Origin of the sequence: Corallococcus sp. EGB, assembly GCF_019968905.1 — a bacterium.
GTDB lineage: Bacteria > Myxococcota > Myxococcia > Myxococcales > Myxococcaceae > Corallococcus.
Genome location: NZ_CP079946.1, coordinates 3,132,639 through 3,363,324, shown reverse-complemented (window position 1 = coordinate 3,363,324; position 230,686 = coordinate 3,132,639). Strand labels below are relative to the sequence as shown.

Below are 230,686 nucleotides of genomic sequence, written 5' to 3'. Positions count from 1 at the left end.
CCATGGGGTTGCCTCCTGGCCTGCGAACGAAGGGGAACTGCGAGGGGACGCCTCAACGGCCTTCAGCGCTGCTGGGCCTCGAGGTCGCGAATCTTCTGGACGCGCTTCTCGTGGCGGCCGCCCTCGAAGGCGGTGGAGAGGAAGGCCTCCAGGATGCCGCGCGCCACGCCCGCGCCCACCACGCGCTGGCCCAGGCACAACACGTTGGCGTCGTTGTGCGCGCGGGTCATCCGCGCCTCGAATTCGGAGGTGCACAGGGCCGCCCGGATGCCCCGGTGCTTGTTGGCCACGATGCTCATCCCGATGCCGGTGCCGCACACCAGCACGCCCAACGTGCCCGCCTCCGCCACCACCTGGCGGGCCACCTGCGAGGCGAAGTCCGGGTAGTCCACGGACTCGCGCGTCTGGGGGCCCAGGTCCTGGTGCTCGGTGCCACGCTCCTTCAGGAGCGCCACCAGCTCCTGGCGCAGCTCGATGCCCGCGTGGTCGGAGGCGAGGATGACTTTCACGGCCGGACTCCGGAAGGAGGGGCCCACGCCCGTGGGCGGGGCCGGGAAGGAGGCCCCCTGCCCGCCGCTCCCGTCCTGCGGAAGCAGCGGGCCGGAAGGGCCGTCAGGTGAAGCGCTTGAACACCAGCACCGCGTTGGTGCCGCCGAAGCCGAACGAGTTGCTCATCACCGCGTCCACCCGGGCGTCACGCGCCGTGTTGGGCACGTAGTCCAGGTCGCAGTCCGGGTCCGGCGACGTCAGGTTGATGGTGGGCGGAACCTTGTTCTCTGTGAGCACCTTCACGCTCACCACCGCCTCCGCGCCACCCGCCGCGCCGAGCATGTGGCCCGTCATGGACTTGGTGGACGACACCATCAGCTTGCGCGCGTGCTCGCCGAACACGGCCTTCAGCGCCTTGGTCTCGTTGGCGTCGTTGAACGGCGTGGACGTGCCGTGGGCGTTCACGTAGCCCACCTGGTCCGGCCGCATGCCCGCGGAGTCCAGCGCCAGGCGCATGCAGCGCGCCGCGCCCTCGCCCTCCGGCGCCGGCTGGGTGACGTGGTACGCGTCCGAGTTGGCCCCGTACCCCACCACCTCCGCCAGGATCCTGGCGCCGCGCCTCTTCGCGGACTCCAGCTCCTCCAGCACCACGATGCCCGCGCCCTCGCCCATCACGAAGCCGTCGCGCTCCTTGTCGAAGGGGCGGCTGGCGCGCTGCGGGTCGTCGTTGCGCGTGGACAGGGCCTTCATCACGGAGAAGCCGCCCATGCCCAGGGGCGTGATGGCCGCCTCCGCGCCGCCGGCGATGGCCGCGTCCGTCTCACCCAGGCGGATGGACTTCCAGGCCTCGCCAATGGCGTGGGCGCTGGTGGCGCAGGCCGACACCGGGGCCCAGTTGGGGCCCTTGCAGTTGTAGCGCATGGAGATGAGCCCAGGCGCCATGTTGACGATCATCTGGATGATGAAGAAGGGCGACAAACGGTCGAACCCCTTCTCCAGCCCCTTGCGGTGCTGCTCCTCCAGCGAGGAGATGCCCCCGATGCCGGAGCCCACGATGACGCCCACGCGCTCCGGGATGTAGCCATGGGGGGCGTCCGGGCCGATGGGCAGGCCCGACTCCTTCACCGCCATGTCGGCGGCGGCCATCGCGTACTGGGCGAACAGGTCCATCCGGCGCACTTCGCGCCTGTCGATGAACTGCTCGGGCTCGAAGTCCTTCACCTCGCCCGCGATGCGCGCGTCGAGCTTCCCCAGTTCGAAACGGGTGATCGTACCGATACCGGATTGACCGGCCAGCATCGACTGCCAGTTCTTCTCGGTGCCGGTGCCCAGCGCTGAAATCAGGCCGGTGCCGGTGATGACGACTCGACGGTTTGACACTGTTCTTCTCCGCTGACCGCGATGGGGCGCGGAAGCGCCGGTGAGGACGCTCCCCCAGTGCCCCGGACATCCGGGTGTCGCGACTGCCTACTTCTTGTGGGTCTTCACGTAGTTCACGGCGTCGCCGACGGTCTTGATGTTCTCCGCCTCGTCGTCCGGAATCTCGACCTCGAACTCCTCTTCCATCGCCATGACCAGCTCGACGATGTCGAGGCTGTCCGCGCCCAGGTCTTCAATGAAGGACGACTCGGGCTTGATCTCATCCTCACCCACACCGAGCTGGTCGGCGATGATGGACTTGATCTTGGTTTCCACGTCGGTTGCGGTGGTGGACATACGTACGGAACCCTCCAGCTCCAGATGGGGCCCGCCGTTTGATTCGCGGGCCGTCTTCAAGGCGGGCGCGGTATATCCCACGCCCGGCGGCAATCCAACCTTGGCTTACATGTACATGCCGCCGTTGACCTTCAGGACCTCGCCGGTGATGTAGGACGCCGCATCACTCGCGAGGAAGACCACGGCCCCGGCGACCTCCTCCGGGTTGCCCAGGCGGCCCAGCGCGATGCCGCCCAGCATCTTCTGCCGCAGCTCGTCGTCGAGGTGCGACGTCATGTCCGTCCCGATGAACCCGGGGGACACGGCATTGACGCGGATGCTCCGGGTGGCCAGCTCCCGGGCCACGGACTTGGTCAGGCCGATGAGCCCCGCCTTGGCGGCCGAGTAGGCGGCCTGGCCCGGGTTGCCCATCTCCCCCACCACGGAGGTGATGTTGATGATGGCCCCGGCGCGCTGCTTCATCATGGGCCGGCTGGCGGCGCGGATGAGCGCGAAGGCGCCCCGGAGGTTGGTGTCCAGCTGCCGGTCCCAGTCCTCGTCCTTGACGCGCATCACCAGGCCGTCAATGGCCATGCCCGCGTTGTTCACGAGCACGTCCAGCCGGCCGTGCGCCTTGACGATGCCGTCGATGGCGCTCGCGCACGCGGCGGTGTCCGCCAGGTCGAACTTCACGGCCTCCGCCTTGGCGCCCGCCTGCTGGAGCAGGGCCACCGTCTCCTGCGCGGCGGCCTCGTTGCCCACGTAGCTGATGACCACGGTGGACGCGCCCGCCTTCGCGAAGGCCTGCGCGCACGCCCGGCCGATGCCGCGCGAGCCACCCGTCACCAGCACCACCTTGTCCTTGAAACCGCTCATGCTGCCCCCAGCGCGGCGAGCACCTTCTCCAGGGTCGCGGCGTTCTCGACGTTGAACGATTCGATGTCCTTGGTGATGCGCTTGATGAGGCCGCCCAGCACCTTGCCCGGCCCCAGCTCCACCACATGCGTGACGCCGTTCGCCTTGAGCGACTCCACGCATTCAATCCAGCGCACCGGCGCGCTCACCTGCTCCAGGAGCAGCGGCACCACGCGGGCGGCGGCCGCGTTCGGCTTCGCCTCCACGTTGCTCACCACCGGCACGGACGGCGCCTGGATGCGCACGCCCGACAGCACCTCCGCGAGGCGCGGCTTGACGGGGTCCATCAGCGCGCAGTGGAAGGGGGCGGAGACGGGCAGCGGCATCACGCGCTTGGCCCCGGCTTCCTTGCACTTCGCGCCCGCGCGCTCCACCGCGGCCGCGTGGCCCGCGATGACCGTCTGCTCGGGCGAGTTGTAGTTGGCCGGCGCGACGACCTGCCCTTGCGCCGCGGCGTCGCAGGCGGCCTTCACCGCGTCCGGGGTGAGGCCCAGGATGACGGCCATGCCGCCCGTGCCCACGGGCACCGCCTCCTGCATGAAGGTGCCGCGCGCGCGCACCGCCCGCGCCGCGTCCTGGAGGCCCATGGCGCCCGCGGCCACCAGCGCGGAGTACTCGCCCAGCGAGTGGCCCGCGACGAACGCCGGGGCCGGGCCGCGCTTCTGGAACACCGCGTGCACCGCGGCGGACACCGTGAGGATGGCCGGCTGGGTGGTGGCGGTGAGCTTCAGCGCCTCTTCCGGGCCCTCGAAGCAGGTGGTGGAGAGCTTCTCGTGCAGCGCGTCGTCCACGGCGTCGAAGACGGCCCGCGCTTCCGGGAACTGCTCATAGAGGTCCTTGCCCATCCCCACGGCCTGACTGCCCTGCCCGGGAAACACGAACGCGACCTTCGCCATGTTGCGGTCCTTCCTTGTGTCGTCCTGCCTACCAGCGCACCACCGCGCTGCCCCACGCCATCCCCGCGCCAATGGCCATCATCGCGATGACATCCCCGCGCTTGAGGCGGCCGGCGCGCTGCGCCTCGTCCAGCGACATGGGCAGCGAGGCGGACGACGTGTTGCCGTACTTGTGCAGGTTGAGCCAGCATTTTTCCTTGGGAATCTCCAGCCGCTCCATCACCGCTTCCAGGATTCGCAGGTTCGCCTGATGGGCGATGACATGGTCCACCTGCGTCGTGGACAACCCGTGGGCCCCCAATGAAGCCCGGGTGGATTCCACCAGCGCACGCACCGCGAAGCGGAACACCTCCTTCCCGTTCATCTTGAGCTTGTGAAGATTTGCATCCACGTTGTCCGAGGTGACGGGGGTGCGCGAGCCGCCCGCGGGGATGCAGAGGAGGTTGGCGAAGTCGCCGTCGGTGCGCAGGTGGGTGGAGAGGATGCCGCGCGGCGCCATGGCGTCGTCCTCCACGTCCGGGGCAGCGGCCAGCACCAGGGCGCCCGCGCCGTCCCCGAAGAGGATGCAGGTGTTCCGGTCCGTCCAGTCCACCGCGCGGGTGAGCAGGTCCGCGCCCACGACGAGCGCGCGCCTCACCTGCCCCGAGCGCACGAACTGGTCCGCCACGCTGAGCGCGTACAGCCCGCCGGCGCACGCGGCGGACACGTCGAAGGCGAAGGCGCGCTTCGCCCCCAGCTTCGACTGCACCAGCGCGGCGCAGGACGGCATGGGCATGTCCGCGGTGACGGTGCCCACGACGATGAGGTCCAGGTCTCCGGGCGCCATCCCCGCCATCTCCAGGGCGTTGCGCGCGGCGCTCACGGCCAGGTCGCTCGTCGCCTCGTCCGGGGCGGCCTGCCGGCGCTCCTGGATGCCGGTGCGCTCGCGGATCCACGCGTCGTTCGTGTCCACCAGGCGCTCCAGGTCCTGGTTGGTGAGGACCTGCGAGGGGGCATAGGAACCGGTTCCAATGATGTGCGTGCGTGCCACGAGCCCTCCGGATTCGTCGGAGTCCAACGCCCGGGCGGCGCGCTCTAATCGGCCCCGTCGTCTCCGTCCGCCTTCCTTCCCCGCTGGTGGGGAGGAAGCCAGGCGGCGGCGTTGGCGATGCAGCGCGTCAGCTCTTCCTGCACGCCCGCTCGCACATGCTGCAGCGCGGTGACGAGCGCGTTGTGGATGGCGCGGGGAGAGGAGCGGCCGTGCGCGACGATGCCCACCCCCTGCAGTCCCAGGAGCGGCGCGCCGCCGTATTCGGCGTAGTCCATGACGCGGCGCAGCCCCGCGAGGGTGGGCTTGAGCAACAGCGCGCCCAGCTTCTCCGGCAGGCCGCCGCGCTTCTCGATGGCGGAGCGCAAGAGGCCGGTGATGCCCATGCCCACGCCCTCGGACGTCTTGAGGACGATGTTGCCGGTGAAGCCGTCCGTCACGACGACCTCCACGTCGCCGGAGAACAGGTCCTTGCCCTCCACGTAGCCCACGAATTCCAGGTCCGAGCGGCGCAGGAGCGCGCTCGCGTCGCGCGTGAGCTGCGTCCCCTTGGAGTCCTCCTCGCCGTTGGAGAGCACCGCCACCCGGGGGCGCTTCACGCCCAGGCGCGTGCGCGAATAGGCCTCGCCGAGCACGGCGAACTGGGCCAGGTGCGAGGGGCGGCAGTCCACGTTGGCGCCGGCGTCCAGGAGGAGACAGCGGCCTTCGCCCTTGAGGGCCGGAAACAGGGCCGCGATGGCCGGACGCTCCACGCCGGGGATCCGGCCGAGCGTCAACATGCCACCGGCCATCACCGCGCCGGAGTTGCCCGCCGACACGAGGGCGGACGCCTCCCCCTGCCGGACGAGCTCGAAGCCCACCCGGAGCGAGGAGTCCCGCTTGCGCCGGAACGCGGCGGTCGCGGGGTCGTCCATCTCCACCACTTCGGACGCGTGGTGGAGGTGGATGTTGGGAGGCGCGCCGGCTCGCTCCAGGACGGGGCGTACACGCGTGGCGTCCCCGACCAGCACGAGCTCGTGCCCGGGATACGCTCGCGCGAACAGCACGCCTCCGTCCACGACGGCGTCGGGGGCGTGGTCGCCACCCATCGCGTCGAGGACGAGCCGCACCGGCAGCCTTCCGCTTTCAACTACTCCGCGGCGGTCGCGATGACCTCACGGCCACCGTAGTTGCCACAGGCCGCGCAGGCGCGGTGCGGCATCACGGGCTCCTTGCACTTGGAGCACTTGATGACCTGCACGGGGGTCCGCAGGTTGTTGTTGCCGGCCCGACGACGGTCCCGGCGCATCTTCGACGTCCGCTTCTTGGGAACTCCCACGGCTCACCTCGGCATCGGACCCGTCCCCCCTCGCGACCTGCGAGGGGCATAGGGACCGTCAGTTCAGCTTGATGTTCTTCAGCGGCGACAGTCGAGGGTCCACGACCTTCGGCTCACAGCCGCACTTCTTCTCGTTGAGGTTCTGGCCGCACTGCGAGCAGAGCCCCTGGCAGTCTTCCCGACAGACCGCGTTCATCGGGAGCGCGAGCAATACCTGCTCCCGGACGATCGGATCCAGATCGATCGTCTTGCCATCGAAAACCTGCTCGTCCGTGTCGTCCAGTTCGAAGGAACCCGCGGATTCACCCTGGGCACGTTCCTTCTTCTCCATGGACTTCTCGTCTTCGTCCAGGAAGTCATCGCCCCGGGCCAGGGACTCCGGCACCAAGTTGATGGTGAAGGACACGGGCAGGTCCAGCTTCACGTCCGTGAGGCAGCGCTTGCAGGGCGCGCCCACATGGGCGGTGAAGCTGCCCTGCAGCAGCACACCGCCGCTGAGCTTGCGCAGGGTGGCGTGGAGCGTGGACGGAGCGGTCGCCTGAAAGCCGGTGCCCTCGCCGGACCCCTGGCCTTCGAGGGCCTCCTTGAGGACCTCGGGAGCGATGGGCTCGTCGAGCTTCAGCCCCGCGTCTTTGATTTGCTCAATCTTTACGACCATCTACAAGGCTTCCCGGCAAAAGGGCGCGCAACATAGAGGGACTCCCCCCGTCAGTCAACACGCCGGGTTGGGCTCCCACGCCGTGCCGCGTGGATCCATTCAACACCGCGCTGGTAGCTTTCCATCTGATGCGCCCCCCCTGCCCGGGGTTGGCGGGGCGCACCCTGCGTCCGGGGGCTCGGGTTGCGGCCCGCCCTGCCGTCGCGGGGCCAGCCGCTCCCGCCCCCGCCCCCGGGCGCGCTGGTGGGGGGACAGGCGGGCCTGGCGCATGGATGTCACATGGATGTCCCGAGCCCACCGGAACGAATCTGTTACGGGACGCCACGCATTCCATCCCCTTCGCGGGAGCACCTTCATGGCGCGCATCCTCATCATCGAGGACGAGCAGGACCTGGCCGGACTCGTCGACTACAACCTCCGCGCCGCGGGCTTCGAGACGGACACGGCGAACACCGGCGCGGGCGGACTGGCCCGGGCGCGGGCCCACCCCCCGGACCTGGTGCTGCTGGACCTGATGCTGCCGGACGTGGCGGGCGGTGAAGTCCTGCGCATGCTCAAGAACGACCCGGAGATGAAGAAGGCCGCGGTCGTCATCGTCAGCGCCAAGGGCCAGGAGGCGGACCGCATCCAGGGCCTGGAGTTGGGCGCGGACGACTACGTGGTGAAGCCCTTCTCCGTGCGCGAGCTGCTGCTGCGCGTGAAGGCGGTGCTGCGCCGCGCGGACGCGGAGGAAGGCCCCGCCGCGGTGCTGGCCGCGGGTGACATCAGCCTGGACACGTCGCGCCACCAGGTGCGGGTGAAGGGCGAGGAGGTCATCCTCACCGCGCTGGAGTTCCGCCTGCTGCGCACGCTCCTGGAGAGGAGCGACCGCGTGCAGACGCGCGAGGTGCTGCTGTCCGACGTCTGGGGCATCCAGGCGGAGATCCACACGCGCACCGTGGACACGCACATCAAGCGCCTGCGCGAGAAGCTGGGCCCCGCGGGCGACATCATCGAGACCGTGCGCGGCGTGGGCTACAAGCTCAGCCCTCCGTGAGGCCGCCATGCCCCTGCGCTTCACGCTCCTGTCGCTGCTCGTCCCGCCCGTCCTGGTCTCGACGCTGCTCGTCGTCTTCGGGCACCCGGCGGGCGCGCTCGCCGCGGGGCTCGTCACGCTGGCCGGCTCCGCGCTGGCCCTGGGGACCAGCCGCGTGGCCATGGAACGGCAGCTGCGCGCGCTGACCCAGAAGACGCAGTCGCTGGCGGCGGGCATGGACGTCGCGCCGCCCGCGAAGCTGGAGCGCACGGACGACCTGGCGCAGCTGGAAGACGCCATCGACACGCTGGACGACAAGCTGTCCATGCGCGCCGCCGCGCTCAACCAGGAGGCGCGCATCCTCACCGCCGTGCTGGACGGCATGGCGGAGGGGCTGTGGGTGACGGACGCGGAGGGCACCGTGGTGCGCCACAACGATGCGCTCGCGGAGATGCTCCGGCCCGCCAACGGCGCCATCGTGGGCCAGCGGCCGCTCGCGCTCATCCGCAACGAGGCGCTCAATGACGCGGTGGCGCGCGCCTGCCACGAAGGCGCCTCCACGCGGCTGGAGCTGACGCTCGAGGGGCTGTTCTCCCGCACCCTGGCCGTGCGCGTGACGCCCGTGAGCCGAGACCTGCCCGGCAGCGCCGCCGTCTTCCACGACGTCACCGAGCTGCGCCGGCTGGAGAAGGTGCGCAAGGACTTCGTGGCCAACGTCTCCCACGAGCTGCGCACCCCCATCACCGCCATCCGCGGCTATGCGGAGACGCTCCAGGGCGGCGCGCTCCAGGACACCCAGGTGGCCCCGAAGATGGTGGAGATCATCCACCGCCAGTCCGAGCGCCTCTCCGAGCTGGTGGAGGACCTGCTGGAGCTCTCCCGCCTGGAGGCGCGCGAGATGACCTTCCAGCGCACGGAGGTGCCCCTGGCCCTGGCCGTCTCCCGGGCGGCGGAAGGGGTGCGCCCCAAGGCCGAGGGCAAGAACCAACAGATCGGCCTGCACGTGCCGCCGGGGCTGGTGGCCCTGGGGGATGGGCGGGCCATCGAGCAGGTGCTCCTCAACCTGCTCGACAACGCGGTGAAGTACACGCCCGCGGGCGGCCGGGTGGACGTGGACGGAGAGTACGAGGGCGGCCGGTGCGTCGTGCGCGTGCGCGACACAGGCGTGGGAATCGAGCCCAAGCATCTTTCCCGGATTTTCGAGCGATTCTACCGGGTGGACAAGGGGCGCAGCCGGGACATGGGCGGCACGGGGCTGGGCCTTTCCATCGTGAAGCATCTGATGGGCGCGATGGACGGCGAGGTGAAGGTGGAGAGCCAGCCGAACGCGGGCAGTACCTTTGTCATTTTTCTACCCGCGGCGGCTGGCCCGACGGCGGCGACGGGCTAGGATGGGGGCGGCCATGCGGGTCGCCATCCTCGCGGACATTCACGGGAACCTTCCGGCCTGCGAGGCCGTGCTGGACGACATCACCAAATCGGTGGCGCCGGATTACATCGTCGCGGCCGGAGACCTGGCCCTGCGGGGCGCGCACCCGCGCGAGACGGTGGAGCTGCTCTTCAGCAAGTGCCACGCGCTCATCATGGGCAACACGGACGCGTACCTCGCCGGGAACTACCTGGGCGGCGCGTACCGCGAGCGCGACCACTGGAAGACGGAGCTCTTGCGCTGGACGCGTGACCAGCTGGGCGACGCGCTGCTGCAGCAGCTGGGGCAGATGCCCTTCTCCCTGCGCTACACGCCGCGCAAGGGGCAGGACCTGTTCATCTGCCACGCGAACCCCCGCAACCTGGAGGAGTCGCTGGACCCCACGCTGGACGACCACGCGGTGCGGCGCTTCTTCACGCACCTGGACGCGGCCGCGTGCGCCTTCGGGCACCTGCACTTCCCCTACCGGCGGCGCGTGGGCCGGATGCTCATCGCGGACGTGGCCAGCGCGGGGATTCCGCGCGACGGCGACCTGCGCCCCGCCTACGGCGTCTTCACCTTCACCCCCAAGGGCTGGCGCGTGCAGATCCGCCGCGTGCGCTACCCGGTGCGCAAGGCCACCCAGGCCCTCACCGCGCGCCGCGTGCCCGGCGGTCCGCTGCTCATCCACAAGCTCGTGGAGGCGCGGTACCGCCACCACAACGCCCTGATGGAGGCCGCGCGGCGGCACTCGGGGCTGCCTCCGCCGGGGCCCGTCCTGCGTCCGCCTCCGGGGGCTGGGGGCGCGCGGCCCGCGCTCGCCGCGCCCTTCGAGAACAGCCCCCCGCCAGAGGTGGATCCTTCCACGCTGCCCCTGGACCTGGACGGCACGGTGACCGGCGCCTCGCCGCTGCCTCCCGACGCGCTCAACGACCTGGACGGGTGAGGCCCGCGCCCACCGGGTGCGCTCGCGTGGGGCTTGCCCGTTGGGGAATGGACACGCTCGCCGTCACTTCTGACGGACAGCGGGCTTTTCGCACCGCGAAATCCGCCTGGCCTCCCGCACGCACGGATGCACGCGGGCGGTCCGGTCCTTAGCAACACCTCAGGCGACGACAACGCGGGAGGCACCATGGTCGGGTGGATGGTCGGACTGTCGGTGGTGGCGGTGTCCCTGGCCGCTTCCGGAGCAGAGGCGCCCTCCTCGACGACGCCGCCCGCGGAGGCGTCTCCGGCCGCGCCGTACTGCGAGGGCGAGTACGCGGACAGCTACAGCGCGCTGTCCCCCAAGGCACGGGCCTTCGAGCAGGCCATGCAGAAGAAGTACACGTACTGCGTGCGCAGCACCGCCGTGTACGAGTGCCTGTCCTACGGCGCCGAGGGCAACGTGCGCCGCACGCGCACGCCGGTGACGGCGCACGGCACCGCGTTCGCGTACCGGCAGCAGGGCGGAGAGACGCTGCTGCTCACCAACGAGCACGTGGTGGAGTGGCCGGACGTCACCAGCGACGCGCACCCGGTGGAGGGCGTGCCCGGCGGCTGCAAGCGGGTGAAGGACGCCCTGAGCATCGTGGAGAACGAGGGGGACCAGTACGACCGCGACGACATCCCGCTGGCCAAGGCGGTGGTGGATCCGCAGCTGGACCTGGCCGTCATCAAGGCCCGGGCATCCCTGACGGTGATGCCGTGGAAGGTGGGCAAGAGCGCCGCCGTGCGCGAGCGCGACGTGGTGGACGTGCGCGGCTTCCCGCTGGGCGTCTTCAACGCCACCAACATGGGCAAGGTCATCTCCGCCTACGACCGGGACGAGTACAAGGAGTGGTACCACGACGACTTCGTCATCGACGCGCTCCTGTCGCAGGGCAACTCGGGGTCGCCGGTGCTGGCCATCTCCTGCAAGACGGGCGAGTTCGAATTGGTGGGCGTCTACCACGCGGGCTACTCGCGAGGCAGCGCGCTCAACGTGGTGGTGGGCATTGATCAGGCGCGCGACCTGATGAACAACCTGCGCCGCTCGCCCAAGCGCGCCCTGGAGGGCGCGACGCCGCTGGACGCGCTGGCCCGCGCGCGCGTGGCGAAGCGCGCGGAGGTGTCCGCCACGCCCTTCTTCCCCTTCGGCTCGCGCACCGCGGCGGTGTTCCCGCGCGCGGACGGCACCCTGCTCTTCGCGCTGTATGCCCAGGACTTCCCGCGCCGCGTGTACCCGCTCATCGTGATGGAGGACCTGCCCCTGACCTCCGCGGACGAGGGCTTCGGGAAGGTGGGGCGCGTCTGGTTCGGAGGCCCGCGCGGCCTCTTGGAGCGCCCGCGCGCGGAGCAGGACGCGGAGCTGCAACAGCAGCTGGCCCGGCTGCTGGACGCGCTGCGCCGGGACGCGACGCTCACGTTCTCGTACCAGGACTCGCTGCCGGGCTCGGATGAATCACGGCAGACCTTCGACACCTCGACCCGGCTGGGCAAGACGCTGGACCGCACCATCGTCGCGCACCGCGAGCTGAGCGACGCGGCGGCGGAGCTGGCGGAACGCTTCGCCCCGGACACCCCGGAGCCCGCGACGGGCTCGGAGTCCGTGCTGAAGAAGCCGCCGCCCGGCGTCCACCTGGGCCTCGGCGCGGACCCGGCCGGCCAGGCGCCTCCGGACGCGCCGCCCCGTGATTCCGGGACGCGGCAGCCCGCGAAGAGCACGCAGGCCCGACCGGCCAGGCACCCGGAGGTCAGGTAGCCCGTTCGGAGAGTGGGCAGCTGGACGAGCCCCTTCCGCGAAGTTCCGCGCGGCCCCGGGAAGGCCCTCTCCGCCTCCCTACATTGGAGAGGTGTGGAGGCCATGCCCGAACCCGCATCCGGAGCCGTACATCCCGACCTGAGGACCGGGGAGCCCTCGCCCTGGCTGCGGCGGGTGCTCCGGGGGCTGTTGGGGCAGGAGCGGCGCTTCTGGGTGCTGGTGGTGGGCGTGGGGCTCATCTCCGGCCTGGGCGCGGTGGCGCTGCTCGCGGTGCTGCGCTTCACCCAGCACCTGTTCTGGCAGAGCAGCACTGAACACTTCCTGGAGGGCGTGCTCGCGTCGCCGGGCTGGCGGCGGTTCCTCGTGCCGGTGCTGGGCGGCGCGCTGGTGACGCTGGTGTCCCTCATCGTGGGCCAGCCCCTGCGCGGCCACGGCACCGCGGGCATCATCGAATCCATCTGGGTGAAGTCCGGCCGGCTGCCCTTCCCTCGCGCGCTCCTGCGCGGCTTCGTGTCCATCCTCGCGGTGGCGCTGGGGGCGCCGCTGGGGCGAGAGGGCGCGCTGCTCTCGACGGGTGCGGCCAGCGGCTCCGCGCTGTCCGGGTGGCTGCGGCTGGGTCCGGGCCAGGCGCGCGTGCTGGTGGCGTGCGGCGCCTCGGCGGGCATCGCGTCCGCGTACAACGTCCCCATCGGCGCGGCGCTCTTCGGCCTGGAGGTGCTGCTGGGCAGCTTCGCGCTGGAGCTCTTCGGTCCCATCGTCGTGTCGTGCGTGGTGGCGACGCTCGTGTCGCGCACGCTCATCGCGGACCACCCCAGCTACGTCATCCCCCACTACGCCCTCACCCACCCGCGCGAGCTGGTGCTGGCGCTCCTGCTGGGCGTGCTCGTGGGCGGGGCCTCCGCGCTCTACGTGCGCGGCATCAACCTGGCATCGGACCTGCTGGACAGGCTGCCGTCGTGGCTCACGCCGTTCATGCCGCTCGTGGCGATGACGGTGGTGGGCGCCACCGCCATCGCGGGGCCGTACCTCATGGGCAACGGCTACGACTCCGTGAACATGGCGCTGCACGGGACGCTGCCCTTCGCGCTGCTGCTCCTCCTGCCACTCGCGAAGCTGGTGGTGACGTCGCTGTGCGCGGGCTCGGGGGTGCCGGGCGGGCTCTTCACCCCGTCCCTCTTCTTCGGCGCGCTCCTGGGCGGCGCGTTCGGGAGGGTGGTGGAGCTGGCGCTCCCGGGGGGCGCGGCGCCCAGCGGAGCCTATGCGCTGCTCGGCATGGGCGCGGTCCTCGCGGGCACCACGCACGCGTCCGTGTCCGCGGTGCTGATGATCTTCGAGATGACCGGCGACTACGACCTCATCCTCCCGCTGATGCTCGCCGCGGTGGTGGCCGCCGTCGTCAGCCGCCGGCTGGAGCCGGAGTCGCTCTACACGTCGGTGCTCGTGAAGCGCGACGTGCGCGTGCCGGACTCCGTGCCGCACTGGCTGCGGGAGGAAGGGGTGCGCTCGCTGCTGTCCCCGGCCACGCAGCGCGTGCCTCCGTCCGCGACCTTCGACGAGGTGGTGGTGCTGCTGCTGGAGCAGCCCGCGGGCGCGGACCTGTATGTCACCGACGCGGAGGGGCGCCTGCTGGGCGTCATCACCCTGGACGCGCTCAAGGGGCACCTGCCGGACCACTCGCTGCTCCAGGCCACCGTGGCCGCGGACGTGATGGACTCCAGCGTTCAGGCCATCACCCCGGACCTGTCGCTGTCGGAGGTGGCCTCGAGATTCGGCCACACGGAGCTGGAGCGGCTGCCCGTGGTGGACGGGCGCCGGCGCCTGCTGGGTTCGCTCTCCAAGGGCGACCTGCTCAAGCGGGGGCGCTTCTAGATGGAGCTGGAGCCTCGCACGCGCGCGTGGAGCATCGTCGTCATGAGCCTTCTGTGCATCGTGCTGACGTGGGTGCTGCTGCGCTCGCCGCCGCACCCCGGCCAGCACCCTCAAGAGCCCCCGGAGCCCGCCGAGGAGCCGGCCCAGGGAAATCCCTACCGGGGCTGGCCGCTGTTCCAGGGGTGGCCCCTGCCTCAGCCTCCGGACAAGGCCCCTTCGCACGACGGAAAGCCGTCCGACGCACCCCAGCAACGTTGAGGGTCCGGCAGCACCTCGCACCGCGGGATGGTCCGGAGCGGGCAACCAGTCAGGCTCCGCGTGAACTGCTTGCAAGCGGGAGGGCCGGGTGGAAGATGGCCTCCGTCTTGGACGCCACTCCGTTCAACTTCGTCGCCATCGTGCTCTGTGTCTCCGTGGGAGCGGGCCTCCTGGGCTCGCTCCTGGGCCTGGGCGGTGGCCTCATCCTCATCCCCGTCCTCACGCTCGTGCTCAAGGTGGACATCCGCTACGCGGTGGGTGCCTCCATCGTGTCCGTCATCGCCACGTCCAGCGGCGCGGCGGCGGCGTACGTGCGCGACGGCCTGGCCAACATGCGCGTGGCCATGTTCCTGGAGCTGGCCACCGTGGCGGGCGCCGTGTCGGGCGCGATGCTCGCGGGCATGGTGGGCGGCCGCGCGCTCTACTTCCTCTTCGGCGCGGTGATGGCCTATTCGGCGCTCGCGATGCTGCGCAAGCTGCGCGAGGACGGCAGCCCCCGCGCGGAGCCGCCGCGCAACGCCATCGCGGACCGGCTGGGACTGCACGGCAGCTACTACGACGTGTCCGCCGGCGGCGAGGTGTCCTACCGCGTGCACCGGCCGCTCGTGGGCCTGGGGCTCATGTACGTCGCGGGCACGGTGAGCGGCCTGTTGGGCATCGGCTCCGGCGCGCTGAAGGTCCCGGCCATGGACCTGGCCATGGGGCTGCCCATCAAGGTCTCCACCGCCACCAGCAACTTCATGATCGGCGTCACGGCGGCGGCCAGCGCGGGCATCTACTTCGCGCGGGGGGACATCGATCCGTTCATCGCCGGCCCCGTCTGCGTGGGCGTCACGCTGGGCGCGTTCATGGGCTCGCGCTACCTCACGAAGCTCAAGAGCGGCTCCCTGCGCATGCTCTTCGTCGCCGTGCTGCTGTGGGTGTCTTACGAGATGCTGTCCAAGGGGATCCACGGATGACCGGGCCCGCTGAACCTCCGTCTCCTCGAGAGGTGACCACCACCGCCGCCGCGCCGGACGAGGTGGTCCCCCTCACGCCGGAGCTGCTCATCAGCCAGCTGCTGCGCGGCGGCGTGCTGCTGAGCATGTCGCTGGTCACCTGCGGCATGGTGATGACCTTCCTCCGCCACCCGGACTACTTCTCGTCTCCGGACGCGCTCCAGCGCCTGACGGACCCGGACGCCGCGCCGCACCGGCTGACGGACGTCTTCGAGGGCGTCATGGCGGTGCGCGGCCAGTCCTTCGTGATGGCGGGGCTCCTGGTGATGATCACCGTGCCCGTGCTGCGCGTGGCCCTGTCCCTGGGCATCTTCCGCGCCCAGAAGGACCGCACCTTCGCCGCCATCACCACGGGCGTGCTCGCGCTCTTGCTGCTCGCCTTCCTGCTGGGCGGCGTGGAGTAGTCCACAGAGCAGTCCACCGGTTCGTCACATCCACGCCGGCGCGAAACGCACTACAACGCGCGCCCATGGCTGAACGCGACCTGCCCCTCCTCCTCGTGCGCCACGCCGTGGCCGAGGACTCCAACGCCCTGGGCGACGAGGCCCGCGCCCTCACGCCCCAGGGCCGCGCCGCCTTCCGTCAGCACGCGAAGAAGCTCACGCGCCTCACGCCGCTCATGGGCATCATCACCAGCCCGCTGGTGCGCGCGGTGCAGACCGCGGAGCTGCTCGCGGACGCGCTCGGGCTGTCCCACGTGGAGGTCCACCCCGCGCTCGTCCCCATGAAGGGCGCGGCGCGCAACGTGCTCAAGCTGGCGCGCGACGTGGGCCCGGGCTGGGCGCTGGTGGGACACAATCCCTCCTTGGAACGCGCCGCGGCGCTGGCGCTGGGCCATGCCCTGCCGGACAAGCTCCGCAAGGGCTGCGCCGTCGCCCTGCGCGCCGAGGGCCGCGAGTTCGCCCTGCAATGGATGGCGGCACCGGGCCGCTCCCTGCGGCGCCCGTGACTCCCTCTTCGGGCGTGACGGACGTGACGCACTTGTTGCCAGCGCGTCACGTGGGCGCGAAGCGGTGCGCGCACAGTACATGCCCGCCATGTCCCACGTACTCATCGTCGACGACGAGCGTGACCTCGCCGAGCTCATCGACTTCAACCTGCGCGGCGCGGGCTTCACCACCCGCGTGGCCTTCACCGGGGAGGCGGCGCTCACCGCCGCCCGCGAGCAGCCCCCGGACGTGGTGCTGCTGGACCTGATGCTGCCGGACCTGTCCGGCATCGAGGTCTGCCGCCACCTGCGCGCCAACCCCCGCCTGCGTGACGTGCTCATCGTCATGCTCACCGCCAAGAGCGAGGAGGCGGACCGCATCCGGGGCTTCGAGGTCGGCGCGGACGACTACGTCGTCAAGCCCTTCTCCGTGCGCGAGCTGGTGCTCCGGCTCAAGGCCATCCTCCGGCGCACCTCCTCGCCCCAGGAGGGCACGCCGCCCCTGGCGCTGGGCCCCCTGCGCCTGGACGTCACCCAGCACCGCTTCTTCGTGGAGGAGAAGGAGACGCCCCTCACCGCGCTGGAGTTCCGCCTGCTGGAGTTCCTCATGGCGCGGCTGGGCCGGGTGCAGACGCGCGAGCAGCTCCTGGAGCAGGTCTGGGGCCTGTCCAGTGCCCTGGAGACGCGCACCATCGACACGCACGTGATGCGGCTGCGCGACAAACTGGGCCCCGCACGCTCCCTCCTGGAGACGGTTCGCGGTGTCGGCTACCGCATCGTGGATCCGGCCGCAGGGTAGGCCCCCGGGCCCTTCCGTTACGCATTTGTCACGAAAGGGCCGTTAAACGGCCACATCCAGCCCATAGATCGTCACGCGTTCTCGACACCCCCGAGACGCCCGCCGACCTTCTATGCGCCCACTCCTCGTTGCCCTCACCCTGCTGAGCTCCAGCACCTCCATGGCCCAGGCCACCACCTCCCAGGAAGCGGTCTCCACCCCGCCGGCCTCCGAGCCGCGCGCGGCGGCGGAGCCGTCCTCCACGGAGCCCGCCCCCCCGCGCGCCAACGCCCCCACCGTCCCGGAGATGTCGCCCTCCATCGACGAGCGGCTGACGGCGGACGAGCACCGCGTGGAGGCGCTGGAGGAGCAGAACGTCGAGACGAAGAACGACCTGTCCGCGCTCAAGAAGCTGCGCATCTCCGGCTATGTCCAGGCCCGCTATCAGTACCTGCAGGACCTGGATGACACCGGCGCGGGCGGCTACAGCCGCTTCGGCGTCCGCCGGGGCCGCTTGAAGGCCACGTACACCACCGAGTGGTCGCAGTTCATGCTGCAGATCGACGCGGTGCCCGCGGGCGTGACGCTCAAGGACGCGGAGGCCACCCTCTTCGTCCCCGGCACCAAGCAGCAGCTGTCCGTCACCCTGGGCCAGATGAAGTGGCCCTTCGGCTACGAGGGCCCCCAGTCCTCCAGCGACCGCGAGTTCCCCGAGCGCAGCCGCGTGGTGCGCAACATGCTCCCCAGCGAGCGCGACCGCGGCGCGAAGGTGAACGGCCGCTACAAGTTCCTGCGGCTCGCGGTGGGCGTCTTCGACGGCAACGGCACCGACAGCGGCACCACCCAGGACAACGACAAGGAGAAGGACATCGTCGGGCACCTGGGCTTCGACCTGAAGTGGCTCTCCGGTGGCATCTCCGGCTGGTACGGCCATGACATGGGCCGGCTGGCCACGGACCCCTTCCGCCGCGCCTACGAGCGCACCCGCATCGGCGCGGACCTCCAGGCCTACTTCGACGTGATTCCCCTGGGCGGCACCGCCATCAAGGGCGAGTTCATCGCCGGGCGCACCTACGGCGCCGCCAACAACGCCACCCACCTGAACGTGCCCGCGCACGGCTGGTACCTGCTGCTCGTGCAGAACATCGGGCTCAACGACGCGGTGGCCGTCCGCTACGACACCTTCGACCCGCACAACGGCCAGGCGAACGTCGCCGTGGGTGACGTGCCGGGCGCGGACAACACCGTCGACACGCTGGGCTTCGTCCTCCAGCACCACTTCGGGGAGAACCTGAAGGTTTCCGCCATCTACGAAATCCCCATCACGCACGTCGTGGCCCAGGCATTGGACCCGCACGACAACCTGTTCACCCTGCAGATGCAGGCCCGTTTCTAGAGGAGTCACCCCATGAAGAAGACACTGCTTTCCAGCTTCGTCGCCTTCGGGCTCGTCGTCCTCCCGCTCACCGCCCAGGCAGGCACGGTGACCGTGAAGGGCTCGGACACCATGGTCATCCTCGTCCAGCGCTGGGCCGAGGCGTTCATGAAGAAGAACCCCGCCACGAAGATCCAGGTGACGGGCGGCGGCTCCGGCACGGGCCTGGCGGCCCTGCAGAACGGCACCACGGACATCGCCATGTCCAGCCGTGAAATCAAGGAGGCGGAGGAGGAGAAGCTGCGCGCCCGCTACAACACGCCGCCCACCGCCATCTCCGTGGCCAAGGACGGCGTCACCTTCTACGTCAACGAGTCCAACAAGGTGGACGCGCTCTCCGTGGAGCAGCTCAAGGACATCTACCTGGGCGACACCACGTCGTGGAAGGCCGTGGGCGGCGCGGACGCCCCCATCGTCCTGTACTCGCGTGAGAACTCCTCCGGCACCTACGTGTTCGTGAAGGACACCGTGCTGGGCGGGGACGACTTCGCGGCCTCCGCGCAGACGCTCCCGGGCACCGCCGCCGTCGTCAACGCGGTGGCCAAGGAGAAGAACGGCATTGGCTACGGCGGCGCCGCGTACGCCAAGGGCATCAAGGAGCTGAAGGTGAAGAAGGGCAACGAGGCCTTCGCCCCCAACGCGGAGAACGTGAAGAGCGGCAAGTACCCGCTGTCGCGCGACCTCTTCTTCTACCTGCGCAACAAGCCCGCCGGCGAGGCCAAGGCCTTCATCGACTTCACGCTGTCCGCGGAAGGTCAGGCCATCGTCACGCAGGTCGGCTACTTCCCTGTGAAGTAGTCGGCGTCACGCGATTGTCACCCGGCGCGGGGGTCCCATGTTGGATAGACAGGCCGTCATGCAGGAGCAGGACCTCGCGCCCCCGGTGGCGCAGCCCACGCTGTCGCCCGCGGCCCGGCGACGGCAATGGAAGGAGAGGGCCATCGCGGGGTTGATCACCGTGGTGGCCTTCACCGGCATCGCCGCGCTGGTGCTCATCCTCGTCTTCGTGGCGAAGGAGGCGCTCACGCTCGTCACCGACGCGGCGGCGCGCGAGGAGGCCAGCTTCTCCAAGATGTTCCTTCCGCAGGTGGTGCGGAAGGGAAAGCCGCTGGCCTACGTGTGGCAGCCGGTGTCCAGCGTGCCCAAGGTCAGCATGATTCCGCTGTTCGTCGGCACGCTGAAGACGACGCTCGTGTCCATGGTGGTGGCGGTCCCCCTGGGCATCTTCGGCGCGCTGTTCGCCGCGGAGTTCGCCCCGCGCCGCCTGCGCGAGGTCCTCAAGCCCACCATCGAATTGCTCGCCGGCATCCCGTCCGTGGTGCTGGGCTTCTTCGCGCTGATGGTGATGGCCACCTTCCTCCAGGACGTCTTCGGCTTCACCTCCCGGCTCAACGCCGTCGTGGCGGGGCTGGGCCTGGCGCTGGCCATCGTGCCGGTCATCTTCACGGTGACGGAGGACGCGCTCACCGCCGTGCCGCGCAGCTACCGCGAGGCGTCCCTGGCGCTGGGGGCCACGCCCTGGGAGACGGCGTGGAAGGTGGTGCTCCCGGCGGCGGCCCCCGGCATCCTCGCCGCGTGCGTGCTGGGCTTCGGGCGCGCCATCGGTGAGACGATGATCGTCCTCATGGCCTCCGGCAACGCGGCCATCGTGTCGTGGAACCTGGGGGACTCCGTGCGCTCGCTGTCGGCCACCATCGCCGCGGAGATGGGCGAGGTGGTGGTGGGCAGCCCGCACTACGCGCTGCTCTTCTTCATCGGCGTGGAGCTGTTCCTCTTCACCTTCGTGCTGAACATGCTCGCCGGGATGTGGACGCGCAAGGTCATCCAGCGGCTCAAGGGAGGTGCGGGGTGAAGCACACCACGCGCAAGGTCGTGGGCCTGTCGCTCGTGTCGCTCACGGGGCTGGCCGCGTTCGTCATCGTGGCCATGCTGGGCCTCATCCTCCTGGACATCGTCCGGGGCGGCTGGAGCCACGTCTCCTGGCGCTTCCTCACGGAGGCGCCCACGGACGGGATGATGGGCGGCGGCATCTTCCCCGCCCTCTTCGGCACCGCCGCGCTCACGCTGCTCATGACCCTGGCGGTGATGCCGGTGGGCGTGCTCACGGCGGTGTACCTGCACGAGTACGCGCCGCCCTCCAGCTTCCTGGCCCGCGCGGTGCGCGTGGCGGTGGCGAACCTGGCGGGCGTGCCCTCCATCGTGTTCGGCCTCTTCGGCCTGGGCTTCTTCATCCTCTTCGTGGGCAAGGGGCTGGACCACGCGCTGGGCTACCAGGAGCTGCACTGGGCCCAGCCGGGCATCCTCTGGGCGTCGCTGACGCTGGCGGTGCTCACCCTGCCCGTCGTCATCGTGTCCACGGAAGAGGCCCTGCGCGCCGTGCCGCAGGAGCAGCGCACCGCGAGCCTCGCGCTGGGGGCCACCCAGTCACAGACGCTGGCGCGGGTGGTGCTGCCGGGCGCGCTGCCGGGCATCCTCACCGGCGCGGTGCTGGCCATCTCCCGCGGCGCGGGCGAGGTGGCCCCCATCCTCTTCACCGGCGCTGCGTACTTCCTGCCGGATCTCCCCACGAGCCTGAACTCGCAGTTCATGCACCTGGGCTACCACACCTACGTGCTGGCCACGCAGTCGCCGGACGTGGAGGCCACCCGCCCGTTGCTGTACGCCACGGTGCTGGTGCTGCTCCTGCTCACCTTCGCCCTGAACCTGGTCGCGGTCCTCATCCGCACGCGCACGCGCCGCAAGGCCGCGGCCGGACACTGACGTTCCCTGCTCCCATGCCCCTCTCCTCCGCCACGCCGCGCAACAAGATGGAAGCCCGCGAGCTCACCCTGCGCTACGGCAGCAAGGTGGCCATCAAGCAGGTGAGCCTGGCCGTCCCCGAGCACAAGGTGACGGCGCTCATCGGCCCGTCCGGGTGCGGCAAGTCCACCTTCCTGCGCTCGCTCAACCGGATGAACGACCTCATCCCCGGCGCGAGCCACGACGGCAGCGTGTTCCTGGACGGCCGGAGCATCCACGACCGCTCCCTGGATGTGGTGGACCTGCGCCGCCGCGTGGGCATGGTGTTCCAGAAGTCCAACCCCTTCCCCAAGTCCATCTTCGAGAACGTCGCCTACGGCCTGCGCGTGGGCGGGCTCAAGGACAGGGCGAAGCTGGCCGCGCGCGTGGAGAAGTCCCTGCGCGGCGCGGCGCTGTGGGACGAGGTGAAGGACCGCCTGGAGGAAAGCGCCCTGGGCCTGTCCGGCGGCCAGCAGCAGCGCCTGTGCATCGCGCGGGCGCTGGCGGTGGAGCCGGAGGTGCTGCTGATGGACGAGCCCGCGTCCGCGCTGGACCCCATCGCCACGGCGAAGATTGAAGAGCTCATCCACGAGCTCAAGGCCACGTACACCATCGCCATCGTGACCCACAACATGCAGCAGGCCGCGCGGGTGAGCGACCAGACGGCTTTCTTCTACATGGGGGAATTGGTGGAGTGCGGCCCCACGGAGCAGATCTTCACCAACCCCCACGAGAAGCGCACGGAGGACTACGTCACCGGGAAGTTCGGTTGAGCCCGCGCGCGACGGAAGAGGACCACATGGCCGCGATGCATACCGACAAGGCATTCGAGCAGGACCTGCGCAACCTGCGCGAGAAGCTGCTGGCCATGGGGGCCAAGGTGGAGGCCCTCATCGCGCAGAGCACCAAGGCCCTCACCGACCGCGACTCCACGCTGGCGGAGAAGGTCGTGGGCGCGGACCGCGAGGTGAACCGGCTGGAGGTCGACATCGACGACCTGTGCCGCCGCATCCTCGCGCTGCGCCAGCCGGCCGCGTCCGACCTGCGCCTCATCACCACGGCGCTGAAGATCGTCACCGACCTGGAGCGCATTGGTGACCTGGCGGTGAACATCGCCGAGCGCGCCATGGACCTGAACCAGGTGCCGCCGCTCGCCCCCTACGTGGACACGCCGAAGCTGGCGGAGTTGGCGCAGCAGCAGGTGAAGATGGCGCTGGACGCGTTCGTGTCCGGGGACGCGGCCAAGGCGGAGGACGTCCTCAAGGGGGACGACCTGCTGGATGCCCTCTTCCTGAAGATCTTCAACGAGCTGCTGGCCTACATGATGGAGGACTCGCGCAACATCCGCCGGGCCACGGCGTTGATGTTCATCGCGAAGCACCTGGAGCGCATTGGCGACCACGCGCTCAACGTGGCGGAGATGGTCATCTACATGGTGCGCGGCAAGGACGTGCGCCACCCGCGCAGCCGCGACCTGGAGTAGGCGGCTTCACGGCGGTGTCACGGCGAGTTGGCCGTCCCGCCGCCCCGCCGCCCCGGTCCCGCCTTGTGGGACCTCTAGGGTGGCGGCATGCTCATCGCATCCAGCCTCCTCCTGGCCGCGTCCGCAGTGGGCCTCGTCGCCCTCCTCCTCCAGGCGCTGTTCGTGCGCCGCCACCGCCGCACCTCCCCCGCCGCCCCCACGCGGCGCCCCGGCCTGTCCATCCTCAAGCCGCTGTGCGGCGTGGATGACGACCTGGAGGCCAACCTCGCCCAGTTCGCGCGGCTGCCCTACCCCACCTACGAGGTGCTCCTGGGCGTGAAGGACACGCGCGACCCGGCCTACGCGGTGGCGCGGGCCGCGGAGGCGAAGTGGCCCCAGGTGATGCGCGTGGTGCTCCAGGAGGGAGAGCCCGGGCTGAATCCCAAGGTGAACCAGCTGGTGACGCTGTCGGCGGAGGCCCGCCATGACATCTGGGTGGTGAGCGACAGCAACACCCGCGTGGGGGACGGCTACCTGGAGGAGATCGCCGCGGCCTTCGAGGACCCCTCGGTGGGCTGCGTGACGCACCCGGTGGCCGGCCTGGGGGAGCAGAGCTTCGGTTCGCTGCTGGACAACCTGCACCTGTCCTCCAGCGCGGCGGCGGGGATGATCGCCGCGAAGCACGCGGCGGACCGCGACATCGTGGTGGGCAAGTCCATGGCGCTGCGCCGCGAGGACGTGGAGGCGCTGGGCGGCTTCTTCTCCGTGAAGGACGTGCTGGCGGAGGACTACGTCATTGGCCAGTGGGTGACGCGCAAGCTGGGCAAGCGCGTGGTGCTGGCGCACGCCCCTGTCTTCAACGTCTCGCTGCGCAAGAGCGTGGACGCCTTCTTCCAGCGCTACCTGCGCTGGAGCGTCATCCACCGCACAGCGGTAGCGCCCTCCACGTACATTGCGCAGGCGCTGCTCAACCCGGTTCCGCTCGCGGTGCTGGGTGCGCTCCTCCACCCGTCCGCCCTCACGGGCCTGGCGGCGTTGTCGGTGGCGCTGGGCAAGGTCTGGGTGGACGTGACGGTGTTCCGTTCGCTGCGTCCCCAGCCGGTGTCCTTGCGCGCGGCGCCCGCGGTGCTGGTGAAGGACGCGCTGCTCTTCGCCGCATGGTGGCATGGCGCGTTCCGGCGCACGGTGAACTGGCGCGGCACGCGGCTGCGCGTGATTTCCGGCACGCGCCTGGTGCCGATGCGCGCGCGTAACACGCCCGCGGCGGAGTGGTTCGCGAGCAATGGGGTGGGGTGAACGACGCGGGCACAACTTTTGACGGCCCTTCGTACAGCACTTCGAACACCCACCCTCGCCGCTCGAAGCTTCGATGCCTATCTCCTTCGGTATGCCCTCCCTGAAGCTGGCGCATCTTTCGGATCTCCACCTGGACATGAGCCGCGAGAGTGATGCTTCCGCGTCCTCCCTGGTGAAGGCCCTCGCGGCGCAGGAGGTGGATCACGTGGTGGTCACGGGAGACCTCACGCACCGCGGATCCCGCGCCGAGTTCCAGCGCTTCCGTGAACACTTCGCGCCCTGGTTGGAGACCGGACGCCTCACTTTCATCCCAGGCAACCATGACCGGCCCGGCGAGGATGTGGGCAGCGGGTTCATGCAGGGCCGCAAGGTCCACACGGTGGAGACGGCGGGACTCTTCCTGGTCTGCGTGGACTCCACCGGTGAGCACAACCGCAACTATTTCCACAGCCACGGAGAGCTGACGGAAGGCGTCGTGGACGAGGTGGACCGCGCGCTGGAGGCCGCGCCCAGGGACGCGCTGGTCGCGGTGCTGCTGCACCACCACGTGCTGCCGCTGCCGCTGGAGAGCTTCCCGGAGTGGATCGCCACGAAGTTCGGCCTGCCCCACGCGTCGGAGCTCGCGTTGGGCAAGCCGCTGCTGGAGCGCGTGGGCGGCCGGTGTGACCTGGTGCTGCACGGCCACCGCCACATCCCCAGCGAGGCGGACCTGGGCACGCCGGGCGAGCGCGCGTTGCGCGTCTACAATTCGGGCAGCAGCGCGGACCTGATGCGCTTCCGCGTCTTCCACCACATGGCCGGCCGGCTGGTGGGCGAGCCCACGTGGTGCCAGGCGGCGGAACCCGCCAGACCGCGCACGGCGGTCCACAACGTCAGGCCCGCCCTCCAGTACCTGGTGGGCCAGCTGGGCATCGCGCTGTTCTAGCGCCTGTCCGGCCGCCTGCTCCTGGAAGCAACGACGCCCAGGTGTCGCGAATGCCAGGGGTGCCCCGAGAGTTTCTCCCCAGGTCAGGAGGACGCTTGGGGCGACTCGCGGTGGATGACGGTACTCGGAAGGTCCTGGTCGTGGACGACGACGCGGACTGGCGGGAGTTCCTCCGGGTGAGCCTGGAGGACCTCGGCTATGAGACCACCGAGGCGGCGGACGGACAGGAGGCGCTCGACTCGCTGAAGCGGGGCGAGCGCTTCGGGGTCATGCTGCTGGACCTGAACATGCCGGGCATGAGCGGCCTGGAGGTGGTGGAGAAGCTGCCACGCGCGGCGACGAACCCGCGCATCGTCTTCCTCACCTCCGCGGCGGCCCAGGACGTGGGCAGCGCCCTCATGTCCGGTCCCCACTACTACCTGCCCAAGGGAGCGAGCCGCGACCAATTGTCGCTGCTCCTGCAGTCGCTGGGGGTGTAGGACGGGAGGCGTCCCCCGCCGACCCGGGCGGGGAGGATCCAGCCAGGAGGTCCGCCATCGTCACGGAGCTCGTCATCATCCTGCTGCTGGTGCTGGCCAACGGCGTCTTCGCGGGCGCTGAGCTGGGCCTGCTGTCCGTGCGCAAGACGCGGCTGAAGGAGCTGCTCGAACAGGGCAGCAAGTCCGCGAAGGCGGTGACGGCGCTGCGGGATGATCCGGAGCGGCTGCTCGCCACGGTGCAGATTGGCATCACGGTGATTGGCTCCACGGCGGCGGCCTTCGGCGGCGCGAGCATCGCGCAGCGGCTGGCCGTCGCGCTGACCGGGCTGGGCGTGCCGGAGGCCACCGCGAGCCAGGTGTCGTTCGCGGGCGTGGTCGCGCTGGTGTCGTACCTGTCGCTGGTGCTGGGGGAGCTGGTCCCCAAGTCCCTGGCGCTGCGCTACTCCGAACAGTATGCGCTGACGCTGGGGCGGCCGCTCAAGGCGCTCGCGTGGGTGATGCGGCCGCTGGTGTGGTTTCTCACCGCGAGCTCCAACCTGGTGCTGAAGCTCTTCGGGGACAAGACGAACTTCTCCGAGTCGCGCCTGTCTCCGGACGAATTGCAGCAGCTGGTGGAGGAGGCCTCGAAGCAGGGCACGTTGGATCCGCGCGCGGGGGAGATTGCGTCGCGGGCCTTCGAGCTGGGGGATTTGACGCTGGGCGACGTGATGGTGACGCGCGAGCACATCGTCGCGCTGCGCCGGCACGCGAGCACGGAGGAGATCCGCCAGGTGCTGCTGGAGCACGGGCACTCGCGGATGCCGGTGTACGAGGGCACGCTGGACAACGTGGTGGGCTACATCGTGGCCAAGGACCTGCTGGGCGTGGCCTGGGAGGGGCACCTCATCGTCCTGGAGGACGTGCTGCGCCCGCCGCTGTTCCTGGTGGAGTCCATGCGCGCCATCGCGGCGATGAAGGAGCTGCAGCGCCGGCGGATGCAGCTGGCCGTGGTGGTGGACGAGCACGGCGGGGTGGTGGGGCTGGTGACGGTGGAGGACCTGGTGGAGGAGCTGGTGGGGGACATCCTCAGCGAGTCCGAGACGCCCGAGGTGCGCGTGCGGCGCGAGGGGCCCTCCGTCGCGGTGGTGCAGGGCGAGGCGAGCCTGCGCGAGGTGAACCGCGCGCTGGGGCTGGAGCTGGCGGAGAGCGAGGACTATTCCACCGTCGCGGGCCTGTGCATCGCGCTCGCGGGGGGCGCCATCCCGGAGCCGGGCGCGAAGCTGTCCCTGGCGGACGGCACGGTGCTGGAGGTGATGGAGGCGTCGCCGCGCCGCGTGCGCGAGGTGCGCGTCCACCTGCCGCGGCAGCCCTTGCAGCCGGAGGCGTGAGGCGGGCCCGGAGTCCACCCCCTCCGTGCGAATCCGGACGGGTACACCGAAAGACCTGTTGGTGATGACGCGCGGGGCCTCTATATGCCCGGGAGGACACCCAGGTCTCCGGGAGGGACACGCAGCGGATGTCGTCATCGCCCCCACGTATCGCCTTCGCCATCGAGACGACGCTCGGCAACGCGGTGTTCCTGCACAACCTGCAGCGGGCCATGGCGCGCCGGAACGACGTCGTGCCGGTGTGGCTGCCCATCGACGAGCACGCGGATGACGTCTGGGAGCAGCTGCCGCTGGTGCGCTCGAAGTTGTCCGTGCGCGGGGGCTTGAGGGCGCGCAGCGCGCTGCACCGGGCCTCCGCAGAGGAGCCGGTGCGGGCCGCGGTGGTGCACACGCAGCGGCTGGCGCACCTGTCGCACGACTTCATGCGCCGGGTGCCGAGCGTCATCTCCACGGACGCGACGCCGAGCGGGCTGGAGGACTACCTGCGCTACTACGGCCTGCGCACGCAGCACGCCGGTTGGGTGGGCCGGGCGAAGAACGCGCTGCACCGGCGCACGTACGCCATCGCGAAGGGGATGCTGTCCTTCTCTCAGTTCACCAAGCGCTCGCTGGTGGAGGAGTACGGCGTGCCCGACGCGAGCGTGCACGTCGTCTGGCCCAGCGTGGACACGACGCTGTGGCGGCCCGCGCCGGAGAAGAAGCCGAGGGATGGCGTGGTGCGGCTGCTCTTCGTGGGAGGCGACCTGGGGCGCAAGGGCGGCAAGCTGCTGTTGCGCTGGGCGCGGGAGACGCGGCGCGAGCACTGGCGGCTGGACGTGGTGACGTCCACGCCCTTCGAGGCGCCGCCGGGCGTGCGCGTCCACGTGGGGGTGAAGCCGAACTCGCCGGAGCTGATTGGCCTGGCGCAGGAGGCGGACCTCTTCGTGCTGCCGACGATGGCGGACATGTCGTCCTGGGCCATCGCGGAGGCGAAGGCGGCGGGGCTCGCGGTGGTGACGACGCCCGCGGGCGGCGTGGGCGAGCTGGTGCGTGACGGCGTGGATGGGCGCATCGTGCCGGTGGGCGACTACGCGGCCCTGGCGAACACGCTGGACGCGCTGGTGCAGTGCCCCGCGACGCTGGAGGCCATGGGACGGGAGGCCCGCCGGATGGCGGAGGCGCACATGGATCTGGACATGGCGTGTTCGCGGATGCTCGCGTTCATCCGTCAGGTGACGGGCGTCTGAGCGGGAGCCGCCCACTGGAGGGAGGCATGGGCTCCCAGACACCTCCTGCCGGACCTGGAATGTGTGCTTGCGTCGTCTGGGGACTTCGGTTACTCCTCCGGCACCGGAAAGCAGTTCTGCGCGATTAGCTCAGCTGGATAGAGCGTTGGCCTCCGGAGCCAAAGGCCGCAGGTTCGAATCCTGCATCGCGCGCAGACGTAAGGGCCCGGAATCATTGGGAGAAATCCCAAGGGTTCCGGGCCTTTGCCTTTTCGCGTGCTGGATCAGACCTTGGGGGACATGAACCGCGCTCCCCTGCTATCCGCTGCCCTTGTCGCCGCCTGCCTGGCCTGCACGGAGTCACCCCGGACGCCCGCGGCGTCCCCCGCCCCGAGCCCGACCATGCCCACCCCGCCCAAGCCCGCCCCGCCACCTGCCCCGCCTGCGTCCAAGCCCCAAGAGGCCAGCGCTCCGGCCGCGGCGTCGTGCTCGGCGAGCCGGCTGAGTCCCATCCCCAAGCCCACCGCGAAGCCCCTGCCCCCGGCGGTGGCGTCCATGCGCGAGCGCATCATCAAGGCCGCCGTGGCGTGCGACTACGCGGCCCTCCAGAAGCTGGGCGACGAGAAGGGCAAGGGCGTGCGCTTCTCCTACGACCCCGACCAGGACATGGCCACCACCTGGCGCATCCAGGAGGAGTGGACGGAGAGCCCGCAGCCCGTGCTGGCGCGGCTGGTCCACGTCCTCAACCTCCCCTTCTACCAGGAGGGTGACCTGTACTGGTGGCCCACGGCCTTCCGGAAGGACGCCACCGACGGGGACTTCGCGCTGCTCAATGGCATCTACCCAGAGGAGATGATCGCCGACATGCGCAAGGAGAAGAGCTACATCGGCATGCGCGTGGGCATCTCCGCGGACGGCGACTGGCAGGCCGCCATCCAGGGCGACTGAAGCCGCCCCGGGCGCGCCTGCCCCGCGAGGACGGGTCAGGAATGCCCTCCGGGACAGCTGTGGATTCCATGCGGCTCGGCTTGCATGCCGTGGCCGGCCCCGTGCAAAACGCACGGCGCACACCCGGTCCCGGGTCAAGGGGGTTCGCCGCATGGATGAAGTCATTGTTCAACTGAAGTCACTGGCCCTGACCGAAGCGCTCCCGCTGCTGCTCAAGGTCATCGGGGCGCTGTTCATCTGGTTCATCGGGCGGACGGTCATCGCCGGCTTCCGCAAGGTGCTGGACATGGGCCTTCAGCGGCGGCAGCTGGACGCCACGCTGATCCGCTACGTCGGGTCGCTCTTCACCGGCTCGCTCACCCTGATGCTGATCGTCGGCATCCTGGGGTTGATGGGCGTGGAGACCACGTCCTTCGCCGCGCTCATCGCCGCCGCGGGCATCGCCATTGGCGCCGCGTGGTCCGGGCTGCTGGCCAACTTCGCCGCGGGCATCTTCCTCCTGGTGCTGCGCCCCTTCCGCGTGGGCGAGGAGATCGAAGCCGGTGGCGTCGTGGGCATCGTCCAGGAGATCGGCCTGTTCGTCACCACGATGGACACGTCCGACAACGTGCGGATCTCCGTGGGCAACAACCAGATGTTCAGCGACAACATCATCAACTACAGCCACCACCCGCACCGCAAGATGACGGTCAAGGTGCCGCTGATGCACGGCGTGGACGTACGGGTGCTGCAGCAGGTCCTGCTGGAGCGCCTGCCCACGGTGAAGGGCGTCCAGGCCACGCCCGCGCCCCAGGTGGAGATCGCGGAGTTCACCCTCCAGGGCCCCATCCTCGCGGTGTGCATCTTCTGCAAGCCCACCGAGTTCAACGACACGCAGGCCAACGTCGGTGATGCCATCGCGGAGGTCCTCCTGCTCGTGGGCTACACCGTGCCCACGCCGGCCCTGCTGGCCGGGGCGCCGCCGCTCGCGAAGGCGGGCTGACCGCAGGACCCGGTTTCTTGGGCGGGGCGCCTCAGGAGGCGTCCCGCCTGATCCCCCTCCAGGCGGGGGGACGACTCCGCGAGCAGGTTCCCCTCTGAGCGACACCGTGAGTCCTTCCGGTGGCATGTTCGGGGATCCCTTCTCTTCCCGTAGATACGCGAATTCACTCGGACTTTCGGTGGATGGGCCCCATGACAGTCCGTCTTCCCACGGAATAGTGTGGCCATTGTGGATTTGCCCCACCCTCGCGCTTCTCCCGGGAGAGCAGCGCAGGGCGTCAATCCGGAATCAGCAGCAGGCCTGACCTTTCGCGCGCGCCACGGCCCGTGGGCGTCCGCGATGGCGTCCCCGAGCGCGGAGTACATGAGATGAGCCACGACCTGTCGAAGCGGATCGCGAACCTCTCACCGGAAAAGCGCGCCGAGTTGCTCAAGAAGATGGCCGCGCAGAAGGCCACCGCCGGCACTTCCGCCCAGGGCCTCATCCCGGTGCAGGACCGCTCGCGCCCCCTGCCCCTCTCCTTCGCCCAGCAGCGCCTCTGGTTCATTGACCAGCTTCAGCCCGGCACCTCGCTCTACAACGTGCCCATGGCCGTGCGCCTGGAAGGCCCGCTCGACGTGGCCCTCCTGGAGCGCGCGCTGCGCGAAGTGGTGCGCCGTCACGAGGTGCTGCGCACCACCTTCCGCGAAGATGCTTCCGGGCCCGTGCAGGTGGTGTCCCCGGAGCCGGTGCTCACCCTGGAGCGCAAGGACGTCTCGGGCTCGCCTCCGGAAGAAGCGTGGCGTCTGGCACGTGAGGCCGCCGCTCAGCCCTTCGACCTCGCGAAGGGGCCGCTGCTGCGCGCGCAACTGCTGACGTCCTCGCCGACGGAGCACCTGCTCGTCGTGGTGGTGCACCACATCGTCTCCGACGGTTGGTCCATGACGCTGCTGGTGCGCGAGGTGGCGCTCGCCTACGGCGCTCTCGCTCGGGGCCAGGCCGTGCCCCTGCCTCCGCTGGCCGTGCAGTACGCGGACTTCGCCGTCTGGCAGCGCGAGTGGCTGCAGGGCCCGCGGCTGGAGAAGCAACTCGATTACTGGAAGCGCCAGCTGGCCGGCGTGCCCTCCGCCCTGGAGTTGCCCACGGACCTCCCCCGTCCCGCGGCCCGCAGCGGCCGGGGCGCCCGGTATGAGCTGCTGCTGTCGCGGGAGCTGACGGAAGGGTTGAGGGCGCTGGCGCAGCAGGAGGGCGCGTCGCTCTTCATGGTGCTGCTGGCGGGCTGGCAGGTGCTGCTGTCGCGCTACGCGGGGCAGGAGGACGTGCCGGTGGGCTCGCCGGTGGCGGGCCGCACGCGCGGCGAGGTGGAGGGCCTCATCGGCCTGTTCGTCAACACGGTGGTGCTGCGCACGCAGGTCGAGCCCTCCGCGTCCTTCCAGTCGCTGCTGCGTCACGTGCGCGAGACGGTGCTCGCGGCCCATGAGCACCAGGAGATTCCCTTCGAGCGGCTCGTGGAGGAGCTGCGTCCGGAGCGCACCCAGGGGCGCACGCCGTTCTTCCAGGTGATGCTCACGCTCCAGGCCTCCTTCCGCGGCGCGGCGTCCGTGGAGGGCGTGAAGCTGGAGGCGATGGAGCTGGACACGCTCACGTCGAAGTTCGACCTGATGCTCCAGGTGCTGGAGACGGAAGCGGGCCTCAGGGGCTTCCTCGAATACGACACCGACCTCTTCACCGCGCCCACGGTGGCGCGCATGGCCGAGCACCTGCGCGTGCTCCTGGAGGGCGCCGTCCGCCGTCCGCAAGAGGCCGTCTCGCGCCTGCCGCTGCTCACCGAGGCCGAGCGCCACGAGGTGCTGCGCGCCTGGCAGCCGCCGCGCCCCGCCCCGCTGCCGTGGACCTCGCAGCATGGCGCCTTCGAGGCGCAGGTGGACCGCACGCCGGACGCGGTCGCTGTCTCCTTCGGGGACACGTCGCTCACCTACGCGCAGCTGGAGGCCCGGGCGTCGCGGCTCGCGCGCCACCTGCGCCGCCTGGGCGTGGGCACCGAGGTGCGGGTGGGCCTGTGCGTGGAGCGCTCGCACGAGATGCTGGTGGCGGTGCTCGCGGTGCTGAAGGCCGGGGGCACGTACGTGCCGCTGGATCCGGCGTTCCCTCCGGACCGCCTGGCGTACATGGTGGAGACGAGCGGGATGCCGGTGCTGGTGTCGCAGCGCGCGCTGGCGTCCATCCTGCCGCCGCACTCGGCGCGCGTGGTGCTGTTGGACGGAGACGCGGAGGCCATCGCGGCGGAGGACGGCTCACCGCTGCGGGACGCGGCGCCCCCGCAGGCCGTGGCGTATGTGCTCTTCACCTCCGGCAGCACCGGCCGTCCCAAGGGCGTGCAGGTGCCGCACGGCGCGGTGGCGCGGTTCCTGGAGGCCTTGCGGGAGGCGACGGGCCTGTCCTCGAAGGACGTGCTGGTGGCCGTCACCACGCTGTCCTTCGACATCGCGGTGCTGGAGCTGTTCCTGCCGCTGTCGGTGGGCGGGCAGGTGGTCATCGCGTCGCGGGACATCGCGGTGGACGGCTCGCGGCTGGCGGGCCTGCTCCAGCAGCGCGGGGCGACGGTGCTCCAGGCCACGCCCAGCACCTGGCGGCTGCTGCTGGAGACGGACTGGCGGGGCCCGGGGCTGACGGCGCTCACGGGCGGCGAGGCCCTGCCGCGCGAGCTGGCCGAGTCGCTGCTCCAGCGCTGCCGCGTGCTGTGGAACGTGTACGGCCCCACGGAGACGACGGTGTGGTCCACCGCGCACGCGGTGGCCTCGGGCACGGGCGGCGTGCCCATCGGCCGGCCCATCTCCGGCACGCAGGTGTATGTGCTGGACAGCGGGCTGAACCCGGTGCCGCGCGGCGTGCCGGGTGAATTGTTCATCGGCGGCGAGGGCGTCACCCGGGGCTACCTCCACCGGCCGGACCTCACGGCGGAGCGCTTCATCCCGGACGCGCACGGCGGCGTGCCGGGCCTGCGCGTGTACCGCACGGGCGACCGCGTGCGGTGGGCCGCGAACGGCGTGCTGGAGTACCTCAACCGCGTCGACAACCAGGTGAAGCTGCGCGGCTACCGCATCGAGCTGGGCGAGATTGAAGCGGTGCTGAGCCAGGCCCCGGGCGTGCGCGACGCCGCGGTGGTGGTGCGCGGCAACGGAGCCGACGCGCGCCTCGTGGGCTACGTGGTGGCCCGTCCCGGACAGACGCTGGAGTCCCAGGCGCTGCGCGCGCTCATGAAGGAGCGGCTGCCCGAGTACATGGTGCCGTCCGCGCTGGTCGTGCTGGACGCGATGCCCCTGACGCCCAACGGCAAGGTGGACCGCAAGGCGCTGCCCGCGCCGGACGCATCCACGGAAGCGGCGCGCGAGTACGTCGCGCCCCGCACGCCGATGGAGGCCCAGGTCGCCGAGCTCTACGCCTCGCTGCTCCACGTGCAGCGGGTGGGCGCCACCGACAGCTTCTTCGAATTGGGAGGGCACTCGCTGCTCGCCACGCGGCTGACGTCGCGGTTGCGCACGGCGTACCAGGTGGACCTGCCCCTGCAGGCGCTGTTCGAGTCCCCCACCGTGGCGGAGCTGGCCGCGCGCATCACGGCCTCCGCGAGGGACCCGCGCTTCGCCGGTCCGCCGCCCATCGTGCCGGTGCCGCGCACACGGAACCTGCCCACGTCCTTCGCGCAGCAGCGCATCTGGGTGTTGGATCAATTCGATCCGGGCTCGGCCGCGTACAACATGCCGTTCTCGCTGCGGCTGACCGGGGCGCTGAACCTGGAGGCCCTGCGCCTGGCGCTGGAGCTGGTGGTGCACCGGCACGAATCGCTGCGCACCACCTTCCAGGCGACTGAAGACGTGCCCGTGCAGGTCATCGCGCCACCCGAGCCGCTGGTGCTACCCGTGGTGGACCTGCGCGCGCTGTCTCCGGAGCAGCGGGACGCGGAGGTGCTGCGCCGCACGGACGCCGAGGTCCGCCACCCGTTCAACCTGGAGGTGGGGCCGCTGCTGCGCGCGTCGGTGCTGGTGCTGGATGCGCACGAGCACCTGGTGCTGCTGACCATCCACCACGCCGTCTTCGACGGCTGGTCCATGAGCGTCCTGATGCGGGAGTTGTCGGAGGCCTACCGGGCCTTCATCGCGGGCACGACGCCCGTGTTGCCGGCGCTGCCCTTCCAGTACGCGGACTTCGCGGTGTGGCAGCGCCAGTGGCTGACGGGCGCGGAGATGGAGCGGCAGCTCACCTGGTGGCGCCGGGAGATTGAAGGGATGCCGTCCGTCCTGGAGCTGCCCACGGACCGTCCCCGAGGCCCCCGCCAGGCCCACCCTGGCGCCCTGATGCGGGTGGCGTTCCCCCTGGACCTCTCGCGGGCCTTGGAGGCACTCTGCGTGCGCGAGGGCCTCACGCCCTTCATGTTCCTGCTCGCCGCGCTCTCGGTGCTGATTGGCCGCTACTCCGGCCAGGACGACGTGAGCGTGGGCTCCGCCGTGGCGGGCCGCAACGACGCGGAGCTGGAGGGGCTGCTCGGGTACTTCATCAACACGCTCGTGCTGCGCGCCCGGATGGGTGGCGATCCCACCGTGCGGGAGCTGCTGGGCCGGGTGCGCACCACCACGCTGGGGGTGCTCGCGAACCAGAACCTGCCCTTCGAACAGCTCCAGCCGATGCGCGACCTGCGCGCGTCGCCGTTGTTCAACGTGCTGTTCCTCATGCAGAACATCCCGGAGATCGACCTCTCGCTCGCGGGTGTGAAGGTGCAGGTCGAGGAGCGCATGGGGGCGTCCGCGAAGTTCGACCTCACGCTTTCGCTGGCGCGGACCGCGGAGGGCTTCACGGGAGAGCTGGAGTACGACACGGACCTCTTCGACAGGTCGACCGTCGTGCGGATGATGCGGCACCTGCGCTTGCTCGTGGAGGGATTCGTCGCCCATCCGGGCCAGCGTGTGTCGTCGCTGCAGTTGCTCGCGGGAGAGGAACGCGAGCAGGTGCTGGTGGAGTGGAACGCCACGCGGGCGCCGTTCCTCGAGGCGTGCATGCACTCGCTCTTCGAGGCGCAGGTGCACCGCGCTCCCGACACCGTGGCGGCTGTCTTCGAGGGGACGCAGTTGACGTACGCGCAGCTGGACGCGCGCGCCAATCAGCTCGCCCATGCCCTGCGCCGACGTGGCGTGGGCCCGGAGGTCCGCGTCGCACTCAGTGTCGAGCGCTCCCTCGATATCGTCATCGGCCTGCTTGGCATCCTCAAGGCCGGTGGCGCCTGGGTGCCCGTGGATCCGCTCCTGCCCCGGGAGCGCCTGTCCTTCATGCTGGAGGACAGCGCCGCGCAGGTGCTCGTTACCCAGCAGGCACTGGTGGACCGGTTCCCGGAGGCACTGCATTCCCGTGCCCTCTGCCTTGATACGGAGCGCGACGCTCTCGCTGCTGAGCAGGCAGATGCACCCGTGACGGGCGTGACGCCGGCGAACCTGGCGTACCTGCTCTACACGTCGGGCAGCACGGGGACGCCCAAGGGTACGGCGGTGCAGCACCGCAGCGTCGCCAACCTCGTCACCCACGAGGCAGTGGCGTACGGCATCGGCCCGGGCAGCCGCGTGCTTCAGTTCGCCAGCCTCAGCTTCGACCTCTCGGTGGAGGAGATTTTCACCACGCTCTGCAACGGCGCCACGCTGGTGCTCGCGCCGTTGGAGAAGCTGATGCCGGGCGCCCCGCTGCCCGTGCTGCTGCGGGAGCAGGAGTTGAGTGTCGTCAGCCTCACTCCGGCCGCGCTGGCTGCGACGTCCTCTGAAGGACTGCCCAAGGTGCGCACCGTCATCTCCGGCGGTGAGGCCCTGCCCGCGGACGTCGTCGCGCGCTGGGCGCCGGGGCGCCGCCTGCTCAATACGTATGGCCCCACCGAAGCCACCGTCATCGCCACCTTTGGCGAGGTGGTGGCGGATGGGAACGTACCGTCCATCGGCAAGCCACTGGCGAACGTGCGCGTCTACGTCCTCGACCCGCACGGGCAGCCCGTGCCCGTCGGCGTGCGTGGTGAGCTGCACATTGGCGGCGTGGGCGTGGCGCGCGGGTATGCGGGACGACCAGCGCTTACGGCCGAGCGCTTCATCCCGGACGCCTTTTCCGGTGAAGAGGGGGCCCGCCTCTACCGCACGGGCGACGTGGTGCGCTGGCGTGCGGACGGCCAGTTGGACTTCGTCGGTCGCATCGACGCCCAGGTGAAGGTGCGCGGCTTCCGCATCGAGCTGGGTGAAGTCGAGAACGCCCTGCGCTCCGCCCCTGCGGTGAAGGACGCCGTCGTCATCGCCCGTGAGGACTCCCCGGGTGACAAGCGCCTCGTCGCCTACGTCGTCGGGGACGCCCTCGACGTCACGGCCCTGCGCTCCCACCTCAAGCAGCACCTACCCGAGTACATGGTGCCCGCCGCCTTCGTCTCCCTGGAGACGCTGCCTCTGACGGCCAACGGCAAGGTGGACCGCAAGGCCCTTCCTGCTCCGGACGCGAGCATGCTTCGCGCCTCGAGTGCTTACGAAGCGCCCTCGACACCGCTGGAGGAGAAGCTCGCGGCCCTCTGGAGCGAAGTGCTTCGCGTGCCCACCGTGGGCCGCACCGACAACTTCTTCGAGCTAGGGGGCCACTCGCTTCTGGCCACGCAGTTGGTGGCCCGCGTGCGCGCCGCGTTCAACGTGGAACTGCCCCTTCGCGCCCTCTTCGAGGCCCCCACCATCGCTGCTCTCACCGCGAAACTGGAGCGCGCCTCTTCGGGTTCACGACTGCCCGCGCTCACGCGTACCCGCACCGAAGGTCCTCAGCCTCTCTCCTTCGCGCAGCAGCGCCTCTGGTTCCTGGATCAGTTGGCGCCGGATGACGCCTCCTACAACCTCCCCGTCGCACTGCGTCTTCTGGGCCGTCTGGATGTCGAAGCCCTGCGCCGTGCGTTTGAAGCACTGGTTGCGAGGCATGAAGCGCTGCGCACCACCTTCTTCGAGGAGGAGGGCCAGCCCTTCCAGCGCATCCATGCTCCGGCCTCCTGGGCCCTGCCTGTGGAGGACCTCTCTTCTCTTGACGAGTCCGCGCGCGAAGCGGAGACGCTGCGGCTCGCCACCCGTGAGGCCCGGCAGCCCTTCCATCTGGTCCACGGTCCGTTGTTGCGCACCGCCCTGCTGCGCCTGGCCGAGGAGACCCACGTCCTCCTCGTGACGATGCACCACATCGTCTCCGACGGCTGGTCCATGGGCATCCTGGTGAAGGAATTGGCCACGAGCTACGCCGCATTCACCGCGGGCCGCGAGCCTTTGCTCGCACCACTGCCGGTGCAGTACGCGGACTTCGCGCTCTGGCAGCGTCAGTGGCTCCAAGGTGAGACGCTGGAGTCCCAGCTGGGCTACTGGAAGCAGCAACTCGCCGGGGCGCCCGCCGCCCTGGAGCTGCCCACGGACCGGCCGCGTCCCCCCGTGCAGTCCCGGCGCGGGGCCACCCTGCCCGTCCACTTCCCCTCGGAGTTGACGGACTCGCTTCGCAGCCTCGCTCAGCGCGAGGGCGCCACGCCCTTCATGCTGCTGCTCTCCGCCTTCCAGCTGCTCCTCTCCCGCTACTCCGGCCAGGACGACATCTGCGTCGGCTCCCCCATCGCCGGCCGCACCCACTCCGAGGCCGAAGGCCTCATCGGCTTCTTCGTCAACACCCTCGTCCTGCGCGCCAGGGTCGACCCGCGTGCGACGTTCCGTCAGCTGCTCTCCCAGGTGAAGGCCACCACTCTGGCCGCCTACGAGCACCAGCACGTCCCCTTCGAGAAGCTCGTCGAAGTCCTCCAGCCCTCGCGTGACTTGAGCCGCAGCCCTCTCTTCCAAGTCATGCTCGTCCTGCAGAATGCCCCCGCCGAGGCCCTGCGCGTGCCCGGCTTGGCCTTCCAGCCTCTCCCCCTCGAGGGCAACTCCTCCCGCTTCGATTTGGCACTCACCCTCTTCGAAGTCCCCCACGGCCTCTCCGGCTTCCTCGAGTACAGCTCCGACCTCTTCGACGCCTCCTCCGTCCAGCGCCTCATGGCGCACTTCCGCGTCCTCCTCTCCTCCCTCGCCGCGACACCCGACGCCCGTGTCTCCTCGCTGGAGATGTTGAGCGCAGAGGAGCGACACCAGCTGCTCGTCGAGTGGAATCAGACGGACGTCGCCTTCCCTCGCGACACCTGCATCCACCACGTCGTCGCGGAGCAGGCCCGTCGCGCCCCTGACGCCATCGCCGTGCGCATGGGTGAGCGCAGCGTCTCCTACGCTCACCTCGACGCCTGGGCGCATGCGCTTGCCGTCCAGTTGCATGCGGCCGGTGTCAATCGCGGCGGCCGCGTCGCCGTCCTCGCCGAGCGCTCACCGGAGTTGGTGGCCGGCCTGCTGGCCGTCCTCAAGGTGGGCGCCGCCTACGTCCCTGTTTCTCCCGGCGTCCCGCCGGAGCGCCTCTCCTTCATGCTGGAGGACTCCGCTGCTTCCGTCCTCCTCACCCAGCAGCACCTGCGCGACTCGCTGCCCTCCCTCTCCGCTCGCGTTCTCTCGCTGGAAACGCACTTCCTTCTGGGGCCCGCGCCGCTCCCGATGGCCGCCGTGGGCCCGGAGGATTTGGCCTACGTCATCTACACCTCCGGCAGCACCGGCCGTCCCAAGGGCGTCGCCGTCCACCACCGCGCGTTGATGAATCTCGTCTCCTGGCACCAGCGCACCTATTCGCTCTCGCCCCAGGACTCCACTGCCCTCACCGCCGGCGTCGCCTTCGACGCCTCCACCTGGGAGGTGTGGCCCTCGCTCGCCTCCGGCGCCTGCCTCGTCATTCCTCCGGACGCCGTGCGTGCGGAGCCCTCTCAGCTGCTGCGGTGGCTGGCCCGCGAAGCCATCACCACCTGCTTCATGCCGACGCCCCTGGCCGAGGCCGTCCTGCGCGAAGAGTGGCCTCGCCCCATCGCCCTGCGCGCCCTGCTGACGGGCGGGGACGCCCTCCACCACGGCCCTCCTCCCTCCGTGCCCGCCTCCCTCTTCAACCACTACGGGCCCACAGAAAGCACCGTCGTCGCCACCTTCTCCCCCGTCTCGCACGACGACGGCACCCGGCCTCCCATCGGCCGCCCCATCGACAACACCCGCACCTACGTCCTCGACTCGCACCTCCAGCCCGTGCCCGTGGGCGTCCCCGGCGAGCTCTTCCTCGCCAGTGAAGGCCTCGCCTGGGGCTACCTCGGCCAGCCCGCACTGAGTGCCGAGCGCTTCATCCCCAATCCCTTCTCCTCCACCCCGGGCGCTCGCCTCTACCGCACCGGCGACGTCGTGCGCTGGCGCGCCGACGGCCAGCTGGACTACCTCCAGCGCCTCGACTTCCAGGTGAAGGTGCGCGGCTTCCGCATCGAGTTGGGCGAAATCGAAGCCTCGCTGCTTTCCCACGCCTCCGTGCACGAGGCCGTCGTCCTCGCTCGTGAGGACGTCCCAGGGGACAAGCGCCTCGTCGCCTACGTCGTGAGCGAAGCCCTCGACGTCTCCGCTCTCCGCGTCCACCTCAAACAGCACCTGCCCGAGTACATGGTGCCCGCGGCCTTTGTCGTCCTGGACGCGCTCCCCCTCAATGCCAACGGCAAGGTGGACCGCAAGGCCCTGCCTGTCCCGGATGCCTCTCCCCTCGCGGACTTCGTCGCGCCTCGCGATGCTACCGAGGAGAAGCTCGCCGACGTCTTCGCGCACGTCCTGCGGCGGGAGCGCGTCAGCATCCACGACGACTTCTTCTCGCTCGGCGGCCACTCCCTGCTGGCCACCCAGCTCGTCTCCCGTGTTCGTGCTGCTTTCGATGCAGAGCTGCCCCTTCGGGCCCTCTTCGAGGCCCCCACTGTCGCCGCCCTCGCCGAGCGTCTGCGCACCACGACTGCCAGTTCGCGCCTGCCGCCCCTCACCCGCGTCAACCACGAAGGCCCGCCGCCCCTCTCCTTCGCCCAGCAGCGACTGTGGCTGCTGGATCAGCTCCAGCCGGGTAGCGCCGCGTACAACATCCCCGCCGCCCTCCGCTTGAAGGGCCACGTGGACGTCGAGTCCCTGCGCCGGGCCTTCGAGGCACTCGTCGCCCGGCACGAGACGCTGCGCACCACCCTCACCCAGCACCAGGGCCAGCCCGCGCAACGCATCCACGCGCCCGCGGCGTGGACGCTGCCCGTGCTCGACGTGTCCTCCCTGCCGATGTCCCAGCGGGACGAAGAGGCGCGGCGGCTCGCGAACCTGGAGGCCCGTCGGCCGTTCGACCTGGAGGCCGGCCCGCTCCTGCGCACGTCGCTGGTGCGCCTGGGTACCGAAGAGCACCTGCTCCTCGTGACGATGCACCACATCGTCTCCGATGGATGGTCCATGGGGGTGCTCGTGCGTGAGCTCACCGCGCTGTACGCGGCGTTCCACGCGGATCTGCCACCCACGCTCGCGCCGCTGCCGGTGCAGTACGCGGACTTCGCGGTCTGGCAGCAGAACTGGCTTCAGGGCGAGACGTTGGAGACGCAGATCGCCTACTGGAAGGAGAAGCTCGCGGGTGCGCCCGCCGCACTGGACCTGCCCACGGACCGCCCGCGCCCTCCCGTGCAGTCGCATCGGGGCGCCACGGTTCCCGTACGGCTCGCGTTGCCCGTATCCGAAGCCCTCAAGTCGCTGGCCCAGCGCGAGCGCGCCACGCCCTTCATGCTGCTGCTGGCCGCCTTCCAGGTGCTCCTGTCCCGCTACTCCGGTCAGGACGACATCAGCGTGGGCTCTCCCATCGCCGGCCGCACGCAGGCGGAGACCGAAGGACTCATCGGCTTCTTCATCAACACGCTGGTGCTGCGCGCCCACGTCCAGCCGGAAGCGACCTTCCGGGAACTGCTGGCCCAGGTGCGAGGCACGACCCTCGCGGCCTACGAGCACCAGCACCTGCCCTTCGAGAAGCTCGTCGAGGCCGTGCAGCCCGTGCGAGACCTGATCCGCAGCGCGCTCTTCCAAGCGATGTTCTCCCTGCAGAACGCGCCCACGGAAGCCCTGCGCGTGCCGGGACTGTCGTTCGAGCAGCTCCCCCTCGAATCGACCTCCGCGAAGTTCGACATGACGCTGACGCTGCAGGACTCGCCCCAGGGCTTCGTGGGCGTCCTGGAGTACAGCAGCGATCTCTTCGACGCGTCGACCGTGCAGCGCATGGTGGGCCACCTGGGCGTGCTGCTGGAGGCCATCGCCGCGCGGCCGGACTCGACGCTCGCGAGCCTGCCCCTGCTCACCCCGCCGGAGCGCCAGCAGCTCCTCGTTGACTGGAACGGCCCCCGCGCGGAGTTCTCTCGCGACCTCTGCGTCCATGACGCCTTCGCCTCCCAGGCCCTTCGGACTCCCGACGCCCTGGCCGTCCTCTGCCGGGAGGAGCAGCTCACCTTCCGGGAGTTGGACGCCCGCGCCAATCAGCTCGCCCACCGGTTGGTGCAGCTGGGCGTCGGCCCCGACGTGCGCGCCGTGCTGTGCGTGGAGCGCTCCGTGGAGTCCCTCGTCGGCATCCTCGGCATCCTCAAGGCCGGTGGCGCCTACGTCCCCATCGACCCCAGCTACCCGCGCGAGTGGCTCGCCCACGTCCTCGCCGACACGGGCGCTCCCGTGGTGCTCACCCAACAGCGTCTTCGCGACTCCCTGCCGCCGCACTCCGCTCGCACGCTCTGCCTCGACTCTGACGCGGACTCGCTTTCCGTTGAGCCCTCGCACGCGCCCGTGACATCCGTCACGCCCGAGCACCTCGCCTACATCATCTACACCTCCGGCAGCACCGGCCGTCCCAAGGGCGTGATGATTCAGCACCGCTCCGTGCTGAACCTGCGCACCGCCCTCGCCTCCACCGTCCACGCGGAGGCCCAGCCCGCGGAGCGCGTCAGCGTCAATGCACCCCTCTCCTTCGACGCCTCCGTCAAGCAACTCCTCCAGGTGCTCGACGGCCATCCCCTCTGCATCGTCCCCGACGAAGCCCGCGCGGACGTCGGTGAGCTGGTGAAGCGCATCGCCCAGGACTCGCTCGACGTCCTCGACTGCTCTCCCGCGCACCTGCGTCTGCTGGTGGATGAGGGCCTGCTGGAGCGCACCGCCATCCCCCGCCGCGTCCTCGTCGGAGGGGAGGCGGTTGACCCCGCCACCTGGCGCACCCTCGCCCAGGCTCCTCGTCCCCGCGTCTTCAACGTCTACGGCCCCACCGAGTGCACCGTCGACGCCACCGCCTGCGCCTTCGCGGACTCCCCCAACCCCACCATCGGCAAGCCCCTGCCCAACGTCCGCGTCTACGTGCTGGACAAGACGCTGCGCCCGGTGCCCGTCGGTGTCGCCGGCGAGCTCTTCATCGGCGGCGAGGGCGTGGCCCGCGGCTACCTCAACCGCCCCGAGCTGACGGCGGACCGCTTCATCCCCGATGCCTTCGCCTCCACCCCGGGCGCCCGCCTTTACCGCACCGGCGACGTGGTGCGCTGGCGCGCGGATGGGATGCTCGACTACCTGGGCCGCGCCGACTTCCAGGTGAAGGTCCGTGGCTTCCGCATCGAGCTGGGCGAAATCGAGTCCTGCCTGCTGCGGCATCCCGCCGTGCATCAAGCTGTCGTCCTCGCCCGCGAGGACGTGCCCGGAGACAAGCGGCTCGTCGCGTACCTGGTCCCCGAAGCAGGCCAGTCCCTCGATGACACGGAAGTGCGTGCCTTCCTCAAGCAGCACCTGCCTGAGTACATGGTGCCCTCCGCGATGCTGGTGCTGGAGGCGCTGCCGCTCAACACCAACGGCAAGGTGGACCGCAAGGCCCTGCCCGCGCCGCAGGGCACCGCGCTCGCGTCCAGCTATGTCGCGCCGCGCAGCGCCACCGAGGAGCAGCTCGTGGCCCTCTTCGCGCAGGTATTGCGTGTGGAGCGCGTGGGCATCCACGACGACTTCTTCGCGCTGGGAGGCCATTCGCTGCTCGCGACCCAGTTCGTCTCCCGCATGCGCGCCACCTTCCGCGTGGAGCTACCACTCCGAGCCCTCTTCGAAGCGCCCACGGTGGCCGCGCTCGCCGAGCGCCTCCAGGCCCAGACGCCAAGCCTCCGCCTGCCCCCGCTCACCCGGGCCCCCTCTGACGGTCCACGGCCGCTCTCCTTCGCTCAGCAACGCCTCTGGTTCCTGGATCAGCTCACGCCAGCTGATGCGTCGTACAACCTCCCCACCGCGCTCCGGCTGACGGGCCCGGTGGACGTGGAGGCGCTGCGCCGCGCCTTCGAAACACTGGTGGCCCGTCACGACGCCCTGCGCACCACCTTCCGCGAGTTCCAGGGGCAGGCCGCCCAGCACGTCCATGCTCCGGGCACCTGGAGCCTGCCGCTCGTGGACCTGTCCGCGCTGCCCGAAGCGCAGCGTGAGGCCGAAGCGCAGCGGGAGGTCGAAGCGTACGCGCACCAGCCCTTCCATCTGGAAACGGGTCCGCTGCTGCGCACCGCGCTCGTGCGGTTGGCAGCCGAAGAGCACCTGCTGCTCGTGACGATGCACCACATCGTCTCCGACGGTTGGTCCATGGGCGTGCTCGTCCGCGAACTGGTGGCCTTCTACGAGGCCTTCACGCAGGGCATCGAGCCGGACCTGGCGCCGCTGCCCGTGCAATACGCCGATTTCGCGGTGTGGCAGCGCCAGTGGCTTCAGGGTGAAGCGCTGGAGTCGCAGCTCGGCTATTGGAAGCAGCAGCTCGCGGGGGCTCCCTCCGCGCTGGAGCTGCTGACGGATCATCCTCGTCCGTCCGTCCAGTCCCATGAAGGCGCGGCCCTCGCTGTCCAGATTCCTGGGGAGACTTCCGAAGCCCTCAAGACGCTGGCGGGGCGCGAGGGCGCCACGCCCTTCATGCTGCTGCTGGCCGCCTTCCAGGTGCTCCTGTCCCGCTACTCCGGTCAGGACGACATCAGCGTGGGCTCTCCCATCGCCGGCCGCACCCAGGCGGAGACGGAAGGGCTCATCGGATTCTTCGTCAATACGCTGGTGCTACGCGCGCGCCTGCAGCCCCAGGTGACCTTCCGCGAGCTATTGGCTCAGGTGCGAGGCACGACCCTCGCGGCGTACGAGCACCAGCACCTGCCCTTCGAGAAGCTCGTCGAAGCGGTACAGCCCGTGCGCGACGCGAGCCGCAGCCCGCTGTTCCAGGTGATGTTCGTCCTCCAGAACGCGCCCGCGGAGGAGTTACGCGTCCCGGGGCTCGCCTTCCGTCAGGTGGCCGCGGAAGCACGCTCCGCCAAGTTCGACCTCACGCTGGCGTTGCAGGACTCGCCGCAAGGATTCGTTGGCTGGCTGGAGTACAGCACTGCGTTGTTCAAGCCGGGCACGGTGGAGCGGATGGCCCGCCACCTGCGCACACTGTTGGAGGCCGTGGCCGCGAAGCCCGAGATGTCCGTGGCCGCACTGCCGCTGCTCTCACGTGAGGAGCGCCAGCGCATCCTCGTGGACTGGAACGACACCACCGTCGCCAGTCCCATGGACGTGCCCGTCCACGTCCACTTCGCCCGGCAGGCTCAGCGCACACCCGACTCGGTGGCCCTGGTGCTGGGGGATGATTCGCTGACGTATGCGCAGCTGGATTCACGTGCGAACCAGCTGGCCCACCACCTGTGTGCTTTGGGCATCGCACCGGGTGCGAGCGTCGGTCTCGCTGTCGAACGGTCCTTCGAGTTGGTGACGGCGCTCCTCGCCATCCTCAAGGCAGGCGCGGCCTTCGTGCCCGTGGACCGCAACGCGCCGGTGGAGCGAATCGCCGCGATGCTGGAGGACGCCGACGTCGGCGTGGTGCTCACGCACCAGCCCTTCGCTTCGCTGCTGCCCGCCACCGGCACTCGCGTCTGGTTGGATGACCAGGCCGCGGAGATTGCCGCGCGGCCCACGCATGCACCCGACGTCCGCGGGGACGGTGAAGCCCTCGCCTACGTCATGTTCACCTCGGGCTCCACCGGCCGCCCCAAGGGCGTCTGCGTGCCTCACCGGGGCATTACACGCCTCGTGCTCGGCAGCACCTTCATGCGCTTCGGGCCCGAGGAAGTCTGGCTCCAGGCGGCCCCGGTTGCCTTCGACGCCTCCACGCTCGAAATCTGGGGCGCACTGCTGCACGGCGCCAAGCTCGTCCTCCCCCCGCCCCACTCCCTCTCCCTGGAGGAATTGGCCGCCCTGCTGCGCCACCACCGCGTGACGTCCCTCTGGCTCACCGCAGCCCTCTTCGAGCAGATGGCCCTCCACCAGGCGGAGGCCCTCGCAGGCGTGCGGCAGGTTCTCGCTGGCGGCGACGTGCTGCCCGCCTCCCGCGTGCGCGAGCACCTCGCCCGCCTCCCCGTAGGCTCCACCTTCATCAACGGCTACGGCCCCACGGAGAACACCACCTTCTCCACCACCCTCCCCCTGCGGCATGACTCCCGCGTGGAAGGCGCCATTCCCATTGGCCGGCCCCTCTCCAACTCCACCGTCTACGTGCTCGACGCCTCCCTCCACCCGGTGCCCACCGGCGTCGCGGGTGAGGTGTATGTCGGTGGCCAGGGCCTCGCCTGGGGTTACCTCCACCGGCCGGAGCTCACCGCGGAGCGCTTCCTCCCGCACCCGTTCGCCTCCTCCCCGGGCGAGCGCCTCTACCGCACGGGTGACAAGGCCCGCTGGAAGGAGGACGGCACCATCGACTTCCTGGGCCGCGTCGACTTCCAGGTGAAGGTGCGTGGCTTCCGCATTGAGTTGGGCGAAATCGAAGCCGCCCTGCGTGCCTTCGACGGCGTCAACGAGGCCGTCGTCGTCGCCCGAGGCACGGACGCGGACAAGCGTCTCGTCGGCTACGTCACCGCGCGCGACAGCAGCGCCTTGGACGCGGATGCCCTCAAGGCAAGCCTCAAGCAGCGGCTGCCGGAGTACATGGTGCCGTCGGCCCTCTTGGTGCTGGAAGCCCTGCCCCTCAATGCCAACGGCAAGGTGGACAGAAAGGCCCTGCCCGAGCCCGACGAGACTTCGCACGCCGTCGCCTACGTCGCGCCGAGCACCGCCACCGAGAAGCAGTTGGCCGCCCTCTTCGCGGAAGTCCTCCGCGTGGAGCGCGTGGGTCTCCACGATGACTTCTTCGCGCTCGGCGGTCACTCGCTCCTGGCCACCCAGCTCGTCTCGCGCGTGCGGGCCACCTTCGCGGTGGAGCTGTCCCTGCGCGCCCTCTTCGAGTCTCCCACTGTCGAGGGCCTCGCTCCCAAGCTGGACAAAGCCAGTTCCGCTGCGCTCCGTGCACCGCCGCTGCGGCCCGTCGCGCGGGGAGGCGACATTCCGCTCTCCTTCGCCCAGCAGCGCCTCTGGCTATTGGATCAACTCCAGCCCGGAGACGTCTCGTACAACATCCCTACGGCGCTCCGGTTGACGGGCCAGGTGGACGTGGAGTCGTTGCGCCGTGCCTTCGAGGCACTGGTCGCCCGGCACGAGTCCCTGCGCACCACGCTGTCGGACGTACCGTCCCAGCGCATCCAGCCCGCGTCCGGCTGGGAGCTGCCCGTCATCGACCTGACCTCGCAGCCTGAATCACAGCGAGAGGAGGAAGCGCGGCGCGTGGCGGCCACGGAGGCCCACCGTCCCTTCCAGCTCGCCACGGGGCCGCTGCTTCGCAGCACGCTGGTGCGGCTGCGTGATGCGGAACACCTGCTACTGGTGACGATGCATCACATCGTCTCCGACGGCTGGTCCATGGGCGTGCTCGTCCGCGAGATGGCGGCCTTCTACGAAGCTTTCAGCGAAGGAAAGCAGCCCACGCTCGCGCCGCTGCCCGTGCAATACGCGGACTTCGCGACGTGGCAGCGCCAGTGGCTTCAGGGCGAGTCGCTGGAGTCCCAGCTCGGCTATTGGAAGGAGAAGCTCGCGGGTGCGCCCGCCGCACTGGACCTGCCCACGGACCGTCCGCGTCCGCCCGTTCCGTCGCGTCGCGGCGCCACGGTGGATGTGCACGTTCCCGCGCAGCTCTCCGAGTCCCTTAAGGCCCTCGCCCAGCGCGAAGGGGCCACGCCCTTCATGCTGCTGCTCGCGGTCTGGCAGGTGCTCCTCTCCCGCTACTCCGGCCAGGACGACATCAGCGTGGGGTCGCCCATCGCGGGCCGCACGCAGGCGGAGACCGAAGGCCTCATCGGCTTCTTCGTCAACACGCTGGTTCTCCGCGCCCAGGTGGATCCGCGCGCGACATTCCGGGAGCTGCTGGCCCAGGTGCGAGGCACGACGCTCGCGGCCTTCGAGCACCAGCACCTGCCCTTCGAGAAGCTCGTTGAGGCCGTGCAGCCCGTGCGCGACCTGAGCCGAAGCCCGCTCTTCCAGGCCATGTTCGTCCTGCAGAACACGCCCACCGAGGAGCTGCGCCTGCCGGGCCTGTCCTTCCAGGCCCTGCCGCTGGAGGCCCACTTCGCCAAGTTCGACCTTTCGCTCGGCCTGCGCGAAGGCCGGGACGGATTCGTCGGGACGCTGGAGTACGCAACGGACCTCTTCGATGCGGCGACCATTCAGCGCATGGCCGGCCACTTCGGCATGCTGGTTGAGGCCATCGCGAAGCGTCCGGATACGAAGCTGGGCGACCTGCCGCTCCTCAGCAAAGCCGAGCGCCAGCAGTTGCTCGTCGAGTGGAATCCGCCCGCCTCGCGGGAGCCGCGTGGGTCCAGCATCCCCGCGATGGTGGAGGCGCAGGTGCGCCGCACGCCGGATGCGGTCGCCGTCATCACGCCCGAGCGGCAGTTGACGTACCGGGAGCTGGACGCGAAGGCCAATCAGCTCGCGCACCGTCTGCGTGGCCTGGGAGTCGGGCCCGAAGTCCGCGTCGGCCTCTGCGTCGAACGCACCGAGGACCTCCTCGTCGGCGCTCTCGGCATCCTCAAGGCCGGTGGTGCCTACGTGCCGCTGGACCCCAGCTACCCGCGTGAGCGCCTGGGCTGGCTACTGGAGGACGCCCAGGGCCCCGCCCTCGTCGCGCACTCGCATCTGCTCTCTGCGCTGCCGGAGACTGCCGCCACGCCGGTGTGCCTCGACTCAGACATGGAGTTGGCGAAGCAGCCGACGACGACTCCTGCGGTGGACATCCACCCGGGCCACCTCGCCTACTTCATCTACACCTCCGGCAGTACGGGCCGCCCCAAGGGCGTCGCCATCTCCCATGGCAACGCCGTCTCCTTCCTCCACTGGGCCCTGGAGACTTTCTCCCCGGAGGAGCTGAAGGGCACCCTCGCCGCGACGAGCCTCAACTTCGACCTCTCCGTCTTCGAACTCTTCGCACCTCTCTCCAGTGGCGGCGCGGTGGTGGTGGCGCGCAATGCCCTGCACCTGGCGGAGCTGCCCACCGCTTCGCACGTCACCCTCGTCAACACCGTCCCCTCCGCCATGGCGCAGCTGCTGCGCCTCGGCGCGGTGCCTCCCTCGGTTCGTGTCGTCAATCTTGCCGGTGAGGCCCTGCCGGAGACGCTCGCGAAGCAGGTCTACGCCGTCCCGACGGTGCAGAAGCTCTACAACCTCTACGGGCCTTCCGAGGACACCACCTACTCCACCGCCTCGCTCGTCGGCCGCGACGAAGTGCCCCTCATCGGTCGGCCGCTGCCTGCCACGCGGGCGTACGTGCTGGACGCTTCGCTGCAACCGGTGCCTGTCGGTGTCGCGGGCGAGCTGTACCTCGCGGGTGAAGGCCAGGCGCGTGGCTACCTGCTGCGCCCGGAACTCACCGCGGAGCGCTTCGTCCCCGAGCCCTTCGGTCCTCCGGGCGGCCGCATGTATCGCACGGGTGACCGCGTCCGTTACCGCCCCGACGGGTGCCTGGAGTACCTCGGTCGCATCGACTTCCAGGTGAAGGTGCGCGGCTTCCGCATCGAGCTGGGTGAAATCGAAGCAGCGCTCCGTCGCGCTCAGGGACTCAAGGATGCGGTCGTCGTCGCCAAGGGCGAAGCCGCCGACAAGCGCCTCGTCGCCTACGTCACGCCCAAGGCGGAGACTTCGCTGGAGGTGGAAGCCCTCAAGGCCCACCTGCGCCAGGGACTCCCTGAGTACATGGTGCCCGGCACCTTCGTGGTGCTGGAAGCCCTGCCCCTCAACTCCAACGGCAAGGTGGACCGCAAGGCCCTCCCGGAGCCGGAGGCGCCTCAGTCCGGCAGTACCTACGAAGCGCCTCGCACGGAAACCGAAGCGAAGCTGGCCTCCATCTGGGCGGAAGTCCTTCGCCTGCCCCAGGTCGGCGTGAAGGACTCCTTCTTCGAGCTGGGTGGACACTCCCTCCTGGCCACCCAGGTGGTGTCGCGCGTGCGCGCGGAGTTCAACGTGGAACTCCCTCTGCGCGCCCTCTTCGAGTCTCCCACCGTCGAGGCGCTCGCGAATCGTCTGGCTGGCCTCACCCGCACCAGCACCTCACCGCTCACCCGCGTCACCCATGACGGCCCGCTGCCCCTCTCCTTCGCCCAGCAGCGGCTGTGGCTCATTGACCAGCTTGAGCCGGGCAGCCCCCTCTACAACGTGCCCGTCGCCGTCCGACTGGAAGGCCCGTTGCGCGTGGACGTGCTGGAGCGGGCCCTCCAGGAAGTCGTGCACCGCCACGACGCCCTGCGCACCACCTTCACCCAAGCGGGAGGAGAGCCCGTCCAGCACATCCACTCCGAGGGCCTTGCGCCCCTGGGCCTGGTGGACCTCTCGGACGTGCCGGACGCTCAGCGCGAGCCCGAGGCGCGGCTGCGCGTTGAAGAGGAGATGCGCCGGCCCTTCGACTTGCGCACCGGGCCGCTCATCCGCACGCTGCTCTTCAAGCTCTCCGAAGCCGAGCACGTCCTCGTCGTCACCCTGCACCACATCGTCTCCGACGGCTGGTCCCTCGGTGTGCTGGTGCGGGAAGTCACGGCCCTCTACGCGGCCTTCTCCTCGGGCCAGCCTTCGCCTCTGCCCGCCCTGCCCGTGCAGTACGCGGACTACGCGGCCTGGCAGCGCCGCACGCTTTCAGGCGAGGCGCTGCGACGGGAAGTGGCCTACTGGGAGGAGAAACTCTCTGGCGCCCCCGCCGTGCTGGAGCTGCCCACCGACAGGCCGCGTCCGGCCGTCCGCAGCACCGCGGGCGCCACGTTCGGCTTCACCCTGACGAGGGAGTTGACGGAAGCCCTCAAGACGCTGGCTCACCAGGAGGGCGGCTCGCTCTTCATGGTGCTGCTGGCCGCGTGGCAGGGCCTGCTGTCGCGCTACACAGGCCAGCAGGACATCAGCGTGGGCTCGCCCATCGCCGGCCGCACCCGCGCGGAGACGGAGGGCCTCATCGGCTTCTTCGTCAACACCCTCGTGCTTCGGGCCCGGGTGGAGGCAGGCCAGTCCTTCCGCTCGTTGCTCAAGCAGGTGCGCGCCACGGTGCTGGACGCGTACGAGCACCAGGAGGTGCCCTTCGAGAAGCTGGTGGAGGCCCTGCAGCCGACTCGCAGCCTCAGCCACACGCCTCTCTTCCAGACGCTGCTCGCGCTACAGAACGTCCCCACCGCAGACGTACGCCTGCCAAAGCTTCGTCTGCGAGGCCTGGAGGCCACGCACTCGACTTCGAAGTTCGATGTGAGCGTCTTCTTCTCCGAGACGTCCGAAGGACTGCGCGGCACGCTGGAGTACAGCACCGCACTCTTCGAGCAGAGCACCGTGGAGCGCATGGCCAGCCATCTGCGCACCCTGCTGGAGGCCGTGGCCGCACAGCCCGAGCAGCCCGTGACCGAGCTGTCCCTCCTCTCCAGCGAGGAGCGGCAGCGTATCCTCGTGGAGTGGAACCACACGGCCGCTGTCAGCCCGACGGATGTCCCCGTCCACGTCCACTTCGCCCGGCAGGCTCAGCGCACACCCGATGCGGTGGCCCTGGTGCTGGGGGATGATTCGCTGACGTATGCGCAGCTGGATTCACGTGCGAACCAGCTGGCCCACCACCTGTGTGCTTTGGGCATCGCACCGGGTGCACGCGTCGGTCTCGCTGTCGAACGGTCCTTCGAGTTGGTGACGGCGCTCCTCGCCATCCTCAAGGCAGGCGCGGCCTTCGTGCCCGTGGACCGCAACGCGCCAGTGGAGCGCATCGCCGCGATGCTGGAGGACGCCGACGTCGGCGTGGTGCTCACGCACCAGCCCTTCGCTTCGCTGCTGCCCACCACCGGCACTCGCGTCTGGTTGGATGACCAGGCCGCGGAGATTGCCGCGCGGCCCACGCATGCACCCGACGTCCGCGGGGACGGTGAAGCCCTCGCCTACGTCATGTTCACCTCGGGCTCCACCGGCCGCCCCAAGGGCGTCTGCGTGCCTCACCGGGGCATTACACGCCTCGTGCTCGGCAGCACCTTCATGCGCTTCGGGCCCGAGGAAGTCTGGCTGCAATTCGCTCCGGTTGCCTTCGACGCCTCCACGCTCGAAATCTGGGGCGCGCTGCTGCACGGCGCCAAGCTCGTCCTCGCCCCGCCCCACTCCCTCTCCCTGGAGGAATTGGCCGCCCTGCTGCGCCACCACCGCGTGACGTCCCTCTGGCTCACCGCAGCCCTCTTCGAGCAGATGGCCCTCCACCAGGCGGAGGCCCTCGCAGGCGTGCGGCAGGTTCTCGCTGGCGGCGACGTGCTGCCCGCCTCCCGCGTGCGCGAGCACCTCGCCCGCCTCCCCGAAAGCTCCACCTTCATCAACGGCTACGGCCCCACGGAGAACACCACCTTCTCCACCACCCTCCCCCTGCGGCATGACTCCCGCGTGGAAGGCGCCATTCCCATTGGCCGGCCCCTCTCCAACTCCACCATCTACGTGCTCGACGCCTCTCTCCACCCGGTACCCACCGGTGTCGCGGGTGAGGTGTATGTCGGTGGACAGGGCCTCGCCTGGGGTTACCTCCACCGGCCGGAGCTCACCGCGGAGCGCTTCCTCCCGCACCCGTTCGCCTCCTCCCCGGGCGAGCGCCTCTACCGCACGGGTGACAAGGCCCGCTGGAAGGAGGACGGCACCATCGACTTCCTGGGCCGCGTCGACTTCCAGGTGAAGGTGCGTGGCTTCCGCATTGAGTTGGGCGAAATCGAAGCCGCCCTGCGTGCCTTCGACGGCGTCAACGAGGCCGTCGTCGTCGCCCGAGGCACGGACGCGGACAAGCGTCTCGTCGGCTACGTCACCGCGCGCGACGCCAGCGCCTTGGAAGCGGATGCCCTCAAGGCCCAACTGCGGCGGAACCTGCCGGAGTACATGGTGCCGTCGGCCCTCTTGGTGCTCGAGGCCCTGCCTCTCAATGCCAACGGCAAGGTGGACAGAAAGGCCCTGCCGGAGCCCAACGCCCACGCCACTGAGGCCCGGGACTTCGTCGCTCCCCGCGACGCACTGGAAATGCAGCTCGCCCGCATCTGGGAGGACGTCCTCGGTGTCCACTCCGTCGGCGTCCGCTCCAGCTTCTTCGAGTTGGGTGGCCACTCCCTGCTTGCCGTTCGCATGGTGGCCTCCATCCGCGAGCAGCTCGGCCTCAGTCTTCCCCTCTCCGTCCTCTTCCAGCAGCCCACCATCGAGCAGCTCGCCCAGGTGCTGCGCGACGACTCCCAGGCCTGGACGCCCCTTGTCCCGCTAGAGCGTGGTGAGCCTGGAAACCGCCCCCTCTTCCTCGTCCACCCCGGTGGCGGCAACGTCCTCGCCTACTCGGAGCTGGCGCGCCGCCTGGGCCCCTCCCTCCCCGTCTACGGCCTCCAGTCCCGCGGCCTCGACGGACGACCCGTCGTCGAGTCCATTGAGGAGATGGCCTCCCTCTACCTCGAAGCCGTCCGCACCGTGCAGCCTCACGGCCCCTACCAACTGGGGGGCTGGTCCCTCGGCGGCGTCATCGCCTACGAGATGGCCCGCCGCCTGCGCGAGGCTGGCGAAGCCGTGGCTTTGCTCGCCCTCATCGACGCCCACACCCCTGGCCTCACGAAGCCGTCTGAGTCAGACACGCACCTCGACGCCGAGGCCCGCGCCAGGCTCGCCTTCGCCCATGCCACCGCCACCGCCTTCGGCCAGCACCTCTCCGCCCCGGACGAAGCCCTGGCACAGGACGACGACTCGATGCTGGGCCACCTGCTGCACCAAGGGCTCCAGGCGCGCATCCTCGACGCGCACTCCGGCCCGGCCCAGCTGCGCGCCCTCTTCAACGTCTTCCGGGCCAACCTCTTCGCCCACGAGAAGTACGTGCCCCGGCCCTACGACGGCACCGCCCTGCTCCTCAGCGCCAGTGAAGCCGCCTCCACGATTCCTTCTCACCGCGGCTGGGAGTCCCTGGTGCGTGGCGGCCTGGACGTCCACTCAGTCCCAGGTGGCCACCACGAGCTGATGCAGGACCCGCACCTCGGGCCCGTCGTCGAACACCTGCGGGAGGCACTCGCACGGGTGTCCGGCGTCACGCCTCTTCAGGCTTCGGGGAGCTGAATCCAGGTCCGGAGTGAAGCCAGGTGCCCCACCGTCGTGGCTCATCACGACGGTGGGTACGCTTCGCTCGGCGCTGCCTTCGATTCATGTTTCACGACGTGATCCGCACTGCTCAGGCGATGGATCGTGGATGGCCGACGCGTGGGGTCCGGCTCCTTTCGTCTTCCTCCGCGACAAAGAAGACGCGGGGAGAAGGCCTCACCCGGGAAGACATCCGGCGTCCTTCCATCCATGTACTCGGGGAACCATAACAATCCCGCAAATACCTGGATTTATTCATGTGGGCGTATCTCCACCCTCATGACAGGACCACTGTAGGCGGAATAATCTCATCCATATGAATTTACCCCACCTTCGCACTGCTCCCGGGAGAGCAGCGCAGGGTGGCAATCCGGCACCAGAAACATGCCCGGGTTCCCGTGAGCGCCTCCGGCTCAGGGGGACTCGTGCGCAGTGGCGGCCCCGAGTGCGGAGTACATGAGATGAGCCACGAGCTATCGAAGCGGATCGCGAACCTCTCACCGGAGAAGCGCGCCGAGTTGCTCAAGAAGATGGCCGCGCAGAAGGCCACCGCCGGCACTTCCGCCCAGGGCCTCATCCCGGTGCAGGACCGCTCGCGCCCCCTGCCCCTCTCCTTCGCCCAGCAGCGCCTCTGGTTCATTGACCAGCTTCAGCCCGGCACCTCGCTCTACAACGTGCCCATGGCCGTGCGCCTGGAGGGCCCGCTCGACGTGGCCCTCCTGGAGCGCGCGCTGCGCGAAGTGGTGCGCCGTCACGAGGTGCTGCGCACCACCTTCCGCGAAGATGCTTCCGGGCCCGTGCAGGTGGTGTCCCCGGAGCCGGTGCTCACCCTGGAGCGCAAGGACGTCTCGGGCTCGCCTCCGGAAGAAGCGTGGCGTCTGGCACGTGAGGCCGCCGCTCAGCCCTTCGACCTCGCGAAGGGGCCGCTGCTGCGCGCGCAACTGCTGACGTCCTCGCCGACGGAGCACCTGCTCGTCGTGGTGGTGCACCACATCGTCTCCGACGGTTGGTCCATGACGCTGCTGGTGCGCGAGGTGGCGCTCGCCTACGGCGCTCTCGCTCGGGGCCAGGCCGTGCCCCTGCCTCCGCTGGCCGTGCAGTACGCGGACTTCGCCGTCTGGCAGCGCGAGTGGCTGCAGGGCCCGCGGCTGGAGAAGCAACTTGATTACTGGAAGCGCCAGCTGGCCGGCGTGCCCTCCGCCCTGGAGCTGCCCACGGACTTCCCTCGCCCCGCCACGCGCGACGGGCGAGGCGCACGCCATGACGTGCTGCTGCCTCGCGAGTTGACAGACTCACTGAAGGCACTCGCCCAGCAGGAGGGCGCCTCCCTCTACATGGCGCTGCTGACGGGCTGGCAGGTGCTGATGGCCCGCTACTCCGGCCAGGACGACGTCACCGTCGGCTCCCCCATGGCGGGCCGCACTCGCGGCGAGGTGGAGGGCCTCATCGGCCTCTTCGTCAACGCCCAGGTGCTTCGCACTCGCGTCACGGGCAGCTCCTCCTTCCGCACCCTGCTGCGGCAGGTGCGCGAGACGGTGCTCGCCGCCCAGGAGCACCAGGAGCTCCCCATCGAGCGCCTCGTGGAGGAGTTGAAGCCCGAGCGCATCCCGGGCCGCACTCCCTTCTTCCAGGTGATGCTCACCTACCAGGCCTCCTTCCGCGCCTCCTCCTCCATCGAGGGCGTCAAGATGGAGGCACTCGAGCTCGACACCTTCGCCGCCAAGTTCGACCTCACACTCCAGGTGCTCGAGTCCGACGCCGGCCTCAAGGGCTACCTCGAGTACACGACCGACATCTTCACCCCCTCCACCGCCGCTCGCATGGCCGAGCACCTCCGCGTGCTTCTGGAAGAAGCAGTCATGCAGCCTGACGCGCAGGTCTCGTCGCTGCAGTTGCTCGCGGGAGAGGAACGCGAGCAGGTGCTGGTGGAGTGGAACGCCACGCGGGCGCCGTTCCCCGAGGCGTGCACGCACTCGCTCTTCGAGGCGCAGGTGCACCGCGCTCCCGACACCGTGGCGGCTGTCTTCGAGGGGACGCAGTTGACGTACGCGCAGCTGGACGCGCGCGCCAATCAGCTCGCCCATGCCCTGCGCCGTCGCGGCGTGGGCCCGGAGGTCCGCGTCGCACTCAGTGTCGAGCGCTCCCTCGATATCGTCATCGGCCTCCTTGGCATCCTCAAGGCCGGTGGTGCCTGGGTGCCCGTGGATCCGCTCCTGCCCCGGGAGCGCCTGTCCTTCATGCTGGAGGACAGCGCCGCGCAGGTGCTCGTCACCCAGCAGGCACTGGTGGACCGTTTCCCGGAGGCACTGCACGCCCGTGCCCTCTGCCTGGATACGGAGCGTGAGTCGCTCGCGAAGGAGCCGGCGGATGCGCCCGTGTCAGGTGTGACGCCGGCGAACCTGGCGTACCTGCTCTACACGTCGGGCAGCACGGGGACGCCCAAGGGTACGGCGGTGCAGCACCGCAGCGTCGCCAACCTCGTCACCCACGAGGCGGTGGCGTACGGCATCGGCCCGGGCAGCCGCGTGCTTCAGTTCGCCAGCCTCAGCTTCGACCTCTCGGTGGAGGAGATTTTCACCACGCTCTGCAACGGCGCCACGCTGGTGCTCGCGCCGCTGGAGAAGTTGATGCCGGGCGCCCCGCTGCCCGTGCTGCTGCGGGAGCAGGAGTTGAGTGTCGTCAGCCTCACTCCGGCCGCGCTGGCTGCGACGTCCCCTGAAGGACTGCCCAAGGTGCGCACCGTCATCTCTGGCGGTGAGGCCCTGCCCGCGGACGTCGTCGCGCGCTGGGCGCCAGGAAGGCGCCTGCTCAACACCTACGGCCCCACCGAAGCCACCGTCATCGCCACCTTCGGCGAGGTGGTGGCGGATGGGAACGTGCCGTCCATCGGCAAGCCACTGGCGAACGTGCGCGTCTACGTCCTAGACCCGCACGGGCAGCCCGTGCCCGTCGGCGTGCGTGGTGAGCTGCACATTGGCGGCGTGGGCGTGGCGCGTGGGTATGCGGGACGGCCGGGCCTCACTGCCGAGCGCTTCATCCCGGACCCATTCTCCTCTACTCCGGGCGAGCGCCTCTACCGCACGGGCGACGTGGTGCGCTGGCGTGCGGACGGCCAACTGGACTTCGTCGGCCGCATCGACGCCCAGGTGAAGGTGCGCGGCTTCCGCATCGAGCTGGGCGAAGTCGAGAACGCCCTGCGCTCCGCCCCTGCCGTGAAGGACGCCGTCGTCATCGCTCGTGAGGACTCTCCGGGTGACAAGCGCCTCGTCGCCTACGTCGTCGGGGACGCCCTCGACGTCACGGCCCTGCGCTCCCACCTCAAGCAGCACCTGCCCGAGTACATGGTGCCCGCCGCCTTCGTCTCCCTGGAGACGCTGCCTCTGACGGCCAACGGCAAGGTGGACCGCAAGGCCCTTCCTGCTCCGGACGCGAGCATGCTTCGCGCCTCGAATGCTTACGAGGCTCCCTCGACTCCGCTGGAGGAGAAGCTCGCGGCCCTCTGGAGCGAAGTGCTTCGCGTGCCCACCGTGGGCCGCACCGACAACTTCTTCGAGTTGGGAGGCCACTCGCTTCTGGCCACGCAGTTGGTGGCCCGCGTGCGCGCCGCGTTCAACGTGGAGCTGCCCCTTCGCGCCCTCTTCGAGGCTCCCACCATCGCCGTCCTTGCTGGGCGGTTGCAGCAAGCCGCCACCCGCACGCGACTGCCGCCACTGACTCGCACGCGTACGGACGGCCCTCAACCGCTCTCCTTCGCGCAGCAGCGCCTCTGGTTCCTGGACCAGTTGGCGCCGGATGACGCCTCCTACAACCTCCCCGTCGCGCTGCGCCTCATCGGGCGACTGGATGTCGAAGCCCTGCGCCGTGCGTTTGAAGCACTGGTTGCGAGGCACGAAGCGTTGCGCACCACCTTCTTCGAGGAGGAGGGCCAGCCCTTCCAACACATCCATGCTCCGGCCGCATGGGCCCTGCCTGTGGAGGACCTCTCTTCTCTTGACGAGTCCGCGCGCGAAGCGGAGACGCTGCGGCTCGCAACCCGTGAGGCCCGGCAGCCCTTCCATCTGGTCCACGGTCCGTTGTTGCGCACCGCCCTGCTGCGACTGGCCGAGGAGACCCACGTCCTCCTCGTGACGATGCACCACATCGTCTCCGACGGCTGGTCCATGGGCGTCCTCATCCGCGAACTGGCGAGCCTCTACGAATCCTTCAGCGGCGGTCGCACTCCCGCTCTTCCGCCGCTCCCAGTGCAGTACGCGGACTTTGCGCTCTGGCAGCGTCAGTGGCTCCAGGGCGAGACGCTGGAGGCCCAGCTCGGCTACTGGAAGCAGCAGCTGTCCGGTGCGCCCGCCGCCCTGGAGCTGCCCACGGACCGGCCGCGTCCTCCCGTGCAGTCCCGCCGCGGGGCCACCCTGCCCGTCCACTTCCCCTCGGAGCTGACGGACTCGCTTCGCAGCCTCGCTCAGCGCGAGGGCGCCACGCCCTTCATGCTGCTGCTCTCCGCCTTCCAGCTGCTCCTCTCCCGCTACTCCGGCCAGGACGACATCTGCGTCGGCTCCCCCATCGCCGGCCGCACCCACTCCGAGGCCGAAGGCCTCATCGGCTTCTTCGTCAACACCCTCGTCCTGCGCGCCAGGGTCGACCCGCGTGCGACGTTCCGTCAGCTGCTCTCCCAGGTGAAGGCCACCACTCTGGCCGCCTACGAGCACCAGCACGTCCCCTTCGAGAAGCTCGTCGAAGTCCTCCAGCCCTCGCGTGACTTGAGCCGCAGCCCTCTCTTCCAAGTCATGCTCGTCCTGCAGAATGCCCCCGCCGAGGCCCTGCGCGTGCCCGGCTTGGCCTTCCAGCCTCTCCCCCTCGAGGGCAACTCCTCCCGCTTCGATTTGGCACTCACCCTCTTCGAAGTCCCCCACGGCCTCTCCGGCTTCCTCGAGTACAGCTCCGACCTCTTCGACGCCTCCTCCGTCCAGCGCCTCATGGCGCACTTCCGCGTCCTCCTCTCCTCCCTCGCCGCGACGCCCGACGCCCGTGTCTCCTCGCTGGAGATTTTGAGCGCCGAGGAGCGACGCCAGCTGCTCGTCGAGTGGAATCAGACGGACGTCGTCTTCCCTCGCGACACCTGCATCCACCACGTCGTCGCGGAGCAGGCCCGTCGCGCCCCTGACGCCATCGCCGTGCGCATGGGCGAGCGCAGCGTCTCCTACGCTCACCTCGACGCCTGGGCGCATGCGCTTGCCGTCCAGTTGCATGCAGCTGGCGTCACTCGCGGCGGCCGCGTCGCCGTCCTCGCCGAGCGCTCGCCCGAGTTGGTGGCCGGCCTGCTGGCCGTCCTCAAGGTGGGCGCCGCCTACGTCCCCGTCTCTCCCGGCGTCCCGCCGGAGCGCCTCTCCTTCATGCTGGAGGACTCCGCTGCTTCCGTCCTCCTCACCCAGCAGCACCTGCGCGACTCGCTGCCCTCCCTCTCCGCTCGCGTTCTCTCGCTGGAAACGCACTTCCTTCTGGGGCCCGCTCCGCTACCGGTGGCCTCCGTGGGCCCGGAGGATTTGGCCTACGTCATCTACACCTCCGGCAGCACCGGCCGTCCCAAGGGCGTCGCCGTCCACCACCGCGCGTTGATGAATCTCGTCTCCTGGCACCAGCGCACCTATTCGCTCTCGCCCCAGGACTCCACTGCCCTCACCGCCGGCGTCGCCTTCGACGCCTCCACCTGGGAGGTGTGGCCCTCGCTCGCCTCTGGCGCCAGCCTCGTCATTCCTCCCGACGCCGTGCGTGCGGAGCCCTCTCAACTGCTGCGGTGGCTGGCCCGCGAAGCCATCACCACCTGCTTCATGCCGACGCCCCTGGCCGAGGCCGTCCTGCGCGAAGCGTGGCCTCGCCCCATCGCCCTGCGCGCCCTGCTGACGGGCGGGGACGCCCTCCACCACGGCCCTCCTCCCTCCGTGCCCGCCTCCCTCTTCAACCACTACGGGCCCACCGAAAGCACCGTCGTCGCCACCTTCTCCCCCGTCTCGCACGACGACGGCACCCGGCCTCCCATCGGCCGCCCCATCGACAACACCCGCACCTACGTCCTCGACTCGCACCTCCAGCCCGTGCCCGTGGGCGTCCCCGGCGAGCTCTTCCTCGCCAGTGAAGGCCTCGCCTGGGGCTACCTCGGCCAGCCCGCACTGAGTGCCGAGCGCTTCATCCCCAATCCCTTCTCCTCCACCCCGGGCGCCCGCCTCTACCGCACCGGCGACGTCGTGCGCTGGCGCGCCGACGGCCAGCTGGACTACCTCCAGCGCCTCGACTTCCAGGTGAAGGTGCGCGGCTTCCGCATCGAGCTGGGCGAAATCGAAGCCTCGCTGCTTTCCCACGCCTCCGTGCACGAGGCCGTCGTCCTCGCTCGTGAGGACGTCCCAGGGGACAAGCGCCTCGTCGCCTACGTCGTGGGCGAAGCCCTCGACGTCTCCGCTCTCCGCGTCCACCTCAAGCGGCACCTGCCCGAGTACATGGTGCCCGCGGCCTTCGTCCTCCTGGACGCGCTCCCCCTCAATGCCAACGGCAAGGTGGACCGCAAGGCCCTGCCCGCGCCGCAGGGCTCAGCATCCGCCTCCAGCTTCGTCGCGCCGGGAACCGTCACCGAAGAGCAGCTCGCGGCCCTCTTCACGCAGGTGCTCCGCGTGGAGCGCGTGGGCATCCACGACGACTTCTTCTCGCTCGGCGGCCACTCCCTGCTGGCCACCCAGCTCATGGCCCGCGTTCGCGCAACCTTCCGGCGCGAGTTGCCCGTGCGTGCGCTGTTCGAGGCCCCCACCGTGGCCGGCCTTGCCCAGCGCATCGACACCGCGCAGACCTCCGCGGTGCAAGCACCGCCGAGCATCCCCCGGGTGCGTGCCACCACAGCGCCCCTGTCCTTCGCCCAGCAACGTCTCTGGTTCCTGGATCAGCTCACGCCGGGAGATGCGTCGTACAACATCTCCAGTGCACTGAGCTTGAAGGGGCACGTGGACGTGGAGTCCCTGCGCCGGGCCTTCGAGGCACTCGTCACCCGCCATGAAGCCCTGCGCACCACGTTCCGCGAGCATCAGGGACAGGCCCTCCAGTCCATCCACCCGGCTAGTGCCTGGAGCCTGCCTCTGCGGGACCTGTCCACGCTGCCCGAAGCGCGGCGCGAAGCCGAAGCACGGCGCCTCGTCACCGAGGACGCCCGTCGGCCGTTCGATCTGGAAGCCGGTCCGCTCCTGCGCACAGCGCTCGTGCGGTTGGGCTCGGAAGAACACCTGCTGCTGGTGACGATGCACCACATCGTCTCCGACGGCTGGTCCATGGGTGTGCTCGTCCGTGAGCTGGTGGCCTTCTACGAGGCATTCCACGCGGGCCAGAGCCCATCGCTCGCCCCCCTGCCCATGCAGTACGCGGACTTCGCGGCCTGGCAGCGTCAGTGGCTCCAGGGAGAGGCCCTGGATGCGCTGCTCGGGTACTGGAAGGAGAAGCTCGCGGGTGCTCCCGCCGCGCTGGAGCTGCCCACCGACAGGCCTCGCCCTCCCGTGCAATCGCACCGGGGGGCCAAGGTGGACATGCGCATTCCCGCGAGTGTCGCCCATGCGCTCAAGGTCCTGGCGGGACGCGAGGGGGCCACGCCCTTCATGGTGCTGCTCGCGGCCTTCCAGGTGCTGCTGTCGCGCTACGCCGCGCAGGACGACGTCAGCGTGGGCACGCCCATCGCAGGCCGTACGCAGGCGGAGACGGAAGGGCTCATCGGATTCTTCATCAACACGCTGGTCCTCCGGGCGCAGGTGGATCCGCGAGCGACGTTCCGCGAACTGCTCGCGCAGGTGCGCGGCACGACGCTGACGGCCTACGAGCACCAGCACGTGCCGTTCGAGAAGCTGGTCGAAGCGCTCCAGCCCGTGCGGGACTCAAGCCGCAGCCCGCTCTTCCAGGTGATGTTCGCCCTGCAGAATACCCCCACCGAGACGCTCCAGCTCCCGGGGCTCTCGCTGCGGCCACTGCCCCTGGAGGCCCACTTCGCGAAGTTCGACCTCACGCTCTCCCTGCAGGAGGTCCAGGAGGAGCTGGTCGGCACGCTGGAGTACGCGACGGACCTGTTCGACGCGGCGACCATCCAGCGCATGGCGGGGCACTTCAGTGTGCTGCTGGAGGCCATCGCCGCGAAGCCAGAAACTCGACTGAGCAACCTGCCGCTCCTCACTGAAGCAGAGCGCCAGCAACTGCTCGTCGAATGGAATCCGCCCGCCTCGCGGGTGCCGCGTGAGTCCAGCATCCCCGCGATGGTGGAGGCGCAGGTGCGCCGCACGCCGGATGCGGTCGCCGTCATCACGCCCGAGCGTCAGCTGACGTACCGGGAGCTGGACGCGAGGGCCAATCAGCTTGCGTACCGTCTGCGTGGCCTGGGGGTCGGACCCGAAGTCCGCGTCGGCCTCTGCGTCGAACGCACTGAAGACCTTCTCATCGGTGCCCTCGGCATCCTCAAGGCCGGTGGCGCCTACGTGCCGCTGGACCCCAGCTACCCGCGTGAGCGGCTCGGCTGGCTGCTGGAGGACGCCCAGGGCCCCGCACTCGTCGCGCACTCTCATCTGCTCTCTGCGCTGCCGGAGACTGCCGCCACGCCGGTGTGCCTCGACTCGGATGTGGAGCTGGCGAAGCAGCCGACGACGGCTCCTGCGGTGGCCATCCACCCGGGCCACCTCGCCTACCTCATCTACACCTCCGGCAGTACGGGCCGCCCCAAGGGCGTCGCCATCTCCCATGGCAACGCCGTCTCCTTCCTCCACTGGGCCTTGGAGACTTTCTCTCCAGCGGAGCTGAAGGGCACCCTCGCCGCGACGAGCCTCAACTTCGACCTCTCCGTCTTCGAACTCTTCGCCCCGCTGAGCAGCGGTGGTGCGCTGGTGGTGGCGCGCAATGCCCTGCACCTGGCGGAGCTGCCCACCGCTTCGCACGTCACCCTCGTCAACACCGTGCCCTCCGCCATGGCGCAACTGCTGCGCCTCGGCGCGGTGCCGCCCTCCGTCCGCGTCGTCAACCTCGCCGGTGAAGCACTGCCGGAGACGCTCGCGAAGCAGGTCTACGCCGTCCCGACGGTGCAGAAGCTCTACAACCTCTACGGGCCTTCCGAGGACACCACCTACTCCACCGCCTCGCTCGTCGGCCGCGACGAAGTGCCTCTCATCGGTCGGCCGCTGCCTGCCACGCGTGCGTACGTGCTGGACGCTTCGCTGCAACCGGTGCCTGTCGGTGTCGCGGGCGAGTTGTACCTCGCGGGTGAAGGCCAGGCGCGTGGCTACCTGCTGCGCCCGGAACTCACCGCGGAGCGCTTCGTCCCCGAGCCCTTCGGTCCTCCGGGCGGCCGCATGTACCGCACGGGTGACCGCGTCCGTTACCGCCCCGACGGGCGCCTGGAGTACCTCGGCCGCATCGACTTCCAGGTGAAGGTGCGCGGCTTCCGCATCGAGCTGGGCGAAATCGAAGCAGCGCTCCGCCGTGCTCCGGGCCTCAAGGATGCGGTCGTCGTCGCCAAGGGCGAAGCCGCCGACAAGCGCCTCATCGCCTACGTCACCGCTCGCGAAGGCCACACGCTCGACCCCGAGGCCCTCAAGGTCCATCTCCGGCGGCAGCTGCCGGAGTACATGGTCCCCTCCGCGCTCCTCGTCCTCGACGCCCTGCCCCTCAACTCCAACGGCAAGGTGGACAGAAAGGCCCTCCCGGACCCTGGGAACCTCGCGCGCTCGTCCGACTTCATCGCGCCACGGACCGACACCGAGGAACAGTTGGCCGCGCTCTTCGCGGAAGTGCTGCGGGTGGAGCGGGTCGGTATCCGGGACGACTTCTTCGCGCTGGGCGGCCACTCCCTGTTGGCCACCCAGCTCGTCTCCCGCGTGCGAGCCGCCCTCGGCGTGGAGCTGCCGCTCCGGGGGTTCTTCGAGGCACCCACGGTGGAGGCACTCGCGACGAGGCTCCACAGCGCGCAGCGCTCCGAACATCGCCTGCCTCCGCTGCATCCCACTTCGCATGCGGACGCCCTGCCGCTGTCATTCGCGCAGCAGCGGCTCTGGTTCCTGGATCAGCTCACGCCGGGGGACGCGTCGTACAACATCCCCACGGCGCTGCGGCTGACGGGCCAGGTGGACGTGGAATCCCTGCGCCGCGCCTTCGAGGCCCTGGTCGTCCGCCACGAGTCCCTGCGCACCATCTTCCAGGAACATGAGGGCCAGGCCACGCAGCACGTCCACGCGCCGGGCTCATGGACCCTGCCGCTCATCGACGTCTCCGCCCTGCCGGAGACGCAGCGCGAAGCCGAAGCACGGCGCCTCGTCACCGAGGACGCCCGTCAACCGTTCCACCTGGAGCGCGGACCGCTCCTGCGCACGTCCCTCGTCCGGCTGGGCGAGGAGGACCACCTGCTGCTGGTGACGATGCACCACATCGTCTCCGACGGCTGGTCCATGGGCGTACTCGTGCGCGAGCTCGTGGCGTTCTACGCGGCCTTTCACGACGGCAAGGAGCCGGACCTTACGCCGCTGCCCGTGCAGTACGCGGACTTCGCGGCGTGGCAACGGAACTGGCTCCAGGGCGAGGTGCTGGACGCGCAGCTGGGCTACTGGAAGCACCAGCTCTCGGGAGCGCCCGCCGCGCTGGAGCTGCTGACGGATCATCCGCGTCCGTCCATCCAATCCCACGCGGGCGCGGCCCTCTCCGTCCAGCTTCCGCCCGAGACCTCCCAGCTCCTCCAGGCGCTGGCCCGGCGTGAGGGCGCGACGCCCTTCATGGTGCTGCTCGCGGGCTTCCAGCTCCTCCTGTCGCGCTACACCGGACAGGATGACATCAGCGTGGGCACGCCCATCGCGGGCCGCACGCAGGCGGAGACCGAAGGCCTCATCGGCTTCTTCGTCAACACCCTGGTCCTGCGCGCCCACGTCGCGCCGAAGGCGACCTTCCGCGAGTTCCTGGCCCAGGTGCGCGCCACGACGCTCGCGGCCTACGAGCACCAGCATGTGCCCTTCGAGAAGCTGGTGGAGGTCCTCCAGCCCGTGCGGGACACGAGCCGCAGCCCCCTCTTCCAGGTGATGTTCGCCCTGCAGAACGCGCCCACCGGAGACCTGCGGGTCCCCGGGCTCAGCTTCCAGCGAGTGGCCGCGGAGGCACGCTCCGCCAAGTTCGACCTCACCCTGACTTTGCAGGACTCGCCGCAAGGGTTCACCGGCTGGCTGGAGTACAGCACCGCTCTCTTCGAGCAACCCACCATGGAGCGGCTGGCGGGCCATCTGCGCACGCTGCTGGAGGCCGTGGCCGCGAAGCCCGACGAAGTCCTGTCCGAACTGCCGCTGCTCTCTCCCGAGGAACGTCAGCGCATCCTCGTGGACTGGAACGACACCACCGTCGCCAGCCCCATGGACGTCCCCGTCCACGTCCACTTCTCCCAGCAGGCCCGCCGTACGCCCGACGCGGTGGCACTGGTGCTGGGGGATGCGACGCTGACGTATGGGCAGCTCGAGGTCCGCGCCAACCAGCTCGCCCATCACCTGCGCGCGCTGGGCATCGTGCCTGGCGCACGCGTCGGTCTCGCCGTCGAGCGTTCCTTCGAGATGGTGACGGCCCTGCTCGCCATCCTCAAGGCGGGCGCGGCCTTCGTCCCCGTGGATCGCAACGCTCCCGTGGAGCGCATCGCGATGCTGCTGGAGGACGCGGAGGTTGGCGTGGTGCTCACGCATCAGCCCTTCGCCTCCAGGCTGCCAGCGTCTGGCACCCGCGTCTGGCTGGACGCTCCGTCCACGGACATCGCCACGCGGCCCACGCACGCGCCGGACGTCTTCGTGGACGGGGAAGCCCTGGCCTACGTCATGTTCACCTCGGGCTCCACCGGCCGCCCGAAGGGTGTCTGCGTGCCGCACCGGGGCATCACCCGCCTGGTGCTCGGCAGCACCTTCATGCGCTTCGGGCCGGATGAGGTCTGGCTGCAGATCGCGCCCATCGCCTTTGATGCGTCCACCCTGGAGCTCTGGGGAGCGCTGCTGCACGGCGCGAGGCTCGTCCTCGCCCCGCCCCATGCGCTCTCCCTGGAGGAGCTGGCGGAACAACTGCGGAGTCACCGTGTGAGCGCGACGTTCCTCACGACCGCGCTGTTCGAGCAGATGGCCCTGCACCAGGGCGAGGCGCTCGCGGGCGTGAGCCAGCTGCTCGCCGGCGGAGACGTGATGCCCTGGTCGCGCCTGCGCGATCACCTGCCCCGTCTCGCCGAGGGGTCGACGCTGATCCACGCCTACGGCCCGACGGAGAACACCACCTTCTCCACCACGCTGCCGCTGCACCGCGACACCCGCGTGGAAGGCCCGGTCTCCATCGGAGGCCCCATCCCGAACGCCACGGCCTATGTGTTCGATGCCCACCTCCACCCGGTGCCCGTGGGCGTCGCGGGCGAGGTGTACGTGGGAGGCCCGGGCCTCGCCTGGGGCTACCTGCACCGCCCGGAGCTGACCGCGGAGCGATTCGTCCCGCATCCGTTCGCCACCACCCCGGGCGAGCGTCTCTACCGCACGGGAGACAAGGCCCGCTGGCGGGAGGACGGCACGCTCGACTTCCTGGGTCGCGTCGACTTCCAGGTGAAGGTGCGCGGCTTCCGCATCGAGCTGGGTGAGATCGAATCCGCCCTGCGCGCCTTCCCGGGCATCAACGAAGCCATCGTCGTGGCCCGGGGCGCGGACGCGGGCAAGCGCCTCGTCGGCTACGTCACCGCGCACGAAGGCCACGCGCCGGACGTGGAGGCGCTGCGCGTTCACCTGCGGCATCGACTGCCCGAGTACATGGTGCCGGCCTCGCTCCTGGTGCTGGGAGCGCTGCCCCTCAACGCGAATGGAAAGGTGGACCGCAAGGCCCTGCCCGAACCGGGAGACGCGTCGCGCGCGGCCTCCTTCATCGCTCCGCGCACCGCCGCAGAGGAGAAGCTCGCGGCCCTCTTCGCGGAAGTCCTCCGCGTGGAGCGGGTCGGCATCCAGGACGACTTCTTCGCGCTGGGAGGCCACTCGCTCCTGGCCACGCAGCTCGTCTCGCGCGTGCGAGCCGCGTTCGGCGTCGAGTTGCCGCTGCGGGCGCTGTTCGGTGCACCCACGGTCGAAGCCCTCGCACCGCGACTGGAGGCGACGCCGTCCTCGTCGCTGCGTGCTCCGCCGCTGCGGCCCGTGTCCCGCGAAGGGGACCTGCCGCTCTCCTTCGCCCAGCAGCGACTCTGGCTGTTGGATCAGCTCCAGCCGGGGGATGCGTCGTACAACATCCCCACCGCCCTGCGGCTGACGGGCCGGGTGGACATCCATGCGTTGCGAGGCGCCTTCGAGGCGTTGATGGCCCGCCACGAATCCCTGCGCACCACGCTCGCCGCGGCCCACGAGGCGCCATCACAGCGCGTCCTGGCCTCCGCGGCGTGGGAGCTGCCCGTCGTCGACCTGAGCACGCTGCCTCAGGCACAGCGCGAGGAAGAAGCCCTGCGCCGGGTGACCGAGGAGGCTCGCCGTCCGTTCCAACTCGCAACGGGACCGCTGCTGCGCGGACTGCTGGTGCGTCTGGGGGCGGAGGAGCACCTGCTGCTGGTGACGATGCACCACATCGTCTCCGACGGTTGGTCCATGGGCATCCTCGTGCGCGAGGTGGCGGCCATCTACGAAACCCTGAGCACGGGCGGTACGCCGATGCTCGCGCCGCTGCCGGTGCAGTACGCGGACTTCGCGGCGTGGCAGCGGGAGTGGCTCCAGGGAGAGGTACTGGATGCGCAGCTGGCCTGGTGGAAGCAGCAGCTCTCCGGTGCTCCGGCGGCCTTGGAGCTGCCGACGGACCGCCCGCGTCCACCCGTGCAGTCGCACCGCGGAGCCACGGTGGAGGTGAGGATTCCTGGCCCCCTCGTGGACGCCCTGAAGACCCTGGCCCAGCGCGAAGGCGCCACCCCGTTCATGGTGCTGCTCGCGGCGTTCCAGGTGCTGCTGTCGCGCTACTCCGCGCAGGACGACATCAGCGTGGGCTCCCCCATCGCGGGCCGCACGCAGGCGGAGACCGAAGGCCTCATCGGCTTCTTCGTCAACACGCTGGTCCTCCGGGCACAGATGGATCCGCGCGCGACCTTCCGGGAGCTGCTGGCCCAGGTGCGCGGCACGACGCTCGCGGCCTATGAGCATCAGCACCTGCCGTTCGAGAAGCTCGTTGAAGCCCTGCAACCCACCCGCGACCTGAGCCGCAATCCGTTGTTCCAGGCGATGTTCGTCCTGCAGAACATGCCAGCGGAGGCGCTGCGCCTGCCGGGGTTGTCCCTGCAGACACTTCCGCTGGAGACCCGCTTCGCGAAGTTCGATCTCTCCCTGGGATTGCGGGAAGCCCCCACGGGCCTGATGGGCACGCTGGAGTACGCGACGGACCTGTTCGACGGTGCGACCATCCAGCGCATGGCGGGACACTTCAGCGTGCTGCTGGAGGCCATCGCCGCGAAGCCCGAGACGAGACTGGGTGAGCTGCCGCTGCTGACGCAGGCAGAGCGCCAGCAGTTGCTCGTCGAGTGGAATCCGAAGTCGTCACACGCGATTCGCGAGCCCAGCATCCCCGCGATGGTGGAGGCCCAGGTGCGCCGCACGCCGGATGCGGTCGCCGTCATCACGCCCGAGCGTCAGCTGACGTACCGGGAGCTGGACGCGAAGGCCAATCAGCTTGCGCACCGTCTGCGCGGCCTGGGAGTCGGGCCCGAAGTCCGCGTCGGCCTCTGCGTCGAACGCACTGAAGACCTTCTCATCGGTGCCCTCGGCATCCTCAAGGCCGGTGGCGCCTACGTGCCGCTGGACCCCAGCTACCCGCGTGAGCGCCTGGGCTGGCTGCTGGAGGACGCCCAGGGCCCCGCACTCGTCTCGCATTCGCATCTGCTCTCAGCACTTCCTGAAACCAGCGCGATGCCCGTCTGCCTCGACTCGGATGTGGAGCTGGCGAAGCAGCCGACGACGGCTCCTGAAGTGGACATCCACCCGGGCCACCTCGCCTACCTCATCTACACCTCCGGTAGCACGGGCCGCCCCAAGGGTGTCGCCATCTCTCATGGCAACGCCGTCTCCTTCCTCCACTGGGCCTTGGAGACTTTCTCCCCGGAGGAACTGAAGGGCACCCTCGCCGCGACGAGCCTCAACTTCGACCTCTCCGTCTTCGAGCTCTTCGCGCCCCTCTCCAGTGGCGGTGCGGTGGTGGTGGCACGCAATGCGCTTCACCTGGCGGAGCTGCCCACCGCTTTGCACGTCACCCTCGTCAACACCGTGCCCTCCGCCATGGCGCAACTCCTACGCCTCGGCGCGGTGCCGCCCTCCGTCCGCGTCGTCAACCTCGCCGGTGAAGCCCTGCCGGAGACGCTCGCGAAGCAGGTCTACGCCGTCCCGACGGTGCAGAAGCTCTACAACCTCTACGGGCCTTCCGAAGACACCACCTACTCCACCGCCTCTCTCGTGGGCCGCGACGAAGTGCCTCTCATCGGTCGGCCGTTGCCCGCCACGCGGGCGTACGTGCTGGACGCTTCGCTGCAACCGGTGCCTGTCGGTGTCGCGGGCGAGTTGTATCTCGCGGGTGAGGGCCAGGCGCGTGGCTACCTGCTGCGCCCGGAACTCACCGCGGAGCGCTTCGTCCCCGAGCCCTTCGGTCCTCCGGGCGGCCGCATGTACCGCACGGGTGACCGCGTCCGTTACCGCCCCGACGGGCGCCTGGAGTACCTCGGTCGCATCGACTTCCAGGTGAAGGTGCGCGGCTTCCGCATCGAGCTGGGCGAAATCGAAGCAGCGCTCCGCCGTGCTCCGGGCCTCAAGGATGCGGTCGTCGTCGCCAAGGGCGAAGCCGCCGACAAGCGCCTCGTCGCCTACGTCACGCCCAAGGCGGAGGCTTCGCTGGAGGTGGAAGCCCTCAAGGCCCACCTGCGCCAGGGACTCCCTGAGTACATGGTGCCCGGCACCTTCGTGGTGCTGGAAGCCCTGCCCCTCAACTCCAACGGCAAGGTGGACCGCAAGGCCCTCCCGGAGCCCGAGGCGCCTCAGTCCGGCAGTACCTACGAAGCGCCTCGCACGGAAACCGAAGCGAAGCTGGCCTCCATCTGGGCGGAAGTCCTCCGCTTGCCCCAGGTGGGCGTGAAGGACTCCTTCTTCGAGCTGGGTGGACACTCCCTCCTGGCCACCCAGGTGGTGTCGCGCGTGCGCGCGGAACTGGGCGTGGAACTCCCCCTGCGCGCCCTCTTCGAATCCCCCACCGTGGAGGCACTGGCCGGACGGCTGCACGGAAGCGCAAGCACCCATGCGCCGAACCTCACCCGCGTCTCGCATGACGGCCCGGTGCCCCTGTCCTTCACACAGCAGCGGCTGTGGCTCTTGGATCAGCTCCAGCCCGGAGATGCCTCCTACAACATTCCCACCGCGCTCCAGCTCACCGGACACCTGGACATGGAGGCCCTGCGTCGCGCGTTCGAGGCACTGGTCGCCCGCCACGAATCCCTGCGCACGACCTTCCACGAGCATCAGGGTCAACCCATGCAGCGGATCCAGGCTCCCGCGGGATGGTCGCTGCCGCTCATGGACCTCGCATCCCTGCCCGAGGTCCGGCGCGAGGAGGAGGCCCGAAAGCTGGCCAACGACGAAGCCCGGCGTCCCTTCGGCCTGTCCACGGGCCCGCTGCTGCGCAGCACGCTGATCCGGCTGGGCGAGGACTCGCACCTGTTGCTGGTGACGATGCACCACATCGTCTCCGACGGCTGGTCCATGGGCGTGCTCGTGCGCGAACTGGTGGCGCTCTACGCGGCCTTCAGTACCGGTCAGACTCCGAAGCTCGCCCCGCTGCCGGTGCAGTACACGGACTTCGCGGCATGGCAACGAGACTGGCTCCAGGGCGAGACGCTGGACGCGCAACTGGACTACTGGAAACAGCAGCTCGCGGGGGCGCCCGCCGCGCTGGAGTTGCCGACGGACCGCCCGCGTCCGCCCGTGCAGTCGCACCGCGGATCCACGGTGGAGGTGCGCATCGCCTCGGACATCGCGCACGCGCTCAAGGCGCTGGCGGGACGCGAGGGGGCCACGCCCTTCATGGTGCTGCTCGCGGCCTTCCAGGTGCTGCTGTCGCGCTACTCCGCGCAGGATGACGTGAGCGTGGGCTCCCCCATCGCGGGCCGCACCCAGGCGGAGACCGAAGGCCTCATCGGCTTCTTCGTCAACACGCTGGTCCTCCGGACACAGATGGATCCGCGCGCGACCTTCCGGGAGCTGCTGGCCCAGGTACGCGGTACGACCTTCGCGGCGTACGAGCATCAGCACCTGCCATTCGAGAAGCTCGTCGAAGCCATACAGCCCACGCGAGACCTGAGCCGCAGCCCACTCTTCCAGGCGATGTTCGTCCTGCAGAACACGCCGACGGAGACGCTTCGTCTGCCGGGGCTGTCGTTCCAGGCCCTGCCGCTGGAGAGCCACTTCGCCAAGTTCGATCTGTCACTGGCCCTGCAGGAGGTTCAATCGGGCCTGGTCGGCACGCTGGAGTACGCGACGGACCTGTTCGACGGTGCGACCATCCAGCGCATGGCGGGGCACTTCAGCGTGCTGCTGGAGGCCATCGCCGCGAAGCCCGAGACGAGACTGGGTGAGCTGCCGCTGCTGACGCAGGCAGAGCGCCAGCAGTTGCTCGTCGAGTGGAATCCGAAGTCGTCACACGCGATTCGCGAGCCCAGCATCCCCGCGATGGTGGAGGCCCAGGTGCGCCGCACGCCGGACGCGGTCGCCGTCATCACGCCCGAGCGTCAGTTGACGTACCGGGAGCTGGACGCGAAGGCCAATCAGCTCGCTCACCGTCTGCGTGGCCTGGGAGTCGGGCCCGAAGTCCGCGTCGGCCTCTGCGTCGAACGCACCGAGGACCTCCTCGTCGGCGCTCTCGGCATCCTCAAGGCCGGTGGTGCCTACGTGCCGCTGGACCCCAGCTACCCGCGTGAGCGGCTCGGCTGGCTGCTGGAGGACGCCCAGGGCCCCGCACTCGTCGCGCACTCGCATCTGCTCTCTGCGCTGCCGGAGACTGCCGCCACGCCGGTGTGCCTCGACTCGGATGTGGAGTTGGCGAAGCAGCCGACGACGACTCCTGCGGTAGACATCCACCCGGGCCACCTCGCCTACCTCATCTACACCTCCGGCAGTACGGGCCGCCCCAAGGGCGTCGCCATCTCCCATGGCAACGCCGTCTCCTTCCTCCACTGGGCCCTGGAGACTTTCTCCCCGGAGGAGCTGAAGGGCACCCTCGCCGCGACGAGCCTCAACTTCGACCTCTCCGTCTTTGAACTCTTCGCCCCGCTGAGCAGCGGTGGTGCGGTGGTGGTGGCGCGCAATGCCCTGCACCTGGCGGAGCTGCCCACCGCTTCGCACGTCACCCTCATCAACACCGTGCCCTCCGCCATGGCGCAACTGCTGCGCCTCGGTGCGGCCCCTTCGAGTGTGCGCGTCGTCAACCTCGCCGGTGAAGCCCTGCCGGAGACGCTCGCGAAGCAGGTCTACGCCGTCCCCACCATCGAGAAGCTCTACAACCTCTACGGGCCTTCCGAAGACACCACCTACTCCACCGCCTCGCTCGTGAGCCGTGACGAAGTGCCTCTCATCGGTCGGCCGTTGCCCGCCACGCGGGCGTACGTGCTGGACGCTTCGCTGCAACCGGTGCCTGTCGGTGTGGCCGGTGAGCTGTACCTCGCGGGTGAAGGCCAGGCGCGTGGCTACCTGCTGCGCCCGGACCTCACCGCGGAGCGCTTCGTCCCCGAGCCCTTCGGTCCTCCGGGCGGCCGCATGTACCGCACGGGTGACCGCGTCCGTTACCGCCCCGACGGGCGCCTGGAGTACCTCGGCCGCATCGACTTCCAGGTGAAGGTGCGCGGCTTCCGCATCGAGCTGGGTGAAATCGAAGCAGCGCTCCGTCGCGCTCCGGGCCTCAAGGACGCAGTCGTCGTCGCCAAGGGCGAGGCCGCCGACAAGCGCCTCGTCGCCTACGTCACTGCTCGCGAAGGCCACACGCTCGACCCCGAGGCCCTCAAGGTCCATCTCCGGCGGCAGCTGCCGGAGTACATGGTCCCCTCCGCGCTCCTCGTCCTCGACGCCCTGCCCCTCAACTCCAACGGCAAGGTGGACAGAAAGGCCCTGCCCGAGCCCAACGCCCACGCCACTGAGGCCCGGGACTTCGTCGCTCCCCGCGATGCGCTCGAAATGCAGCTCGCCCGCATCTGGGAGGACGTCCTTGGCGTCCTCGCCGTCGGCGTCCGCTCCAGCTTCTTCGAGCTGGGTGGCCACTCCCTGCTCGCCGTTCGCATGGTCGCCTCCATCCGCGAGCAGCTCGGCCTCAGTCTTCCCCTCTCCGTCCTCTTCCAGCAGCCCACCATCGAGCAGCTCGCCCAGGTGCTGCGCGACGACTCCCAGGCCTGGACGCCCCTCGTCCCGCTGGAGCGTGGTGAGCCTGGAAACCGGCCCCTCTTCCTCGTCCACCCCGGTGGCGGCAACGTCCTCGCCTACTCGGAGCTGGCGCGCCGCCTGGGCCCCTCCCTCCCCGTCTACGGCCTCCAGTCCCGCGGCCTCGACGGACGACCCGTCGTCGAGTCCATTGAGGAGATGGCCTCCCTCTACCTCGAAGCCGTGCGCACCGTGCGGCCTCACGGCCCCTACCAACTGGGGGGCTGGTCCCTCGGAGGTGTCATCGCCTACGAGATGGCTCGCCGCCTGCGCGAGGCTGGCGAAGCCGTCGACGTCCTCGCCCTCATCGACGCCCACGTGCCCGGCCTCACACAGACCTCCGAAACGGAGCCGCCCTTCTCATCCGCGGCCCGGGTGAGGATCGCCTTCGCCCAGACCACCGCCACCGCCTTCGGCCAGGAGCTCTCCGTTTCGGCCGAAGCGCTGGCCCAGGGCGATGACGATGCGATGCTGGACCATCTGCTCCAGGAAGGACTCCGGGCGCACATCCTCGATGCGCACTCCGGCGCCGCCCAACTGCGCGCCCTCTTCCGAGTCTTCCAGGCCAACCTCCTCGCGCAGGAGAAGTACGTGCCCCGGCCCTACGACGGCACCGCCCTGCTGCTGAGCGCCAGCGAGGCTCCGGCCGGGCTTCCGAGTCACCGCGGATGGGAACCCCTGGTCCGAGGCGGTCTGGAGGTGCACGTCGTCTCGGGCAGGCACCATGAGCTGCTGCAGGACCCGCAGCTCGGTCCCATCGTGGAGAGGCTGCGGCTGATCCTCGCCCGTGAGCCAGGCAGCGAGCCGAGCCTCCCTACAGGAAGCTGAATCCCGTCCTTCTTGTCCCCGGACATGCGGGCGCGGGGATTCCTCGCCAGGAAGCCCCGCGCACCGCACCAATCACCCACCGGGTTTCCTGGTAGTCCCAACTCGCCAGGGTCTCACATGAGATCCGGCTTTTTGGGTCGTGCGGGCACTCCAACGTCAGAGCCCCCTCCTATGGTGAGGGCTGTAAACGCGGGGATTTATTCATCCCCGGGTTGCGCTCCAGGAGCGTCGAGCCGCCCTCATGACACGTCTTGTCGTTAGCGAATAATGTAACCACCGCGAATATGCCCACCGCCGCGCTTCCCCCGTGAGAGCGGCCCAGATCGGCAATTCAGTATCACCAGCAGTCCGAGTTCTCACGAGCCCCTCCGACCCGGGTGGTGCTCGTGCGCAATGGCATCCCCGAGTGCGGAGTACACGAGATGAGCCAGGAGCTGTCGAAGCGGATCGCGAACCTCTCACCGGAGAAGCGCGCCGAGTTGCTCAAGAAGATGGCCGCGCAGAAGGCCACCGCCGGCACTTCCGCCCAGGGCCTCATCCCGGTGCAGGACCGCTCGCGTCCCCTGCCCCTCGCCTTCGCCCAGCAGCGCCTCTGGTTCATTGACCAGCTTCAGCCCGGCACCTCGCTCTACAACGTGCCCATGGCCGTGCGCCTGGAAGGCCCGCTCGACGTGGCCCTCCTGGAGCGCGCGCTGCGCGAAGTGGTGCGCCGTCACGAGGTGCTGCGCACCACCTTCCGCGAAGATGCTTCCGGGCCCGTGCAGGTGGTGTCCCCGGAGCCGGTGCTCACCCTGGAGCGCAAGGACGTCTCGGGCTCGCCTCCGGAAGAAGCGTGGCGTCTGGCACGTGAGGCCGCCGCTCAGCCCTTCGACCTCGCGAAGGGGCCGCTGCTGCGCGCGCAACTGCTGACGTCCTCGCCGACGGAGCACCTGCTCGTCGTGGTGGTGCACCACATCGTCTCCGACGGTTGGTCCATGACGCTGCTGGTGCGCGAGGTGGCGCTCGCCTACGGCGCTCTCGCTCGGGGCCAGGCCGTGCCCCTGCCTCCGCTGGCCGTGCAGTACGCGGACTTCGCCGTCTGGCAGCGCGAGTGGCTGCAGGGGCCCCGGCTGGAGAAGCAACTTGATTACTGGAAGCGCCAGCTGGCCGGCGTGCCCTCCGCCCTGGAGTTGCCCACGGACTTCCCTCGCCCCGCCACGCGCGACGGGCGAGGCGCACGCCATGACGTGCTGCTGCCTCGCGAGTTGACGGACTCACTGAAGGCACTCGCCCAGCAGGAGGGCGCATCCCTCTACATGGCGCTGCTGACGGGCTGGCAGGTGCTGATGGCCCGCTACTCCGGCCAGGACGACGTCACCGTCGGCTCCCCCATGGCGGGCCGCACTCGCGGCGAGGTGGAGGGCCTCATCGGCCTCTTCGTCAACGCCCAGGTGCTTCGCACTCGCGTCACGGGCAGCTCCTCCTTCCGCACCCTGCTGCGGCAGGTGCGCGAGACGGTGCTCGCCGCCCAGGAGCACCAGGAGCTCCCCATCGAGCGCCTCGTGGAGGAGTTGAAGCCCGAGCGCATTCCGGGCCGCACTCCCTTCTTCCAGGTGATGCTCACCTACCAGGCCTCCTTCCGCGCCTCCTCCTCCATCGAGGGCGTCAAGATGGAGGCACTCGAGCTCGACACCTTCGCCGCCAAGTTCGACCTCACACTCCAGGTGCTCGAGTCCGACGCCGGCCTCAAGGGCTACCTCGAGTACACGACCGACATCTTCACCCCCTCCACCGCCGCTCGCATGGCCGAGCACCTCCGCGTGCTTCTGGAAGAAGCAGTCATGCAGCCTGACGCGCAGGTCTCGTCGCTGCAGTTGCTCGCGGGAGAGGAACGCGAGCAGGTGCTGGTGGAGTGGAACGCCACGCGGGCGCCGTTCCCCGAGGCGTGCATGCACTCGCTCTTCGAGGCGCAGGTGCACCGCGCTCCCGACACCGTGGCGGCTGTCTTCGAGGGGACGCAGTTGACGTACGCGCAGCTGGACGCGCGCGCCAATCAGCTCGCCCATGCCCTGCGCCGTCGCGGCGTGGGCCCGGAGGTCCGCGTCGCACTCAGTGTCGAGCGCTCCCTCGATATCGTCATCGGCCTCCTTGGCATCCTCAAGGCCGGTGGTGCCTGGGTGCCCGTGGATCCGCTCCTGCCCCGGGAGCGCCTGGCCTTCATGCTGGAGGACAGCGCCGCGCAGGTGCTCGTTACCCAGCAGGCACTGGTGGACCGGTTCCCGGAGGCACTGCATACCCGTGCCCTCTGCCTTGATACGGAGCGCGACGCTCTCGCTGCTGAGCAGGCAGATGCACCCGTGACGGGCGTGACGCCGGCGAACCTGGCGTACCTGCTCTACACGTCGGGCAGCACGGGGACGCCCAAGGGTACGGCGGTGCAGCACCGCAGCGTCGCCAACCTCGTCACCCACGAGGCGGTGGCGTACGGCATCGGCCCGGGCAGCCGCGTGCTTCAGTTCGCCAGCCTCAGCTTCGACCTCTCGGTGGAGGAGATTTTCACCACGCTCTGCAACGGCGCCACGCTGGTGCTCGCGCCGCTGGAGAAGTTGATGCCGGGCGCCCCGCTGCCCGTGCTGCTGCGGGAGCAGGAGTTGAGTGTCGTCAGCCTCACGCCGGCCGCGCTGGCTGCGACGTCCCCTGAAGGACTGCCCAAGGTGCGCACCGTCATCTCTGGCGGTGAGGCCCTGCCCGCGGACGTCGTCGCTCGCTGGGCGCCGGGGCGCCGCCTGCTCAACACCTACGGCCCTACTGAGGCCACCGTCATCGCCACCTTCGGCGAGGTGGTGGCGGATGGGAACGTGCCGTCCATCGGCAAGCCACTGGCGAACGTGCGCGCCTACGTCCTCGACCCGCACGGGCAGCCCGTGCCCGTCGGCGTGCGTGGTGAGTTGCACATTGGCGGCGTGGGCGTGGCGCGTGGGTATGCGGGACGGCCGGGCCTCACTGCCGAGCGCTTCATTCCGGACCCTTTCTCCTCTACTCCGGGCGAGCGCCTCTACCGCACGGGCGACGTGGTGCGCTGGCGCGCGGATGGCCAGCTGGACTTCGTCGGCCGCATCGACGCCCAGGTGAAGGTGCGCGGCTTCCGCATCGAGCTGGGCGAAGTCGAGAACGCCCTGCGCTCCGCCCCTGCCGTGAAGGACGCCGTCGTCATCGCCCGTGAGGACTCCCCGGGCGACAAGCGCCTCGTCGCCTACGTCGTCGGGGACGCCCTCGACGTCACGGCCCTGCGCTCCCACCTCAAGCAGCACCTGCCCGAGTACATGGTGCCCGCCGCCTTCGTCTCCCTGGAGACGCTGCCTCTGACGGCCAACGGCAAGGTGGACCGCAAGGCCCTTCCTGCTTCGGACGCGAGCATGCTTCGCGCCTCGAATGCTTACGAGGCTCCCTCGACTCCGCTGGAGGAGAAGCTCGCGGCCCTCTGGAGCGAAGTGCTTCGCGTGCCCACCGTGGGCCGCACCGACAACTTCTTCGAGCTGGGAGGCCACTCCCTGCTGGCCACGCAGTTGGTGGCCCGCGTGCGCGCCGCGCTCGACGTGGAACTGCCCCTCCGCGCCCTCTTCGAGGCCCCCACCATCGCGAGCCTCGCTGAACGCCTCCAGCGCGCCGCGACCGGCTCGCGTCTGCCATCCCTGACGCGCACCTGCACCGAAGGCCCCCTGCCGCTCTCGTTCGCGCAGCAGCGCCTCTGGTTCCTCGATCAGCTGACTCCAGACGACGCCTCGTACAACCTCCCCGTCGCGCTGCGCCTCATCGGGCGCCTGAACGTGGAGGCCCTTCGTCGCGCCTTCGAGGCACTCGTGGCCCGCCACGAAGCGCTGCGCACCACCTTCTTCGAGGAGGAGGGCCAGCCCTTCCAGCGCATCCATGCTCCGGCCGCCTGGGCGCTCCCCGTGGAAGACCTCTCTTCGCTTGACGAGTCCGCGCGCGAAGCGGAGACGCTGCGCCTTGCCACCCGTGAGGCCCGGCAGCCCTTCCATCTGGTCCAGGGGCCCCTGCTGCGCACTGCCCTCCTCAAGCTTTCGGAAGAGTCCCACGTCCTCCTCGCGACGATGCACCACATCGTCTCCGACGGCTGGTCCATGGGCGTCCTCATCCGCGAGCTGGCGAGCCTCTATGCGTCCTTCAATGCGGGACAGGCGCCATCGCTCGCACCACTGCCGGTGCGGTACGCGGACTTCGCGCTCTGGCAGCGTCAGTGGCTCCAGGGCGAGACGCTGGAGTCCCAGCTCGGCTACTGGAAGCAGCAGCTGTCCGGTGCGCCCGCCGCCCTGGAGCTGCCCACGGACCGGCCGCGTCCTCCCGTGCAGTCCCGCCGCGGGGCCACCCTGCCCGTCCACTTCCCTTCGGAGCTGACGGACTCGCTTCGCAGCCTCGCTCAGCGCGAGGGCGCCACGCCCTTCATGCTGCTGCTCTCCGCCTTCCAACTCCTCCTCTCCCGCTACTCCGGCCAGGACGACATCAGCGTCGGCTCCCCCATCGCCGGCCGCACCCACTCCGAGGCCGAAGGCCTCATCGGCTTCTTCGTCAACACCCTCGTCCTGCGCGCCCACGTGCGCCCCGAGGACTCCTTCCGTCAGCTGCTCTCCCAGGTGAAGGCCACCACTCTGGCCGCCTACGAGCACCAGCACGTCCCCTTCGAGAAGCTCGTCGAAGTCCTCCAGCCCTCGCGTGACTTGAGCCGCAGCCCTCTCTTCCAAGTCATGCTCGTCCTGCAGAATGCCCCCGCCGAGGCCCTGCGCGTGCCCGGCTTGGCCTTCCAGCCTCTTCCCCTCGAGGGCAACTCCTCCCGCTTCGATTTGGCACTCACCCTCTTCGAAGTCCCCCACGGCCTCTCCGGCTTCCTCGAGTACAGCTCCGACCTCTTCGACGCCTCCTCCGTCCAGCGCCTCATGGCGCACTTCCGCGTCCTCCTCTCCTCCCTCGCCGCGACACCCGACGCCCGTGTCTCCTCGCTGGAGATTTTGAGCGCCGAGGAGCGACGCCAGCTGCTCGTCGAGTGGAATCAGACGGACGTCGCCTTCCCTCGCGACACCTGCATCCACCACGTCGTCGCGGAGCAGGCCCGTCGCGCTCCTGACGCCCTCGCCGTGCGCATGGGTGAGCGCAGCGTCTCCTACGCTCACCTCGACGCCTGGGCGCATGCGCTTGCTGTCCAGTTGCATGCAGCTGGCGTCACTCGCGGCGGCCGCGTCGCCGTCCTCGCCGAGCGCTCGCCCGAGTTGGTGGCCGGCCTGCTGGCCGTCCTCAAGGTGGGCGCCGCCTACGTCCCCGTCTCTCCCGGCGTCCCGCCGGAGCGCCTCTCCTTCATGCTGGAGGACTCCGCTGCTTCCGTCCTCCTCACCCAGCAGCACCTGCGCGACTCGCTGCCCTCTCTCTCGACGCGCGTCATCTCTCTGGAAGGAGAGTCCGTCGCATCTCATTCACTCCCGGTGGCCTCCGTGGGCCCGGAGGATTTGGCCTACGTCATCTACACCTCCGGCAGCACCGGCCGTCCCAAGGGCGTCGCCGTCCACCACCGCGCGTTGATGAATCTCGTCTCCTGGCACCAGCGCACCTATTCGCTCTCGCCCCAGGACTCCACTGCCCTCACCGCCGGCGTCGCCTTCGACGCCTCCACCTGGGAGGTGTGGCCCTCGCTCGCCTCCGGCGCCTGCCTCGTCATTCCTCCCGACGCCGTGCGTGCGGAGCCCTCTCAACTGCTGCGGTGGCTGGCCCGCGAAGCCATCACCACCTGCTTCATGCCGACACCCCTGGCCGAGGCCGTCCTGCGCGAAGCGTGGCCTCGCCCCATCGCCCTGCGCGCCCTGCTGACGGGCGGGGACGCCCTCCACCACGGCCCTCCTCCCTCCGTGCCCGCCTCCCTCTTCAACCACTACGGGCCCACCGAAAGCACCGTCGTCGCCACCTTCTCCCCCGTCTCGCACGACGACGGCACCCGGCCTCCCATCGGCCGCCCCATCGACAACACCCGCACCTACGTCCTCGACTCGCACCTCCAGCCCGTGCCCGTGGGTGTCCCCGGTGAGCTCTTCCTCGCCAGTGAGGGCCTCGCCTGGGGCTACCTCGGCCAGCCCGCACTGAGTGCCGAGCGCTTCATCCCCAATCCCTTCTCCTCCACCCCGGGCGCTCGCCTCTACCGCACCGGCGACGTCGTGCGCTGGCGCGCCGACGGCCAGCTGGACTACCTCCAGCGCCTCGACTTCCAGGTGAAGGTGCGCGGCTTCCGCATCGAGCTGGGCGAAATCGAAGCCTCGCTGCTTTCCCACGCCTCCGTGCACGAGGCCGTCGTCCTCGCTCGTGAGGACGTCCCAGGGGACAAGCGCCTCGTCGCCTACGTCGTGCCCTCACAGGGCCAGCAGTTGGACACCCACTCACTGCGCGCATTCCTCAAGGAACGGCTGCCCGAGTACATGGTGCCCGCGGCCTTCGTCCTCCTGGACGCGCTCCCCCTCAATGCCAACGGCAAGGTGGACCGCAAGGCCCTTCCCATCCCGGATGTCTCTCCCCTCGCGGACTTCGTCGCGCCTCGGAATGCCGCTGAAGAGAAGCTCGCGGACATCTTCGGCCATGTCCTTCGCCGGGAGCGCGTCAGCATCCACGACGACTTCTTCTCGCTCGGCGGCCACTCCCTGCTGGCCACCCAGCTCGTCTCCCGCATCCGCGCTGCTTTCGATGCGGAATTGCCCCTTCGTGCCCTCTTCGAGGCCCCCACCGTCGCTGCCCTCGCCGAGCGCCTGAGCACCGCCACCACGGGCTCCCGCCTCCCACCGCTTCCCGCCGCCACCCACGAAGGCCCGCCGCCCCTCTCCTTCGCCCAGCAGCGACTGTGGCTGCTGGATCAGCTCCAGCCGGGCAGCGCCGCTTACAACATCCCCGCCGCCCTCCGCCTGAAGGGCCACGTGGACGTCGAGTCCCTGCGCCGTGCCTTCGAGAATTTGGTTGCCCGGCATGAGACGCTGCGCACCACCTTCTTCCAGCACCAGGGCCAGCCCGCGCAGCGCATCCATCTGCACACGACGTGGACGCTGCCCGTGCTCGACGTGTCCCCCCTGCCGGAGTCCCAGCGGGAAGGTGAGGCTCGCCGGCTCGCGAACCAGGAGGCCCGTCAGCCGTTCGACCTGGAGGCCGGTCCCCTTCTGCGTACGTCGCTGGTGCGCCTGGGCGCCGAAGAGCACCTGCTCCTCGTGACGATGCACCACATCGTGTCCGACGGCTGGTCCATGAGCGTCCTCGTGCGTGAACTCACCGCGCTATACGCGGCGTTCCACGCGGGTCAGTTGCCCACGCTCGCGCCGCTGCCGGTGCAGTACGCGGACTTCGCGGTCTGGCAGCGGGCATGGCTCCAGGGCGAGACGCTGGAGACGCAGCTCGGCTACTGGAAGGAGAAGCTCGCCGGTGCGCCTGCCGCGCTGGATCTGCCCACGGACCGTCCGCGCCCTCCCGTGCAGTCGCATCGGGGCGCCACGCTGGACGTGCGTGTTCCCCCCCGCCTCACGGAGGCCCTCAAGGCCCTGGCCCAGAAGGAAGGCGCCACGCCCTTCATGTTGTTGCTCGCGGCCTGGCAGGTGCTCCTGTCCCGCTACTCCGGTCAGGACGACATCAGCGTGGGGACGCCCATCGCGGGTCGCACGCAGGCAGAGACCGAAGGACTCATCGGCTTCTTCGTCAACACGCTGGTGCTGCGCGCCCACGTCCAGCCGCGGTCGACCTTCCGCGAGTTCCTGGCCCAGGTGCGAGGCACGACCCTCGCGGCCTACGAGCACCAGCACGTGCCGTTCGAAAAGCTGGTGGAGACCCTCCAGCCCGTGCGCGACCTGAGCCGCAGCGCGCTCTTCCAGGCGATGTTCTCCCTGCAGAACACGCCCATGGAAGCCTTGCGCGTGCCAGGACTGTCGTTCGAGCAGCTTCCGCTCGAAGCGAACTCCGCGAAGTTCGACATGACGCTGACGCTGCAGGACTCGCCCCAGGGCTTCGTGGGCGTCCTGGAGTACAGCAGCGATCTCTTCGACGCGTCGACCGTGCAGCGCATGGTGGGCCACCTGGGCGTGCTGCTGGAGGCCATCGCCGCGCAGCCGGACTCGACGCTCGCGAGCCTGCCCCTGCTCACCCCGCCGGAGCGCCAGCAGCTCCTCGTTGACTGGAACGGCCCCCGCGCGGAGTTCCCTCGCGACCTCTGCGTCCATGACGCCTTCGCCGCCCAGGCCCTTCGGACTCCCGACGCCCTGGCCGTCCTCTGCCGGGAGGAGCAGCTCACCTTCCGGGAGTTGGACGCCCGCGCCAATCAGCTCGCCCACCGGTTGGTGCAGCTGGGCGTCGGCCCCGACGTGCGCGCCGTGCTGTGCGTGGAGCGCTCCGTGGAGGCCCTCGTCGGCATCCTCGGCATCCTCAAGGCCGGTGGCGCCTACGTCCCCATCGACCCCAGCTACCCGCGCGAGTGGCTCGCCCACGTCCTCGCCGACACGGGCGCCCCCGTGGTGCTCACCCAGCAGCGCCTGCGCGACTCCCTGCCTCCCCACTCCGCGCACACCCTCTGCCTGGACTCCGACGCGGACTCGCTTTCCGTTGAGCCCTCCCATGCGCCCGTGACATCCGTCACGCCCGAGCACCTCGCCTACATCATCTACACCTCCGGCAGCACCGGCCGTCCCAAGGGCGTGATGATTCAGCACCGCTCCGTGCTGAACCTGCGCACCGCCCTCGCCTCCACCGTCCACGCGGAGGCCCAGCCCGCGGAGCGCGTCAGCGTCAACGCACCCCTCTCCTTCGACGCCTCCGTCAAGCAGCTCATCCAGGTGCTCGACGGCCATCCCCTCTGCATCGTCCCCGACGAAGCCCGCGCGGACGTCGGTGAGCTGGTGAAGCGCATCGCCCAGGACTCGCTCGACGTCCTCGACTGCTCTCCCGCGCACCTGCGTCTGCTGGTGGATGAGGGCCTGCTGGAGCGCACCGCCATCCCCCGCCGCGTCCTCGTCGGAGGGGAAGCGGTTGACCCCGCCACCTGGCGCACCCTCGCCCAGGCTCCTCGTCCCCGCGTCTTCAACGTCTACGGCCCCACCGAGTGCACCGTCGACGCCACCGCCTGCGCCTTCGCGGACTCCCCCAGCCCCACCATCGGCAAGCCCCTGCCCAACGTCCGCGTCTACGTGCTGGACAAGACGCTGCGCCCGGTGCCCGTCGGTGTCGCCGGCGAGCTCTTCATCGGCGGCGAGGGCGTGGCCCGTGGCTACCTCAACCGCCCCGAGTTGACGGCGGACCGCTTCATCCCCGATGCCTTCGCCTCCACCCCGGGCGCCCGCCTTTACCGCACGGGCGACGTGGTGCGCTGGCGCGCGGACGGGATGCTCGACTACCTGGGCCGCGCCGACTTCCAGGTGAAGGTCCGTGGCTTCCGCATCGAGCTGGGCGAAATCGAAGCCACCCTCCTCAAGCATCCCCAGGTGCACGCCACCGTGGTGCTGGCGCGCGAGGACGTGCCTGGCGACAAGCGGCTCGTCGCCTACGTGGTGCCTCCGGAAGGCACGTCTCCCGCCCCTACGCCTGAGTCCCTCCGGGATTGGCTCAAGCAGTTCCTGCCCGAGCACATGCGCCCCTCCGCGCTCCTCGTGCTGGAGGCGCTGCCGCTCAACACCAACGGCAAGGTGGACCGCAAGGCCCTGCCCGCGCCGCAGGGCACCGCGCTCGCATCCACCTTCGTCGCGCCGCGCAGCGCCACCGAGGAGCAGCTCGCGGCCCTCTTCACGCAGGTGCTGCGGGTGGAGCGCGTGGGCATCCACGACGACTTCTTCGCGCTGGGAGGCCATTCGCTGCTGGCCACCCAGCTCGTCTCCCGCGTGCGCGCCGCCTTCCGTGTGGAGCTACCGCTCCGAGCCCTGTTCGAAGCGCCCACGGTGGCCGCGCTCGCCGAACGCCTCCAGGCCCAGACTCCGAGCCTCCGCCTTCCTCCGCTCACCCGGACCCATGCGGAGGGCCCGCAGCCGCTCTCCTTCGCTCAGCAGCGCCTCTGGTTCCTGGATCAGCTCACGCCGGGCGATGCGTCCTACAACATCCCCACCGCGCTCCGTCTGACAGGTCAGGTGGACGTGGAGGCGCTGCGCCGCGCCTTTGAAGCGCTGGTCGCTCGCCACGACGCCCTGCGCACCACCTTCCGCGAGTTCCAGGGGCAGGCCGCCCAGCACGTCCACGCACCCGGCACGTGGGCGCTGCATCTCGTGGACCTGTCCGCGATGCCCGAAGCGCAGCGCGAGGCCGAAGCGCAGCGGACGGTCGAAGCGGATGCGCGGCAGCCATTCGATCTGCGCGACGGCCCGCTGCTGCGCACCGCGCTCGTGCGGTTGGCAGCCGAAGAGCACCTGCTGCTCGTGACGATGCACCACATCGTCTCCGACGGTTGGTCCATGGGCGTGCTCGTCCGCGAGCTGGTGGCCTTCTACGAGGCCTTCACTCAGGGCATCGCGCCGGACCTGGCGCCGCTGCCCGTGCAGTACACGGACTTCGCGACGTGGCAGCGCGACTGGCTCCAGGGCGAGACGCTGGAGACGCAGCTGGGTTACTGGAAGCAGCAACTCGCGGGGGCTCCGGCCACGTTGGAGCTGCCCACGGATCATCCGCGTCCGGCCATCCAGTCCCACGCGGGTGCGAATCACGCCGTGAGGATTCCCCAGGCGACGTCCGACGCGCTCAAGGCCCTGGCCCAGCGCGAGGGCACCACGCCCTTCATGGTGCTGCTCGCGGCCTGGCAGGTGCTCCTGTCGCGTTACTCCGCGCAGGACGACCTCACCGTGGGCTCGCCCATCGCGGGCCGCACGCAGGCGGAGACGGAGGGGCTCATCGGCTTCTTCGTCAACACGCTGGTGCTGCGCGCGCGCCTGGAGCCCCAGGTGTCCTTCCGCGAGCTGCTGACCCAGGTGCGCGCCACGACCCTCGCGGCGTACGAGCACCAGCACGTGCCCTTCGAGAAGCTGGTGGAAGTGCTCCAGCCCGTGCGGGACACGAGCCGCAGCCCGCTCTTCCAGGTGATGTTCGTCCTCCAGAACGCACCCGGCGAAGCGCTGCGCGTTCCGGGCCTCACCTTCCGGCCGGTCATCGCCGAAGGCCACTCCGCCAAGTTCGATCTCACCCTGACGTTGCAGGACTCGCCGCAGGGGTTCACCGGCTGGATGGAGTACAGCACCGCCCTCTTCGAGCGGAGCACCATCGAGCGGATGGCGCGCCACCTGCGCACGCTGTTGGAGGCCGTGGCCGCACAGCCCGAGCAGCCCGTGACCGAGCTGTCCCTCCTCTCCAGCGAGGAGCGGCAGCGTATCCTCGTGGAGTGGAACCACACGGCCGCTGTCAGCCCGACGGATGTCCCCGTCCACGTCCACTTCGCCCGGCAGGCTCAGCGCACACCCGACTCGGTGGCCCTGGTGCTGGGGGATGATTCGCTGACGTATGCGCAGCTGGATTCACGTGCGAACCAGCTGGCCCACCACCTGTGTGCTTTGGGCATCGCACCGGGTGCACGCGTCGGTCTCGCTGTCGAACGGTCCTTCGAGTTGGTGACGGCGCTCCTCGCCATCCTCAAGGCAGGCGCGGCCTTCGTGCCCGTGGACCGCAACGCGCCGGTGGAGCGAATCGCCGCGATGCTGGAGGACGCCGACGTCGGCGTGGTGCTCACGCACCAGCCCTTCGCGTCGCTGCTGCCCGCCACCGGCACTCGCGTCTGGTTGGATGACCAGGCCGCGGAGATTGCCGCGCGGCCCACGCATGCGCCCGACGTCCGCGGGGACGGTGAAGCCCTCGCCTACGTCATGTTCACCTCGGGCTCCACCGGCCGCCCCAAGGGCGTCTGCGTGCCTCACCGGGGCATTACACGCCTCGTGCTCGGCAGCACCTTCATGCGCTTCGGGCCCGAGGAAGTCTGGCTGCAATTCGCTCCGGTTGCCTTCGACGCCTCCACGCTCGAAATCTGGGGCGCGCTGCTGCACGGCGCCAAGCTCGTCCTCGCCCCGCCCCACTCCCTCTCCCTGGAGGAATTGGCCGCCCTGCTGCGCCACCACCGCGTGACGTCCCTCTGGCTCACCGCAGCCCTCTTCGAGCAGATGGCCCTCCACCAGGCGGAGTCCCTCGCAGGCGTGCGCCAGGTTCTCGCCGGTGGCGACGTGCTGCCCGCCTCCCGCGTGCGCGAGCACCTCGCCCGCCTCCCCGAAGGCTCCACCTTCATCAACGGCTACGGCCCCACGGAGAACACCACCTTCTCCACCACCCTCCCCCTGCGGCATGACTCCCGCGTGGAAGGCGCCATTCCCATTGGCCGGCCCCTCTCCAACTCCACCATCTACGTGCTCGACGCTTCCCTCCACCCGGTGCCCACCGGTGTCGCGGGTGAGGTGTATGTCGGTGGACAGGGCCTCGCCTGGGGTTACCTCCACCGGCCGGAGCTCACCGCGGAGCGCTTCCTCCCGCACCCGTTCGCCTCCTCCCCGGGCGAGCGCCTCTACCGCACGGGTGACAAGGCCCGCTGGAAGGAGGACGGCACCATCGACTTCCTGGGCCGCGTCGACTTCCAGGTGAAGGTGCGTGGCTTCCGCATTGAGTTGGGCGAAATCGAAGCCGCCCTGCGTGCCTTCGACGGCGTCAATGAGGCCGTCGTCGTGGCCCGAGGCACGGATGCGGACAAGCGTCTCGTCGGCTACGTCACCGCACGCGACGGCAGCGCCTTGGACGCGGATGCGCTCAAGGCAAGCCTCAAGCAGCGGCTGCCGGAGTACATGGTTCCGTCGGCCCTCTTGGTGCTGGAAGCCCTGCCTCTCAATGCCAACGGCAAGGTGGACAGAAAGGCCCTGCCCGAGCCCGACGAGACTTCGCACGCCGTCGCCTACGTCGCGCCGAGCACCGCCACCGAGAAGCAGTTGGCCGCCCTCTTCGCGGAAGTCCTCCGCGTGGAGCGCGTCGGTCTCCACGATGACTTCTTCGCGCTCGGCGGTCACTCGCTCCTGGCCACCCAGCTCGTCTCGCGCGTGCGGGCCACGCTCGGTCTGGAGCTGCCGCTGCGGGCGCTCTTCGATGCACCGACCGTGAGCGCCCTCGCGCGGAAGCTCACGGAGGCCCGGCCCGCGGCGGTCCGGGGGACGCCTGTGCTCCGGCCCGCATCACGGTCGGGAGCCATGCCGCTCTCCTTCGCCCAGCAGCGCCTCTGGTTCCTGGATCAGCTCACGCCGGGGGATGCGTCGTACAACATCCCGTCGGCGCTCCGGCTGAAGGGACCGGTGGACGTAGAGTCGCTACGGCGCGCCTTCGAGTCCCTGATCGCCCGTCACGAATCCCTGCGCACCACCTTCCACGAGAAGGACGGACAGGCCACGCAGCAAATCCACGCGCCGGGTGCGTGGACTCTGCCTCGCGTGGACCTGAGCTCGCTGCCCGACGTGCAGCGCGAAGCCGAGGCCCAGCGCCGGATCACCCGCGAAGCGAACCAGCCCTTCCACCTGGAGCGAGGGCCGCTCCTGCGCACGACCCTGGTGCGGCTGGGCGAGGAGGACCACCTGTTGCTGGTGACGATGCACCACATCGTCTCCGACGGCTGGTCCATGGGCGTGCTCGTCCGTGAGCTGGTGACCCTCTACGAGGCCTTCAGCGCCGGCCAGACGCCCACGCTCGCCCCGCTGCCGGTGCAGTACGCGGACTTCGCGGAGCGGCAGCGCCAGTGGCTCCAGGGGGAGACGCTGGACGCGCAGCTGGGCTACTGGAAGCACCAGCTCGCGGGGGCCGCGTTCGCGCTGGAGCTGCCGACCGACCATCCGCGTCCGGCCATCCAGTCCCACCAGGGCGCGGCCATCCCCGTCCAGATTCCCCAGGCGACGTCCGACGCGCTCAAGGCCCTGGCCCAGCGCGAGGGCGCCACGCCCTTCATGGTGTTGCTCGCGGCGTTCCAGGTGCTGCTGTCGCGCTACTCCGCGCAGGACGACCTCACCGTGGGCTCGCCCATCGCGGGCCGCACGCAGGCGGAGACAGAGGGGCTCATCGGATTCTTCGTCAACACGCTGGTGTTGCGCGCGCGCGTGACGCCGGAGGACTCCTTCAAGACGCTGCTGGCCCAGGTGCGGAGCACGACGCTGGCGGCCTATGAGCATCAGCACCTGCCGTTCGAGAAGCTGGTGGAGGCCCTCCAGCCCGTTCGGGATGCGAGCCGCAGCCCGCTGTTCCAGGTGATGTTCGCCCTCCAGAACGCCCCCGCCGGGGACCTGCGCGTTCGCGGCCTCACCTTCCAGCAGGTGTTCGCCGAAGGGCGCGCCGCCAAGTTCGACCTCAACCTGGGAATGCAGGACTCGCCCCAGGGCTTCGTGGGTTCGCTCGAGTACAGCACCGCCCTCTTCAAGCGGAGCACGATGGAGCGGATGGCCCGCCATCTGCTCTCGCTGCTGGAGGCCGTGGTCGCGAAGCCCGAGCAGCCCGTGGCGGAGCTGTCCCTCCTCTCCAGCGAGGAGCGGCAGCGCATCCTCGTGGAGTGGAACGACACCACCGTCGCCAGCCCCACGGACATCCCTGTCCACGCCCACTTCGCCCGTCATGCGCGGCACACGCCGGAGGCCGTCGCCCTGGTCATGGGGGACGCGACCCTGACCTATGCCCAGTTGGACGCGCGCGCGAACCAGCTGGCCCACCACCTGCTCGGGCTCGGGATGGCTCCGGGTGCGCGCGTGGGGCTCGCCGTCGAGCGGTCCTTCGACCTGGTGGCGGCGCTCCTCGCCATCCTCAAGGTGGGTGCCACCTACGTCCCCGTGGACCGCAACGCCCCGGTGGAACGCATCGCCTCGCTGCTGGAGGATGCGGACGTCGACGTCGTCATCACCCACCAGCCCTTCGCCTCCCTGCTGCCCGCCACCGGCACGCGCGTCTGGCTGGACGCGCAGCGCGACGTCATCGCCACGCGGCCCACGCACGCCCCGGACGTCCGCGTGGACGGCGAGGCCATGGCGTACGTCATGTTCACCTCCGGCAGCACCGGCCGCCCCAAGGGCGTCTGTGTGCCGCACCGGGGCATCACCCGCATGGTGCTCGGTGGCACATTCATGCACGCCGGGCCGGAGGAGGTCTGGCTCCACGCCGCGCCCATCGCCTTCGACGCGTCCACGCTCGAAATCTGGGGCGCGCTGCTGAATGGCTCGAAGCTCGTCCTCGCTCCGCCCCACTCCTTCTCGCTGGAGGAGCTGGCCGCCCTGCTGCGCCAGCACCAGGTGAGCACGCTGTTCCTCACGACGGCGCTCTTCGAGCAGATGGCCCTGCACCAGGGCGAGGCGCTCGCGGGCGTGCGTCAGATCCTCTCCGGTGGCGACGTGGCGCCCGCGGACCGCGTGCGCGAGCACCTCGCCCGCCTCCCGGAAGGCGCCACCTTCGTCAACGCCTACGGCCCCACGGAGAACACGACCCTCTCCACCACCTTCACCCTGCGTCACGGCGCGAGCGTGGACGGCGCCATCCCCATTGGCCGGCCGCTCTCCAACTCCACGGTCTACGTGCTCGACACGCGCCTGCAACCGGTGCCCGTGGGCATCGCGGGCGAGCTCTTCGTCGGCGGCCCGGGCCTCGCCTGGGGCTACCTGCACCGGCCGGAGCTGACCGCGGAGCGCTTCCTCCCGCACCCGTTCACCTCCACTCCGGGCGAGCGCCTCTACCGCACGGGTGACCAGGCCCGCTGGAGGGAGGACGGCACGCTCGACTTCCTGGGCCGCGTCGACTTCCAGGTGAAGGTGCGTGGCTTCCGCATCGAGCTGGGCGAAATCGAGACCGCGCTGCGCGCGGCCACCGGCGTCAACGAAGCGGTCGTCGTGGCCCGGGGTACCGGCGCGGACAAGCGCCTCGTCGGCTACGTCACCGCGGGCGCGGGCCATGCGCCAACCCCTGACGCGCTCAGGGCCAGCCTCAAGCAGCGGCTGCCGGAGTACATGGTGCCGTCGGCCTTCGTGGTGCTGGACGCGCTGCCGCTCAACGCCAATGGCAAGGTGGACCGCAAGGCCTTGCCGGAGCCTGGAAACACGCCTCGGAGCTCCGCCTACGTCCCGCCGCGCACGCCCACCGAGGCCCAGCTCGCGGGCCTCTTCGCCGAGGTCCTCCGCGTGGAGCGGGTGGGCCTCCACGATGACTTCTTCGCGTTGGGCGGACACTCGCTGCTGGCCACCCAGCTCGTCTCGCGCGTGCGGTCCACCTTCCGCGTGGAGCTGCCGCTGCGAGTCCTCTTCGAGGCGCCCACCGTCGAGGCACTGGCGCCGAAGCTCGTGGAGGCCCGGTCCGCCGCGCTGCGGGGGCCGCCGCTGCGGCCCATGTCGCGCGAAGGCGCCATTCCGCTGTCCTTCGCCCAGCAGCGCCTCTGGCTGCTGGATCAGCTCCAGCCGGGAGACATCTCGTACAACATCCCCACCGCGCTGCGGCTGACGGGCCAGGTGGACATGGAGGCGTTGCGCCGCGCCTTCGAAGCGCTGGTGGAGCGCCACGAGTCCCTGCGCACCACGCTCTCCACGGCCGAGGAGGAACCTGCGCAATGCATCCAGGAGCCCTCGCGTTGGGAGCTGCCCCTCATCGACCTGACGTCGCTGCCCGAGTCGCAGCGCGAGGAAGAAGCCCAGCGCGCGGCGGTCACGGAGGCCCGGCGTCCCTTCCATCTCTCCACGGGTCCGCTGCTGCGCAGCACCGTGGTGAGGTTGGGGCAGGACTTGCACCTGTTGTTGCTGACGATGCACCACATCGTCTCCGACGGCTGGTCGATGGGCATCCTGGTCCGCGAGGTGGCGGCGTTCTACGAGGCCTTCAGCACCGGTCGGCCGGCCTCCCTTCCGCCGCTGCCCATGCAGTACGCGGACTTCGCGATGTGGCAGCGAGGCTGGCTCCAGGGCGAGGCCCTGGACGCGCAGCTGGGTTATTGGAAGCAGCAGCTCGCGGGGGCGCCGTCCGCGCTGGACCTGCCCACGGACCGTCCGCGTCCGCCGGTGCAGTCACGCCGGGGCGCGACCGTGGACGTGCGAGTCCCGGCGCAGGTCTCCGAGTCCCTCAAGGCCCTGGCCCAGCAGGAGGGCGCCACGCCCTTCATGCTGCTGCTCGCGGCCTGGCAGTTGCTGTTGTCGCGCTACTCTGGCCAGGACGACATCAACGTGGGCACGCCCATCGCCGGCCGCACCCATGGGGAGACCGAAGGCCTCATCGGCTTCTTCGTCAACACGCTGGTGCTGCGCGGCCGGGTGGATCCACGAGCGACCTTCCGTGAGTTCCTCGCCCAGGCGCGCCGCACGACGCTCGCGGCCTACGAGCACCAGCACGTGCCGTTCGAGAAGCTGGTGGAGGTCCTCCAGCCCTCGCGCGACCTGAGCCGCAGCGCGCTCTTCCAGGCGATGTTCTCCCTGCAGAACGCGCCCACGGAGACGCTGCGACTCCCCGGTCTGTCCTTCCAGACGGTCCCGGTGGACACCCGTTCCGCCAAGTTCGACCTCACGCTCACCCTCGTCGAGTCGCCCCAGGGCTTCATCGGACTGCTGACGTACGCCACGGACCTCTTCGACGCGTCGACCGTGCAGCGCATGGTGGGCCACCTGGGCGTGCTGCTGGAGGCCATCGCCGCGCGGCCGGACTCGACGCTCGCGAGCCTGCCCCTGCTCACCCCGCCGGAGCGCCAGCAGCTCCTCGTTGACTGGAACGGCCCCCGCGCGGAGTTCTCTCGCGACCTCTGCGTCCATGACGCCTTCGCCGCCCAGGCCCTTCGGACTCCCGACGCCCTGGCCGTCCTCTGCCGGGAGGAGCAGCTCACCTTCCGGGAGTTGGACGCCCGCGCCAATCAGCTCGCCCACCGGTTGGTGCAGCTGGGCGTCGGCCCCGACGTGCGCGCCGTGCTGTGCGTGGAGCGCTCCGTGGAGGCCCTCGTCGGCATCCTCGGCATCCTCAAGGCCGGTGGCGCCTACGTCCCCATCGACCCCAGCTACCCGCGCGAGTGGCTCGCCCACGTCCTCGCCGACACGGGCGCTCCCGTGGTGCTCACCCAACAGCGTCTTCGCGACTCCCTGCCGCCGCACTCCGCGCACACCCTCTGCCTGGACTCCGACGCGGACTCGCTTTCCGTTGAGCCCTCCCATGCGCCCGTGACATCCGTCACGCCCGAGCACCTCGCCTACATCATCTACACCTCCGGCAGCACCGGCCGTCCCAAGGGCGTGATGATTCAGCACCGCTCCGTGCTGAACCTGCGCACCGCCCTCGCCTCCACCGTCCACGCGGAGGCCCAGCCCGCGGAGCGCGTCAGCGTCAACGCACCCCTCTCCTTCGACGCCTCCGTCAAGCAGCTCCTCCAGGTGCTCGACGGCCATCCCCTCTGCATCGTCCCCGACGAAGCCCGCGCGGACGTCGGTGAGCTGGTGAAGCGCATCGCCCAGGACTCGCTCGACGTCCTCGACTGCTCTCCCGCGCACCTGCGTCTGCTGGTGGATGAGGGCCTGCTGGAGCGCACCTCCATCCCCCGCCGCGTCCTCGTCGGAGGGGAGGCGGTTGACCCCGCCACCTGGCGCACCCTCGCCCAGGCTCCTCGTCCCCGCGTCTTCAACGTCTACGGCCCCACCGAGTGCACCGTCGACGCCACCGCCTGCGCCTTCGCGGACTCCCCCAGCCCCACCATCGGCAAGCCCCTGCCCAACGTCCGCGTCTACGTGCTGGACAAGACGCTGCGCCCGGTGCCCGTCGGTGTCGCCGGCGAGCTCTTCATCGGCGGCGAGGGCGTGGCCCGCGGCTACCTCAACCGCCCCGAGCTGACGGCGGACCGCTTCATCCCCGATGCCTTCGCCTCCACCCCGGGCGCCCGCCTTTACCGCACCGGCGACGTGGTGCGCTGGCGCGCGGATGGGATGCTCGACTACCTGGGCCGCGCCGACTTCCAGGTGAAGGTCCGTGGCTTCCGCATCGAGCTGGGCGAAATCGAGTCCTGCCTGCTGCGGCATCCCGCCGTGCATCAAGCTGTCGTCCTCGCCCGCGAGGACGTGCCCGGAGACAAGCGGCTCGTCGCGTACCTGGTCCCCGAAGCAGGCCAGTCCCTCGATGACACGGAAGTGCGTGCCTTCCTCAAGCAGCACCTGCCTGAGTACATGGTGCCCTCCGCGATGCTGGTGCTGGAGGCGCTGCCGCTCAACACCAACGGCAAGGTGGACCGCAAGGCCCTGCCCGCGCCGCAGGGCACCGCGCTCGCGTCCAGCTATGTCGCGCCGCGCACGCCCGCCGAGGAACAGCTCGCGGCCCTCTTCGCGCAGGTATTGCGTGTGGAGCGCGTGGGCATCCACGACGACTTCTTCGCGTTGGGCGGCCACTCGCTACTGGCTACCCAGCTCGTCTCTCGCGTGCGTTCCACCTTCCGCGTGGAGCTGCTGCTGCGTTCGCTCTTCGAAGCCCCCACGGTCGCTTCGCTCACGGAGCGGATTCAGGCGAGCACGCCGAACCATCACCTGCCGCCGCGCACCCGCGTCACGCGTGACGGCCCGGTGCCCCTGTCCTTCGCGCAGCAGCGGCTGTGGCTCTTGGATCAGCTCCAGCCCGGAGACGCCTCCTACAACATTCCCACCGCGCTCCAGCTCACTGGACGCCTGGACGTGGAGGCCCTGCGCCGTGCCTTCGAAGCGCTCGTCCAGCGCCACGAGGCCCTGCGCACCACCTTCCACCAGCATCTGGACCAGCCCATCCAGACCGTCCACGCGCCTGGCGAGTGGACGCTGCCGCTCGTCGACCTCTCCGCTCGACCGCAGGCACTGCGCGAGGAAGAAGCGCGACGGCTGGCCGATGAAGAGGCGCGTCGGCCCTTCGACCTTGCCCGAGGCCCGCTGCTGCGCAGCACCCTGGTGCGCCTGACGGACGAGTCGCACCTGCTTCTGGTGACGATGCACCACATCGTCTCCGACGGCTGGTCCATGGGCGTGCTGGTTCGCGAAGTGGCCACCTTCTACGCGGCGTTCTCCACCGGCAGCTCGCCAGCACTGGCGCCGCTGCCCGTGCAGTACGCGGACTTCGCGACGTGGCAGCGGAACTGGCTCCAGGGAGACGCCCTGGATGCGCAACTGGGCTACTGGAAGCAGCAGCTCTCCGGAGCGCCGGCCGCGCTGGAGTTGCCTACGGACCACCCGCGTCCGCCCGTGCAGTCGCACCGGGGCGCCACGCTGGACGTGCGCATTCCGACCCGTGTCGCGGTGGCGCTCAAATCGCTGTCCCAGCGTGAAGGGGCCACGCCCTTCATGACGTTGCTGGCAGCGTTCCAGGTGTTGCTGTCGCGCTACTCCGCGCAGGACGATATCAGCGTCGGCACGCCCATCGCGGGCCGCACCCAGGCGGAGACCGAAGGCCTCATCGGCTTCTTCATCAACACGCTGGTTTTGCGCGCGCACTTGAACCCGCGCTCGACATTCCGCGAATTGTTGGCCCAGGTGCGCGGCACGACGCTCGCGGCCTACGACCATCAGCACGTGCCGTTCGAGAAGCTGGTCGAAGCCCTGCAGCCCGTGCGCGACCTGAGTCGAAGCCCGCTCTTCCAGGCCATGTTCGTCCTGCAGAACACGCCGACGGAGACACTGCGTCTGCCAGGCCTGTCCTTCCAGGCCCTGCCGCTGGAGATCCACTTCGCGAAGTTCGACCTCTCGCTCGGCCTGCGAGAAGTCCGGGATGGATTCGTCGGCACGTTCGATTACGCGACGGACCTGTTCGACGCGGCGACCATCCAGCGCATGGCGGGGCACTTCAGTGTGCTGCTGGAGGCCATCGCCGCGAAGCCCGAGACGAGACTGGGTGAGCTGCCGCTGCTGACGCAGGCAGAGCGCCAGCAGTTGCTCGTCGAGTGGAACCCGAAGTCGTCACACGCGATTCGCGAGCCCAGCATCCCCGCGATGGTGGAGGCCCAGGTGCGCCGCACGCCGGATGCGGTCGCCGTCATCACGCCCGAGCGGCAGTTGACGTACCGGGAGCTGGACGCGAAGGCCAATCAGCTTGCGCACCGTCTGCGCGGCCTGGGAGTCGGGCCCGAAGTCCGCGTCGGCCTGTGCGTCGAACGCACTGAAGACCTTCTCATCGGCACTCTCGGCATCCTCAAGGCCGGTGGTGCCTACGTGCCGCTGGACCCCAGCTACCCGCGTGAGCGCCTGGGCTGGCTACTGGAGGACGCCCAGGGCCCCGCACTCGTCTCGCACTCGCATCTGCTCTCTGCGCTGCCGGAGACTGCCGCCACGCCGGTGTGCCTCGACTCGGATGTGGAGCTGGCGAAGCAGCCGACGACGACTCCTGCGGTGGACATCCACCCGGGCCACCTCGCCTACCTCATCTACACCTCCGGCAGCACGGGCCGCCCCAAGGGCGTCGCCATCTCCCATGGCAACGCCGTCTCCTTCCTCCACTGGGCCCTGGAGACTTTCTCCCCGGAGGAGCTGAAGGGCACCCTCGCCGCGACGAGCCTCAACTTCGACCTCTCCGTCTTTGAACTCTTCGCGCCTCTCTCCAGTGGCGGCGCGGTGGTGGTGGCGCGCAATGCCCTGCACCTGGCGGAGCTGCCCACCGCTTCGCACGTCACCCTCGTCAACACCGTCCCCTCCGCCATGGCGCAACTGCTGCGCCTCGGCGCGGTGCCTCCCTCGGTTCGTGTCGTCAATCTTGCCGGTGAGGCCCTGCCGGAGACGCTCGCGAAGCAGGTCTACACCGTCCCAACGGTGCAGAAGCTCTACAACCTCTACGGGCCTTCCGAGGACACCACCTACTCCACCGCCTCGCTCGTCGGCCGCGACGAAGTGCCTCTCATCGGTCGGCCGCTGCCTGCAACGCGGGCGTACGTGCTGGACACTTCGCTGCAACCGGTGCCTGTCGGTGTGGCCGGTGAGCTGTACCTCGCGGGTGAGGGCCAGGCGCGTGGCTACCTGCTGCGCCCGGAACTCACCGCGGAGCGCTTCGTCCCCGAGCCCTTCGGTCCTCCGGGCGGCCGCATGTACCGCACGGGCGACCGCGTCCGTTACCGCCCCGACGGGTGCCTGGAGTACCTCGGCCGCATCGACTTCCAGGTGAAGGTGCGCGGCTTCCGCATCGAGCTGGGTGAAATCGAAGCAGCGCTTCGCCGTGCTCCGGGCCTCAAGGACGCAGTCGTCGTCGCCAAGGGCGAAGCCGCCGACAAGCGCCTCGTCGCCTACGTCACGCCCAAGGCGGAGGCTTCGCTGGAGGTGGAAGCCCTCAAGGCCCACCTGCGCCAGGGACTCCCTGAGTACATGGTGCCCGGCACCTTCGTGGTGCTGGAAGCCCTGCCCCTCAACTCCAACGGCAAGGTGGACCGCAAGGCCCTCCCGGAGCCCGAGGCGCCTCAGTCCGGCAGTACCTACGAAGCGCCTCGCACGGAAACCGAAGCGAAGCTGGCCTCCATCTGGGCGGAAGTCCTCCGCTTGCCCCAGGTGGGCGTGAAGGACTCCTTCTTCGAGCTGGGTGGCCACTCCCTCCTGGCCACCCAGGTGGTGTCGCGCGTGCGCGCGGAGTTCAACGTGGAACTCCCCCTGCGCGCCCTCTTCGAATCCCCCACCGTGGAGGCACTGGCCGGACGGCTGCACGGAAGCGCAAGCACCCATGCGCCGAACCTCACCCGCGTCTCGCATGACGGCCCGGTGCCCCTGTCCTTCACACAGCAGCGGCTGTGGCTCTTGGATCAGCTCCAGCCCGGAGATGCCTCCTACAACATTCCCACCGCGCTCCAGCTCACTGGACGCCTGGACGTGGAGGCCCTGCGCCGTGCCTTCGAAGCGCTCGTCCAGCGCCACGAGGCCCTGCGCACCACCTTCCACCAGCATCTGGACCAGCCCATCCAGACCGTCCACGCGCCTGGCGAGTGGACGCTGCCGCTCGTCGACCTCTCCGCTCGACCGCAGGCACTGCGCGAGGAAGAAGCGCGACGGCTGGCCGATGAAGAGGCGCGTCGGCCCTTCGACCTTGCCCGAGGCCCGCTGCTGCGCAGCACCCTGGTGCGCCTGACGGACGAGTCGCACCTGCTTCTGGTGACGATGCACCACATCGTCTCCGACGGCTGGTCCATGGGCGTGCTGGTTCGCGAAGTGACCACCTTCTACGCGGCGTTCTCCACCGGCAGCTCGCCAGCACTGGCGCCGCTGCCCGTGCAGTACGCGGACTTCGCGGCATGGCAGCGGAACTGGCTCCAGGGAGAGGCCCTGGATGCGCAGATCCATTTCTGGAAGCAGCAACTCTCCGGAGCGCCGGCCGCGCTGGAGTTGCCGACGGACCGCCCCCGTCCTCCGGTGCAGTCGCACCGCGGCGCCACGGTGGACGTGCGCATTTCCTCGGAAGTCGCTTACGCGCTCAAGTCGCTGTCCCAGCGTGAAGGGGCCACGCCCTTCATGACGTTGCTTGCGGCGTTCCAGGTGTTGCTGTCGCGCTACTCGGCGCAAGACGACATCAGCGTGGGCACACCGATTGCCGGCCGCACCCAGGCGGAGACCGAAGGCCTCATCGGCTTCTTCGTCAACACGCTGGTCCTGCGCGCACAGCTGAACCCGCGCTCGTCATTCCGTGAACTGTTGGCGCAGGTGCGAGGCACGACGTTCGCGGCCTTCGAGCACCAGCACCTGCCCTTCGAGAAGCTCGTTGAGGCCGTGCAGCCCGTGCGCGACCTGAGCCGAAGCCCGCTCTTCCAGGCCATGTTCGTCCTGCAGAACACGCCCACCGAGGCACTGCGTCTGCCGGGCCTGTCCTTCCAGGCCCTGCCGCTGGAGGCCCACTTCGCGAAGTTCGACCTTTCGCTCGGCCTGCGCGAAGGCCGGGACGGATTCGTCGGGACGCTGGAGTACGCAACGGACCTCTTCGATGCGGCGACCATTCAGCGCATGGCCGGCCACTTCGGCATGCTGGTTGAGGCCATCGCGAAGCGTCCGGATACGAAGCTGGGCGACCTGCCGCTCCTCAGCAAAGCCGAGCGCCAGCAGTTGCTCGTCGAGTGGAATCCGCCCGCCTCGCGGGAGCCGCGTGAGTCCAGCATCCCCGCGATGGTAGAGGCCCAGGTGCGCCGTACACCGGACGCGGTCGCCGTCATCACGCCCGAGCGTCAGTTGACGTACCGGGAGCTGGACGCGAAGGCCAATCAGCTCGCTCACCGTCTGCGTGGCCTGGGAGTCGGGCCCGAAGTCCGCGTCGGCCTCTGCGTCGAACGCACCGAGGACCTCCTCGTCGGTGTCCTCGGCATCCTCAAGGCCGGTGGCGCCTACGTGCCGCTGGACCCCAGCTACCCGCGTGAGCGCCTGGGCTGGCTGCTGGAGGACGCCCAGGGCCCCGCCCTCGTCGCGCACTCTCATCTGCTCTCTGCGCTGCCGGAGACTGCCGCCACGCCGGTGTGCCTCGACTCGGATGTGGAGCTGGCGAAGCAGCCGACGACGGCTCCTGCGGTGGCCATCCACCCGGGCCACCTCGCCTACCTCATCTACACCTCCGGCAGTACGGGCCGCCCCAAGGGCGTCGCCATCTCTCATGGCAACGCCGTCTCCTTCCTCCACTGGGCCTTGGAGACTTTCTCCCCGGCGGAACTGAAGGGCACCCTCGCCGCGACGAGCCTCAACTTCGACCTCTCCGTCTTCGAACTCTTCGCCCCGCTGAGCAGCGGTGGTGCGGTAGTGGTGGCGCGCAATGCCCTGCACCTGGCGGAGCTGCCCACCGCTTCGCACGTCACCCTCGTCAACACCGTCCCCTCCGCCATGGCGCAACTGCTGCGCCTCGGTGCGGTCCCTCCGAGTGTGCGCGTCGTCAACCTCGCCGGTGAAGCCCTGCCCGAGACACTCGCGAAGCAGGTCTACGCCGTCCCGACGGTGCAGAAGCTCTACAACCTCTACGGCCCCTCAGAGGACACCACCTACTCCACCGCCTCTCTCGTCGGCCGTGACGAAGTGCCTCTCATCGGTCGGCCGTTGCCCGCCACGCGGGCGTACGTGCTGGATGCTTCGCTGCAACCGGTGCCTGTCGGTGTCGCGGGCGAGTTGTACCTCGCGGGTGAAGGCCAGGCACGTGGCTACCTGCTGCGCCCGGACCTCACCGCGGAGCGCTTCGTCCCCGAGCCCTTCGGTCCTCCGGGCGGCCGCATGTACCGCACAGGCGACCGCGTCCGTTACCGCCCCGACGGGCGCCTGGAGTACCTCGGTCGCATCGACTTCCAGGTGAAGGTGCGCGGCTTCCGCATCGAGCTGGGTGAAATCGAAGCAGCGCTTCGCCGTGCTCCAGGCCTCAAGGACGCGGTCGTCGTCGCCAAGGGCGAGGCCACCGACAAGCGCCTCGTCGCCTACGTCACCGCTCGTGACGGCCACACGCTCGACTCTGAGACTCTCAAGGCCCACCTCCGGCAGCAGTTGCCCGAGTACATGGTTCCTTCCGCGCTCCTCGTCCTCGACGCACTCCCCCTCAACTCCAACGGCAAGGTGGATCGCAAGGCCCTCCCGGAGCCCGAGGCGCCTCAGTCCGGCAGTACCTACGAAGCGCCTCGCACGGAAACCGAAGCGAAGTTGGCCTCCATCTGGGCGGAAGTCCTTCGCCTGCCCCAGGTCGGCGTGAAGGACTCCTTCTTCGAGCTGGGTGGACACTCCCTCCTGGCCACCCAGGTGGTGTCGCGCGTGCGCGCGGAGTTCAACGTGGAACTCCCTCTGCGCGCCCTCTTCGAGTCTCCCACCGTCGAGGCGCTCGCGAATCGTCTGACTGGCCTCACCCGCACCAGCACCTCACCGCTCACCCGCGTCACCCATGACGGCCCGCTGCCCCTCTCCTTCGCCCAGCAGCGGCTGTGGCTCATTGACCAGCTTGAGCCGGGCAGCCCCCTCTACAACGTGCCCGTCGCCGTCCGACTGGAAGGCCCGTTGCGCGTGGACGTGCTGGAGCGGGCCCTCCAGGAAGTCGTGCACCGCCACGACGCCCTGCGCACCACCTTCACCCAAGCGGGAGGAGAGCCCGTCCAGCACATCCACTCCGAGGGCCTTGCGCCCCTGGGCCTGGTGGACCTCTCGGACGTGCCGGACGCTCAGCGCGAGCCCGAGGCGCGGCTGCGCGTTGAAGAGGAGATGCGCCGGCCCTTCGACTTGCGCACCGGGCCGCTCATCCGCACGCTGCTCTTCAAGCTCTCCGAAGCCGAGCACGTCCTCGTCGTCACCCTGCACCACATCGTCTCCGACGGCTGGTCCCTCGGTGTGCTGGTGCGGGAAGTCACGGCCCTCTACGCGGCCTTCTCCTCGGGCCAGCCTTCGCCTCTGCCCGCCCTGCCCGTGCAGTACGCGGACTACGCGGCCTGGCAGCGCCGCACGCTTTCAGGCGAGGCGCTGCGACGGGAAGTGGCCTACTGGGAGGAGAAACTCTCTGGCGCCCCCGCCGTGCTGGAGCTGCCCACCGACAGGCCGCGTCCGGCCGTCCGCAGCACCGCGGGCGCCACGTTCGGCTTCACCCTGACGAGGGAGTTGACGGAAGCCCTCAAGACGCTGGCTCACCAGGAGGGCGGCTCGCTCTTCATGGTGCTGCTGGCCGCGTGGCAGGGCCTGCTGTCGCGCTACACAGGCCAGCAGGACATCAGCGTGGGCTCGCCCATCGCCGGCCGCACCCGCGCGGAGACGGAGGGCCTCATCGGCTTCTTCGTCAACACCCTCGTGCTTCGGGCCCGGGTGGAGGCAGGCCAGTCCTTCCGCTCGTTGCTCAAGCAGGTGCGCGCCACGGTGCTGGACGCGTACGAGCACCAGGAGGTGCCCTTCGAGAAGCTGGTGGAGGCCCTGCAGCCGACTCGCAGCCTCAGCCACACGCCTCTCTTCCAGACGCTGCTCGCGCTACAGAACGTCCCCACCGCAGACGTACGCCTGCCAAAGCTTCGTCTGCGAGGCCTGGAGGCCACGCACTCGACTTCGAAGTTCGACGTGAGCGTCTTCTTCTCCGAGACGTCCGAAGGACTGCGCGGCACGCTGGAGTACAGCACCGCACTCTTCGAGCAGAGCACCGTGGAGCGCATAGCCAGCCATCTGCGCACCCTGCTGGAGGCCGTGGCCGCACAGCCCGAGCTGTCCGTGGCTGAGTTGCCCCTTCTGGCGGAGGAGGAGCGTCGGCGTCTGCTCTTCGAGTGGAACGACACGACCGTCACCAGTCCGACGGATGTGCCCGTCCACGTCCACTTCGCCCGGCAGGCTCAGCGCACACCCGATGCGGTGGCCCTGGTGCTGGGGGATGATTCGCTGACCTATGGACAGGTCGAAACCCGGGCCAACCAGCTGGCTCACCACCTGCGTGCTTTGGGCATCGCACCGGGTGCACGCGTGGGTCTCGCTGTCGAACGGTCCTTCGAGTTGGTGACGGCGCTCCTCGCCATCCTCAAGGCGGGCGCGGCCTTCGTGCCCGTGGACCGCAACGCGCCGGTGGAGCGAATCGCCGCGATGCTGGAGGACGCCGACGTCGGTGTGGTGCTCACGCACCAGCCCTTCGCGTCGCTGCTGCCTGCTTCCTGCACCCGCGTGTGGCTGGATGCACAGCAGGACGCCCTCGCCGCCCTGCCTACGCATGCACCCGACGTCCGCGTGGACGGTGAAGCCCTCGCCTACGTCATGTTCACCTCGGGCTCCACCGGCCGCCCCAAGGGCGTCTGCGTGCCTCACCGGGGCATTACCCGCCTGGTGCTCGGCAGCACCTTCATGCGCTTCGGGCCCGAGGAAGTCTGGCTGCAATTCGCTCCGGTTGCCTTCGACGCCTCCACCCTCGAAATCTGGGGCGCGCTGCTGCATGGCGCGAAGCTCGTCCTCGCTCCGCCCCACTCCCTCTCCCTGGAGGAATTGGCCGCCCAACTGCGCCACCACCGCGTGACGTCTCTCTGGCTCACCGCAGCCCTCTTCGAGCAGATGGCCCTCCACCAGGCGGAGGCCCTCGCGGCCGTGCGCCAGGTTCTCGCTGGCGGCGACGTGCTGCCCGCCTCCCGCGTGCGCGAGCACCTCGCCCGCCTCCCCGAAGGCTCCACCTTCATCAACGGCTACGGCCCCACGGAGAACACCACCTTCTCCACCACCTTCTCCCTGCGGCATGACTCCCGCGTGGAAGGCGCCATCCCCATTGGCCGGCCCCTCTCCAACTCCACCGTCTACGTGCTCGACGCCTCCCTCCACCCGGTGCCCACCGGCGTCGCGGGTGAGGTGTATGTCGGTGGCCAGGGCCTCGCCTGGGGTTACCTCCACCGGCCGGAGCTCACCGCGGAGCGCTTCCTCCCGCACCCGTTCGCCTCCTCCCCGGGCGAGCGCCTCTACCGCACGGGTGACAAGGCCCGCTGGAAGGAGGACGGCACCATCGACTTCCTGGGCCGCGTCGACTTCCAGGTGAAGGTGCGTGGCTTCCGCATTGAGTTGGGGGAAATCGAAGCCGCCCTGCGTGCCTTCGACGGCGTCCATGAGGCCGTCGTCGTCGCCCGAGGCACGGACGCGGACAAGCGTCTCATCGGCTACGTCACCGCACGCGACGGCAGCGCCTTGGACGCGGATGCGCTCAAGGCAAGCCTCAAGCAGCGGCTGCCGGAGTACATGGTGCCGTCGGCCCTCTTGGTGCTGGAAGCCCTGCCCCTCAATGCCAACGGCAAGGTGGACAGAAAGGCCCTGCCGGAGCCCAACGCCCACGCCACTGAGGCCCGGGATTTCGTTGCGCCCCGCGATGCGCTCGAAATGCAGCTCGCCCGCATCTGGGAGGACGTCCTCGGTGTCCACTCCGTCGGCGTCCGCTCCAGCTTCTTCGAGTTGGGTGGCCACTCCCTGCTTGCCGTTCGCATGGTGGCCTCCATCCGCGAGCAGCTCGGCCTCAGTCTTCCCCTCTCCGTCCTCTTCCAGCAGCCCACCATCGAGCAGCTCGCCCAGGTGCTGCGCGACGACTCCCAGGCCTGGACGCCCCTTGTCCCGCTAGAGCGTGGTGAGCCTGGAAACCGCCCCCTCTTCCTCGTCCACCCCGGTGGCGGCAACGTCCTCGCCTACTCGGAGCTGGCGCGCCGCCTGGGCCCCTCCCTCCCCGTCTACGGCCTCCAGTCCCGCGGCCTCGACGGACGACCCGTCGTCGAGTCCATTGAGGAGATGGCCTCCCTCTACCTCGAAGCCGTCCGCACCGTGCAGCCTCACGGCCCCTACCAACTGGGGGGCTGGTCCCTCGGCGGCGTCATCGCCTACGAGATGGCCCGCCGCCTGCGCGAGGCTGGCGAAGCCGTGGCTTTGCTCGCCCTCATCGACGCCCACACCCCTGGCCTCACGAAGCCGTCTGAGTCAGACACGCACCTCGACGCCGAGGCCCGCGCCAGGCTCGCCTTCGCCCATGCCACCGCCACCGCCTTCGGCCAGCACCTCTCCGCCCCGGACGAAGCCCTGGCACAGGACGACGACTCGATGCTGGGCCACCTGCTGCACCAAGGGCTCCAGGCGCGCATCCTCGACGCGCACTCCGGCCCGGCCCAGCTGCGCGCCCTCTTCAACGTCTTCCGGGCCAACCTCTTCGCCCACGAGAAGTACGTGCCCCGGCCCTACGACGGCACCGCCCTGCTCCTCAGCGCCAGTGAAGCCGCCTCCACGATTCCTTCTCACCGCGGCTGGGAGCCCCTGGTGCGCGGCGGCCTGGACGTCCACTCAGTCCCAGGTGGCCACCACGAGCTGATGCAGGACCCGCACCTCGGGCCCGTCGTCGAACACCTGCGGGAGGCCCTGTCCGCCGTCGCGCGGCAGGAGGTGACCGGAAGTTGAACCCCTCCACCACTCCGTGTCTGTCACTCGGGCACGGAGTGGACCCGGGTTGCGGCGCGCGCATGGCACGCGAAGAGAACCATCGCTCTCTCCGAGATGCCGCCCCAAGCCAGCTTCGCAAGCTGCCCCTCCGGGGATGGCTGGGCGCCCATCCGTTCCGGAAGCTCCGGTTCAGGATGCGCCTGGGCTCTCCGAGCCGCCGCCCAGGTGAAGGACACGGAGCGCGAGGAGCGGATGCGTCAGTTCCTCCAGGCGCACGCGCCCCACTCCACCGGCTGCCCTCGAGGGCCTAGAGCTTCAGCCGCTTGAACACCGGCTCCGGGATGCTCCGGATGATGAGCATGATGAGCGCCCAGAAGCCGGGGACGTAGACCTCGTTCTTGCGCCCGTCCGCGGCCTTCAGGAGGCCGCGCGCCACCTGCTCCGGCGACGCGAAGAGCTTGTTCTTCGGCACGTGGGCCGTCATCGGCGTGTCCACGAAGCCGGGCTTCACCGTCACCACCGCCACCCCGGACTTCGCCAGGCGGTTGCGCAGGCCCTGGAGGAACACGCTCAACGCGCCCTTGGATGCGCCGTACACGTAGTTGCTCTGTCGGCCGCGGTCTCCCGCCACCGACGAAATCACCACCAGCGTGCCGGCCTTCTGCGCCTCGAAGCGGTTGGCCAGCTCCGTCAGCAGCGACGCGGCGGAGAGGAAGTTCGTGCGCAGCACCAGCTCCGCCGCCGCCCACGAGCGCTGGCTCTCCTCCTGGTCTCCCAGCACGCCGTGCGCCAGCACCGCCCCGTCCAGTCCGCCCAGGGCCTGCCACGCCCGCTCCACCAGGCTCGCGTGCGCTTCGCAGTCGTTCAAGTCCAGCGCCCGGAACTCCACCTTCTGCGCGCCGCGCGTGGCCGCGTCCCGGGCCACCGCCTCCAGGTTCGCGGCGTTGCGGCCCACCAGGTACAGCGACGTCCCGCGCGCGGCGAGCAGCCGCACCGTGGCCTGGGCAATGGCGCTCGTGGCGCCGAGGATGATGACTTTCTTCATGGGATGGCGACCTGGCGTCCCTCCACCGCGGGCAGGGACAGCGGCGCCGGATTCACCCGGCGCCAGAAGGAGGACGAGAACGCGGGATCGATGTACGCGGAGAACCGCTCGCGGTTCGGGAAGTAGGCCGCGAAGCTCTCCGGGCTCATGCGCGCGTCCTTGGCCGGGTACACCGCCCCGCCTGCCTCGCGCGTCACGCGGTCCAGCGACTCCACCAGCCGCCACGTCTTCTCCCCCTGGTTGGCGAAGTCCAGGGCCAGCGTGTAGCCGGGGCGCGGGAAGGACATCCACCCGGGCGACGGCAGGTCGCCGAACGTCTTGAGCACGGACAGGAAGCTGGGCAGGCCGCCTCTGGCGCTGCGCTCCAGCAGCTCCTTCAGCGCGTCTCGCGCGGTGGCGTGGGGCACCACGCACTGGAACTGGAGGAAGCCCCGGCGGCCGTAGATGCGGTTCCAGCCGTACACACTGTCCAGCGGGTAGAAGAACGGATCGTAGTGCACCAGCCGCGGGGACGGCTTCATCCGCTCCCGGTGGTAGTACAGGAAGTTGAAGGCGGACACCGACAGCCGGTTGAGGCAGAAGCCCGGCAAATCCACGGGCACCGCGAGCCCGCTGCCATGCGACAGGTGGCTCTTCACCAAGGGCAGCCGGTCGAACTGGGTGGGCGCGAAGTTGCCCCGGTAGAACAGGCCGCGCCCCAGCTTGCGCCCGCGCGCCAGGCAGTCCACCCACGACATGGTGAAGTCGTGGTCCGCCTCGGACTCGGCGGACACGCGCATGAAGCCGTCCAGGTTGTCGAACGGGACCGTCTCCTGCACCACGAAGGGGTTGCGGATGGGGGAGAGCTGCACCTCCGCCCAGGTGACGAGCCCCGTGAGCCCCAGGCCGCCAATCGTCGCGCCGAACCAGTCCGGGTTCTCGTCGGGCGAGCACATCCGGCGGCTGCCGTCCGAGCGCACCAGCTCGAACCGGCGCACGTGCCGGCCAAAGGTCCCGGCCCGGTGATGGTTCTTGCCGTGCACGTCGTTGGCGATGGCGCCGCCGACCGTGACGAACTTCGTGCCCGGCGTCACCGGCAGGAACCAGCCGCGCGGCACGGCCAGACGCAAGAGCGTGTCCAGCGACACGCCCGCCTCGCAGCGCACCACGCCCGCCGCGGGGTCGAAGTCGATGAGCCGGTCCAGTCCCTCCGTGAGCAGCACCGTGCCGCCGCCGTTGAGACAGGAGTCCCCGTAGCTGCGGCCCAGGCCATGCGGCAGGACGGAGCCGTCCACGCGGGGCAGCGACTCCGCACGCCACACGAGCGCGCGCGTCTGTTGCTCCACGCGGGGGAAGCGGCCCCAGGAATCCGCCGTGCTCATCGCCAGGCCCCCATCACGTCGCCACCCACAGCACCACCGCGGCGACGGCGCCCACGATGTAGCTGACCCGGTCCCGCAGCGCGAAGACGAGCGGGTCCTCGTTCACGAGTCCCCGGTGCGCCAGCACCCAGATGCGGCCCACCCAGTACAGCATCACCGGGCACAGCAGCCACAGCCGCTCCGGGTGGGCATACAGCGCGGTGACCTCCTTGCTGGTGATGTAGAGGGCCAGCACCAGCACCGACACCTGACCCGCGGCCGTGCCCAGGCTCGCGAGCTGCTCGTAGTCCTGCGCCAGATAGCCGCGCCCGTGAGCGGACGTCTCGTTGGACTGGCGCAGCCGCCGCACCTCGCTCAGCCGCTTGAGCAGGGCCAGCGACAGGAAGAGGAACATGCTGAACATGAGCAGCCAGCTCGACGTGGGCACGCCCACCGCCAGCGCACCTCCGAAGATGCGCACCGTGTAGAGGCCCGCCAGCACCAGCACGTCCAGCATCACCACCTGCTTGAGCCGCAGCGAGTACGCCAGCGTGAGCGCGAAGTACGCGGCCAGGAGCGCGGCGAACGACAGGGGCAGCGTCGCCAGCGCCAGCGCCGCGGCACCGCCCAGCAGCAGCGGCGCCAGCACGACGCCCGCGCGCACCGGCAGGGCCCCGGACGCGAAGGGCCGCCGCGACTTGGACGGGTGCCGCCGGTCCGACGCCAGGTCCAGCAGGTCGTTGATGACGTACACGCTGGACGCGCAGAGGCTGAAGGCGAGGAACGCCAGCACCGCGCGCGGGGCCAGGCCGCCCTGGGTGGCCTTGTGCGCCGCCAGCACGGGAACGAAGACGAGCGCGTTCTTCGCCCACTGGTGCACCCGCAGGGCCTTCACCCACGGGCGCACTCCCCCGGGCGGCGACTCGAAGACGCGATGCACCGGGCGGCCCAGGTCCCGCGCCTGACGCAGCACCCCCGCCGAGGCGTGCACCACGATGATCCGCCGGCACTCGCGCCACAGGACCAGGTCCACCGTGTCGTTGCCCGCGTAGTCGAAGCGGCCCAGCACCTCCCGCAGCCGCGCGAGCTTCCGCGCGCCGGACAGGTTCACCCCGGCTTCACTGGCCACCACGGTGTGGAAGAAGCCCAGGTGCGAGGCCACCGCGTCGGCGATGCTCCGGTCCGCGGCCGTGGCCAGGACGAGCCGCCGCCCGCGGGCGTGCTCCTCGCGCAGGAAGGCCACCACCTCCACGTTGTACGGCAGCGACGCGACGTCCAGCCGAGAGCGGCGGGCCACCTCCGCCTTGAAGAAGGCCTTGCCCTTCAGCACCCACAGCGGCAGCAAGAGCAGCAGCCACGGCGCGTGCTTGAGCAGCACGAGCAGGTTCTCGTGCAGCGTGTCCGTGCGCACCAGGGTCCCGTCCAGGTCGACCGCGAGCGGGACGTCGGGGGCATCATCGGGGATGGAGGCGTGGGGCTGCATGAAGGGGGCCCCCAGGGTAGCCCACGGGCCCGGGCCGTCCACCGTTCCGTGCCCCCCGGCGGTCGAAGCCTCCTCCAGGCGACGGACCTCCTGGCCGCCACCCGGACGGGAGGGCAGCCCTTCCGTGCCTCAGAGTGACTTCAAGAAGGCGAGCAGCGCGGCCCGGTCCTCCTGGGGCAGCCGCACATAGCGCGCCTGCGCCGGGGCCGCCTCCCCGCCGTGCCAGAGGACCGCCTCCTCCAGGGAGCGGGCCCGGCCGTCATGCAGGAAGCGCGTGTGCCGGTTGACGGACTCCACCAGCCCGATGCCCCAGAGGGGCGGCGTGCGCCACTCGCTGCCCGTGGCCAGCCCGTCAGGACGCCCATCCGCCAGGCCCTCGCCCATGTCATGCAACAGCAGGTCCGTGTAGGGGTAGATGACCTGGTGGGAGACCTCGTCGAAGCCCTCCACCGGGCCCGTCTCCTGGGGCGTGTCCACATGGCACGCCGCGCAGCCGATGGCGCGGAACACCGCGTGCCCGCGCTGGACCTCCGGCGCCTCCCAGTCGCGCCGCTTGGGCACGGCGAGCAGGCGCATGTAGATCATCAGCAGGTCCAGGTCGTCCTGTGACACCTCCGGTTCGCCCGGGGCGTCCCGGCCCTGCTCCTGGGGGTAGAGCGTCGTCGTGACGCCCATGTCCGCGACGAGCGCGTGCGCCACCTGCTGGCGCAGCGTGGGCTGGTTGGCCTTCCACCCGAAGCGGCCCAGGCGCGTCTGGCCCGTCTCCACGTCGAGCACCTGGTTGGCCCGGCCGGAGATGCCGTCGTGGTCGCGGTCCTCGGGGTCGGCGCGGGCCAGGATGGCCGCCTCCGGCAGCGCCTCCAGCAGGCCCAGGCCGAAGTTCACGGGAGACACGCGCGCGGAGAACATGGCGCCGTCGCCCAGCGGGCCATGCACCAGCCCCTGGAACTGGTAGCGCGGGCGCACCAGGGAGTACGGCTCGCCGGTGGCGAAGGCGCCGCGCGTCTCCTCGAAGTCGACGCGGACCTGACCTTCGGGGACCTGGCCCTCCACCGCGTGCAGGTCCAGCTGCATGCCGTACAGCGGATGGGGGCCCGAGCCATCGGGCGCGCTCAGCTGGAACGCCAGCGAGACGGGCGCCTCCGTGGGGCTCGAGGGCGGCTGGCCCCGGCCGTCCTTCACGTGGCAGGTCATGCAGCCGGTGGCGCTGAAGAACGGGCCGGCCGCGGGGGTGCGCAGGCGCGGGTCGCTCCAGTCGCGGTCGAAGACGCCCTTGCCCGCGTAGAAGTCCGGCCAGCGCGAGCGCGGCATGTTCATGGGCGAGCGCCCGAACGCGTTGCGGCCGGTGTCCGTCACGGTGGTGGCGCCGCCGGACTGCTCCTCGTGGGGCAGGACGATGGGGGGCAGCGCGCCCAGCACCAGCGGTTCGGGGCGGCGGGCCACGGTGGCCCACGCGGCGCCGATGAGCAGCGCTCCGGCGGAGATGCCAACGAGGGACCAGGGCACGCGCATCGTCACGACTCCTCGGCCAGAAGACATCAAAGACAGACAGACCACCGGGCGGAAGGCGGAGCGCCCCGCCCGGTGGAGGAACCGCCTACTTCTCCTGGCCGAAGGACTCGCCCGTGACGAGGAGGTCCGTGGCGCTGGCGTTCACGTCGATGCCGGAGAAGTGGCGATACGGGTAGTGGCCGTCGCCAATCTCCTCGATGAACTCGGCCGTGTCGCCAACGACCTCCTTGCCGTCCGCCGTCCGCATCGTGAACGTCGCGCCCGGCGAGTTCAGGCGCCAGCCGCACGCGCCGTTGAGGCCGGTGTCGGTGCCGGAGATGGCGCGGTAGGAGAAGAAGTGCCAGTGGATGTTCCACCAGTTGATGAAGGACCACCAGTCGTAGAACGTGATGACGAAGCCCATGGGCTCGTGCGTGGTGTTCACGAGGCGGCCATCGCGGTACACGTTCATCCGGTAGGCACCCTCGGGCGAACCGGTGAAGCCGGGCGTCACCGACACCTGACGGTCCGCGCTGGAGGTGATGCGCAGCGTGCTGACGACCTGATCGCCGTCGCGCGCGGCCAGGGCGATGCCGCCCTTCTGGCTGCCCACGCGGATCTGCGCCTCCTGGGACCAGGTGATGGCGTCATTGAACGTGCTGGAGACGCCGTCCGTCTTGGCGTCCTTCAGCCCCAGGACCTGCACGCCCTTCTCGGAGGCGGCCAGGGACGCATTTCCCTTGGCGCAGGTGGTGATGCCGTCGAACCGCTGCACGCAATCCGCCTTGGCGGACAGCGTCGCGGACTGCGAACCCTCGGGAGACTGCGCGGGCTCACCCTGGCAACCGGCCACCAGGCTCAGGAACGCAGCCGCCAGGAGGCGACTCGTCATCTTCAGGTGCATGTGTGGGACCTCGACTGTGTGGGGGACACTGTCTGCTTCGCTCACAACGGGCGGAGGCGCGGGGAGTCCAGCCAGGGAAAAAGCACCGGACGCGCGTTCCAGGAGGTACGCCATGCACTCGCCACGCCATGCTCCAAGGTTTTGGGTCTTTCCTCGAAGGCCCCAGGCTGGCGGCCCCCCCCGCCCGGACGCCTGTAGCGCCGCCCGTTACAGAAGCGCCAGGGCGTGTATCCCACCGTGTCACATCAACGCGCCGCGTGGCTTGCGCGAGGGCTGGCGCGGGGCTAGGGAATCGCCCCTCGTATGTCGGCGCTCGCGGAACTGCTCGAAGCCATCCGGGAGGAGTCGGGCCCGGCCACGTGGTCCGCCGGACAGGCCCTGTCTCGCGCGGGGGTCGTGTCGGTGCAATCCGTGGACGAGGAAGAGGTCGTCCTGCGGGTCCGCGTCCCCGGCCGTCCCACCCCGGTCACCACCACCCTCTACCCCGAGGATGAAATCTGGGAGTGCGACTGCCGCGGGAAGGTGGACCCCTGCGAGCACGTCATCGCCGCGGCCATCGTCCTGCGCCAGGCGGAGGGGCGGAAGGCCGCGGCGGCGGCAGCCCCGGCCCGTCCAGGCCCCGCCGCAACGGCCTCGCGCCCGGGCACCACGCCGAAGCCGGAGCGGCTGGTGTACCGCTTCAAGCGAGTGGACGGCGGACTTCAGTTGGAGCGGCTGGTGGTCCGGCCGGACAACACCGCGCGGCTGCTGGCCCGGAGCCTCACGTCCCTGCTCCAGAACCCCGTGGAGGCCTCACGCATCCAGGTGGAGCCATGCGACCTGCTCGCGGACAAGCTGCTCGCGCAGCCCACGCGGGGCGCGCTGCCGCAGAGCAAGCTGGACGCGCTGCTGCACGTGCTGGAGAAGTCGCGCACGGTCCTCTTCGACGGGACGTTCGTCCCCGTCTCCAGCGAGCCGCTCCTCCCGCGCGTCACCGTCGAGGACCGGGGCGAGCAGACGGTCCTCAAGGTGGAGCGGGATCCGCGCATCAGTGAACTGGTGAGTCCCGGCGTCGCAATGTGTGCGGGCGCGCTCTGCCGGCTGGGAGAACAATCCCTCACGGGCGCGCGGCTGGAGAACCTGCCCCAGGAGCGCGCCTTCGCCCCGGAGCAACTGGCGGACCTGACGGGCAAGGTGCTGCCGGACTTCGCGCGGCGCATGCCGGTGGACGTGAAGAGCCGGCGGCTGCCCCCCATCGACCGGACGCTCAAGCCGCGCATCTCGCTGGAGCTCGACAAGCTCGACACGGGGCTCTCGGTGCTGCCCACGCTGGTGTACGGCTCTCCGCCCACCGCGCGCATCGACAACGGGAAGCTGGTGTACCTCCAGGGCGCCGCGCCGGTGCGCGACGAGCCCCTGGAGACGAAGCTCATCCACCAACTGCGGGACGAGCTGAACATGGCGCCGGGCCGGCGCGTGACGGTCCACGGCAAGGAGGCCGTGCAGCTCGCGGACAAGCTGCGCAAGTGGCGCGGCGGCCTCACGGGCAACGCGGCGGGCGTGGTCAGCCCCGACGTGAAGCTGCGGCCCATGCTCACGCTGGACGCCGCTGCCACCGAAGCGGGCGTGCCGCGAGTGGGCTTCTCACTCGACTTCCAGGTGGAGGGCCTGGGCCCCGGCGTGACGCGCACCGTGGACGCGGGCGCGGTGATGAAGGCCTGGGAGGAGGGCCTGGGGCTGGTGCCGCTGGAGGGCGGAGGCTGGGCGCCCCTGCCCACGGGCTGGCTGAAGGCCCACGGCCAGCGGGTGGCGGACCTGCTGGCCGCGCGCGAGCGGGACGGACGGCTCGCGAACCACGCCCTCCCCCAGCTCACCGGCCTGTGCGAGGCCCTGGAGCACCCCGCCCCGCCCGTGATGGAGCGGCTCGCGCCCCTGGTGCAGGGCTTCGAGAAGCTGCCCGAGCCCCAGCTCCCCAAGGACCTCACCGCGACGCTGCGCCCGTATCAGCTGCAAGGCGTGAGCTGGCTCACCTTCCTGCGTCAGGCGGGGCTGGGAGGCGTGCTGGCGGATGACATGGGTCTGGGCAAGACGCTGCAGACCATCTGCACGCTGGGCCGGGGAACGCTGGTCGTGGCGCCCACGAGCGTGCTGCCCAACTGGGAGGCGGAGGTGAAGCGCTTCCGCCCGTCGCTGAAGGTGTCCGTCTACCACGGCGTGGGGCGCACGCTGGACGAGTCCGCGGACGTGACGCTCACCACGTACGCGCTCCTGCGCCTGGACGCGGCCATCCTCGCGGCGAGGACATGGGACACGGTGGTGCTGGACGAAGCGCAGGCCATCAAGAACCCGGACAGCCAGGTGGCGCGAGCGGCGTACGAACTGGATGCGGGCTTCCGCATCGCGCTCAGCGGCACGCCCATCGAGAACCGGCTCGAGGAGCTGTGGAGCCTGATGCACTTCACCAACCGGGGCCTGTTGGGTGGGCGCAAGGCCTTCGAGGAGCGCTGGGCCCGGCCGGTGTCGGAGAACCAGAAGGGCGCGGCGGAGGCCCTGCGCGCGCGCATCCGGCCCTTCGTGCTGCGCAGGCTCAAGCGCGACGTGGCGCCGGAGCTGCCGCCGCGCACGGAGGCCGTGCGGCACGTCACGCTCACCGAGCAGGAGCGCGCCGTCTACGACGCGGTCCACGCCGCGACGCGCGAGGAGGTGGTGTCGCAGCTGGAGGAAGGCGGCAGTGTGCTGAAGGCGCTGGAGGCGCTGCTGCGGCTCAGGCAGGCGGCCTGTCATCCGGCGCTGGTGCCGGGGCAGCAGGCGAGGACGTCCTCGAAGGTGCAGGCGTTGGTCGAGGCGCTCGGCACGGCGGTGGCGGACGGGCACAAGGCGCTGGTCTTCTCGCAGTGGACGTCGATGCTGGACCTCATCGAGCCTGCGTTGAAGGAAGCGGACATCGGGTTCATCCGCCTGGACGGAGGCACGGCGAACCGGGGCGCGGTGGCGGCGTCCTTCCAGGACGAGAAGGGAGCCCCCGTGATGCTCATCTCGTTGAAGGCGGGAGCGACGGGGCTCAACCTCACGGCGGCGGACCACGTCTTCCTGGTGGATCCGTGGTGGAACCCGTCGGTGGAGGCGCAGGCGGCGGACCGGGCGCACCGCATCGGGCAGCAGCGGCCGGTGATGGTCTACCGGATGGTGTCGCAGGGCACGGTGGAGGAGAAGATCCTCCTGCTCCAGGAGAAGAAGCGAGCCCTCTTCGAGGCCGCGCTCGGAGGCGCCACGGGAGGCGCCGCGCTCACGCGAGCGGACCTCATGCAGCTGCTGGATTGAGAGGGCATTCCGGAGCGGGGGGGAGGGCGGCAGTCCCCTCCCCCGCCGTGCCTGCGGGGAGGCGGTGACGCTGGACGTCACGTGCGGCATGCGCATCGTCTCGGGGGGACACAGTCCAACCGAGAGGGAGTCACAGCATGCCAGCATCCATTCCCGACAAGATGAGGGCCGCGGCGCTCGACCGCTTCGGAGGTCCAGAGGTCCTGGGCATCCAGACGATTTCTGTTCCCGCCTGCGGTGACGACGAAGTGCTCGTGCGAGTCGCGGCGGCGGGGATCGGCGTCTGGGATTGGATGGAGCGCGAGGGCCAGATGGCCGAGATGCTCCCAGGCGGCCCGAAGTTCCCCTATGTGCCCGGAGCGGATGGAGCGGGAGAGATTGCCGCGGTGGGCAAGAACGTGGTGGACCTGAAGGTGGGCGACAAGATCTACGGCTCCGCCTTCATGAGCTCCAAGGGAGGCTTCTACGCGGAGTACGTCGCGGTGAAGGCGAACCAGGCCGCGAGGATTCCCAAGGGCTTGAAGGTGGAGCAGGCAGCGGCGCTCGCCGCGGATGGCGTGACGGCGATCCAGGGGTTGGACAACCACCTCCAGCTCCAATCCGGGCAACGCCTGCTCATCTTCGGCGCGAACGGCGGCATCGGGCACCTGGCGGTGCAGTTCGCGAAGCGGATGGGAGCGAAGGTGCTGGCGGTGGCGTCCGGCGAGGACGGCGTGGAGCTGGCCCGGAGGATCGGGGCGGACGCGGTGGTGGACGGAAAGAAGGGGGACTTCGAGAAGGTCTGCCGTGAGTTCGCGCCGGATGGCTTCGACGCCGCGCTGGTGTTGGCAGGAGGCGACGCCACGGACAAGGTGCTCCAGCACGTACGCAAGGGAGGCCGCATCGCTTATCCGAACGGGGTGGAGCCGGTGCCCAAGGCCCCCGCGGGCGTCCAGGCGATTGCCTACGACGGTCTCCCCCGTCCCGAAAGCCTGAAGCGCATCAATGAGCTGATTGAAGCCGGGCCCTTCCACCTGGAGATCGGCCGCATCTACGCGCTGGAGGAAGCCGCGAAGGCCCAGCAGGAGGTGCTCAAGCACCACCTGGGCAAGTACGCGATGCGCATCCAGTAACGCTCAATGCGGTTCAGAGTCCGCCGTGGCGGTGTTGAGCATCCGCATCGCCACGGCGCGGCACTCGGAGCAGATGACGCCAGAGCGCTCCCAGTGCACCTGAGCCTCCATTTCCCCCGGGTCCGCGGAGCCTTCATCCAGGCGCCGGATCAGCGCTTCGAGCGCCTCCGCGGGATTCCCCTCCAGGTCATCCGAAGGGTCGAGCAGGTCCTGTTCCCCTTCCAGCACCAGGCTGAAGCGGTAGTACACGGCATGCGCGGCGATGACGCGCCCGCACGTCGCACAGGTCTTCGCTCGCGGTCCTGTCATGGTGACAAGGATAGCGGCGAAACCTTTGAGCCGCTCCAGCCGAAGCCAGACATTCGCCCCGGATAGGGGGTCCGCCTTCCCCCCAACCGCGACGAAAAGAGAGCTTGGGCTATGGGTAAAGACAAAATGCAGGTCCTCATGCCTGTCGCGCTTGTCACGGGATGTGGCAACGATGCCACGGACAACAGCCCGGCCGTGGAGACGGTGCGTGAGCAGCGCATCACCGAGGAGCGCATTCGTCCTTGAGGCAACGGCTAGCGAGGCGGCGGGCCAGAACCGTGAGGCGCTCGTGGACGGGCTCTTCTGCGGTTGCTCGCCCGGTGCGACGAGCAGAGGGGGGACTGGAGCGCCGCGGCGGACCATCTCCGCAGGGCGCGGGCCATCGAACCTCATGACACGCGCACGGAGTCCGCGCTTCAGGCGGTGCTCTCGTGACAATCCACCAGCATCGAGGCCAGAGAGGTCCGTCCATGACGAGCCCCCACTGCGTCTCCGTGCGCGATCAAAATGCACGAGCCGGGGATCGAACCCGGACGACCCTTGCGAGTCAGCGGATTTTAAGTCCGCTGCGTCTGCCAATTCCGCCACTCGTGCGATGGAAGGAAAAGATAGCAGACCCAGCTGCCCAAGCGAGGCACCTGCGCATGCCAGGGCGCCCCCTCTTCCTTGGGCCGCCAACTACGGCTCCCGGGCGACCGTGCTCGCACCAGAGGCGACGCGCCGCGGGCCGCCGAAGGTATGGTGCGCGCCGTGCGGCAGCGGACGCTCATCATCGACAACCACGACTCGTTCACGTTCAACCTCTTCCAGCTGCTGGCGGAGGCCGGAGGGACCGAGCCCCTCGTCGTGCGCAACGACGAGCGGCCGTGGCGGGAGCTGCGCGAGCTCGCGTTCGACAACATCGTCCTTTCCCCGGGGCCGGGCCGTCCCGACCACCCGGCGGACTTCGGCGTCTGCCGCGATGCGCTCCTCGAAGCGGACGTCCCCATCCTGGGCGTATGCCTGGGCCATCAGGGGCTGGGCCACATCCATGGCGCGCGCATCCAGCACGCACCGGAGGTCATGCACGGGCGGCTAAGCCCCGTGCGCCACTCGGGGACGGACCTCTTCCAGGGCCTTCCCCAGGACCTCCCGGTGGTGCGCTACCACTCCCTCTGCCTCGCCCGGCCGCTGCCCGAGGAACTGGTGGAGACCGCCTGGACCCCCGACGGCGTCCTCATGGCCCTGCGCCACGCCACCCTCCCCCGATGGGGCGTCCAGTTCCATCCGGAGTCCATCGCCACCCCGCACGGCCGCCAGCTCCTCGCCAACTTCATCCGGCTGAGCCGCGAGCACTCCGCCCGCCGGCCCGCCCCACGTCCAGAACCACGCCAGGAGAATCCGACCCAACCGCCGTTCCCCTCCCCGGAGGGCTTCCGCGTCCACCACCGGAAGCTGCGGCTCGAAGCCAATCCAGAGCACGCCTTCGTCGCCCTCTTCAAAGAAAGCGACCCGGTCTTCTGGCTGGACAGCAGCCGCGTTGAAGCCGGCCTGTCCCGCTTCTCCTTCATGGGCGACGCGACCGGTCCCCACAGCGCCGTCATCCACTACCGGGTGAATCCGCGCCGGCTCACCGTGAGCCGGCGCCAGGGAACGCAAGAGCATTCCAGCGAGCTGTTCGGGTTCCTCCAGCAGGAACTCGCGCGGTTGCGAGCACCGTCCTCGGGCCTGCCCTTCGACTTCCAGGGCGGTTTCGTGGGCTACCTCGGCTACGAACTGAAGCACGACTGCGGCTCGAGCGCCCCGCATCCCTCACCGGATCCAGATGCCAGCCTCATCCTCGCGGACCGGGTGCTGGCCTGGGACCACCTGGAGGGCACGGTGTACCTCGTGGCGCTCGCCCCCGAACACGAAGCCGCGCAGGTCCGGGCCTGGTTCGACGCCACCGAGTCCCGCCTCCGCGCCCTGCCCCCACTGCCGCCCCTGGAGCCGGGCACCACAGCCCCCTTCCCCGTCCACCTCGCCCGAGACCGCGCGACCTACCTGGCCGACATCCAGCGCTGCCTGGAGCAGCTCCATGAAGGCGAGACGTACGAGGTCTGCCTCACCAACAAGCTCCGCGCCCGGACACATGTCGCCCCCCTGGACCTGTACCGGAGCCTGCGCCAGCTGAACCCGGCACCCTACGCCGCCTACCTCCGGCTGGGCCCCCTGGGCATCGCCTGCTCCTCCCCCGAGCGCTTCCTCCGAGTGGACGCCGAACGCTGGGTCGAGTCGAAGCCCATCAAGGGCACCCTGCGCCGCGGCGCCACGCCCGACGAGGACGAGCAACTGCGCCAGCAGCTGGGCTTGCAGGAGAAGGACCGGGCGGAGAACCTGATGATCGTGGACCTCGTGCGCAACGACCTCGGGCGGGTGTGCGAGGTGGGCTCGGTCCACGTCCCCCGCCTCATGCACGTGGAGTCGTACGCCACGGTGCACCAGTTGGTGAGCACCATCCGGGGCCACCTGCGCGAAGGGCGCACCGCCGTGGACGCCGTGCGAGCCGCGTTCCCGGGAGGCTCCATGACGGGAGCCCCCAAGGAGCGCACGATGGAGCTCATCGACCGGCTGGAGGGCGAGGCCCGGGGCGTCTATTCCGGCGCCATCGGGTACTTCTCCGCCACCGGCCCTGCGGACCTGAACATCGTCATCCGCACGGCGGTGGTCCGTCCCGGCGAGGTGAGCATCGGCGCGGGGGGGGCCATCGTGGCGCTCTCGGACCCGGCAGCCGAGTTGGACGAGATGCTCCTCAAGTCGCGAGTCGTGCTGAAGGCGCTGAGTACGGCGCTCGGAGCCCCGGACGGGCTGCCCGAGCCGGGCGGGGATGCCAGGGCCGCCTCCGGGCCCTGGGCGGGCGTGACGGGCTGAGCCCGGGAGGGGGAGGGTCTCCCGGGGCGGAGGCGTCCCGGCTGGCGGGGAAAGCCCCTCGATTCCTCCACTGCTGGACGGCCGGGGCTTCCGTGGACGTCGCATCCGGCGGGCCGCTGTTATAAAGCGCCCCCCATGCTTGAGACCGTCACCAAGGGCTTCCGGGCCGCCAAGAACCGCCTCGCCGGCAAGAGCGAACTCACCCCCGAGCTGGTGGACGAGTCGCTGCGAGACATCCGCGTCTCCCTGCTGGAGGCCGACGTCGCCTTCGACGTGGTGAAGAAGTTCGTCGCCCGCGTCCGCGAGAAGGCCGTGGGCGAGGTCGTGCAGACGTCCGTCACGGATGCAGCGGGCCAGAAGCGCAAGGTCAGCGCGATGGACCACTTCATCAAGATCTGCCACGACGAGCTGGAGGCCCTGATGGGCCCGGTGGACACGAGCCTCCACCTGAAGCCCAAGGGCCAGCTGTCCGGCATCATGATGGTGGGCCTCCAGGGCTCCGGTAAGACGACGACCACGGGCAAGCTCGCCAGCCGGCTCCTCGCGGAAGGGCGCAAGCCGCTGCTGGTCGCGGCGGACATCTACCGCCCGGCCGCCGTGGATCAGCTCAAGGTCCTGGGCGAGCGGCTGAAGGTCCCCGTCTACCACGAACCCGGCGTGCAGCCGCCCGAGCTGGCGAAGCGGGGCTATGCGGCCGCGCGCGAGCAGAAGTGCGACGTGGTGCTCATCGACACGGCGGGCCGGCTCGCCATCGACGAGACGCTGATGACGGAGCTGGAGGCCATCAAGTCCAACGTGCAGCCGGACACCATCCTGCTGGTGTGCGACGCGATGATCGGCCAGGACTCGGTGCGCACGGCGGCCGAGTTCGACCGGCGTCTGACGCTGGACGGCTTCATCCTGACGAAGCTGGACGGTGATGCGCGCGGCGGCGCGGCGCTGTCCATCAAGGAAGTGACGGGCAAGCCCATCAAGTTCCTCGGCATGGGCGAGTCGATGGACAAGCTGGAGGAGTTCCGTCCGGAGGGCCTCGCGGGCCGCATCCTGGGCTTCGGCGACATCGTCGGCCTGATGAAGGACTTCGAGAAGGTCGTCGACGAGAAGAAGGCCGAGGACGACGCGCGCAAGCTGCTCTCCGGCCAGTTCTCGATGAAGGACTTCGTCGAGCAGATCCGCATGGTCCGCAAGATGGGCCCGCTGAAGGACCTGCTGGAGAAGTTCCCCCTCTTCGGCGACCTCACCGAGCACCTGAACCCGGACGAGAAGGAGCTCACGAAGATCGAGGCGATGTACGACTCGATGACGCAGAAGGAGCGCCTGCGTCCGGACATCATCAACGCCAGCCGCATCAACCGCATCTCCAAGGGCAGTGGCCGCAAGCCGGAGGAGGTGCGCGAGCTCTTGCAGAAGTTCGGGATGATGCAGCAGGTGATGGGCACCATCGGCCAGAACCCGGGCCTGTTGGGTCGCATCCCCGGCTTCAAGCAGTTGGGGCAGCTGAGCCAGATGAAGAACATGGACCTGGGCAGCATGCTGGGGAAGGACCCGAAGGCGCTGGAGAAGGCCATGGCGGGGATGGGAGGCATGGGGGGCATGCCCATGCAGCTGCCGCAGATTGCCCCGGGCTACACGCCGCCCATGGGCCAGGCCGCGATGGCCAAGGCCCGCCTGATGGGCTACGCGCCCCCGTCCGTGAGCAAGCCGGACGACCGCGACGCCATCAAGGAGCGGCGCAAGAAGGAGAAGGAGAACAAGAAGAAGAACCGCAAGAAGAAGTAGGCCCAAGGCCTCCGCGGTGAATCCCCTGCCCGCGCGTCCCCACCCGAAGCCCGGGGGCGGCGGGCAGACGTGTTTCCGGACGCCCATCCTGTTTCGTGGACGGGCATGGCAGTGTTCTCGCTCGGGACCAGCCCGGTCCCGACCTTGCAGAACACGCCCCCATGCCCCACCTGAAACACCTGTTGCTGTTGAGCTGCATCGGCCTGAGCCCCGCATGCATTGACGTTCCCCCCATCGAGAACCCGCCCAAGGAGAACCCGGCGGACCCCGATGCGGACTTCACTTTCACGGCGGCACCTGTCCAGGAGCAGGTCCTCCCGGGAGGAACCCTGGATTGCAACGTCCAACTTGCGTGGACGGACACCACCGGTGGAGCCATCACCTGGAGCCTGATGTCCCCGCCCGCGGGCATCGAGCTCCAGGCGTCCACCCTGCCCAAGGGAGAGACGCGCGCGACCCTGAGCATCCGCGTTGGAACGAGCACCGCACCCGGCCCCTACACGCTGACGCTCCAGGCCAAGAGTGGCACGGTCACGAAGCAGGCCACGCTGACGGTGACGGTCGGCAAGCCCGGAGACCTGGTGGTGAACTGGGTCGTGCCCACGCCCGGGAAGGCCTACACGCGAGGCCCACTGCTCCTCCAGTTCACCGTGGAAGGGGGCACGGCAGACAACGTGGAGATCCTGAAGGACACCACGGTGCTCGTGAAGCCCACGGGGAACCCCTATTCGTTCACCTGGGACACCACCCACGAGGCGGAGGGCACGTACCAGCTGTCAGTTCGCGCGACCCGCGGCGGAGCCGTCTTCACCAGTGCGCCCAGGACGGTCATTGTGGACCGGACCGCGCCCACCGTGGCGTCCTTCCTACCGGCCAAGGACGCAGCGACGGTGGGCGTCCATGACGCCATCCAGGTCACCTTCAGTGAACCCATGAACCCGCTCTCCGTGACGGAGGCGGCGGTGGGACTCAAGACGGGGACCGGGGATGCCATCCCGAAGTCCGTGGCGCTTTCTGCTGACGGCAGGACGCTGACCGTGACGCCGCTGAGCGCGCTGACCGCGCCCAGCACGGTTCAGGTCGACCTCACCGCCACCACAAGTGCTCTGACGGATCTAGCGGGGAACGCAGCGACGACTCCTCTAACCTGGTCCTTCTCAGTCCCCACCTGGCTCCCCGTTGGTGGAGCTCTCAGCGCCGTTGAAGGAAAGACCTCAGCGGAAGACGTCATATTGAAGATGGATCGAAACGATCAGCCCGTACTCGCATGGGTGGAATCAGACGGGTTGAACAAGAATGTCTATGTGGCCCGATGGACGGGTTCGACATGGTCCATGCTGGGCACTGGCTTGAGTGGATTGGCAGGAGCTGGAACCGATGCCGTAAAGCCCACCCTGACAATTTCTCCCCAGAACCAGCCTGTCGTCGCATGGACAGAGAAGTCCGGAAACGGGCGAGAGCAAATCCTCTTCCTCCGTCAGTGGACAGGAGACGCCTGGGCCGTGCTTCCATCAGCACCCCTTACGACAGGCAGCACGCAATACCCATCCAGTCCATCACTGGCCTTTGACACCAATGGAAACCTGTTCCTTCACGTCTGTGAGTCTTCCGACAACAACGGACTCGTTCAAGGCTTTTCGCTCCCACCGTCTGGTTCAGCATGGGCGGATCTCCATCCGGCACAACCGAGCACTCACTACCATGCCGCGTCGATTTCCGTTGCAGCGTCCGGAAACAACTTCTTCACCGCATACTCCACCTACGACGACACCACGAGCTTACGCTCCATCGCCGTCCTTCCAAACAATGGAGCCCCGTTGGGAGGAATAACTCTTGGAGCCAAGGCGTACACTCCATCGGTGGCCGTGGATGCATCTCTGCAGCCTTGGGTCGCGTGGGCTCAGAGCGATACGGCTGAACCCAACACAGATGGTCAGATCTATTGGTCGCGTTGGAATGGAAGCACCTGGACCTCTCCACTGAATATCAGCGTCAACTCAACGGGCAACAGTCGTCCGAGCTTCGCCCTTGGCACTGGCGCCCCCCACATTCTTGTCTGGAGTGGCGTAATCAATACCGAGCGGAGCATCTTCGTCAGTCAGTGGGTCGGCGACTCCTGGCAGACGCTTGACCCTCAGTTGAATGCTCTGGCGGCGCAAAACACCCCTGCCTTCAGTCCATCCGTGGCCATGAACTCAGCGGCCCAGCCGTTCATTGCCTGGATTGAAGCAGATGCCAACGCAGCAAGCATTTACACTGTTCGAATCAACCGCTAATCAACAGGCGTCCCCCAAGCAGTGGCTCAGGCCTTCGCCAATGAGGGCCTGCGCCACCTGCAATCACCGTACTCTTCGTGCTGGATGGACCAACAGGTCGAACGTAAACAGAGCGGGCCAGCAATTCACCAACTCTAGCGGACTTGACGGAAGCCCAGTGGATATATGGGAAACCGTCAGACAGTGCGCCATTACTCACGCGTCACTAATATTTTTGCCTGGGTGCTTTTACGATTGATTGGCTACCCATGTCGCTTAGGCACGACCAATCCACGGCTCAAGCGACTGAGGACACGTCGTTTTTGACGTCGTTTGTAGCTTTCGTGAGCGTTGTCACCCAGCTCATTTCTGCGAGCTGTTTCCTCGTCCGCGATCTGGAATTCGACAAGCGCGAATGTGACTCGCCCCTTCCGGGGGCGGGTGTCGCTCTCAGGCGGAGGCAGATAGGGGTCCATGCGCAGCGGAAGGTCCACGACGAAGTTGAGGACCCGGTAGGAATCCCCAGAGAAGGCGTTCCCCGTCCGGTCCTCACGGTCCTCGAAGTCCCGGTCCAGGTGGAGTTGGGGGATGAACTGCTCGAAGTGAGGATTCTCCTCCAGGAGTCCCTTGAACGGCAGTAGCGAGTTCTCCGTCTGTCCCGGGACGACGAAGTTGAAGGGGAACAGACGCTGCGTCAGAAAGTAAAGGACCGGCAACAGATCCTCCCGCTTGCGGGTGATGACGCGAAACCGAGTGCGGTCGTAGACCTGCGCCGCCACTGTCTCCTTCTTCGCTATCAGCTTCGTGATCAAAGAGTCCCGCGTCTTGATGGAGTGGGCGAACTCCACGATGGGCAAGCCCATCTCCTTCATCTCACGAGCAACGCCCAGCACCTTCTCCGTGACCATCTCCGCCAGCTCCGCCTCCGAGGCGGCGAGCCGGAAGAGGAGATCTCGCCCTTCGATGTGCTGGATGACGTGCATCACCTTCAGCACGATGCAGGCAATCCGCCGGTAGCGGGCAAGGCCCTTCGCCCCTGAAGCGAAGAGGAAGAGGTCATGGAGTTCTTCCGGCTGTGCCACCGCGTCCGCGACCCGGTAGTCGAAGGTCTTGCGCAGGTACTCCACGGCATCAGCGAGCACCATCCGGGCCCAGGCATCGTCGTAGGGCCGCGACACGTCCAACTGGCAGAGGCGCAGGAACCGGTCCACCTCGTCCCGCGTCTGGAAGTGCATGCGCCGCCAGTCGATGACCGAGCCACCTCTCAGGATGAGCCGGATACGCTCAAGTTCACGCAGTCCCATCTGCGGCACCGTGCAGACAGGGACAGCGGAGAGGACTGGAACGAGAGAGGGGGCCTTCACAGAGTTGTTCCTATCTGGCTGGAGACCCGAGGGAAAGCCCCGCAATGGAAAGGGCCCCGGCCTGGAAGCAGGCTGGGGCCCTCCTGACCACGTCCGCCTGCCTACTTGGCGGCGACTTCCTTGCCGTTCTCGAAGCGGCTTTCACGGACGACATTGCCGTCCTCGCTCAGCTCCTGGACCGTGCCGTCCCGGAAGCCCTTCTGGTACTGCTCGACCATCTTCGGCTTGCCATTGGCGAAGAACTGAACGCGGGTGCCGTGATAGTCGCCTTCGGCGAAGTCCGTCTCGCCGGTCTTGACCCCGTTCGCGTCCCAGAATGTCCAGTGACCCGAGCGGAATCCGTTCAGGAACTGTCCTTCCGACTGCTTCTGCCCGTTGGGCCAGTAGTCCACGTAGGCGCCGTGGATGACTGGCTCGCCCGCCTTCTGATTCGCCTTCACGCAATAGACAGCCTCATCCCTACCCGCCTTGCCCTTCTGGGAGGACCCCGCTGGGCAGGACAACTGCCCTTCCGCTGCGAGGCTCGTTGCGGAAAAAGCCAGCATGGACGCGATGAGAAGTTGGGGAGCCTGCTTCAGAAACATGGATGCTTCCTTTCCTTGCAAGACGGCGAGGGGCCTCTTCAAGGCCGCCACCCTCAAGAACGCATAAGCACTCGGCAAATTCATCCGTGATTCCTCGCGAGCGCCACTCACCGGCAGCATGTTCCGCATCTAAAGAGAAAGCCCCGTCCCAACCCAATGGGACGAGGCTAGACATCTTGAACTGGGCCTACAGCAGCCCCTGGGGCTCTACTTCGACAGCTGGCTGCAGATCTCGTTGCCGCCGGTGAAGTACAGGCCCAGCGAGATGGTGGAGATGCTGCCAGGGCAGAAGTTCATGATGAGCGTCGCGCTCTTGCCGTCCGAGGACGGAGTGTAGCCAGAGGGGCGAATCAGGGACGCACCGTCCTGCTGGTTCCCGTTCACCGTCACGTAGAAGAGGCCCTGGAGGTTGGACTTCTGCGGAGGGAAGGTGCCCGCCGTCTGAGCATAGGCCTTGACCTCAGCCCGAAGGGTGTCGCCGGAAGAGCAGAACGCCGGAGAAACGACGTCAGCACCCCAGGTCAGCTTGGTGATGCTGTAGATGATCGGCCCGGTAGAGCTGCTGACGTTCCAGACGGGCGCCTTGCCACCCTTCGCAGGATTGAAGTTGTCGCAGGAAGGCGCCGGCACCGCGGTGCACTTGTTCGCGCTGCAGAAGCTCCCGTACGCGCAGGTCGCCTGGCCCTCGCCCGTGCAGGTCGTCGCGGCCGGGCTGCACACGCCCGTGGCGGTGTTGCAGGTGTTGCCGGAGCCGCAGTCCGCGTCCTTGGTGCAGCCCGCGGGGGTGGAGCCGGGCTCCTCGCAGCGCTTGGAGACGGTGCCGCAGACCAGGTCCGTGGAGCTGCCCGAGTTGCACAGCTGGTTGGTCTGGCACTGGCAGACCTTCTGCGTCTTGCTCGAACCGGCCAGCACGGCGCAGTTCTTCTCGGTGTCAGGGCAGTCCGAGCCGCTCTCGCAGGTGTCCATGCACACGCCAGCGGACGTGTTGCAGAAATTGGAGGAACAGTCGGTGTCCGACGTACAGGTCTCCGTCGTCGTCTTGTCATCGCCACAGGCCGTGAGCGCCAGGCTCATCGAGCTCAACGCGGCGAGCATCACCATCATCTTGCGCAGCTGCATTCGGAACTTCCTCCTGAAGGTTACGTCGCCCGGTGCCTCCGGCCACGTGACTCCAGACACCGGGTTTGAAGTCGAGCGGCTTTAGTCCTCTCGCTCCAGACGTGTCAACGAGTGTTGACCGACCTTACAACGGCTCACCCGGGGGGATATTCACTGTTCACGAAAGCGCACAATCCGGTTGCACGACAGAATGACATCGCCGTCATACATGACGGCGATGTCATCCCGAGCGCTCAGAACGTGAACGGGAAGTCGATGGGGTCGCCCTGCTTCTGGTGCTTCGGGAACGACCAGCTCTTGATGAGCCCCGTGATGCACGTGGCCATGTAGCTCGAGCGGAACTCATCCGTGCGGCATGACACGTTCGTCGTCTTGCCACTCGTCTGGACGGTCCAGCGCATCACCAGCTTGCCGCTCAGCGACGGATCCTTCTGCTTCTGCTCGTTCACGCACTTCACGATGGCAGGCTTGTTGTTCAGCACCACCTGCATGATGTCCGACTGCTGCAGGCGCTCAGGCGTGCCGCCGCCCGGCTCCGGCGGGATGTAGGCCGTCGCCGTCGGCTTGCTCGCCGGCTTCGCGGGCGCCTTCTTCGTGCCGAACAGCTCGTCGAAGTCGTCATCCCCGCCGTTGGAGTTGGAGCTCGACGAAGAAGCCGATGAAGCGGAGGGCTTCGACACGGTGATCGCGTCGCCCTCGTCGTCATCCCGCTGGGAGCCTCGGCCTCCGCTGGCGCCCGACTTGCGATGGTTGCGCGGCTCCACTCGCGCCACCGCCGTCCCCAGGTTGGAAGCCGCGGAAGCAGGCTTCACCTCCGCCACGGGCGGAGGAGGAGTGGAGGCCGGAGCCGTTGCCACTGCAGGCGCGGCAACAGGAGGCGTTCCCCCTGCCGCGGCCGGAGTGCCAGCGGCGGTCGGCGTCCCCGCGGCAGCCGTCGCGGTGCCTTCCACAGGAGACGTCCCCGCGGGCGGAGGCGGCGTCGCCGCGGGCTGCACCGCTGCGGTGGGAGGCGGCGTCTGCACCGCCGCGGGAGGCGGCGGCATGGGCGGAATCTCCACCTTGGGCGTCGGCGCGGCCGCGGCCTGGACCGGCGGCTCCGCGGGGCGCTCGGACGAATTGCCGCGCGCGACGAAGACGACCGCCGCGCCCGCCATCACCAGCACGCCCGCCGTCACCGCGACCATCATCCCCATGCGGCCCTTGCCGCCCGCCGGTGCCGCCGCGGGAGGGGGATAGGCCGCCGGATACCCTGGAGGCGGATAGCCCTGCGGCTGCTGTCCGTACGGCATCTGCGCCTGCGGCGGCGCATAGGCCACGGGCTGCTGCGGCGCGTACTGCTGCGGGACCGGCTGCTGCGGCGCGTAGCCCTGCGGCTGCTGCGGCGCGTAGGCCGTGGGCGCGGCCATCGCCGGCGCTGCGGCGGCCATCATGGCCCCGGGCATCGCCGGCGAGGACACCGGCTCCGGCGGCGGCATGGGCACGTCCAGGAGGCGTGACTGCGACAACGGCTCGCGCTCCAGCGACGGCGCCGGACGCGGCGGCGGCTTGGTGAGGGCGTCGTTCTCCTCCTTCACCAGCGAGGCCAGCACGCTCGCGGCCGAGGGCTTCCAGCCCACCGGCTCATCCGGTGCCGCGGAGTTTCCACCCGAGCCCGGACGGGAGCTGCCCGCGCTGAAGGCGGACTCCACTGGACCAGCGGGCAGCGTGGGCGACGACGTGGTCACCGGCGCGGGCGCGACAATGACCGGCTTGGCCGGACGCGGCGCCAGCACCGACGCCAGCTCCGCCGTCTCCGACAGGGGAATCCAGTCGCTGAAGCCCGAACGCCAGCAGAGGTTGTCCGGGCCCACCTCGCCGCGGTCCCAGGCATCCTTGACCTTCTCCACCGTCCAGGGGCCCACCTGCTTCTCGTCGATGGCGACGTACCACTCGTGTTGCGCGGCGGCGGCCTTCTCTTCCGGTGATGGCTCCGCGGCCTCGGCCTCGGCGAGCTTGCGCACGGCCTCCGCCTTCGCGGCCTTGGCCTCCGCCTCCGCTTCCGCGGCCTTGAGCTTCTGCGAGCCCGTGCTCAGGACCTGGTCGAAGACCGCGCCAATCTCATCCTCTTCCACGTCCGTGAAGAGGCCGCCCTCCGGCGGTGTGCCCAGCGAGGCAGGCATCCCGTTGCCGGTGGGCTCCACGATGCGCGGCGCGTTCGCGTTCGCCTCCGCGGTGCTGCCCTTGGTCTCCGTGGACGCGGTGGCTTCCGCCCCGCCCTCCTTCGCCGCGGTTGCCCCGGCGGGCCTCACCAGGATGGTGTGACCACACTTCTTGCAACGCAGCTTGACCCCCTTCGGGCCAACCTTGTCGTCGCTGATCATGTACTGCGCGCGGCAGCTGTCGCAGACGAAACGCATCGTTCCCGCAAGCCTCAGAAATGACGGGCGAAATCCCGTCGGAATCGTAGAAGTGGCCACAGGCGGAGATCAAGGACACCGGCCTTGAACGCCCGCCTGCTTTCAACGCCTGAACCCTCGCGGCGGTCTGAGGGTCCTACTTTCGTACCTGGACCTCGACGTGTGTGCCAACGGCCACACGCAGCTCGTGCAGATCCTCGGAGGTGGCGAAGACCAGCAGCTCCCTCAGCTTGGTGCGCGGGGCGACGCGGAAGGCGGACCCCGTTTCTCCCTGCACCATGCGGCGCACCGGCTCCATCTCTCCCGCCGCGAAGAGGCCCGCGCGCGACGCCGTGAGCTCCGCTCCCTCCAACCACGTGCGCACATCCTGCGGCGTCGCCGTGGGCAGATAGGCCCTCGCCACCTTCGCCAGGGCGGCCCGGTCCGGCTCGCTCAGGCTCTTCTGGAGCAGCTGCCGCTCCACGTCCACCAGCCGCGGATCCACCGTGTAGCGCACATTGCCCACCACCAGGCTGAGCGCGGCCTGCACCACGGCCTCCAACCGCTCGGGCGCGACGCGCTGGCTGAACGCCAGCTCCGGACGCGCGAGCGCCAGGGTGCGGCCCAGGAGGTAGTACACCTCTTTTTGCCCCTGCTCCGCGAAGTACTTGCCGCCCACACGCACGCACGCGGGATGCGTCTGGAGCAGATCCACGTTCACGAGCGGCTCGGGGGCCGGCTCGTTGGAGCGCTTGGCCAGCCGCTCACGCGTGGCCACGAGGAAGGGCGAGTACAGCTCCACCGCCTCCATGCCGAAGAGCCGCGCGACGTAGCGGTAGTGGTTGACGTGGTACTCCTGCGCCGTCGCCACGTCGATGCGGTGGCGCTTGGGCACCAGCTGGTACTGCGGGAAGGGCACCGAGTACAGGTGTCCCGCCTTCTCGAAGAGCAGGCCCAGGAGCTCTGACAGCGGGCCGCGCACCTTCGGGTGGAAGAGCGCGGTCTGCCACAGCCGGTCCGTCAGCGGACGCTGCGCCAGTTCCTTCTTCTTCGCGTAGGGCCCCAGCTTGGTGAGGATCTCCTGCTCGTCCTCACCCGCCTCGCCCAGCAGGCCCGACACCGCCTGCGCGGCGAGCCACGCTGCGTCGTAGTCCTTGCGCACCGCCGACAGCCGCACCAGGTGGCCCACCACCTTGCGCGCGTTCTCCGTGTTGGGCAACGCGCGGCGCAGCGCCACGATGGCCTCTTCCTCGCGGCCCGGCATCTGGCCCGCGACGTCGGCGAACGTCTCCTGGATGGAGGCGTCGTCCGGCAGGCCCTTCGCAGCGACGCCGTAGGCGGCCACCGCGCCTTCCGGATGCTTGAGCACCTGGAGGTACAGGTCGCCCAGCGCGCGCCAGAGCGTCATGCGCGCCGGATGCGTGTCCGGCGTCTTGGGCAGACGCGCGAGCATGCGCGTGTAGTTCTCCTCCAGCGTCTTCCATTGGCGCGCGCCGCCGAGCATCGCCTCCAGTGCGCTGAAGGCCTCCACGAAGCGGTGATCCAGGTCGAGCGCGGCGTTGAAGGCCTGCGTCGCGCCCTCCACGTCCTTCAGCTCGTCGCGGCGGATCTCCCCCAGCGCGAACCACACCCGCTTGGCCTTGTGCGGCTCCAGACCGAGCGCGGGCAGCGCCAGCATGCGGCCCAGCACGTCCGCGGCCTTCTGGCCCTGACGCGTCTCGCGCAGCAGGCGGTAGAGCGCGTCCATCACCTCGGGCGCGTCCGGCTGCGTCTTGAGCGCGCCGGTGAACGCGTCGATGGCCATGTACGGGTCGTGCAGCGCGTCTCGCGCGATGCGGCCCAGCTCCAGGTAGACCTTGACCTTGGCCTCGCCCTCCAGGCTGTTGACGAGCTCCTGGCGCAGCTCCGCGGACTTCTCGTAGTTGCCCGCCTTGTCCATCAGCGTGACGAGCGCGCGCAGCGTCGGCTCGTGCTGCGGGTCGATGGCGAGCGCCTTCTCGAAGTGGTTCTGCGCGCGGTCCGTCTGGCCGAGCGCGGCGTGCACGTCACCCAGCTGCCAGTAGACCTCCACGACCTCCAGGTCCGTCAGCTCCTCGCGGTGGTGGATGAGGATGGTCTGGAAGACCTTGAGCGCGTCCTCGTACCGCTTCGCCTGCACCAGCAGGTTGCCGTAGCCCTCGAGCGCGGGCAGGTACGTGGCGTCCAGGCCGTAGGCCTTCTCGTACGAGGACAGGGCCTTGTCGCGGCGGCCCATCTTCTCCGTCACGTAGCCCAGCCGGTAGAGCTGGCGGCAGAGGTCCTGCGCGATGGCGGCGTCCTTCTCCGCCATGGCCTTCTCCGCCATCTTGCGCGTGACGATGTCCAGCATCCGCTCCGCGGACGACCAGTCCTCACGCGCGATGTATACGTCCGCCAGCGGGCGCGCCGCCTCCAGGCTGTCCGGGATGTGCTTGAGCGTCTCCTCCCAGTAGGGCGTGGCCGTCTCGCGGTCCTCGCGCGTCTCCGCGTGGTAGCGCGCGACGTCCAGCAGGGCGCGGCCCTTGGCGGCCGGGTCCTCCGTCTGCTGCGCTTCCTGCAAGAGCGTCTGCTCGTAGCCGCCCCAGTCCTTCTCCTGCTCCTGGATGCCCTTGAGGGCGCGGATGGTGGGCAGGTGGCCCGGGTCGATGGCGAGCGCCTGCTGGTAGGCGTTCCTCGCGCTCGCCATGTCCGCGAGCATGTCCTCGTTGATCTTCCCCAGGCGGTGCCACAGCTCCACCGCCTTGGGGTCGCTGCCCACGACCTGGGCTTCCTTCTGGAGCATCTCCAGCGCGAAGGGCCAGTTGCCGCTGCGCTCGTAGAGGTTGCCCAGGGCGTGCAGCGCCGGACGGGACTCGGGGTCCGTGGCGAGCGCCGCGTGGTAGCTGTTCACCGCGCGGTCCACGGCCTTCAGGTTCTGGTACTGGACGTTGCCGATCTCCACGTACAGCTCCGCCTGCTCCTGCGGGCTGGTGGCGAGCGCGAGCTGCCGCTCGTACGCGAGGATGAGGTCCTCCCACCGCGACTGCGCGCGGCGCAGGCGGATGAGGGACTTGATGGCCGGCACGTTCTGGGGGTCGATGGAGAGGACGCCCTCGATGCACGCGTCCGCGTTGGCCGGGTTCTGGTACGTGTCCTCCCAGATGGTCGCGCTGCGGAAGAGGACGCGGACCTTCTCGCGGTAGTCCTGCGACAGCTCCAGCATGCGCTCGTAGATGGCGAGCAGGTCCGCCGGCTGATCCAACCGCGTGTGCAGCCGCTCCAGCGCCTCCAGCGCCTCGCGGTTGAACGGATCGAACTCCAGCGCCATGCGGTTCGCGGACACCGCGGACTCGTCGTCCTTGAGGTCGCGCTCGTAGACCGTCGCCACCTCGACCTGGATGCGAGCGCGCTGCTCGTTGCTCGCCGACAGGTCCCGCGCGCGAAGCAGCGTGGTGGCCACGTCGCGGTACGCGTTGCCGCGCCGGTAGAGGGTCGTGAGGACGCCGAGCGTCTCCAGATCCGGCTCCAGCTCCAGCGCGCGCAGGAGGGCGCTGGCGGCCTCGGTGGGGTCGTCCAGCGTCTCGTCCCAGACGCGGGCGATCTCCTTGAGGATGCCCTTGCGCGCCTCGATGGAGCCCGCCGCCTCCAGCTTCTGCTCCAGCGCGACGACGTACTCGCGGTCGCGGCCGCGCCGCTGGAACACCGCCGCCAGCCCGTCCAGCGCGGTGGCGTTGGTGGGATCGAACTCCAGGATCTTCCGGAACGCGGCTTCCGCCGCCTGCGGATCATCCAGCCGCGTGTCATGGATGCGCGCGAGCGTGGCGTAGATGCGCTCCGCGAGTGGGCCGCGCGGCAACTCGTCCGCGACCTCTTCGTAGACCGCCGCCAGCTCCTCGTGGCTGCCCGTCTCGTCCGCGAGGCGCTCGACCTCCTCGCGCAGCGCGTCCTCGGCCGCGTCCAGTTGCAGCGCGCGGCACAGCGCCAGGAAGGCCACGTCCTTCTGGCCCAGGCGCTCCTCCTGCACCCGGGCGATCTCCCGCAGCGCCGCCATCTTCTCCTCGTCGGTGACGAGGTGGGGCATGTAGCGGTCCATCACCGTGGCGTAGGCGCGCCAGTCGTTGTTCGTGCGGTACAGCCCGCACACGCGCTCGTAGGCAGTGCGGTTGGCTGGGTCGATCTCCAGCACCTTCTCCAGCGCGCCGGCGGACAGCTCGGGCTTGCCGCCCTGCCCTTCCCACAGGTCCGCGACCGCGAAGTACGCGGCGATGGCCGGGTCGCGCTCCTCGGACGCCAGGTGCACCTGGACCTTGAGCTCCAGGGCGCGCACGGCGTCGTTCCACGCGCGCAGCGACACGGACAGCGCATACACGCGCTCCAGGTCGGCTACGACGTGCGGCTCCACCTCCAGCGCGCGGCGGGCCGCGTCCAGCGACTCCTCGCGCCGGCCCATACCCGCGAGCACCTCCGCCATTCGCAGGCGCAGCGCCTTCACGCCGTCGCTGCTGTCCTGCAGCGGGATGAGGCGACGCAGGATGCCGACCAACTCCTCGCGCTGCCCCGTCTCGTCGTACAGCTCGCGCAGGGTGTCCAGCACGACGCGGTGACGCGCGTCGCGGTCCAGCGCGGCCTTGAAGTAGGGCACCGCCGCTTCCGGCTGCTTGAGCAGGCGGTACACCACGCGGCCCAGGCGCTCGTTGAGGCGCACCACCTCACGCGGATCCAGCGTGATGGCCAGCCGGCCCTCGAGCATCTCGCGCAGGTCCTGCGGACGGCCCGCACGCTCGTACAGCGACTCCAGCGCGGAGAAGACCTGCTCGTTGCGCGGGTTCTTCGCCAGCAGCTCGCGGTACAGCTCGATGGAGCGGCCCAGGTCGGACAGCCCCTCGGCGGACACCTGCGCCATCTTGCCGAGGACGCGGTCGCGCTCGCTGCCGGTGACCTTGTCCGCCTGGAGCTTCAGGATGGCGTAGAGCTTTTCGGACGCGCCCGCGCCCTCGTAGATGCCCTCCAGGAGCCTCGCCGAGGCGAGGTGCGACGGATCCAGCGCGAGGATGGCCTCGTAGGCACCCGCGGCGCGATCCGGGCTGTCCATCCGCTCCTGGTAGAGCTGCCCCAGGCGGAAGAGGAAGCCGATCTTGTCCGCGGGCTGCGTCGCGCCGGTGGCCAACGCCTCCAGCACGCCGGCCAGCTCCGGCCACGCCTCCAGGTGCAGGTAGAGGCGGTCCAACGCCACGAGCGAGGCGTGCTGCACGGACGCGTGCAGCGTGCGCGCGCGCTCGAAGTAGGACACCGCGCGGTCCGGATCGCGCAGGCGTGTCTCCAGCACCTGGCCCAGCTTGAGGCACACCTGCGCCGCGTCGGCGGCCTCGGCGATGCGCGGCAGCGCCTCCTCGTAGAGCACCACCAGTTCGTCGTAGCTGCCCGCGACGTCGGTGGCGTTCTCCAGGCGGCGGCGGACCTCGCTGTCGTTCGGGTCCTCCTTGAAGCCGCGGTAGAGCGCGAGGAAGGCCAGCTCGCCCTCGCCCTGCGTCTCGCGCAGCGTGGCCAGCTCGCCGAGCAGTTGCTTGCGCTCGATGGCGTCCGGCGACACGCCCACGCGCGTTTCAATCAGCTGCGCCAGCCGCGTGACGTCGCCGCTCGCGCGGAAGGCGCGCAGCAGCGTCTCCACCGCGAGCAGGTTCTGCGGCTCGCGCGCGACAATGGCCTCCATGCGGCCCACCGCGCCCGGGTGGTTGGGCTGCACGGACAGCACCTCGCCGAAGAGCGATAGAGCGCCCACCTTGTCGAGCAGCTTGGACTCGCGCACCGTCGCGAGGCGGAACTTCAGCTCAAGGCCCTCCTCCGGCGGCATCAGCGCGATGCGCCGCGCGAGGACGTCCGCGAGCTCCGGCCAACGCTCCTGCTTCTGGCAGAGGGCGTCCATCCGCGCGAGCGCCACCGCGTCGTCCGGCTGCAGCTCCAGGAGCCGCCGGAACGTGGCCAGCGCGCCCAGCGGGTCCTTGAGCTGCTCCTCTTGCAGCGCGCCAATCTGGTGGAGCACCGCCGCGCGACGCGCCGGCTCCTCCGACAGCGCGAGCTGACGGCGCAGCACCTCCAGCAGCTCCGTAGGACGGCCCTGGGACGCCACCAGCCGCGCGGTGCCGTCCAGCGCCTCGGTGTCCGTGGGCTTGAGCTCCAGCACGCGCTTCCACGACTGGAGCGCTTCCGCCGGCTCGCCCAGGTCCACCTGCATCCGGGCGAGCGCGCGGTACAGCTCCGCGCGGGCCACGTCGCTGGCCTTGGGGGCCACCTCGGTCAGCACCGCGCACAGCTCCTCCGGTGCCTCCGCCTTGTCCACCAGTTGGATGCACAGCTCCAGCGAGCGCGGGTCCTCCGGCAGCTCGCGCAGCGCGCGCGTGGCGGAGAGGAACCCCATCTCCGCGTTCTCCAACGACGTGGCGTAGATCTCCGCGATGCGGCGCAGGAGCGCGGCCCGCTCCTGCGGCACGGCCTCCGCGGAGACGCGTGACTCCAGCATCTCCACCTGCTTCAGGTGGTTGCCCACCGACGCGAAGATGGGCTCCAGGGCGCTCGCCGCCGCACCACGCAGCGGGCTCTCCGAACGCGCCAGCTCCTCCAGCGCTCCCACCGCGCCCGGGTGTCCAGCGCGCCGCGCGAGCACCGCCTGGTACAGCTCCAGCGCGCCGCGCGGATCATCCAGGCGCGACACCTTCAGCCGGCCCAGGCGCACGCGCAGGTCGGACGCCTCTTCCTGCGCGTCGCGCGCGTCCGCCATCTGGATTTCGCGCTCGACATGCTGCGCGAGCTCCGCCCAGCGCTCCATGTCCGCGAGCACGCGGCCCAGGAGCTTCAGCGCGTTGGCGTTCTCCGGACGGCGCTCCAGGACCTCCCGGTACGCCTGCGCCGCCAGCGACTTGTCCGCCAGCGTCTCCTCGGCCAGGTGCGCCAGTTCGAAGAGCAGGTTGATCTGCGACGACGGATTCTGCTCCGCCGCCACCTGCCGGCGCATGACGAGCGCCAGCTCCCGGTGCGCGCCCGTGCGGCGATGCACGCGGGCGATGGCCTCCAGCACCGGCTTGTTCATCGGGTCGCGCCGGCTCACCTGCTCCAGCGCGCGCACCGCCAGGTCGTAGCGCTTCAGGCGGTTGTCGTAGATGGCCGCCAGCCGCCGCCACAGGTCGCCCGCGAGGGGCTCCGCGGGGTCGCGCTCCAGTTGGTCTTCGTAGGCCGCCGCGACCTCCTCGAACGAGCCCGAGTCCGCCGCGAGCCGCTCCAGGTCGTCGCGCACGCTGGCTTCCGCGGGCAGTTCGTTGAACGCGCGCAGGCGCGCGACGAAGGCCAGCGACGTCTGACCCAGGCCCTCGCGCAGGACCGCGATCTCCTGCAGCCGCTCCAGGCGCTTCTCCGGCGGAACGCCCGGCAGCAGCACCTCCAGCACATCCACCAGCTTCCGCGTGTCGTTGAGGCCGCGGTAGACCGGCTCCAGCAACCGCGCCGCCTCCAGGCGGGGGCCGTCGTGCGCGAGCAGGCGCTCCAGGCCCGACACCACCTGGCCGTCGCCCGGCGACAGCTCCAGCAGCCGGCGGTACACCGGCAGCGCCTCGGTGGGGCCGACCTCCTTCTCCAGCAACTGCGCGCGGCGCAGCAGGTACGCCCGGCGCCCGGGCTCGTCCGGCGCGAGCTCCGCGAGCTGATCCAACACGTCCGCCTGCTCCACGAAGTGGCGCGTCTTCGCGTACAGCTTGTCGAGCGCCAGCAGGCCTTCCGGCACCTTGCGGATCGCCAGCGCGGAGCGCAGCACCTCGATGGCCTTCGCGTCCTCACCCGCGCTCGCGTAGGCCTCGCCGGCCTTGAGCAGCAGGCCCAGCCGCGTCTCCGGGTCGGTGGAGAGCTGCGCCTGGCGGGCGTAGACCTCCGACAGGCTCTTGGCGTTCTGGCCCTTCTCGTAGAGCCGGGACAGCGCCTCCAGCGCCTGACGGTCCTGCGGCGCGTCCGCCAGCAGGTTCTTCCAGAGGCGCGTGGCCTCCTCCGGCTGGTCCAGGCTCTCACGCAGCTCCGCCGCGCGGCGCAGCAGGTCCAGCGTCGCCGGGTCTCCCGCGGTGAGCTCCACCGCGGCGCTCTCGTAGATCTCCGCCAGCACCTCGTGACTGCCCGTCTCGCGGGCCAGCCGCTCCAGGTCCGGACGCACGCCTTCGCGGTCCAGGTCGTTGGCGAATGCCTTCACCGCCGCCATGAACGCGAGCGACGGCTGCTGCATGTCGCGCTCGTAGATGCGGCGGACCTCTCCGGCGAGGATGATCTTCTCCACCGTGAGCGCGGACTCCATCCGCGTCTCGCGCAGCGCGACGCGGCGGGCGTGGTCGCCCACCTGCGCGAGCACCTTGTCCAGCACCTCCAGCGCGGCGCCGCTCATGGGCACCGCCGCCTTCACCCAGGCCTCCAGCGCGGCCCTCGCGCCCGGATGGCCGGGGTCCTCGGTGAGGATGCGCTTGTAGAGGCCCAGCGCCGCGTTGGGGTCGTCCAGCACCGTGCGCAGCAGCTCCGCCAGACGGAAGGACACCTCACGCCCCTGCGGGCTCTGGCCCTCCTGGTTGCGCCGCAGCGTGAGCGTCCACGCCAGGTCCTTGGGACGGCTGAGGTCCGTGTAGAGGCGGTCCAACGCGGTCGCGGCCTCGCGCTGCGCCGGGTCGCGCTCCGCGATGGCGCGCCACGCGGCCGCCGCGCTCTCCTTGTCGGTGAGCTTCGCCTCGTGCAGCAGCGCGGCCTCGCGCAGGCACACGAGCTGATCCGCGGGCTCCTGGATGGCCGCCGCAAGCTTCTCCAGCACCTCCGCCAGCGCCGCCCACTCCTCGCCCGCACGGTGCAACCGCTGCAGCGCCCGCAGGCTGTCCAGGTTGCCCGGCTCCAGCTCCAGGAGCGAGCGCAGCGCCTTCACCGCGCCGGGCCGGTCGTCGAGCTTCTTCTCCTGCACCTCCGCCAGCTCGCGCAGCAGCGCCGCGCGCGCGGGGCCGACGTCGCCCTCCTCCGTCAGCTCGGAGAGGATCTCCGCGAAGCTGTCGAGCGAGTCCGCGTCCTCCGCGGCCTGACGCGCGGCGGCCCGCAGGCCCGCGTCCGCAGGCGCCAGACGCATGGCCCGCGCGAGCGACGCGAACGCCAGCTCCGGCTGCCGCAGGTGCGCCAGGTGGACCTGCGCCGCGTGACGCAGCGCCTGCACCCGTCCGGCATCGTCGCGGGCGACCTCCGCGAGGACATCCAGCGTCGCCACCAGCTTGCGGTGTTCCTTCGTGCGCTCGTACGCCGGAACCAGCGCGCGCGCCGCCGCCTCGCGCGAGGGGCCCGAGGCCAGCATCGCCTCCAGCGCCGAGAGCGCGTCCGGATCCGACGGACGCTGCCGCAAGAGGTCCGCGTAGCTCTGCACCGCCTCCGCGCTGCCGTCCTGCGAGCCCTGCAGCAGCTGCGCGCGGCGCAGCTTCAGCCGCGACACGTGGTCCGCGTCACCGGCCGTCTCCGCCAGGCCGATCATCCGCGCCAGGGTGTCCCCCAGCTCGCGCTGCATGCCGGCCTTCTCGTAGAGCTCCGCCAGGCGCGGCAGGTGCCGGCCCTCCTCGCCGCCATGCGTGATGGCGGCCTGGAGCGCTTCGGCGGCCTGCTGCGGACGGCCCAGCTCCACGTTCAGGTCCACGAGCCGCAGGAGCAGCTCCAACCGCTCCGGCCCGCGCGTGGCGTGGATGCGCTTGCGCAGCAGCGTCTCCGCGTCCGCCGAGCGGCCCGCGCGCCCGTATAGACGCACGAGGCGCTGGAGCACCTGCGGCGACTCGGGCGAGCGAGACAGCGCGGCCTCCAGCGCCGTGATGGCCTCCGCCGCCATCCCGCCCTCCTCCGCCAGCGACGACGCCTCGGAGAGCAGCTGCACGGCGAGAGTCGGGTCCTCGGACTCGGTGGCGAGCGTGCGAAGCACCCGGCCCAGCTCCGCGTGCGCGGACAGGTCGCGCGCCAGGCGCGCCGTCTCCGCGCGTCCCGCTTCGTCCCTGGGCTCCTCGCGCACCATGCGCAGCCGCGTGTCGAAGGCGGCGCGGCTGTCCGCGAGCTGCTTCTCGTGGATGCCGGCCAGCACCGTCAGCAGCCGCTTGCGCGTGGGCGCGTCCGTCGTGGAGTCCAGCTGCTGCTGGAGCGCCGCCACCTGCCGCTGGTGATCGCCCGTGCGGCCGTAGTGGTTCGCCAGCGCCTCGGTCAGCGCGGCCGTACGCACGCCTCCAGCCGCCAGACGCTCCAGGCCGCCCACCACCACGCCCGTGGACACGTTCTCCGCCAGCAGCGCGAGGAATAGATCCGCCGCGTCCTCCTGACGGTTCAGCCGCTCCGCGTACAACTTCGCCTGCCGCGCGGTCCACTCGTTGCGCTCGAGCTGCGTCTCGGAGAGCGTCGCGAGCTTCCCCGCCAGCGCCGCCGCCTCCTCGAACTTCGACAGCGCCACACACAGCGACTGGAGGCGCTGCACCGCCTGGGCGTCCTCGGGCGCCAGCTGCACCCACTGGCGCACGTACGGCTCCAGCTCCACGGGCGAGGCACCTGCCGCCTCGCGCCGAGCGATGTCCGTCTCCAGCCGCGTCTTCGGATCATCCGCCAGCGCGGCGGCGGCCTGCAGCGCCTTCACCGCCTCGCTCGCCGCGGTGTCTCCCGGAGCGCGCGAGAGCACCTCGCGCCACGCGGCCTCCGCCCGCACGGGGTCCGCCAGCGGGCCCTGGAGCAGCTGTGCCAGGTGCCGCCACAGCGCCACCGCCACGGCAGGAGGCGTGGCCCCCTGCGCCGCACGAAGCAGCGCATTCGCCAGCGCCGGCTGCGCGTTGGCCTTCTCCGCGTGCTCCACCACCGTGTTGAGCAGGAGCGGCCGTCCCGGCTCCAGCTCCAGCGCGCGCGCCAGCACCTCGAAGGCGCCCTTCGCGTTCTCCTGCTCCTCGAACATCAGCGCCAGCGCTTCGCAGAACGCCACGCGCTCCGCGCGCGGACGCGGGGCGAGCATGGCCAGCTCCAGGAGCGGCAACACCTCGTCCAGCTTCTCGTCCTCGGCCAACAGGCGCGACAACTGGAAGGCCGCGAGCGCGTTGGTCGGCTCCAGCTTGAGCGCCGCTTCCAGATGCGCGCGCGCCGCCTCCGCGTCCTTCAGCTGCTGCATGCACAGGTCCGCCAGGCGCAGCCGCAGGCTGGCCTGCTGCGCGCGGTCCTTCACCGTGCCCAGGTAGCGCTCCAGCGTGGCCACTGCGTCCGCATAGCGCTCCTGCCCCAGCATCAGCTCCGCGGCCAGGCTGGCCGCGTCCGCGCGCGACGCGTCCGCCGCCACGGCCTTCTCGAAGGCGGCCAGCGCTCCGGCCGCGTCATTCATCCGCCCCAGCTTCAGCGTGCCCACGCGCAGCCACAGGTCCACCTGCGCCGTGCGGTCGCGCGCCTCGCCCGCCATCGTCTCCAGCTGCGCGAGCGCCGGGCCGTAATCCCCCGCGCGCGCCGCCATCCGCTCGATGAGCGTGAGCGCCTCCGGCATGCCCGGCCACAGCAGGAAGCAGCGGTCCAACGCCTCCTTCACCTTGGCGGCGGACGCCGGGTCGTACCAGGCGAACAGCTTCGCCACGAGCAGCGACAGGCGCGCGGCGCTCTTGCGGTCGCGCTCCTCCAGCGACATGCCGCGCAGCATGCGGACCTTGTCGCGCCACACCTGCTCGAAGCGCTGCATCGCGCGGGTCGCCTTCTCCGCGCGCGCGTTCTGCGGATCCAACTCCCGCGCCACGTCCAGCACCTGCTGCGCCAGCGCGTGCTCGGTGGGGTCGTCCACCAGCCGCTCCGCGAGCGCGGCGTACTCCTCCGCCATGCCCGCGTCGCCCAGCGCGGCGCGCTCGCGCTGCAGCGCCTCGAACGCAGGCTGGAAGCGCTCTTCGGAAAGCAGCAGCTGGCGCACGCGCCGGAACGTCGCGCGATCCGGCTTCACCCGCGCCGCGCGCTGCAGGCACAGCACCGCGCGGTCGCGCCGGAAGAGCTTCTGCTCGTAGAGGTCCGCGGCCTTCAGGTAGTGGCCCGCGCTCTCCTCGCCCTGCGTCGCGGCGCCCAGCCGCTCCAGCACGTCCACCAGCGACGACGCGTCCTGGCGGATCTCATGCAGCCGCTTGAGACCGCGCAGCGCGGGCATCGGGTCCTTGGAGACCAGCAGCGCGCGCTTGAGCAGATCCTCCGCGCGCGGCGCGTTGCGCTGCCGCTCGTGGGCCAGCTCCGCCGCCCGGCACAGCAGGCGCGCGGCCTCCTCCGTGGGAACGTCCCGCGAGCGCCCCTCGTAGAGGCGGATCAGCTCCTCGACCCGGCCCGTCTTCTCCAGGGCCGCTTCGGTTTCAACGAAGGAGCGGTCATCGGTCACACGCAGCGTGGGACGCGCGGGGGTGGAAGGCTGTTCCATGAGGCTCGTTGGACAAAAGGGGGAATGAAACGAGGGCGCCAGCGGCCGGAGTGTACCGGCCGCGGGCGCCCCCGGGCAATCATGCAAAACCCGTCAAACGGCGGGAATTATTGGCTTTCTTGCCCGCCAGCCGAGGAAGCGTTTTCCGCCGACGGATCCGCGGACTCGTCGTCAGCGGCCTCCGGCTTGCTGCCCGCGGGGGGCGTCGCGGGGGCCTCGGGGAGGGCCTTCGCGCGCTCCAGGCCAGCGCTGTCGTTGAGCTGCGTGTAGAGGGCGATGGCCTTGTCACGCTGCTGCAGCTCCTCCGCGAGCTGCGCGGCGCGGGGCAGATGCTCCCCACCGAGCTTCTCGTAGAGGGGCAGCGCCTTGTCCTTGCGGCCTGCCTGCATCCACGTCTCCGCGGCGGCGGTGACGTCACCCAGCAGCTCCAGCCACCGGGCGCGGCCGGCGGGCTTCTGCTCCTGTTCGGCGCGGGCCAGCTCGCGCTTCGCGAGCTCCTTGGCCTCGTCCTCCAGGGTGAGCCGCTGCATGAAGTGGAACGCCTTCGGAGGAGGCAGGGGGCTCAGCACCTCCACCGCCTCGCGCCGCTGGCCCACGGCCACCAGCAGGGTCGCCGCGCCCAGACGGTCGCCGCGCTCCACCAGGGCCTTCACCTCCATGCCCCGGATGCGGTTGGCGCTGGCCATGTCCCGGGCGCGCTCGTACGCCTTGCGCGCCAGGGTCAGCTTGTTCGCGCGCTCGTACGCGAGGGCCGCCTGGTCGAACTGCCGCGCGCGCTCGTAGAGGCGGGCGACGTTCTCGAAGTCGGCCTTGGCGACGTAGTGCTCCATGAGCAGCTCGTACGCGCCGGCCTTCTCCAGCGTGGGGCCGATCTGCTCCGCGGGCAGCGTGCCCACCAGCCGGCGGGCCGCGTCGTTGTCCTGACCGGACAGCGCCGTGCGCAGCGCGCTCTTCAGGTCACCGCCCGCCTCGAACAGGCGGGTGGCGTCCGCGAAGCTGTTGTTGCGCTCGTGCAGACGGGCCGCGTCGCGCGTGCGGCCCATGCCCTCCAGCTGCGTCGCCTGCTCCTTCCAGTCGCCCGTCAGCTCCGGCATCGGCGCGCGCTCGGGGCGCTCCCCGCGCGGAGGACGCTCGCCACGCTCCGGACGGTCGCCCCGGGGAGGACGCTCGCGCCGCTCACCGGCCGCGCCGCGCTCCGGACGCTCGCCACGGGGAGGACGCTCACCGCGCTCACCCCGGTCCCGGCGCTCGCCGCGCTCCGGACGGTCGCCGCGCGGCGGACGCTCGGCGCGCTCCTCGCGAGCCGGGGCCGCGGGCTCCGGCGTCGGCTCACGGCCGCTCAGGGTGAAGGCCGCCTGGGAGCGGTCCGCGTCGCCCGCGGCGCGCCAGACGCGGCCCACCAGCGACATCACGTCCACCCAGCCGTCGTACTTCTCCTTCGCGGGGTCCACGGCCGGCTTCGCGGGGGCGGCCTCGGCGGGCGCGCCTCCTTCGGACGGAGCCGCACCCTCCGCCGGAGCAGCGCCTTCGGCGGCCGGGGCCTCCGCAGGCGCGGCTTCCGTGGAGGAACCTGCCTCCGGCGCCGCGGCTTCCGCGCCCGCTTCCGGCTGGGCCGGCTTGGGCTGACGCTGCACGCGCAGGAGCGTGGTGATGAGACGGCCACGCGTGTTGAGGTCCAGGTCCTCCAGCGACTTGAGGTTCATGGTCCGCAGCGAGCGGACGATGGACTCCAGCGGACCCTTCTCCGCCCCAAAGTCGTTCTTGGAGAGTGCCTTCTCCAGGACGCTCAGCTCGGCGATGACGCGCTGGCCAGGCCCCACCGGGCCCGCGTCGCGATCACGGCCACGGCCTTCACCCCGGCCGCGCCCTTCACCCCGGCCACCGCCAGGACCGCCACGACCGCCGAAGCCTCCCGGTCCGTCACGACGGGGCCCCTGGCCCGGCGCGCCCCCGTTCGGACCGCGCCCACCCGGACGAGATCCACCGCTTCCATTCTCCTGAGCCACGTCAATCTCCCGCTAGAACGCGTAGCGAATGTTGGGCGCCACCGCGAACCCGAAGGCGCCCTTGGAGGCGAGGTAGTTCCCCATGACCTCCAGCCCCACCGAGAAGTGGCGCAGCCGCGTGTAGTACTCCACTCCGGGCCCGGCAAACACAAGAATGTCGGAATCAGGGAGGAGCTTCTTGGGAGAGAACATCGCGTAGCCCGCGCCGACGCGGGCGTAGATCCAGGTGCGCTTGACCTCCTGGCTGTCCGCGAAGCCCACCAGGCGGGCGCGCAGCACGGCGCCCGGCACCAGCATGGTGAAGTCGCCAGAGGCGGCGCCCTTCGAGTAGCCGACGTATTCCGCGCCCGCGCGGTTCGCCGAGCCCATGAAGAACACGCCCAGGGACAGGCGCTCGCCCAGGTCCACGCCCAGCTCCACCTGGGCCATCTGGCCGGAGGAGAACGGCCGGGGGCCGGTGTCCGCGGGCGGGTTGGTGATCCACGAAGGACCGCCGTACACGCCGAAGTACACGCCGCGCTCGACCTCGTTGAAGGTCACCGCGGGCCGGTCCTTCATCGCATTGGAGCTGGGGGTGTCCTGGGCGCCCGCCATCGCGGGAAGGAGGAGCGCGGCGCTCAGGGCAAGAGGAGCAAGGACTTTCTGCATGGAGGCAGCCTGGTGGGGGGCAGGCCTCCCGCGGGGGCGGGAGGTTGAAGTGAAGAAGCGGGCAGCCCTGTCTCCAGGACCGCCCGCGCGGATTACGGATGTGTTGATTCTACGTCAGTCACCGGCCTGCTTGAAGATGAACGGGTAGGTGACGATCACGGAGCCTCCACCCTTGGGCTCCGGGAACTTCCAGGTGCGCACGCGGCCGGCCACGCAGGTCTCCAGGTCCGAGTTGCCCGCCGTGGACTGCGCGACGTTGGACGTGGCGACCGAGCCGTTGGCGCTGATGACGAACTTCACGGACACCTTGCCGCCCAGCTTGGGGAAGCGGTTGAGCAGGCTCTCGTAGCAGTAGCGGATCTGCCCGCGGTTGCGCTGGATGACCTGGCGGATGAGCTCCTTGTCCAGCGAGCCCATGACCTCCGGATCCGACGAGGTGATGCCCACGTCCACGCTCTGCTTTCCTCCGAGCGTACCCACGCCTGTGCCGTACGTGCCGCTGCCGCCGCCACGGCCCTTGGTGCCGATGCCGCCGATGCCGATGCTGTCACCGGTGCCGCCGCCGCCACCGCCGCTGCCGCGCAGCCCCAGGCCGCCGAAGCCGCCCGCGTCGCCCGCCTTGGCGCCGAACATGTTGCCCATGGCGCTCTTGAGCTCACCGCCCAGGCCGGACTTGCCGAAGATGGTGGAGATGCCGCCCTTGCCGCCGCCGAAGATCTTCGCGGTGAGGGCGCGCGCCTCGTCCTTCTTGTTCGGGTCGCCCTTGGGGGCCGTGCGGTTGTTGGTCTTGGGCGCGTCCTTCTTGCCCATCTGACCTTCGTCGCCGCGCGACTTCTGGGCCATCTCGCCCGACTTCTTCTCCTTCTGCTGGTTCAGCTTCTCCAGGAACTTGTTCTTCTGGGTCTCCGGAGGCTTGATGATCAGCTTCGCGATGCGCGCGTCGTTGCCCGCGAGCTCATCCGCGTACTCGTCCTCCTCCCCCGTGCGGTTCATGGAGTGGATGACGAAGGCGGTGGCGATGAAGAACATCACCAGGAAGATGTTGAGCGCCGTGTAGTCGATGTTCTCGCCCACCGGCACGACGACGCGCTTGGGCACCGGCTGGAACTGCGCCTCCAGCGTGAGGCCGCCCAGGTCCACCCAGATGAAGTCGTCCGCCTCGAGCGTGACGCCGTAGGCGTCGCCGTCCTGGGACGCCTTGCCGGACTCCATCACCGCTTCCAGGTCCAGCGTCTGGCCCTTGCGGGTGAGCTCGCCCTTCATCTTGCGCGCGAAGCGCACGGTGAAGGACTGGCCGTCCGTGCGCAGCACCTCGAAGGTGGGGCCGCCCAGCTTGGCGTCGCCCATCACGAAGTCCACGCCCTTGGCGCTGCCCACCGTGAAGCCCTTCTTCGCGCCGGGGGGCACGAAGAACTCGCCCACGCGCTGGTCGCCCCAGAGCAGGCGCAGCGACACGCCCTGCGGACCGCTGGACTTCGTCTTCTTCACGGTGCGCACGCGCGGCGCGGCCTCCTGCTCCTCGGGCGCGTCGTCCACGGGGACGGCCTTGGGAGCGCGGGCGGGCGCCACGGCGTTCTTCTGCGTGGGCGCGACGGACGGATCCAACGCGGCGGCCGGAGCCGGCGTCGCGGCGGGGGCCGGAGCCGCGGCCACGGGCGCGGCCGCGGCCTGCGCGATGGCGGCGGCGGGGGCCACCGGCGCGACCGTGGGGTTCTTGTCCGTGGGCGCGTCCGCCGTGGCGACGGCGGCGGCCAGGTTCACCGCGGCGACGGCGGCCGGGTTCTCCAGGCGGATGGTGGTGCCGCCCACGCGGACCTCGTCACCGAAGGAGACCTGCCCCTTGTTGACGCGCTTGCCGTTGACGTAGGTGCCCTCGACGCTGCCCATGTCGATGATGGACATGGTGCCGTCGGCGGCGACCTCGATGACGGAGTGGATGCGGCTGACCTTGTCGTCCTCCAGGCACAGGTGCGCGGAGGAGAGACGACCTATCTTGATGATGTCGCGCTCGTAGTCCTTGGAGGCGACCAGCGTGTCGCCCTTGAAGACCTTGAGTGTCAGGGGTACGGCCATGGAGGGCTCCCGGTAGGCTTTGGCGCTCTTGGACAACGGTGCCGGCGGAAGGTTCCGAACCGCCGGATTGAATCCGTGGTGGGGGGATTACAGCTCGCCCACGGACTGCATCACCTTGTCCTCGAAGTCTTCGCGGATGCGGATGAGGTTCGAGTGCTTCACGGTCTTGCGAGCCTCGACGTACTCGCCATCCGGCTTCGTGAGGTCACCCTCGATGGTGTCGTCCTCGAAGTCGATGTTGGTCGTCTTCTGCATCTTCGCGCCGCCACCCTCGGCCTTGCCGCCCTCGTCCTGGGCGAAGGCCGGGGCCACCGACAACGTCACGCACAGCATCAGCCACGTCCGCATCCTGCCTCCACGTGGGGCCTTCCCTGTGGCCCACTGGTGTTTCCGCATGGTGGGCCCCCGCGCACGCGGCGCGAGGGGCTCACAAGGTTCGCATCTTCCCGAGTCGCGCCGCCAGCGTGAACCCACTGGCGGACGTCTCCCACATCACAGCAGTTCGTCGGAGGGCTCTTCCGAGTCCGCCGGGGCTGCATTCTTCTGGGCAGGGGCCGTCTGCGTGCCACCCGCGGGGGTGGCGGCCGGCTGCTGCGCGCCCGTCGCGGAGGCCGGCGTGGCCTGCGGCGTGGCGTTGGTGCCGGACGCGGGCGTCGCCGCCCCCGGAGGCGTCGGGCCCTTCTGCTTCGCCTCCTCCGCCTTCATCGCGGCCTGCTGCTGCGCCTGGAGCGCCTCCATCTGCTTGGCCTGCGCCTCCGCGGCCTGCGCCTCGCGCTTGGCCTGCACGATGCTCTCCGCCTCGCGCATGAGCCCGAAGACGGGCGCTTCAGCGTGGAGCGCGACCTCGCCGCCGGCGAGCGCGATGTACTTCTTGTAGAGCTCCACCGCGCGCTCGGGAGCGTCCTTCACCTTGTGCAGGATGATGCCGCGGTTGAGGTACGTGGCGCCCAGGTCGGGGTTGAGCTTCTCCGCCTCGTCGTACTCCTGCATGGCCTTGTCGTACTGACCCTGGCCCTTGAGCGCGATGCCCAGGTCCACGTGCGCGGCGGCGTTCTTGCCATCCGCCTGCAGGATGCGGCGCAGGTGCTCCTCCGCGCCGGGGAAGTCCTCGGCGTTGAGCGCCAGCTGGGCCAGTTCCACGTGCGCGGGCACGTAGTCCGCCTTCGCCTCCAGGGCGCTCTTGAACTGCAGGCGCGCGCCCTCGGTGTCGCCCTCCTTGAGGAGGATGAGGCCCACGGCCTGGTGCAGCTCCGGATCCGCGCCGTCCAGCTTCACCGCGCGCAGCGCGACCAGCTTCGCCATGGCCAGCTGCTTGCGGTCCAGGTAGCTGCGGATCATCACCTTGAGGGCGTTGGTGTTCATCGGGTCGCGCATGAGCGCGGCGCGAGACAGCTCCATCGCCTTGTCGTGGTCGTTGTTCTGCCGGTAGATCTCCGCGAGGCGCGCGCGCGAACCCGCGTCGTCCGGGTAGCGCGTGAGCACGTCCTGGTAGAGCGCCACCGCGCCGGCCACGTCGCCGCCGTTCTGCTTCATGATGGCCAGGTTGTCGGACGCCTGGCGCAGGGACGGCTTCTTGGTGAGCGCGGACGCGTACCGGGCCTTGGCCTCGTCGGCCTTGCCCATGCGCTCGGCGATGACGCCCAGATTGTACTCGGCCTCCGCCAGGTTCTGGTCCGCCTCCAGGGCGGCCTTGAACTTGCGCTCCAGCGACGGGTAGTCGAACGCCTTCGCCTTCTTCTGCGCGTCGAAGGACTTCACCGCGTCATCGAACAGCAGCATGGCGCGGTTGGAGATGGACACCGGGCCCGTGGGGGCGGCCACGGGCTTGGCGACGGGCGGCGGGGCCACCGCCTGCGTGGTGGAGCAGCCGACAGCGGTCAGCGCCAGCGTGGCCAGCAGGAGGGGGCGGAACGGATGCATGCGGCGATTCATTAGAGGAAGTCCTCCGGCTCCTGTTCATCAACGGTCTTCTTGGGGGCGCTGCCGTCCTTGGACGCGGCGGCGGGCTTGGCGACCTCGGACTCGGTCTGCTGACGAAGCGCGTTGGTCAGCGCGGACAGGTCCTCGTTGAGCGCCTCGCTCTTGGCCTGCTTCTCCGGTTCCACCTTGGTGACCGGGGGCGGGATGTCCTGCACGGAGGCCAGCAGGTCGCCGCCGAGCACCAGCTCCTTGTTCTTCAGCGCGAGCTTCTCCTCCAGCACCTCCGGGTAGCGGTCCGGCGCGTAGGTGGTGCGGAGGATCTTCAGGCTCGCCGCGGCGCAGTCGTTGAACACGCCCAGCTCGCGGCTCTTGGCCACCGCGCTGGAGAAGGCCTCCGTGGCCTTGTCCTTGAGCGGCTGGGCCTGGTTGGCGAACTCGTCGCGCAGGGCCTGCTGCGACTCCTCGTCCAGGCCGCGCGGCATGGGCGCGTTCACCACGAGGTCCGCCATGTGGTCATACGCGAGGCCGATGCGCTGCAGCGCGCAGATGGCCGGCTCCGGGGCGCCCAGGGCCACGGTCTGGACGTACTTCTTCTGCACCACCTCCAGCGCGCGGCCCTTGTCCGCCAGCGAGCCCTTGAAGCGCTCGGGCGACGGCGGCACGCCCCAGTACAGCTTCAGGCGCTTGAACTCGTTCCAGTCCGGCTCGATGGCCAGCAGGTTCGCCTGCGCGGCGGCGGCGAGCGCCGGCTTCTCCAGCGCGGTCTGCTGACGGCGGGGCAGCTGGTCGAAGTACTCGAAGATGCGCTTGTTCATGCGGCGCACGTCGTTCGTCTTCCGCATCTTCGCGTAGATGTCGGTGATGCGGCCCTCGGCCATGAGGAACTTGCTCTGCGAGCGCATGTTGTCGCGCTCGTACTCCTCCAGCAGCTTGATGGCCTTCATGTACGCGCCCTGCTTCACGTGCAGGTCCACGACGGACAGGAAGACGTCCTCGGCGTCCTTCGACTTGGGCCACAGCTCCATGTAGTGCTCGCGGTTCTTGAGCGCGGCCTTCAGCTGGCCCAGGCCCTCGCGGTAGGTGGCCGCGTTGAACAGGGCGATCTGCGCCTTGGACTCGTCCCACTTCTGCACGACCGCGGGCTTCGCGGGCGCGTCGTCATTGGACGCCTGCCTGGCCTTGCCCTTGGCCTTGCTCTTCGCCTTGGCCTTCGCCGCCGGGGCGCCGCCCTTCTCGCTCAGGTTGCGCTCGTAGCCGCGCACGTAGAGCTCGTAGGTGCCCGCGGCCTCCTCGAAGTCACCAATGGCCTCCAGCGCCTCCGCGTTCGCGTAGATGGAGTCCGGCACGTACTTGGACCGGGGGTACTCCGCGAACAGGCGCTTGCGGACCTCGATGGCCTTGTCCAGGCTCTTCGCCTTGTAATAGTCGACGGACGCATTGTAGAGCGCCAGGTCCGCGATCTCCGTCTGCGGGAAGTCGTGGACGAAGTTCAGGTACGCCTCGGCCGCCTTGGAGAACTCCTTCTTCTCCTCCAGTTGGCTGACCAGCTTGAACGACGACTGCTCGATGAGCTTCGCCAGGTCGTCGCGGAACTTGCCGGTGGCCAGCTTGTCGTTGGCGTAGAAGCGGCGGGCCCACTCGTTGACCTTCGCGAAGTCGCCCAGCAGGTTGTACGAGTCCAGGATGAGGTTGGCGGCGATCTCCGCGGCGCGCTGGCCGTCCTCGAACTTGTACTCGGGGTAGCCGAGCGCGATTTCGGAGAAGCGCAGCACCGCTTCGTCGAAGTGGTTGTGGCGGTAGTAGATGTTCGCCGCCTTGAAGGCGATCTCCACGCGCTTGTCGCCCTTGGGGACGTACTTGAGGTAGCGCTCGCACGCGTCGAGCAGCGACTTCTTCAGCGTGGGGATGGCGATCTTCTTCTGGATGTCCGTGCCGGCGGACTCGGACTTGGCCTCGCCGCGCGCCTCGGCCGCCTTCACGACCTCGTCGTAGGCGAGCACGGCGTTGTAGGCGGCGTTGGTCAGCCACTTGCCCGGCTTGCCCGGCTTGGGCTTGCCCTTGTCGTCCTTGGCCTCCAGCACCTTGGCGTCCTGGAGGACGACGAGCGTGTAGTTGGCGGCGGCCTTCTCGAAGTTCTGGAGGTTGTCGTTGAGGAGCTCCGCCCAGAAGAAGCGCAGGTCGTACGCCTTGGGGTTCTCCGGGAAGAGCGTGAGGTAGTCGCTGTACACGGCGTCCGCGTACTTGAAGGTCTCCTCGTTGCGCGTCTTCTTGCCCTCGTTGTGCCAGGTGACGGCGAGGTTGGAGAGCGTGCGCTCGGACAGCTCCTTCGCCTCCGCGAGCGCCTTCTTGTCCTTGTCGTCCTTGATCACGCCGGAGGACTCGACGTCCTTCATGATCTTCACGAGCCGGCGCACCTGGGCCACGGTGCGCTCCTTGTTGCCCATGCGCAGGATGCAGTCGACGATCTTGCCCTGGAAGCCCGGGGCCTCCGGCGACAGCGGCTTCTCCTTGATCAGCGAGTTGAAGGTGATGGCCGCTTCGCGGTCCTTGCCGTCGCCGTAGTAGAGGTTGGCCAGCTGCTTCATCATCGTGAAGCGGTCTTCCGGATTGGTGGCCACCTTGCCGAAGTCCGCGCGGGCCTGCGTCACGTCACCCTCGCGGGCGAACGCGCGCACGTAGTCGCCGCGCGCTTCACGCACCAGCGAGCCCTTCGCCTTGGCCTTGCCGTCCTTCTCCACGGCGGCGGCGCCGGCCAGCTCGCCGTAGAGGACCACGGTCTTGAACTTGTCCTTCGCGGACTCGTACTCCCCCATGTTGAAGTAGCACCAGCCCTGCTTGTAGAGGGCGAAGGCGTAGACCTGGTTCTCGGGGAACTCGGCGGCCTTCTTGTACGCGGCGAGCGCCTTCTCCAGCTCCGGGCGCTTGCCCTTGGAGTTGTTGAAGTAGTACTCGCCGAAGGCGAAGTACGCGTCCGGGATGTACTTGGACTGCGGGTACTTCTCCACCAGGCGCTTGAACGCGACGAGCGCCTTCTTGTCCTGGCCGTCCTCCATCAGGTACTGGCCGAGGAAGAAGAGCACTTCGTCCGTGCGCTCGAACTTCGGGTACTCCTGGACGATCTTCGTGTACTGCTCGACGGCGTACTTGCCGTTCTCCTTCACCTTCGCCATCAGCTCCGCCTTCTCCGCCTTGGCCTTCTGCTGGCCCGCGGCGTCGTTGCGGTTCATGGCGACGATGAGCTCATCGTCCTTCCGGTTGGCCTCGAAGAAGAAGAACTTCGACTCCTCCCAGTAGAGCTCGCCCAGGCGGAACAGCAGGCTGGGGGCCTCCTTCTGATCAGGAGACAGCGAGATGATCTTCTTCAGGGACTCAATCTGTTCGCGGCGCTTGGAAGCGACCTGCACTTCCACACCCAGGCGGAACTGATCATATTGAAGCGCGGGAGCGGCCTGCTGGGCTTCCTTCGGGCGCGTGATGTCGCCAGCGAGGGACTTGTCCACGGTGGTGGTGGACTTCTTGCCCAGGTCAGCGTCGCGCAGTGCTTTCTTCTCCTGGGCCGAAGCCATGGAAGCCAGGAGAACGAGGCAAACGAGTAGCGAGCGGCGCATGGTCTTCCTAGGAGCGGGGAACCGGCGTTCACGGATGCCTGCTTGCTTGGCAAGTGTCCGGGAATCTTCGGGAATTTCCATGAGGGGACTCGTACTATGCGCGGTTTGCGCAAGGCGGGTCAACTCAGACGTCCGGACGTCCGCTCCGTCGGATAGCAGGCGGGAAAACTTCAATTCCGCTGTGTTCCCGAGCCCTTCCAGCGTGCGACAGGAAGGTTGCACCGCGCGCTCCAACGGGTATTGGGAGCGGGCGGCCGTTCGTCTGGCCGCCCTTCCTGGAGCTGTTGTCGGATCATGAGTCTTCTGCCGGAGAGCGCCAGCTTCGAGGAGCTGGTGCAGGACTACTTCCTCGCGGTGCGTGGCGCGGGATTGATGTTGTCCGCGTTGGACACCGAGCTCGTGACCGCGTGGGCGCGCGAGGGCGTGCCCTTCGAGGTCGTGGCGCGAGGCATCTCGCGTTCGGCGGAGAAGGCGCTGTGGGACGCGCGGCCCGGAGAGCCGGTGCTGCGTTCGCTGCGCGCGTGCCGGCGCCAGGTGGAGACGGAGATCCGCAAGTACCGCGATCTCTCCGCGGGCCAGGGCGAGGAGGCGCGTCCCTCCTCGAAGAAGCGCCCGGCCCGTTCGTGGGAGGAGGTGCGGCACGCGCGGCTGTGCGCGGCGCTGCGGGCGCTGACGGAGCGCGAGGCCGCGTTGGCGCCGCGGGTGCACCGGCTGCTGGACACGGTGCTGGCGTGCGTGCCGAGCGAGCCCGCGGGGATGGATCATCAGGAGGCGTGGGCGCTGATGGCGCTCCTGCGCGCCCTGCCCTTCGCGGAGCGACGCACGGTGTGGCGCGATGCGCGCACCGGTGAACAGCAGCTGATGACAGCCCGCGCGCGGCGTGTGTCCCGGCGCTTCCGGCTCCAGGCGGCCGTCAGACGGCGGCTGGACATGAAGGAGACCTGAAGGGTTGCCCTCCTTGCGTGCGACTGAACGGAAGTTCAGCAGGCTGACGGCCAGGGGGGACGGTGTTATGGCTGGGCGCGATGGCTGCCAAGGCGAACGGCGAGGCGTGTGGGCAGTGCGGCGGGCGGACGTACCTCATCGAGCGGCGCGGGGAGCTCGCGTACGCGAGGGTGTGCCCGTGCTCGGTGGACTGCCCGATGTGCGGTGGACGCGGGCACCGGCTGGTGCAGAAGGAGGGCACCTTCAGTGCGAAGGTGGGCCCCCGGACGTATGAGGTGCTGGAGCCGTGCGTGTGCACGCTCAGGCGCACGCGGGTGGCGCTCTACAACGACGTGCAGATGCCCGGCGTCATGGCGCACGCGTCGTTCGACAACTACCGCCCCTTCAACGAGGCGCAGGACCGCGGCCGCGGCGTGGCGATGCACTTCGCCAACCAGTACGTGAAGGGCGCGACGAACAAGGGCTTCGTGCTGAGCGGGCCGGTGGGCACGGGCAAGACGCACCTCCTCGCCGCGACGCTCGGGCACCTGGTGCTGGAGATGGGCGTGAAGGCCCGCTACGTCGAAATCTCGCTCCTCTACGCGACCATCCGGCGCGGCTTCCAGGACGGCAAGAGCGGCGGGGAGATCATCGGGCCGCTGTCGGAGGTGGAGGTCCTCGCCATCGACGAGCTGGGCAAGGGGCGCGGAAGTCCCTTCGAGATGGAGACGCTCGATGAGCTGATCGCCCGGCGCTACAACGCGGGGCGCACGACGCTCTTCGCCACGAACTACTCGCTGGAGCCGGAGCGCAAGGGCGCGCGGAGCAGCGCGCCCTCGGGCTACCGCACCACGGACGACGCGCGCTCCGCCATGAAGGACGCGGAGCTGCTGCGCGAGCGCGTGGGTGAGCGCATCTACAGCCGCCTCTGCGAGATGTGCACCTTCGTGGAGCTGCCGCGCGACACCCCGGACCGGCGGCGCACGCGGCAGGAGATGGACGCGCCGCCACCGATGGGCGGCATGCGCGGCCCGGGCCGTTGATCAGCGCTTGATGGCGCGCACCAGCGAGTTGCCCGCGTCCGCCACGTAGAGGGTGCCATCCAGCCCCACCGCGAGGCCGGCGGGCAGCACCAGCTGGGCCTCCCTGCCCGAGCCGTCCTCCGCGCCGTAGCGGCCGCTGCCCGCGAGGGTGGTCAGCTTCTCCGGCTCACCGGACGCGTTGAAGGTGAGCCGGCGCACGCGGTAGTTGCCCGGGTCGGAGATGGCGAGCGAGCCGTCCGGCAGCAGCGCCAGGCCCAGGTACGGCAGCATCTGGCCCTCCTTCGGGTCGCCGTCGCGGAAGCCGGGCGTGGAGCCCGCCATCACGGTGGTGATGCCGTCGCGCACGCGCACCACGCGCGCCATGCCGCTCTCCACGACGTAGACGGTGCCATCCGCCGCCTGGGCCACCGCGGAGGGCCGGTAGAGCCAGTCGCCCTGGAGCGTCGTCACCGGGTTGCCGGGCGTCACCATGTCGATGCGGCGGATGACGCTGTTGTTCAGGTCCGCCACCAGCAGCGCCGTGCCGTCCGGCGTGAAGGACAGGCCCGCCGGCTGATTGAAGGCCGCCGCCAGCGCGGGGCCATCCTGGTAGCCCCACGTGGAGCCCGCGAACACCTCCGCCCTGCCCTCCGGGGAGATGCGGCGGATGAGCGCGTTCTCGGTGTCGGACACGTAGATGTTCCCCAGCGCGTCCGCGGCGATGCCCATGGGTCCCGAGAGGTTGTCGAGCATGGTGCGGATCTTCCCGTCCGGCGACACGCGCTTCACCGTGTTGCCCAGCGTGTCCGCCACGGCCCAGCCGCCATCCGGCAGCACGGCGACGGCCAGCGGCGCGCCCAGTTCATCCGACGCCACCTTCATGCCCACATGGCAGCGCTTGCCGGGCTGGCCCGCCACCGTCGTCACGGACGCGGCGAAGGGCCCCACCGCGGCGGGCGCCGCCGGCGGCTGGAACTTCACCAGGTCGGCCGGCGGCTTCCGGCCCAGCGCCTTGTAGAGCACGTTGGCCACGATGCGGCCCGCGCGCGGATCCGCCACGCGGTCCCCCACCCCGGCCAGCTTCTGCACGAAGTCGATGCCGCCCGCCGAGAAGACATACGCGTCGCCCTGCTTGCGCACCACCATGTGCGAGAAGCCGAAGCCCCCCTGGAGCGACAGCGCGGGGGACTCCGCGAGCACGTCCACGCCGGACGGCTGGCGGCCGTTGGACACCAGCTGATCCATCTCATAGCCGTTCGCCATCCACAGCGTGTCACCGGCCTTGAAGCCCGTGCCGCTGAAGGCCCAGTGGTCCGGATTCGTGATGACGGTCGGGAAGGGCCACTGGTGCCAGCGCGCGGAGAACTGCACGCCCAGGAGCGCGTTCTCCGGACGGGGCGCGGGCAGGTCGCGGAACTTCACCGTCTTGCGTTGATCCTTGTACGGATCCTCGGGCGCGCCCTTGTAGCAGGCCACCACGCGGCGCGGACGGCCGTCCGCCGCGGGCTCCATCCGCACCTGCCAGTAGGCGTTGTTCGCGCCCAGGTTGATGATGGACCGCCCCTCCGCCAGCGCGCGGTCCGCGAAGTCGCGCTGCTTCGACGACCAGTACTCGTCGTGGCCGGACATCACGAACACCTTCGCGCCACGCAGGAAGTCGTAGCTTTCGTCCATGTCCTCGTCGGTGAAGTAGCCCACGTCCAGGTCCTGTGACTCCAGCCACGTGATGAGGCTCAGGTCGTCCGTCATCAGGTGCCCGGAGCCCTGGCCCCGGTAGTAGGGCCGGTCGTAGGAGGACTCGAAGGCGCGCGAGACGCCGTGCGACTTCATCACACCCTTCTGATCATCGTAGAGGCTGGTGCCGCCCCAGGTGTTGTAGGCCGCCCAGGTGGCGGTGGGGATGAGCACCGCCACTTCCGCGCGCGGGTTCGCGTCCCGCACGAAGAAGGGCACGTAGCGCGACGGCCGGTCGTCGCGCACGAGCTTCACCACGTACACGCCGCGCACCCAGTCCTCGCCGATGGGGATCTCCAGCGTGGGGGACCAGGAGCAGGCGATGATGCCCGTCGCCGGGTGCGCCGGGCAGTCCGCCTGCCGCGTGCCCTGCACCGGGCCTCCGCGCGCGACCTCCCGGGCGCCGACGCCGCCGTAGTATCCCAGGCGGTAGACGGACCAGCTGAACTTGCGCTCCTCGGACAGGGACACCGCCACGCGCAGCGACTCGCCCTGGGTCAGCGTGGCCTTGAGGGCGTAGCCTTCAATCTCCCGGCTGTTGGCGTTCTTGTCGATGCGCCAGCCCGGGGTGCCCTTCTTCTGGTTCTCCTTGTGGACGGCGTCCGGATTGCGCCCGGGCAGCGCGCTGCCGCCGTCGGGCAGCGTGCCCGCGTCCGGCTCGTCTTCCGGGATGCCCGCGTCGTACTCGGGGACGACGATGCCGCCGTCCGGGCCGACGACGCCAGCGTCATCGTTGCTCAGGGGTGGCTCGTCATGGCGGTCCCCCGGAGGAGGCGTGCCCGGGGCCGGACCGGAGTCCTTGCAGCCCGAGGTCCCCGCCACCAGGAGCGCCAGCACCACCCCCAGCCCCATCCAGCGACGCCCGTGTCCCATGCCACCCCTCCAAGGTGTTCAGGACCGGAGGGTAGGCATCGACTTCAGGGAGGGAAGCACCCTGCCCTGCTTGGGAACGGAAGTTCAACGCCCGATGTCACCTTGTCCGCAGGGACGGCCCGCAAGTCCTCGGATCAACGGTGGTTGCGCGGGCGCCGCGCGTGTCAGCCACCGAGCAGTTCGCGGTGCAGCCGGGCGGTGAGGGTCTTCAAGTGGGTCTTGTCCACCAGGAGGGTCACCTGCAGTGGCGAGGTGCTCACGGCGTGCACCCGGGCGGACAGCGCCTCGGCGGCGGACAGCGCCTTGCGCAGCGGCACCCAGTCCGCGTTGAGGCCCACCCCCACGCAGGTGACGGTGCCCCAGCCGTCCCGCCATTCCACGCCCGCGCCGAAGCGCGTGGACAGCTCGCGCTGGAGCGCCTCCGGCCCGTGGATGTCCGCGAGCGGCACCGCGAGGAACGTGCGCCCCGGCGCGCCCGGCAGTCCGTCATGGGCGAGCGTGCGGCCGCGCACCGCGCGCGCGTCGAGGAACTCCAGGAGTTCCTGGAGGGGCACGCTGGGGTGGGCGACGAGCACGGCCATCTCCGTATCCGCCGTCACGCCCTTCACGCGGCTGTCGGTGGGCACGGCGAGCTCCTGCACGTGGGTGCCGGTGCCCTGCCCGTGCGCGGTGCGCGCGAGGATGGTGATGCCGCGCGCCTTGGCCCACTCCACGGCCTGGGCGTTGAGCACCTTGGCGCCCGCGCTCGCCAGCTCCTGCATCTCGTCGTAGCTCAGCGACTCCAGCTTGCGCGCGTCCGGCACCACGCGCGGATCCGCGCTGAAGACGCCGTCCACGTCCGAGTAGATCTCACACGCCTCCGCGTCCAGCGCCGCCGCCAGCGCCACCGCGGTGGTGTCGGAGCCGCCGCGCCCCAGCGTCGTGACCTCCTTCTTGTAGGAGACGCCCTGGTAGCCCGCGACGATGACGACCTTGCCGTGCGCCAGCTCGTCCTGGATGCGGTAGGGCCGCACCTCCACGATGCGGGCCTGGGCGTGCGCGTCGTTGGTGATGATGCCGCTCTGGCTGCCGGTGAAGCTGATGGCCGGCACGCCCAGCTCCTGGAGCGCCATGGACAGGAGCGCCATGGAGATGCGCTCGCCGCAGGTGAGGAGCATGTCCAGCTCGCGCCGGGGCGGGTCCTGGGACACGCTCTTGGCCAGGGACAGCAGGTCATCCGTGGTGTCGCCCATGGCGCTCACGACGACGACGACCTGATAGCCCGCGTCCCGCTTCTCCTGCACTCGGCGCGCGACCTTGCCGAGCTTCTCCGCGTCAGCGACCGATGAGCCGCCGTACTTCTGCACCACGATTGGCATCCACGCCTCGCTTCCGGGGCAGTGTAGAGTTCGCCCCCGCGCATGCCAATCACCGAGAAGCCCATCATCGAGGTGCGCAACCTCACCCGGCGCTATCGCGAGCGCGTGGCCATCGAGGACCTCTCCTTCACGGTCGGTGAGGGAGAGCTGCTGGGCTTCCTGGGCCCCAACGGCGCGGGCAAGTCCACCACGATGAAGATCCTCACCGGCTTGCTGCCCCCGTCCGAGGGCAGCGCGAAGGTCGCGGGCTTCGACGTGTCCACGCACCCGATGGAGGTCAAACGGCGCATCGGCTACCTGCCGGAGACGCCGCCGCTGTATCCGGAGCTGACGGTGCACGGCTACCTGGCGTTCGTGGCCTCGCTCAAGCAGGTGCCCGGCCGCGCGGTGAAGGCGGAGGTGGAGCGGGTGGCGGGGCTCACCGGCGTGAGCGACGTGCTGGGCCGCGTGCTCCAGAACCTGTCCAAGGGCTATCAGCAGCGCGTGGGCATCGCGCAGGCGCTCATCGGTTCACCGCCGGTGCTCATCCTGGACGAGCCCACCGAAGGCCTGGACCCCGCGCAGCGCGCGGACCTGCGCGCGTTGATCCGGAGCCTCAAGGGCCAACACACGGTGCTGTTGTCCACGCACATCCTCCCGGAGGTCACGGTGACGTGCGAGCAGGTCCTCATCCTCCACCAGGGGCGCGTGGTGGCCCATGACGCCATCGACCAGCTGGCGAAGTCCCATGGACAGGCCGAGCACGCGTCGTTGGAAGAAGTCTTCATCAAGCTGACCGCCGCCTGAACAGGAACCCCCAGCGCATGCGCACCGCCCTGGCCATCGCCCGCAAGGAACTGGCCGTCGCCTTCACCACCCCGTGGGCCTACGCCGTGCTCACGGCGATGGCGGCGCTCTCGTCGTTCTTCTTCGTCAGCCTGCTGGAGCAGTTCCAGCAGGTGCAGGCCCTGGCGCGCGAGCACGGCTGGAGCCGCCTGCCCCCTGACTCCATCGTCTACCGCAACCTCACCGACGGCGTGGTGGTGCAGCTGTGGGGCGTGGTGTTGATCATCACGCTCTTCGTCGCGCCCTTCCTGTCCATGCGGCTGTTCGCGGAGGAGAAGCGCCAGAAGACGTTCGCGCTGCTGCTCACCACGCCCGTGCGCCCGGTGGACATCGTGCTGGGCAAGTACCTGGGCGGCCTGGGCCTCATCTTCGTCACGCTGGGGCTGACGCTGGTGTTCCCGGTGTTGTTGTCGGTGGTGGGCTCGGGCCCGTCCGGTTCGGCGCTGGAGTGGCCCACGGTGCTCCTGGGCTACGGCGCGGTGCTCCTGTGGGGCGCGACGTGCATGGCGGTGGGGCTGTTCATCTCCGCGCTGACGGAGAGCCAGATGCTGGCGGCGTTCCTCACCTTCACGGTGCTCTTGCCGTGGATGCTCCTGCGTGGCGTGGCCCAGTCCACCGCGGAGCCGCTGCGCTCGTTCCTCTCCTACCTGTCCTTCGACACGCAGTTGCAGGGGATGATCCAGGGCGTGCTGGAGGTGCAGGCCCTGGTGTTCTTCGCGTCCGTCATCCTGTTCTCACTGCTGCTCACCCACCGCGCGGTGGAAGCGCAGCGCTACGCGTGACCATGAGAGCGAATCACGTCACCCGGGCGTCGGGCGCCTTCGGCCTGCTGCTGCTCCTGTCCAGCCCCTTCACGCTGTTCCTCACCTCCGGCAGCGTGGCGCTCGCGGCGGGCAAGGCGGTGCTGGGCGCGGCGATGCTCGCGGTCTACGGCGTCTCGCACCGGCAGGAGCTGGGGCGCTCGGGCAGCCGCCGCACGGGGCGGTTCCTCGCGTCCTCGGTGCTCACCCTGCTGGCGGTGCTGGGCGTGCTGGTGGCGCTCAACGTCCTCGCGTTCCGCAAGAACCAGCGGTGGGATCTGACGCGGGAGCGCATCTTCTCGCTCGCGCCCCAGACGGAGCAGACGCTCGCGGGGCTAAAGGAGAAGGCGCATGCGCTGGCGCTCATCCCCCCCACGCATCCGTCCTATGGAGAACTGGAGGAGCTGTTCCGGCGCTACCACGAGGCCGCGCCGGCGACCTTCGACTACGCCTTCGTGGATCCGCGCCGCGAGCCGTCCCTGGCCGCGAAGTACCAGCTCAAGGACGGCCAGACCCTGGTCGTCATCTCCCGAGGCGAGGGCGACGCCGCGCCCCACACCCCCCTGCCCGTCCCCTCCGAACAGGACCTGACCAACGCCCTCATCCAGCTGAGCGCGACGGGCGCGCAGAAGGTGTACTTCCTCGAGGGGCATGGCGAGTGGTCGCTGGAGACGGCCGGTGACGGGCTGACGGAGCTGCGGCGCCAGCTGCTGCGCGAGGGCTACCGCCCCGAGCCGCTCAACCTCCTGGGCCGCAAGGAGGTGCCTCGCGACGCGGGGTTGCTGGTCATCGCGGGCGCAAAGCAGGACTACACGGCGCCGGAGGTGGCGGCCCTGCGCGCGTACCTGGGGGAAGGAGGCCGGCTGCTCTACTTCACCGACGCGAACACGGAGGACGGGCTGGGCCTGCTCCTCGCGGACTACGGCGTCCAGGTGGACGCGGGTGTGGCAGCGGATCCGCAGTTCAACTCGGGCAACCCGTTCGTCCTCGTGTCGAACTTCTACGGCAAGCACGCCATCACGCGTCCGCTCCAGGAGCGCGGGCTCAACGTGCAGCTGCCCACGCCGCGCAGCTTCACGCTGGTCCGTGAGGGCTTCCTGCTTCCCGGCGTGACGGTGGAGCCCGTGCTGCTGAGCTCGCCCTATGCGTGGGTGGAGTCGAAGCCCCTGGAGGATGCCACGCCATCCAGCGGCGAGAAGATGGGACAGCTGACGCTGGTGGCCGCCGCGTCCCGGGACACGCGCGCCGCGGAGCACAAGCGCTTCGACGAGGCGCGGCTGGTGGCGGTGGGTGAATCGGAGCTGCTGCTGGATCCGAACTGGGGCTACGAGGCCAACCGCAACCTGGTGATGAACGCGCTGGGCTGGGCCTCCCATCAGGTGGAGAAGATCACCCTGCGTCCCCCCGACCGTGAGACGTCCACGCTGGAGCTCACCGAGGACCAGATGCGGGCCCTGCGCTTCGTGTCCACTGACCTGTTGCCCTTGTCGCTGCTGGGCGTGGGACTCGCGGTCTGGCTGTCGCGGAGGAACCGGTGAGGACTTCCACCGTCGTGTTGCTGGGGCTGATGGCGGTGGGCTGTTCGCGCGACGCGGAGAAGCCCCCAGCGCCGCCGAAGCTCTTCGCGACGGAGTCCGCCGAGCCACGACCGGGAACGGCCCCGGATGCCGCGCCCGTCTTCACGCACCTGACGGTGAAGGCCCGCGGCGCCACCACGGAGCTGGAGCGGACGCCGGACGGCTGGCGGATCGTATCGCCCGTGGACGCGAAGGCGGATCCATACGCGGTGGAGGCCCTGGTGCAGCAGCTCACCTCGGCGAAGTTCAAGGCCACCGTGAACGCGTCGCCGACGGACGCGGACCTGAAGAAGTACGGGCTCACGTCCCCGACGTTCACCGTCACGGCGAAGGCATACCTTCCGGACGCGAACGGTGGAGGCGCGGAGGCTCCGTCGCGCCAGCGCACCGTGACGCTGGCCGGTGGAGATGAGAATCCCTTCGATGGCTCCGTCTATGTGCGCCGCGAAGGCGACGCGAGCGTGTACGCGGCGGACGGGGCCGTGCGGTACTCGCTGGACAAGGGCCCCTTCGAGCTGCGCGCCAAGGAGTTCCTGGGGCCGCTGGACCTGTCGTCACTCCAGGCCATCGAGGTCACGACGAAGGACCACGCCTACGCGCTGACGCGCGAGGCGGACGGCACGTCGTGGCGGATGGAGAAGCCGGAGCCCACGCGCGCGAACAGCAGCCGGCTGACGGACCTGCTCAAGGCGTTCGCGGGGCATCAAGCCCTCTCCTTCCCGCAGGACACCGCCGCCGCCCGGAAGTCCCTGGGGTTGGACACGCCCGTCGTGGACGCGCGCTTCGTCCCGGCTTCCGGTGAAGCCATCCGCATCCGGTTGGGGCAGGTGACCCGGGACGGTGCGCCCGTGGTCCATGCGCTGCGGGAACAGGGCCCGCAGTCGACGCTGGCGGAAGTGGAGGCCCGCGCGCTGACGACGCTGGACGTGGGCGTGCAGGAGTTGAAGGACCGGCGCGTGCTGTCGTTCCCGCGCGACGCCGTGCGGCGCCTGGAGTTCCTCCCCGGTGGCAAGGCCGCCCCGGTGGTCGTGACACGTGGCGCCGGGAACAGCGACGCGTGGCAGGTGGAGGGCCCCGACGGCGGACGCGCCCTGCACTTCCGCGTGGTGAAGCTCCTGGGCCGGCTGGAGTCGCTGAAAGCCTCGGCGTTCGGCGAGGCGAAGGTGAAGCGCTGGGAGCGCTACGGCATCAGCGACGCGTCGCGAGGCGTCGTGCTCCGTGACGGAGACGGGCGCGAGCTGGCCCGGCTGTGGCTGGGTGACGCCGTGCCGGACACGGAGGACCGGCTCTACGCTCGGGGCTCCGGGCCGGACCTGGTGGAGGTGTCCATGGGCTCGGTGGCGGATCTGCCCACGCGCGCCTCGGAGCTCCAGGAGGCGCCGCCCGACGCATCGGACGGCGGCGCTCCCCAGCCCTGAAGCAGCGCTAGACCTCCATCAGGGCGAAGCGCTGCTCGGGCGTGAACTTGGTGAGCAGCGGCATCGCGACGTTGAACACCGGGATGCCGCTCTTCGTCTTGCCCTCGCGCGAGCCGTGGTGCGCGTGGCCGTGGAAGACGCAGGCCGCGCCGTAGTGGTCGATGGGCATCGACAGGCGGCTCGTCCCCAGGAAGGGACGGATCTCGATGTTCTCCCCCTCCAGCGTCTCCGGGATGGGGGCGTAGTGCATGATGACGACCTTCTTCGGCGTGTCCAGGTGGCTGAGCGCGGCCTCCAGCTTGAGCGACTCCGTGACGGCCTCCTGCACGAAGGCCTTCGTCTGTCCCTCGCCGAACGCCTGCAACGTCGCGTTGCCGAAGCCGCCCCCGAAGCCCTTCACCCCCGCGATGCCCAGCACCTTCTCGAAGATGAAGTGGTCCCCGTCGAGGATGTGCACGCCGACCTTGGAGAGCTCCGTGCAGATCTCCTTCACCTGTCCGTGCTCGTAGTCGTGGTTGCCCAGCACCGCGGCGCAAGGGACGCGTAAGGCCGAGAGTTCCTCGGCCAGCACCTTGCCCTCCTCGATCAGCCCGCGGTCCGTCAGGTCCCCGCACAAGAGCAGCACGTCCGCCGAGGCGTTCACCTGTTTGATCAGCTGACGGAACCGCCCGTGCTGATCCTCGCGGCAGTGCAGATCACCGACCGCTGCCAGCCGAATCTTCGAGCTCGGATCTCGCGCCACGGGCTCCCCCCTCGGGTCTGTCCTGTTCGTCCCACGCCCTGCCGTCCCCAAAGCCCCAGTGGTGGATGTCCACGTGATAGTTCACCTTGGACACCAGGTTGCCCCGGCACAGCTTCTCGTCCCAGCGGCCATCGCGCACCGTCTGGAGCGTGCGGCTCATCAGCTCCGTCATCACGTAGTTGGGCACGATGTCGCGCTCGCTGGGATAGGCGAAGCGGAACATCATCAGGTGGCTGAGCAGCACCTCCCAGTAGCGGTCGAAGCGCCGGAGGATGCGGTCCCAGTCCATCTCCCGCCCCGCCTTGAGGATGAGGTGGTTGATGTCCGCGCCGTCATAGCGCTCGCGCTCGGTGACGAAGGCCTTGGACCAGATCATCTCCTCGGCCGGCGCGATGAGGCACTCGTAGCCGAAGATGGTGGCCTTCCTGGCGTGGGTGAACCACTCGTCGTCCACCGTCGCCACGCCGTTGCCGGAGGAGAAGATGAAGTCGACGAAGTAGTCCCCCTTGTAGGCCTTGTAGAGCCAGACCTCATCCGGACGTTCCGTGCGCCAGCCATCCTTCTCCAGCACCTCCAGGGCGCGGATGGCGTCACGCTTGCGCGGGAACAGGTCCAGGTCCTTGGTGTCGCGGTAGATGCCGGTATAGGTGGCGTAGGCATACGCCCCGCCCACCACGAACGGCACCCCGGCCTCGTGCAGCAGACCGACGGCTCTGGCGCGGGCGTTGATCTCGTCCGGCGCACGCTCCCGCTCGGCCAGCGTGGCGTCCGTACCCATCTCCCCGGGATGGTTCGGGTGTCGTTTTTCCATGGGCGAAAGGTAGGGATGGCCCATTTCAACCGTCGGGCAGGCGGGCGCGGGCGCCCGGAGAGCAGGCAGCCAGCCTCCAACCAATTGGTATCACTGCGCTTTTCCGGCCCAAGCGAGCGCTTTTTCTGTTTTCCGGCTGGCCTGTGTCCATAGGGGCGAAGTCACTGCCACACGGCCCGCACGAAACGGGCCCTGAAAGGACACCCGACCATGCTGCGCAAGAGCCTGCTGTGTGCCTCTCTGCTGTTCGCCGGTTGCAACGCGGGACAGCCCGACGAAGCGACGTTCCGTGACGGCCTGCCCTCCAAGGAGATGGTGCAGGTGAACGCGCCGAAGGAGAACGGGCAGGGTCTGAAGGCCGAGGGCCCGGCCGCGACGGCCACGCAGGGTCAGACGGCGGACTACTTCAAGGCCACGGTGGCCGCCACGGTGGTGGTGAACGGCGGCACGCTCTGGGTGCTGAACCTCATCGAGCAGATCACGAAGTATCCGCCGACGACGCTGGAGGAGAACAAGGCCGTGTGGGGCCCCAGCACGGGCCCGATGGACCTCGTCGCGTGGCGGCTGACGGTGACGAAGTCCGGGGAGGCGTCGTTCTCCTGGGTGCTGGAGGGCAAGCCGAAGCAGGCGGAGGACAGCGCGTTCCGGGCGGTGCTGTCCGGCGCGCAGACGGTGGAGGTGGGCTCGGACGGCGAGCGCAAGCGGGGCTTCGGCTCCGGGCAGTTGCTCATCGACTGGGACGCCGCCTTCACCCTGCCGGGCGCGGACAACCATCTGGGGACGGTGGACATCCGCTATGCACGCGCCAGCGCGACGTCGCAGGTCACGGTGGACGCGGACTTCCACCAGGTGCGTGACGAGGAGGACGACGGCAAGCGCGTGGACGCGAAGTACCACTACCAGGCCTCGCCGACGGCGGGGGGCGAGTTCGACTTCGTCACGCACAAGAACATCGACATCGGCGACCTGAACCGCCTGAAGCTGGAGAAGCTGTCCATCAAGAGCCGCTGGGCGGCGACGGGCGTGGGGCGCTCGGACGTCAAGGTGTCGGAGGGCGACCTTGTTGGCGAGGCCACCCTGAACGAGTGCTGGGACGCGCACTTCCTCAGCACCTACTTCCGCGTCAGCGTGGACCCCCGCCAGGGCTACGGCGAGGAGGCGAGCGCCTGCGGCGGGTTCACGGCGGCGGTGTACTCGTCGCTGTGAGCGGTGTCGCGGTAGGCTTGCGCCTCGCGTGACCGGACCGACCCCGCTGGCCCTGAAGGTGGTGCCTCCCCGTCCCAACGAGGACCGGCGGGCCGTCCTGCGCGACCTGTATGTGAAGTACGGCGGCAGCGTGCGTGAGCGCTGCCGCTACCTGCTGAAGGACGCGAGCCGGGCGGAGGACGCGATGCACGACGTCTTCGCCCGCGCGCTCGTGCACGGGGACTCGTTCCGGGCGGAGGCATCTCCGCTGACGTGGCTGATGAAGATTGCCACGCACCACTGCCTCAACCAGCTGCGCTCGGAAGGGGCGGCGTGGCGGCGGTGGTTCGCGCGGGACGCGGCGGCCCGTCCGGAGGGCCACGGTGGAGCGGAGGCGATGGAGACGCGCGACCTGGTGCGCAGGCTGCTGGCCCGGGTGGACGCGGAGACGCAGGCGGCGGCGATCCACTACCACGTGGACGGGATGACGCTGGAAGAGGTGGCCGCGGTGCTGGGGCGTTCGGTGCCCACGGTGCGCAAGCGGCTGGAGCATTTCGCGGAGCTGGGTGGAGAGGAGCTGAGCGTCCGATGAGCGCGCACGAGTCGAACTGGACATTGCGCCGCCTTCACGCCGGCGAGCTGCCCGCGCAGGAGACCCACCGCGTCCGGGAGCATGTGCAGGGATGCGCGGCGTGTGGCGCGACGCTCCGGTCCTTCGCGGACGCCCAGGCGGCCTTCGAGGCGGAGGTGCCCTTCGAGCGCTTCGAGGCCGGCGTGGAGCGGGCCCGCGCGCGGCAGGAGATGAAGGCACCGGCGACGCGCGCGCAGTGGGTCCGGCCGCTGCTGGCGGTGGCGGCCTCCCTGGTGGTGCTGGTGCTGGCGCGTCCGCTGCTGGGGACCAGAGGCGGAACGGATCCGGCCCAGCCGCCCGTCGCGGGCAACCGCCTCAAGGGGGGCGCGAGCGCGGAGCTGCGGATTGGGGGCGGAGTGGATCCGCAGCGGGTGGCAAGCACGGAGGCGCAGGAGGCACTGCAACCCGGAGAGCGCGTGCGGCTGGGCTACACGGCGGACGCGTACCGCTACGTGGCGGCGCTGTCCGTGGACGCGCAGGGTGAGGTGACGCCGCTCTATCCGGAGTCCGGGGACAGCCTCGAGGTGGAGCCGGGCGCGGGGCAGCACTGGCTGCCGGAGAGCGTGGAGTTCACCGGCGCGGGCGCGGAGCGCGTGGTGCTGGTGCTGACGGAGTCGCCCCTGTCCATGGCGGCCTTGAGCGACGCGGCCCGGAAGTCCTTCATCGCGGCGGGCCGGGACGTCACCCGCATGGCCCCGCTGGATGTGGCGGGCGCGCAGACGCAGTGGGTTCTCTTGAAGCCATGAGCGACGGTCCCGTGAAACAGGTGTTCGCTCCCGCGGCGGCCTGGACCCGGGCCCTGGGCTCGGCGATACGGGCGTCGCTTCCCGCGCTCGTCCTGGCCTCCACCGCCGCGCATGCGGACACGCTGCACCGCTTCGCGCTCATCGCGGGCAACGACACGGGCGGCGCGGACACGCGGCCCTTGAGCTACGCGCGCGACGATGCGCGCAAGATGCACGACCTGCTCACGCGGCTGGGCGGCGTGTCCCCCTCCGACGCGAAGCTCCTCCTCGACGGCGACGCGAAGAACTTCCTCGTCGCCCTGTCGGAGCTGGAACAGCGGGCCCGCGATGCGCGGGCGCGCGGTGAGCGCACCGCGCTGTTCGTCTACTACTCCGGCCACGCGAAGGACGGCGCGCTGCGGCTGGGCGACTCGCGGCTCGCCTTCGACGCCCTCAAGCGCCGGCTGGCCGACGCGCCCGTGGACATCCGCATCGCCATCCTCGACTCCTGCCGCTCCGGCGCGCTCACCCGCACCAAGGGCGCGCGCAAGGCCCCCGCCTTCGACGTGGAGTCCGGCGCGGCCCGCGATGCGCGAGGCGTCGTCATCCTCACCTCCAGCGCCTCGGACGAGGACTCGCAGGAGTCGGACGCGCTGGGCGGCAGCTACTTCTCCCACCACCTGGTCAGTGGCCTCCTGGGGGACGCGGACCGCAGCGGCGACGGACGCGTGACGCTCTTCGAGGCGTACTCACACGCCTACGCCCGCACCGTCGCGGACACGGCCGACAGCAGCGCGGGCCCCCAGCACCCCACGTTCAGCTACGACCTCGCGGGCAACGGAGACCTGGTCCTCACCGACCTGCGCGCGAGCGCCGAAGGCCTCATCGTCCCCGGCAACGCCCCCGCTGGCCCCTACTACTTCGTGGATCCGGGCGGGCTCGTGGTCGCGGAGCTGGACAAGACCGCGGACGCCGAGCGCCGCGTGGCCCTGGCCCCGGGCACGTACCGCGTGAAGCGCCGGCTCAGCGACCGGCTGCGCATTGGCGAGGTGGAGGTCGCGCGCGGCCGGACCACCATCCTGCAGGAGCCGCGCTTCAAGGACGCGCCCTTCTCCGACGACCCCGTGAAGGGCGCCATGAGGGACCGAGGCGCCTGGTGGGCCTTCGGTCTCACCGGCGGCTTCCAGTCCTTCTTCGACGCCCAGACGCGGCAGTCCCTCTTCCTCTCCGTGCCCCTCTTCGGCGCGGAGGCCGAGCTGCACGACTACTTCCGCCGCGACTGGGTCTGGGGCTTCGACGCGGCGGTGGGCGGCACCCACGGCCTGCTGACGCTGCCCACGCTGGAGGGCCCCGCGTACCGCTACTCCGTGGTGAACGTGGGCACCAGCCTCACCGCCGAGTGGCCCGTGGGCCGCTTCGCGCCGTTCGTGGGCGTGCGCGTCGCGTACCTCATCATGGGCCGCAAGTTCGACGACGGAGCGTTCCCGGATCAGCGCTTCGCCATGGTGTCCCCGGGCCTCGCGACCGGCGCGCGCTTCCAGCTCTCGCGCCACCTGAACCTCACCGCGAGGACCCGCCTGCAGTACCTGCAATACACCGTCGACGCGCAGCGCTCCCTGGGCTTCTGGGAGATGTCCGCGCTGCTCACGTACGAGCCATGAGGGAGCCCGTGATGCGAAATCTTGCCCTGGCCCTCCCCTGCGTCCTCGCGCTCGCATGCGGCGGCGACTTCTCCAACGACGACCTGGAGTTCCAGAACGCCCTGCCCCAGCGCGAGGACCTGGCCGCGAAGCTGCCGGCCTCCGCCCGCTCCGGCCAGGACCTGGGCACGAGCGTCCAGCGGCTGGGAGCGGCGCAGGTGCTGGGCGGCACGTCACGGCTGGCCCTCCAGGCCTACATCGCGGGCAAGCGGTTCAACACCAGCGTGGACGCGCTGCTCGCCCTGCTGGAGCTGGTCCGCAACGCCCCGCCCACCACGCGCGAAGCCGACCGGCGCATCTGGGGCCCCTTCCCCGCCCAGGACCACCCGGGCCACGAGCTGCGCTTCGTGATGGAGCGCCAGGACACCTCCTTCGCCTACCTCCTCCAGTTCCGTCCGCGGGGCGGAGGCGAGGGCGAGTGGTGGACCTACCTGCCTGGCACCTTCAAGGCGGGCGGCGGCATCCGCAAGGGGACCGGCACGCTCGCGCTGGACCTGAAAGCGGCCCGCGCGCATGGCTTCGAGACCGGCGGGGACGCGAACGCGGTGGACCGGCTGGACATCGACTACCAGACGAAGGCGCTGCCCACCCGCGTGGAGCTGCTCTTCACGGACGTGGGTGCCGCGACACCGGACACCCGCTATGCGTCGCGTCGGACGCCGGAGGGGCTGGGAGAGATGGCGTTCCGGCTGCCCGGGGAGGACCTGATTCCCGGCGGGCTCCTGGAGACGCTGGACATCGTGGCACGCTGGACGCCGGACGGCCGCGGCGTGCTGGTGCTCAACATCCTGGAGGGGGACGCGAAGGGCGCGAAGTACACGGAGTGCTGGGACGCCCAGACGCGCGTCACCTTCATGGCGCGCAACTGGGACTTCATCACCCCCACCGAGGGCAGCCGCGCCACCTGCCCGGACGTGTCCGCGCTGGACGTCACGCCCTGAAGAGGCGCCCGGGCTTCGGCCCGGACAGCAGCCGGGCGGACAGTCCCAGCCCCGAGGAAGGTGACGGGCCGGGTGGATTCTCTATGCTGGCGGCTGTTTCCCCGCGCCCCCATGCCCAACTCCTCGCTTCTCACCGTCTTGAAGAGCCGGCGAATCTGGCTCCTGATGGCCGTCGGCTTCGCTTCCGGCCTCCCCCTGTGGCTGACCGGCGTCACGCTGTCCGCGTGGATGAAGAACGAGGGGGTCAATCTCAAGACGATTGGCGTCTTCAGCCTGGTGGCGCTGCCCTACACGTTCAAGGTGCTCTGGGCGCCGCTGATGGACCGCTACACGCTGCCGTTCCTGGGCCGGCGCCGCGGCTGGATGCTGCTCACGCAGCTGCTGCTCATGGGCGCCATCGCGGCCATGGGGCTGGTGAACCCGAAGGACACCCCCGTCGCCATGGCATGCATGACCGTGGTGGTGACGTTCCTGTCCGCCAGCCAGGACATCGTCGCGGACGCGTGGCGCACGGACATCCTCACCCTGGAGGAGCGCGGGCTGGGCAACTCGATGTACGTCACCGGCTACCGGCTGGGAATGCTCGTGGCGGGCGGGCTCGCGTTCATCCTGTCGGACCACCTGGGCTGGTCCATGACGTACCACGTGATGGGCCTGCTCATGGGCGTGGGCGTGGTGGCCACCCTGCTGGCCCCGGAGCCGCAGAGCGTGAAGCCTCCGCGCAACCTGGCGGACGCGGTGGTGCGGCCCTTCGTGGACTACTTCCGCCGCAAGTACGCGCTGGGGGTGCTCGCGTTCCTGGTGCTCTACAAGCTGGGGGACGCCATCGCCGCCAGCATGGTGACGCCCTTCTACATCGAGCTGGGGTTCTCCAACACGGAGATTGGCGCGCTCAGCAAGACGCTCGGCATGCTGGCCACCATTGGCGGAGGCCTGTTGGGCGGCGTGCTGATGGTGAAGCTCAGCATGCGCCGCGCGCTGTTCATCTTCGGCGCCGCGCAGGGCCTCACCAACCTGGCCTTCATGGCGCTGGCGCTGGTGGGCAAGAACGACCTGATGCTCGCGGGCACCATCGCCGTGGACAACGTGTGCACGGGCCTGGGCGTCACGGCGTTCGCGGCCTTCCTGATGTCGCTGTGCCACAAGAGCTTCAGCGCCACGCAGTACGCGCTCCTGTCCGCGCTGGGCACCATCGCCAACCGGCTCATCGGCTCCGTGTCCGGCTACCTAGCCACATGGATGGGCTGGCCCACCTTCTTCGCCTTCACCGCCGCGGCGGCCTTCCCCGCGCTGGTGCTGTTGATGTTCCTGCCGGAGACCGCCGCCCAGCCCCAGGAGGACGAGCCCCCCGCCCCCGAGGCCGCCCCGCCCGCGTCCGTCGCCGTGGCGCGCTGACGCCTTCGGGACACGCGGCCCCGTCCGGACTGCCCGCGCTCCCGCCCGCTATTGGACGGAGCGCGTCAGGGCGGGTGTAGCGCCCGACAGGGGACGCCACTTCGCCTCCCCTTTGGAAAGCGCGCGCGGCTAGGGTGGCGCCCCGTCATGGCACACCCTTCCGCTGGCAAGCCCCTTCCGCCCGAACAGCTGATCAACCCCGAGAAGCTGCGCGCGCAGTACCACGATGACACGCCCGACGCGTCCGTGGCCGAGCAGCGCGTGGCCTTCGGCACCTCCGGACACCGGGGGAGCGCCGCGCGCCGCAGCTTCAACGAGGCGCACATCCTCGCGGTGGCGCAGGCCCTGTGCGAGTACCGCAAGCAGCAGGGCTATGACGGCCCGCTGTTCCTGGGCATGGACACGCACGCCCTCTCCGAGCCCGCCCAGCGCACCACGCTGGAGGTGCTGGCCGCCCACGGCGTGGAGGTCCGCTATACGGACGGCGCCACGCCCACGCCGGTCATCTCCCACGCCATCCTCACGTACAACCGGGGCCGCAGGAGCGGGCTCGCGGACGGCATCGTCATCACCCCGTCCCACAACCCGCCGGAGGACGGCGGCATCAAGTACAACCCGCCCAACGGCGGCCCCGCGGACACGAACGTCACCTCGCTGGTGGAGAAGCGCGCCAACGAGCTGATGGCCGCGGGCAACAAGGGCGTGCAGCGCGTCCCGTATGAGAAGGCGCGCACGAGCGCCTCGGTGAAGCCCTACGACTTCATCACGCCGTACGTCGCGGACCTGGTGAACGTGGTGGACCTGGAGGCCATCCGGGGCGCGAAGCTGAAGCTGGGCGCGGATCCGCTCGGTGGCTCCAACCTGCATTACTGGGAGCCGCTCGCGAAGAAGTACGGCCTGGACCTCACGGTGGTGAACCCCACCGTGGACCCGACCTTCGGCTTCATGCCCGCGGACCACGACGGGAAGATCCGCATGGACTGCTCGTCGCCGTACGCGATGGCGAACCTGGTGAAGCTCAAGGACCGGTACGCGCTCGCGTTCGGCAACGACACGGACTCCGACCGCCACGGCATCGTCACCCGCAGCCAGGGACTGATGAACCCGAACCACTACCTGGCCGTGGCCATCAGCTACCTCTTCCGCAACCGCCCGGGCTGGAAGGCGGACGCGGCGGTGGGCAAGACGCTGGTGAGCAGCAGCCTCATCGACCGCGTGGGCAAGGACCTGGGCCGCCGCGTGGTGGAGGTGCCGGTGGGCTTCAAGTGGTTCGTGGACGGGCTCCTGGACGGCTCGCTGGGCTTCGGCGGCGAGGAGAGCGCGGGCGCGTCCTTCCTGCGCAAGGACGGCACCGTGTGGACCACCGACAAGGACGGCATCATCCTGGACCTGCTCGCGGCGGAGATCCTCGCGCGCACCGGCAAGGACCCGGGCGAGCACTACCAGGACCTGACGAAGAAGTTCGGCGCGCCGCTCTACACGCGCATCGATCAACCGGCCACGTCCGCGCAGAAGGCCGCGCTGAAGAAGCTGTCGCCAGAGGCGGTGAAGGCCACGTCGCTGGCGGGCGAGCCCATCCTCCAGCGCCTCACGCGCGCGCCGGGCAACAACGCGGACCTGGGCGGACTCAAGGTGACGACGGAGAACGGCTGGTTCGCCGCGCGCCCGTCCGGCACGGAGGACGTCTACAAAATCTACGCGGAGAGCTTCCGCGACCAGGCGCACCTGGACGCCATCGTCCAGGAGGCGCGCGCCATCGTGGGCGAGGCGTTCGCCGGAAAGTAGGCGTGGACGCAGGCGCCTCGCGCAGGGTTCGATGCCGCGCGAGGAGCCCCACCGCCCATGGACGTGAAGCTCATCCTGCAGTACGTGCTCGCGCTGTTCATGATCGCCGCGGGGGTGAACCACTTCCTCAAGCCCCGCGTGTACATGCGCATCATGCCGCCGTATCTCCCCTGGCACCGGGAGCTGGTGCTGCTGAGCGGCGTGGCGGAGGTGCTCCTGGGCATCTTCCTGCTGGTGCCCGCCACCACGCGGCTCGCGGCCTGGGGGCTGGTGGCGCTGTTCGTCGCGGTGTTCCCCGCGAACCTCCACATGGCCCGGCACCCGGAGCAGTTCCGGAAGATTCCCCGGGCACTGCTGTGGGCGCGGTTGCCCCTGCAGGCCGTGCTCATCGCCTGGGCGCTCTGGTACGTCTGAGGGCCGTCAGCGCCAGAGGGGCGCGTGGTCCTCGATGTACTGGCGCACCGTGCGCGTGGGGCGGCCCAGCAGGTTGGTGAGCGTGGGGTCCACCTGCTCTGCCTTCCCGAAGCGCAGCCCCACATGCATCAGCGTCTGCATGCCCAGCTGGCCCCAGGACAGCCGGCGCTGGTGCAGGTGGCGCACGTAGCCGGGCACCGACGCGGGCACATAGCGGATGGGCCGGCCCAGCACCTCCGACAGCACGGACGCCACCTCGTCGAACGTCACCGCCTCCAGCCCGGTGAGCGTGAACGCGCGGTTGCGCAGCGACGTGTCCAGCAGCGCCCGCGCCGCGACCTCCCCCACGTCGCGCACGTCCACGAAGGCCACCTTGCCGTGGCCCGCGGGCATGTAGAGCCGGCCGTCCTGCCGGATGTCCTCGCGGTACGCGTCCCCCAGGTTCTGCGCGAAGAACGCCGGACGCAGCAGCGTCCACCCGAGGCGGGAGCGCTTCAGGTGCTCCTCCACCGCATGGTGCGGCGCCCACGCGCGCGTCTCCGCGCCAGCCATGGACAGGAACACCACCTGCTTCACGCCCTGGGTCGCGGCGGCGTCGATGAACGCGTTGAGCACCCCCTCCACGTGCGCGATGGCCGGCGGCCGCATCAGGAACACGCCCCGCACACCCTCCAGCGCGGGGAGGAACGTCTCCGGCCGCAGGAAGTCCAGCGGCGCCGGCATCACGTCCCCGTCCATCTCCTTGAGCAGCGACACCGTGTGCTCGGGCGACTTCACCGCCGCGCGCACCGGCACCCCTTCCGCCAGGAGCGCGCGCACCACCGCCCGCCCCACGTTGCCCGTGGGCCCCGTGACGAGCACCGGCCCGCTCACCACGGCCACGCCCCCCCAAGCCCCCACCCCACCCCCCGCCACCCGCCCGGAACGGCCGGCGCCGCGAGACACCCCTGCGCTCATGCGGAACCTCCTCTTGCGAGCCCGCACCCCGGAAACGTGCCGGAGACGGGGTGATGTGGACCCACCCTGGCGTCCCATTCCCTACTCTGAAAAAACGCACCCCTTCGGATCCGTTGAGGCGCGCGCTCTCAAACTCCGGAGGATGAGAAGAAAGCTTACGACAGCCAACACGTCGTGTGTGAGTGGGCTGGCTGGCGGGCGCTCGCCAGGGATGGGCAGGCGGGGAGGCAGCACCCGGCTGGGCGGCCCGGCGGTGCTTTCGCGGCGCGCCATCCTTCCTTGACTGATCCAGGGGTGCTCTTTAGGTTGAGAGGCTTCCACCGGCTCGGTCAGAGCCTAGAAGGATGTTCCATGGCCCGCGTTACCGTTGAAGACTGCCTTCCCTACGTGGACAACCGGTTCGCGCTGGTGCTCCTGGGCGCCAAGCGCGCGCGCCAGCTGATGGCCGGCGCCCGCCCCATCATCGAGACCTCGAAGAACAAGCCCCCCGTGCTCGCCCTGCGCGAGGTCGCCACCCAGCGCGTGAAGTTCGACCGCGACGTGCGCGAGGCGCTGTCCGGCAAGTACGTGGGCGAGGAAGCCAAGAAGTAGCTTCCCCTACCCCGGCTCCTTCCCCTCCACGGGGGGAGGGGCCCCGGGCGCCAGGCCCTGGGCGCGCATCCACCGCAGCGCCCGGCCGGCGACGGCCTTCTCACCCTTGTAGCCCAGCGCCGGAATCAGCCCCTCGAGCGGCATCCAGCGCACCTCGTCCACCTCCACGCGCGGCCCCGGCAGCGGCCCCAGCTCTCCCGCCTCGTAGCGGAAGAGGAAGAAGTGGACGCGCTTGAAGATGCGCTGCCCCCGGAACTGGTAGACGTAGCGGATCTCCCCCAGCGGCGCGAGCAGCGCCACGGCGGTGAGGCCCGTCTCCTCCCGCACCTCGCGGCGCGCGGTCTGCTCCGGCGTCTCCCCCGGGTCCACGTGCCCCTTGGGCAGCGCCCACAGGTGGCGCCCGTGCGGACGGATGACGGCCACCACCCAGGCACCGTCCTGGAAGCGGATGACAATGCCTCCTGAGGACGCCTCGCGTGGCATGGCTCCACCCTACCCGAAGCGGGCGGTGGCCGGGGACCCTCAACCGCCATGCGCGAAGTGGCGCAGCTTGGCCTCCGCCCCCAGCCGGTAGGCATAACGCAGGTCGCCGAGGAGCCGGTCCAGCCGCAGTCCCTCGACGTGCGGCATGAGCCGCGCGCAGAAGCGCCGCGACAGCCGGTTCGCCTCTTCGTAGCGCCAGCGCTCCTCCGCCGACAGCAGGGGCTGGTACGCGACCCGGTCGAAGAGGCGCGTCAAGAGCTCCCGCGCCCACGCGGCCACGCCCTCCCCCCAGCGGTGCAGCAGGCAGACCACGAACTTGTCCACCTCCGCCTGGGCCTCCAGCTCCAGCAGCGACACCGTGCGCTCGTAGTGCGCCGTGTGCGCCACGTAGAGGAAGTGGCTGACGCCTTCGGTCACCTGGCAGTAGCCGTCCAGGTCGCCCTCCAGCACCGAGCCCAGGGGGCTGCCCGCGTAGCGCGCCATGCGCTCGCGCAGGGAGGCGTCCAGGTAGAGCGCGACCTCCAGGTCGCCCCGGGCCTCCAGGACCAGGAGCTCCTCGTGCACGCGTCCGGTGCCGCCCAGGAGCGCGGCGACCTCCGCGTCCACCACGACGAAGGCCTCCGCACGGGCCTCGCACCGGAAGCCGTAGATGGCCTCCAGGTGGGCCTGGAGGCGGCCCACGAGCGGGAACTCCCCGGTATCAGTTGGCAAGCGACCCCTTGCGCGGGACCCAGCCCGCGTCCACCAGCACGCGCTCCAGCTTGTCGTTGCCCGTGCGGGCCCAGGTCTCATAGACGCGCAGCGCCCCGGCGGGGCCCGCGCTCACCAGGCCGCGCGCGCCGATCTCCTCCAGCACCTCCGCGAGCGAGCGGAACTTGTCGCACAGCTCGCGGTACACGCCGGTGAAGCCACCCGCGGGAACGAGCTCCGCCACCTGCCCGTACGCCGCGCCGCCCATCTGGATGTAGTAGTCCGGGCCCACCATCCCCTGCTGCAGCGCGCCCGAGAAGAAGCCGACCTTGTAGAGCGACACGTCGCCCAGCCGCCGCAGCGTGCGGATGCGCTCCTCGCGCTCCTGCTGCAGCGCGCGGTGGTACAGCTCCGCCAGCGGCTCGTGGTCGCGGCGTCCCTCCGCGTCACGGCTGAACAGCTTGTCCGTGGCCGCGAACTCCGCCAGCAGGTTCACCAGATAGAACTCGGTGGACTCGCCCAGCGCCACCCGTTGCCGGGCCGCGACCTCCAAGAGGAGCTCCCGGAAGAACTCCTTCAGCGAGGAAGAGGACGTCACCAGTCCGCTCATCGAGCACACCTCCCGGATGAAGCCTGGAAGGCCCCCGGGCCGGCGCCCGGACCTTCCAGGACACGCTTGTGACAAGCCTAGTCACCCGCCCCCGGGCAGGCAAAACCGACCCGAGTCTTATCAAGCACTTACGCTGGCACTCAGGCAGGCCGAGTGCCAACCGCCGGACACCGGGGACGGCCTGGCGGGCAGGGTGCCGCGCGGGAATGTTTTTCCGAAAAGCCCAATCAGGACGGGCGTTTAGACGCATCCGGACAGATGTCCCGACGTCGCTTGACGGGTCGAAGTCCCTGGTTATTATCCGCCGCGCCTGGGCGTTAGCACTCAGCAGGTGCGAGTGCCAACGCCGGGGCCCACAGGCCCTTTTTCAACAACCCCTGCGGCATCCCGGTCCGGACCTCCCGTCCGCCTCCGGCGGCCGCGATTCACAGGAGCAAGCCATGAAGATTCGTCCCCTGCAGGATCGGCTCATCATCAAGCGCGTCGCCGAGGAGAACAAGACCAAGGGCGGCCTCTTCATCCCCGACACGGCGAAGGAGAAGCCGCTCGAGGGCAAGGTGATCGCCGTCGGCAACGGCAAGGTGCAGGAAGACGGCAAGGTGCGCCCGATGGACATCAAGGCCGGCGACACCATCCTCTTCAGCAAGTACGCGGGCACGGAGATCAAGATCGACGGTGAGGACCACCTCATCCTCCGTGAAGAGGACGTGCTGGGCGTCATCGAGAAGTAAGCCGCCCCCCTTCCTCCCAAAACCCTTTCCTTTCGAGGTTTCAGACCATGGCGAAGGACATCATTTTTGAAGTGCGCGCGCGCGACGCCATCCTGCGCGGCGTGAACACCCTGGCCGACGCGGTCAAGGTGACCCTGGGGCCCAAGGGCCGCAACGTCGTCATCGAGAAGAGCTTCGGCTCCCCCACCATCACGAAGGACGGCGTGACGGTGGCGAAGGAGATCGAGCTCGAGAACAAGTTCGAGAACATGGGCGCGCAGATGGTCAAGGAGGTCGCCTCCAAGACGTCTGACGTCGCCGGTGACGGCACCACCACGGCCACCGTGCTGGCGCAGGCCATCTTCCGCGAGGGCGCGCGCCTGGTGGCTGCGGGCCACAACCCGATGGACATCAAGCGCGGCATCGACAAGGCCGTCGCCGCCATCACCGCCGAGCTGAAGACGCTGGCGAAGCCGACCAAGGGCAACAAGGAGATCGCCCAGGTCGGCACCATCTCCGCCAACGGTGACACCACCATCGGCCAGATCATCGCGGACGCGATGGAGAAGGTCGGCAAGGAGGGCGTCATCACGGTGGAAGAGGCCAAGGGCCTGGACACCACCCTGGACGTGGTCGAGGGCATGCAGTTCGACCGCGGCTACCTGTCCCCGTACTTCGTGACGGATCCGGAGCGCATGGAGGTCGTGCTGAACGACGCCCTCATCCTCATCCACGAGAAGAAGATCTCCTCGATGAAGGACCTGCTCCCCATCCTGGAGCAGGTGGCGCGCGCCGGTAAGCCCCTGCTGATCATCGCCGAGGAGGTGGAGGGCGAGGCCCTGGCCACCCTGGTGGTGAACAAGATCCGCGGCGTGCTGAACGTGGCGGCCGTGAAGGCGCCGGGCTTTGGCGACCGCCGCAAGGCCATGCTGGAGGACATCGCGGTCCTCACCGGCGGCCGGATGATCGCCGAGGACCTGGGCATCAAGCTGGACACGCTGACGCTCCAGGACCTGGGCCGCGCCAAGCGCGTCACCATCGACAAGGACAACACCACCGTCGTGGACGGCGCGGGCAGCCAGACGGAGATCGAGGCGCGCGTGAAGCAGATCCGCGCCCAGGTGGAGGAGACCTCCAGCGACTACGACCGTGAGAAGCTCCAGGAGCGCCTCGCGAAGCTCGTGGGCGGCGTGGCCGTCATCAACGTGGGCGCCGCGACCGAGACGGAGATGAAGGAGAAGAAGGCCCGCGTGGAGGACGCGCTCAACGCGACCCGCGCGGCCGTGGAAGAGGGCGTGGTGCCCGGCGGCGGCGTGGCCTACATCCGCTGCCTCAAGGCCCTGGAGAACCTGAAGGTCGCCGACGGCGAGAAGTCCGGCGTGGACATCATCCGCCGCGCCGTCGAGGAGCCGCTGCGTCAGATCGTCGGCAACGGCGGCCTGGAGGGCAGCGTGGTGGTGAACAAGGTCAAGGAGGGCACGGGTCCCTTCGGCTTCAACGCCGCCACGGGCACCTACGAGGACCTGCTGGCCGCGGGCGTCATCGACCCGGCCAAGGTCAGCCGCACCGCGCTGCAGAACGCCGCGTCGGTCGCCTCGCTGATGCTCACCACCGAGGCCATGGTCGCCGACCGCCCGAAGGCGGACGACGACAAGGGCGGCGCCGCCGGCGGCATGGGCGGGATGGGTGGCATGGGCGGCATGGGCGGCATGGGCATGTAGTCGCCCCACCCTTCCCCGCTGCTTCGGGGGATGGGACTTGACGGCCTCCGGCGCCCCCTGGGTTCCGGGGGCCGTCGTGTTTCCAGGGGCCAGGCACACGCGAAGGCCGTGGCCCCGCGCGCAACCGCCCCTTAGGTTTGGCATCAAGAGACCCGGGAGGAAGACCATGAAGCCGGTGAAGATCTACACGACGACCTACTGTGGCTTTTGCGTGCGGGCGAAGGACCTGCTCAAGCGCAAGGGCGTGGCCTACGAAGAGGTGGACGTCACCGGAGACGACGACGCCCGCGCGAAGCTGGTGGAGATGAGCAACGGTCAGCGCACCGTGCCGCAGATCTTCATCGGCGACACGCACGTGGGCGGCTACTCCGACATGGCCGCGCTCGACCGCGAGGGCAAGCTCGACCCCATGCTCAACGCATAGGCAGCCAGGCGGCCGGGCCCCGGGTCCGGACGCCACCCGCATCCGTGCATGCCTACCTTCTTCGCCAGGGCATTCACCCCTTTCATGGGAGGAGCACCAATGGCGGGTGGACAGGAAGTCACGGGGACCCGGGATGAACACCACGACCTCATCAGCACGCTCTACCACCTGCTCAAGGGCGCGTCGGTGAGCGAGCAGTACCTGCGCGACGCGGAGGCCGCGGGGGACCAGGAGCTGGCGCAGCTCTTCCGCGACTGGCAGGAGGAGCAGCGCAACCTGGCCGAGCGCGCCAAGAACCTGCTGGGCGCGCGGATGATGAACGCACAGGCCAGCACGGGCGGCACCGCGAAGGCCGCGAAGGGCGCGTCGAGGAAGGCGCCCACGCGCGAGCTGAGGGGCCCCACCAACGCCAGCGTGCGCTCGGGCGGAGGCCCCGGCGACGACGCGGTGGACGAGCAGTCCAAGGAGTCGTTCCCCGCGAGCGACGCCCCCGCGACGTACTGACGTGCGGAAGGAATCCAGGAGGCCGGCCCGACGCCCCCGGTAGGGGCGGACGGGCCCCTTCTGTCTTCACCTTCAACGGACGTTTCCGGACCCACTTCTTCCGCTTGCCCCGTGTGTCCAGTCCCCCCTAAAGAGGCGGGATTCAGGGCGACGAGGGGTGTTTTTGCCCCCCACGCCCCGTTGAGACCCAGGGGTCCGTGAACATGATTGACAGACCGGATGTCACCGAAACCGTCCACGCGGAGCGCGAAGGCCAGGCCACTCGCGTTCCCCTTCATGAGTGGACTGTGGAAGTGGTGTCCGGTCCGGACAAGGGCAAGAAGGTCACGACGCGGGACTCGCTGGTGCGCGTGGGCTCGGACGCCGCGGGTGACCTGGTGCTGAGCGACCCGACGGTGAGCCGCCGCCACCTGGAGGTGGAGCGGCTGCCGCAGGGCCTGCTGCTGCGCGACACCGGCAGCCGCAACGGCACGTTCCTGGACGGGCGCCGCGTGCTGCAGGCCTTCGTCTCCAGCGGCGACAAGGTGGAGCTGGGCAAGACGAAGCTCGCGGTGAAGGTGGCCGCCCACGCGACGGAGGTGGAGGTCGCGGGCGCGGAGTCCTTCGGGCAACTCGTGGGCAGCTCGGAGAAGATGCGCTGGGTCTTCACGGAATTGCGCCGCATCGCGCGCGAGGACATGAACCTGCTCCTCGAGGGTGAGACGGGCACGGGCAAGGAGCTGGCCGCGCGCGCCGTGCACCAGCACTCGCTGCGCCGCCACGGCGCCTTCAAGGTCGTGGACTGCAACCTCATCTCCGAGGAGAAGGCGGAGCGCGAGCTGTTTGGCGGGCTGCGCGCCGGGGAGAACGAGGACAAGGGCGCGCGCGGCATCTTCGAGGCGGCGCGCGGCGGAACCCTCTTCCTGGACGAGGTGGGCGAGCTGCCCCTGTCCGTGCAGGGCAAGCTCCTGCGGGTGCTGGAGACGCGCGAGGTGCCGTCGCTGGACGGGCAGCCGGTGGCGGTGGACGTGCGCGTCATCGCCTCCACGCACCGCAACCTGGAGGAGGATGTGCGCCAGGGCCGCTTCCGCGCGGACCTCTACTTCCGGCTCGCGGTGGCGCGCGTGCGGCTGCCGCCCCTGCGCACCCGCCGCGACGACATCCCCACGCTGTCGCAGGCCCTGTCGCGCGGCATGAAGGCCGCGCTGGAGCTGACGCCGCAGACGCTGGCCCTCTTCGAGGGCTACGACTGGCCGGGCAACGTGCGCGAGCTGCGCAACGTGCTGGAGCGCGGCGCCCTGATGCAGGAGACGGGCAACACCAGCTGGCTGGACTTCCTGGCGCACGCGCCCAAGCGCACGGAGGGGGCGGAGCCCGCCACCAACGTGGCCGCCATCGTCACCGGCATGCCGTACCACGAAGCGAAGGACCGGGTGCTCGCGGACTTCGAGCGTCTGTACTTCGCGGAGGTGATGCGCGAAGTGTCCTTCGACATGAAGGCCGCGGAGCAGCGCACCGGCCTGTCCATGCAGAGCCTCTACCGCCTGTTGAAGAAGAACGGGCTCCGCCTCAAGGACCTCAAGAACGCCGAGGGCCTGGAGAAGTGAGCGCCCGACCGCAGTCCCCACCACCCCAACCGGGAGAAAGCCTCACCATGCTGAAGCGTCTCGCCGTCGCCTCCGTCATCCTCACCGCCGCCTGTGCCGGCCAGCAGAAGACCGATGCCGCCGAAGGTCAGAAGCAGATGACCAAGGAAGAGCGGCTGCGCATCACCAACCAGCCCCCGTTCGACCTGGCGACCTGCTTCCCGCACGAGCAGGCCCTGCCCGCCCCCGCCAACGAGGGTGTCCTCGTGGGCGCGCTCCTGAGCGTCCGTCCGGACGTGCTGGAGTGCCTGGTGGACCCGGCCAACCGCGGCCCGGCGGCCAGCACCAAGGTGACGGTGAAGACCACCGTCACCGCCCAGGGCGCCACGAACGCCGTCTCCGGTGAGAACCTCACCCCGGCCGGCACCGCCTGCATCCAGAACGTGCTGGACACGCACGTGAAGCCCGCGCCGCTGGCGGCGGACGCGAAGCCGGTGGAGACCACGTACGAGTACGACCACGCCACCGCTAACAACCCCTCGGTCACCATGGGCATCAACGAGGGCTCGGACTTCTCCGGCAAGGTGCGCCTGGCGCAGAAGAGCTGGTGTGACTGCTACGCCGGCTACAAGGCGTCCACGCCGCCGGTGCTGACCGCGGACATCCACATCGTGAAGGGCCAGCCCAACCCGACGGAGGTCACCTTCAAGCCCTCCGGCAGCACCGAGGGCGACCAGCTGGCGTCCTGCATGCAGGCGAAGATCGCCGCCCTGCCGGCGTCCACCTCGGGCGAGCTGAAGTTCCCCTTCCGCTTCGTGTTCTTCAACTCGCAGGCCCCGGTGGAGGCCTCCGCGGACATGCCGCCGGAGCTGCGCTTCTTCCAGCTGGAGCTGGCGCGCACCCAGACGGCCGCCGCGTCCGCCATCGCCTTCGGCGCGCGCACCAACGCGGCGGACACGTATGACGCCGTCGTGCAGAAGTACACCAAGACGAAGGACTACAAGCTCTTCGACGAGCTGGCCTCCAAGTGCCAGGCGCTCGTGGACTCCGCCACCAGGTGGGTGGACGCGCTCAAGGCGCAGGAGACGGTGGACCAGACGACGCTGACGCTGGTGCAGGGTCTCAAGGCCCAGAAGGAAGACTGGGCCCCGGTGGAGACCGCCAGCCAGGAGGCCCTCGCCAACACCCAGAAGGACCTCTCCGCCGCCCAGCAGCGTCTGGCCGCGGACCAGGGCGCCTGCCCGAAGAAGAGCTACACGCCCGCGAAGAAGAAGTAGTCGCGCGAGCGGCACGCGGCTGCTGGAATGAGAACGGGCGCTCCGGAGGACATCCCGGGGCGCCCGTCTTCTTTCCGGCCACCGGGCCCCGAGGAGGGCCCTGCCCCTGCCGCGCGCCTTACGACGCGGCGGGGACCTTGTCGTCGTTGTGCGCGGAGGCCTCGCGCATCTTCACGCTGACGAGCTTGGAGATGCCGGGCTCCTCCATGGTGACGCCGTAGAGCGTGTCGGCGATCTCCATGGTGCGCTTGTTGTGGGTGATGAGGATGAACTGCGACTGGTTGCTCATCTCCTTCACCATGTCGTTGTAGCGGCCCACGTTGCCCTCATCCAACGGGGCGTCGACCTCGTCCAGGAGGCAGAAGGGCGTGGGCTTGATGAGGAAGATGCCGAAGATGAGCGCCACGGCGGTGAGGGCCTTCTCGCCACCGGAGAGCAGGTTGACGCTCTGGAGCTTCTTGCCCGGGGGCTGGGCGACAATCTCCACGCCCGGCTCGCCGTTGGGGCCCTCCTGCGTCAGCACGAGGCTGGCGCGGCCACCGCCGAAGAGGCGCGGGAAGATGGCCTGGAACTTGTCGTTCACCACGTCGAAGGTCTGCTTGAAGCGCTCGCGGCTCGTCGCGTCGATGCGGACGATGGCTTCCTTCAGCTGGCTGATGGACGCCGTGAGGTCCTGACGCTGGGCGGAGAGGAACTCGAAGCGCTTGGACAGCTCCGCGTGCTCGTCGATGGCGGTGAGGTTGATCTCCCCCATCTTCTCCACCTGCGCGCGCAGGTCCTTGAGCTCGCTCTCCACCTCCGGCGAGAGGGGCGCCAGCAGGTGGTAGTTGTGCAGCTCCGCGGACAGCTCCAGCTGGTAGCGCTCGCGGATGCCGGCGGCCAGGTGCTCCAGCTCCAGGCCAATCTCCTTCTCGCGCAGGGTGATTTGCGACAGGCCCTGCATGAGCTCGTCCAGGCGTCCGCGCAGCTCGCGGAAGGCGGTGTCCTGGTCGCGCACCTCCGCCGTGGCGGTGGTGTGAGCGGTGCGGCGGGCCTCCAGGGCCTCCGCGGCAGCGCGGTGCTCCGCCGCCCGCTGCTCGCGGGTGGACTCCAGCTCCGCGAGCCGGCCCTGCAGCGTGTCCACCTTGGCGCGGCCTTCCGCCACGGTGTTCTGCAGGCGGGTGACGCGCGCCTCCATGTCGCGGCGCTGGGCCACCAGGCTCTCCAGCTCCTTGCGGGCGGACTCGCCGCGCTCGCTGCCGGCGGCCACCTTCACGCGCAGGCCCATCAGGTCCGCGGACGCCGCGTCCGCGCGCTGGCGCAGCCCCTCCAGCTCACTGGCGTACTGGCGCACGCGCTCCTCGCGCGCCTCGCGGTCCGCCTGGCCGTGGGCCACCTCGCCGCGGCTGGACTCCTCTTCGTTGGCGAGCGCGGTGTGGCTCTGCGACAGCTGCCCCACCTCGGCCTCCAGCGAGCGCAGCCGCTCGCGCACCCGGGCCAGGTCCTCGCTCGCCTTGTGGAGGTCCTTCTCCTGGCTGGCCAGGTTGACCTCCTCCGCGTGCTGCTCCTTGCCCAGGCCCTTGAGGACGGCCTCCGCCTGCCCCATCTGCTTCTGGAGCGTGTAGTGCCGGGTCAGGATTTCGTTGTAGCGCTCCTCCACCCGGGCGACCTCCGCCGCCAGCTCGGCGATTTCGCGCTTCTTCTGGAGCGCGCCCACCGCCGCGCCCTCGCGCTCGCCGCCGGTGATGGAGCCGTCCGCGCGGAACACCTCGCCGTCCAGCGTGACGAGCGTGACCGCCGTGGGGGTGCCTTCCGCGTACTCGCGCGCGGCGGCCAGGTCCTGGACGATGACCACGTCGCCCAGGAGCAGCTTGAGCACCGGCTCCAGCGCGGGCTCACAGGACACCTCCTTGAGCGCGTGCGCCAGGACGCCCGGGCGCGAGAGGTCCGGCTCCACGTAGGCGCGGGCCTGCTCGCCGGAGGGCACCGGCAGGAAGGTGCCGCGCCCTTCGGCGTGGCCCTTCAGGTACTCCACCAGCTCCACGCCCTTCTCGCGGCTGTCCACGATGACGTGCTGGAGCCGCTCGCCCAGGGCCGCCTCCACCGCGCGCTCGTAGCGCGAGGAGGTGACCGTGAGGACATCCGCCACCAGGCCGAAGATGCCCTGCTCGCGGGCGGCCTCCGCGGCGCGCACCATGACGGCGCGCACGCCCCGGTCGAAGCCGTCGTAGTTCTTCTGGATGTCCTCCAGGGACGACAGGCGGCTGCGCTTGTCGCTCAGCTCCTCGCGCAGCGCGATGACCTGGACCTCGTTCTCCGTGAAGGCCTCGCGCGTGCGGGTGAGGGCCTCCTCCTCGTGGCCCCGGCGCTCGGCCAGCTCGGAGGCCAGGTGGCGCGTGTCCTCCACGTGCCTGGCCGCCTGGGTGCGCACGGCGTCCAGCTCCTGCTCCTGGACGCGCAGGGCCTCCAGCTCACCGGCGAGCTTCGCGCGGCGGGCCTCCAGGTCCGCGCGCTGGCGCGCGAGGTTGACCAGGTTGCTCTCGTGGTTCGCCAGGCGCGTGGCCACGGCGACCAGCCCCGCCCGCTCCTGCTCCAGGCGCAGGGAGATTTCGGTCTGCAGCACGGAGACGCGGCGCTGCTCCTCCAGGGCCACCTGCATGGCCACTTCGTCTTCCTTGTACGAGCCGGCGATGCCCGACAGCTCCGCCTCGCGGGCCGTCATGGTCTGCACCACCTCGGCCTGCCGCGCGAGCAGCGCGTCCAGCTCCGCCTGCGCGGACTCCACGCGCGCGCCGGTCTCCTCGAAGTCGCGCCGGCCGTACGCCAGCTCCTGCGCCTCGCGCTGCAGGGCGCTCTCCAGCGCGTGCACCTCGCTGGCGGACTGCTGGAGGGCCGCCCCTTCCGCGTCCAGCTCCGCGCGGCGCCGGGTGATGGCCTCCTCCAGCTCCTTCACCTTGTCCAGGCCCTCGCGCTCCTCGCCGCCCAGGTTCTCCAGGCGCGACTGGAGCACGCGCTTCTCCGCCATCAGCTCCAGCGAGCGGTGGCTGGCGGAGTGCAGGTCGATCTCCCGCATGCGCGCCTTGAGCTTGCGGTACTTCTCCGCCTTCTTCGCCTGGCGCGACAGCGTGTCGAGCCGCTTCTCCAGCTCGCCGGTGATGTCGTTGACGCGCAGGAGGTTGGCCTCGGTGGCCTCCAGCTTGCGCTCGGCGGCCTTGCGGCGGGCCTTGTACTTGGTGACGCCCGCGGCCTCTTCCAGCAGGTGCCGGCGGTCCTCCGGCTTGCTGGAGACGATGAGGCCCACGCGGCCCTGCTCGATGATGGAGTAGGCCTTGGTGCCCACGCCCGTGCCGAGGAAGAGCTCGGTGATGTCCAGCAGGCGGCAGACGGTCTTGTTGATGAGGTACTCGGAGTCGCCGTTGCGGAAGAGGCGGCGCGTCACGGTGATCTCGCTGAAGCCCTGGTACTGGGGCGCGAGCGTGTCCGTGTCATCCACGAGGAAGGTGAGCGACACCTCCGCCATGGACAGGGGCGGCTTGTTCTCCGAGCCGTTGAAGATGACGTCTTCCATGCCGCGGCCGCGCAGGTTCTTCGCGCTCTGCTCGCCCATCACCCAGCGGATGGCGTCCACGACGTTGGATTTGCCACACCCGTTGGGGCCGACGACGCCGGTGACGCCCTCGTCGAAGGAGAAGACGCTCCGCTCCATGAACGACTTGAAGCCGGTGATGTCCAGGCGCTTGATTCGCATGCCAGCGGGCCTCCCTACAGGCCGACGGTGAAGCGGGTGAAAACGCGCGCGAGGCCGGAAAATCGGCTCCGCAGCGTTCGGCAGGAGTACCAACGCACCCCACCGCGGATCAAGCGTGACCATGCCACGCATGACCCTATGTCAAGTGCTACAGGCCGGTAGGCGAGCGTTCCCGCGCCGCCCTTGCAAAGCAGTCGTCCCACCCTACCTTCCACTCGATCTTTCCGGAGGCGTCCTACGTTCCAGCCCTTGCTTGCCTTGTCGCTCCTCGTGGGCGCGTCCCCGACGTCCCAGGTAGCACCCCGGTCTGACATGGCGGCGGCGGCGACGGCGGCCCCCTGTCCGAACCCCTGGTTCCCCATGGAGAACGGCCTGTCGCTGACCTACCGGGCGGGCCGCTCGTCGGAGCTGGTGCTGATGACGAAGGACGTGGCTCCGGCCACGGACGGGACGGTGAAGGCCACGCTGGCGGTGAGCCTGAAGGGGAGAAGCGGGCAGACGGACCTCACCTGTGACGCGAGCGGCGTGCGCACGGGCCTGGGCGGCCTGGAGGGCACGCTGCTGTCCGCGTCCGGCATGGACGTCCAGGTGGTGAACGCGGAGGGTGCGGCGGTGCCCGCGCCGTCCGTGATGGTGCCGGGCGGCACCTGGAAGAACAGCCTGTCTGTGAAGCTCCAGCCGCCGGCCAGGAAGGGCGGCCTGCGCCCCACCATCGCCACGACCTTCGACAAGGAGGCCACGGTGGTGGGCGAGGAGGAGATCACCGTCCAGGCGGGGACCTTCAAGGCGCTGAAAATCCGCAACATCACCACGGCCCGCGCCAGCCGCCCCGGCGCGGAGGGGCGCTCCATGGAGAGCTTCATGTGGTTCGCGCCGGACGTGGGCATCGTCAAGCTGACCACGGACGGCGAGACGAACCTGGAGCTGCTCAAGGTGGAGCGGCCCACCGCCAAGGTGAAGCCCGCGGCCGTCCAGGGCGGCGCGAAGAAGAAGGCCGTGAAGCCCACCAAGAGCTGAGGATTACCCCCCGAGGGCGTAGTTCTCCAGGAGTTCCAGCGTGCTGCGGACGGCGGGCTGCGCGTTGAGGATGTAGATGGGCGTCTTGCGCGCCCAGGCCAGCCGCAATGCCTCGTACAGCAGGGCGTGCACGTAGCTCTGGGTGCACGTCGCGACTCCTGCGAAGTCGAGCACGAGGGCTTCCCGTTTCAAGAGGCGAGGGAGGAGCTGTTCCTCCGCGAACGCCTGTGCACGCCCCGCGTCCTCGACCTGGGTGTGCCTGACGATGAACTTGAAGGTGCCAACGGGCGGAGCCTCGAAAGAGAGCCACTTGTGGATGGCCCGTCGCGGCGTCCGCTCCTTGGCCCGCTGACGGATGGTTTCAATCATCCCGTCATAGTCCTGCTCGGCTTCGGCGGGCATCTCGAAGGTCACCAGGGTTCCGGGGTAGCCCACGCTCGCATCCAGCGTCATCCGGCCGTGGGGGTCCTCGAAGTTCGCGTCGCCCTCCAGGTTCAGCACGGAGCCCCGAGTCGCGACCACCAACCGGCCACCGACGAGCTTCGTCATCTCCGCGATGAAGAACAGGCCCATGCCCGCGTTCTGGCTGCTGCCCGTCTCTCCCTCGTCGAATGCACTGGAGACATGAGGCCAGAGCGAACGTGCCAGCGCCTCCTTGGGGTCCGTCAGAGCCTTGTGCCGCCCTTGAAGGCTGGCTGGAATACCGATGCCCGCGTCAGCGACGGCGACCTGGACCATGGGTTGCGCCGAGTTCCGTCCTCCGCGGTTGAGCTGGGCGCCCACGATGCCCCCCAGCGGATCGTGGCTGTGCTGAACGACGTTCCGCAGCAACTCATTCAGGACGTAGTAGAGGGTCCGACGGGTGTCCTCCAAGGCAGGCTCGGGAACCAGGAGACGCGAGATTTCATCCGACGCAGGTTCCGTGGGGGCCTGGCGCTGGATGCGCGCGAGTTTGACCGTCCTGCCGCGCTCGGAGGGTGGGGTTGAGACGCGTCCGGGAACTTCGATGACCCCCTCGAATCCCACGGCCCGGGCGAATTGACAGGAACCCGATTGCGACTCAAGCCTGACTCGCAGGGGCCCTTCGCCATCACGACGTGCCTGGGCCGCGATGGCGACCAGCCCCCACATCTCGATTGGATCAATTGAACCGATATCCAGGCTGACGGGATCGGCTTCCAACCAGCGGAGCAGAGGCGCCGGGTCGCTCAGCCCGGCCCGCGTTGGTGCGATCAGCGGCGTCATTCCATGCTCCTCTGCGACAAGTCGGGTGCTTCATTCCAGCCCGTCGAACGCCTCATGTGTACCAACGCCCTATCCTGTCTCGCCGGAGGACGCGGGCGGCTCCGCGGCCCGGCCGCCGCCGTCCTTGGGCAGCGCCGTGGGGCGCGACTGCGGCTCCACCGTGACGCGCACCACGCGGGGACCGTCCACCTCCTCCACGAGGATGCGCCACATGTCGAGCTTGAAGCTGTCGCCCTTCTCCGGCACCCGGCCCAGCTTCGTCATCAGGTAGCCGGCGATGGTGGTGACCTCGCCCTTCTCCTCGTCATCCAGGTCGAAGGTCACGTCCAGCTGGGCCTCCAGGTCGTCCAACTGCGCGGTGCCGGGCAGCTCGAAGCGGCCTCCGGGCAGCGCCCGCACCTCCTCGACGCGCCGGCCCAGCTCCGCCACGTCGCCCACCACCTCCGCCACCACGTCCGCGATGGTCACGAGCCCGGACGTGCCGCCGTGCTCGTCCACCACCATGGCGATCTGCCGGCGCCGGCGGCGGAACTCCGCCAGCAGCTGCTCCAGCGTCGCGTTCTCCGGGATGAAGAGCACCGGGCGCTGCACCTGCGACAGGCTGCGCAATTCCCCGCGCGACAGGAGGAAGAACAGGTCCTTCACGTTCACCACGCCCTCGACCTCGTCGAGGTTGCCCCGGCACACCGGCAGCCACGTGTGCCCGGACGCGCGCGCGTCGATGACGTTCTTGTCCAGCGCCTCCTCCACGTCCAGGTAGCGCACCTGGTTGCGCGGCACCATCACCTGCCGCGCCGTCTTCTGCGCCATCTCCAGCGCGCGCTCCAGCAGCTCCGCCCGCGCCGTGGTGATGGCGCCCGCCTCCGCGGAGCTGTGCAGGATGACGCGCAGCTCGTCCTCGTTGGTGGCCTCGTGCGACTCGCTGGCCGAGTGCAGACCGAAGGCCTTCAGCACCAGCCCCGCCAGCCAGTTGAGCAGCCGGATGGCCGGGTAGAAGAGGAAGTAGAACGCGCGCATGGGCAGCGCCACCGCGAGCGTCGTCTGCTCCGCGCGCTGGATGGCCACGCTCTTGGGCGCCAGCTCCCCCATCACGATGTGCAGGAACGTGATGATGCTGAAGCCGATGATGCCCGCGGCCGTGGAGCCGTACCGCTCCGCCAGCGCATCCGGCAGCACCCTCGCCACCACCGGGTGCAGGAGGTGTTCGAAGGCGGGCTCGCCCAGCCAGCCCAGGCCCAGCGACGCGAGCGTGATGCCGAACTGCGTGGCGGAGAGATAGGCGTCCAACTCGCCCACCATCTTCAGCGCCGTCGCCGCGCCCGGCGTGCCCTCGTCCACCAGGGATTGCAGGCGCGTGGCGCGGATCTTCACGATGGCGAACTCCGTCGCCACGAAGAAGCCGTTCGCGACGACCAGCAGCAGCGCCAGCCCCAGGAAAACCCATTCCATGATGTGATTCCCTCAGAAGAGGGCTTCGAAGTCCGGATCGCCCTTGAGCACGTCGAACATGGGGTCCGCGGACAGCCACCCCAGGACCTTCTGCCGGTCCGCCGCCAGCGACTTCTGCAGGTACTGCACGGCGTCCTTCGGACGGCCCCACAGCGCGTACAGCGCCGCCAGGTTGTAGTTGAGCAGCAGGTCTTCCGGGTTGAGCGCCCGCGCGCGCTCGTAGGCGCGCTCCGCTTCCGCGTAGAAGCCCTTCTGCGCGTAGCAGATGCCCAGGTCCAGCTGCGCCTCGAAGTTGTCCGGCTCCAGCCGCACCACTTCCTTCAGCTGGGTGATGGACGAGCGGTAGTCCCCCTCGTCCATCATCAGCGCCGCCAGCTCGTGCCGGGGGAAGGCGTCCTGGGGGTCCAGCTCGATGGCGGCGTGCAGTTCGCGCATCGCCTCCTCCACCCGCCCCTGGTCCGCGTAGGTGAGCCCCAGGTTCAGGTGGGCGTCCGGGTACTCCGGGTCCAGCTCGATGGCTTCCTTGTACTCCTCCACGGCCATCTCGCTGGCGTGGGTGGAGAGGAAGCAGGCCAGGTTGTAGTGCGCGGTGGCGCTCTCCGGCTCCAGCTTGAGCGCGGTGAGGTACTCGCCCAGCGCCTCGCGGAACTGCTTCTTCTCCGCATAGACCGTGGCCAGGTTGTCGTGCGCGTGCGCCGACGTGGGGTCCAGGTCGATGGCCTTCCTGAACTCCTTGATGGCCTCCTCCAGCCAGCCCCGGTCCGCCAGCTCGATGCCGCGGGTGTTGTGCTCGTCGGACAGAGCGATGTTGTCCTTTTCCCGGGCCATGGGCGCGGGGCAATCTACGCGTCGCGCGTTTCCCCGTGCAAGGTAGAGTTTCCCCTTGCCCATGCGCCACGCCGCCCTGCTGCTCCTGCTGTCGCTCGCCGCCTGTCACCCCCGCCCCGGGATGCCCCCGGTCCCTCCTCCGGGCCTGGAGCCCACGGCCGCCACGCAGCCCCTGCCGCCCGAGCCCACGGCCGCCGGGTCCGATACCGGACATCCCGCTGTCCAACCGGCCCCTCCAGCCCCTGTCCGCCCGGTGACGCTGGTGGTGGGGGGCGACGTGACGGTGGGCTACCACTACGAGGAGTACTTCGATGATCAGGTCGCCAAGGGGAAGACGCGCGAGGACATGTTCGCGTACGGCCTGCGCGAGGTGCGGCCCATCGTGGACTCCAGCGACCTGTTCGTCGTGAACCTGGAGTGCCCGTACACGGCCAGCACGGAGAAGCTGCCCAAGAACTTCAACTTCCGCGCGCGGCCGGAGCTGGTGAACGTGCTCACCGCGGGCCGGGTGGGCGTGGTGAGCCTGGCCAACAACCACATGATGGACTACGGCGCGCAGGGGCTCCTGGACACCCTCGCGGCCCTGGAGGCCGCGCGCATCCCCCACTTCGGCGCGGGCAGGAACATGGCGGAGGCGCGCCGCCCGGCCATCCTCACCGTGGGGGGCCTGCGCGTCGCGTTCCTGGGCTACTTCTTCCTGGGCACGCGCAACATCGAACCCCGGGAGGTCTACGCCACGGACACCACGCCGGGCGTGGCCGGGCACTTCTCCGACGTGGACGAGATGGAGCGGATGCTGCGCGAGGACATCGCGGCGGCCAAGGCCCAGGCGGACCTCGTCCTGCCCTTCTTCCACTGGGGCATCGAGGGCAACACCACCCCGGAGCCGTACCAGGTGCGCCTGGCGCACACGGCCATCGACGCGGGGGCGGCGGGGGTGCTCGGCAGCCACCCGCACGTGCTCCAGTCCATGGAGCTGTACCGGGGACGGCCGGTGCTCTACTCGCTGGGCAACTTCGTGTTCGGCGGGAACTGGAACCCCCGGGACAAGCGCAGCGTCCTGTGGCGGGCGCGCTTCGACTCCACGGGTTATGTGTCCAGTGACGTGCTGCCCCTCAGGACCGACCGCTACCCCGAGTTCCCCGTCCAGCCGGTGCCCGTGACGGGTGCCGAGGCTGATGGGGTGCTGCTGATGCTGCGCACCGCGTCACAGGGGACGCCGGGGCTGGAGCGGATGCTCCCAGCGCTTGAAACAGGGGAAGCAGGGGGAGCAGGGAGCCCACCGCCCCCCTCCTCCAGCGTGCGAGGGGGGCAGTAGCTACCGGGGCTACTTGTTGTTGCGCTGGCCGCGCTTGAAGCGCGTGCGGCGGCGCTTCAGCTGCGCCTTCCGGGTCTTGGCGCGGTTCTTCAGCTTCTTCTTGGAACGATTCCCCTTCTGTGCGGCCATGTGGAAGGACTCCGTGTTGAGCGTGATTCAAGCCGCACGGGGCGGCGACGGGGGCCGTTCTTACATGCCGCTGCCCGCACGGCCAAGGTTTTCCTTGACCGCCCTCGGCCCTTGCCATGGGGCGCCCAACGGGGCAAGACGCCCCGGGAACCACGCATGATTGACAAACTGCAAGAGGTCGAGCGCCGCTTCGAGCGGCTCACGGCCGACCTGTCGAACCCCGATATCCTCGCCGATACGGCGAAGCTCCAGAAGGTGTCCAAGGAGCGCGCCGGGCTGGAGAAGCTCGTCGAGACCTACCGCAGCTACCGCAAGGTGCTGGCGGACCTGTCCGAGGTGGAGGCGTGGCTGTCCAGCGCCGACCCCGACGAGAAGGCCTACGCGAAGGAGGCCCTGCCCGGCCTGAAGGCGCAGCGCGACGAGTTGGAGGGGGAGCTCAAGATCCTCCTGCTGCCCAAGGACCCCAATGACGAGAAGAACGTCATCCTGGAGATCCGCGCGGGCGCGGGCGGCGACGAGGCGGCCCTCTTCGCCGAAGAGGTCATGCAGATGTACCTGCGCTACGCGGACCGCCGGGGCTGGAAGGCGGACATCCTGGACATGAGCGCGGGCAACGCCGGCGGCGTGAAGGACGCCACGGTGACGCTGTCCGGCGACGCGGTGTTCAGCAACCTGAAGTACGAGTCCGGCGTGCACCGCGTCCAGCGCGTGCCGGCCACGGAGACGCAAGGCCGCATCCACACCTCCACCATCACCGTGTCGGTGATGCCGGAGGCGGAGGACGTGGACGTGCAGGTGAACCCGGCGGACATCGAGATGCAGGTGATGCGCTCCACGGGCTCCGGCGGCCAGAGCGTCAACACCACGGACTCCGCGGTGCGCCTCATCCACAAGCCGTCCGGCATCGTGGTGAAGTGCCAGCAGGAGAAGAGCCAGACGAAGAACCGCGCCATGGCCATGCGCATGCTGCGCGCGAAGCTCTATGAGATCGAGCAGGAGCGCATCCGCAACGAGCGCGACTCCATGCGCCGCGGGCAGGTGGGCACGGGCGACCGCAGCGAGAAGATCCGCACCTACAACTTCCCGCAGGACCGGCTCACCGACCACCGCATCGGCCTCACCGTGCACAACCTGCCGGCCATCATGGTGGGCAACGTGGACGAGGTCATCACCGCCTGCCGCACGTACTACCAGGCGGAGGCCCTCAAGGCGCAGACGGGCGGCGGCCGGCCCCCCGGCGAAGCATGAGCGAGACCTGGACCATCCGCCGGGTCCTCACCTGGACGACGGGGCACTTCGAGAAGCGCCAGGTGGATGCCCCCCGGCTCACCGCGGAGATCCTGCTCGCGCACGTGCTCAAGACGGGCCGGGTGCGCCTGTACGTGGACCTGGACCGGCCCCTGTCCAAGGACGAGCTGGCCTCGTTCAAGGCGCTCATCGAGCGGCGCATGGCGGGCGAGCCCACGAGCTACCTGACGGGCACGAAGGAGTTCTACAACCGCGCCTTCAAGGTGGACGCGCGCGTGCTCATCCCCCGTCCGGAGACGGAGCTGCTGGTGGAGGCGGTGCTGCACGCGGTGCCCAGGGACGCGCCTTCCCGCGTGCTGGACGTGTGCACGGGCTCCGGCTGCATCGCCATCAGCGTGGCGGCCGAGCGCCCCCAGGCGACGGTGCTGGCCACGGACCTGTCCAGGGACGCGTGCGCGCTGGCGCGTGAGAACGCGCAGGCCCTGGGCGTGGCGGAGCGCGTGAGCGTGCTGGAGGGAGACCTGTTCGCGCCCCTGCCCCCGGGCGAGACGTTCCGGGTGGTGGTGTCGAACCCGCCGTACATCGACACCGGCGACATCGCCGGGCTGTCCGCCGAGGTGCGGCGCGAGCCCCGCCTGGCCCTGGACGGCGGGCCGGACGGGCTGACCGCCCTCCGGCGCGTGATCCAGGGCGCCCGGCGGGTGTTGGAGCCTGGCGGACTGCTTGCACTGGAGATGGGTGAGACCCAGGGAAGCGCCGTCCTGGAGCTCCTGCGGGCCGCCGGCTACGCCGACGCGCGCGTGGAGAAGGACCTGGAGCGGCGTGAACGCATGGCGTTCGGGACACAGCCCGCGGCCTGAGGGCCACGGAGCGCGTGGCCCGGCGGCCGCACGCAAGAGAAGGCACGTACAAGACATGGACAAGATCGTCATGAAGGGTGGCACCGCGCTGCACGGCGAGGTGGAGGTCTCCGGCGCGAAGAACGCGGCGCTGCCCATCCTGGCCTCCGCGCTGCTGGCGGATGGCACCACCACCTTCCGCAACGTGCCGGAGCTGGCGGACGTGGCCACGATGCTGGAGGTGCTGCGCACCATGGGCTGCGAGGCCACGCGGCTCACCGGCAAGAAGGCGGACACGTGTGAAATCAGCATCGCGGGGGACATCACCCCGGAGGCCCCCTACGAGCTGGTGAAGACCATGCGCGCGAGCGTGCTGGTGCTGGGGCCGCTCGTGGCGCGCTTCGGCCGGGCGCGCGTGTCCATGCCGGGCGGGTGCGCCATCGGCGCGCGGCCCATCGATCAGCACCTGAAGGGGCTCAAGGCGCTGGGCGCGGACATCCACCTGACGGAAGGCTACGTGGAGGCCCGGGCGAAGCAGCTCAAGGGCGGCATGGTGAACTTCGACGTCATCACCGTCACGGGCACGGAGAACGTGATGATGGCGGCGGTGCTCGCGAAGGGCCGCACGGTGATGGAGAACTGCGCGCGCGAGCCGGAGGTGGAGGAGCTGGCGCGGGTCCTCAACAAGATGGGCGCGAAGGTGGAGGGCGCGGGCACGTCCGTCATCACCATCGAGGGCGTGGAGTCGCTCAACCCCGTGGACCACGCCATCCTGCCGGACCGCATCGAGGCGGGGACGCTGCTCGTCGCGGCGGCCATCAGCGGTGGCAACGTGCTGGTGAAGCACGCGCGGCCGGAGCACCTGGACGCGGTGATGGACAAGCTGCGAGAGGCGGGCTGCACGCTCACGGCGGAGGGCGGCGGCATCCGCTGCAAGGCGCCCAAGTCCCTCAAGTCGGTGAACATCACCACCACGGAGCACCCGGGCTTCCCCACGGACATGCAGGCGCAGCTGATGGCGCTGATGACGGTGAGCCACGGCACGTCCGTCATCAGCGAGAACATCTTCGAGAACCGCTTCATGCACGTGCCGGAGCTGCACCGGCTGGGCGCGGACATCACCATCCAGGGGCACACGGCGGTGGTGAAGGGCGTGAAGGCGCTCAGCGGGGCGCCGGTGATGGCCACCGACCTGCGCGCCAGCGCCTCGCTCATCCTGGCCGGCCTGGTGGCCGACGGGCAGACGGAGGTCAGCCGCGTCTACCACCTGGACCGCGGGTATGAGCGGCTGGAGCGCAAGCTGCGGGGCCTGGGGGCGGACATCCGCCGCGTGAAGGAAAAGGCCTGAGGGCTGGCCTGAGTCCCGGGGGCCGCCTGACGGCACGTTGCCAACAGAAGCGGCCGCGCGGGTTGCATCCCAATTTTTGGGCGACTTATCATTCTCCATTCACTGGGGAGCACCCTCTGCTCCCCCTTTCAGGAGAACGAGCCGCCCCATGAATTGCCCCGGTTGCAGCGTCGAGATGACTGATCTCGAAGGAGATCACGAGACGTTGCGGAAGTGTGGAGACTGCGGAGGCCTCTGGATCGATGTCTCGGACCTGCGCCGCATTCTCCTTCACAACAACCTGCCCGGTCTGGAGCAGCTCGGGGGCAAGGTCGACGCGGAGGCCCTGACAGGACAGTGCCCGGACTGCCAGGTGGACTTCGTGCGCATCGACGGTGGTGACCGGACCCACCCCCTGCACTACGACACCTGCGAGTCGTGCGGCGGCATCTTCCTGGAGTCGGAGTTCGCCGACGCCGCGGATGCCAAGGCCGCCGAGCAGGAGATCGTCACCTTCTTCCGCAACTTCGACGCGAAGCGGAAGGCCAAGGCCGCCATCTAGGCCAGGAAGGCCCGGGCCCTTTCCGGCGCCCGGGCGCCCGCCCTCACGGCAGGCTGCGGAAGGCGCTTCCCCACTCCTCGGGGAGCGCCCCGTCCAGCGACAGCCCGGCGGCGGACTTCGGTCCCTCGCCAGCGGGGGTCCGCTCGAAGCGGGCCGTCACCTTGCCCTTCTTGGGGATGTCCAACGTCACCTTGTTGCCGGACACGGTGTAGGTGCCGGTGACGACGGTGGTGGGCTCGGGCGTCTCCAGGGGCTCCAGCGAGAAGCGCCAGGTGCCGTCCACGAAGAAGGACAGGAAGCGCTCCGGGGCGCCCTCGTGGCCGCCGAACCAGGTGCCCACGAGCGGCGCCACGCGCGCGTCGTACTTGTAGCGGGTGGCGAGCGCGGGGCCGTTGAGGGGCTTTCCACCCGAGTAGAGGACGAGGTCGGTGAGGCACACCGGGCTGTCCTCCCTGGTGCCCGGGAAGCGGTCCGCGACCTCCAGGATGAAGCGCGCGCCGAAGAGCGGCTGGGACAGGGGCACGGCCTGGAGGCCGCGCTTGTCCTGCACGGTGACGCTGCGGGACGCGTCCACGCTGGTGAGGGTGAACTTGCGCACGCGGCCGTTGGCCTTGAAGGCGTCCCGGGAGGTGCCGTCGCCCGTGTAGACGCGCACCTCGTCCAGGGTGACGGGCTCCTTGAAGCCGATGAAGACGGGGCCGGGATGCTCCCCTTCCACGCACCAGGCGGTGGTGTCCCGGCCGTCCAGCAGGTTGAGGGGCACGAAGTGGTCCGGGCGCGCCTCCTTCTCCAGCCAGGCCTCCGCCTGGGCGTAGCCGGGCGCGGAGGGCGTGGCGGCGAGGACGGGCGGGGACACGAGCAGCAGGGAGGCGAGGGACAGGCGGCGCATGGGGCGCATCTTGGATCGGCCCCACCCCGGGGCTCCAGCCCGGGTGTGCACCTTCCGCCGGCACCGGACACGGCGTTCCTGGCGGTGAAGGCCCGAGGGCGCGGATGAAAGCGGCTCGCCGGGAGTTGGGGGTGCTTGACACCCGGATACGCCCAGGCCGACAAGGCGGACCGACCGAGGAGGAAGCGTGATGCGACGTTGGGGCTGGGTCTGTGTCCTGGGGCTGATGGGGGCGGCCTCTTGCAAGAAGGACGTGCCGGCGGAGGCGCCGGACGCGGGCGTGGTGGAGACAGGCCCCGCGGCCCTCACGGAGAAGGAACCCAACGATCGGCCCGACCAGGCGCTGGCCATCACCCGGGACAGCGTGGTGACGGGCGGGCTGGCGGCTGAGCCCAACAAGCTGGACGAGGACTGGTACCGGCTGGCCCCCGGCACGGCGCGCATCGCGGACGTGACGGTGACGGGCCTGCCTGGCGGGGACGTGAAGCTGGACGTCTACGACCAGGACCGCAACCGGCTGGTGGGCGTCAACAGCGAGGGCGAGGGCAAGGGCGAGCGCCTCCCGAACCTCTACGTGGAGCAGGAGCGCTGGCTGGTGGTGTCTCCGGCGCGCAAGGGCATGGGCGGGGCGTACACGCTGGAGGTGAAGTACCGCCAGCCCAACGACGGCGAGGAGCGCGAGCCCAACGACCGCGCCGTGGACGCCGCCGCGCTGCCCCTGGGGCAGACGGTGACGGCGTTCCTGGGGCACTCGGGGGATGAGGACTGGTACCGGGTGGAACTGCCCGGCCCGGCCACGCCCGAGGGGGAGGTCCCCTCGGCGCAGGACAGCGGGGCTCCGGCACAGCAGGGCACCGCGCCCGCGGCTCCGGGGGCGCAGGGGGCGACGGCCGCGGCCGTGCCTCCGCCTTCGGTGCCGGACGAGACGCCGGTCATCGACGACAGCGAGGCGCCCTCCCCCACTCCGGAGGGCACGTTCGGGGGCGGAGAGCCGCCCGCGCATCCGTCCGAGGGCGCGATGCCCACGGCGCCCGGAGAGCTGGGCGGAGCGATGGCGGCCCAGGCGGTGGACGCGGGCCCGCCGCCCGAGCCGGAGGTTCCGTCGGTGGCGCTGAAGATTGAATTGTCCGCCGTGGAGGGCGTGCGGCCGGAGATTTCGGTGCTGTCCGCCGCGGAGGCGCCGCTGTTCACGCTGCAGGGCAAGGAGGGCGAGCCGCTCGCGCTGCGCAACATCGGCGTAAGGGCCACGGACCGGGTGGTCTACGTGGTGGTGAAGGGCGGCTGGACGGGGACGGGCAAGGCGCAGCGCCGCACGTACAACGCGCAGGTGCCGTACACGCTGACGGTGTCGCAGGAGGAGGCGGGGGCGCACGCGGAGCTGGAGCCCAACGACGAGCTGCTCAAGGCCACGCCGCTGACGGGCGCGGGCTACCGCGAGGGCTTCCTGTCGCCCAAGTCGGACGTGGACAACTACGTGCTGACGACGCGCGAGCCGATGCTGGCGAAGGTGGAGCTGTCGGGCGTGGACCGGCTGGACCTGACGCTGTCGATGGTGGAGCCGCCGCAGGGCGACGGGCAGAAGGAGACGGTGCTGCTCAAGGCCAACGACGGCGCGGTGAAGGAGCCGGAGCGCCTGAACAACGTGGCCTGCAATGGCACCTGCTACTTCCGGGTGGAGGGGTCGTTCCGCAAGGTGAACGGGAAGTTCGTGAAGGACTTCGAGAACGCGGACCAGCCCTACCGCATCAGCGTGACGACGGTGCCGGACAACGGCAGCCAGGAGCGCGAGCCGAACAACACACCGGACCGGGCGCAGGACCTGACGTTGGGCAAGGCGGTGCGAGGCACGGTGTACCCGGCGAAGGACGTGGACTACTTCCGGGTGGACCTGTCCGACCGGCCGGTGCGCACGGCCATCACGGCGACGCTGCTGGGCATCCTGAAGGTGGACGTGGGGCTGTACCTGCACCGGGTGCAGCCGGACGGGAAGCTGACGCTCGTGCAGACGTCCGACCGCGCCAAGGGCGACCAGCCGGAGACCATCCGCTACAGCGCCGAGCCCGGCGTCTACGTCTTCGAGGTGCGCGACGCGAAGAACCGCGAGGCGAACTTCCAGGACTCCTACCAGCTCACCGTCGAGGAGGGCGAATAGCCGGGGGGCCGCGATGAAGCCGCTGTGGTGTTGGAGATGTCGGCAGGAGGTTCCGATGCTGGACGAGGAGGAGTTCGAGGAGGTCTCGAACCTCTATCGCGGCGCGTTCCGTTCGTCGGAGCCCACCCTGGAGGCGCGCTTCGCTCCCGTCAGCCGGGCCTATGAGCGGCTGACGGGCTACGCAGGCTGCCATCCGAACGTGGTGATTCACCACCGCATCGCCCAATACGGCCCGCCGTGCAGGGCCTGCGGCAAACCGCTCCGGACGCCGGAAGCCCGGTACTGCGCCGCCTGCGGAACTGTTCGCCAGGAAGCGGTCGATTCTTCCCGTTGACAAGGCTGGGCCCCGCCCCTACTTTGGGCCCCGCTTCACGCAGCACCCGCGGTGGTAGCTCAGTTGGTAGAGCACGAGCTTCCCAAGCTCGGGGTCGAGGGTTCGAATCCCTTCCGCCGCTCTGAAGAGACACAGGCCGGTGGTTCCTTCACGGAACCACCGGCCTTCGTGTTTCCAGGCTCCCGCGACTCTGGAAGACTCGTCCGGGTCAAGCGAGAGGAGCCCCCATGTGTGAGGCAGCCCCCTGGTCCCGTCGTGGCGCGCTTCGTCCCCGGCTGCGCCTGCCGCTGGCGCTGGCCGTGGTCCTCGCCCCTCTTCTCCACGCCGAGGCCTTCCCCATCTCGCCCTGGACGCTCCGGGAACTCACGCAGTCCTCGGAGCTGGTCGTATGGGCGGATGTGGAGGCGGTGACGTGGGCGCCCCCGCCGACCTCTTCCGAGAAGGAAGCTGGACTCGACGGCTTTGACGACGGCCAGATCGCGCGCCTGCGGATTCGGGAGGTGTGGCGAGGAACGGCGGCGCGCCCGGACGAGCAGCTCGAGGTTCACTTCAACGGGAGCCTCATTTGTCCAGCTCCCGCCCGTTACGAGCCAGGACTCGCGGTCGTCGCGTTCCTCGAACGAAGGGACGGTCGTTGGCGGACCCTCGCGCTGTCCTACGGGACGCGCTATCCGGAAAGTGAAGACGAGCTCGCGGCCTATCGGCGAGCCGTGCAGCGCTTCCGGTTGGCGGAGGAACAGGCCATCGTCGCCCGGGCCGCGGGCCGGGAGGCCGGCGTGACAGCGGCGCGCACGGACTGGCTGGTGTACGTGGCCGCACATCCCGCGACCCGGTGGGATGGTTTGTATGGATTGGCCTCCGCGTCCGATGAGGCCCTTTCGGCCTATGACTTCAAGCGGCCTCGCCTGGCCCCTCTGTCAACCCTGCATCGGGAGCAGCTCGCACAGGCGTTCGTGACCGCGCCCTCATTGGACCGCACGTTGCCCATGATGCTGACGGTGCTCCGCGGCCACGAAAGCACCGAGGTGGACCGCATGGCGGCTCGCGCCCTGGAGTCCATTCTCGCGGAGAAGAAGGCGCCGCCGCACTGGGTACGCAGCGCGTTCGATCTGCTGCGCGAGCGCTACGGAGAAAAGCCTCTGCCCCGCCCCGAGCAGCCCGGGGATCCGCTGCTACGCGCCTTTGGCGGTACGCCGGACGACCCGTCGCTGCGCCCGCAGTGGCAGCAGTTCAAGCAGCGCCACCATCTGACTCCGAAGCGGCTGCCCATGCCCTGGGGGCCCGCCGTCCCCGGCACTGGAGCGAATACAACGCCCTGAAGGCCGGGAGTCCTTGAGGAAACTCGGGTCTGCCGGCCTTCGTGTTTCCGGGCCCTGGGCTACTTGCGGTGCGAGCCGTAGTACTTCTTCAGGAGTCCCAGCTCGGCGATCTTCCCATCAGCGATGTCCGCCCCCGCGTCCCACATGCACGTGCGCGGGATGGCATCCAGGCAGGCTCCCTTCTCGCTGTGGGAGAGCGTGGTGTAGAGCGCGTCGATGATCGCGGAGCGGCACGCGGCCTTGTAGGGCTCGCTGTTGTTGCCCTCCTTCTTTCGCAACTCCTCCAGCTTCTCCCAGACGCAGCAGTACCAATAGAGCGCACGCATGGCCCGCGCGTCGTAGCGCTCACTGTAGAGCGCCCACACGTCCACGTGCTGCGCGGTGACCGGATTGTCGACGGCGGCGTTATCGTCAAAGGCCTTCAGCGTCTCGCTGGTCCCTGGCACGGCGCTACAGAAGCTGTCGAGCCCGCCGATGCGCGTCTTCGTGGCGTGGAAGAGCCGCAGCCCGCCAGCGCCCTTCGCCAGCGCGGCGGGCACCATGAAGGACTTGAAATAGGACAGGTTGAGCGGGCGCTCCGGATCCGGCTCGATGCCCGTGTCGAAGTGGTAACCGCCCCACGTGTAGAGGGTGAAGAAGCCCCAGACATTCTTGGCGTTCACCCGCTCGCGCACCGACGCGTCGCCCTTGGCCGCGGCGGCGATGATGGGCGTGACGCGCGCGAGGAGATCCGTCTCCCTGGCGCCGTACCAGTACCAGAGCCGGTACAGCGTCCCCCTGGCGCCAGCCAGGAAGGACTCCATGCCGCGCACGGTGATGTCCTTCCTGCCACGCGCGGCGAACTTCTTCTGGAACGCGGCGACGTGCGCATCCAGGCACCAGAAGTACATCTGGTACGCCGTCGTGTACCCGTTCTTCAGCTTGAGCCGCATCCGGATGGGGCCGCCAATGTCCCGGTCCTCGCCGGACGTGTCCGGAGGCCCGACCCAGGTGTAATGGACGTCGACGGAGTACCGGATGGATCGCCACATGGCGCGTGAGCATAGCGAGCCGCTCTGCCAGACATCCCCGGGTCTCCCCGAACACCGCAAGCAGGCTTGACTGAACAGGCATTCAGCCGCACCCTTGCCGGGTGAAGGCCCGTCCCGTCGACAATCCGCCCAACCCCTGGGCGAGCACCGCGGTGGAGTACCTGGACGAGATCCCCCCCGCACGCCTCGAGGTCTGGGAGGACCACAGCCGCTCCATCATCGCGAGCAACGACAGCCCGGACGTGTGCTTCTCCTGGAGCGTCAACCCGTACCGGGGCTGCCTCCACGCCTGCGCCTACTGCTACGCGCGCCCCACGCACCAGTACCTGGACTTCGGCGCGGGCACCGACTTCGAGACGCGCCTCGTCGTCAAATCCAACGCCCCGGAGCTCCTGCGCGAGGCCTTCGACCGCCCGTCGTGGAAGGGAGAGACGGTCGTCTTCAGCGGCGTCACGGACTGCTACCAGCCCCTGGAGGCGTCACTCCAGCTCACCCGCCGGTGCCTGGAGGTCTGCGCCGAGTACCGCAACCCCGTAGGCATCGTCACCAAGGGCGTGCTGATTGAGCGCGACCTGGACGTGCTCCAGCGCCTGGCGGCGGAGACGAAGCTCTTCGTGAGCATCAGCCTCCCCTTCCACAACGAGGAGCTGGCGCGCGCCATGGAGCCGCTCGTGGCCACGCCCAGGCGGCGCCTGGCCGCCATCCGCAAGCTGACGGAGGCCGGCATCGACGTGGCCGTGTCCGTGGCCCCCATCATCCCCGGCCTCAACGACGAGGACATCGCGCGGGTGCTCACCGCCGCGCGCGAGGCCGGCGCCACGCGCGCGCACTACACGCTCCTGCGGCTGCCCGGCCCCGTGCAGGCCGTGTTCGAGGAGCGCCTGCGCGCGAAGCTGCCCCTGCGCGCGGACCGGGTGCTGCACCGCATCCGCGAGACGCGCGGCGGGGAGCTCACCGACAGCCGCTTCAAGCACCGCATGCGCGGCGAAGGGCTCTACGCCCAGACCATCCACCAGCTCTTCGCGACGGCGGCGCGCAAGGTGGGCATGCGCGCCTCGTCCGTCACGGAGGCCGCGCCGGACACCTTCCGGCGCCCCGCGCGGCCCTCCACCTCACCCCAGCTGTCGCTCTTCTAGTCAGCGACCGCCGGGAGTCATCTGCGGATGACTTGGAGGATGGACAGGAGGATGACGGCACCCACCGTGGCCACCAGCAGCGAGTACAGGTTGAAGCCCGTCACGCCGCTGCCGCCAAAGAAGCTGAACACCCAGCCGCCCACCATCGCGCCGACGATGCCGGCGACGATGTTGGCGAACATCCCCATCCGGGCATTGGTGCCCTTGATGATGCTGGCCAGCCAGCCCGCGATACCGCCCAACACCAGCCACGAGCAGATTCCCATGACGTCCTCCAGGTAGGGCCCGAAGGCCTACCACACCTCACAGCGGTTCGCGGCGGGCGCCACCATCGGCGACCCCGCGGGGCAGGAGAAGGCCTGCTGGAACTGCGGCAGGTTCACATCCGGCCCCTTCACGCGCAGGAACGCCGGCGAGTGCGAATCCGTCATCGCCCGCTGCCGCGCAGCCTCGTTACGAATCTTCGAGCACCACGATTGCGCGTGCGCGAGGAAGAACTGCTGCCCCGGCGTGAAGCGGTAGGAGCTGGCCTTCGCCGCCTGGTCCGGGTGCTTCGCCAGGTACGCCTCCATGGCCGCGTACGCCAGCTTGAGGCCGCCCAGGTCCGCGACGTTCTCGCCCAGGGTGAGCTTGCCGTTCACCTTCACGTCGTCCACGGCGGTGTACCCGTCATACTGGTTCTTCACGCAGGCCACGCGCTCGCGGAAGGCCTTGTCCGACGCCGGGGTCCACCACGTGCGCAGGTTGCCGTCCGCGTCGAACTGGCGGCCCTCGTCGTCGAAGCCGTGCGTGATTTCGTGGCCCACCACCATGCCCATGGCGCCGAAGTTCACCGCCGCGGAAGCGTCCCGCCCGAAGAACGGCGGCTGGAGGATGCCCGCCGGGAACACAATCTCGTTGGTGGCCGCGTTGTAGTAGGCGTTCACCGTGGGCGGCGACATGAACCACTCCTGGCGGTCCACCGGCTGGCCCACCTTGCGCAGCTGGCGCGCCTGCTCGAACGCGTCCGCCGCCAGCAGGTTGTCCAGGAACGAGTCGCGCTTCACCGTCAGACCGTCGTAGCTGCGCCACTGGTCCGGGTAGCCGATCTTGTTGGTGATCTTCTTCACCTTCACCAGCGCCTGGGCCTTCGTGTCCGCGTCCATCCAGGACAGCGTGTCCAGGTTGCGCTCGAAGGACTGCTCGATCTGCTGGACCATGTCCAGCGTGGTGGCCTTGCCGTCCGCGCCGAACGTGCGCGCGATGAAGGGCTTGGCCAGGGCGTGCGGGAGCGCGTCGTCCGTGGCGTCCACGCACTTCTTCCAGCGCGCCAGGTCCGCCTTGGCGCCGGTGAGCACCGAGGACTCGAAGCGGAAGAACTCGTCGCGCAGCGCCTTGGGCAGCGCGGTCTGCACGTCCTTCACCAGGTGGTAGGACAGGTACGGCCCCAGGTCGCCGGGGCGCTGCTGGCGCACCAGCGCGGACACCTCCGAGAAGAACTTCGGCTGCGTCACGTTGAGCGCTTCACCCGGCGGCAACCCCACCTGCGCGAAGTACGTGTCCCACTGGAAGGCGGGCGCCAGCTGCTTCAGGCCCTGGCGCTCCAGGCGGTGGTAGACCTTCTCCGGCTCGCGCGTCTCGTCCTTGGGCAGCCGCGCGTTGGCCAGCCGCGTCTCGATGGCCATGATGCCCGTGGCCTTGCGGCTGGCCACGAAGGGCGCGTCGCCCAACAGCTCGAACACCTTCTGCACGTGCGCCTGGTACGCGGTGCGCGCCTCGCGCATCTTCGCGTCCGGCTTGAGGTAGTAGTCGCGGTCCGGCAGGCCCAGGCCGCCGGCGTCCACGTAGGCGATGACCTGCGTGGAGTCCTTCTGGTCCTGATCCGACCCCACGCGGAAGAGCGCGTTGACGTCGCGCGCGTGCAGCCACGCCACCGCCTTGGCCACGTCCTGCGGCGTCTTCATGCCGTTGATCTTCGCCAGGTACGTGCGCAGCGTGGGCAGCGACTGCTCCAGCTTCGCCTCGTCCATGCAGGAGCCGTAGAAGTCCCCCAGCTTCTTCTCTTCCGGGGTGCCCTGCTCCTGCCCCTCCGCGGCCTTGGTGAGGATGTCGCGCAGCACGGCCTGGTTGCGCTCGGCCACCGTCTCGAAGCCGCGGCTCCAGCGCGCGCGCTCGGCGGGGATCTCCGTGGTCTTCAGCCAGCCGCCACAGGCGTACTGGTAGAAGTCGTCACAGGGGTTCACGGACGGGTCCATCACCGCGGCGTCCAGGCCCGGCGGCATGGGGCGCTCGGACATGGGGACATTCGAAGCCTCCGGAGCGGGCGCGGGCGTGGCCGGCGCGGCGGCGGCCACGGGGGCCGGGGTGGAGGCCTGGGGCGGCTCGGGGGTGGGCTCCGCCGTCTTGCAGGCGGCGCCAAGGACACAGGAGGCAGCGAACAGGGCCAGTCGCTTCAAAGCGTTCTCCAGCTCGGACAGGGGTGAGGATCCGGCGCGCATCAACCCCTGATGCGCGGGGGCATTCCAGTTTCAGCTCACTCGCCTGTGACAGGGGCGTCCGCGGCTGTCCACCATTGAAGCAATGGCGCCGCGCGTGAAAACGACGACGCCCCGCGAAAACGCCCCCTCCGCGTGAAGAGGGGACGCTCGCGGGGCGCGCGAAGGACTGGGGGTGAAACGCGAGGAGGCTCAGTCCTCCTTGCCGAGGATGCCTTCCTTCAGGCCGCTGTCCACGGGGTCCTTGCCCAGCCACACGGAGAAGAGCGCGTCCGCGAAGTCCTTGCCCTCCACTTCGATGGACTGGCCGCCCGTCACCTGCACGGTGGTGCCCTTGCCGGGCACGTAGGTCAGCGTCAGCTCCTGGCCCTCCTTCACCTCCGGGGGGATGGCGTTCTTGAAGTTGTCCAGGCGCGCTTGGAGCTTGGGCATGTTCGCGCCCGCGCTCTTCTTGAAGCCGTTCTCGATGGCCTCGGTGATCTGCTCCTTCTTGAGGTCGCGCTTCATGAACATGCGCACGCGCTTGACCTCGTCCGCGTTGAGCAGCGCGGTGGCGTCCTGCGTGGGGTTCTCCACGTAGAGGCCCAGGGTGTAGACCTTGAAGATGGCCTTCTTGCGCAGGCCCACGCCGTTGAGCTTCAGCTCCTTGCCGGCCACGGTGGCGGTATCCGGGTACTTCACCCCCGCAATCTCCTTGGCCATCACGGGCGCGGCGAGGGTCAGCGACAGCAGCACGGCGGTCAGCGTCTTCTTCATGGAAAACCTCCGGGTGGGTTCCTGCGCGATGTTGGACGCAAACCTAGCCATGCGTCTTCACGAAAGGATCCGCGAAGGACACTTGAGGCTTGACGTGCTGCGGCGAAACCGCCCGGAAGAAGACGTTCCTCAGGAAAGAGCCGACGCCGGCAGGAGCACCAGCCCGTCCTTCGCGAAGCGCACCACCTCCGCGTGGACGTCCGCCGCGGCCATGCCGGTGGCGTGGGTGACGGCGTCCTCGGACAGGCCCTCCACGGCCATCTTCAGCACCAGCAGCGCGGGCGGCGTGGCCTCCATGTAGAAGGTCACCAGCCGCTCCGGGTGGCGCCAGAGCAGCGCCAGCTCCTCCCCTTCCGCGGGCACGGCTTGCGCGCCATGGGCCCGGACGAAGGCGCAGAGCCGGTAGGGCTGCTCCAGCACCATCAGCGTGGGGTTGGGCGTCAGGCGCTCCACGGCCTCCGGGATGACCTCCTCGGAGGCGAACACGGCGAAGTCCGTCCACTCGAAGCGCGCGAGCGCGGGCAGGAACGCAGGCAGCCCGCGGCTGTCCGCGGCGTCCGCGATGAAGGGCGCGAAGCCCTCGCCCAGGCGGTTGAGCTCGTAGTGCCGCGCGGGCCGCGTGAGGGTGTAGCCCTCCACCAGCGCGTCCCATGCTCCCGGCGTCACCGCCTCGCGCGTCAGCGGGAAGAGCTTCTCCAGTGTGGAGCGCACGTGGCCGCGCACGAACTGGCCATAGAGCGCCATGCGCTCCGGATCCACGTCCCAGCCCGGGTGCGACGCGGAGAGCTTCAACAACCCTTCGGCACCAGCAGGGCCCGCGAGGTACGCGTCCATGCTGTCGAAGAAGTGCCTCAGCGACGGCTTCATCGCGCGCCCTCCGCGAGCACGGCCCGCGCCTGATCCGCCTCGTCCAGCACGGCGTCGAGCGACGGGATGGCCTGGTCCCATTCCATCAGCGTGGACACCGGGCCGGTGCGCTCCAGCGTGTAGCGGTACAGGGCCCACACGTCGTCGCAGACGCGGTCGCCGTGCGTGTCGATGAGGACGGTCTCGCGCACGTCGTGGCCGGCCAGGTGGATCTGCACGACGCGCTCCAGGGGCAGCGCGTCCACGAAGGCGCGCGGGTCGTAGCCGTGGTTTCGCGCGTTGACCCAGACGTTGTTCACGTCCAGGAGCAGGCCGCAGTCCGCGGCCTCCACCACCTGGCGCAGGAAGTCCGCCTCCTTCAGCGTGCCGCCCGGCATGGCCGCGTAGTAGCTGGGGTTCTCCAGGAGGAACGGGCGCTCCACGCGCGCCATCACCTCGCGCACGCGCGGCACCACGTGCTCCACCGCGGCCTCGCAGAAGGGCAGCGGCAACAGGTCGTGCAGGTGCACGCCGCCCAGGCGCGAGTAGCACAGGTGATCCGAGAAGAACGGCGCGTCCAGCCGCCTCACCAGCGCGGCCAGGCGGGTGACGTAGTCGTCATCCAGCGCGTCCGGCCCACCGATGTTGAGCCCCACGCCGTGCGGCAGCAGTGTCCAGCGCTCGCGGCACGCGTCCAGGGCGCGTTGGGAGCGGCCCCCCAGCGTGAGGAAGTTCTCCGGGATGATCTCCACCCAGTCCAGCGCGCGCGGCGTGCGCGGCAGCGCTTCGTAGAAGTCGCGGCGCAACCCGATACCCGCCCCCAGCGGCTTCAATCCATGGCGGTCTGCGTAGCGGGGGGACGGCATGCGGCGCTCCTCCTTGGAGGTCGGGACAGCTGGAAGCCGGGACAGCGGATGCGACAGGCGGAAAACAACACGGGCGGCAGGAAGAACGCTTCCCGCCGCCCGCGAGCCTGGGAGGAGACCTGTCACGCAGGCCCTCCCGGGCGATGACTACTTCTTGCCGCTGCAGGAGCCAGCGCCGCAGGAACCGGCGCCACAGCTGCCCTCGGCGCCCTTCTCGTGGGTCGCGGCGGGCGCAGCGCCGTCGGCGGGGGCCGCGCTGGACTCGGAGGCCTCGGGCGCGCCCGGCGAAGCGGCGTGCACCTTGCCCTCCGAGGCCTTGTTGGACGCGCAGCCGGTGGCCAGGGCGCCGAGGGACAGGGTGCCGACGACCGCCGCGAGAGCCTTGACGTTCATGTGTTGCTTCCTTTCATACCGCGTGGGGTGACTACGGGGGGGACAGACAACGACTGCTACGGCTTGAACTGCGTGGAGCCCCAGGCGTCAACGGTGACATCGGCCCGCTCGCCCACCTTCAGCAGCAGCGCTTCGGTGCGCTGGATGCCATAGGCCTCCAGGGGAATCTGGAACTTCGCAAGCACGCGCAGGAGCTCACCCGCGGCGCGATTCTTCGTCTCGGCCGTCTCCTGGAGGTACGTGGCCGTCACCTCCACGGGCTCCTCGCGCGTGACGCCGTGGATCGTGAAGGTGCCCTTCGTCTTGAGCACCACCGGCTTCGCGTTGGCGAGCGGCGCGGGGAGGGCCACGTCCTTGAACTCGAAGACGATGTCCGGGTGCTTCGCCGCGTCCAGCCAGCGGTCGTTCTGCAGGTGGCCGTCGCGCGTCTCGTTGCCGGTCTTGATGGAGCTCACCGGCACCTGGAAGCGGCCGCTGGCCTTCTGCCCCTTCACGTCCACGCGGCCCGTCACCTGGTTGGACAGGCCGTTGATGACCTCCAGAGGCGCGTCCAGCACGAACATCACCGTGTCGCGGCTGTTCGGATCATGAAAGACGAAGTGCTTTTCGGATGGCGCGGGCTCCGCGGCGGACGCGGACAGCGACAGGGTGGCGGCGAGCATCAGGACGCTGCGGAACATGGCGGACCTCATCTTCGGATGCCGCGAACCTCGCGGATGCATGCGATACGCGACAACCAGGAATCGGTTACGGCCCTTTCTCATTCCTGAGGTTCATCCCGCGTCATCCGCGGTCCGCCCGCCATCCAGCGCCTCACGCACCCCACTGCTCGGGGCAGCATGGAGCTTGACGCCAGCTGGGTCAATTCTGACGCCAAGTTCCTCCAGCAAAGCAGCCTGTTCGGAGAAGGCGGGGGCCGGCAGATGGCGTGCGAGCAGTGCATCGAAGAGGGGCTGACCGGCGACCGCGTCCACGGCTTCGCCGAAGCTGGCGAGCGTCGCCATGGGGCCACGCGTGGCGAGCAGCTCCAGCACGTCTTCCAGGCGGGCCCGGCCCTGCGTCGCGCGGCGCAGCTCCACGTCCAGGTGGAGCGCGAAGAGCGCGCCGGTCCAGTAGATGGCCTGGAAGTTCCCCTCCTCGGCGATGGCCTCCTTCATGGTGCGTGAGCGTGCGGCGGCGCGGCCTCGCGCGAAGCCGTCCGCCAGCTCCTGCCAGGCCTGCTGTGCCGTCTGGCGTCCGGAGCGAGCGCGGGCGAGTTCCGTGTAGTAGGTGGCCAGCCCCTCGGTGAGCCAGGCCTCCCGGGGCACCAGCGCCGGGTGCGTGAGGTGGAGCATCTCGTGGAGGGCGACCCAGTCCTTCGCGAAGGACGCGGCGGTGGCGTCCTGCCCCACGAGGATGGAGATGCTGGGCGGAGAGCTCCACTGGGTCATGCCGAAGACCCCGGGCGTGTTCTCGCCGGGCACGGGCACGACGCGCACGGTGACGCGCGGATACGGGAAGGCCTTGCGCACGGTGAGCACTTCACGCCCGGCCTGCTCGAGCCATGCGCAGAGGTCCGCGTCCGTCAGGTGCGTGAAGCGGCCCAACAGCGCGACCTCCAGCACGGACTCACCGCTGCGCACCGTGCACCGCCTGCCGCCGAAGGCGTGGAAGCCCGCGTCGATGAGGTCCTCGCCGCGCAGGTGGTAGACGCCGCGGTCGTCCGGCGTCCAGGGCAGGAGCGCGTCCGTGCCGGACACGGTGAGGTCCACCCGCAGCTCGGGCGTCACGTGGCGGGGGGTCAGGAGATAGGCCTTGCCGGCCACGTGCCACGCGTCCCCCTCCCCCATTCCTCCGAACATGTGCCGGCCACCGCCCCCACGGGAGGAGGCCAGCGGGTAGTGGTAGCGAACGACGCTCGTTCCCCGGGGCAACTGCACCGCGCCTCCCGCCTGGGGGAAGACCTCGAAGCGGGTGCCGTCCTCGCCCGTTCCGACCAGGGACCGCACCCGTCCCGGCTGCCGGAAGAGGAAGTCGAGCGGAGATGAGCGCGGAACCGACGTCGGCAGCGACCGCGGAAGGAGGACCTCCACGTTCAGGCCCGGCGCGGGGTCGTTCGTGTAGACGATGGTGTAGCGGAGGTGATCCGCGGCCTCCCACGGAGCGGCGAGGGGCACGGAAGCACAGGCCCCCAGCGTGAGCGCGAGGCACAGGAGCCCCGCGCGAGCCACCAGCGTCTTCATCGCAGCCCCCTGCTCACCCGGTCCGTCATCCGCGCGGAAGGACTCCACGGCGGCCGCCCTGCCGTCCAGCGCGGAATGCCGACGCGCCGTCGGCGCGTCCACTCAGTGGGGCTTCTTCCGCGACGAGCGGGCCCGGCGCACGGACGTGCTCCCCGCGTCCACGATGGCCGCCCGGCGGCGCTTCCGAGGGGATGCCTTCTTCCCCTCCTCCACGGGCGCCCCCGCGATGAGCAGCGCGCGCGCCGCGTCCAATATCTCCCCCGCCAGCGGCTGCGTCGCGGTGGCCCGAGCGAGCGTCATCGCGCCGAAGCACAGCGCCACCGTCGCCAGCATCTGCTGCCGGGGCGTCGCGCCCTCGCGCGCGGGAACCTGAACCTGCGCTTGGCCCACCAGGTCCTCCAGCCCCTGCCCGAACGCGGCCTGTACCTCCGGAGTGGCGCGCGTCAGGTCCGACAGGAGCGACGGCATCATGCAGGCGGTGTCGCCCGTCTCCCGGTTGTACTGGCCCAGGTAGCGCCGCGCGAAGCGCTCCAGGAACTCCGTCCCCCGCGCCGCGCCCAGGCCCGCGAGCCAGCGCGTCCTGTTCGCGGACATGAAGGCGCTCAGCGACTCCGCGAGCAGCGACTCCTTGGAGGCGAAGTGCGCGTAGAAGCCGCCCACCGTCAGGCCCGCGGCCTTCATCACCCGCTCCACGCTCGCGCCGCTGAAGCCCTCCGCGCGGAACAGCTTCTCCGCCGCCGCGAGGATGCGCGCGTGCGTGGCCTGCTTGTGCTCGGCGGTGTAGCGCATTGTCCCTACTCCTTGCCGCCCGCGCCCGGCGGGCGGAACACCATGCACGTCGTCGTGCCATGCGCGTAGAGCGTGCCCTTCTCGTCCACCAGGCGCCCCTGCGCCGTCGCCACGCGGCCGCCCAGGTGGATGACCTCGCCCCTGCACAACAACTGCCCCGTGTCGTGCGCGATGCCCTTCACGTAGTTCACGTGCAATTCCAGCGTCGTGTAGCCCGCGCCCAAAGGCAGCATCGTGTGGATGGCGCACCCCATCGCGGAGTCCATCAGCGTCGCGGCCAGCCCGCCGTGCACCATCCCGATGGGGTTGTAGTGGTGTTCGCCCGGCTTCACCGCGAACACCACCCGCCCCTCCTCCACCTCCACCGGCGTGAAGCCCATCAGCTCCGCGATGGGCGGCGCGGGCAGCTCCCCGCGCTGGATGGCCCGCAGGTACTCCAGGCCCGACAGCTTCTTCGCCGCGGAGGCCCCCTCCCGGGGATCCTTCCACGTCACCGTCCGCGTGCGCGGATTCCCTGCCTGCTCGCTCATCATGAAACTCCCGGGCTTGAACTCATGGAAGGATGGTCATAATACCATCCCGGTCAATGCTTGGGGTCAAGGAGCTCGTGATGGGACAGCGGCGCGTCGTCGTGACGGGAATGGGGCTCATCAGCCCGTGTGGCATCGGCGTGGAGAAGAGCTGGGACGCGCTGGTGAACGGCCGGAGCGGCGTGGGGCCCATCACCCTCTTCGACGCGAGCGCCCTGGACTGCCGCTTCGCCGGCGAGGTGAAGGGCTTCAACCCGGAGGACTCCATCGAACGGCGCGAGGTGCGCCGCATGGACCGCTTCGCGCAGTTCGCGGTGGTCGCGGCGGACATGGCCATTGAAGACGCGGGGCTGGTCATCACCGAGCAGAACGCCGAGCGCGTGGCGACCGTCATCGGCTCCGGCATCGGCGGCATTGGCAGCCTGGAGGAGACCCACCGCAAGGCGCTGGAGAAGGGGCCGGACCGCATCAGCTCCTTCTTCATCCTCCAGATGATCATCAACATGGCGCCCGGCTACGTCTCCATGCGCCACGGCATCAAGGGCCCGTCCTGGTCCACCAACTCCGCGTGCTCCACCAGCGCCCACGCCATTGGCGAAGCGATGCGCGGCATCCAGCGCGGCGAGTTCGACGTGGCGGTCGCGGGCGGGGCGGAGGCCCCCATCTCCATGCTGGGCGTGGGCGGCTTCGCCGCGATGAAGGCCCTGTCCACCCGCAACGACGCGCCCCAGGCGGCGAGCCGCCCGTTCGACCGGGACCGCGACGGCTTCGTGCTCGCGGAAGGCGCGGGCATCCTCATCCTGGAGGAGTACGAGCACGCCCGCGCCCGCGGGGCCCGCATCCTCGCGGAGCTGACGGGCTATGGCGCCAGCTCCGACGCCTACCACGTCACCTCGCCCGCGCCCGGCCACGAGGGCGCCCAGCGCGCGATGAAGGCCGCCCTGAAGGACGCGCGCGTGGCGCCCGCGGACATCGGCTACCTCAACGCCCACGGCACCTCCACGGACATCGGCGACGTCCTGGAGATGGAGGGCGTGGCCAGGGTGTTCGGCGACGCGGCGAAGCAGCTGGCCATCTCCTCCACCAAGTCCATGACGGGCCACATGAACGGCGCGGCCGGCGCCGCCGAGGCCGTCATCAGCATCCTCGCCCTCACCCGCGGCGTGCTGCCCCCCACCATCAACCTGGAGAACCAGGATCCGCGCATCACGCTCGACTGCGTGCCCAACACCGCCCGCGAGACGCGCGTGGACGCCGTCATGAGCAACTCCTTCGGCTTCGGCGGCACCAACGTCGCGCTCGTCTTCCAGCGCCTCCAGGAGCGTCGTTAATACTCTGTAAAAATTCCGGCGCTTTTTACTGACTTTTCCCCAGTGGTGTCGCAGCGCGTCAGTCAAGGGTTGACAACGTGGTGCCCGGGCGCCGCCGCCATACACCCGGGGCGCCTGAAAGCTGCGTGATTACATGGGATTACGTCCCTGTAAGCCCAGGGTGGAGGCAGTCAACCCTTCGCGCGTCGCCTGCGGGACAGCGCCCCAGCTGACCGAAAACGTTGATTGCAAATCGGTAAATCGGTTTGCAGAGTGGATCCAGAGACCCGGTGTCGGAGCGCGCGTCCGACGCGACCCACCGGGAGTTGGAGCCATGAACAACGACAACGCTCTGAACGCGAACGTGGGGCTGAAGCTTCGAGGCCTGCGCTTGCAGCGGAACATCAAGCAGGCGGATGCGGCCAAGGACCTGGGCGTGTCGCCCGCGTACCTGAATCTCATCGAGAAGGGCAAGCGCGTGATGCCCTTCCCGCTCTTGTGGAAGGCGCTGCGCTACTTCGAGCAGGACCCCGAGCAGTTCATGTCCACGCTGGGCGAGGGCCGCGTGGACGAGGCCCTGGCGAAGCTGCTCGATGAGCCGCTCCTCAAGAGCCTGGACATCGACTCGGAGTCACTCCAGTCCTTGTCCGCGGAACCGAAGCTGGCCGGCACCGTCGCGGCGCTGTTCAACCTCTACAAGAACACGCGCACGCAGCTGGAGAACGTGCTCGCGCAGCTCAACGTGGAGGAGCGCACGCGCACGCAGGGCTCCACGTCCGGCCCGGGCAGCACGACGCCGGGCGTGCGCTTCGACTACTCGCCCTTCGACGAGGTCAGCGACTTCCTGGAGAAGCACCGCAACTACTTCCCGGAGCTGGAGGAGCAGGCCGAGGGACTGCGCCGCGACTTCCGCCTGGAGCAGCAGCTCACCAGCAGCCAGCTCATCCGCATGCTGGAGGAGCGGTTCGACTTCAAGGTGCAGATTGAACGCGCGGCCAGCGGCTCCTCCGTGGTGCGCCGGTTGGACCTGGACGCGCGCACGCTCACGCTGTCGCCGGACCTCACGGAGCAGCCGCTGAAGTTCCAGGTGGCCGCGTCCATGGGCCTGATGGTGATGGACCGCGAGAAGCTGGTGGAGCGCATCCTGGGCGCGGGCCGCATGCGCCACGGGGAGACGGAGCGCCTCATCAAGGTCAACCTGGCGAACTACTTCGCCGGCGCGCTGATGCTGCCCTACGGCGAGTTCTTCAAGGAGGTGCAGCGCACGCGCTACGACGTGGAGCTGCTCTCCAACGTCTTCGGCACCACCTACGAGACGGTGGCCCACCGCATCTGCAACCTGTCCGACCCCAAGCGCCAGGGGCTGCCTTTCCACTTCCTGCGCGCGGACATCGCGGGGAACATCTCCAAGCGCTACAGCGGCACCGGCATCCGCTTCGCGTCCGGTGGTGGCTCCTGCGCGAAGTGGGCGGTGCACCTGGCGTTCCTCAACCCGTCCCAGCTCACCCGGCAGTACTCCATCATGCCGGACGGGACGACGTACTTCTGCTTCGCGAAGGTGCAGCTGCAGCCCATCGAGGGCTCCATCGTGAAGGGGACGGCGTACTCCATCGGCCTGGGCACGCACGCGGAGAACGCGAAGTACCTGGCGTACGGCCTGCCCACCAACGACCTGCGCAAGGACGCCATCCCCAGCGGCATCTCCTGCCGCTTCTGCGAGCGCACCGACTGCAACCAGCGCGCGGCCGCCAGCTATCGCTTCGCCTTCGCCTTCGACGAGTACACGAAGAAGGACTGCTTCTTCTCCCCGCTGCTCGTCCACGAGAAGGAGAAGGGCGAGCGCAACGGAAACGCGGAAGCCCCTGGCAACGGCGCTGAATCCAGCGAGAAGCAGGATTCGTTGGACAGGGCCGCCCGCCGCCGCAAGGTTCACGAGAACTGACATGCACCCGTCTGACAACGAACGCGCCCACATCGCCGACGCCATCCAGAAGCAGAAGAACGCGCTCGCCCCGCTGCGCATCACCGGCTCGCCCGCGGAGGTGGGCCAGGGGCTGGTGGCGCTCGCGGAGCTGTACGGGATGCTGGAGGATCATGCGGCGAGCCGCGAGCACTACGAGGAGGCCTACGGCCTCTTCAAGACCGCGGGCAACAAGGCCGGCCAGGCGCAGGCCCTCTTCGGACTGGGCGTGGTGAAGGCCTACTTCGAGGATCACAAGGGCGCCATCGAGCACATGGCCACCGCCGCCCTGCTCTTCAATGAATCGCGCGACCGCGAGGGCGAGGCGCTCACGCGCGCCTGCATCGGCGAGTCCCTGCGCGCCATGGGCGAGGTGGACGGCGCCGAGGAGAAGTACCAGGAGGCGCTCATCCTCTACCGCCAGACGCGCAACACGGAGCGCATGGCGAGGCTGCTCCTGGACATTGGCGACATCCGCATGGCCAAGGGCGAGTACGAGCCCGCCCGCAAGCGCTTCCTGGAGGCCGTGCCGCTCCTGGAGCAGGGCGAGGACCCGGAGGCGCTCGCGCTGGGGCACCTGCTCCTGGGCGAGGCGGAGGGCCTCCTGGGCCACCACGACAACGCCCGGCCGCACCTGTTGCGCGCGGTGGACGTGTACGGCGAGCTGCATGACCACGTCTACGAGGCCCGCGCGCGCTGGGACCTGGGGCTGTCCTGCTACTACCTGCAGGACTACCCCGCAGCCCGCGAGCAGTTCGAGGCCGTGCTGCCCATGTACGAGGACCTCAAGCAGCACGACGAGGTGGCGAAGGTGAAGAGCGTCCTCGCGCACTTCGCCGCGCGCGGCGTGTAGCCCCGCGCGCGGTCCTGTTGCCTCCGGCCGTGCGTCAGGCCTGGAAGCCCGCGCCCACCGCCAGCGCGAGCAACCCCATGACGCCCGCGGCGATGGCGGCATAGCGCCACTCGCCGCGCAGGCCCAACAGCGTGCCCGCCATCGCCAGCCGCGCCACCGGCGTCACCAGCAGCATGGACGCCGCGCCCTTGCGCAGCAGGTCGATGGCCACGTGCACGGACTCGTCGCGCGGCAGCAGCTCCAGCCCCAGTGACGTGACGAACATGCACCCGCTCGCCACGGCTCCGGCACGCAGCACCCGGGCGATCCACCGCTCACCGGCGGCGAGCCTCCGGGCTCCCCGGCGCTCGCGTGGGAGCGCTTCCGGCTGGGTGATGGGCTCCTGCGGGAGCTCCTCGTGGAGGTCCGCGTCCAACGCCACCGACGTCGCCTGCACGTTGCGACGGGGTGGTCCTGCCTCCGGAATCATCACCGACGGGTGGACACCGGGTAGTTCAGGCTCCGCTTCACTCATTTCCATACGCTCGGCCACAACCCCTCCCCTCCCTTCCACAACATCTGTCCGGCCACGACCAACAGGACGACCGCGAAGAGCTTCTTGAGCACCGCGGTCGGCGTCTTCAGCATCAGCTTGCTGCCCACGGAGGCTCCGGCCAGCACCCCTACGACCAACGGGGCCACGAGCCCGAGATTCAACTGCCCGCGCCACGCATACGCCGCGACGCTGGCGGCGCCGGTGACGCCCACCATCAGGTTGCTGGTGGCGCTCGCGACCTTGAAGGGCACGCGCATGCCGTAGGTCATCAGCGGCACCTTCAGCGGGCCACCGCCCACCCCCAGCAGCGCGGACAGGCCGCCCGCCACGAACGAGCCGGAGATGCCCAGCGGGTAGTTGCCGGGCACGTAGTTGGCCGTCGTCGCGGGCTCCTGGACGGGGTTGCGCAAGAGCATCATCTGCAGCGCGACGAAGAGCGTGAAGAGGCCGAACACCACGGCCACCATCGCCTCCGCCACGAAGGCCGCGACCAGCCCGCCGACGATGGCCCCCATCACCGTGGCCAGCTCGAGCGCCAGCCCCAGCCGTAAGTCGCTCAGTTTGTTCTCCACGTAGCTGGCGGCGGCGGCGCAGGAGTTGGCCACCACGCACATCAGGCTCGCGGGGACGGCCTGCTCCAGCGGGATTCCAAAACCCAGCACGAGCACCGGCACCAGGACGATGCCGCCCCCGATGCCCAGGAGCGCCCCCAAACCACCCGCCAACACACCCGCCGCCATGAGGAGGAAGACCGTCATTCCCTATCGAGGATAGGAGGCGCACTTCGCTTCGGATAGCGGCTCATCCCCGGGGGCTACCTGCTCGATTGGTCGGATGCCCTGCACTCGGACGCGGCCCTGCGACGCGGGCCGTGTGGATCCGTTCACTACGCGGCGGTGGCGCCCAGCGTGCCCTCTGGAAACTCCTCCAGGAAGCGCGCGCGAGTGCGCGGCGTGTAGGTGCCGCGCGCCATGTAGCCATTCAGCTTGCGGATGAGCCCGCGCGTCACGTCCAGCGCGGCGTCCAGCTCCCGCGCGAAGTCGAAGTGATCATTGCGGTACAGCTCCTGGAAGGAGAGCTGTGAGAAGGCGGGCAGCGCGCGCACGCGGCCCAGCGGGCTGGAGAGGAAGAGGCCGGAGACGTAGAGCCCGCGCACCCAGCCGTCCAGCTCCGCCTTGGTGGGGGCCTGGCCCACGCGCTCCTGCGACGCCAGCCGCACCAGCTCATAGATGCCCCGGCCGATGCCGCGCAGCGGGATGCCGGGGCTCTTCACCACCTGGAACTTGTCCCGCAGCCGGGACGTCCCCACCCCGTCCGTGCCGTCCTGCTCACGGAGGAAGAAGAGCGTCTGGGCCCACTCCACCTGCCGCCGCGCGTCCCAGGCCCGCTCGCCCATGCGGCGGTGGCGCAGCACCAGCTGGTCCACCAGCGGGTGGAGGCGCCGGTCCAGGCTCAGGTGCGTGAAGTAGCCGGCGAGGATGGCCAGGCCGGCCTCCGTGCCCACGAGGGCCCCCGAGGCCACGAGCTCCGCCATCTTCAGGCCCAGGCCCACCGGAGCGCGCTCGTGGTACAGCCTCGCGAAGAGCGGCCAGCCGGCCTCCGGCTGGATCATCGCGCCCAGTCCCCCGCGCACGCCGGCGCACAGCGGCAGGTCGGGCAGCACCGCGCCGAACCGCGCGTATGGCAGGTCCTCGGACAACGCGCGCACCCACTCGGCGGGGAGCCCGTCCGGGTGGGCGGCCAACCGTTCGATGGCCGTCAGATGCAGCAGCAGGGTGGGCATTGGGAATGCACAGCTATCCAGCGCGCCGGGGCATTGCAATGCTTGAGTGGCAACCAGCGCTTTGCGAGCAACACGCGGCGCGTCTACAGTCACGCCCCCCGGATCACCCCCTCCCTCTTTGTCCCAGGAGTCCACGTCGCCATGCAATTCAGTCTCGTCTCCGGTGAAGCCGCGCCGGTGAGCGGTGAGCTGCTCGTCATCCCCCTCTTCGAGGGCGAGCTGGGTGATTCCGCCCCCGCGCCGCTGACGGCCGCGGACTCGGCCCTGGAGGGCAAGCTGCGCGCCGCCGCCTCCCAGGAGGGCTTCAAGGGCAAGGTGGATCAGTCCTTCCTCCTGCACACCCTGGGAAGGCTGGGCGCGGACCGCGTCCTGCTCCTGGGCCTGGGCAACCGCGCGCGCTTCCAGCCGGAGGTGCTGCGGCTGGCCGCGGGCCGCGCGGCGAAGACGGCGCAGCGGCTGAAGGCCACGGCCATCGGCTTCCGCGTGCCCGCCACGGAGGACGCGGCCACGGCCGTGCGCGCGGTGGTGGAGGGCCTGGAGCTGGGCGTCTACCGCTTCGACAAGTACAAGTCCTCGGCGCGCGAGGACAAGGGCGCCCCCAAGCTCAGCCGCGCCACGCTGTCCCTGCCGGAGGGCACGGAGAAGTCGCGCGCGCTGGACGAGGCGCTCACGCTGGGCCTGAAGCTGGCGGAGGCCGTCAACTGGGCGCGCGACCTGGTCAACGAGCCGCCCAACGTGGTGACGCCCACGAAGCTGGCGCAGGCCGCGCAGCAGGCCGCCAAGGAGGGCGGGCTCACCGCGGAGATTGGCGGGCGCAAGGAGATTGAACGCCTGAACATGGGCATGTTCCTGGGCGTCACCGCCGGCAGCGTGCAGGAGCCGCGGCTCATCCACCTGGTCTACACGCCGAAGAACGCGAAGGACGCGAAGCGCGCCCCGCTGGCGCTGGTGGGCAAGGCCATCACGTTCGACTCGGGCGGCCTGTCGCTCAAGCCCACCGAGGGCATGGTGGACATGAAGACGGACATGGCCGGGTCCGCCGCGGTGCTGGCCGCGATGAAGGTCATCGGCTCCGTGGTGAAGCCGCCCTTCCCCGTGCACGCCTTCATCGGCGCGTGCGAGAACATGCCGTCCGGCACGGCGTACAAGCCCGGTGACATCCTCACCGCGCGCTCCGGCAAGACGGTGGAGATCACCAACACGGACGCGGAGGGCCGCCTGGTGCTGGGCGACATGCTCACCTGGGCCGGCGAGCACGAGCCGTCCGCCATCATCGACCTGGCGACGCTCACGGGCGCGTGCATGGTGGCGCTGGGCAACTACATCGTGGGCGCCTTCGGCGACGACGACGCCACGGTGAACAGCGTGCTCACCGCCGCGCGCGCCGCGGGCGAGGAGATGTGGCGCCTGCCCGTCAGCGACCTGCAGAAGGACGCGCTGCGGTCGGAGGTGGCGGACATGAAGAACTCCGGCGAGCGCTGGGGCGGCGCCATCAACGCGGCCCTCTTCCTCAAGGAGTTCGTGGGCGACACGCCCTGGGTGCACCTGGATATCGCCGGCCCGTCCAACAGCCCCAAGGAGCGCGGCTACCTCAACAAGGGCGCCACGGGCGTGGGCGCGCGCACGCTGGTGGAGCTGGTGCGCCGCAAGGCCACCGAGGTCGCCTCGCAGCCGGAGCGCGTGAAGGCGGAGGCCCCCGCGAAGCCCGCGGCGAAGCGCGCCAGGGGCAAGTCCGCCCGCGCGTAGGGGACGTCCCGCCCCGGCCCCACGCGGCTTGAACGCGTGGGGCTCCGGGCTCCTTGAGTCAGGGCGTCCGCGGCGTGGAGCGCACGGCCACGCTCGGCTCCGGGAGCGGACGGACGCCCGCCATCAGGGCGTCCACGCTCTCCGTGATGGTGGCGGAGGCCTCCGCGGGCCAGGTGGCGAGCATCATCAGCACGCGGCCGGAGTTGCCCTCGCGCACGGCGACCTTGCCGCGCACGCCCTCCCCCACCTGGAAGTCGAACCCCACCGCGTTGTCCGACAGCGCGATGGGCCGCGGATCCGTGGTGACGAAGCCCGGCTGCTGGCGCAGCCCCTGCGTCAGCCGCTCCGCGAACTGCACGGGCGTGGCCACGCCGGGGGCCACCTGCAGCACCACCTGGGCCCCCGTGACGCGGTGGCGCAGGATGACGGGAATCGCCAGCCCCTCCGGGGTGCGCTCGTTCGTCTCGTCCAGCTGCCACTCCGCCGTGGGCCGGATGATTTCGAAGCCCAGGTCCTCGTCCACGTAGCGCCGCGTGGTGGACGCGACCGCGGACGCGTCCGAGGCCGTACCGGAGCCGCCCGTGCCGGGCTCCTCCGCCCGCGTCACCGCCGTCCGGGACGCGCCACACGCCGTGCTCAGCAGAAGCACTCCCCACCCCAACATCCGCATCGCGCCCATGTCGCTCGTCCCCCGCCTGCCGCCAGCCGTGGGGAAAAACGTGGGCACCCGCCTCCGGGCCCGCCAGGGGCACACGGGGGCGGTGTGCGCTGTTCGACGGAGAAAACTTCCGCGCGGCAGCCCGGGCCTAGGCCAGGCCGCCCTGGAGGGTCCGGTAGGTGTTGGCCAGCCGCTCTGCCACGTCCGCGGGCAGCACGTTGCGCGCGGAGAACAGCGCGTAGGACACGAACGCGTCCAGCGCCTCCAGCGCCATGGCCCGGCCCACGGCCTCGCCGCCGCTGGTGGACACGTTGGCGCGCAGCCGGGCCACGTCCACCCGCCCGTCCGGCCCCAGCGTGACGCCCTGGTAGGCGTTCTCCAGGCCCGGGGGCGGCGACTCCACGAAGCCGCGCAGCAGGTCCACGTCGCGGCCCGCCTCGCGCAGCGCGCGGTGCACCAGCGACAGGAGGAGGTTGTAGCGCTCCTCCGCGGACAACAGCTCCCAGGCCATGCCCTCCACCGCGGGGGTGGGGACCGGGGGCGCCTCTGGAATGCTGACGGCCAGGTGGCCGCCGCGAACCGCCTCCTCCACGCCGGTGTAGAAGGCGTACTGGCTGCCCGCGTAGGCGGCCCGGAGCGCGCCCAGCGTCGTGCCCCCGCCCAGCTTCGCGAACAGGGCCTCCTCGCCGGGCAGCGCGCCCTGGGGGCCCGGCCTCACCCGCATGTCGTCCGGGAAGCGGCGGCGCAGCCGGCCCGTCTCCTCCGCGCGCTTGATGCCGGTGAGCACCAGGTCGCGCGTGCGCTCCGGCAGCTTCACCGCGTCCACCGCCGGGGACTTCGCCTCCAGGAAGAGGAAGCTGCCCTCCACCATCTCGAAGAGGTTGAGCACCACCTCGCGCACCACGAAGGTCATGGCGCTGTAGAGGCTGGCCTCCGACACGATGCCCTGCGACGTGAGCACCTGCCCGATGCGGCGCGCGGGCGTCACCTGCGCCAGGGCCTGGGTGAGCCTCGCTTCCGTCAACAGCCCCAGCCGCACCATCACCGCGCCCAGGCGCTCCCAGCGCTCGCTGGAGGTGGCGAACACCACCTGCCCGTCGCGGAAGGCCACCGTGCGGCGCACGCCGCCGTGCTGCACGACGAGCTGGCCGGTGCGGATGCCCGAAAGAATCTGGGCGAAGACCTCCTCGACCGAGAGCGTCTCCAGGCTGCCGGCGAAGAAGCCGGCCGCGCCGTGGGATTCCGGGAGGAGCACCAGCCCCTCCGGCGCCAGGAAGTGCGCCGTGAGGGGCCGGGTGGGAGAGACGACGGCGGCGAGCGGCCGCTCCAGTTCGAGCGAAGCCGCCTCGCCGCTCACGCGGGGCGTGGCCCTGGGTTTGGACGCCACCGCATCCCTCCCTGCAGGTACCGCCGGACTACTTCGCGCCCTTGAGCTCCGCGTCGATGATGCTCTTGAACTCGTCGAAGGGCTGCGCGCCCGACAGCATGATGCCGTTGATGAAGAACGCCGGCGTGCCGTTGACGCCCACCTTGGAGCCGTCCGCCTGGTCCGCCTGCACCGTCGCGGCCTTCTCACCGGAGTCGAGGCACTTGTTGAACTTGGCGGTGTCCAGCTTCAGCTCGCCCGCGTACTTCTTCAGGTCATCCACGCCCAGCGCCGACTGGTTGGCGAAGAGCTTGTCGTGCATCTCCCAGAACTTGCCCTGGTCGTTGGCGCACAGCGCGGCCTCGGCGGCCTTCTCCGCCTGCTTGTGGAACTCCAGCGGGAACTGGCGGAACACCAGGCGGACCTTGTCGCCGTAGGTGCTCATCACCTGGTCCACGGTGCCGATGGCGCGGCTGCAGAACGGGCACTGGAAGTCGCTGAACTCCACGATGGTGACCGGCGCGTTCTCCGGACCCTTGGACGGGCCGGTGGCGGCCACCTGCTTGCGCTCCGCGGGCGGGCGCGGGGGCTCGGGCAGCTCGTACTTCACGTTGGCGGACTGGCGGAGCGAGTCGAAGAACTTCTGGGCCACCTCCTGCTTCTGCTGGCCGGACAGGAACTCCACGATCTGCGGCTTCATCTGCTCGTAGGTCGCGCCCGGCGGCAGCTGGCCCTTGGCGCCCTCGAAGACCTCCTTGATCTTCTCTTCCGGAGGCGCGGGGATCTTGTCGTCGATCTCCGCCTTGAGCAGCTGGTCCTCGGTGATGCCGCGCTTCGTCGCCTCTTCCTTCACCAGGCGCTCGGTGACCAGCCCTTCCAGGCCGCGCTTGCGCAGCTGGTACTTCTGCTTGTCCAGGTTGGCCAGCGGCTCCTTGATGCGCTCGTTCAGCTCACCGAACGTCACCTTCTGGCCGTTGCCGAAGGTGGCCACCACGGTGTCCGGCGACGGCTCCGCGGCATTGGCGGCCTGGGCCTGGGCGGCGGGCGCCTGGGCATTGGCCGGAGCCTTCTCCTTGTTGCAGCCGGCGGTGAGGGATGCCGCGAGGAGGGCGGCCAGGGCGATGCGAGTAGAGCGCATGGACATAGGCCGCCGACTTAATAGAGGTCCCAGAGACTGGCAAGGAATTGCCAGTCCGCCGTTCAGGCGACCAGGGGCTCCAACTCCAACGCACCAGCGAGGCTTCCACGGCCCGCCTCACGGCCCTCCACGTCCCGGCGGCGCGCGGTGACGATGTCGAAGCTGGAGGGGTCCGCCAGCACCTTGCGCACGAGCTTGTGATTGAGCGCGTGGCCGGTCTTGAACGCCGTCATGTGCCCGATGACCGGCCGGCCAAACAGAGACACGTCGCCAATGGCGTCCAGGATCTTGTGGCGCACGAACTCGTCCGGGAAGCGCAGGCCGTCCGGGTTGAGGATGGCGGCCTCGTCCACGACGACCGCGTTCTCCAGCGAGCCGCCCCGCGCCAGGCCCAGCGTCTTGAGCTTCTCCACGTCGCGCAGGAAGCCGAAGGTGCGGGCGCGCGAGATTTCGCGCGAGAAGCCCCGGTCGTTCACGTCCACGTCGAAGGACTGCCCCTGGATGACGGGGTGCTCGAAGTCGATGGTGCAGCTGATGCGGAAGCGCCGGGCGGGGGTGAGCGAGGCCTGCTTGTCGCCGTCCGACACCACCACGCTCTTCTTGATGACCAGGTACTCGCGCGGGGCGTCCAGCTCGCGCGAACCGGCCTCCATGATGGCGTGGGTGAAGGGGGCCGCGCTGCCGTCCATGATGGGCACCTCCGGCCCGTCCAGCTCCGCGCGCACGTTGTCAATGCCCAGCGCCGCCAGCGCGGACATCAGGTGCTCCACCGTGCCCACCTTCACGCCGTCGCGGCCCAGCGTGGTGGCCAGCGACGTGTCCACCACGTACTCCGCCAGCGCGGGGATGCTCACCGGGCGCGGCAGGTCCGTGCGCACGAAGACGATGCCGTGCCCCGCGGGCGCGGGCTTCAGGGTCAGCGTCACGGGCACCCCCGAGTGGAGCCCCACGCCGCGGCAGACGGCCGGCTGGGAGAGGGTGCGCTGGAAGTCGGTGAGCTGGTGCATGTCGGTGTCGCCTCTGGGGACTGCTTCGTACTGACGCACGCGGGGTACGGCTCCGTCAGGCCGTTCCACGGCGGTCTGACGCGCTGCACATCTGAGCAATCAACATGCCACGGGGCCGTGACACAAGAATCGCCTCCAGGGGCGGTCATCGCGTTCCCAACCCCTCGGAACTGCTGGCGCACCGGACGTCGGGACCGGGTCCGGAGGGGACCGGGGCCCGGATACCCCTCTTGGGAAACCCACCACTGCTCCTCCCACCGTGACAGCGATGTCCGGAATCCATCCTTCGAACCCGGTGCGTCCGGTTGGTTTCGCGCCAACCCGGAGTGCGTGTCACCCACGCGACAGGGGCGCGTCTCTATCCCAGCCCGGTGCCCGGAAGCAAACGGACATCCAGGGCTCACTTGGAGTCCGGGCCTTGACGGGAATCAAGACTGCGAGGGTGGGTCAGCGGGCAGGCGGCAGGAAGCGGTCGCGCAGGGCTTCCGCGTCCGGCCGGTCGAAGCCGCGGCCCTGCAGGAGGGAGCGCCGGCTGACGGCGTGGAAGGTGGTCTCCAGCGTCTGTGAGAAGCGCCGGAGGTCCTCCGCCAGGCGGCTGCGGATGCCGGGGCCTTCCGGCGGCCAGGGCAGCTCCACCAGCAGCGAGGTGAAGCGATCGAAGGCGTCGTAGTCCGCGTAGCGCAAAAGCTGGTAGCCGCCGTCGTGGAAGTAGTCGAGGAACGACTTGAGGGCCTCCAGGACGCGCTCCGCCGCGGGCACGTCCTCCGCGCGCAGGTGGCTTTCGGCGGCGCGGCACAGCTGGGCGTAGACCCACAGGTCCTTGCGCAGACGCAGGGCGGCGTCCTGGGCGCTGGTGAGGTGGGCGAAGGCCTCATCCCCCAGCGAGCCGTTGGGGGCCAGCGCGTCCACGAGCGCCACGATCTGCTGGCGGAGGAGCGTGGTGAAGGCCTCCGCGGCGCGCAGGGGGGCGGCGGGGTCGCGGTCCAGGTCCACCAGCACGTCACGGGCGATGCGGTCCGTCTCGCGGGCCAGGTCGCGCGCGGCGCGCAGCGCGGCGGCCTGCAGGTGCTTGGGGCCCGCCTTGGGGGACAGCTCCGTGTGCAGGTAGCTGGCGACGGCGGAGACCTCGCCGCGCACCAGGGACAGGAGCACGCGCACGCGGCGGGGCACGGGCGGCTGGGACTCCGGGTCCACGTGCGTGAGGTAGTGCAGCACGCGGAAGAGGCCCAGGAACGCGGTGGTGAACAGGGGCCGCGTGTCCTGCGGCAGCGAGCCCAGCACGTCCAGCAGGCGCACGGAGCGCAGCCGGTCGTACTCGACGCGGAACTCCAGCGGGCGGAAGGGGCGGAAGTAGCGGTTGAGGACGATCTCCCGCAGCGTCAGCTTGCCCACGTCCTGGAACAGCGACAGGCCGATGAGGGGCAGCTGGAGCAGGTTGTCGAGCAGGTTCTTCAGCGCGTCGAAGGCCTCGCGCACGACGAAGAGGCTCTCCGGCGGGGTCTCCTGATCCAGCTCCTCTTCAATCATCAGCCGGCGGACGCGGTCGTCCGCGAGCTGGGTCTCCACGTACTTGCGGAAGACCATCTTCGGGTCGCTCTCCGGGTCCTGCAGGTGCCGGGCGACGCGCACGGCGCGCTCCATGGCGTCGCGCACGTCCACCAGCTCCTCGTGGAAGTCGCGCGTGACGAGCGGCCGGGCCCGGGCGTCCACCACGGCGTTGTGGAGGTTCAGGTAGCGCTCCACGGCGCGCAGCCACATCTCGAACTCGAAGAGCAGCTCCTCGCGGCCCTCCACCGGGACGCCGCGCAGCCAGCGCTCGCGCTCGGCGAGGAAGCCCGCGCGCGTGGCCTGTGAGGCGCGCATCAGGTCGCCGTAGGAGTCGCGGGGACTGGGGAGGACCGTGGGCACGGCGGGCGCGGAGGCTTGGCTCATGGCGGAAGAAGGGGGCGCGCTAGAAGAGCGCGCCTTGCGGGGAGCTGGGGGGCGGAGTCTTCTTGAAGTACTGGTAGGTGCGCAGCGTGGCGGTGCGGCCCCGGGGCGTGCGCATGAGGAAGCCCTCCTGCATGAGGAAGGGCTCGTAGACGTCCTCGAGGGTGTCGCGCTGTTCGCCCACGCTCGCGGCGATGGTCTCCACGCCCACCGGGCCGCCGCCGAACTTCTCCAGGATGGTCAGGAGGATCTTCCGGTCCATCGCGTCCAGGCCGCTGGCGTCCACGCCCAGGCGGCTGAGCGAGTCGTGCGCCAGGTCGTAGGTGATGCGGCCGTTGCCCTCCACCTGCGCGAAGTCGCGAAGGCGGCGCAAGAGGCGGTTGGCGATGCGGGGCGTGCCGCGCGAGCGGGTGGAGACCTCGCGGCTGGCGGCGCGGTCCATGGGCACGCCGAGGATGCGCGCGGAGCGGTCCAGGATCTGCTCCAGGAACCTGGGCTCGTAGTACTCCAGCCGCTCCTGGATCTGGAAGCGGTCGCGCAAGGGGGACGTAAGCAGGCCCGTGCGCGTGGTGGCGCCCACCAGCGTGAAGGGCGGCAGGTCGATCTTCATCGCGCGGGCGGCGGGCCCGGTGTCGATGGTGATGTCCAGCCGGAAGTCCTCCATCGCCGGGTAGAGGTACTCCTCCACGGCGGCGTTGAGGCGATGGATTTCGTCGATGAAGAGGATGTCCCGCTCGTTGAGGTTGGTGAGCAGGCCCGCAAGGTCGCCCTTGCGCTCCAGCGCGGGGCCGCTGGTGACGTGGATGCCCACGCCCAGCTCGTTCGCGATGAGGTGCGCGAGCGACGTCTTGCCCAGGCCCGGGGGCCCGGAGAACAGGCAGTGGTCCAGCGCGTCGCCGCGATTCTTCGCCGCGGCCACGTACACCTTGAGCTTCTCGACGACCGCGCCCTGTCCCACGTACTCGTCGAAGGTGCGTGGGCGCAGGGAGGCCTCCAGCCGGATGTCTTCCGGCTGAACATCTCCCGAGAGGGTGTCGTCGGACTTCCTCGCCATCGCCATTCCGACCCTATACAGCGAAGGGGGCGCGTGTCGCTGCCCTTCTGGCGGCGCTAGACTTGGAGCGGCACGCCGACCGGCCAGCCAGGGGGGCTGCCCCCCTGCTCGAAGGGAGTCGCGTCATGATTTCCGCTTCTGCCCCGTTCCGTCCCCTGCCCCTGTTGCCGGAGGCCCGCGCCGAGCGCTCGCCCGGCCCGCGCCTGCAGAAGCTGCGCCGCGCCGCGCTGGAGGCCCGTGAGGCCTTCGTCCGGGAGGGGCCGGTGGCGGCGGTGGCCACGTGCGACCTCATCACGTTCCCCTACCCCACCCTGTTCGCCTTCAGCGGCGCGGCGCTGTCCCCCGCGCCGTACGTGATGATGACGAACCGCATGCAGGTGGTGCAGTTCGCGGAAGCAGGCACCGGCCAGCGGCGCACGCTGCTCTTCAACCCCACGGACTACGAGCGAGGCCACGCGGCGCCCTTCTACCGCGCGCTGCGGGAGCGCTACGGCGCGTTCCTCTCCGACAAGGTGATGTCCATCCGCCACGGCACGGTGCAGGCCCACCTGGAGCACCTGGGGCTGACGCCGTCGGACGTGGACTACCTGGCCTTCGACCATCTGCACATCCAGGACCTGCGCGGCTGGCTGGGCGGCGCCGGCACCGCGCCCGTCTTCCCCCGGGCGAAGCTGCTGGTGCAGCGCGCGGAGTGGACCATGGTGAAGCACCTGCACCCCATGCAGCACGTGTGGTTCGTGCCCGGCGGCGCGGCCATCCCCGACGACCGCGTGGTGCTCCTGGACGGGGACACCTGGCTGGGCCAGGGCACGGCGCTGCTCAGCACGCCCGGGCACACGCAGGGCAACATGTCCCTGGCGGTGGCCACCGCGAATGAGGTGTTCGTGGTGAGCGAGAACGGCGTGAGCACGGAGAGCTACACGCCGCTGTTGTCGCGCATCCCCGGCGTGCGCCGCTTCGCGGAGCAGATGGGCTGGGAGGTGGTGCTCAACGGCAACACGCGCGAGGACTCGCTGGAGCAGTACGCGTCCATGGTGGTGGAGAAGCTCTTCGCGGGCCCGTCCGCGCACGACGCGTCATTCGTGAACTTCCACCCGTCATCGCAGCTCACCCCGCACCTGCTGGCCCCGGGCCTGGGGCCCACCGTGGTGCTGCCCGCGCCGAACGCGGGCGGGCTGCACCCCACGCCCGCGGTGCGGCGCGCGGCCTGACGCAGCCTCACTCCGCCAGGAGGGCGCAGCGGGCCGCGGGGAGGAAGGGCAGCGACCACGGCTCCTCGCCCTGCTCCGGGCGCGTGGCGGTGAAGAAGACGGAGCCCCCCGCGCGCACGAAGCCCCGGGGGTTCGAGTCCAGCCCCCCGGGCGCGATGTCGCGCATCGGCTCCACGCGGCCCGGGTTGCCATTGGAGTACCAGCCCTCGCGGCCGCGGCCGGACGTCGTGGCGGAGAAGAAGAGCCACCCGTCCGCCGCCGCGAAGGCGCCGGGGGCGCTGCCCAGGGGGCCCGGCTCCAGGTCCTGCACGAGCATCGTGCCCTGCGCCGTGCCATCCGTGCTCCACAGCTCGCGGCCGTGCACGCCGTCATCCGCGGCGAAGTACAGCCGCCCGTTCAGCGCCGTCAGCCCGGAGGGCAGCGAGCCCTGGGGCCCCGGATGGAGGTCCCTCACCAGGCGGGTGCCCGGGAGCGTGCCGTCGCTCTTCCACAGCTCGCCGCCGTGGAGCAGGTCGCCGGGCTCGCCGAAGAAGCCCTCCGCGCCGGCCATGAAGTACACGGCGTTGCCCAGCGCCGTGAGCTCCGCCGGGTAGTCCCCCGCGAAGTGCAACAAGGGGAGGGTGGAGAGGCCCTGGCCTCGGGTCACCCAGAGGTCCGCCTCGCCCAGGCCCATGTCCGCGAGGAAGAAGAGCCGGTCCTTGCCCGCCGGCGTCAGCGAGAAGACGACGGACTGCTCCGGGCCGGTGAACAACACCCGCGAGCTGCCGGAGTGCCCATCCACCACCCACAGGTTCACCGTGCTGCCGTAGGCCACCAGCACCAGCTTCCCGTTCCACTCCTTCAGGTCGTCGAGGAACAGCGAGCCCGGCCCAGGCGCGAACTCCTGCGTGAGCCGGGTGCCATTCGCCGTGCCGTCCGTGCTCCACAGCTCGCGGCCGTGCACGCCGTCATCCGCGGTGAAGTACAGCCGCCCGGCCACCACCGTCAGCCCGTCCGGCGCGCTGCCCTGCGTCCCGGGCCGGATGTCCGCCACCAGCACCGTGCCCTTCACCGTGCCGTCCGTGCGCCACAGCTCCGGCCCGTGCACGCCGTCGTCCGCGACGAAGAACAGCCGCCCGCCCATCCGCGTGAGGAAGCGCGGCGTGCTGCCATACGCCCCGGGCCGCAGGTCCATCACGAGCCGCGGGTCCGCGCCGCTCCCGTCCGTCACCCACAGCTCGCGGCCCGACACGCCGTCATTCGCGACGTAGACGACGCGCCCGTCCAGCTCCACCAGCGCCTCCGGCGCCGAGCCCTCCGCGCCCGGCCACAGGTCCCCCACGAGCCGCGCTGCCTGGCCGCAGGGCCGAGGTCCTCCACCCAAGCCCACCCTCTCCGCCGCCAACGCCCCCGACGCCCCGCCCACCCCCGACACGTCCCCGCCGTCCGTCAGCCCTCCGCACCCCGCCCCGAGGACGCCCGAGAGCAGCAGTACGAGGACCCGAACAGCACGCCACGCCGCCATGACACACGCCTCCTGGGCGCAGCGCGAGCCCGTCAGGGTCGCCGCACCGGCGCTGGAAATTGATGACTTCAGCGGAATGGGCCAGCTCATGGCCGGCCAGGATTGCTCAAGGGTGTCATCCGATGAGCAGCGTGGATCGCCGTCTGACGTCAGACGAACGAAGCAAGCATCCGCTGTGTGACGGCAGCGGATTTCTACAGGAAAAAGACTTGCGCTTATCTTCCGAGGTTTTCCCGCCCCATGAGGCCCCGGGGCTCGCACTGGAGGGCGGCGCGGCGTCCGGAAGTCACGGGCTGGAGCGCAGGGACTTGAGGGCTTCGCGGAAGAGGGTCTGGAAGGCAGCGTCCGGACCCAGCCGCTCGATGACGACGTCCGCGGCCTTCTCCGCCTGGGGCTGCTTGTAGCCCAGGTTGAGCAGCGCGGAGACGAGGTCCGCCTTGTTGCCGGAGGCGACGGGGGCGCGGGGGGTGGTGCCGCGCGCGATGCCCTCCGAGTGGAGGTTGCGCACCTTCTCCTTGAGCTCCAGGACCAGGCGCTCCGCGGTCTTCTTGCCCACGCCGTGGATCTTCGCGAGCCGGCTCGTCTCACCGCGCGACAGGGCCGCGATGAGCTCGCCCACCTCCATGCCGGACATCACGCCCAGGGCCATGCGCGGACCGACGCGGGAGACGGTGTTGAGGAGCTGGAAGAGCTCCTCCTCCGCGGGGGAGAGGAAGCCGAAGAGCTCGAAGGCGTCCTCGCGCACCACGGTGCGGATGCGCAGATCCACCGGCTGGCCGTCCGCGGGCAGCTTGCCCAGCGACACGGTGGAAAGGTTCACGCGGTAGCCCACGCCGTTCACGTCGATGACGGCGTCCTCGGGGCCCTTCTCCAACACGTTGCCACGCAGCCGGGCGATCATCGGCGGGCCTCCGGGCGCTGGTAGGCGGACGACAGGCGGTCCGCGAGCACCGACGCGGCCCCCTTGCGCTTGCCGTTTCCAGGCGAGACGGCGCGGGGCATGCCCACGCGGAAGTGATTGAGGTGGCACAGCGCGACGGCGAGCGCGTCACTGGCATCCGCGCGCTCCAGCGTCGCTTCATCCACGCCGAGCAGCGTGCGCACCATGCGCGCCACGGCGTCCTTGCCGCCCGCGCCGCTGGCGCCCACGGACTTCTTCACGCTGGCGGGGGCGTACTCGTGCACGGGCAGGCCCGCCTGCGCCGCGGCGAGCAGGGCCACGCCGCGCGCGTGTCCCAGCACCAGGGCGCTGCGGGCGTTGCGGAAGGTGAAGAGGCCTTCCACGGCCACGGCCTCCGGCTGGTAGCGCCCGAGCGCGGCGCTCAGGGCGGCGTGCAGGTCCTTCAGGCGTTCAGCGAGGGGCGCGGACTCCACCACCTTGATGATGCCATGGCCCAGGTGCACGAGCCGGCCCTTCTTCTCCTCCACCACCCCGAAGCCCATGAAGCGGCTGCCTGGGTCCACGCCGAGTACCCGCACCGGCCCGTTCCTTTCCCACGCGCCCCTTCAGGGCATCACGTGGACAGCGACTCCATCAGGGACTCGTCGATTTCGAAGTTGGCGTACACGTGCTGCACGTCGTCGTTGTCGTCGAGCGCGTCCATCAGCTTCAACAAGCGCTTCGCGTTGTCGCCTTCCACCTTCACGGTGTTCTGCGGCACGAAGGTCCACTTCTGCTCGCCCAGGGGAAGGCCCGCGGCCTCCAGCTTCGCGCCCACCGCGTGCAGGTCCGCCGGGGCGGTGCGCACCTCGAAGCCGTCCGGCCCCTGGTCCACGACGTCCTCGGCGCCCGCGTCCAGGGCCTGCTCCATCACCTGGTCCTCGGAGGGGCCGGGCTTCACGGCGATGGCGCCCTTCCTGTGGAACATCCAGCCCACGGCGCCTTCCGCGCCCATGTTCCCGCCGTAGTTGCTCAGGAGGTTGCGCACGTCGCTGGCGGAGCGGTTCCGGTTGTCGGTGAGGCACTCGATGATGAGCGCGACGCCGCCGGGGCCGTAGCCCTCGTACGTCACCTCTTCGTAGGACTCGCCGGCGAGCTCGCCCGTCCCCTTCTTGATGGCGCGCTCGATGGTGTCGCGCGGGATGTTCGCCTCGCGCGCCAGGCCCACGGCCACGCGCAGGCGGGCGTTGCTGGACGGGTCACCGCCGCCCAGCCGCGCGGCGACGGTCATCTCCTTGATGGCCTTGGAGTAGAGCTTTCCCTTGGCCACGCCCAGGACGGCATTCCGGCGCTTGAGTTTCGACCATCGGTTGTGACCGGACATGGCGGGCAGGCTCGGCGTGGGGTGGACGGGCGTTCAGCCCGCGGCGTTCCCGGCCTTGTGCCCCGAGCAGGCCGCCCGAGTCAAACCCTCACGACGCGTCCGGCCCCGGCTCTGGCGCCAGGACGGGCTCGAAGAGGCGGGGTGGGCCCGCGGATTCCCGGGCGCGCTCGCGCTCCTCCACCAGGATGGCGGGCACCAGCACGCCCAGCATGAACAGCCGGGTCGCCGCCTCGTAGGCCAGGGCCTCCGGGAAGCGGCACTCCAGGAGCATCGCGCGCACGGTGCGCCGGCCGTCGAAGAGGCGGACCACCTGCTCCACGTCCTCGGGGAGCGAGGGCAGCTCCTGCGACAGCCGGTTGAAGTCCACCGTAAGCCGCGCCGCCAGGGGCAGGCCCTTGACGCGCAGCTGTTCGAAGCGCTCCAGGCCGGGCACCACCTGTTCGCACAGGAACGGGCGGTCCATGGAGAAGGTGCCCCGCTGCAGCTCCGGGCCGAACGTCACCGTGTACGCGCCCGTGCCGAAGCACACCAGGCGCCGGAACGCGAGGCTTCCGCGCTCGCCGTGGAAGGTCGCATCCACCACCAGGCCGTGGCGGAAGACGAGCGCGCCCGAGTCCTCCGCCAGCACCACCCGCCCCGAGCGAACGCCGGACAGGAGCGCGCGCACCAGCGCGACGAGGGGCAGGCTCGAGGTGTGCGCGTCGTAGACGTCCTCCCCGCCGCGCCGCCCCGCCTTGAGCCGCGCGAGCACCGCCACGTCGCGCGCGTCCACCGGCTCCACCAGGTACTCGTCCGCGCCCACGCCCGCGGCGAGGTCGCGATGGAACTCCTCCGCGTACCGCGCCACCAGCAGCACGGGCAGGTGCGCGGACCGGGCGTCCGCCCGGAGCATGCCGCAGAGGCTGAAGCCGTCGCCGTCCGGCAGGTCCGCGTCGATGACGACCAGCCGGGGCAGCCCTGCGTCCGGACCAGGCGGTACCGACTCCGGACCGGACCGCGCCGCTCCCGGCTCGACGCCCAGCCGCGCCAGCGCCCCATGCGCGCCGTCCACGCGCACGGGCTCGAAGCCCTCCCGAGACAGCGCCTCCGCCACCTCGGGCCGCGCCGTCGCCCCCACCAGCAGCACCCAGCCCCCGGCCCCGCCCGGCAGGGCGAGCGCATCACGTCCTCCCGCGGGCGTGGAGGTCTCAGGAGGCGGCGCGACGTGCAGATGGGCAACCATGGATTCCCCATT

At 69.9% G+C, this 230,686-nt stretch carries 134 protein-coding genes and 3 tRNA genes (1 of these 137 running past the window's edge); 70 read left to right on the top strand and 67 right to left on the bottom strand.

Features of this window, described 5'->3' with window-relative positions; all coding sequences use genetic code 11:
• The 10 genes from glyA to KYK13_RS14055 form a co-directional block, all read right to left on the bottom strand.
• On the bottom strand, nucleotides 1–4 hold the start of the coding sequence (glyA, locus tag KYK13_RS14100) for a serine hydroxymethyltransferase (RefSeq protein WP_223644935.1). It extends 1,253 nt beyond the left edge of the window; only the first 4 of its 1,257 coding nucleotides appear in the window; the start codon lies at nucleotides 2–4; its stop codon lies off the left edge, out of view.
• 58 nt (nucleotides 5–62) lie between these two features.
• Nucleotides 63–509, bottom strand: coding sequence for a ribose 5-phosphate isomerase B (gene rpiB / locus KYK13_RS14095; protein ID WP_223644933.1), 447 nt, complete (start codon nucleotides 507–509; stop codon nucleotides 63–65).
• Between the two features lie 103 nt (nucleotides 510–612).
• Nucleotides 613–1,869, bottom strand: a complete 1,257-nt coding sequence (fabF, locus tag KYK13_RS14090) for a beta-ketoacyl-ACP synthase II (RefSeq protein WP_223644931.1) — start codon at nucleotides 1,867–1,869, stop codon at nucleotides 613–615.
• A gap of 87 nt (nucleotides 1,870–1,956) precedes the next feature.
• Complete coding sequence (gene acpP / locus KYK13_RS14085) at nucleotides 1,957–2,205, bottom strand: acyl carrier protein (protein WP_014395452.1); 249 nt, start codon at nucleotides 2,203–2,205, stop codon at nucleotides 1,957–1,959.
• 105 nt (nucleotides 2,206–2,310) lie between these two features.
• Nucleotides 2,311–3,060, bottom strand: a complete 750-nt coding sequence (fabG, locus tag KYK13_RS14080) for a 3-oxoacyl-[acyl-carrier-protein] reductase (protein WP_223644929.1) — start codon at nucleotides 3,058–3,060, stop codon at nucleotides 2,311–2,313.
• Nucleotides 3,057–3,995, bottom strand: a complete 939-nt coding sequence (gene fabD, locus KYK13_RS14075; protein ID WP_223644927.1) for an ACP S-malonyltransferase — start codon at nucleotides 3,993–3,995, stop codon at nucleotides 3,057–3,059. The genes fabG and fabD overlap by 4 nt, the downstream gene beginning before the upstream one ends.
• A gap of 28 nt (nucleotides 3,996–4,023) precedes the next feature.
• Nucleotides 4,024–5,025: a beta-ketoacyl-ACP synthase III gene (locus KYK13_RS14070; protein WP_223644926.1), complete on the bottom strand. Its 1,002-nt coding sequence runs from the start codon at nucleotides 5,023–5,025 to the stop codon at nucleotides 4,024–4,026.
• A gap of 44 nt (nucleotides 5,026–5,069) precedes the next feature.
• Nucleotides 5,070–6,131 (bottom strand): phosphate acyltransferase PlsX, encoded by a 1,062-nt coding sequence (gene plsX / locus KYK13_RS14065; protein ID WP_223644924.1) that lies wholly within the window; start codon nucleotides 6,129–6,131, stop codon nucleotides 5,070–5,072.
• 20 nt (nucleotides 6,132–6,151) lie between these two features.
• Nucleotides 6,152–6,340 carry a 50S ribosomal protein L32 gene (gene rpmF / locus KYK13_RS14060; protein WP_014395447.1) on the bottom strand — a complete coding sequence of 63 codons (189 nt, stop codon included), beginning with the start codon at nucleotides 6,338–6,340 and terminating at the stop codon, nucleotides 6,152–6,154.
• A 58-nt stretch (nucleotides 6,341–6,398) separates the two neighbouring features.
• A complete protein-coding gene (locus KYK13_RS14055) occupies nucleotides 6,399–6,998 on the bottom strand; it encodes a DUF177 domain-containing protein (protein WP_223644922.1) in 600 nt (199 codons plus the stop codon).
• A gap of 355 nt (nucleotides 6,999–7,353) precedes the next feature.
• Here KYK13_RS14055 and KYK13_RS14050 point away from each other — a divergent pair, with 355 nt between their 5' ends.
• From KYK13_RS14050 to KYK13_RS13920, 27 genes are all read left to right on the top strand, one after another.
• Complete coding sequence (locus KYK13_RS14050) at nucleotides 7,354–8,034, top strand: response regulator (protein ID WP_223644920.1); 681 nt, start codon at nucleotides 7,354–7,356, stop codon at nucleotides 8,032–8,034.
• A gap of 7 nt (nucleotides 8,035–8,041) precedes the next feature.
• Nucleotides 8,042–9,403: a cell wall metabolism sensor histidine kinase WalK gene (locus KYK13_RS14045; RefSeq protein ID WP_223644918.1), complete on the top strand. Its 1,362-nt coding sequence runs from the start codon at nucleotides 8,042–8,044 to the stop codon at nucleotides 9,401–9,403.
• A 13-nt stretch (nucleotides 9,404–9,416) separates the two neighbouring features.
• The gene (locus tag KYK13_RS14040; RefSeq protein WP_223644916.1) at nucleotides 9,417–10,367 is read left to right on the top strand and encodes a metallophosphoesterase; all 951 of its coding nucleotides are present in this window, start codon (nucleotides 9,417–9,419) and stop codon (nucleotides 10,365–10,367) included.
• Between the two features lie 186 nt (nucleotides 10,368–10,553).
• On the top strand, nucleotides 10,554–12,143 hold the full coding sequence (locus tag KYK13_RS14035) for a S1C family serine protease (protein ID WP_223644914.1): 1,590 nt from the start codon (nucleotides 10,554–10,556) through the stop codon (nucleotides 12,141–12,143).
• Between the two features lie 102 nt (nucleotides 12,144–12,245).
• Nucleotides 12,246–14,012, top strand: coding sequence for a chloride channel protein (locus KYK13_RS14030; protein ID WP_223644912.1), 1,767 nt, complete (start codon nucleotides 12,246–12,248; stop codon nucleotides 14,010–14,012).
• Nucleotides 14,013–14,054: 42 nt separating this feature from the next.
• Entirely contained in the window at nucleotides 14,055–14,270 is a 216-nt protein-coding gene (locus tag KYK13_RS14025; protein WP_223644910.1) for a hypothetical protein, read from the top strand.
• Nucleotides 14,271–14,365: 95 nt separating this feature from the next.
• A complete protein-coding gene (locus KYK13_RS14020) occupies nucleotides 14,366–15,229 on the top strand; it encodes a sulfite exporter TauE/SafE family protein (protein WP_223644908.1) in 864 nt (287 codons plus the stop codon).
• 32 nt (nucleotides 15,230–15,261) lie between these two features.
• Nucleotides 15,262–15,672 (top strand): DUF1634 domain-containing protein, encoded by a 411-nt coding sequence (locus tag KYK13_RS14015; protein WP_223644906.1) that lies wholly within the window; start codon nucleotides 15,262–15,264, stop codon nucleotides 15,670–15,672.
• 65 nt (nucleotides 15,673–15,737) lie between these two features.
• Nucleotides 15,738–16,217, top strand: a complete 480-nt coding sequence (locus KYK13_RS14010) for a histidine phosphatase family protein (RefSeq protein WP_223644904.1) — start codon at nucleotides 15,738–15,740, stop codon at nucleotides 16,215–16,217.
• Between the two features lie 88 nt (nucleotides 16,218–16,305).
• The gene (locus KYK13_RS14005; protein ID WP_223644902.1) at nucleotides 16,306–16,995 is read left to right on the top strand and encodes a response regulator; all 690 of its coding nucleotides are present in this window, start codon (nucleotides 16,306–16,308) and stop codon (nucleotides 16,993–16,995) included.
• 112 nt (nucleotides 16,996–17,107) lie between these two features.
• Nucleotides 17,108–18,370 carry a porin gene (locus KYK13_RS14000; RefSeq protein WP_223644900.1) on the top strand — a complete coding sequence of 421 codons (1,263 nt, stop codon included), beginning with the start codon at nucleotides 17,108–17,110 and terminating at the stop codon, nucleotides 18,368–18,370.
• 12 nt (nucleotides 18,371–18,382) lie between these two features.
• Nucleotides 18,383–19,207, top strand: a complete 825-nt coding sequence (locus KYK13_RS13995) for a phosphate ABC transporter substrate-binding protein (protein WP_223644899.1) — start codon at nucleotides 18,383–18,385, stop codon at nucleotides 19,205–19,207.
• Between the two features lie 58 nt (nucleotides 19,208–19,265).
• Complete coding sequence (pstC, locus tag KYK13_RS13990; protein ID WP_223644897.1) at nucleotides 19,266–20,261, top strand: phosphate ABC transporter permease subunit PstC; 996 nt, start codon at nucleotides 19,266–19,268, stop codon at nucleotides 20,259–20,261.
• Nucleotides 20,258–21,169, top strand: coding sequence for a phosphate ABC transporter permease PstA (pstA, locus tag KYK13_RS13985; protein WP_223644895.1), 912 nt, complete (start codon nucleotides 20,258–20,260; stop codon nucleotides 21,167–21,169). The genes pstC and pstA overlap by 4 nt, the downstream gene beginning before the upstream one ends.
• A gap of 47 nt (nucleotides 21,170–21,216) precedes the next feature.
• Nucleotides 21,217–21,960, top strand: a complete 744-nt coding sequence (gene pstB, locus KYK13_RS13980) for a phosphate ABC transporter ATP-binding protein PstB (RefSeq protein ID WP_223646612.1) — start codon at nucleotides 21,217–21,219, stop codon at nucleotides 21,958–21,960.
• Nucleotides 21,961–21,986: 26 nt separating this feature from the next.
• Nucleotides 21,987–22,670 (top strand): phosphate signaling complex protein PhoU, encoded by a 684-nt coding sequence (gene phoU / locus KYK13_RS13975; protein WP_223644893.1) that lies wholly within the window; start codon nucleotides 21,987–21,989, stop codon nucleotides 22,668–22,670.
• A gap of 87 nt (nucleotides 22,671–22,757) precedes the next feature.
• Nucleotides 22,758–23,945 carry a ceramide glucosyltransferase gene (locus tag KYK13_RS13970; RefSeq protein ID WP_223644891.1) on the top strand — a complete coding sequence of 396 codons (1,188 nt, stop codon included), beginning with the start codon at nucleotides 22,758–22,760 and terminating at the stop codon, nucleotides 23,943–23,945.
• 73 nt (nucleotides 23,946–24,018) lie between these two features.
• Nucleotides 24,019–24,870, top strand: a complete 852-nt coding sequence (locus tag KYK13_RS13965) for a metallophosphoesterase (RefSeq protein ID WP_223644889.1) — start codon at nucleotides 24,019–24,021, stop codon at nucleotides 24,868–24,870.
• Nucleotides 24,871–24,920: 50 nt separating this feature from the next.
• Entirely contained in the window at nucleotides 24,921–25,349 is a 429-nt protein-coding gene (locus KYK13_RS13960; RefSeq protein ID WP_370645350.1) for a response regulator, read from the top strand.
• 83 nt (nucleotides 25,350–25,432) lie between these two features.
• Nucleotides 25,433–26,716, top strand: a complete 1,284-nt coding sequence (locus tag KYK13_RS13955) for a hemolysin family protein (protein WP_223646610.1) — start codon at nucleotides 25,433–25,435, stop codon at nucleotides 26,714–26,716.
• A 128-nt stretch (nucleotides 26,717–26,844) separates the two neighbouring features.
• Nucleotides 26,845–27,942, top strand: coding sequence for a glycosyltransferase family 4 protein (locus KYK13_RS13950; protein ID WP_223644885.1), 1,098 nt, complete (start codon nucleotides 26,845–26,847; stop codon nucleotides 27,940–27,942).
• 118 nt (nucleotides 27,943–28,060) lie between these two features.
• A tRNA-Arg gene (locus tag KYK13_RS13945) sits at nucleotides 28,061–28,134 on the top strand.
• A gap of 189 nt (nucleotides 28,135–28,323) precedes the next feature.
• Nucleotides 28,324–28,869: a hypothetical protein gene (locus KYK13_RS13940; protein ID WP_223644883.1), complete on the top strand. Its 546-nt coding sequence runs from the start codon at nucleotides 28,324–28,326 to the stop codon at nucleotides 28,867–28,869.
• Nucleotides 28,870–29,020: 151 nt separating this feature from the next.
• Entirely contained in the window at nucleotides 29,021–29,851 is an 831-nt protein-coding gene (locus KYK13_RS13935; RefSeq protein ID WP_223644881.1) for a mechanosensitive ion channel family protein, read from the top strand.
• A 368-nt stretch (nucleotides 29,852–30,219) separates the two neighbouring features.
• Nucleotides 30,220–53,229: a non-ribosomal peptide synthetase gene (locus tag KYK13_RS13930; RefSeq protein ID WP_223644879.1), complete on the top strand. Its 23,010-nt coding sequence runs from the start codon at nucleotides 30,220–30,222 to the stop codon at nucleotides 53,227–53,229.
• Between the two features lie 482 nt (nucleotides 53,230–53,711).
• Entirely contained in the window at nucleotides 53,712–73,529 is a 19,818-nt protein-coding gene (locus KYK13_RS13925; protein WP_223644877.1) for a non-ribosomal peptide synthetase, read from the top strand.
• A 422-nt stretch (nucleotides 73,530–73,951) separates the two neighbouring features.
• A complete protein-coding gene (locus KYK13_RS13920; protein ID WP_223644875.1) occupies nucleotides 73,952–103,297 on the top strand; it encodes a non-ribosomal peptide synthetase in 29,346 nt (9,781 codons plus the stop codon).
• Between the two features lie 289 nt (nucleotides 103,298–103,586).
• On the opposite strand, the gene KYK13_RS13915 is transcribed toward KYK13_RS13920, so the two are convergent.
• From KYK13_RS13915 to KYK13_RS13895, 5 genes are all read right to left on the bottom strand, one after another.
• Nucleotides 103,587–104,324: an SDR family oxidoreductase gene (locus KYK13_RS13915; protein ID WP_223644873.1), complete on the bottom strand. Its 738-nt coding sequence runs from the start codon at nucleotides 104,322–104,324 to the stop codon at nucleotides 103,587–103,589.
• Nucleotides 104,321–105,685 carry an FAD-binding oxidoreductase gene (locus tag KYK13_RS13910; protein WP_223644871.1) on the bottom strand — a complete coding sequence of 455 codons (1,365 nt, stop codon included), beginning with the start codon at nucleotides 105,683–105,685 and terminating at the stop codon, nucleotides 104,321–104,323. The genes KYK13_RS13915 and KYK13_RS13910 overlap by 4 nt, the downstream gene beginning before the upstream one ends.
• Before the next feature lie 13 nt (nucleotides 105,686–105,698).
• A complete protein-coding gene (locus KYK13_RS13905) occupies nucleotides 105,699–107,147 on the bottom strand; it encodes a UbiA family prenyltransferase (RefSeq protein ID WP_223644869.1) in 1,449 nt (482 codons plus the stop codon).
• A gap of 129 nt (nucleotides 107,148–107,276) precedes the next feature.
• Complete coding sequence (locus KYK13_RS13900; RefSeq protein WP_223644867.1) at nucleotides 107,277–108,659, bottom strand: di-heme oxidoredictase family protein; 1,383 nt, start codon at nucleotides 108,657–108,659, stop codon at nucleotides 107,277–107,279.
• A gap of 85 nt (nucleotides 108,660–108,744) precedes the next feature.
• Nucleotides 108,745–109,542 carry a hypothetical protein gene (locus KYK13_RS13895; RefSeq protein WP_223644865.1) on the bottom strand — a complete coding sequence of 266 codons (798 nt, stop codon included), beginning with the start codon at nucleotides 109,540–109,542 and terminating at the stop codon, nucleotides 108,745–108,747.
• Between the two features lie 303 nt (nucleotides 109,543–109,845).
• On the opposite strand from KYK13_RS13895, the gene KYK13_RS13890 reads away from it, so the two are divergent.
• Together KYK13_RS13890 and KYK13_RS13885 are read left to right on the top strand one after the other, a co-directional pair.
• The gene (locus KYK13_RS13890) at nucleotides 109,846–112,842 is read left to right on the top strand and encodes a DEAD/DEAH box helicase (RefSeq protein WP_223644863.1); all 2,997 of its coding nucleotides are present in this window, start codon (nucleotides 109,846–109,848) and stop codon (nucleotides 112,840–112,842) included.
• A 137-nt stretch (nucleotides 112,843–112,979) separates the two neighbouring features.
• A complete protein-coding gene (locus tag KYK13_RS13885) occupies nucleotides 112,980–113,954 on the top strand; it encodes an NADP-dependent oxidoreductase (protein WP_223644861.1) in 975 nt (324 codons plus the stop codon).
• A 3-nt stretch (nucleotides 113,955–113,957) separates the two neighbouring features.
• On the opposite strand, the gene KYK13_RS13880 is transcribed toward KYK13_RS13885, so the two are convergent.
• Nucleotides 113,958–114,263, bottom strand: a complete 306-nt coding sequence (locus KYK13_RS13880) for a hypothetical protein (protein ID WP_223644859.1) — start codon at nucleotides 114,261–114,263, stop codon at nucleotides 113,958–113,960.
• A 303-nt stretch (nucleotides 114,264–114,566) separates the two neighbouring features.
• Here KYK13_RS13880 and KYK13_RS39320 point away from each other — a divergent pair, with 303 nt between their 5' ends.
• Entirely contained in the window at nucleotides 114,567–114,698 is a 132-nt protein-coding gene (locus KYK13_RS39320; protein WP_370645416.1) for a hypothetical protein, read from the top strand.
• 73 nt (nucleotides 114,699–114,771) lie between these two features.
• Here KYK13_RS39320 and KYK13_RS13875 read toward each other — a convergent pair.
• Nucleotides 114,772–114,857: transfer RNA gene (locus KYK13_RS13875), tRNA-Leu, on the bottom strand.
• A gap of 156 nt (nucleotides 114,858–115,013) precedes the next feature.
• Between KYK13_RS13875 and pabB the strand changes: the two genes are divergently transcribed.
• The 3 genes from pabB to KYK13_RS13860 all read left to right on the top strand — a co-directional run bounded on the left by pabB (nucleotide 115,014) and on the right by KYK13_RS13860 (nucleotide 121,207).
• Nucleotides 115,014–117,152, top strand: a complete 2,139-nt coding sequence (gene pabB, locus KYK13_RS13870; RefSeq protein WP_223644857.1) for an aminodeoxychorismate synthase component I — start codon at nucleotides 115,014–115,016, stop codon at nucleotides 117,150–117,152.
• A gap of 135 nt (nucleotides 117,153–117,287) precedes the next feature.
• Nucleotides 117,288–118,931, top strand: coding sequence for a signal recognition particle protein (ffh, locus tag KYK13_RS13865; protein WP_223644856.1), 1,644 nt, complete (start codon nucleotides 117,288–117,290; stop codon nucleotides 118,929–118,931).
• A 161-nt stretch (nucleotides 118,932–119,092) separates the two neighbouring features.
• On the top strand, nucleotides 119,093–121,207 hold the full coding sequence (locus KYK13_RS13860) for an Ig-like domain-containing protein (protein ID WP_223644854.1): 2,115 nt from the start codon (nucleotides 119,093–119,095) through the stop codon (nucleotides 121,205–121,207).
• Nucleotides 121,208–121,449: 242 nt separating this feature from the next.
• On the opposite strand, the gene KYK13_RS13855 is transcribed toward KYK13_RS13860, so the two are convergent.
• From KYK13_RS13855 to KYK13_RS13800, 12 genes are all read right to left on the bottom strand, one after another.
• Nucleotides 121,450–122,550: a TIGR04552 family protein gene (locus tag KYK13_RS13855; RefSeq protein ID WP_223644852.1), complete on the bottom strand. Its 1,101-nt coding sequence runs from the start codon at nucleotides 122,548–122,550 to the stop codon at nucleotides 121,450–121,452.
• 101 nt (nucleotides 122,551–122,651) lie between these two features.
• A complete protein-coding gene (locus tag KYK13_RS13850) occupies nucleotides 122,652–123,134 on the bottom strand; it encodes a toxin-antitoxin system YwqK family antitoxin (RefSeq protein WP_223644850.1) in 483 nt (160 codons plus the stop codon).
• Between the two features lie 207 nt (nucleotides 123,135–123,341).
• The gene (locus KYK13_RS13845; RefSeq protein ID WP_223644849.1) at nucleotides 123,342–124,253 is read right to left on the bottom strand and encodes a hypothetical protein; all 912 of its coding nucleotides are present in this window, start codon (nucleotides 124,251–124,253) and stop codon (nucleotides 123,342–123,344) included.
• A gap of 233 nt (nucleotides 124,254–124,486) precedes the next feature.
• Nucleotides 124,487–126,649 carry an adventurous gliding motility protein GltJ gene (gene gltJ, locus KYK13_RS13840; protein ID WP_223644847.1) on the bottom strand — a complete coding sequence of 721 codons (2,163 nt, stop codon included), beginning with the start codon at nucleotides 126,647–126,649 and terminating at the stop codon, nucleotides 124,487–124,489.
• A gap of 136 nt (nucleotides 126,650–126,785) precedes the next feature.
• Nucleotides 126,786–139,061, bottom strand: coding sequence for a tetratricopeptide repeat protein (locus tag KYK13_RS13835; RefSeq protein WP_223644845.1), 12,276 nt, complete (start codon nucleotides 139,059–139,061; stop codon nucleotides 126,786–126,788).
• 107 nt (nucleotides 139,062–139,168) lie between these two features.
• Entirely contained in the window at nucleotides 139,169–140,881 is a 1,713-nt protein-coding gene (locus KYK13_RS13830) for a lipopolysaccharide assembly protein LapB (protein ID WP_223644843.1), read from the bottom strand.
• Nucleotides 140,848–141,045 (bottom strand): hypothetical protein, encoded by a 198-nt coding sequence (locus KYK13_RS13825; protein WP_223646977.1) that lies wholly within the window; start codon nucleotides 141,043–141,045, stop codon nucleotides 140,848–140,850. Before KYK13_RS13825 ends, KYK13_RS13830 begins: the two co-directional genes overlap by 34 nt.
• Nucleotides 141,046–141,079: 34 nt before the next feature.
• Nucleotides 141,080–141,715, bottom strand: a complete 636-nt coding sequence (cglE, locus tag KYK13_RS13820; protein ID WP_223644841.1) for an adventurous gliding motility protein CglE — start codon at nucleotides 141,713–141,715, stop codon at nucleotides 141,080–141,082.
• 114 nt (nucleotides 141,716–141,829) lie between these two features.
• Nucleotides 141,830–143,788 (bottom strand): adventurous gliding motility protein GltG, encoded by a 1,959-nt coding sequence (gltG, locus tag KYK13_RS13815; protein ID WP_223644839.1) that lies wholly within the window; start codon nucleotides 143,786–143,788, stop codon nucleotides 141,830–141,832.
• An 87-nt stretch (nucleotides 143,789–143,875) separates the two neighbouring features.
• Nucleotides 143,876–144,136 carry an adventurous gliding motility protein CglF gene (cglF, locus tag KYK13_RS13810; protein ID WP_223644837.1) on the bottom strand — a complete coding sequence of 87 codons (261 nt, stop codon included), beginning with the start codon at nucleotides 144,134–144,136 and terminating at the stop codon, nucleotides 143,876–143,878.
• A 144-nt stretch (nucleotides 144,137–144,280) separates the two neighbouring features.
• Nucleotides 144,281–145,720, bottom strand: coding sequence for an adventurous gliding motility TPR repeat lipoprotein GltE (gene gltE / locus KYK13_RS13805; RefSeq protein ID WP_223644835.1), 1,440 nt, complete (start codon nucleotides 145,718–145,720; stop codon nucleotides 144,281–144,283).
• Nucleotides 145,720–149,316, bottom strand: coding sequence for a tetratricopeptide repeat protein (locus KYK13_RS13800; protein ID WP_223644833.1), 3,597 nt, complete (start codon nucleotides 149,314–149,316; stop codon nucleotides 145,720–145,722). Before KYK13_RS13800 ends, gltE begins: the two co-directional genes overlap by 1 nt.
• A gap of 294 nt (nucleotides 149,317–149,610) precedes the next feature.
• On the opposite strand from KYK13_RS13800, the gene KYK13_RS13795 reads away from it, so the two are divergent.
• Nucleotides 149,611–150,261 (top strand): hypothetical protein, encoded by a 651-nt coding sequence (locus KYK13_RS13795; RefSeq protein ID WP_223644831.1) that lies wholly within the window; start codon nucleotides 149,611–149,613, stop codon nucleotides 150,259–150,261.
• An 80-nt stretch (nucleotides 150,262–150,341) separates the two neighbouring features.
• Nucleotides 150,342–151,283, top strand: coding sequence for an ATP-binding protein (locus tag KYK13_RS13790; protein ID WP_223644829.1), 942 nt, complete (start codon nucleotides 150,342–150,344; stop codon nucleotides 151,281–151,283).
• On the opposite strand, the gene KYK13_RS13785 is transcribed toward KYK13_RS13790, so the two are convergent.
• Together KYK13_RS13785 and KYK13_RS13780 are read right to left on the bottom strand one after the other, a co-directional pair.
• Nucleotides 151,284–153,869, bottom strand: coding sequence for a N,N-dimethylformamidase beta subunit family domain-containing protein (locus KYK13_RS13785; RefSeq protein WP_223644827.1), 2,586 nt, complete (start codon nucleotides 153,867–153,869; stop codon nucleotides 151,284–151,286). It abuts the gene before it with no gap.
• A 164-nt stretch (nucleotides 153,870–154,033) separates the two neighbouring features.
• The gene (locus tag KYK13_RS13780; protein WP_223644825.1) at nucleotides 154,034–155,227 is read right to left on the bottom strand and encodes an aspartate kinase; all 1,194 of its coding nucleotides are present in this window, start codon (nucleotides 155,225–155,227) and stop codon (nucleotides 154,034–154,036) included.
• A 42-nt stretch (nucleotides 155,228–155,269) separates the two neighbouring features.
• Between KYK13_RS13780 and KYK13_RS13775 the strand changes: the two genes are divergently transcribed.
• From KYK13_RS13775 to KYK13_RS13760, 4 genes are read left to right on the top strand one after another with little or no spacing between them, the layout of a single operon-like run.
• Entirely contained in the window at nucleotides 155,270–156,013 is a 744-nt protein-coding gene (locus KYK13_RS13775; protein WP_223644824.1) for an ABC transporter ATP-binding protein, read from the top strand.
• A 17-nt stretch (nucleotides 156,014–156,030) separates the two neighbouring features.
• Nucleotides 156,031–156,834: an ABC transporter permease gene (locus KYK13_RS13770; RefSeq protein ID WP_223644822.1), complete on the top strand. Its 804-nt coding sequence runs from the start codon at nucleotides 156,031–156,033 to the stop codon at nucleotides 156,832–156,834.
• Between the two features lie 2 nt (nucleotides 156,835–156,836).
• Nucleotides 156,837–158,390, top strand: a complete 1,554-nt coding sequence (locus tag KYK13_RS13765) for a GldG family protein (protein ID WP_223644820.1) — start codon at nucleotides 156,837–156,839, stop codon at nucleotides 158,388–158,390.
• A complete protein-coding gene (locus tag KYK13_RS13760; protein ID WP_223644818.1) occupies nucleotides 158,387–159,847 on the top strand; it encodes a DUF4340 domain-containing protein in 1,461 nt (486 codons plus the stop codon). Before KYK13_RS13765 ends, KYK13_RS13760 begins: the two co-directional genes overlap by 4 nt.
• A gap of 7 nt (nucleotides 159,848–159,854) precedes the next feature.
• On the opposite strand, the gene KYK13_RS13755 is transcribed toward KYK13_RS13760, so the two are convergent.
• Nucleotides 159,855–160,559: a metallophosphoesterase gene (locus tag KYK13_RS13755; RefSeq protein WP_223646608.1), complete on the bottom strand. Its 705-nt coding sequence runs from the start codon at nucleotides 160,557–160,559 to the stop codon at nucleotides 159,855–159,857.
• Nucleotides 160,543–161,367 (bottom strand): nucleotidyltransferase, encoded by an 825-nt coding sequence (locus KYK13_RS13750; RefSeq protein WP_223644816.1) that lies wholly within the window; start codon nucleotides 161,365–161,367, stop codon nucleotides 160,543–160,545. The genes KYK13_RS13755 and KYK13_RS13750 overlap by 17 nt, the downstream gene beginning before the upstream one ends.
• Before the next feature lie 243 nt (nucleotides 161,368–161,610).
• Between KYK13_RS13750 and KYK13_RS13745 the strand changes: the two genes are divergently transcribed.
• The 8 genes from KYK13_RS13745 to KYK13_RS13710 all read left to right on the top strand — a co-directional run bounded on the left by KYK13_RS13745 (nucleotide 161,611) and on the right by KYK13_RS13710 (nucleotide 170,176).
• Nucleotides 161,611–162,606, top strand: a complete 996-nt coding sequence (locus KYK13_RS13745; protein WP_223644815.1) for a hypothetical protein — start codon at nucleotides 161,611–161,613, stop codon at nucleotides 162,604–162,606.
• 28 nt (nucleotides 162,607–162,634) lie between these two features.
• Entirely contained in the window at nucleotides 162,635–163,177 is a 543-nt protein-coding gene (locus KYK13_RS13740; RefSeq protein ID WP_223644813.1) for an RNA polymerase sigma factor, read from the top strand.
• A complete protein-coding gene (locus tag KYK13_RS13735; RefSeq protein WP_223644811.1) occupies nucleotides 163,174–163,962 on the top strand; it encodes a zf-HC2 domain-containing protein in 789 nt (262 codons plus the stop codon). The genes KYK13_RS13740 and KYK13_RS13735 overlap by 4 nt, the downstream gene beginning before the upstream one ends.
• The gene (locus tag KYK13_RS13730) at nucleotides 163,959–165,602 is read left to right on the top strand and encodes a caspase family protein (RefSeq protein WP_223644809.1); all 1,644 of its coding nucleotides are present in this window, start codon (nucleotides 163,959–163,961) and stop codon (nucleotides 165,600–165,602) included. Before KYK13_RS13735 ends, KYK13_RS13730 begins: the two co-directional genes overlap by 4 nt.
• Before the next feature lie 11 nt (nucleotides 165,603–165,613).
• A complete protein-coding gene (locus KYK13_RS13725; RefSeq protein WP_223646606.1) occupies nucleotides 165,614–166,582 on the top strand; it encodes a hypothetical protein in 969 nt (322 codons plus the stop codon).
• A gap of 165 nt (nucleotides 166,583–166,747) precedes the next feature.
• Nucleotides 166,748–167,977 carry an AmpG family muropeptide MFS transporter gene (locus KYK13_RS13720; protein ID WP_255654235.1) on the top strand — a complete coding sequence of 410 codons (1,230 nt, stop codon included), beginning with the start codon at nucleotides 166,748–166,750 and terminating at the stop codon, nucleotides 167,975–167,977.
• Nucleotides 167,978–168,124: 147 nt separating this feature from the next.
• The gene (gene pgm / locus KYK13_RS13715) at nucleotides 168,125–169,762 is read left to right on the top strand and encodes a phosphoglucomutase (alpha-D-glucose-1,6-bisphosphate-dependent) (RefSeq protein WP_223644805.1); all 1,638 of its coding nucleotides are present in this window, start codon (nucleotides 168,125–168,127) and stop codon (nucleotides 169,760–169,762) included.
• A 57-nt stretch (nucleotides 169,763–169,819) separates the two neighbouring features.
• Entirely contained in the window at nucleotides 169,820–170,176 is a 357-nt protein-coding gene (locus KYK13_RS13710) for a DoxX family protein (RefSeq protein WP_223644803.1), read from the top strand.
• 6 nt (nucleotides 170,177–170,182) lie between these two features.
• On the opposite strand, the gene KYK13_RS13705 is transcribed toward KYK13_RS13710, so the two are convergent.
• Nucleotides 170,183–171,133, bottom strand: coding sequence for an SDR family oxidoreductase (locus tag KYK13_RS13705; protein ID WP_223644801.1), 951 nt, complete (start codon nucleotides 171,131–171,133; stop codon nucleotides 170,183–170,185).
• 351 nt (nucleotides 171,134–171,484) lie between these two features.
• Here KYK13_RS13705 and rpoZ point away from each other — a divergent pair, with 351 nt between their 5' ends.
• A complete protein-coding gene (gene rpoZ / locus KYK13_RS13700) occupies nucleotides 171,485–171,724 on the top strand; it encodes a DNA-directed RNA polymerase subunit omega (RefSeq protein WP_014395366.1) in 240 nt (79 codons plus the stop codon).
• Between the two features lie 6 nt (nucleotides 171,725–171,730).
• Here rpoZ and KYK13_RS13695 read toward each other — a convergent pair whose 3' ends face one another.
• From KYK13_RS13695 to KYK13_RS13685, 3 genes are read right to left on the bottom strand one after another with little or no spacing between them, the layout of a single operon-like run.
• Nucleotides 171,731–172,207, bottom strand: a complete 477-nt coding sequence (locus KYK13_RS13695; RefSeq protein ID WP_223644799.1) for an NUDIX hydrolase — start codon at nucleotides 172,205–172,207, stop codon at nucleotides 171,731–171,733.
• Between the two features lie 39 nt (nucleotides 172,208–172,246).
• Nucleotides 172,247–172,918, bottom strand: coding sequence for a hypothetical protein (locus KYK13_RS13690; protein ID WP_223644797.1), 672 nt, complete (start codon nucleotides 172,916–172,918; stop codon nucleotides 172,247–172,249).
• The gene (locus KYK13_RS13685; protein WP_223644795.1) at nucleotides 172,908–173,507 is read right to left on the bottom strand and encodes a hypothetical protein; all 600 of its coding nucleotides are present in this window, start codon (nucleotides 173,505–173,507) and stop codon (nucleotides 172,908–172,910) included. Before KYK13_RS13685 ends, KYK13_RS13690 begins: the two co-directional genes overlap by 11 nt.
• A 440-nt stretch (nucleotides 173,508–173,947) precedes the next feature.
• Between KYK13_RS13685 and groES the strand changes: the two genes are divergently transcribed.
• From groES to KYK13_RS13655, 6 genes are all read left to right on the top strand, one after another.
• Entirely contained in the window at nucleotides 173,948–174,238 is a 291-nt protein-coding gene (gene groES / locus KYK13_RS13680) for a co-chaperone GroES (RefSeq protein WP_223644793.1), read from the top strand.
• Between the two features lie 47 nt (nucleotides 174,239–174,285).
• The gene (gene groL / locus KYK13_RS13675) at nucleotides 174,286–175,938 is read left to right on the top strand and encodes a chaperonin GroEL (RefSeq protein ID WP_223644791.1); all 1,653 of its coding nucleotides are present in this window, start codon (nucleotides 174,286–174,288) and stop codon (nucleotides 175,936–175,938) included.
• A 166-nt stretch (nucleotides 175,939–176,104) separates the two neighbouring features.
• Nucleotides 176,105–176,362: a glutaredoxin 3 gene (gene grxC, locus KYK13_RS13670; RefSeq protein WP_223644789.1), complete on the top strand. Its 258-nt coding sequence runs from the start codon at nucleotides 176,105–176,107 to the stop codon at nucleotides 176,360–176,362.
• 99 nt (nucleotides 176,363–176,461) lie between these two features.
• Nucleotides 176,462–176,866, top strand: a complete 405-nt coding sequence (locus tag KYK13_RS13665; protein WP_223644787.1) for a hypothetical protein — start codon at nucleotides 176,462–176,464, stop codon at nucleotides 176,864–176,866.
• 203 nt (nucleotides 176,867–177,069) lie between these two features.
• On the top strand, nucleotides 177,070–178,452 hold the full coding sequence (locus KYK13_RS13660; RefSeq protein ID WP_223644785.1) for a sigma 54-interacting transcriptional regulator: 1,383 nt from the start codon (nucleotides 177,070–177,072) through the stop codon (nucleotides 178,450–178,452).
• A 47-nt stretch (nucleotides 178,453–178,499) separates the two neighbouring features.
• Complete coding sequence (locus KYK13_RS13655; RefSeq protein ID WP_223644783.1) at nucleotides 178,500–179,708, top strand: hypothetical protein; 1,209 nt, start codon at nucleotides 178,500–178,502, stop codon at nucleotides 179,706–179,708.
• A 118-nt stretch (nucleotides 179,709–179,826) separates the two neighbouring features.
• On the opposite strand, the gene smc is transcribed toward KYK13_RS13655, so the two are convergent.
• On the bottom strand, nucleotides 179,827–183,435 hold the full coding sequence (gene smc, locus KYK13_RS13650; RefSeq protein ID WP_223644781.1) for a chromosome segregation protein SMC: 3,609 nt from the start codon (nucleotides 183,433–183,435) through the stop codon (nucleotides 179,827–179,829).
• 312 nt (nucleotides 183,436–183,747) lie between these two features.
• Between smc and KYK13_RS13645 the strand changes: the two genes are divergently transcribed.
• On the top strand, nucleotides 183,748–184,452 hold the full coding sequence (locus KYK13_RS13645) for a hypothetical protein (RefSeq protein WP_223644779.1): 705 nt from the start codon (nucleotides 183,748–183,750) through the stop codon (nucleotides 184,450–184,452).
• A gap of 3 nt (nucleotides 184,453–184,455) precedes the next feature.
• On the opposite strand, the gene KYK13_RS13640 is transcribed toward KYK13_RS13645, so the two are convergent.
• The 3 genes from KYK13_RS13640 to KYK13_RS13630 form a co-directional block, all read right to left on the bottom strand.
• Nucleotides 184,456–185,697 carry an ATP-binding protein gene (locus KYK13_RS13640; RefSeq protein WP_223644777.1) on the bottom strand — a complete coding sequence of 414 codons (1,242 nt, stop codon included), beginning with the start codon at nucleotides 185,695–185,697 and terminating at the stop codon, nucleotides 184,456–184,458.
• A 69-nt stretch (nucleotides 185,698–185,766) separates the two neighbouring features.
• Entirely contained in the window at nucleotides 185,767–187,146 is a 1,380-nt protein-coding gene (locus KYK13_RS13635; protein WP_223644775.1) for a hemolysin family protein, read from the bottom strand.
• A gap of 12 nt (nucleotides 187,147–187,158) precedes the next feature.
• On the bottom strand, nucleotides 187,159–187,974 hold the full coding sequence (locus KYK13_RS13630) for a lipopolysaccharide assembly protein LapB (RefSeq protein WP_223644773.1): 816 nt from the start codon (nucleotides 187,972–187,974) through the stop codon (nucleotides 187,159–187,161).
• A gap of 61 nt (nucleotides 187,975–188,035) precedes the next feature.
• On the opposite strand from KYK13_RS13630, the gene KYK13_RS13625 reads away from it, so the two are divergent.
• The 5 genes from KYK13_RS13625 to KYK13_RS13605 all read left to right on the top strand — a co-directional run bounded on the left by KYK13_RS13625 (nucleotide 188,036) and on the right by KYK13_RS13605 (nucleotide 193,397).
• A complete protein-coding gene (locus KYK13_RS13625) occupies nucleotides 188,036–189,292 on the top strand; it encodes a CapA family protein (protein ID WP_223644771.1) in 1,257 nt (418 codons plus the stop codon).
• Nucleotides 189,293–189,577: 285 nt separating this feature from the next.
• On the top strand, nucleotides 189,578–190,669 hold the full coding sequence (gene prfA / locus KYK13_RS13620; RefSeq protein WP_223644769.1) for a peptide chain release factor 1: 1,092 nt from the start codon (nucleotides 189,578–189,580) through the stop codon (nucleotides 190,667–190,669).
• Nucleotides 190,666–191,529, top strand: a complete 864-nt coding sequence (gene prmC, locus KYK13_RS13615; RefSeq protein ID WP_223644767.1) for a peptide chain release factor N(5)-glutamine methyltransferase — start codon at nucleotides 190,666–190,668, stop codon at nucleotides 191,527–191,529. Before prfA ends, prmC begins: the two co-directional genes overlap by 4 nt.
• Nucleotides 191,530–191,584: 55 nt before the next feature.
• Nucleotides 191,585–192,856, top strand: coding sequence for a UDP-N-acetylglucosamine 1-carboxyvinyltransferase (gene murA / locus KYK13_RS13610; RefSeq protein WP_223644765.1), 1,272 nt, complete (start codon nucleotides 191,585–191,587; stop codon nucleotides 192,854–192,856).
• Nucleotides 192,857–193,004: 148 nt separating this feature from the next.
• A complete protein-coding gene (locus KYK13_RS13605) occupies nucleotides 193,005–193,397 on the top strand; it encodes a zf-TFIIB domain-containing protein (RefSeq protein ID WP_223644763.1) in 393 nt (130 codons plus the stop codon).
• A gap of 43 nt (nucleotides 193,398–193,440) precedes the next feature.
• Here the strand turns inward: KYK13_RS13605 and KYK13_RS13600 are convergent, their stop codons facing one another.
• Complete coding sequence (locus KYK13_RS13600) at nucleotides 193,441–194,286, bottom strand: discoidin domain-containing protein (protein WP_223644761.1); 846 nt, start codon at nucleotides 194,284–194,286, stop codon at nucleotides 193,441–193,443.
• 190 nt (nucleotides 194,287–194,476) lie between these two features.
• Here KYK13_RS13600 and KYK13_RS13595 point away from each other — a divergent pair, with 190 nt between their 5' ends.
• The 4 genes from KYK13_RS13595 to KYK13_RS13580 all read left to right on the top strand — a co-directional run bounded on the left by KYK13_RS13595 (nucleotide 194,477) and on the right by KYK13_RS13580 (nucleotide 198,091).
• A complete protein-coding gene (locus KYK13_RS13595) occupies nucleotides 194,477–196,438 on the top strand; it encodes an ABC transporter substrate-binding protein (RefSeq protein ID WP_223646604.1) in 1,962 nt (653 codons plus the stop codon).
• 55 nt (nucleotides 196,439–196,493) lie between these two features.
• Nucleotides 196,494–196,772: a hypothetical protein gene (locus tag KYK13_RS13590; RefSeq protein WP_223644759.1), complete on the top strand. Its 279-nt coding sequence runs from the start codon at nucleotides 196,494–196,496 to the stop codon at nucleotides 196,770–196,772.
• Nucleotides 196,773–196,820: 48 nt separating this feature from the next.
• Nucleotides 196,821–196,893: transfer RNA gene (locus tag KYK13_RS13585), tRNA-Gly, on the top strand.
• A gap of 106 nt (nucleotides 196,894–196,999) precedes the next feature.
• On the top strand, nucleotides 197,000–198,091 hold the full coding sequence (locus KYK13_RS13580) for a hypothetical protein (protein ID WP_223644757.1): 1,092 nt from the start codon (nucleotides 197,000–197,002) through the stop codon (nucleotides 198,089–198,091).
• A gap of 59 nt (nucleotides 198,092–198,150) precedes the next feature.
• On the opposite strand, the gene KYK13_RS13575 is transcribed toward KYK13_RS13580, so the two are convergent.
• Entirely contained in the window at nucleotides 198,151–199,122 is a 972-nt protein-coding gene (locus KYK13_RS13575; protein ID WP_223644755.1) for a hypothetical protein, read from the bottom strand.
• A 101-nt stretch (nucleotides 199,123–199,223) separates the two neighbouring features.
• On the opposite strand from KYK13_RS13575, the gene KYK13_RS13570 reads away from it, so the two are divergent.
• Complete coding sequence (locus tag KYK13_RS13570) at nucleotides 199,224–200,258, top strand: PA0069 family radical SAM protein (RefSeq protein WP_223644753.1); 1,035 nt, start codon at nucleotides 199,224–199,226, stop codon at nucleotides 200,256–200,258.
• 17 nt (nucleotides 200,259–200,275) lie between these two features.
• On the opposite strand, the gene KYK13_RS13565 is transcribed toward KYK13_RS13570, so the two are convergent.
• From KYK13_RS13565 to KYK13_RS13520, 10 genes are all read right to left on the bottom strand, one after another.
• Complete coding sequence (locus KYK13_RS13565) at nucleotides 200,276–200,524, bottom strand: GlsB/YeaQ/YmgE family stress response membrane protein (protein ID WP_223644751.1); 249 nt, start codon at nucleotides 200,522–200,524, stop codon at nucleotides 200,276–200,278.
• A gap of 27 nt (nucleotides 200,525–200,551) precedes the next feature.
• Nucleotides 200,552–202,693, bottom strand: a complete 2,142-nt coding sequence (locus tag KYK13_RS13560; protein WP_223644749.1) for a M13 family metallopeptidase — start codon at nucleotides 202,691–202,693, stop codon at nucleotides 200,552–200,554.
• A 231-nt stretch (nucleotides 202,694–202,924) separates the two neighbouring features.
• A complete protein-coding gene (locus KYK13_RS13555) occupies nucleotides 202,925–203,488 on the bottom strand; it encodes a chalcone isomerase family protein (RefSeq protein WP_223644747.1) in 564 nt (187 codons plus the stop codon).
• A gap of 129 nt (nucleotides 203,489–203,617) precedes the next feature.
• Entirely contained in the window at nucleotides 203,618–204,355 is a 738-nt protein-coding gene (locus tag KYK13_RS13550; RefSeq protein WP_223644744.1) for a DUF2063 domain-containing protein, read from the bottom strand.
• A complete protein-coding gene (locus KYK13_RS13545; protein WP_223644742.1) occupies nucleotides 204,352–205,200 on the bottom strand; it encodes a DUF692 domain-containing protein in 849 nt (282 codons plus the stop codon). Before KYK13_RS13545 ends, KYK13_RS13550 begins: the two co-directional genes overlap by 4 nt.
• 147 nt (nucleotides 205,201–205,347) lie before the next feature.
• The gene (locus KYK13_RS13540) at nucleotides 205,348–205,593 is read right to left on the bottom strand and encodes a hypothetical protein (protein WP_223644740.1); all 246 of its coding nucleotides are present in this window, start codon (nucleotides 205,591–205,593) and stop codon (nucleotides 205,348–205,350) included.
• Between the two features lie 56 nt (nucleotides 205,594–205,649).
• The gene (locus tag KYK13_RS13535) at nucleotides 205,650–206,273 is read right to left on the bottom strand and encodes a YceI family protein (RefSeq protein WP_223644739.1); all 624 of its coding nucleotides are present in this window, start codon (nucleotides 206,271–206,273) and stop codon (nucleotides 205,650–205,652) included.
• A 93-nt stretch (nucleotides 206,274–206,366) separates the two neighbouring features.
• Nucleotides 206,367–207,917, bottom strand: coding sequence for a hypothetical protein (locus tag KYK13_RS13530; RefSeq protein WP_223644737.1), 1,551 nt, complete (start codon nucleotides 207,915–207,917; stop codon nucleotides 206,367–206,369).
• Nucleotides 207,918–208,604, bottom strand: a complete 687-nt coding sequence (locus tag KYK13_RS13525; RefSeq protein WP_223644735.1) for a TetR/AcrR family transcriptional regulator — start codon at nucleotides 208,602–208,604, stop codon at nucleotides 207,918–207,920.
• A gap of 5 nt (nucleotides 208,605–208,609) precedes the next feature.
• Nucleotides 208,610–209,134, bottom strand: coding sequence for a PaaI family thioesterase (locus KYK13_RS13520; protein ID WP_223644733.1), 525 nt, complete (start codon nucleotides 209,132–209,134; stop codon nucleotides 208,610–208,612).
• Nucleotides 209,135–209,214: 80 nt separating this feature from the next.
• On the opposite strand from KYK13_RS13520, the gene fabF (KYK13_RS13515) reads away from it, so the two are divergent.
• From fabF (KYK13_RS13515) to KYK13_RS13505, 3 genes are all read left to right on the top strand, one after another.
• Nucleotides 209,215–210,465, top strand: coding sequence for a beta-ketoacyl-ACP synthase II (gene fabF / locus KYK13_RS13515; RefSeq protein WP_223644732.1), 1,251 nt, complete (start codon nucleotides 209,215–209,217; stop codon nucleotides 210,463–210,465).
• Nucleotides 210,466–210,778: 313 nt separating this feature from the next.
• Nucleotides 210,779–212,386 (top strand): short-chain fatty acyl-CoA regulator family protein, encoded by a 1,608-nt coding sequence (locus tag KYK13_RS13510; RefSeq protein ID WP_223644730.1) that lies wholly within the window; start codon nucleotides 210,779–210,781, stop codon nucleotides 212,384–212,386.
• A gap of 1 nt (nucleotide 212,387) precedes the next feature.
• Nucleotides 212,388–213,257 (top strand): tetratricopeptide repeat protein, encoded by an 870-nt coding sequence (locus KYK13_RS13505; protein ID WP_223644728.1) that lies wholly within the window; start codon nucleotides 212,388–212,390, stop codon nucleotides 213,255–213,257.
• Nucleotides 213,258–213,291: 34 nt separating this feature from the next.
• On the opposite strand, the gene KYK13_RS13500 is transcribed toward KYK13_RS13505, so the two are convergent.
• The 3 genes from KYK13_RS13500 to KYK13_RS13490 all read right to left on the bottom strand — a co-directional run bounded on the left by KYK13_RS13500 (nucleotide 213,292) and on the right by KYK13_RS13490 (nucleotide 215,575).
• Entirely contained in the window at nucleotides 213,292–213,771 is a 480-nt protein-coding gene (locus KYK13_RS13500) for a hypothetical protein (protein WP_223644726.1), read from the bottom strand.
• Nucleotides 213,768–214,550 carry a sulfite exporter TauE/SafE family protein gene (locus tag KYK13_RS13495; protein WP_223644724.1) on the bottom strand — a complete coding sequence of 261 codons (783 nt, stop codon included), beginning with the start codon at nucleotides 214,548–214,550 and terminating at the stop codon, nucleotides 213,768–213,770. Before KYK13_RS13495 ends, KYK13_RS13500 begins: the two co-directional genes overlap by 4 nt.
• A 128-nt stretch (nucleotides 214,551–214,678) precedes the next feature.
• Nucleotides 214,679–215,575, bottom strand: coding sequence for a hypothetical protein (locus KYK13_RS13490; RefSeq protein ID WP_223644722.1), 897 nt, complete (start codon nucleotides 215,573–215,575; stop codon nucleotides 214,679–214,681).
• A gap of 141 nt (nucleotides 215,576–215,716) precedes the next feature.
• On the opposite strand from KYK13_RS13490, the gene KYK13_RS13485 reads away from it, so the two are divergent.
• Complete coding sequence (locus tag KYK13_RS13485; protein ID WP_223644720.1) at nucleotides 215,717–217,321, top strand: leucyl aminopeptidase; 1,605 nt, start codon at nucleotides 215,717–215,719, stop codon at nucleotides 217,319–217,321.
• Nucleotides 217,322–217,379: 58 nt separating this feature from the next.
• Here the strand turns inward: KYK13_RS13485 and KYK13_RS13480 are convergent, their stop codons facing one another.
• The 6 genes from KYK13_RS13480 to ruvB all read right to left on the bottom strand — a co-directional run bounded on the left by KYK13_RS13480 (nucleotide 217,380) and on the right by ruvB (nucleotide 224,479).
• Nucleotides 217,380–218,000, bottom strand: coding sequence for a hypothetical protein (locus KYK13_RS13480; RefSeq protein ID WP_223644718.1), 621 nt, complete (start codon nucleotides 217,998–218,000; stop codon nucleotides 217,380–217,382).
• Nucleotides 218,001–218,127: 127 nt separating this feature from the next.
• Nucleotides 218,128–219,366: a DUF4388 domain-containing protein gene (locus tag KYK13_RS13475; protein ID WP_223644716.1), complete on the bottom strand. Its 1,239-nt coding sequence runs from the start codon at nucleotides 219,364–219,366 to the stop codon at nucleotides 218,128–218,130.
• A gap of 28 nt (nucleotides 219,367–219,394) precedes the next feature.
• The gene (locus KYK13_RS13470) at nucleotides 219,395–220,489 is read right to left on the bottom strand and encodes a thioredoxin domain-containing protein (RefSeq protein WP_223644714.1); all 1,095 of its coding nucleotides are present in this window, start codon (nucleotides 220,487–220,489) and stop codon (nucleotides 219,395–219,397) included.
• A gap of 56 nt (nucleotides 220,490–220,545) precedes the next feature.
• Entirely contained in the window at nucleotides 220,546–221,490 is a 945-nt protein-coding gene (lpxC, locus tag KYK13_RS13465; RefSeq protein ID WP_223644712.1) for a UDP-3-O-acyl-N-acetylglucosamine deacetylase, read from the bottom strand.
• A gap of 447 nt (nucleotides 221,491–221,937) precedes the next feature.
• The gene (locus KYK13_RS13460) at nucleotides 221,938–223,422 is read right to left on the bottom strand and encodes a hypothetical protein (protein WP_223644710.1); all 1,485 of its coding nucleotides are present in this window, start codon (nucleotides 223,420–223,422) and stop codon (nucleotides 221,938–221,940) included.
• Nucleotides 223,423–223,441: 19 nt separating this feature from the next.
• The gene (ruvB, locus tag KYK13_RS13455) at nucleotides 223,442–224,479 is read right to left on the bottom strand and encodes a Holliday junction branch migration DNA helicase RuvB (protein WP_223644708.1); all 1,038 of its coding nucleotides are present in this window, start codon (nucleotides 224,477–224,479) and stop codon (nucleotides 223,442–223,444) included.
• Nucleotides 224,480–224,598: 119 nt separating this feature from the next.
• Here ruvB and KYK13_RS13450 point away from each other — a divergent pair, with 119 nt between their 5' ends.
• Complete coding sequence (locus KYK13_RS13450) at nucleotides 224,599–225,684, top strand: hypothetical protein (RefSeq protein ID WP_223644706.1); 1,086 nt, start codon at nucleotides 224,599–224,601, stop codon at nucleotides 225,682–225,684.
• Nucleotides 225,685–225,691: 7 nt separating this feature from the next.
• Here the strand turns inward: KYK13_RS13450 and KYK13_RS13445 are convergent, their stop codons facing one another.
• The 5 genes from KYK13_RS13445 to KYK13_RS13425 all read right to left on the bottom strand — a co-directional run bounded on the left by KYK13_RS13445 (nucleotide 225,692) and on the right by KYK13_RS13425 (nucleotide 230,674).
• Entirely contained in the window at nucleotides 225,692–227,053 is a 1,362-nt protein-coding gene (locus KYK13_RS13445) for an ELWxxDGT repeat protein (RefSeq protein ID WP_223646603.1), read from the bottom strand.
• A 421-nt stretch (nucleotides 227,054–227,474) separates the two neighbouring features.
• Nucleotides 227,475–228,089 (bottom strand): Holliday junction branch migration protein RuvA, encoded by a 615-nt coding sequence (gene ruvA / locus KYK13_RS13440; protein ID WP_223644704.1) that lies wholly within the window; start codon nucleotides 228,087–228,089, stop codon nucleotides 227,475–227,477.
• Nucleotides 228,086–228,667, bottom strand: a complete 582-nt coding sequence (gene ruvC, locus KYK13_RS13435) for a crossover junction endodeoxyribonuclease RuvC (protein ID WP_223644702.1) — start codon at nucleotides 228,665–228,667, stop codon at nucleotides 228,086–228,088. The genes ruvA and ruvC overlap by 4 nt, the downstream gene beginning before the upstream one ends.
• A 35-nt stretch (nucleotides 228,668–228,702) precedes the next feature.
• The gene (locus KYK13_RS13430) at nucleotides 228,703–229,452 is read right to left on the bottom strand and encodes a YebC/PmpR family DNA-binding transcriptional regulator (RefSeq protein ID WP_223644700.1); all 750 of its coding nucleotides are present in this window, start codon (nucleotides 229,450–229,452) and stop codon (nucleotides 228,703–228,705) included.
• An 88-nt stretch (nucleotides 229,453–229,540) separates the two neighbouring features.
• On the bottom strand, nucleotides 229,541–230,674 hold the full coding sequence (locus KYK13_RS13425; protein WP_223644698.1) for a PleD family two-component system response regulator: 1,134 nt from the start codon (nucleotides 230,672–230,674) through the stop codon (nucleotides 229,541–229,543).
• Nucleotides 230,675–230,686: the final 12 nt, after the last annotated feature.

What these genes read in the sequence shown, in the direction of transcription:
- acpP (WP_014395452.1), bottom strand. Translation starts at nt 2,205, where the DNA reads ATGTCCACCACCGCAACCGACGTGGAAACCAAGATCAAGTCCATCATC.
- fabG (WP_223644929.1), bottom strand. Translation starts at nt 3,060, where the DNA reads ATGAGCGGTTTCAAGGACAAGGTGGTGCTGGTGACGGGTGGCTCGCGC.
- fabD (WP_223644927.1), bottom strand. Translation starts at nt 3,995, where the DNA reads ATGGCGAAGGTCGCGTTCGTGTTTCCCGGGCAGGGCAGTCAGGCCGTG.
- KYK13_RS14055 (WP_223644922.1), bottom strand. Translation starts at nt 6,998, where the DNA reads ATGGTCGTAAAGATTGAGCAAATCAAAGACGCGGGGCTGAAGCTCGAC.
- KYK13_RS14050 (WP_223644920.1), top strand. Translation starts at nt 7,354, where the DNA reads ATGGCGCGCATCCTCATCATCGAGGACGAGCAGGACCTGGCCGGACTC.
- KYK13_RS14045 (WP_223644918.1), top strand. Translation starts at nt 8,042, where the DNA reads ATGCCCCTGCGCTTCACGCTCCTGTCGCTGCTCGTCCCGCCCGTCCTG.
- KYK13_RS14040 (WP_223644916.1), top strand. Translation starts at nt 9,417, where the DNA reads ATGCGGGTCGCCATCCTCGCGGACATTCACGGGAACCTTCCGGCCTGC.
- KYK13_RS14035 (WP_223644914.1), top strand. Translation starts at nt 10,554, where the DNA reads ATGGTCGGGTGGATGGTCGGACTGTCGGTGGTGGCGGTGTCCCTGGCC.
- KYK13_RS14030 (WP_223644912.1), top strand. Translation starts at nt 12,246, where the DNA reads ATGCCCGAACCCGCATCCGGAGCCGTACATCCCGACCTGAGGACCGGG.
- KYK13_RS14025 (WP_223644910.1), top strand. Translation starts at nt 14,055, where the DNA reads ATGAGCCTTCTGTGCATCGTGCTGACGTGGGTGCTGCTGCGCTCGCCG.
- KYK13_RS14020 (WP_223644908.1), top strand. Translation starts at nt 14,366, where the DNA reads ATGGCCTCCGTCTTGGACGCCACTCCGTTCAACTTCGTCGCCATCGTG.
- KYK13_RS14010 (WP_223644904.1), top strand. Translation starts at nt 15,738, where the DNA reads ATGGCTGAACGCGACCTGCCCCTCCTCCTCGTGCGCCACGCCGTGGCC.
- KYK13_RS14005 (WP_223644902.1), top strand. Translation starts at nt 16,306, where the DNA reads ATGTCCCACGTACTCATCGTCGACGACGAGCGTGACCTCGCCGAGCTC.
- KYK13_RS14000 (WP_223644900.1), top strand. Translation starts at nt 17,108, where the DNA reads ATGCGCCCACTCCTCGTTGCCCTCACCCTGCTGAGCTCCAGCACCTCC.
- KYK13_RS13995 (WP_223644899.1), top strand. Translation starts at nt 18,383, where the DNA reads ATGAAGAAGACACTGCTTTCCAGCTTCGTCGCCTTCGGGCTCGTCGTC.
- pstC (WP_223644897.1), top strand. Translation starts at nt 19,266, where the DNA reads ATGCAGGAGCAGGACCTCGCGCCCCCGGTGGCGCAGCCCACGCTGTCG.
- pstB (WP_223646612.1), top strand. Translation starts at nt 21,217, where the DNA reads ATGGAAGCCCGCGAGCTCACCCTGCGCTACGGCAGCAAGGTGGCCATC.
- phoU (WP_223644893.1), top strand. Translation starts at nt 21,987, where the DNA reads ATGGCCGCGATGCATACCGACAAGGCATTCGAGCAGGACCTGCGCAAC.
- KYK13_RS13970 (WP_223644891.1), top strand. Translation starts at nt 22,758, where the DNA reads ATGCTCATCGCATCCAGCCTCCTCCTGGCCGCGTCCGCAGTGGGCCTC.
- KYK13_RS13965 (WP_223644889.1), top strand. Translation starts at nt 24,019, where the DNA reads ATGCCTATCTCCTTCGGTATGCCCTCCCTGAAGCTGGCGCATCTTTCG.
- KYK13_RS13960 (WP_370645350.1), top strand. Translation starts at nt 24,921, where the DNA reads ATGCCAGGGGTGCCCCGAGAGTTTCTCCCCAGGTCAGGAGGACGCTTG.
- KYK13_RS13950 (WP_223644885.1), top strand. Translation starts at nt 26,845, where the DNA reads ATGTCGTCATCGCCCCCACGTATCGCCTTCGCCATCGAGACGACGCTC.
- KYK13_RS13940 (WP_223644883.1), top strand. Translation starts at nt 28,324, where the DNA reads ATGCCCACCCCGCCCAAGCCCGCCCCGCCACCTGCCCCGCCTGCGTCC.
- KYK13_RS13935 (WP_223644881.1), top strand. Translation starts at nt 29,021, where the DNA reads ATGGATGAAGTCATTGTTCAACTGAAGTCACTGGCCCTGACCGAAGCG.
- KYK13_RS13930 (WP_223644879.1), top strand. Translation starts at nt 30,220, where the DNA reads ATGAGCCACGACCTGTCGAAGCGGATCGCGAACCTCTCACCGGAAAAG.
- KYK13_RS13925 (WP_223644877.1), top strand. Translation starts at nt 53,712, where the DNA reads ATGAGCCACGAGCTATCGAAGCGGATCGCGAACCTCTCACCGGAGAAG.
- KYK13_RS13920 (WP_223644875.1), top strand. Translation starts at nt 73,952, where the DNA reads ATGAGCCAGGAGCTGTCGAAGCGGATCGCGAACCTCTCACCGGAGAAG.
- KYK13_RS13915 (WP_223644873.1), bottom strand. Translation starts at nt 104,324, where the DNA reads ATGAAGAAAGTCATCATCCTCGGCGCCACGAGCGCCATTGCCCAGGCC.
- KYK13_RS13910 (WP_223644871.1), bottom strand. Translation starts at nt 105,685, where the DNA reads ATGAGCACGGCGGATTCCTGGGGCCGCTTCCCCCGCGTGGAGCAACAG.
- KYK13_RS13905 (WP_223644869.1), bottom strand. Translation starts at nt 107,147, where the DNA reads ATGCAGCCCCACGCCTCCATCCCCGATGATGCCCCCGACGTCCCGCTC.
- KYK13_RS13900 (WP_223644867.1), bottom strand. Translation starts at nt 108,659, where the DNA reads ATGCGCGTGCCCTGGTCCCTCGTTGGCATCTCCGCCGGAGCGCTGCTC.
- KYK13_RS13895 (WP_223644865.1), bottom strand. Translation starts at nt 109,542, where the DNA reads ATGCACCTGAAGATGACGAGTCGCCTCCTGGCGGCTGCGTTCCTGAGC.
- KYK13_RS13890 (WP_223644863.1), top strand. Translation starts at nt 109,846, where the DNA reads ATGTCGGCGCTCGCGGAACTGCTCGAAGCCATCCGGGAGGAGTCGGGC.
- KYK13_RS13885 (WP_223644861.1), top strand. Translation starts at nt 112,980, where the DNA reads ATGCCAGCATCCATTCCCGACAAGATGAGGGCCGCGGCGCTCGACCGC.
- KYK13_RS13880 (WP_223644859.1), bottom strand. Translation starts at nt 114,263, where the DNA reads ATGACAGGACCGCGAGCGAAGACCTGTGCGACGTGCGGGCGCGTCATC.
- ffh (WP_223644856.1), top strand. Translation starts at nt 117,288, where the DNA reads ATGCTTGAGACCGTCACCAAGGGCTTCCGGGCCGCCAAGAACCGCCTC.
- KYK13_RS13860 (WP_223644854.1), top strand. Translation starts at nt 119,093, where the DNA reads ATGCCCCACCTGAAACACCTGTTGCTGTTGAGCTGCATCGGCCTGAGC.
- KYK13_RS13850 (WP_223644850.1), bottom strand. Translation starts at nt 123,134, where the DNA reads ATGTTTCTGAAGCAGGCTCCCCAACTTCTCATCGCGTCCATGCTGGCT.
- KYK13_RS13845 (WP_223644849.1), bottom strand. Translation starts at nt 124,253, where the DNA reads ATGCAGCTGCGCAAGATGATGGTGATGCTCGCCGCGTTGAGCTCGATG.
- gltJ (WP_223644847.1), bottom strand. Translation starts at nt 126,649, where the DNA reads ATGCGTTTCGTCTGCGACAGCTGCCGCGCGCAGTACATGATCAGCGAC.
- KYK13_RS13835 (WP_223644845.1), bottom strand. Translation starts at nt 139,061, where the DNA reads ATGGAACAGCCTTCCACCCCCGCGCGTCCCACGCTGCGTGTGACCGAT.
- cglE (WP_223644841.1), bottom strand. Translation starts at nt 141,715, where the DNA reads ATGCAGAAAGTCCTTGCTCCTCTTGCCCTGAGCGCCGCGCTCCTCCTT.
- gltG (WP_223644839.1), bottom strand. Translation starts at nt 143,788, where the DNA reads ATGGCCGTACCCCTGACACTCAAGGTCTTCAAGGGCGACACGCTGGTC.
- cglF (WP_223644837.1), bottom strand. Translation starts at nt 144,136, where the DNA reads ATGCGGACGTGGCTGATGCTGTGCGTGACGTTGTCGGTGGCCCCGGCC.
- gltE (WP_223644835.1), bottom strand. Translation starts at nt 145,720, where the DNA reads ATGAATCGCCGCATGCATCCGTTCCGCCCCCTCCTGCTGGCCACGCTG.
- KYK13_RS13800 (WP_223644833.1), bottom strand. Translation starts at nt 149,316, where the DNA reads ATGCGCCGCTCGCTACTCGTTTGCCTCGTTCTCCTGGCTTCCATGGCT.
- KYK13_RS13795 (WP_223644831.1), top strand. Translation starts at nt 149,611, where the DNA reads ATGAGTCTTCTGCCGGAGAGCGCCAGCTTCGAGGAGCTGGTGCAGGAC.
- KYK13_RS13790 (WP_223644829.1), top strand. Translation starts at nt 150,342, where the DNA reads ATGGCTGCCAAGGCGAACGGCGAGGCGTGTGGGCAGTGCGGCGGGCGG.
- KYK13_RS13785 (WP_223644827.1), bottom strand. Translation starts at nt 153,869, where the DNA reads ATGGGACACGGGCGTCGCTGGATGGGGCTGGGGGTGGTGCTGGCGCTC.
- KYK13_RS13780 (WP_223644825.1), bottom strand. Translation starts at nt 155,227, where the DNA reads ATGCCAATCGTGGTGCAGAAGTACGGCGGCTCATCGGTCGCTGACGCG.
- KYK13_RS13775 (WP_223644824.1), top strand. Translation starts at nt 155,270, where the DNA reads ATGCCAATCACCGAGAAGCCCATCATCGAGGTGCGCAACCTCACCCGG.
- KYK13_RS13770 (WP_223644822.1), top strand. Translation starts at nt 156,031, where the DNA reads ATGCGCACCGCCCTGGCCATCGCCCGCAAGGAACTGGCCGTCGCCTTC.
- KYK13_RS13765 (WP_223644820.1), top strand. Translation starts at nt 156,837, where the DNA reads ATGAGAGCGAATCACGTCACCCGGGCGTCGGGCGCCTTCGGCCTGCTG.
- KYK13_RS13750 (WP_223644816.1), bottom strand. Translation starts at nt 161,367, where the DNA reads ATGGGTACGGACGCCACGCTGGCCGAGCGGGAGCGTGCGCCGGACGAG.
- KYK13_RS13745 (WP_223644815.1), top strand. Translation starts at nt 161,611, where the DNA reads ATGCTGCGCAAGAGCCTGCTGTGTGCCTCTCTGCTGTTCGCCGGTTGC.
- KYK13_RS13735 (WP_223644811.1), top strand. Translation starts at nt 163,174, where the DNA reads ATGAGCGCGCACGAGTCGAACTGGACATTGCGCCGCCTTCACGCCGGC.
- KYK13_RS13730 (WP_223644809.1), top strand. Translation starts at nt 163,959, where the DNA reads ATGAGCGACGGTCCCGTGAAACAGGTGTTCGCTCCCGCGGCGGCCTGG.
- KYK13_RS13725 (WP_223646606.1), top strand. Translation starts at nt 165,614, where the DNA reads ATGCGAAATCTTGCCCTGGCCCTCCCCTGCGTCCTCGCGCTCGCATGC.
- KYK13_RS13720 (WP_255654235.1), top strand. Translation starts at nt 166,748, where the DNA reads ATGGCCGTCGGCTTCGCTTCCGGCCTCCCCCTGTGGCTGACCGGCGTC.
- pgm (WP_223644805.1), top strand. Translation starts at nt 168,125, where the DNA reads ATGGCACACCCTTCCGCTGGCAAGCCCCTTCCGCCCGAACAGCTGATC.
- KYK13_RS13710 (WP_223644803.1), top strand. Translation starts at nt 169,820, where the DNA reads ATGGACGTGAAGCTCATCCTGCAGTACGTGCTCGCGCTGTTCATGATC.
- KYK13_RS13705 (WP_223644801.1), bottom strand. Translation starts at nt 171,133, where the DNA reads ATGAGCGCAGGGGTGTCTCGCGGCGCCGGCCGTTCCGGGCGGGTGGCG.
- rpoZ (WP_014395366.1), top strand. Translation starts at nt 171,485, where the DNA reads ATGGCCCGCGTTACCGTTGAAGACTGCCTTCCCTACGTGGACAACCGG.
- KYK13_RS13695 (WP_223644799.1), bottom strand. Translation starts at nt 172,207, where the DNA reads ATGCCACGCGAGGCGTCCTCAGGAGGCATTGTCATCCGCTTCCAGGAC.
- KYK13_RS13685 (WP_223644795.1), bottom strand. Translation starts at nt 173,507, where the DNA reads ATGAGCGGACTGGTGACGTCCTCTTCCTCGCTGAAGGAGTTCTTCCGG.
- groES (WP_223644793.1), top strand. Translation starts at nt 173,948, where the DNA reads ATGAAGATTCGTCCCCTGCAGGATCGGCTCATCATCAAGCGCGTCGCC.
- groL (WP_223644791.1), top strand. Translation starts at nt 174,286, where the DNA reads ATGGCGAAGGACATCATTTTTGAAGTGCGCGCGCGCGACGCCATCCTG.
- grxC (WP_223644789.1), top strand. Translation starts at nt 176,105, where the DNA reads ATGAAGCCGGTGAAGATCTACACGACGACCTACTGTGGCTTTTGCGTG.
- KYK13_RS13665 (WP_223644787.1), top strand. Translation starts at nt 176,462, where the DNA reads ATGGCGGGTGGACAGGAAGTCACGGGGACCCGGGATGAACACCACGAC.
- KYK13_RS13660 (WP_223644785.1), top strand. Translation starts at nt 177,070, where the DNA reads ATGATTGACAGACCGGATGTCACCGAAACCGTCCACGCGGAGCGCGAA.
- KYK13_RS13655 (WP_223644783.1), top strand. Translation starts at nt 178,500, where the DNA reads ATGCTGAAGCGTCTCGCCGTCGCCTCCGTCATCCTCACCGCCGCCTGT.
- smc (WP_223644781.1), bottom strand. Translation starts at nt 183,435, where the DNA reads ATGCGAATCAAGCGCCTGGACATCACCGGCTTCAAGTCGTTCATGGAG.
- KYK13_RS13645 (WP_223644779.1), top strand. Translation starts at nt 183,748, where the DNA reads ATGGCGGCGGCGGCGACGGCGGCCCCCTGTCCGAACCCCTGGTTCCCC.
- KYK13_RS13640 (WP_223644777.1), bottom strand. Translation starts at nt 185,697, where the DNA reads ATGACGCCGCTGATCGCACCAACGCGGGCCGGGCTGAGCGACCCGGCG.
- KYK13_RS13635 (WP_223644775.1), bottom strand. Translation starts at nt 187,146, where the DNA reads ATGGAATGGGTTTTCCTGGGGCTGGCGCTGCTGCTGGTCGTCGCGAAC.
- KYK13_RS13630 (WP_223644773.1), bottom strand. Translation starts at nt 187,974, where the DNA reads ATGGCCCGGGAAAAGGACAACATCGCTCTGTCCGACGAGCACAACACC.
- KYK13_RS13625 (WP_223644771.1), top strand. Translation starts at nt 188,036, where the DNA reads ATGCGCCACGCCGCCCTGCTGCTCCTGCTGTCGCTCGCCGCCTGTCAC.
- prfA (WP_223644769.1), top strand. Translation starts at nt 189,578, where the DNA reads ATGATTGACAAACTGCAAGAGGTCGAGCGCCGCTTCGAGCGGCTCACG.
- prmC (WP_223644767.1), top strand. Translation starts at nt 190,666, where the DNA reads ATGAGCGAGACCTGGACCATCCGCCGGGTCCTCACCTGGACGACGGGG.
- murA (WP_223644765.1), top strand. Translation starts at nt 191,585, where the DNA reads ATGGACAAGATCGTCATGAAGGGTGGCACCGCGCTGCACGGCGAGGTG.
- KYK13_RS13605 (WP_223644763.1), top strand. Translation starts at nt 193,005, where the DNA reads ATGAATTGCCCCGGTTGCAGCGTCGAGATGACTGATCTCGAAGGAGAT.
- KYK13_RS13600 (WP_223644761.1), bottom strand. Translation starts at nt 194,286, where the DNA reads ATGCGCCGCCTGTCCCTCGCCTCCCTGCTGCTCGTGTCCCCGCCCGTC.
- KYK13_RS13595 (WP_223646604.1), top strand. Translation starts at nt 194,477, where the DNA reads ATGCGACGTTGGGGCTGGGTCTGTGTCCTGGGGCTGATGGGGGCGGCC.
- KYK13_RS13590 (WP_223644759.1), top strand. Translation starts at nt 196,494, where the DNA reads ATGCTGGACGAGGAGGAGTTCGAGGAGGTCTCGAACCTCTATCGCGGC.
- KYK13_RS13580 (WP_223644757.1), top strand. Translation starts at nt 197,000, where the DNA reads ATGTGTGAGGCAGCCCCCTGGTCCCGTCGTGGCGCGCTTCGTCCCCGG.
- KYK13_RS13575 (WP_223644755.1), bottom strand. Translation starts at nt 199,122, where the DNA reads ATGTGGCGATCCATCCGGTACTCCGTCGACGTCCATTACACCTGGGTC.
- KYK13_RS13565 (WP_223644751.1), bottom strand. Translation starts at nt 200,524, where the DNA reads ATGGGAATCTGCTCGTGGCTGGTGTTGGGCGGTATCGCGGGCTGGCTG.
- KYK13_RS13555 (WP_223644747.1), bottom strand. Translation starts at nt 203,488, where the DNA reads ATGAAGAAGACGCTGACCGCCGTGCTGCTGTCGCTGACCCTCGCCGCG.
- KYK13_RS13550 (WP_223644744.1), bottom strand. Translation starts at nt 204,355, where the DNA reads ATGAAGCCGTCGCTGAGGCACTTCTTCGACAGCATGGACGCGTACCTC.
- KYK13_RS13545 (WP_223644742.1), bottom strand. Translation starts at nt 205,200, where the DNA reads ATGCCGTCCCCCCGCTACGCAGACCGCCATGGATTGAAGCCGCTGGGG.
- KYK13_RS13540 (WP_223644740.1), bottom strand. Translation starts at nt 205,593, where the DNA reads ATGAACGTCAAGGCTCTCGCGGCGGTCGTCGGCACCCTGTCCCTCGGC.
- KYK13_RS13535 (WP_223644739.1), bottom strand. Translation starts at nt 206,273, where the DNA reads ATGTTCCGCAGCGTCCTGATGCTCGCCGCCACCCTGTCGCTGTCCGCG.
- KYK13_RS13525 (WP_223644735.1), bottom strand. Translation starts at nt 208,604, where the DNA reads ATGCGCTACACCGCCGAGCACAAGCAGGCCACGCACGCGCGCATCCTC.
- KYK13_RS13520 (WP_223644733.1), bottom strand. Translation starts at nt 209,134, where the DNA reads ATGAGCGAGCAGGCAGGGAATCCGCGCACGCGGACGGTGACGTGGAAG.
- fabF (WP_223644732.1), top strand. Translation starts at nt 209,215, where the DNA reads ATGGGACAGCGGCGCGTCGTCGTGACGGGAATGGGGCTCATCAGCCCG.
- KYK13_RS13510 (WP_223644730.1), top strand. Translation starts at nt 210,779, where the DNA reads ATGAACAACGACAACGCTCTGAACGCGAACGTGGGGCTGAAGCTTCGA.
- KYK13_RS13505 (WP_223644728.1), top strand. Translation starts at nt 212,388, where the DNA reads ATGCACCCGTCTGACAACGAACGCGCCCACATCGCCGACGCCATCCAG.
- KYK13_RS13500 (WP_223644726.1), bottom strand. Translation starts at nt 213,771, where the DNA reads ATGAGTGAAGCGGAGCCTGAACTACCCGGTGTCCACCCGTCGGTGATG.
- KYK13_RS13495 (WP_223644724.1), bottom strand. Translation starts at nt 214,550, where the DNA reads ATGACGGTCTTCCTCCTCATGGCGGCGGGTGTGTTGGCGGGTGGTTTG.
- KYK13_RS13490 (WP_223644722.1), bottom strand. Translation starts at nt 215,575, where the DNA reads ATGCCCACCCTGCTGCTGCATCTGACGGCCATCGAACGGTTGGCCGCC.
- KYK13_RS13485 (WP_223644720.1), top strand. Translation starts at nt 215,717, where the DNA reads ATGCAATTCAGTCTCGTCTCCGGTGAAGCCGCGCCGGTGAGCGGTGAG.
- KYK13_RS13480 (WP_223644718.1), bottom strand. Translation starts at nt 218,000, where the DNA reads ATGGGCGCGATGCGGATGTTGGGGTGGGGAGTGCTTCTGCTGAGCACG.
- KYK13_RS13470 (WP_223644714.1), bottom strand. Translation starts at nt 220,489, where the DNA reads ATGTCCATGCGCTCTACTCGCATCGCCCTGGCCGCCCTCCTCGCGGCA.
- lpxC (WP_223644712.1), bottom strand. Translation starts at nt 221,490, where the DNA reads ATGCACCAGCTCACCGACTTCCAGCGCACCCTCTCCCAGCCGGCCGTC.
- KYK13_RS13460 (WP_223644710.1), bottom strand. Translation starts at nt 223,422, where the DNA reads ATGAGCCAAGCCTCCGCGCCCGCCGTGCCCACGGTCCTCCCCAGTCCC.
- ruvB (WP_223644708.1), bottom strand. Translation starts at nt 224,479, where the DNA reads ATGGCGATGGCGAGGAAGTCCGACGACACCCTCTCGGGAGATGTTCAG.
- KYK13_RS13450 (WP_223644706.1), top strand. Translation starts at nt 224,599, where the DNA reads ATGATTTCCGCTTCTGCCCCGTTCCGTCCCCTGCCCCTGTTGCCGGAG.
- ruvA (WP_223644704.1), bottom strand. Translation starts at nt 228,089, where the DNA reads ATGATCGCCCGGCTGCGTGGCAACGTGTTGGAGAAGGGCCCCGAGGAC.
- KYK13_RS13430 (WP_223644700.1), bottom strand. Translation starts at nt 229,452, where the DNA reads ATGTCCGGTCACAACCGATGGTCGAAACTCAAGCGCCGGAATGCCGTC.
- KYK13_RS13425 (WP_223644698.1), bottom strand. Translation starts at nt 230,674, where the DNA reads ATGGTTGCCCATCTGCACGTCGCGCCGCCTCCTGAGACCTCCACGCCC.